This window comes from Streptomyces sp. CB02009, assembly GCF_001905825.1.
GTDB lineage: Bacteria > Actinomycetota > Actinomycetes > Streptomycetales > Streptomycetaceae > Streptomyces.
On sequence record NZ_LIVV01000006.1, the window covers coordinates 340,336 to 571,021 of the forward strand.

The window sequence follows — 230,686 nt, forward strand, 5'->3', positions numbered from 1 at the left end:
ACCTCGACGGCACCGCGATCTACCTGACGATGGCCTCGCTCTTCGTCGCCGAGGCGATGGGCGACCCGCTCTCCGTCGGTGAGCAGATCTCCCTCCTCGTCTTCATGGTCATCGCCTCGAAGGGCGCGGCGGGCGTCACCGGCGCCGGTCTCGCCACCCTCGCGGGCGGCCTCCAGTCCCACCGGCCCGAGCTGGTCGACGGGGTGGGCCTGATCGTCGGCATCGACCGCTTCATGAGCGAGGCGCGCGCGCTGACCAACTTCGCGGGCAACGCGGTCGCGACGGTGCTCGTCGGGACGTGGACGAAGGAGATCGACAAGGAGCGGGTCGCCGAGGTACTGGCCGGGCGGGTGCCGTTCGACGAGAAGACGCTGGTGGACGACCACGCGCCGACTCCCACGGAGGTCCCGGACCAGCGCGCGGAGGAGGGCGAGGAGAAGGCCCGGGCAGGCGTCTGACGCCGAGAGGCGCGGGCGGGCGTCAGACGCCGAGAGGCGCGGGGCGGTTGGGCGGGGGCCGCTGCGTCTCGGGGGAGAAACTCCGTACGCCCCCACAGTCAGGTCCCGGGCCTTGAGCCGGATCCGGGGCCCGAGGGAAGGGCGCCTCCGGACGGGGGCGCCCTCCTGCACACCCGGTCGCGGGTCACACCCCGTCCAGCTCCCGCACCTCCTGCGCCGTCAGCACCAGCGCCCCCGCCGCCGCCGAGTCCCGTGCCGACTCCGGCCGGCTCGCCCCCGGGATCGGCAGGACGGCCTCCGAGCGGGCGAGCAGCCACGCCAGGGCCACCCGCTGCGGGCCGACCCCGCGCGCCCGCGCCACCCTGTGGAAGGCCCCGAACTCCGGGTCCTCCCGCTGGGCGGAGGGGCCGTCGAGGGAACTGCGCGAGATGCCGCCCAGGGGGCTCCACGGCAGGAAGGCCAGGCCCAGCTCCGCGCAGAGCCGCAGCTCCGCCTCGCTCGTGCGGACCGCCGGCGAGTAGCGGTTCTGCACCGAGACCAGCCGGTCGCCCAGGATCTCGCGGGCGAGCAGGATCTGCTCGGTGTCGACGTTGGAGACCCCTGCCAGCCGGATGGTCCCCGCGTCCAGCAACTCCCTTATCGCGCCCAGGGATTCGGCGTACGGGACGGCCGGGTCGGGCTTGTGCAGCTGGTAGAGGCCGATCGGCGTGGAGCCGAGCCGGCGCGCGGAGGCCTCCGCCGCCCGCCGCAGGTGCCCGGGCCGCCCGTCGACGGTCCAGCCGCCGTCCGCCGTCCGGCCCCGTCCGCCCTTCGTCGCCACGAGTACGCCGTCCGAGCCGGCTCCGTACGAGGCGAGGGCCCGCGCCACGAGCAGTTCGCCCTCGCCGGGGGTGCCGTCCGGCGGGTGGTAGGAGTCGGCGGTGTCGAGCAGGGTCACGCCCGCGTCGAGGGCGGCGTGCACGGTGGCCACGGCCCGCGCCTCGTCCGGCCGGCCCTCGACGGACAGCGGCATGGTGCCGAGGCCGACGGCGCCGACCCGTACGTCCCCCAGCATCCGGTGGCGCGTCACGCCCTCACCTCGCCGACCGTCTCGGCGACGGCGTCCGCGAGCCAGGCGGAGGAGTGCGAGAAGGAGTAACCGAGTCCGTTCGCGCGGGAGTTGTCCATGCCGTACGAGCGGGAGAAGGAGAACGGCGAGATCTCGCCGACCTCCACCTCCCGGAAGACGGTCCGGCCGCCGACCCGCCGCTCGATCGCGGCGCAGATCTCGGCCGTGGTCAGCGGGCCGTGGGAATGGGCGTTCACCGGGCCGGTGAAGTCCGTGCCGACGGCCGCCCAGGCGAGGAAGGCGGCGATCTCCTCGACGTACACATAGGTCGCCGGGTGGTTCACGACCGGCACGGCGATCGGTTCGCCCGCCCGGATGCGCCGCGCGTAGTGGTCGATCCGGCCGGTGAAGTCGTCGGCGCCGCCCAGTACATGGGCCACGCGTACCGAAGCCCACGCGAACGGCGGACCCCCGCCGTCCACGGGCCCGCCCCCGCCGACGCCCTCACCCGTGCCCGCGCCCGCACCGGCACCCGCCCCCGCGAAGACCGCCTCCGCCTGCCGCTTGCCCTCCCCGTAGTGCGCCTCGCGGAACTCCGGGTCCTCCCAGGCCGCGCCGGTGTCGACGCTGACCGTGCCGAGGTCGAGGGCGTCCTCGGCGACGGGCGAGGCCGAGTCCTCGTACGCGTACACCTCCACCGTCGACGTCATCACATAGCGCCGGGTGCGCCCCGCGAAGACCCGTCGGGCGATCTCCGCCTGCCGCGGGGTGTAGCAGACCTGGTCCACGACGACGTCGAAGGAGCGGCCCGCGAGGACGGATTCCAGCGCGGCCTCGTCGTCGCGGTCGGCGACGAGCTGCTCGATTCCGTCGGGCGCTGCGGAAGAACCCCGATTGAGGATCGTGACCCGGTGCCCGGATTCCCTCAGCAGAGCGATGAGCCGCTTTCCGAAATAGCGGTTCCCGCCGATGACCAGTACGTCTTTCATGGCCGTCCCATCGTCCCAAGTCCCTTGTTCCACCCCTCAAGTGTTACGTTCTCCGTTCGCCTTCTGAAGGGGGAACCATGGGAGTCGGGGCAGTCGCACCGAAGGAACCACGGCATTCGCGGCCGGCCGCCGACGAAACCTCGGCGGCCGCTTTCGACGCCGTCGACCGGCAGATCGTGGACCTCCTCCAGAGCGACGGCCGCATCAAGCTCAGCGAGCTCGGCCGCCGCGTCCGGCTCAGCCCCGCCGCCGTCACCGAGCGGGTCCGCCGCCTGGAGGCGAGCGGCGCGATCACCGGCTACGGCGCCCATGTCTCCCCGGCCCGCCTCGGATACGGCATCCAGGCCTTCATCCGGGTGAACCCGCACGGCGGCTACACCCTGAAGCACCCGCGGACGCTGGAACTGATCGCGCGCCCCGAGGTGCTGGAGGTCCACCACGTGGTCGGCGAGGACTGCTGGATCCTCAAGGTCGCCGTCACCGACACCGTCCACCTCGAAGACGTCCTGGAGCAGACGTCGGCGCTCGGCCGGACCACGACGTCGATCGTGCTCTCGTCCCCGGTGGAACGGAAACCGCTGCTGCCGCCCGCCCGCTCCTGACTCCTTGCCTTGACGTGGACGTCAAGGCATACGGTCGTGGACATGCGCATCGGAGAGCTCGCCGAGCGGGCCGGAACGACCACACGGACTCTGCGCTACTACGAGTCCCGTGGCCTGCTGGCCGCCCGGCGCACGGAGAACGGCTACCGCACGTACGACGAGGACGACCTGCGCCTCCTCCAGCAGATCAGGACCCTGCAGGACTTCGGGTTCGAGCTGGAGGAGACGCGGCCGTTCGTCGACTGCCTGCGCGCCGGGCATCCGGCGGGGGACTCCTGTCCCGCGTCGATCGCCGTCTACCGGCGGAAGGTCGCCGAGCTGGACGGGCTGATCGCCCAGCTCCAGGCGGTGCGCGCCGAGGTGGGCGCGCAGCTGCTGCGGGCCGAGGCGGAGCTGCCGCACGGCCCCGAGCCCCGGTGCGAGCTCGGTGCGGAGTGGGACACGGAAGCGGCGACGACGGAGGGAAGGCAAGGATGAGGACGTACGCGGAGGGCGTGGCCGAGGTCACCGACGCGGACTTCGACGCGGAGGTGCTGGCCGCTGGGCGGCCGGTCCTGGTGAAGTTCACCGCGGAGTGGTGCGGACCGTGCCGGCAGCTGACGCCGGTGCTCGCGGCCATCGCCGCGGAGGAGTCGGAGCGGCTCCGGGTCGTCGAGATCGACGTCGACCGGAACCCGGAGACCACCGTGCGGTACGGCGTCCTGGCGACGCCGACCCTCATGGTCTTCCGGGCGGGCGAGCCCGTGAAGTCGATCGTCGGCGCCCGCCCCAAGCGCCGCCTGCTGCAGGACCTGGAGGACGTCCTCGCCTAGACGGCCCCGGCCGTCGGGCACCGCCGCCCGACCGTCCGGCAGGGCATACGGAAATACCCCGACTACAATTGACAGTCGGGGTATTTCATCGCGTATATTAATGGATTCTGCGCCCGGAATGACCACGGGCGCAGAGAAGTTCAGTAAACGCACTGTATCGCGCCGGGAGTCGAATTGTCAACCGAGGAATTTCGGAACGAGCAGCAATTCATCACCGATCTCTACACACGACTCGACGACCTGAGGGACCAGGCCGAGGCCGCCGTCGAGCAGGCCCTGCGTACCCCCGGGGTCGGCGGCAACCAGGGCCGGCTCGAACGCGACGTCATGGTCGCCGAGCAGTCCGGGCTGCTCGCCGCGCTCAACGCGGGGGAGAGCGGGCTCTGTTTCGGCCGGCTCGTCTTCAAGGACGGGCGCGACCACCACATCGGCCGGCTCGGCATCCGCGAGGACGACCCGAACCGCACCCCGCTGGTCGTCGACTGGCGCGCCGAGGTCGCCCGCCCGTTCTACCTCGCCACCGGGTACGAGCCGATGGGGCTCTCCCGCCGCCGGCACATCAGCACTCTCGGCCGGACGGTCACGGCACTCCACGACGAGGTGCTCGACCTCGGCGACGCCACCCGCACCGGGCACGAGAACCGCGACGCCGACGAGGTGCTGCTCGCCGCGCTCGACGCCGCCCGCACCGGCCGGATGCACGACATCGTGCAGACCATTCAGGCCGAGCAGGACGGCATCATCCGCTCCCCGCACCGCGGGGTCCTGGTCGTCGAGGGCGGCCCCGGCACCGGCAAGACGGCGGTCGCCCTGCACCGCGCCGCCTACCTCCTCTACGCGCACCGCGAGCAGCTCGCCAAGCGGGCCGTCCTCATCGTCGGCCCCAACCCGGCCTTCCTCGGCTACATCGGCAACGTCCTGCCGTCCCTCGGCGAGACCGGCGTCCTCCTCGCCACCCCCGCCGAGCTGTTCCCCGGCGTCCGCGCCACCGGCACCGACACTCCCCGCGCCGCCGCCGTCAAGGGCTCCGCCGCCATGGCGGAAGCCCTCGCCGCGGCCGTACGGGACCGCCAGCAGGTCCCCGAGCGCGGCGAGCCGCTGATCGTCCCGCACGAGGACGGCGACCTGGTCATCGACTGGGACATGGCCCTGGAGGCCCGCCACAAGGCCCGCGAGACGGCCCTCCCGCACAACCTGGCCCGCCCGTACTTCGTCTTCCGGATCCTCGACGCGCTCGCCGAGCAGCTCGCCGACCGGATCGGCGCCGACCCCTACGGCGGCCCCAACTTCCTCGGCCCCGACGACATCGCCCTGCTCGCCAAGGGCATCGCGGGGAACCCCGAGGTGTACGCGGCGATCGACACCCTCTGGCCCGCGCTCACCCCGCAGGACCTCCTCGCCGACTACCTGGCCGAACCCACCGGCCTCGACGAGGCCGACGCCCGCGAGATCCGGCGCGACGGCGGCCCCTGGACGCCCGCCGACGTACCGCTGCTCGACGAGGCCGCCGAACTCCTCGGCGAGGACGACTCCGCGGTCCGGGCCGCGGAGGAGGCCGAACGGCAGAAGCAGATCCAGTACGCCCAGGGCGTCCTCGACGTCTCCTACGCCTCCCGCACCTACGAGTTCGAGGACAAGGAGGAGCAGGACAAGGACGCCTCCGAGGTCCTCTCCGCCCACGACATCATCGACGCCGAGCGCTTCGCCGAGCGCCACGAGGAGGCCGACCACCGCACGGCCGCCGAACGCGCCGCCGCCGACCGCACCTGGGCCTTCGGGCACATCATCGTCGACGAGGCGCAGGAGCTCTCCGCGATGGCCTGGCGGCTCCTCATGCGCCGCAGCCCCACCCGCTCGATGACCTTGGTCGGCGACCCCGCCCAGACCGGCGACCCGGCCGGCGTCGGCGCCTGGGAGCGGATCCTCGCCCCGTACGTGGAGGACCGGTGGGAGCTGGTGCGCCTCGGGGTCAACTACCGCACGCCCGCGGAGATCATGGCCGTCGCCGCCGCGGTGCGACGGGCCGACGACCCGGCGTTCGAGCCGCCGAGCTCGGTACGGTCCACCGGGGTGGAGCCCTGGGACCGGACGGTGGACGACCCGGTGAAGGAGGCCGCCGACGCGGTGGCGAGCGAGCTGCGCGACGAGGGCAGGATCGCCATGATCGCCCCGCCGGAGCTGCACCCCGGTCTGATCGCCGCCCTGCCCGACGCCGCGTACGGCCCGGCTCCCGACCTCACCCGGCCGGTCGTGCTGCTCGACCCCCGGCAGGCGAAGGGCCTGGAGTTCGACACCGTGCTGGTCGTCGACCCGGAGGGCATCGTGGCCGGGGCCGTGCACGGGACGAACGACCTGTACGTGGCCCTGACCCGCGCGACCCAGCGGCTCGGGATCATCCGGTCCGCAGCTCGCAGCTGAAGAGCCGCGCGCCGTCCTGGTACCCGGTGACCTCGAACGTCCCGGGTACGTCGGCCGCCCCGGCCGCCCCGGCGGACGCCCCCGCCGCCCCGGCGGACTCCGCCGGGCCCCGTGGCTCCGCGCGGAGCAGGCAGGGGCCGCCGTCGAACTCGGCGTACCGGTCGAAGCGGATCCGCAGCCCGGTCGGCAGGCAGGGCCGGGGCCACACGGCGGCGGAGACGGCCTGCCGGGCCGCCTCCAGGAAGAGCATCCCCGGTATGTGGTCGTTGGGCCGCGGGAAGAGGGTGGGGTGACCGGTGTCGACGATCAGCTCCCACACTCCCTCCCGGCCGGTGGGGGCCAGGAGGACGTCCTCGCGCCTCGTCCGCCCGGCGAGCGGCGCCGGGGCCCGGCGGGCGAAGGGCCCCGGGTGGACGACGCCGGCCTCGACGTGCCCGCCGCGCAGTCGGCGATACGCGGCGCCGCCGGCGAACCGCGCGTGGCCACCGCCCGTCGCCACCACGCGCGTGCCGCGCCGCACCGTCCACTCCACCAGCATTTCGGCCAACTGCGCGCCGCGCACCACGGTCTCGGCGAACCGGATCTCGATGCCCGGCTCGTCGCCCGCGACGGAGAGGCCCGTCGGGTCGCAGGTCAGGGAGATCTCGCTCAGCAGGATGTGCCGGTTCAGCGGAAGCCCGTGGACCGAGTGCAGGAGGGCCATCGAGGCCTGCCGCAGCGTCTCGACGATCAGGAGCGGGTCGTGACACCGCTCTTCACCCCGGCGGACCGGGGTGAAGAACGGGTGGTCGGTGGGCCAGGCGGCCCGGACCGCGAAGCCGTCGCCCCCGTCGAGCGGCAGCCACTCGACGGGGAAGGTGTCCTCGCCGCGCACCCGGTGGCAGAGCTGCGGCGACAGACGCCGCGCGACGGTGTCCTGCATCATTCCCCGCCCCTCCGGGCCTGACGGCCTGATCTGGACAGCGAAGATATCCGAACAACGGGTGCAATGCCCGAACGAGTGAACCATCAACTGAACGACCGTCAATTATCGGACACTCGGTGACCTTTCCCGCCCCGCCGACCGGGGCCCCGACCCGGCTCAGGCGGGGCGCAGCCAGACCGTCGCGAGCGGCGGCAGCGTCATCCGGACGCTGGCCGAACGCCCGTGGTGCGGAACCGACTCCGTCTTCACCGGATCACGCCCCACCACGTCCCCGCCGCCGTACCGGCCGGCGTCCGTGTTCAGGACCTCCGACCAGGCCACCACCGCGTCCGGCACCCCCAGCCGGTAGTCGTGCCGTACGACCGGCGAGAAGTTCGAGACCGCGAGCAGCGGCGAGCCGAACGCGTCGAAGCGCAGGAACGCGAAGACGTTGTCCTCGGCCGCGTCCCCGACCACCCACTGGAAGCCGTCCGGCGCGGTGTCCCGCTCCCAGAGCGAGGGCGTCGCCTGGTACACCGTGTTCAGGTCGCGCACGAGATCCCGCACCCCCCGGTGGTCCGCCTCCGCGCCGTACGCCGGATCGAGCAGCCACCAGTCCGGCCCGTGGTCCGCCGACCACTCGCCGCCCTGCGCGAACTCCTGGCCCATGTACAGCAGTTGCTTGCCCGGGTGCGCCCACATGAAGCCCAGGTAGGCGCGGTGGTTGGCGCGCTGCTGCCACCAGTCGCCCGGCATCTTCGACACCAGCGACCGCTTGCCGTGCACCACCTCGTCGTGGGAGATGGGCAGGATGTAGTTCTCGCTGTACGCGTACACCATCGAGAACGTCATCTCGTGGTGGTGGTACTTGCGGTGCACCGGCTCCTTCTGCACGTACTCCAGCGAGTCGTGCATCCAGCCCATGTTCCACTTCATGCCGAAGCCCAGACCGCCGAAGCCGCCCGGCCCCACCTGGTCCGTCGCCCGCGTCACACCGTCCCAGGCCGTGGACTCCTCCGCGAACGTCACGATCCCCGGGCAGCGCCGGTACACCGTCGCGTTCATCTCCTGGAGGAAGGCCACCGCGTCCAGGTTCTCCCGCCCGCCGTGCTCGTTCGGCAGCCACTCGCCGTGCTCCCGCGAGTAGTCCAGGTAGAGCATCGACGCCACCGCGTCCACCCGCAGCCCGTCGATGTGGAACTCCTGGCACCAGTACACGGCGTTCGCGACCAGGAAGTTCCGCACCTCCTTGCGGCCGTAGTCGAACTCCAGGGTGCCCCAGTCGGGATGGTGCGAGCGGCGCGGGTCCTCGTGCTCGTACAGCGGCCGCCCGTCGAACTCGGCCAGCGCCCAGTCGTCCTTCGGGAAGTGCGCCGGCACCCAGTCCATCAGGACCCCGATGCCCGCCCGGTGCAGGGCGTCCACCAGGAACCTGAAGTCGTCGGGGGTGCCCATGCGGGCCGTCGGCGCGTAGAAGCCCGTGACCTGGTAGCCCCACGAGCCGCCGAAGGGGTGCTCGGTGACCGGCATCAGCTCCACATGCGTGAAACCGAGGTCGCGGACGTACGCGGGCAGCTGCTCGGCCAGCTGGCGATAGCTCAACCCCGGACGCCACGACGGCAGATGGACCTCGTAGACGGAGATCGGCGCCTCGTGCGGCGGACGCGTCCCGCGCCGCGCCATCCACTCGGCGTCGTCCCAGGTGTAGTGCGAGGCGGTGACGATCGACGCGGTGTTCGGCGGGCACTCGGTACGGCGGGCCATCGGGTCCGCGCGGACGGTGTGCGTCCCGTCCGGCCGCGTGATGTCGTACTTGTACAGCGCGCCCTCGCCGACCCCCGGCACGAACAGCTCCCACACGCCCGTCGAACCCAGCGAGCGCATCGGCAGCCCCGTGCCGTCCCAGTGCGTGAAGTCACCGGTGACGCGGACGCCCCGGGCGTTCGGCGCCCAGACCGCGAAGCGGGTGCCGGCGACCCCGCCGTGGGTCATGGTGTGGGAGCCGAGGGCCGTCCACAGCTCCTCGTGCCGGCCCTCGCCGATCAGATGCAGGTCGAGCTCGCCGAGCGAGGGCAGGAAGCGGTACGGGTCGTGGACGGCGAGCTCGTCGGGGCCGTCGTCGTACCGGACGCGCAGCTCGTACGCGGGGACCTTGCGGAGCAGGGGCAGGAGACCGGAGAAGAACCCGTCGCCCTCGCTCCGGAGCGGGATCCGCCTGTCCTTCGCCAGGACGGTGACCTCCTTCGCCCACGGGCGCAGCACCCGGACCGCCACGCCGCCGCGCACCGGATGCGCGCCGAGCACGCCGTGCGGATCGTGGTGCTCACCGGCGAGCAGACGCGCCCGGTCGACCGGGTCGAGCGGTGGGGCCTGGCGGGAGGTGGTGGCGGGGGCGGGGGCGGGGGCGGGTGCGGGCGGCTTGGCGGCGCTCCTGCCCTTCTTGGCTGCTGTGCTGCTGCGGGCCGACTTGCCTGCGGGGCGGGCGGTCACCGGGATGCCTCCTGGGGGTACGGGGGGTATGACTGCGCAACGGTGCGGTACGGGGACGGGACACTCGGCCGAACGGGCGGTGCGGCGGGTGGGGGGTGGGGGGGCCCGGGGGCGGCGCCCGCGCTCTGCGACGGGAACCTGCTCCGCCGGGCGGGTGGGTGCCCTGGTGCGGCACCCCGCCCAGACGCCCCGCCGAGCCGGAGCCCCCCGCCCAGACGTTCCGCCGAGCCGGAGCCTCCCGCCCGGACGTCCCGCCGGGGCGGAGCCCACCCGCACCCCTGCCTTGGCCTTCCGCCGGGGCGGAGCCCGCCCACCCGCCCACCCCGTTGTGGGCAATCGTTCCGCCGGGGCGGAACGGGTGGGCACAACGGACGGCGCCCCTTGCCGGGCCCAGGCTTCCGCGCCCTGACCCGCACCCCGCGCGCGGTGCACTGGTGGTGCGGGTCCAGGCACGAGGGGCGGAGGCGCCGCCAAGGGCGCCGTCCCGTGTGCCCACCCGTCCCGCCCTGCGGGACGATTGCCCACACGGGGGTGGGCGAGGGGGCGGGCGCGGGCCTGCACGAGGGGTGGGTTGTGCGGGCGTGGCCCGCACGGGGGGTGTCGGCGTGGGCACGCGAGGGGAGCCCCCTGTGGGATCCGGGGCCAGAGGGGTGGGCTCGGGCACGTGGTGTGGGGGTGCGCGGGGGGTGCTGGGCGGCCGGGTCATTGGGGGGTCGACAGGCGTTCGATGGCGGACATGGGGACCGGGAGCCAGTCCGGCCGGTGCCGCGCCTCGTACACGACCTCGTACACCGCCTTGTCCGTCTCGTAGGCCCGCAGCAGCGCCGGATCCGTCCGAGGATCCGCGCCCGAGGCCTCCGCGTACCCCGTGCAGAACGCCGCGCGGCTCCGCGCCGCCCATTCCGCGTTCCACGGCCGGTGCGTGCGGGCCGCGTAGTCGAAGGAGCGGAGCATGCCGGCCACGTCGCGGACCGTGGGCTGCGGGCTGCGCCGTTCGTCGAGCGGTTTCGCCGGCTCGCCCTCGAAGTCGATGACGGCCCAGCCGCCGTCGGACCCCCGCAGGGTCTGCCCGAGGTGCAGGTCGCCGTGGATGCGCTGGACGAACCCGTCGCCCGAGGCGCCGCCCGCCGCCTCGAAGACGGCGCGCAGGCCGGGGACGAACGGCAGCAGCGCCGGTACGGCCTGCGCCGCCGCGTGCAGCCTGCGGTCCATCGCGGCGGCCAGCTGCTCGGTCTCGGCCCGGTCGAGCCGGCGGGTCGGCAGCGCCTCCGCGAGGGCGAGGTGGACCTCGGCCGTGGCCCGGCCGAGCGCCCGCGCCTCCGCGGTGAAGTCCCGTCCGTCGGCGAGCGCGTCGAGCGCGAGCCGCCATCCGTCGCGGGAGTCCCGCAGGTACGGCTGGAGGACGCCCAGGGTGGCCGCCCCGCTCTCGAACCAGGCGACCGGTGCCGGGACCCGGGCGCAGCCCGCTCCGGCGAGGGCGAGGGGCAGTTCCAGGTCCGGGTTGGCCCCGGGGCTGACCCGGCGGAAGATCTTCAGGATGAACGAATCTCCGTACACCAGGGACGAGTTGGATTGCTCGGCGTCCAGCATGCGGGGGGCCAGTGCGGGCGGGAGCGCCGTGGTGGCGTGGAAGTGCAGCGGGCCGGTCCGGCCCGGGGTGCGGAGTCGCTCGTAGAGGAGGCCGGCGAGCCGCGGGTCGCGCAGCCCTTCGTACACGGCGCGTCCGGCGAGCGGTCCCTGCCGGATCCGCCCGATCAGGGCGGGGGCGAGGCGGGGCGGGAGCTGGGTCCGTACGCCCAGGAGCAGTTGGTAGCAGTCGGCGGGCGTGTCGGCCGGGCGGCCCGGCTGTTCGACCCGTACGAGCAGATGGAGGAGGCCGGGGCCCGCGCCGTCCAGGGGCAGCAGCTCGGTGGCCGCGTCCAGCGTGAATCCGGTGACCCGGCGGCCCTTGCCCGCGAACCAGCGCTGCCGTGGCAGCCATTCGTGGAGCAGGGGGGCGAGGGACGGAAGGAGGGCGTCCGGGGCCCGGGTGGTGGATGCGGTCTCCGGCATGGCATCGCGTCCTTTCCCCGGGGCGCGCAGTTGGCTGTCGTATGCGTTCAAATGCGCAGAGTGTCCCGGATGGCGGCTGGGGCTGTCCGGATGTGCGGGACGTGTCGGAGGGGGAAGATCCGTATGGGCCCGGCAAGAAGGCCCGTATGGACCTGAATCGTGCTGCGGAACGTGTGTGGGTCACAGTGCCCAGAGTGGGACGGGAGGAAACCGCCCCACCCCGGACGAATCCGAACTGACCGGCGGTCAGCCCTTCTTGAGACGGAACCAGTAGAAGCCGTGTCCCGCAAGGGTCAGGAGGTAGGGGAGCTGGCCGATGGCCGGGAACGTCACCCCGCCGATCAGCTCCACCGGCTGGGTGCCGTCGAAGCGTCGGAGATCGAGTTCGGTCGGCTGCGCGAACCGCGAGAAGTTGTTCACGCAGAGGACGAGATCGTCACCGTCCTCGCGGAGGAAGGCGAGCACCGCCGGGTTGGACGACGGGAGTTCGGTGTACGTCCCCGTCCCGAAGGCCCGGTTCTGCTTGCGGATCTCGATCATCCGCTTCGTCCAGTGCAGCAGCGAGGACGGCGAGGCCATGCCTGCCTCGACGTTGGTCACCTGGTAGCCGTGGACCGGGTCCATGATGGCCGGAAGGTAGAGCCGCCCCGGGTCGCAGGAGGAGAAGCCGGCGTTCCGGTCGGGGGTCCACTGCATCGGGGTGCGGACGCCGTCCCGGTCGCCCAGCCAGATGTTGTCGCCCATGCCGATCTCGTCGCCGTAGTAGAGCACCGGCGAGCCGGGCAGCGAGAAGAGCAGCGCGGTGAACAGCTCCATCTGCTTGCGGTCGTTGTCGAGGAGCGGGGCGAGACGGCGCCGGATGCCGATGTTGGCCCGCATCCGCGGGTCCTTGGCGTACTCGGCGTACATGTAGTCGCGCTCTTCGTCCGTGACCATCTCGAGCGTGAGCTCGTCGTGGTTGCGCAGGAAGATGCCCCACTGGCAGCCGGAGGGGATCTCCGGGGTCTTCGCCAGGATCTCGGAGACCGGGTAGCGCGACTCGCGCCGCACGGCCATGAAGATCCGCGGCATGACCGGGAAGTGGAAGGCCATGTGGCACTCGTCGCCGCCGGAGCGGAAGTCGCCGAAGTAGTCGACGACGTCCTCCGGCCACTGGTTGGCCTCGGCGAGCAGCACCGTGTCCGGGTAGTGGTCGTCGATCTCCTTGCGGACCCGCTTGAGGAAGGCGTGGGTCGCGGGGAGGTTCTCGCAGTTGGTGCCCTCCTGCTGGTACAGGTACGGCACCGCGTCGAGCCGGAAGCCGTCGATGCCCAGGTCCAGCCAGAACTTCAGCGCGGACAGGATCTCCTCCTGCACCGCCGGGTTCTCGTAGTTGAGGTCGGGCTGGTGCGAGAAGAACCGGTGCCAGTAGTACTGCTTGCGGACCGGGTCGAAGGTCCAGTTCGAGGACTCGGTGTCGACGAAGATGATCCGGGCGTCCGGGTACTGCTTGTCGTCGTCGGCCCAGACGTAGTAGTCGCCGTACGGCCCCTCCGGGTCGCGCCGCGACTCCTGGAACCACTCGTGCTGGTCGCTCGTGTGGTTCATGACGAAGTCGATGACCACGCGCATCCCGCGCTGGTGGGCCGCGTCGACGAACTCGACGAAGTCGGCCAGGTCGCCGAACTCGGGCAGCACCGACGTGTAGTCGGCGACGTCGTAGCCGCCGTCCCTCAGAGGGGACTTGAAGAAGGGCGGCAGCCAGAGGCAGTCCACGCCCAGCCACTGGAGGTAGTCCAGCTTGGCCGTGATGCCTTTCAGATCACCGACGCCGTCCCCGTTGCTGTCCTGGAAGGACCGGACGAGGACCTCGTAGAAGACGGCCCGCTTGAACCAGTCGGGATCGCGGTCCTTGGCGGGGGTGTCCTCGAAGGTGTCGGGGACGGGCTCGTTGACAGTCATGAGGTGGGTGACCCTCCGGTCTGCGGGGACGGTCGCAGGACGAGGACGTGCGCGGGTGTGACACCCGGCTCTAGGCGCACGTAGCTGGTCCTGCCCCAGTGATAGGTCTCGCCGGTGAGCTCGTCGCGCACCGGCGCGGTCTCGTGCCAGTCGAGGCCGAGTTCCGGCATGTCCAACGAGAGCGTCGCCTCCTGGGTGTGGTGCGGGTCGAGGTTGACGACCACCAGAACGATGTTCGAACCCGAACGCTTGCTGTACGCGATCACCTGCGGGTTGTCCGTGTCATGGAAGCTGAGGTTCCGCAGCCGGCGCAGGGCCGGGTGGCGGCGCCTGATCCGGTTCAGGGCGGTGATCAGCGGTGTGATCGTCCTCCCCGCGCGCTCCGCCGACTCCCAGTCACGCGGACGGAGTTGGTACTTCTCCGAGTCCAGGTACTCCTCGCTGCCGTCCCGCAGCGGGGTGCCCTCGCACAGCTCGTACCCGGCGTACATGCCCCACGAGGGCGAGAGCGTCGCCGCGAGCACCGCGCGCGCCTCGAACGCCGGCCGACCGCCCTCCTGCAGGTAGGCGTGCAGGATGTCCGGGGTGTTCACGAAGAAGTTCGGCCGCATCTGCGCCGCCGTCTCGCCGGACAGCTCCGTCAGGTACTCCGTGAGCTCCTCCTTGCTGTTCCGCCAGGTGAAGTACGTGTACGACTGCTGGAAGCCGATCGCGCCGAGCGTCCGCATCATCGCGGGCCGGGTGAAGGCCTCCGCCAGGAAGATCACGTCCGGGTCGGCGGCGTTGATCTCGCCGATCACCCGCTCCCAGAACACCACCGGCTTGGTGTGCGGGTTGTCGACGCGGAAGATCCGTACCCCGTGGTCCATCCAGTGCCGGAGGATCCGCACGGTCTCGCGGACGATCCCGTCCATGTCGACGTCGAACGCGATCGGATAGATGTCCTGGTACTTCTTCGGGGGGTTCTCGGCGTACGCGATCGAGCCGTCCGGACGGTGGTGGAACCACTCCGGGTGCTTCTCCACCCACGGGTGGTCCGGGGAGCACTGGAGCGCGAAGTCCAGGGCGATCTCCAGCCGCAGCTCCCTGGCCCGCGCCACGAACGCGTCGAAGTCCTCGAAGGTCCCCAGGTCCGGGTGGAGCGCGTCGTGCCCGCCCTCCGGCGAACCGATCGCCCACGGCACGCCGACGTCGTTCGGCGTCGCGGAGAGGGAGTTGTTGGGGCCCTTGCGGTGGGTCTCGCCGATGGGGTGCACCGGCGGCAGGTAGACCACGTCGAAGCCCATCGCCGCCACCGCGGGGAGCCGCTCGGCGGCGGTGCGGAAGTTCCCCGGGACCGTGCGGCCCTTGACCTTCCGTACGCCCTCGGAGCGCGGGAAGAACTCGTACCAGGAACCGAACAGGGCGCGCTCCCGCTCCACCTGGAGGGGCAACGCGGGCGAGGAGGACAGGAGTTCGCGCAGCGGGTGCCGGTCGAGGGACTCGACGACCCGGGGGTTCAGGGCCGCCGCGAGCCGGACCGCCGCGGGCCGGGACGCGTCGCGCAGCGCGTCCGCGGCGGCGAGCACGGCCTCCCGGGCGCCGCCCTTCTTCGGGACGCCCTTCGCCGCCCGCTCGTGCAGCTCGGCGCCCTCGGCGAGGACCAGCTCGGAGTCGATGCCGGCCGGGATCTTGATCTTCGCCGTGTGGCGCCAGGTGGCCACCGGGTCGCTCCACGCCTCCACGGTGTACGTCCACAGGCCCTCGGCGTCCGGGGTGACCTCGGCCCCCCACCGGTCGGTGCCCGGCGCCAGCTCGCGCATCGGGGTCCAGGGGCCGGGGCGGCCCGAGGGGCCGTGCAGCACGACATTGGCGGCGACCGCGTCGTGGCCCTCGCGGAAGACGGTCGCCGTCACCTCGAAGGATTCTCCGGCCACCGCCTTGGCGGGGCGCCGGCCGCAGTCGACCAGCGGGCGTACGTCCAGTACGGGAATGCGTCCCATGAGCGGATTCACAGCATCACCTGACGGGTTACGGGGGTGCGGGTGGTGGTTGTGCGCTCTTTCTAGCTCCGTCGACGGCCGACGGGTTGCGGGCATGGCCGCTCCTGTCCGCGTTCACTCGGATGGCGGGTCCACAGGGATGAACAGAGGTCACGGGGAGACGGGTTCGGGGGACTACCGGTGAAGCCTTCCCACCGTCCTCGGGTGGGCAATCCCGGCGCTTTGTTAACTACTAGGGCGTAGCCGAAGCGGCAAGCACAGGACCCGGACAAAGAAAAGACCCCGCCCTTGTGGGGCGGGGACTGTTCCACGGGCCGCGGTCAGTGCCGCGAGGACTCGCCGGAAGACCAGACCTGCCACGGCTGGCGGGCGACCCACTCCTCCACAGGAGGCGGTTCCAGGCCCAGTACCTCCGTCGACACGCCGTCGTCGTCCGCCATCAGGAGCGGATCGGCCCCGCTCGCCATGAAGTGGTAGATCCCGGCCACACCGGCCGCCGTCTCCGGGCCCAGCAGCCGGCCGAGGCTCCGTTCGAAAGCGGCCGGATCCAGCTCCTCGTACCGCACCGCCCGGCCGAGCCCGCGGCCGAACGCCGCCGCGAGCTCGCCGCCCGTCAGCGAGCGTTCCCCGCCGATGTCGAACGTCCGGCCCTCCAGGTCCTCCCGGCTGAGCGCCGCGAGCGCCGCCTCCGCCAGACCCCGGTGCGACAGCCACGCGGTCCGCGCGGCCGCCGGCAGCGGATAGGCGAGCACGCCGTCGTCGACCAGGGAGGGCCCGTTCCACGGCGAGAACAGGTTGTCCAGGTACACCGGCGGCCGGATCACCACCAGCGGCACCCCGCTGTCCCGCAGCACCCGCTCCGCGAGCCGCCGCGTCTCGAAGGCGGCCACGTCCGTCGGACCCAGCGGGATCCGGGTGTTGGAGTTGAAGACCAGCCGCTCCGTGCCCGCCTCCAGGGCCGCCGCCGCGACGTTCCGCGCGTACGCCTCCACCCGCTCGCCCTCGTACACCAGCGGCATCGTCATGAACGCGTGCGTCGTCCCCTCGAACAGCCGCCGCACATCGTCCGGACGGCCCAGGTCGCCGGCCACGAAGGCGGCCCCCGGCAGCGGCGGCCGGTCCGCCGACGGCCGCCGCGTCAGCGTGTGGACCCGGTGGTGCCGCTCGGTCAGCAGACGGGCCACCGCACCCCCCTGGAACCCCGTCGCGCCCACGACCGCCACCCGCATCGGAATCTCACTGGACATAGGTGTCTGAGCCCCTTCGATAGACTTTCCCGGCTGTGGTGTCGGCGTCTTTCCAGGCTCGCCGCCACGGCTTCGGCCGTTCAATTAACAAACCGGGGCGGAAGTTGAAGGATCGTCCATGGCAATCGTGGGAACCGACCGTCACGCGCAGCAGCCCGAGCTGGAAGAGCAGGACGACCTGCTGAGCGAACTGCTCAAACCCCTCCGGCTCACCGGAGTCTTCGACAGCCGCTGGCACGTCCGCGCCCCCTGGGCCATCGAGGGCGACGCCGAACGCAGCTGCGCCGTCCTCCACTACGTCGTCGAGGGCGACTGCTGGATCACCACCGAGGCCGAGGCCCCGGTCGAACTGCACGCCGGCGACCTCGTCGTCTTCCCGACCGGCACCGCCCACCGCCTCTCCGACCGGCCCGACCGCCAGGGCCTCCCGCTCAAGGCCGTCCTGCCCGAGCGGCAGCCCGGCACCTCAGGCGAGATCGTCATCGAGGGCAGCGGCCCCGAGAGCCGGCTGCTCTGCGCCGGACTGCACTACGACGCCAGCGCCGCCACCGGCCTCTACACCTCGCTGCCCTGGGCACTCGTCCTCGACGGACCCCAGGTCGCCCGCGAGCCGCTGCTCCGCGACACCCTGCGGCTGCTCGCCGCCCCCGACCGGCCCGTCGGCCCCGGCGACCGGCTCATCACCCTGCGCGCCTTCGAGATGGCCCTGGTCCTCGCGCTCCGGCCGCTGCTCCGCGAACTCGCCGGCAACCCCGCCTCGCTGCCCCTGCTCCGGCACCGCGGGATCAGCCGGGCCGTCGTCATGATGGCCACCCGGTTCGCCGAACCCTGGACCATCGACTCCCTCGCCCGGGAGGTCGGCATGTCCCGCTCCGCGTTCACCGCCTCCTTCCGCGACCTGGTCGGCGAGTCACCCGCCCGGTACCTCGCCGCCCGCCGCATGCAGGAGGCCGGCCGGCTCCTCACCGAGACCTCCCTCCCGCAGTCGGCCGTGCCCGCCCGCGTCGGCTACCAGAGCGCCGTCGGCTTCCACCTCGCCTTCCGCAAGTGGTTCGGGGTGACCCCCGGGGAGTACCGCTCCGGAGCCGACCGGGCCGCCTGAAGCAGGGCGGACCGCCCCCGGAACGGCCGGCGGACGGCCGCCCGGACGGTCTCCTCCGGGCGTCCGCGCCGCCCCCGACCCGCCGACCTGACATCTTCGGGACTCCCTGGCCGGTTCTTAAGGACCCCTGGACGGACGCTCATTGTCCGGACGGGGCGCCCCGGACAGGCTCGGGACCGGCACAGCCGTGACACCCGAGGAGAGGCGACACACCGGTGACGAGGTCCGGGCAGGAGTATCTGGAGGGGCTGCGCGACGGGCGCGAGATCTGGCTCGGCGGGGAACGGGTCAAGGACGTCACCGCCCACCCGGCCTTCCGGTCCACCGCGGCCTCCTTCGCCGGGCTCTACGACCTCGCCGACGACCCCGTCCACCGCCCCGTCCTCGTCCGGGGCGGGGCGCGCCGCGCGTACGCCGTGCCCCGCTCGTACGAGGACCTCGTCGCCCGCCGCCGCGCCTTCCGCACCACCGCCCGGGCCAGCTTCGGCTTCCTCGGCCGCACCCCCGACTACATGGCCGCCGGCGCGGCCGGGTTCGCCGCCGCGCCCGCCGTCTTCACCGGCGCGGCCTTCGACGGCGCCGAGCACGCCCTCGCCTTCCACCGCCGGCTCACCGAGGGCGACCTGCACTGCGCGTTCACCCTCGGCAACCCGCCCCCGGGCCACGGCGGCGAGGACCTCACCCTGCGGGTCGTGGCGGAACGGGACGGCGGGATCGTCGTCCGCGGCGCCAAGACCGTCGGCACGGGCGCCGTCTTCGCCGACGAGATCCTCGTCGGCACCATCGAACCGCTCGCCGCCGACGACCTCGCGCACGCCGTGACCTTCGCCGTACGCCCCGACACCCCCGGACTCAAGCTGATCTCCCGCACCTCGTACGAGGAAGGCGCCCGGTCCGTCTTCGACCACCCGCTGTCCTCCCGGTACGACGAGAACGACGCGATGCTGGTCTGCGAGGACGTCCACGTGCCCTGGGAACGGGTCCTCACCCACCGCGACCCGGCCACCACCGGCGCCGTCTGGTGGCAGACCCCCGCCTACCTCAACTTCGTCCACCAGTCCGCGACCCGCTTCTGGACCAAGCTGGAGTTCCTCACCGGACTCGCCCTCCTCATCACCCGCTCGAACGGCACCGAGACCCTCCCGCCCGTCCAGCAGGCCGTCGGCCGGCTCCTCGGCATGGTCGCCCAGGCCAAGGCCTTCGTACTCGCCGCCGAGGCCTCGTACGAGCAGGTCGACGGCGGGCGCGGCGGCGTCCGCCCCGGGCAGGACATCTCCTTCGCCCAGCGGATCATGGCCGGCGAGCTCTACCCGCGGGCCGTCCAGGACATCAGGCTCCTCGCCGGCGGCGCCCTCGTCCAGCTGCCCACCGGCGGCCGGGACCTCCTCCACCCCGAACTCGGGCCCCTGGTCCGCCGCTACTTCGGCACCACCGGCCACCCCGCGGAGGACCGCGTCAAACTCCTCAAACTCGCCTGGGACGCCCTCGGTTCCGAGTTCGCCGGACGCCACGAGCAGTACGAGCGCCTCTACCACGGGGCCCCGCACGTCTACCTGACCATGCAGACCTGGGCCGGAGCCGCCGACGACTGCGAGAACCTCGCCCAGGCCTGCCTCGACGGCTACGGCCTCGGGACGACCCGGTGACGACCGGACCGGTGCCACGGCGCGGGGCACTCGCCCTGCTGGCCGCCACCCAACTGCTCCTCATCATGGACACCGCGATCGTCAACGTCGCGCTGCCGTCCGTCGGCGAGGACCTCACGGCCGGCTCCGCGGACCTCTCCTGGGTCGCCAACGCCTACCTCATCACCTTCGGCGGGCTCCTCCTCCTCGGCGGCCGGACCGCCGACCTCCTCGGCCACCGGCGGGTCTTCCTCGGCGGCCTCGGCCTGCTCGCCGTCGCCTCCGCCGCCGGTGGCCTCGCCCCCGGCGCCGACGCCCTCGTCGCGGCCCGCGCCGCCCAGGGCGTCGGCGCCGCGCTGGCCGCGGCCGCCGCCTTCGCCCTGCTCCTGCTGCTCTTCCCCGACGGGCCCGCCCGGCACCGGGCGCTCGGCGTGTTCGCCGCGATGGGCGGCCTCGGCGGCGTCCTCGGCACGGTCCTCGGCGGCGTCCTCACCGACCTGCTCGGCTGGCGCTCCACGTTCTGGCTGAACGTGCTGCTCGCGGCGGCCCTCGCCGTCGCCGCCCTGCTCGTCCTCGACCGCCGCACCGGCCCCGTCCGGCACGGCGGCTTCGACCTCGCCGGGGCACTCACCGCGACGGCCGGACTCGGCCTCGTCGCCTCCGCGCTGGTCGGCGCGGCCGACGCCGGATGGCTGTCCGCCCGTACCCTCGGCGCCGCGGGAGCGGGCCTCGCGCTGCTGCTCGCCTTCACCGCCGTCGAGGCCAGGGCCGCCACGCCCCTCGTCCCGCCGTCCGTCCTGAGGCGGCCCGCGCTCCGGCTCTCCAACCTGCTGGCCGCGCTCGCCCAGACCACCCTGTTCCCGATGTTCTTCCTGGTCAGCCTCCACCTCCAGAACGTCCTCGGGTACGCGCCGCTCGGCGGCGGCCTCGGCCTGCTGCCGCTGTCGCTCGTCGTCGTCGCGGTCGCCCCGCAGACCGGACGGCTCATCTTCCGGATCGGCCTGCACCGGACGATGACCCTGGGATTCGTCCTGCTGTGCGCGGGGACCCTGTGGCTCGCCCTGGCCCTCACCCCCGACGGCGGCTTCGCGCGCACGATCCTCGCCCCGAGCCTGCTCCTGGGCGCCGCCCTGCCGCTCGTCATGGTCACCACGAACGTGGCGGCCACCGCGGAGTCACCGGCCGAGGAGACCGGACTCGCCTCCGGACTCGTCAACACCAGCCAGCAGTTCGGCTCCGTCCTCGGCCTCGCCGTCCTGGTCGCCGTCGCCGCGAGCCGGACGGAGGCCGTCGACGCGGCCCGCGCCGCCGCCGAGACCGCCGGGCACCGCGCCGCGCTGCTCACCGGCGCCGCCCTCGCCGCCGCGGCCGCCCTCCTCTCTCTCCGCCTCCACCCGCCGAGACGGACCCCGGGACCGTCCCCGTCCCCCGGGCACCGGGTCCCGGACCGCCGCTGACCCGCCCGCCCCCACCCGAAACCCCTGTCCGCGACCACCGGCGAGTGAGCCGTGCCTCTTCGGCGAACCGCGCCCCGGAAACAAGAGGAGCCCCCGTGCTGCTGGGCGACCCGCGCCACCGCACCCAGGACATCTGCGCCGCCGACCCGCTCGGCGCCGACGGCCTGCTCGCCGCCGTCCCCGCGATGAACGCCGACGCCGACGTCGCCGCGCTCACCGTCGCGCTGCGCGCCCTCGTGCCGGACATCGACCGCGCCGCCCACTGGAGCGTCGGCCACGCGCTCGCCGCCATGCGGGACCTCGGCATCCTGCTCGGCTCGCTGAAACGCCACGGCGTGCAGCCCCTCAGCGCCGTGCCCGAGGCGCTGCCCGTCCTCGAACTCCTCGGCCGCCGCACCGACATGGTGCCGAGGGACACCGTCCACCACTACACGACCTGGAACCCGCCGGGCCCCCGCCGCCGCTCCTACACCGGCCACCCGACGGAGGCCCGGCTCCAGGACGCGGTACGGATGGTCTTCCCCGGCCTCGTCGCCGCGGTCGACGACTGCGCCCGCGTCGCCCGCCTCGAACCGTACGACCCGGGCTTCGCCACCGCCCTCGACCGGGTGGCCCGCCATGTGCGGGCGATGGTCGACTCCATCGACCTCACCGTGGCCCAGGTCTCCCCCGAGTACTTCGCGGCCACCCTGCGCCCCTACTTCGAGGAGGTCGAGGTCGACGGCCGGGACTACCTCGGCCCGGCCGCCGCGCAGGTGCCGCTCTGGCTGGTCGACCTGACGCTGTGGCAGTGCGACCGCTCCGACCCCGGCTACGAGGCCTTCCTCGCCGAGTCCGTGCCGTACGCGCTGCCGGCCTGGCGCGCCTTCCACACCCGGCACCGGGGCGGGGTCTCGGCGGTGAGCAAGCTGTCGGCCGCCGTCAGCTGGGAGGGCGCGGACCGGCTGCCGCCCTCGCTGACCGCGTCGGCGGAGGCGCTCGGCCGGGTGCTCCGCCTCCTGAAGACCTTCCGCGCCCGGCACATCGGCATCGCCCGCAAGGCGTACAGCGAGGAGACCCGGCTGTACGAGGAGGGCAGCGGCGGGGCCCCGGTCGCGCTGCTGCGCTCGATCCTGGATCTGACCAGGCAGAACGAGACCATGGTGCGCCGCGCGACCGTGCGGCGCCGTCCCGCAGGGGCCCCCGTCGGGCCGTCGGCCGCGTAGCGGCGCCGAAGGAGCAGTCGTCATGTCCCCCCACACCCCCTCCGCGTTCCTCCCGGTCCACCGCCGCCGTCCGGCGCCGGACTACGGGGCGAGCCCGCACATCGTGATCGCCGGCGGCGGTGTCGCCGGCCTCACCGCCGCCCTCGCCCTGGACGCCGCCGGCTTCGAGCGGGTGACGGTCGTGGAGACGGCGCCCGCGATCCGGCCGGTCGGCGCCGGGCTCAACCTGATGCCGAACGCCGTCCGCGAACTGGACGCGCTCGGCTTGCTCGACGCCCTGGAGGCGGGCGCCCTGCGCACCCGCGAACTGCGCTACTACCACCGCTCCGGCGGGCTGATATCCCGGGAGCCGCGCGGTCTCGGCGCGGGCTACCTCTGGCCGCAGCTCTCCGTCCACCGAGGGCACCTCCAGCAGGTCCTCGCCGGCGCGGTACGGGCCAGGCTCGGCCCCGCCGCCCTGGTCACCGGGGTCCGGGTGAGCGGCGTGGAGCCGACCCCGGACGGGCGGCCCAGGCTGCGGCTCGAACACCGGGCCGGCGCCGTGCACGGCCGCGCCTCCCTCGAACCGGACGTGCTCGTCGGGGCGGACGGCATCCGCTCGACGGTCCGGGCGGCGCTGCACCCCGGGGAGGGCGGGCCGCCGTGGAACGGGATGCTCGTGTGGCGGGGGGTGTCCCGGATGCCGGCGAGGGCGGTGGGCTCGTTCATGCTCATCGCCGGCGACGACCGGCAGAAGGCCGTCGTCTACCCGATGGGCCGGCCCACCGGGCCCGACCGGGAGGTCCTGGTGAACTGGGCACTCGCCCGCCCCGCCGAGCGCACCTGCGGGGCCGGGACGGCCGCCGGGGAGGAGCGCCTCCTCGGCGACTGGAACCGGCCCGTACCCGTCGAGACGTTCCTCCCGTACTACGAGGGCTGGGAGTTCGACGGCGTCAGCGTCCCCGACGTCCTGCGCGCCGCCGACTCCGCCTACGAGTACCCGATGGTCGACCGCGAGCCGCTCGACCGGTGGACCCACGGCCGCACCACCCTCATCGGCGACGCCGCCCACGCCATGTACCCGATCGGCTCCAACGGGGCCAGCCAGTCGATCGTCGACGCGCGCGCCCTCGCCCACGCCCTCGCCCGGCACGCCGACCCCGAGGACGGCCTCGCCGCCTACGAGCGGGACCGCCGACCCGTCACCACCGCGCTCCAGCGGGCCAACCGCGACCGGGGCCCCGAGGTCGTCATCGACCTCGCCCACGCCCGCGCCCCGCACGGCTTCACCGACATCCACGAGGTCATCCCCGCCGAGGAACTCGCCGCCATCGCCGGCCGGTACGCCGCCACCGGCGCCTTCGACCCGGCGACCGTCAACCAGGGCTCCCCGTACGACGTCCCCCTCCCGGCCGTCCGCTGACACGCGCCCCCACCGCTCCCCGTGCGCCGTCGCGCGGCGGCACGGGTGTGCCCTAAGGTCTGGGCGGAACGACGGACGCACAGCGTGGTGCGTCCACTCCGCTCCGTACTCGCCTGCGAAGGTGGAACGCGTGAAGGCAATCCGTCGATTCACCGTGCGTCCCGTCCTCCCCGACACCCTTCGACCCCTCGCCGACCTCGCGCACAACCTGCGCTGGTCCTGGCACGAACCCACCCGCGCCCTCTTCGAGTCCCTCGCCCCCGAGGGGTCCTCCGACGGCACCGACCCCGTCCGGATCCTCGGCGCACTCGAAGCCCCCCGGCTCGCCGAGCTCGCCGCCGACCAGGACTTCCTGGCCCGGCTCCGGGCCGCCGCCGAGGACCTCGACACCTATCTGCACGCCCCCCGCTGGTACCAGCGGGCCGCCGAGCGCACCGCCGACGCGCCCGCCGCCGTCGCCTACTTCTCGCCCGAGTTCGGCGTCACCGCCGCCCTGCCCCAGTACTCCGGCGGCCTCGGCATCCTGGCCGGCGACCACCTCAAGTCCGCCAGCGACCTCGGCGTCCCGCTCATCGGCGTCGGCCTGCTCTACCGGCACGGCTACTTCCGCCAGTCCCTCGGCCGGGACGGCTGGCAGCAGGAGCAGTACCCCGTCCTCGACCCCGGCGAGCTGCCGGTCACCCTGCTCCGCGAGGCCGACGGCGCCCCCGCCCGGATCACCCTCGCGCTGCCCGGCGGGCGCAGCCTGCACGCCCACCTCTGGATCGCGCGGGTCGGCCGCGTCCCGCTGCTCATGCTCGACTCCGACGTCGAGGAGAACGCCCCCGGCGAACGGAGCGTCACCGACCGGCTGTACGGCGGCGGCAGCGAGCACCGGCTCCTCCAGGAGATGCTCCTCGGCATCGGCGGCGTCCGCGCCGTCCGCACGTACACCCGGCTCACCGGCACCCCCGCACCCGAGGTCTTCCACACCAACGAGGGCCACGCCGGCTTCCTCGGCCTCGAACGCATCCGCGAACTCCAGGGAGAGGGGCTCGACTTCGACAGCGCCCTGGAGACCGTCCGCGCCGGGACCGTGTTCACCACCCACACCCCCGTCCCGGCCGGCATCGACCGCTTCGACCGCAGCCTGGTCGCCCGCCACCTCGGCGACGACGGCGAACTCCCCGGCGTCGACACCGGGAAGGTCCTCGCGCTCGGCGACGAGACCCCGCTGGGCGGCGAGCCCGGCGTCTTCAACATGGCGGCCATGGGCCTGCGCCTCGCCCAGCGCGCCAACGGCGTCTCCACCCTCCACGGGGCCGTCAGCCGGGCCATGTTCGCCGGGCTCTGGCCGGGCTTCGACGCCGAAGAGGTGCCCATCACCTCCATCACCAACGGCGTCCACGCCCCCACCTGGGTCGCCCCCGAGGTCGGCCGGCTCGGCCCCGATCCCGCCGACCGCGAGCTGTGGGAACTCCGCCGCACCCTCCGCGAACGGCTCGTGACCGACGTACGGGAGCGGCTGCGGGCCTCCTGGCGGCAGCGCGGGGCGGCAGCCGCCGAACTCGGCTGGACCGACTCCGTCCTCGACCCCGACGTCCTCACCATCGGCTTCGCCCGCCGGGTCCCCTCGTACAAGCGGCTCACCCTCATGCTCCGCGACAAGGACCGGCTGCGGGCGCTGCTGCTGCACCCCGAGCGGCCGGTGCAGCTCGTCGTCGCGGGCAAGGCCCACCCCGCCGACGACGGCGGGAAGCGGCTCGTGCAGGAACTCGTCCGGTTCGCCGACGACCCCCGGGTCCGGCACCGGATCGTCTTCCTGCCCGACTACGGCATGGCGATGGCCCGCGGCCTCTACCCTGGCTGCGACGTCTGGCTCAACAACCCGCTCCGCCCGCTGGAGGCCTGCGGCACCAGCGGCATGAAGGCCGCGCTCAACGGCTGCCTCAACCTCTCCGTCCTCGACGGCTGGTGGGACGAGTGGTTCGAGCCGGACTTCGGCTGGGCCATCCCCACCGCCGACGGGGCCGCCGCCGCGGACGAGGACCGCCGCGACGACCTGGAGGCCGCCGCCCTCTACGAGCTGATCGAACGCCGCGTCGCCCCCCGCTTCTACGACCGGGGACCCGACGGCGTCCCGGCCGGCTGGACGGCGATGGTCCGCCGCACCCTCACCGACCTCGGCCCGAAGGTGCTCGCCGACCGCATGGTCCGCGAGTACGTCGAGCGGCTGTACGTCCCCGCCGCGGCCGCCCGCCGGGCGCTCACCCCGGACCGGTCGCGGGACCTCGCCGTCTGGAAGGCCCGGGTCCGGGAGGCCTGGCCCAAGGTGACCGTCGACCACGTCGAGGTCGGCGACGGCCTCGCGGACGACCTCGCCGACGCCGAGCTCGGCGCGACACCGGTCGTCCGGGTCCGGGTCGCCCTCGGCTCCCTCACGCCCGACGACGTCGAGGTGCAGGCCGTCACCGGCCGGGTCGACGCCGCCGACACCCTCGCCGACACCCGTGCCGTCCCGCTGAAGCCGGCGGGCGGCCCGGACCTGGAGGGCCGGCAGCCGTACGCGGGCACCCTGGCCCTCGACCGCACCGGCTCCTTCGGCTGCACGGTCCGCGTCCGCCCCTCCCATCCGCTGCTCGCCCACCCGGCGGAACTGGGCCTGGTGGCGCTGCCGGAGGAGACGACGGGGGAGGGGGCGGGCGTGCTCCTGCGCTAGCGGCGCGGCCCGGCCCCGGCCCTCGTCCCGGGGAACGCGGAACCGGTCCCCGTCTAGGGCACCTCGGCCTTGTCGGCGAGGTGCCCCGCGACGAAGCACAGCCGGTACACCGGCACGGCGGCCAGCATCGTCGAGCGGTAGTACCGGCACTCGTCCATCCCCGGCGGCTCCGGCGGGGCCACCTGCGGCGCGGCGTCCAGCGGATGCTCGGGCCAGTCGTCGATGGTCTCGTCGAGCTGCACGGGCGTCTGACCGATCCGGATCCTCGCGTAGTCGTCCGGCTCCAGGTACGACTGGGCCTGCGTCCACGCGGCGACCCCCAGCATCAGCGCGCCGAGCGCCGCGAGGAGCGCGAGCGGGATCCAGATGGCCCGCGCCAGGCCCTTGCGGACCTCGCGGCGCGCCAGGTCCAGTTCCCTGGCCGAGGTGGGGGCGGCCGGCAGCGGCGCGGGGGCCTTGCGGGGCAGCACGGCGGTCAGGGCGAAGCCGCCGTCCTCGGTGGCGCGGTGGCCGAGGGTCCCGCCGGCGAGGCGGACGCGCTCGCCGAGACCGACGAGACCGGTGCCGCCGGAGCCGGAACCGGGGGAGGGCCCGCCGACGCCGGGACCGCTGACCACCTCGACCCGTACCGTCGCGGCCTCCTCGCCCTCCGGGACGACGGCGATCGAGACCGCCGCGCCGGGCGCGTGCTTGGCCGCGTTGGTGAGGCCCTCCTGCACGACCCGGTGCAGGGCGAGCCCCGACATCCCCGGCAGCGTGGGCACCGGTGTCGCGGCGAGGGTGACCGTGAGCCCCGACGCGCGGGCGCGGGCCGCCAGTTCCTCGACCGTCTCACCGGCCGGACTCGTCGGAGCCGCGTCGTCCTCCTCGCGCAGGACGCCGATGATGTCCCGCAGCCGGGCCGTCGCGTCCGCCGCCGCGCGACGCAGCTCGCCCACCGCGCGCTGCTGGTCGGGGCCGAGGGCCGGGGAGACCTCCAGGGCGCCCGCGCGGATCGCGATCAGGGCCAGGTCGTGGCCGAGCGAGTCGTGCATGTCGCCGGCGATCCGGGACCGCTCCCGCAGCCGCTCCCGGTCGGCGACCGCCGCCTGCTCGCGCTCCATCCGGTCCGCCAGCTGCCAGCCGCTTTGCACGAGGCGGTCGTACTGGCGCACGTACCGGCCGATCAGCCAGGGCGCGACGACGGCGAGGGCGAGCGCGAGCAGCAGCGTGAACCACTGGCCGAGCGAGGTACGGGTGACCCAGGTGAGGACCAGCCCGGTGGCCGCGACCGCGCCGAACAGCCAGAGCGCCGCCCGGGTGTGCTCCTGGCGCCGCCCGGCGAGGTATCCGAAGGCGACCAGGGCCAGGCTGTACGAGGGGGTGAACAGCTCCAGGCTGGCCGGCAGGCTCGCCGCGACCGTCGCCGCCAGCGACACCAGCGGCCACCTCCGGCTGACCGCGACGCAGCCCGCGAGGACCACCACGCCGACGGCGACCCGGGTCCAGCTGCCGCCGTCGTTCGGGTCCGACTTCAGCAGGACGGGCACGCAGAGCAGCAGCCAGAGGAGGAGGTCGAAGAGGCGCTCGCGGACCGGTTCGCGGACCGCCTCACGCATCACCGGTCACCAGGCCCGCCTCGTACGCGAGGACCGCGAGCTGGACCCGGTTGCGCAGCCCGAGCCGGCCGAGGACGGCGCTCACGTGCGCCTTGACGGTGCCCTCGACGACGTACATGCGGTCCGCGATCTCCTGGTTGGAGAGTCCGGCGCCGAGCAGGGCGACGACCTCCCGCTCCCGGCCGGTGAGCCGGTCGAGGCGGGCGCGCGCCGCGGCCGCGCGGGTGAGGCGCTCGCCGCCGAGGGTGTCGATGACCCGGCGGGCGACGGTGGGGGAGAGCGCGGCGCCGCCGCCGGCGACGGCCCTGACCCCGGCGATCAGTTCGCGCGGGTCCCCGGACTTGAGCAGGAAGCCGCTGACGCCGCTCCCGAGGGCGCGGGCGATGTACGCGTCCTCGGAGAAGGTGGTGAGCATGACGACGGCCGCGCCCGGGACGGCTCCGCGCAGCTCCTCGGCCGCGCCGAGTCCGTCGAGCCGGGGCATCCGGATGTCGAGGAGGACGACGTCGGGGCGGTGCTCGCGGGCGAGCTCGACGGCCTCGTGGCCGTCGCCGGCCTCGGCGACCACCTCGATCCCGGGATCGGTGGCGAGGATGGCCCGCACCCCGGCCCTGATCATCGTCTCGTCGTCGGCCAGCAGCACCTTGATCATGGGTCCCAGGGTACGGAGGGCCCTCGCGGGCGCCGGGACGCACGGACGCCCGGAGGGAAGGATCCCTCCGGGCGTCCGGCACTTGTGACTCGGGTTCACTCACTCACGCGTCTGCCCTCGCGGGGCCTACGGGAAGGTGAGCTTGAAGCTGTTGATGTAGCCGGTGTCGATCGAGGCCTTGTCCTGGACGCGGAGCTTCCAGGCGCCGTTGGCGACCTCGGAGGAGGCGTTCACGGTGAAGGTCTGGACGATGTTGTCGGCGCTGCCGCCGGACCGGTTGGACAGGCTGTAGGCCGAGCCGTCCGGGGCGACGAGGTCGACGACGAGGTCGCCGCGGTAGGTGTGGACGATGTTCACGTCCACCTTGAGGGCGGAGGGCGCGTTGCCCGTGATGCCCGTGACGTTGACCGTCGAGGTCACCGCGGCGCCGTTGTCCGGGATGGACACGTCGGCGGTGTTCTCGAAGACCTTGCCCGGCTGCGGCTCGCCGCCACCGGGGCGGGTGCCGACGGCGATGGCGGCCCAGGCGTGCTGGACGGCGAGCGTCTCGGGGCTGTTGGCGCCGTACAGCTCGGTGGCGACCGCGACGGTGCCCGTGCGGGCCCCGGCGTAGTTGGTGTTCGAGCCGAACTTGGTGGTGAGCGCCTTGAACCAGATCAGCGAGGCCTTGTCACGGCCGATGCCGGTGACGGGCAGGCCGTCGGAGGTCGGCGAGTCGTAGTTCACGCCGTTGACGGTCTTGGCGCCGCTGCCCTCGGAGAGCAGGTAGTACCAGTGGTTCGCAGGGCCCGAGGAGTAGTGGACGTCGATGCCGCCGAGGCCCGAGTACCACGCGTCCTTGGACGAGCCGTCCTTGCTCGGCTTGTCCATGTAGCGCAGCGGGGTGCCGTTGCCGCGGATGTCGATCTTCTCGCCGACCAGGTAGTCGCCCGGGTCGTTGGCGTTGTTCGCGTAGAACTCGACGGCCGCCGCGAAGATGTCGGAGGTGGCCTCGTTGAGGCCGCCGGACTCGCCGCTGTAGACCAGGCCGGCCGTGTTCGAGGTGACGCCGTGCGTCATCTCGTGCGCCGCGACGTCGATGGAGGTCAGGGGCTTGGTGTTGCCCGCGCCGTCGCCGTACGTCATGCAGAAGCAGGAGTCCGACCAGAAGGCGTTGACGTACGCGTTGCCGTAGTGGACCCGGGAGTACGCGCCGACGCCGTCACCCTTGATGCCGGTGCGGCCGTGCACGTTCTTGTAGTAGTCCCAGGTGAGCGCGGCGCCGTAGTGCGCGTCGGCACCCGCCGTCTCCTTGTTCTGCGGCGTGCCGTTGCCCCACACGTCGGTGGTGTTGCTGAAGAGCGTGCCGGTGCCGGACGTACCGCCGTTGAGGTTGTACGTCTTGTGGTTGCCGCGGCCGGTGTCGGTCAGCGTGTACGAGGGCGCGGTGCCGAGGGTCACCTGGCCGCTGTACTGCGTGTTGCCGGTGCCGGTCTCGATGGCCTGCCACTCGAAGAGCTTCGCGCCGGTCTTCGCGTCCGTCACGACGTGCAGCTCGTTCGGGGTGCCGTCGTGCTGGAGGCCGCCGACGACGGTCTCGTACGCGAGGACGGGGCTGCCGTTGGCGGCCCAGACGACCTTGCGCGGGGCGCGGTCGGCCTTGGCCTTGTCCGAGCCGTCCGCCTGGGCGAGGCCGACGGCCTGCTTCTCGGCCGCGGCCGGGGCCACGGTGGCGGAGGTGGCGATGTTCTTGAGCTCCGCGCGGGTCGACTTGGTGACACCGGTGGTCGCGCCGGCCTTCGTCTCGGCGACGATCAGGTCGCCGCCCAGGACGGGCAGCCCGGCGTAGGTGCGCTCGTAGCGCGTGTGGGTCGTGCCGTCGCGGTCCTGCACGACGTCACGGACGACCAGCTTCTCCTGGGCGCCGAGGCCGAGTTCCTTGGCCGTGGCGGCCTTGCCGGCGTCGGCCGCCTTGATGAGCGCGGTGCGCTCGGCGGGGGTGAGGTCGGCCGGCAGCTTGCCGGGGTTCGCCGAGGTGCCCTGCTGGGCCTTCGGGGCGATGCTCCAGGGGGCGTCCGCCGCGGTGGCGGCGCCCGTCTGGACGCTCACGGCGAGCATGGCGGCGGCAGCGATCAGAGCGCCGGTCGCGGTGGCGCGACGGCTGGGCGTGGATCTCACGCAGACTCCTTCTTGCGAGGGGGGTACCGGCGGACTGGGTCGGCCCATCCGGGCGGAGCAAGCAGAGCTGTGGAGCACGTTCGGGTGAAGCAGCGAACTCTGGTGCGAAGAGCCGGGGAGAGAGTGACAGGAATGACGAGGACCTGTCAGGAGCGCGTCGGCAAGTTGGCCGGAAATCGTTCGCTGCCCGTAAGGCCGTGTTCGTTAAGCGGACGTTTCATCGATCAAGGACGCGATGCCGTCCAATGTTCGCCCGAGCCCGAATTCGAAGAGCGTCCGCAGATCGAGACCGAACCCGCCCTCGCTTGTCACCGAGGCCAACTCCGGGTACGAGCCCGCCGATTGGATCGCGTCGAATCGTGGCTCGTTCTGTTCCATCCACTCTCCGTCGGAGATGCCCGAATCCTGTCGGGCCTGCTCCTCCAGATCGTCCGCCATCGACAGCCCCTGGACGTACGCGAAGAGCGTCAGATGCGTGTGGAGCTTCTGCGTCCGGGTGAGCGGAGTGCCCCTCATGGCCCGCAGCACCCACTCCGTGTACGCCATCGCGTTCGGCGTCGCCACGGGCCGCGTGTACGAGGCCATCGCGTGCGCCAGCCACGGGTGCCGGGCGTACACGTCACGCAGCCAGCGCGCGGCCTGCTCCAGACCCGTCCGCCAGTGCGCCGGCACCGGACCCAGCGGCACCTCGCCGCACGCCTCGTCCGTCATCAGGCGGATCAGCTCCGGCTTGCCCGGGACGTGGCGGTACAGGGCCATGGTGGAGACGCCGAGCCTCGTCGCCACCCTGCGCATGGTCAGGGCGTGCAGCCCTTCCGCGTCGGCGAGTCCGAGAGCCGCGGCGACGATCTCCTCGCGGGTGAGGGGAGCCGCCGCCCCACCCCCGCCCCGGCCGTCCTTCGCCGGGGACACGACCACCGTGCCCACCCCCGGCTCCGGCCGGACCAGGCCCTCCTGGCGCAGCACCGCCAGCGCCTTCGTGGCCGTCGCCATGGCCACGCCCCACTCGCGGGTGATCGCCCGCGTCGACGGAAGCCTGTCCCCCGGACCCAACTCGCCCACCCGCACCCGGCGACGGAGCTCGGCGGCGATCACGAGGTAGGGCGGCTGCGTCGTCACGGCGGGAGTGTACTAGTGCACCCTGAGGGGCGTACGCAGCCCTGAACTGCCCACTTCCCAGCCGGAGTCCAGGTGCACTAGGACGGCAGTGGCACCGTACGCACACCGCTGCTTCCCTCCTCCCCATGACACTCACCGCACCCCCCGAGCCCGCCGCGGGACCCGGCCCCGCCCGCGCCGGCCGCCGCGCATGGACGGCCCTCGGCGTCCTCATGCTGCCGCTGCTCCTCGTCTCCATGGACGTGTCCGTGCTCTACTTCGCCCTCCCCTCCATCAGCGCCGACCTGCGGCCGGGAGCCACCCAACAGCTCTGGATCCTCGACATCTACGGCTTCGTCCTCGCCGGGCTCCTCATCACCATGGGCGCGCTCGGCGACCGCGTCGGGCGCCGCAAGGTCCTGCTCGGCGGCACGGCGCTGTTCGGGCTCGCCTCGGTCGCCGCGGCCTACGCGCACACCCCCGGCGCCCTGATCGGCGCCCGGGCACTGCTCGGCATCGGCGGCGCCTGCCTCATGCCCGCCACGCTCGCCCTGATCCGGGTGCTCTTCACCGACCCGGCCCAGCGCGCCAAGGCCATCACCCTCTGGACCACGGTCATGGCGAGCGGCATCGCCCTCGGGCCCGTCGTCAGCGGCGCGCTCGTCGAGCACTTCTGGTGGGGCTCCGTCTTCCTCGTCAACCTGCCGGCCATGGCCCTGCTCCTCGTCCTGGGGCCGCTCCTGCTGCCCGAGTCCAAGGGGGCCTTCGCCGGACGCTTCGACGTCCTCAGCGCGGCCCTCTCGCTCGGCGCGCTGCTGCCGCTCATCCACGGCATCAAGGAACTGGCCGAGGACGGCTGGGCGCCCCTTCCGGCGGGCGCCGTGTGCGCGGGACTGCTCGTCGGGCTGCTGTTCGTCCGCCGCCAGGCGCGGCTCGCCCACCCCATGGTCGACCTCGCCCTGCTGCGGAACCGGGCCTACGGCGGCTCCGTCCTCGCCAACCTCCTCGCGATGGCGGCGACGGTCGGCTTCGCCGTCTTCCTCACCCAGTACCTGCAGTCCGTCCTGGGCCAGAGCCCGTTCGAGGCGGCGCTCTGGAGCCTCGTGCCCACCGCGGGCGTGCTCGCCGCCGCGCCCACGGCCGCGGCACTGGCCCGGAAGACCGACCGGGCGTACGTGATGGCCGGCGGGTTCCTCGCGGCCGCCGCCGGCTTCGCCTGGCTGGCCGGCGTCGACCGCGGCACGCCCCTGTGGGTCGTCATCGCGGCCGGCGCCCTCTACGCCGGCGGCCTGGTCTCCGCGATGACCCTCGCCAACGAACTGACCCTCGGCGCCGCACCGCCCGAACGGGCCGGCTCGGCCGCCGCCGTGCTCGAATCGGGAGCCGAACTCGGGGGAGCGCTCGGCATGGCGCTCCTGGGCGCCCTGGGAGCGGCGGTCTACACCGGCGCGATGCCCGCGGACGCGCCGGCCGCGGCCCGCGAGACCCTGGGCGGCGCGCTGACGACCGGACCCGAGGTGATCGAAGCGGCCCGCACCGCGTTCGTGGAGGCGATGGGGGCGGTGGCCGTGGGGGCGTCGGTCCTGATGGCGGCGTCGGCGGTGCTGTCGCTCGTGCTGCTGCGGAAGGCACGCCCCTGAACGGGAGCGGGGGACGTGGAGGGGGTCGCGTTCGGGACGTAAAGCGTGATTTGTGGCGCGACAAGAGCGTCCAGCGGCACTGCGCCAGAGCGCCGTAAATCATGCAGTCCCGAATGCGGCCCCCGGAACGGCCCCCGCGGCACCCCCACGGGTGTCAGGCTCAGCCCACCAGACTCTCCCGCCAGGCCTGGTGCAGACCGGCGTAGTGGCCCTCGTCGGTGACCAGGTCCGACGGCGCCCCGTCCTCCACGATCCGGCCCGCCTCCATCACCAGGACCCGGTCCGCGACCTCGACCGTCGACAGGCGATGGGCGATGACCACCGCCGTACGGCCCGCCAGGACCGTGTCCATCGCCCGCTGCACCGCCCGCTCGCCCGGGACGTCCAGCGAACTGGTGGCCTCGTCCAGGATGAGGACGGCCGGGTCCGCGAGCAGTGCCCGCGCGAAGGCGACCAGCTGGCGCTGGCCCGCCGAGATGCGGCCGCCCCGTTTCCGTACGTCCGTGTCGTAGCCGTCGGGCAGACTCTTGATGAAGTCGTGCGCCCCGATCGCGCGGGCCGCGTCCTCGATCTCCTCGCGGCTCGCGTCCGGGCGCCCGATCGCGATGTTCTCGGCGACCGTCCCCGAGAAGAGGAACGCCTCCTGGGTGACCATGACGATGCCCCGGCGCAGATCCGGCGTGGTCAGGTCGCGGAGGTCGACGCCGTCCAGGCGCACCGCGCCGTCCGTGGGGTCGTAGAAGCGGGCGAGGAGCTTCGCCAGGGTGGACTTGCCCGCGCCCGTCGCCCCCACCACCGCCACCGTCTGGCCGGCGGGGACGGTCAGGTCGAAGGTGGGCAGGACCTCGCCGCCCGTGCGGTAGGCGAAGCGGACCTTGTCGAAGACCACCTCGCGCCCCGGGGCGCCCGTGCGGGCGGGCAGGGCGGCGGGGGCCGTCGTCTCCGGGACCCCGGGCTCCTGGGCCAGCAGACCCGCGATCTTGGTGAGGGACGCGGCCGCCGACTCGTACGAGTTGAGGAACATGGCGAGCCGGTCGATCGGGTCGTACAGGCGCCGCATGTACAGCACCGCCGCGGCGAGCACGCCCAGTTCGAGCGAGCCCGAGGCCACCCGGTAGGCGCCCCAGAGACACATGCCGGCGACCGCCGTGTTGGCGACGAGCCGCGAGCCCACGACGTACCGGGCCATCTCGAGGAGCGCGTCGCCGTTGCTCCGCTCGTGCCGGTGGTTGAGCGTCGCGAACTCGGCGTCGTTGACCCGCTCGCGGCGGAACGCCCGTACCGGACGGATGCCGTTCATCGTCTCCGCGAACTTCACGATCACGCCCGCGATGGCCGTGGAGCGCTCGGCGTACACCGCCCCGGCCCGCCGCCGGTAGACGCGCACCAGGAGGGCGAGGGGGACGAAGGACGCCACCGCCACCGCACCGATGCCCAGGTCGAGCCAGAGGAGGATCACCGAGATCGAGACGAACGAGAGGACGACGCCGATCAGTTCCTGCAGTCCCTCCGAGAGGAGCTCCCGGAGGGACTCGACGTCGGTGGTGGAGCGGGAGATGAGCCGGCCCGAGGTGTACCGCTCGTGGAAGTCGACGCTCAGGATCTGCGCGTGGCGGAAGATGCGGCCGCGCAGGTCGAGGAGGACGTCCTGGTTGATACGGGCCGCGCCGCGGACGAAGACGTACTGGAGGAGGCCCGAGAGGGCCGCACAGAGGAGGTAGCCGAGGGCCACCGCGAGGACGGGGCCGTGGTCGCCCGCGCGGAAGGCGGGGACGCCCTCGTCGATGGCGTACGCGACGAGGAGGGGGCCGGCCTGGATCGCACCCTCCTTGACTAGGAGCACCAGGGCGGCGACGGCGACCCGTGCGCGGTGGGCCGAGAGGAGCGAACGGAGCAGGGCGCCCGTCGCTCCGGGGGGTGCCGGGAGGTCGTCGCGGTCGAAGGGGTCTACGGTCTGCTGGGCCGTCAGATCCCTCTCTGCCTGCTGTGCCGTCTGATCCTTCTGTGCCTTTTCTGCCTGCTGTGCCGTCTGTTCCGTCATCGGGGTCCGCCCTCGCCTTCGCCGGACATCAGCCAGGCGTACTCCTCGCTGCTCCGCAGCAGCTCGTGATGGGTTCCCACGGCCGCGATCCGACCCCGGGAGAGCAGCGCCACCCGGTCGGCCAGCATCACCGTCGACGGGCGGTGCGCCACCACGAGTGCCGTGGTGTCCCGCAGGACCTCCCGCAGGGCCGCCTCCACACGCGCCTCCGTGTGGACGTCGAGTGCGGACAGGGGGTCGTCCAGGACCAGGAAGCGGGGGCGGCCGACGACCGCCCTGGCGAGGGCGAGCCGCTGGCGCTGTCCGCCGGACAGGCTCAGGCCCTGCTCGCCGACCTGGGTCCCGGCGCCCTCGGGCAGCCGCTCGACGAAGCCGTCGGCCTGCGCCACGCCGAGCGCGCGCCGCAGTTCCGGCTCGCCCGCCGCTCCGTCCGCGCCCATCAGGACGTTCTCCCCGACGCTGGCGGAGAAGAGGGTCGGCTCCTCGAAGGCCATCGACACCAGGGACCGCAGCCGGTCCCGTTCCATCAGGGCGATGTCCTCGCCGTCCAGGAGGATGCGGCCGCCCGAGGCCTCGTGCAGCCGCGGTACGAGGGCGGTGAGCGTGGTCTTGCCGGAGCCCGTGCCGCCGACCAGGGCCAGGGTCTCGCCGGGGCGGATGTGCAGGTCGATGCCGTCCAGCACGGCCGGGGCGTCCGCCGGGGCGTCCGGGTAGCGGAACGACACGCCCTCGAAGAGCACCCCGCCATGACCGCCCGGACCGCCCGCCGCCGTGGCCCGGGTGTCCCCGGCGTCCGGGGCGGCGTCCGGCTCCTCCTCGGCGTCCATCACCTCGAAGTACCGTTCCGTCGCGGTCGCCGCCTCCTGGCTCATCGCCAGCAGGAAGCCGATCGACTCCACGGGCCAGCGCAGCGCCAGGGCCGTCGACAGGAACGCGACGAGCGTGCCCGCCGACAGGTCGCCGTCCGCCACCTGGACCGTGCCGAGGACGAGGGCCGCACCGATGGCCAGCTCCGGTACGAAGGTGATGACCGCCCAGATCGTCGCGAGCAGCCGGGCCTTGACGAGCTCGGTGCCGCGCAGCCGGCCGGAGAGCTCCCGGAAGGCCGTCGCCTGGCTGCGGTGGCGGCCGAAGCCCTTGACGATGCGGATGCCGAGGACGCTCTCCTCGACGACCGTCGTCAGATCGCCCACCTGGTCCTGGGCGCGGCGCGCGACCGCTCCGTACCGGCCCTCGAAGACCGAGCAGACGATGACGAGCGGGATGACCGGAGTGATGAGGACGAGCCCGAGCGACCAGTCCTGGGCGAGCAGCAGGACGTAACCCGCGAGGATCGTCACGGCGTTGACCAGCAGGAACGTCAGCGGGAAGGCCAGGAACATCCGGACCAGCATGAGGTCGGTCGTGCCTCGGGAGAGGAGCTGGCCCGAGGCCCACCGGTCGTGGAAGGCGATCGGGAGCCGCTGGAGCCTGCCGTACAGGTCGGCGCGCATCCGGGCCTCCACCCCGGACAGGGGGCGGGCGACCAGCCACCGCCGGTACCCGAAGAGCACCGCCTCGGCGATGCCGAGCAGCAGGAGGTAGAGCGCCCCCAGCCACACGCCGCCCGGGTCCCGGTCCGCGACCGGCCCGTCGACCAGCCACTTCAGTACGAGCGGGATGACGAGCGACAGACAGGACGCGACGACCGCGACGAACGCGGCCGTGAACAGGCGCGCCCGCACGGGCCGCACGTACGGCCAGAGACGGAGCAGCGTCCGCACCGCGGAGCGGTCGTGAGCCTCGGGGGCGTCACGGCCGTCAGGTCCGGCAGGGCCGTCGGGACCGTCGTGATCGTCGGGGGAGTCGGGGGCGGGGGGCTCTGGGGCGACAGGTTTCTCGGGCATCAGGCCCGACTCTATGGTTCACCACTGACACGTCTCATCCCGTTTTCCGGCCGTCCGGGGCACGCCCCGGGCGGCCGGGGGAGTCCCCGGCCGCGGCCGGGCGCCTCCTCATGTCCGCACCCGCAGCAGCACCATCGACCTGGCCTCCACCGTGATGATCCCGCCGCCCGCGTGCTCCGTGCCCGGTGGTGCCGACTGGTCCTCGCGGCCGGTGTCCACGACCAGTTCGTACGTCTCCGCCCACGGGGGGCCCGGGAGGCGGAACTCCAGGGGGCGGTGGCCCGCGTGGAGGACGGCGAGGAAGCTGTCGTCGGTGATCTGCTCGCCGCGCTCGTTCCGGCCCGGTATGTCGCGGCCCGACAGGTAGAGGCCGAGCGTGGCCGTGGGCGCGTACCAGTCGGGCTCCGTCATCTCGGCGCCCTCCGCGGTGAACCAGGCCAGGTCGCGCAGCCCGTCCGTCCCCTGGGGGCGGCCCGAGAAGAAGGCGCGGCGGCGCAGGACCGGATGGTCGTGGCGGAGGGCGAGCAGCCGGCGGGTCAGGGCGAGCAGCTGGGCCCGGCCGGGGTCGTCCGGGAGGGCCCAGTCGAGCCAGCCGATGGCGTTGTCCTGGCAGTAGGCGTTGTTGTTGCCGCCCTGGGTGCGGCCCATCTCGTCGCCGGCGACGAGCATCGGGACGCCGGTGGAGAGGAGCAGGGTGGTGAGGAGGTTGCGCTGCTGGCGGAGGCGGAGGGCGTTGATGCCGGGGTCGTCGGTCTCGCCCTCCACCCCGCAGTTCCAGGAGCGGTTGTCGTGGGTGCCGTCGCGGTTGCCCTCGCCGTTGGCCTCGTTGTGCTTGCGCTCGTACGTGACGAGGTCCCGCAGGGTGAAGCCGTCGTGCGCGGTGACGAAGTTGACGGAGGCGTACGGTCGGCGCCCGCCCCAGGCGTACAGGTCGCTGGAGCCGGAGAGCCGGTAGCCGAGGTCGCGGACGTCGGGCAGCGCCCCGCGCCAGAAGTCCCGGACGGCGTCCCGGTAGCGGTCGTTCCACTCCGTCCAGAGCGGCGGGAAGGCGCCGACCTGGTAGCCGCCGTTGCCCACGTCCCAGGGTTCGGCGATGAGTTTGACCCGCCGGAGCACGGGGTCCTGGGCGATGACCGCGAGGAACGGGGAGAGCATGTCGACGTCGTGCATCGAGCGGGCCAGGGCCGCCGCCAGGTCGAAGCGGAAGCCGTCGACGCCCATCTCCGTGACCCAGTAGCGGAGGCTGTCGGTGATGAGCCGCAGCACCTGCGGCTGCACGACGTGCAGGGTGTTGCCGCAGCCGGTGTAGTCGGCGTAGCGGCGGGCGTCGGACTGGAGCCGGTAGTAGCCGCGGTTGTCGACGCCCTTCAGGGAGAGCGTGGGGCCGAGCTCGCCCGCCTCCGCCGTGTGGTTGTAGACGACGTCGAGGATGACCTCGATCCCGGCCGCGTGCAGTGCCCGCACCATCCGCTTGAACTCGCCGACCTGCTGGCCGGTCGTCCCCGAGGAGGAGTAGCCGGCGTGCGGGGCGAAGTAGCCGATGGAGTTGTAGCCCCAGTGGTTGCGCAGGCCGCGCCGGAGGAGGTGGTCCTCGTGCGCGAACTGGTGCACCGGGAGCAGTTCCACCGCCGTCACCCCGAGCCGGACGAGGTGGTCGATCGCCGCCGGGTGCGCCAGACCCGCGTACGTGCCGCGCAGGTGCTCGGGGATGCCCGGGTGGAGCCGGGTGAAGCCCTTCACGTGCAGCTCGTAGATGACCGAGTCCTGCCAGGGCGTCTTGGGTCTGCGGTCGTCGGACCAGTCGTCGTCGTCCAGGACGACGACGCCCTTGGGGACGTGCGGCGCCGAGTCCCGTTCGTCGCGGACGGTGTCGGCCACGTGCTGCTGCGGCCAGTCGCGGACGTGTCCGTACACCTCGGGCGGCAGCGTGAAGTCGCCGTCGACGGCCCGCGCGTACGGGTCGAGGAGGAGCTTCGCCGGGTTCCAGCGGGCGCCCGTCCAGGGGTCCCAGCGGCCGTGCACCCGGTAGCCGTACCGCTGTCCGGCCCCGACCCCGGGCACGAACCCGTGCCAGATCTCGTGCGTCAGCTCCGTCAGCGGCAGCCGCAGCTCCGTGCCGTCCGGGTCGAAGAGGCACAGTTCGACGGCCTCCGCCCCGCCCGCCCACAGGGCGAAGTTGGTGCCGGTCACCCCGTCGGGGCCGGTCCGGCAGCGTGCGCCGAGCGGCGTCGGCGCGCCCGGCCACACGGGCGGTCCGGCCCGCTCCGGGGCATGGTCAGGTACCGCCTCCTGCTCGGCTGCGCTCGTCACCGTCCCGGCCTCCAGCGGCTCGTCGGGCCCCGCACCCGCGGGGCGGCGGCGTCCCGGCCGCCGCTCCCGCGCGTGGTTCTCCCCCTGTTCTGCCCGGACGGCCCGGCTCCCAACATGACCCGCACGCACGTTTCCCCTGGAGGGTGGCTGTCGTTGGGCCGAGCGTGACCTTTGTATGGAAGCGGGCGGGGTACGCCCTCGCGGTGGCGGGACTGTTGGCGGGCCTCGTGGGCTGCACGGCGCCGGACGGTGGAGGCGGGATCGGCATCGGCCTGCCGGGCAAGGCACGGGCTCCCGGCGACGTCATCCGGGTCAGCCCGGAGGACGGCAGCCGGGGCCTGCCGGCCGACGGCCCGGTCGAGGTGAAGGTGGACAGCGGGCGGCTCGAACGGGTGACCGTGGTCCAGGTGGAGGACGGCAGGCGGACCCGGGTGGCGGGGGAGATCTCCGCCGACGGACTGCGCTGGCGGCCCCGGCCGGAGACCCGGCTCGCGCTGGCCGCGAAGTACAGCGTGGACGCGGTGGCGCTCGACGCGCACGGCCGCCGCTCGGCCCGGCACACCACCTTCACCACCGTGGTGCCGGAGAGCCGCTTCATCGGCTACTTCAAGCCGGAGAACCGTTCCACGGTCGGCACCGGGATGATCGTCTCCTTCGGGTTCAACATGCCGATCGAGAACCGGGCGGCGGTCGAGCGGGCCATCCGGATCACGTCCGTGCCGCCGGTGGAGGTGGTCGGGCACTGGTTCGGCAAGGAGCGGCTCGACTTCCGCCCGGCCGCGTACTGGCGGCCGGGGACCGAGGTCACCGTGGAGATCGGCCTGCGGGACGTCGAGGGAGCCCCCGGCGTGTACGGCATCCAGCGCAAGACCGTCGGCTTCACCGTCGGCCGCTCCCAGGTGTCCGTGGTCGACGCCGCCGCGCACACCATGGAGGTCAGGCGGGACGGCGACGTCCTCGCCACCGTGCCGATCACCGCGGGGGCGCCGAAGACCACCACGTACAACGGGAGGATGGTGGTCACCGAGCTGTACGACGTGACCCGGATGAACGGGGCCACGGTCGGCTTCGGCGGCGAGTACGACATCAAGGACGTGCCGCACGCCATCCGTCTCACCGACTCGGGCACCTTCCTGCACGGCAACTACTGGGCCGATCCGAGCACCTTCGGCTCCGCCAACGTCAGCCACGGCTGCATCGGGCTCCGGGACGACAAGGGCGGCGACGCCGAGTCCCCGGCGGGCTGGTTCTTCGAGCGGACCCTCGTCGGCGACGTGGTGGAAGTGGTCAACTCCCGCGACCGGAAGGTGGCTCCCGACAACGGCCTCGGAGGCTGGAACATGGAGTGGAGGGAGTGGAAGGCCGGCTCCGCGCTGAGCTGACGCCCGCGTCCCCCTCGTACCGTCCGGCGCCTCCGGCCTCTTTCGTTGTCTTAGCAGGTCGATCGGGACGGAACGGTGACATTCACGAGGATCTTTCGTGTCCTGCGGTGTGATTGTCTATCGCCGTGTGCGCGAGCGGATGCGCACGGGGGTGGGGCCGGGCGGTGCCGGGCCGTGCGAGGGGAGAAGACCACAGTGAACGGGCAGCCGATATCGGGGGCATCGGTCGGAGCTACGGGGCGGCGCGGCCGGCGCGGGGGCGTCAGGCTGCAGGCCCTGGCGGCGGGAGCGCTGCTGCTGGTGCTCACCGCCTGCGGCGGCGGTGAGACGGCGAACGGCGGTACGGGGGGCCAGGGGCCGGCGGCGCAGGGCGGCGGCAAGCAGGAGAACGCGGCCTCCCAGGCGGTCGTCACCATCCTGCCGAAGGACGGCGCCGACTCGGTCGCCACCAGCGGGGTCCTCAAGGTCACCGCGGCGCAGGGCAAGCTGACCACGGTCACGGTCGCCGACTCCAAGGGCGCCGCGGTCGAGGGCAGGATCGCGGCGGACGGGGCCAGCTGGTCGCCGACCGCGCACCTGGCTGCGTCCACGCAGTACAAGGTCCACGCGGTCGCGAAGGACGCCGAGGGCCGCGAGTCGGCGAAGGACACCACCTTCACCACCCTCGTCCCGAAGAACACCTTCATCGGCCAGTACACGCCGGAGGACGGTTCGACCGTCGGCGTCGGCATGCCGGTGTCCATCAACTTCACCCGCGGCATCACCGACCCGGAGGCCGTCGAGAAGGCCGTCAAGGTGACGTCCGAGCCGTCCGTGCCGATCGAGGGCCACTGGTTCGGCAACGACCGCCTCGACTTCCGCCCGGAGAACTACTGGGCCGCGGGCACCAAGGTGACCGTGCACCTCAACCTGGACGGCGTCGAGGGCCGCCCGGGCGTCTACGGCAAGCAGAAGAAGACGATCACCTTCACCATCGGCCGCCGTCAGGTCTCCACCGTCGACGCGAGCGCCAAGACGATGAAGATCGAGCGCGACGGCAAGATCATCAAGACGATCCCGATCACCGCGGGCGCGCCGTCCACGACCACGTACAACGGTCAGATGGTCATCAGCGAGAAGTACAAGGTGACCCGCATGAACGGGGCCACGGTCGGCTTCGGCGGCGAGTACGACATCAAGGACGTCCCGCACGCCATGCGCCTGTCGACCTCGGGCACCTTCGTGCACGGCAACTACTGGGCCTCGGCGGGCACGTTCGGCTCCTCCAACGTCAGCCACGGCTGCGTCGGCCTCCAGGACGCGCGGGGCGCGGGCGACAGCTCGATGCCGGCCGCCTGGTTCTACGACCGCTCGATCATCGGTGACGTGGTCGTCGTGAAGAACTCGAAGGACAAGCAGATCCAGCCGGAGAACGGCCTCAACGGCTGGAACATGGACTGGTCGGAGTGGATCAAGTAGTCCACCGCTCGTACGTCCGAGGGGCCCGGTGCTGTGAGCAACAGCACCGGGCCCCCCGGCGTTAACGGACACTAACCTTCCTCCCATGACTGTGAACCTCGAAGTCGCCGACGGCGTCGGCACGATCCGCCTCGACCGCCCCCCGATGAACGCGCTGGACGTCGCCACCCAGGACCGGCTGCGCGAGCTCGCCCAGGAGGCGACCGACCGCGACGACGTCCGCGCCGTGATCATCTACGGCGGGGAGAAGGTGTTCGCGGCGGGCGCGGACATCAAGGAGATGCAGGTCATGGACCACGTGGCCATGGTCAAGCGCTCGCGCGCCCTCCAGGACTCCTTCACCGCCGTCGCGCGCATCCCCAAGCCGGTCGTCGCGGCCGTCACCGGCTACGCCCTCGGGGGCGGCTGCGAGCTCGCGCTCTGCGCCGACTACCGGATCGCCGCCGACAACGCCAAGCTCGGCCAGCCGGAGATCCTGCTGGGCCTGATCCCCGGCGCCGGCGGCACCCAGCGACTGGCCCGGCTCGTCGGCCCCTCCAAGGCCAAGGACCTCATCTTCACCGGCCGGATGGTCAAGGCCGACGAGGCCCTGACGCTGGGTCTGGTCGACCGGGTCGTCCCCGCCGCCGAGGTGTACGAGCAGGCGCACGCCTGGGCCGCCAAGCTGGCACAGGGCCCGGCCGTCGCGCTGCGGGCCGCGAAGGAGGCGATCGACCAAGGCCTGGAGGCCGACATCGACACCGGCCTGGCCATCGAGCGCACCTGGTTCGCCGGCCTGTTCGCGACCGAGGACCGCGCGAACGGGATGCGCAGCTTCGTCGAGGAGGGCCCGGGGAAGGCGAAGTTCGCCTGAGGTGACAGACCTGCCTTCGTGAGGGGCCGATTCCACCGGAACGGCCCCCGCGAGCGGCTCCGTGCGGCCATGATGGGGGCATGGCGGGCCTGGAGGGTAGGGAACAACCGTGGCAGCGCACTGGCGCAGCCGCAGCGCGGTGGTCACCGGCCGCGGAGGACGAACAGGCCGCCGAAGCAGTGGAGTTGTACGGTAATCCGGCGGATGAGGATGTCCGGCTGCCGTCCCGGCCCGAATCCGCGTGGGTGGCCCGCAGGCTCACCCAGCACGTCGTGCTGAGACAGTGGGCGCTCGGCCCGCAGATCGCCGAGCACGCGGTGCTCCTGGTGTCGGAGCTGGTGGGGAACGCGGTCCGGCACACGGGTGCGCGGGTCTTCGCGCTGCGGTTGCAGCGGCGGCGGGGCTGGATCCGGATCGAGGTGCGCGACCCCTCGCGCGGGCTGCCCTGCCTGATGCCGGTCCACGAGCTCGACACGAGCGGCCGGGGGCTCTTCCTGGTCGACAAGCTCTCGGACCGGTGGGGCGTGGACCTGGCGCCCCGCGGCAAGACGACCTGGTTCGAGATGCGGGTCGCCGACCGTCCCTGAGGCCGGTCCGGGGCACGGGTCGCCGACCGTCCCCGAGGCCCGCCCCCGGATACACGGAAGCCCCCGTGCGCCGTGGTGGGGCGCGTGGGGGCTTTCGTGTGGTGCGCCGTGGACGGGGGGGTGTATCCACGGCTGCTATGTCGACCTGGCCCGGGTCAATGGGGGTCGTGCCACCGACTATGGCAGACAGCCGGCCCTACCGCCAAAAGTCCCTAGTGGGGCAAAACAGCCCTAAAGCGGACACTTTAATAGTGAATCGTTGGTGACGTGTGGCACTCACCTTGCAAACAATGAATGACTATGCGGTTCCGTGATTGTTCCTCGGGGTCGTCCGCATGCTGGACGCCCTTGTGGGGCCCGTAAACGTCCTGAATTGGCGTAATCGTGATAAATGGGGCACCTCCGCCCTTAAATGGTCGCGTGAACCCGATCGACCGCCGCGGAGCCCTCCGGGCCGGAGCGGCCGCCGCCCTCGCCGGAGCCCTCACCACCGCCTGCGGCACGACCCCCCGCCCCGCCGCCCCCGCGCCCCGCCGCCCCGCCGCCGCACCCGTCGCGGCCCCCGCACCCCGACGCCTCCCCGGGCAGCCCGCCGAGATCACCCACGGCCCCCGCGACCGGCCCGGGGTCGCACTCACCTTCCACGGCCAGGGCGACCCCGCCCTCGCCCGGACGCTCCTCGGCCAGGCCGAGAAGGCCGGCGCCCGCGTCACCGTCCTCGCCGTCGGCAGCTGGCTCGACCAGCACCCCGACCTGGCCCGCCGCGTCCTCGACGGCGGACACGACCTCGGCAACCACACCCAGCGCCACATCGACGTCAACGCCATGACCGAGACCGAGGCCCTCGCCGAGATCGAGGACTGCGCCACCCGGCTGCGCCGGCTCACCGGCTCCATCGGCACCTGGTTCCGGCCCTCCCGGACCCAGCACGCCGCCCCCGCCGTCCTGCGCGCCGCCCACCGCGCCGGATACCCGCACGTCCTCTCGTACGACGTCGACTCCCTCGACTTCACCTCGCCCGGCGCCACCGCAGTCGTCCGCAACGTCACCGCATCCGTCCGCGCCGGATCCGTCGTCAGCCTGCACTTCGGCTACCCGGACACCGCCGCCGCGCTGCCCCTCCTCCTCGCCGACCTCGACCGCCGCGGCCTGCGCGCGGTCACCACCACGGAGCTGCTGACCTGATGGCACACCGCACCCAGAGACACCGCGCCCCGGCACACCGCGCGCAGGCCCGCCCGACCCGGCACCCCGCCGCGCCGCGCCCCCTCACGAGGCGGACCAGGACCCTCCTCGCCGCCGCCCTCCTCGCCGCGCTCGCCGGCTGCGGCAGCGGCGACCCGGGGGAGGGCGCCGCCCCCGTGAAGAAGGCCGCCGCCGTCCCCAAGCCCGCCGCGGCCCCCGCCGGCCTCCCCGGGATGCCCCCGCCGCTCGACCCGAAGGACGTCTACGCCGCCGACCGGCCCGACCGGCTCTCGCCGGTCGTCAAGGACTTCCCCTCCCGGGTCTACGTCCCCAACACCAACTCCAACACCGTCTCCGTCATCGACCCGGCCACCTACCAGGTCGTCGAGACCCTCCCCGTCGGCAACCAGCCCCAGCACGTCGTGCCCTCCTGGGACCTGAAGACCCTCTGGGTCAACAACAACCGGGGTCACACCCTCACCCCCATCGACCCGGCCACCGGCACCGCCGGCAAGCCCGTCGAGGTCCACGACCCGTACAACCTCTACTTCACGCCCAACGGCAAGTACGCCGTCGTGATGGCCTCCCTCGACCGCGAACTCGTCTTCCGCGACCCGCACACCATGGAACGCAGGAAGACCGTCCCGGTCAGCTGCTACGGCGTCAACCACGCCGACTTCTCCGCCGACGGACGCTACTTCGTCGTCTCCTGCGAGTTCTCCGGCGAGCTGCTCAAGGTCGACACCGAGAAGATGGAGGTGATCGGCCAGCAGAAACTGCCCTTCGAGGGCGCCATGCCGCAGGACGTGAAACTCTCCCCCGACGGCAAGACCTTCTACGTCGCCGACATGATGGCCCACGGCATGTGGGTCCTCGACGGCGAGAAGTTCACCACCCCGAGCCTGATGCCCACCGGCAAGGGCGCCCACGGGCTCTACATCAGCCGGGACTCCCGCGAGATGTACGTCCCCAACCGCGGCGAGGGCTCCATCTCCGTCTTCGACTTCGAGAAGGGCAAGCTGACGAAGAAGTGGCGGCTGCCGGACGGCGGATCCCCCGACATGGGAGGCGTCTCCGCCGACGGCAAGGTCCTCTGGCTCTCCGGCCGCTACGACTCCGAGGTGTACGCGATCGACACCGCGACCGGGAAGCAGCTGGCCCGCATCCCCGTCGGCAGCGGACCCCACGGCCTCGCCGTGTACCCGCAGCCCGGCCGCTACTCGCTCGGCCACACCGGCGTCTTCCGGTAGGGCCCGGCGCCGTCCGGCAGCGCCGGCGGGCGGACGGTCAGCCCGCGACCAGGAGGGCCTCCGAGGCCACCGGGCGGTAGCCCGCCGCCTGGAAGGCGCGGACGCTGCGGGCGTTGCCGGGGGACTGCTGGGCCCAGACGACGGAGTCCGGGGTGAGGTGCCGCGCCGCCGCGGCCAGGGCGCGGCCCAGGCCCCGGTGGCGCACCTCCTCGTCGACCTCGACCGCCGCCTCCCAGCGGCCCGCCACGCCCCGGCCCAGGACCACGAGACCGCCGTCCGCCGCCCACACCCGGACCTCGTCGCGGAACTTCAGCGCCCGCGCGACCCGGGGGTGGTCCGGGTCCACGATCTCCCGGAGCTCCAGCGGAGGAGGACCCGGCAGCGCGTCGGCGACGGTGAGCAGGTCGATCGTGTTCATGTGGCGGCCGGTGCGGGTCATCAGCGCCATCAGGAAGCCCGGGTTCATGCTGGCGGCCAGCGGGTCGCTCGACGTGGCCGCGAGCGCGGCCCGCACCCACTCCGGGTCGGCGTCGGTGAAGACCACCGAGTGGGCGGTGAAGGCCAGCACCCCGGCGTCCCGGGTGCCCGGCTGGGGCACGACCGTCGTCGCCCCGTCCGGGGGAGGGAACGCCCCGCGCGCCGCCGCCGCCAGGATCCGTGCCACCTCGTCGTTCATACCCCCATCATCCGGCAGGCCCGGGCCAGCTAATCTGACCCCCGTCAGAAAAGCACCGAGAAGGGGCGGAAGCAGTGGCGGACATCGACGCGGCACGCACGGCATTCAACACGTTCGACGCCGACGGGGACGGATTCATCACCGCCGCCGAGTACAAGAGCCTCATGGCCCGGCACGGCGACTTCCACGTCACCGAGTCGGTCGCCGAGGTGCTCATCAAGCAGCGCGACACCAACGGTGACGGCGTGCTCTCCTGGGACGAGTTCTGGGCGCACTACAGCAAGGCGTGACCCGCCCGCCCCGACGGGCGGCGCAACGCTGAGCCGCCGCCCGTCCGGGGCACGGTGACGACCGTCCGGTGACGCTCCCCGGACTCTTCTCCGGTGGCGTTCACCGGACCCCTCCGGTGATGCCTCCCGGACTCTTCTCCGGTGATGCTCCCCGGACCCCCCTTGGGTGATGACTCCCGGACTTGTCTCCGGTGACGTTCCCCGGGCGTCTTCCTCTCGTCCCCGGCTCGTTCCCGGCTCGTCCCCCGTCCGTTCGCCCCCCGGCCGTCCGGCGGGGCGGGTTCCGCCGCTCGGCAGCTCCGTGCCGCCGGCAACTTGCCCCACCACATGCCAGTGGCCGGATCCGGGCCCGGCGCGCGAACACTCGGGCATGCGCCCCCCACCTGGCCTTTTGGCCGGAACCAGGGGGTCCGCCGACGGCCCGACCCCCCGCTTTCCCGCAGGTCGTGAGGCAGCTCATTGCCAGGCAGCTTCCTGGCCTGTCCGGAAGCGGACAGCCGGGGCTCCCCGGTGATTACCTCTAGGTGTGCAGCCGGGGAGGCCGAAAAGCCACCGGCCGCCAAGGACCTCCAGACACGCACGTACGCCGCACCCGTACAGCATCCGCACCCGGAAACGGAGACCCACATGTCCTGTCGCACCCGCCGCGCAAGCAGTGTCCTCGCCGCCGTCGCCGCCGCCGTCCTCGGCGGACTGGTGATCGCCTCCCCGGCCGAGGCCGCTCCCACCGCCCCGCACGCGGTCGCCCAGCGCGGCGACGACTTCGTCTGGCCGACGCCGCCGCACCCGCAGATGCCCGACCTCCCGTGCGTCCCGACGCTGCCCGGCATGCCCTGCGTCATCGACCTCCCGGACGACTTCGTCTGGCCCATCGCCCCCCGGGACTGACCACCATGAACGCCATGACCGCCGCCACGGCCGCCGCCCCGCTTCAGATCCACTCCCGGCGGGTCGCCTGCACCCCCGCCTCGAACCGGCTCGACGCACCCAGCCGCTCCATCAGGTCGGCCACGATCCGCCGCTCCGTCCGCACCCCGATGCCCAGCGCACGGGCCACGGCCTCGTCGGTGAGACCGCTCGCCAGGAGCTGGAGCAGCTTGCGCTCCTGCGGGGTGAGCCCGCCGGGCAGGGCGTCCCCCGGGCCGTTCAGCGGGGAGGCGTGCTCCCAGTAGGCCTCGAACAGGGCGCGCATGGCCAGGACCACCGGCTGGCTGCTGAAGAGCAGCGCGGACGGCTGGGCCTGACCCGGCAGCCCGGCGACCACCGCCGCCGTCGTGTCCACGATGAGCAGTCGCATCGGAAGCGTCGGCGAGGTGCGGATCTCGCTGCTCCGCTCCGCCATCCACTGGGCGTGCGCCCGGGTGACCCGGTCACCCGCGACGCTGTCCAGATAGATGGTCCGGAAGCGGACGCCCCGCTCCATCGCCCGCTCGTTGAGCGGCCGGCCGGCCTCGACGGACTCCTCCGTGAGGGCCTTGCCGGGATGGAAGGCGAGCGACTCGCGCGTACAGGACTCGGCGAGCGCCTCCAGGCGGGTACGGATGTCGTCGACGTTGTCGAGGATCTCCGCCCCGTCGAGACCGCCCGAGCGGCCCGACGCCGTGTACTCGGCCGCGAGAGCGGCGAGGGCGGCACGATTCTGCTCGATCCGCTGCTGCCGCGAGGCGAGCTCGCGCTCCTCCCGCTGGAGCAGCACCTTGAGACCGAGCGACGGGTTCACCGCGCGCATCCGGCCCGGACTGTCCCGGGACGGCGCGAGCAGGGAGAGCCGCGTCAGCAGGTCGAGCGCCTCCTCCACCTGCCCGGTCGTACAGCTCAGCAGTTTCGCCAGGCGCTCCGGATCGTGCTCCTTGTGGAACAGGATCGCGCGGTACACGCCCAGCGTGTGTTGGTCGAGCGACGAGACCTCGTCCACGGTGTCCCCCAACGGTCGTACCGCCCCGGGGCCGATCGGGGCGGAGTTCCGAACCGGGGCCGGTGCCCCATGAGCCCGAGCGCCCCGGTCCACCCCATTCACCAGATCATCACGCTACCTGTTCGACGATCTCCTCGAAAGGGACGTCACGTGCTCCAGACCGGTTCCTCCCCGCCGCGGCTCGACGGTCTCGTCGTCCTCGTCGTCGACGCCACCACGGGTGTCGGCCGGGAGCTCGCGACCCGGCTGAGCGCCGCCGGAGCGGTCGTCGCCGTCGTCGGCGCCGGCCATCCCGACCGCGGCGACGACGCCGCCACCAACGCCGCCTTCCTCTGCAAGGCGCTCAGCGACGCGGGGCTGCTCGCCCTGCCGTACCGGATCGACGTCCGCGATCCCGCGGAGGCCGGCCGGCTGCCCGCGCAGATCGCCGCCGACGCGGCGCCGGTGAACGCCGCCGTCGTCGTGCTGCCGGCGCCGGACGCCTCCGGCGAACTGGCGGACGCCTTCCGCGCCGTGTCGGCCGCCCTCGCGGCCGCCCTGCCGCCGGGTGCCCGGCACATCGAGCGCACCCCGGCCGCCGCGGCCGGACCGGAGACGACGACGGCAGGGGACCGCACCTGGCTCCGCTCCGTCGTCGACAGCCTGGCCGCCGACGCGGCACGGGCGACCAGCCGCTGAGACCGGCGGTCCGCGAGGGCCGCCGCCACAGAAGTCACCACGGGGAGAGAGATGTCCATTCGCGTCGTCGTGGCCGGTGACCACCAACTGGTCCTGGAGGCCTTCGCCGAGACCCTGAACGGCACCAACGGCCTGGACGTCGTGGGGCTCGCCACGACCTTCGAGGCGGTGCTCCCGGCCGTCCAGCGGCACCGGCCCACGGTGCTCCTGCTCGGCGAGAGCACCATGGGAGGCAAGGCGCTGCACGCCGCCACCGAGGTGCGCTCGCACCATCCGAACTGCGGAGTGGCGTTGATGGTCGGCTCGGCCACCCCGTCGGTGGTGGACCGGGCGGTGGCCGCCGGAGCACTCGGAGTCGTACCGAAGACGGCCCGGCTGCCGCAGCTGATCACCACCCTCGTGGGGGTCGCGGGCGGCTGCCTCACCGTCGACCCGGGCCTGCTGCGGACCCCGACGGCGGGGGAGACGGTGCTCAGCGTCCGGGAGACCGACGTCCTGCGGCTGACCGCGGGCGGCGCGACCGTCAAGGAGATCGCGGGCGAGCTCTACCTCGCGGCGGGGACGGTACGGAACCTCACCTCCGCGGCGATCAAGAAGCTCGGCGGGCGCAACCGGTTCGACGCCGCGCGCATCGCGGCGGAATGCGGGTTGCTGTGAGGGCGGCGGAGGGGGCCGGACGCGCGCCGGCCCCGGCACGGGGCGTGCCGGGGCGGGGCTTCACGACAGGGTGGAGCAGGGCGCTCCGTGCGCTCCTACTTCTCCAGGCAGAACTCGTTGATCGGGTAGCCGACATGGCGGTCGGCCGTGGGCAGGTGCCCCAGGATGCGGTCGCCCGGCTTGAGTTCGGTGCTGTTGAGCACCGAGGCGCCGGGGCCGAGGACCCGCACGTGCCAGTCGTCCTGGAGGATCAGGTTGACCGTCTGGCCGCTGGGCGCGACCGCGTCGATGGAGATGAGCGGACGCGTCTCGATCTTCACCCGGCCGACGCTGACGGGCCGCGTGCGGCCGTCGACGTCGACCGCCAGGACGGAACTGCCGGCGTGCAGCTCGCTCAGGTAGTGGGTGCGGCCGTTCTGCCCCACGGTGTACGAGTGCAGGGCACCCGCGTTGACGCGGAAGGGACGGGTCGGCATGTACGGCAGCGGGTGGGTCTCGCTGACGCACAGCACCATGCCCTTGGAGTGCGAGCCCACCAGGATGCCCTCGTCCTTGCGGAAGTGGGTCGTGGTGTCGACGCAGGCGCGCTCGCCCATGCCGATGTGCGTGGTGGCCGTGACCTCCAGCTCGACGAGGGAGATCTCCCCGCCGTGCGCGGTCGCCGCGGTCCGCAGGGCCGTCGCGTCGCCGACCGTGCGGCCCCGCATCAGGACACCGTCCGAGCCGTGCTCCAGGACGCCGTACAGGATCTCGGCCTCCTCGGTGTCGGCGGCCGTCGTCACGATGGAGCCGGGCGCGCCCGAGGCGGCCGCGATGACGATCTCCAGCGGGATCTTCGTCGGGTCGCGGAAGTCGAGGACGCTCCACGCCTCGAGGCGCGCCGCCAGGCAGGCGTCCTCCAGGGTGTCGGCGTCGACGATCTCCACGTACCGCCCGAACTGCACGTCCGGGTGGGCCGCTTCGAGCTCGGCGCGGCCGTCCTTCGGACCGGGGACGATCACGACGTCGGCGTCGCCCAGGTCGGCGGGCACGGTGGCGGCGCCGTCCTCGAAGAGCAGGACCTTGCGGACGGTGGGCGGCAGCCCGGCGAAGACGGCCGGGTCGGCGGCGACGATGCCGTCGATCTTCTGGTGCACGGCCTCCTCGAGGACGGCGGCGGTGGCGGCGCCGGCCTCACGGATGTCAAGCCAGCACAGTTTGGCGTCCGTCATGATGCGGACCTCCTGTCAGATGGTCGAGAGACGGGCCGTCGAGCGACGGGCCGTCGAGGTGGGTGTCGTCGTGGTGCGGGTCGTCGAGCGGTGTGCCGTCCAGGTGGTCGGGGGTGAGGCGTTCGCTGTGAAGCCGCTCCCGGCCGCCCGACTCGCTGAACGGGCCCGTGGTGAAGTGCTGTTCGGGGAAGTGGTGCACGATCCTGGCGACCTTGGCCGCCAGCGCGCGCGGGTCCTTGGCCTGGAAGATGTTGCGGCCCATGGCCACCCCGCCCGCCCCTCCGGCGATGGCGTCCCTGACGTACGCCAGGACGTCCTCCTCCTTCTCCAGGGCGGGTCCGCCGGCGACGAGCACCGGCACCGGGCAGGCCGCGGTCAGGTCGAGCATCTCCGCGGTGGATCCGAGGAAGACGGTCTTGACCAGGTCCGCGCCCAGGTCCGCGGCGATCGTCACGGCGTGCGCGACGACCGCCGGGTCCCGGGGGTCGCTGATCCGCGGCCCGCGCGGGTACACCATCGCGAGCAGCGGCAGGTTCCAGCGGTCGCAGGCGTCGGCGATCCTGCCGAGGTCGCCGATCTGCTCCCGCTCGTCGTCGGAGCCGAGGTTGACGTGGACGCTGACGGCGTCCGCGCCGAGGCGCAGGGCCTCCTCGACGCCGGCGACGACGTACTTGGCGTTGGGGTCGAGCGCCTGGCTGGTGCTCGCGTTGAGGTGGATGATCAGCGACATCGCGGCGAACCGCTCCGGGCTGATGTGCCGGACGCTGCCCTTGTGCACGACGACGGCGTCGGCGCCGCCGGCCGCGATCCGGGCGGCGAGCTGGTCGAGCGTGGTGCCCTTCGGCACCACGGGACCGTCGTGGATCGAATGGTCGAGAGGGGTGATCATCAGGCCGGCCGTGCTGTGGCGGTAGAGCCGCCGTAGCCGCAGCGACCGGGCGAAGTGGCCGAAACCGGTCATGGAACGCCCTTTCTGGTTCGCGAGGAGGCGTGATCGGGCTGGTGACCCGCGCCGCTCACGCGGACGGGGTCGTCCCGCGCGGTGGCTCCGCGCGGGGAGCTGAGGGCCGGCCCGCCGGCGCGCGTGCCGCCCGCGGCGGTGGCGCGGGCGCCCGACGCGACGGGGTCCGGTGGCGAGACGGAGCGCAGATAGGCGCGATCCGGTTTGCCCGAGGGCGTGAGCGGCAGCCGCGGCCAGACCGAGACGCGCACCGGAGTGTGCTCCGGAGTCAGCGCAGCGGCCACGTATCCCCGCAGGTCGCAGGAGGTGTGCCCGGCCCCCGAGTACAGCTCGACGGCCGCGTGCACCTGCTCCACCCAGTCGCGGTCCCGCACCCCGAACACCGTGGCCTGGCGCACCTGCGGATGGCGCATCAGCGCCTCCTCGATGGCCGCCGGGTCCAGCTTCAGCCCGCCGTGCTTGATCACGTCGCCCACCCGGCCGTCGAGCCGGAGGTAGCCGTACCGGTCCCAGTGCCCGAGGTCGCCGGTGCAGAGCCAGCCGTCGCGGAAGACGGTCCCGGTGCGTTCCTCGTCGCCGAGGTAGCCGGCCGTGACCGTCGGCGAGCTGATCCAGATCTCGCCCGACACCCCCCGCTCCACCTGGGGGCCGCCGCCGGGGCCGCGGATCTCCACCCGCACCCAGGGGAAGGGGCGGCCCGCCGAGCCGAGCAGCTCCGGCTCGCGGTGGTCCAGCGGGTTGAGGCTGCTGATGCCGCCCGCCTCCGTCGTCCCGTACACCTGGATGAGCACGTCGCCGAAGAGCTCGACGGCCCGCGCCACCCGCGCCGGCGCCGCCGGGGTGCCGCTGTAGGTGATGCGGCGCAGTGACGACAGGTCGGTGAGCGGGGCGGCCGGATGGTCCAGGAGCCGGTAGAGGTGGGGGACGGCGAGGTAGACGTCGGTGACCCCGTGCCGCTCGAAGGCGTCCAGGGCGTCGCCCGCGTCGAACTCGTCGTGCAGCACGACCCGTCCGCCGCTCGCGAGCACCGCGTCGGCCATCGGCGCGGTCGTGTGGCTGATCGGCGTGACGGACAGCAGCGTCGCGGGTCCCCGGGGATCGAGGCCATGGGCGAGACGGCTGACGAGCTCCTCACGCGTGTCGTACCGCTGGGCGACCATCTTGGGCCGACCGGTGCTCCCGCTGGTGAACTCGACGGTCGCGAGGTCGTCCGGGCGCGGCTCGGGGAGTCGCGCCGGCAGCGGTTCGGCGGATCCGGCCGACGGTCCCCAGGGGACGGTCAGCGCGGTCACGGCCGGGACGCGGCGGGTGAGCCACTCGCCGCGCTCGGCGCTCTCGTCGTCGACGAGCAGCACCGACACGCCGAGGTCCTGCAGGAGTCGGGCCTGGGTGGCGACCGAGAAGGTCTCCGTGTCGGTACGCGGGTTCATCGACCGTACGTACACGGAGGTGGCGCCCAGGAGATGGACGGCGTACCGGGCGCCGAGCATCAACGGCCGGTTGGGGCCGGTCAGCACGGCGACGGTGTCACCGGGGCGGACGCCGCGGGAGTGCAGCAGGGCCGTGGTGGCCCGCACCGAGCCGGCGAGCCGGCCGGCGGTGACGGCCTCGTCGGCGCGGTGGATCACCACCCGCCCCGGGTCCTTTCCGAGAGCGTCGAGAATGCGGCGTACGTACATGGTTCCTCCTTTCCGGAACGAGGAGTTCGGTGGTGCGGAAGAATTCAGGAGATGCGCATCTGCGCCATCATTCCCATGGCGCTGTGGTCGATCATGTGGCAGTGGTAGGGAAAGACCCCGCGGTGGGTGTCGAAGGTCAGCTGGAGTTTCGCGGTCTGCCCCGGGAAGAGGAGGACGGTGTCCTTGAGTCCCGCTTCCGCGGGATAGACCGGCATTCCGTCCCTTTCGAGGATCCGGAACTGCACCAGGTGGGTGTGGAAGTTGTGCGGGACGGTCGTGCTGGTGTTCTTGACCGTCCACACCTCGGTGGAGCCCCAGGCGATCTCGGTGTCGATCCGGTCGTGGTCGAAGGTCTTCTCGTTGATGTACGCGAGGTGGCCCGTGCCCGGCTCGTCCATCCGCAGTTCGAAGCTCCGCTCCACGGTCGGGGCGGGCAGCGGCGGGAGGGTGGTCAGGACGTCCGGGACCCGGCTGGTGTCGGTGACCTTCTCCTCGACGTCGAAGCGCATGATCTGCCCGACGAGCTCGGTCGGCCCGGGGCCCAGCATGTTCGCCAGGGTGACCTGGGTGCCGGGCGCGTACCGCGAGAAGTCGATGACGAAGTCGGCGCGCTCGCCGGGGGAGAGGACGACCACCGGCGAGGGCGCGGGCGCCGGCAGCAGCCCGCCGTCCGAGCCGACGTGGATGATCGGGCTGCCGTCGGAGAGCGCCATCACGAAGATGCGCAGGTTGCAGGAGTTGACCATCCGGAAGCGGTACTTGCGGGCCTTGACCTTCATGTACGGCCAGGGGGCCCCGTTGACCAGGATGGTCGTGCGGTTGAGCACGTCGTCCATCGTGTAGACCATCTGCCCGGCCGCGTCGAAGTGCGCGTCCCGGAGGATCAGCGGCACCTCGTACGGCCCGGAGGGCAGTCCGAGCGCGTCCTCGGCCTCGTCGCCGAGGAGGTAGAGCCCGGAAAGGCCCCGGTAGACGTGCTCGGACTCCATGTGGTGGGCGTGGTCGTGGGTCCACAGCGTGGCGCCCACCTGGCGGTTGGCGTACACGTAGGTCTTCGACCGGCCCGGCTGGATCAGGTCCATCATCCCGCCGTCCTGGTCCTGCGGGTTGTTCCCGCCGTGCAGATGGACCGAGGTCGGCGCGGAGAGCGCGTTGATCTGCTTCACGACGGCCGTGCGCCCGCTGCGGGCCCGGATGGTGGGGCCGGGGAAGGTGCCGTTGTACGTCAGGACCTCGGTCCGCAGCCCGGGCAGGATCTCGACCCGCGCCCTGCGCATCGTGACCGCGTAGTAGTCGGCCGACCGGGTCCGCCGGTACGGGGCGAGGACCCGGGGCCGGGGCAGCGGCACGGTGAACGGGGTGACCGCGGGCGGGCCGGCGGGCGGCTCCGCGGCCACCGCCTGCGTACCGGAGGTGAGGCTCTGGAACACCCCGCCGGCCGCGCCGACAGCGCCGACGGCACCGGCCGTGAGTCCGAGTCGTATCGCGTTGCGGCGAGAGAACACAGCGGATTCCTAACGTGACGTTTTTCAGGGAACGGTGGTGAATTCGTTCTCCGAGCATGGGCGCGGAACGCCGGAACTCCGAGCGCGTTCGCCCCGGCTCTTGCATGTGTCACGCGATCGATGACCTCGGTCATTTCCGCCGGTCGGTAAGGGAATCCGGCACTCCGCGATGACGGGAGTCACGGCGCGAAATGCGGTCCGTCACGCGCCCGCCGGGAAATGTCACCGGTTCCGGCGGCCGCGGATCGGGCGCGCGCTCCCCGCGCGAGAGTGGTGCCCGGCGTCTGCCCTGCGTACGGCGCCTTCCCGTCCGCCGGCCTCCGGGGCCGCACGGCCCCGGCGCCGGACCGTCATCCTCGCGCCCACGGAGGCACCGTGCAGACCACGCAGACACCCTCGGACACCGGCCCCCGCCCCCTCGAACCCGCCCTCGCCGTACCGGCGTTCACCGGAGGCGTGCGCGTCCTCTTCGCCCCGGGGGACGGCGACGTCGCCACCCTCGCCGGGCCCGCCACCTCGCTCGCGCTGCGCCCCGTCCGGGACGGCGTCCGGATCGCCCTGGAACGGCTCGCCGAAGGGCCGCTGCCCGCCGCGGAGTTGTACGAGGGCCTTCGCCCCGCCGAACGCGTCCGGTTCGAGCAGGTCCTCGACCGCGCCCGGCACCTGGTCGCCCACGCCGTCCTCGCCCGGGGCGGGAGCCGTGAGCTGCTCCGGCTGGAACCGGTGGCGCGCGACGCGGCGTACGCGCCGGTCCTCGTCCCCGCCGACGCGACCGTACGACTCTCCCGCTTCGCCTTCTGCCGGAGCCGGGAGGGCGCCCTCGTCCTGGAGTCGCCGCTGGTCACGTTCCGCGCGGTGCTCACCGACCCCGCCGCCCGGACCCTGGCCGCCGCGCTCGGCGCACCCGGCACCCCCGCCCGGCTCGGCGCGGACGCCGGTCTCGACGAGGCCGGCACCGCCGACGTCCTCGGCCACCTCGTCGGCGCCGGATTCGCCGAACTCGCCGACGAGGAAGGGGCCTTCGCCTCCGACGGCGAGCCCGTCCTGCGCCAGTGGGACTTCCACGACCTCCTCTTCCACTCGCGCATCCGCTCCGGCCGGTACGACGACGTGTTCGGCGCCGTCTACCCCCACCGGGGCGCCATCGAGCCCCGGCCCGCCGTGCGCCCCGTCCCCGAGGGCCCGTCCGTACCCCTCCACCGGCCGACCCGGGAGGAGATCGCCGCGCACGACCCGTCCCTCACCACGGCCATCGAGACCCGGCGGTCCATCCGGGGCTACGGCGACCAGGAGATGACCGCCCGCCAGCTCGGCGAGTTCCTCTACCGCGTCGCCCGGGTGCGCGCCCACTACACGCCGGAGCCCGGCAGCGACCGCGACGAGGTCGTCTCCCGCCCCTACCCGAGCGGCGGCCAGGGGTACGAGCTCGAGCTGTACGTCACCGTGCGGCGCTGCGACGGCCTGGCACCCGGCATCTACTACTACGACCCCGTCGGCCACCGGCTGGTGCTGCGGAACGAGGAGGAGGCCGACCGCGAGTCCCTCTTCCACGTGGCCTCCCGGGCCACCGGGATGGAGGCGCGCCCCGACGTCCTCGTCACCGTCACGGCCCGCTTCCAGCGCATGTCGTGGAAGTACCGGGCCATCGCCTACGCGACCACGCTCCGGCACACGGGCGTGCTCTACCAGACGATGTACCTGGTCGCGACGGCCCTCGGTCTCGCCCCGTGCGCGCTGGGCAACGGGGACGCCGACATGTCCGCGCGGGTGCTCGGACTCGACTACCTCCAGGAGTCCTCGGTGGGCGACTTCCTGCTCGGCAGCCGGCGCCCGGACGACTCCGTCGCAGGTGAGCCGGGTGAAGGGTGGCGGATGCTCAACAGCCCCGAGTGGTCCCTTCCCGAGAACTCCTGAGCCCTTCCGGCATGACGCCGGTTATTCCGGGCGTGATAAACGTCAGGCGGAGCTCGGAAAGGCTGGTGCGGGGGAGGGTCGGTCAGCATTATTGGTGTTGCAGCCGAACGGTTGCCGAGAAGAATTCGGAAAGGAATTCAGAATGAGCATCGACGACATCAAGCAGGGCCAGGACGCGGACAAGGCGTTCGAGAACTTCGACGTCGACGAGCTGGAGACCCTCGAGGTCGCCCAGGGCGTGGCCCTCCCGGAGATGGGCGCCTCCAGCGGCTCGATCGGCACCTCGTCCTCCAGCTCCTCCACCTGCTCCGCCTGCTGAACATCCCCCAACCGAAACGCTGAAAGGAAACACACCATGAGCATCGACGACATCAAGAACGGCGACGACGCGGCCTTCGACAACTTCGACGTCGCGGAGCTGGAGACCCTCGAGGTCGCCCAGGGCGTGGCCCTCCCGGAGATGGGTGCCTCCAGCGGCTCGATCGGCACCTCGTCGTCGTCCTCCTCCACCTGCTCGGCCTGCTGACCGAGTAACCGAGGCTGAACGCACGACGCACGAAGGATGCGACCGCCCGGCTCCGGCCGGGTGGCGCATCCTCGCGTGCGTTGCGGTGTCTCCGGGGAGTGCGGGCCGTCGGCCCTCAGGGCGGGCGGGGCCGCGTCAGCCGCGCAGGGCCACGTGGAAGGACGAGGCCCAGAGCACGATCGCCGCGCCCAGGCCCACCACCGTGCGGATCGTCTCCGCCGTGGTGCCGGCCGCCAGGACGACGAGCCCCACCAGCGCGACCGCCGTCAGGAGGATCGCGGTCCACTTGTACTGCCCCTGGTCGAAGAGGCGGGCGAGCGGGAAGAAGTGCAGGCCCACGACCAGGCAGATCCCGACCGGGATGAACTCGGGGTGGCCCGAGGCGTTCGACGCCGCGATCACCGCGAAGATCGCCACCAGCTCGGCCATGTTGACCAGGCCGACCCCGCGGTTCCACTTCTCCGGCAGCCGGACCAGGCGGGTCACCGGACCCGCGGTGCCCCGGAAGGCGAGCACCACCGCGCCGGCGGTCACGACGGCGGCGACGACGCCGACCGCGACGGACACGGGCACCGCCGCTATTCCCGAACCGCCCGCGAAGGCCCATACGAGGGCGAAGACGGCGAGGACGATCGCGCCGCGACGGCGCAGATTACGCGTGAGTGCCAGGCACTCGGCGTCGGTGGTTTCCGTAGTCATGGCGCGGACCTTACAACGGCGCTCGGCGATGATCCGACCGCGTTGTCTATTTTCAGCCAGTCCGACTCGGACCTGTCTCGAACGAAGCCGTGGCCCGAGCGTCACGGAAAGGGTGACACATGTCAGCCGGCCCCCCTTTCCCCTATCGCCCCGCAATTCCCCGGCACATGATTGCGGCCGGAAGTCAAAGAAAGTCCAGGACGTTGTTCTCGAATTCTCGGAAGGTGCGAAAGCATGGGGGTTGATGCGCTGGAGCGCACTGCCGTGAAGCCGGATTCCGACGGCCTGACGGGAGTGCGGCTGCACACACGGATGCCGGTCACACCGGCCTGGCTCGCCCGGTACGTCGTACCGGTCGCCCGCGCGCTGAACGAGGCGGGCGCTCCCGCCGTCCAGCTGCGCCGCGGGTGGCTCCACGGGCCGCACGTCGACATCCTCGCCCGCGCCGCCACCGGCGCCCCGGGCGGCGGCCCCGACTGGGAGGGCGTCGCCCGGGCCCTGGACGCCGGCCCGCTCGACCCGCCCCGGGCCCTCACCGAGGAGACCTACCTCGACCAGGCCCGCGAGTTCGGCCGCCTCGAGGCCGTCCAGCCGCCCTACCTGCCGCTGCGCGAGCACGGCGCCGTCGAGCGGATCGAGCCCGGCGGCCGGGACGGCGCGCAGTCCGGCGGACCCGCCGCCGCCCGCGATCCGCGACTCGACCGCTTCCGCACCGTCGTGCACGGGGCCCTGACCCCCGCGCTGCTGCGGACGATCGACGACCTCGCGGGCGAGCCCGGCTCCGGCACGCTCCGGCTCGCCGAAGCCTTCGTCGCGCTCGCCGACACCCACACCCTCGGTCTCGGATACGGGGTCTTCTCGCCCCGCTCCCACGTCGAGGCCTTCCTCGCCTGGGCCGCGCCCACCAAGGACGTACGCCCCGTCTTCCAGCAGCGCCTCGCCAAGGACGCGCCCGTGCTCCGCCGGGTCGTCGAGCAGCGGCTGAGCGGCGAGGTCTCCGCCACCGCCGCCGCCTGGCGCACCGGACTCGCCTACGGCGCCGGGGCGCTGGAGAGCGCGGTCGCCGCCGGCACCCTCACGCTCGACCTGCTCGACGGCGCCACCGCCGGGCTCGACCGCTCCGAGATGGGGCCGCCCGGGGCCACCACCGTCGTCCCGCAGGGCGAGCAGCCCGACAGCGACTTCCACCGGACCGTGGGCGAGGCCGGTGTGACCTCGGCCCCGTCCCCGTGGTTCGCCTCCTTCCGCCTCCTCACGAACCTCTTCTACGAGCAGCTGCCGCTGCTCACCGTCTCCCCGATGCAGCGCTACTACACCTGCTTCGCCGTCGCCGAGACGGTCGACGAGGTCCTCGGTGTCTCCTGGCGCGCCCGTCTCGCCGCGAACACCCCCGCAGGGAACACGCGTTCCGCCGCCCCCGCCCCGAGCGACGCTCCGGGCACCGCCCCCGAGGGAGCCCTCCGATGACCGCCCCCGTGATCGGCATCCCCACGGACCCGCGCGGGGACACGCCGCCCGAGCCGGTGACCGCACCGGCCGCCGGCCGGACCACCGCGGCCGTGGACGCGCCGACGGCCGCGCACGCGGCGCCCGCCCCCGAGCCGCTCTGGTTCCTGCGGGTCAACCCGCTGCGCCGGGCCCGGCTCGCCGACGCCGGACTGCGCCGGCAGCTCGTCCTCGTCACCGCCGCCGAGCAGACCCTCGCCGAGGCCTCCGCCGCCGCCTCCGACGAGCTGTACGAGCGGATCGGCGCCGCGACCGACGACGCCGAACGGCGCGAACTCATCGCTCTGCGCCGCGCCGTGAACAGCGGCAAGGCCCCGAAGAAGACGCCGGAGCCCGCCACCCCCGTGCTCGACGCCTGGCTCGCGGCCCGCGCGGAGCGCGAGCGGATCCGCGAGGAGCTCGTCGCCGGATACCCCGACGCCGCCGAGCGCGAGCGCGGAGTACTCGCCGAACTCCTCGGCGACGCCGACCTGCTGCGCTCGCTCGCCCTCGTCGCACCCGAGGTCCACCAGGAGGCCGAGCGCTACCGCGCCGCCGTCCGGGCCCCCGGCAAGGTCCCCGCCAAGTCCCGCAAGTCCGAGCGCGGCCTCATCCAGTACGTCACCCGCGCCATGGTCCGTACGAGCCCGCTCGCCCGGTTCACGGCCGTCGGCATCGCCGAGCCCGACCCGGCCGGCCCGAGCCCCGACGAGGCGGGCTTCGGCGGCGCGACCGCCTTCCCCGGCCTCGACCGCGTGATGCTCAACTACGTGCTCGGCGGCCTGCCCGACCCGGCCGACCGGGCGATCGAGGACCTGTGGATCGGCCTGCCGCCGACTTCCGCGCCCGACCCGGCGGCCGGCAAGCTGTTCTTCCTCAAGCCCGCCCCCGAGGGGATGCGCCGCGCCGCCGTCTCCCTCGACGGCCCCGCCGGCGACCTCCTCGACGCCGTCTCCATGGGCCCCCGCCCCTTCCCGTCCGTCGTCGCCCATGTCGCCGCACGCTCCGGCATCGCCGCCGAGGACGCCGACCAGAAGGTCCGCGGTGCCGTCGCACAGGGCCTCCTCTGCACCTTCCACGAGGCCGAGGACGGCTCCACCGACTACGACGTCCTGCTCACCCCCGACGACCCCCGCCCGGTGACGAAGCGGCTCACCGACCGCGTCAAGGCGGGCCTGCCCGCCTTCACCGCCGCGCCCGCCGCCGAACGCGGCGACGCGCTGGCCGAGTTGCGCGGCGCCCTCGGTGAACTCAGCCACGCCGCGGGCCGCCCCGCCCACGTCACGGTCGAGGAGGACTACGTGATGCCGCCGCTCACGGTGGCCACGGAACCCTGGAAGGAGTCGCTGAAGGACCTCGGCCCGGCCGTCGAACTCCTCACCGTCTTCGACTGGCTGCACGACGTGCGCGTCCTCATGACCGCCGCGTTCGTCGAGCGCTTCGGCCCCGGGGCCAACGTCCCCCTCGCCGCCAACGCCCCCTTCGTCGTCGGCGAGGTCTCGCGCCGCGCCGCCGCCATGGCCGCCGTGTACGGCCCCGACGGCCCCGGCGACCCGACCGCCCTCAAGGGCATCGGCCCCGCCGACGGCTCCCTCGAACGCATCTACGAGCTGCGCCGCGAGGTCACCGAGGCACTCCACGCCCTCATCGGCCAGGCCGTCGAGCGCGGCGACGACACCCTCCGCATCAGCCCGGAACAGGTCGCCGGCCTCACCGGCGACCTGCCGGAACGCTTCCGCCGCGACCCGCTGATCTACGGCATCCTGCTCCAGCGCGGCGACGGCCACCTCGTCCTCAACGACGGCCTGCCGGGCCACGGCATGCTCTACGCCCGCTTCCTGGAGGCCGACCGGCGCCTCGGCGGCCGCGCGCTGCCCCGACTCGCCGACCATGTGCGCCGCGTGTACGGACACGACGGCGCCCGGGTCACCGAGGACCTGGGCCTGCACCGCCTCAACGTCAACGCCCACACACCGATCCTGCCCGGCGGCCTCACCCCCGACGACTGGTTCGGACTGCGGCTCGCCCACGACCCCGAGACCGACTCCCTGCGCGTCGAGGACGCCGAAGGCGCCCCGCTGCGGGTCCTGCCGCTCGGCACCGGCCACCCCGGCCTGTTCCCGCCGCCGCTCTCCGTCGCCTCCGGCCTCGCCATCAGCGGCCGCCTCTTCAACGCCCTCCCCAACAGCTGGCACGCCGCCACCCCCTGGGACCGGGCGACCACCCGCGTCGCGCCCCGGATGGCCGTCGGCGACGTCCTCATCGGCCGCCGCCGCTGGTACGGCGGAGAGGAACTGGGCACCGCCCTGGCCGCCGGACCCGAGGAGCACGAGCGGCTCCTCGCCCTCAACGCCTGGCGCGCCAAGTACGGCGTGCCCGAGGAGGTCGTCATCAAGACCGTCCCCGAGGACGAGGGCCCGCTCTCCGTCGGCGCCCCCGACATCCAGTCCAAGCGCCTCCAGCAGAAACCCCAGTACGTGGACCTCAGCAGCGCGCTCGGCGCCCGCGTCCTGCCCCGGATGCTGGAGCGCCGCGGCGCCGACACCGGCGGCAGCTACCTGGAGGAGGCGCTGCCCGGCGTCGTCGACGGCACCCACGCCACCGAATGGGTCGTCGAGGTCGGCAGGACCGCCGGCGGCCGCTTCACCTACCACCCGACGACCGAGGGGGAGGCACGATGACGACGCCCGCGGCGCTGCTCAGGACGCGCCCCGACCTGCACTACGCACCCGTCCCCGGCGGGGTCTACTTCAGCGGCGCCCGCGCCCGGTTCGTGCTGCGCGGCTCCGAGGTCCTGCACGCCGTCGCCCAGGGCTGCGTCCCGCTCCTGGAGGACGGCACCGACGAGGACGCCCTGGTCGCCGAGATCGGCACCGAGCGCGCCCGCCCCGCCGTCCGCCTCCTCGTCGACAAGCTCCGCGAGAACGGACTGCTCCTCGACCCGGCCGCGCACACCGCGCCCGAACCGCCGGCCGACGTACGCCTGCGGCACGCCGAGTCCCTCGCCCGCCTCGAAGGCCTCCTCGACGACCCGTACGGGGCCTTCGCCCGGCTCCGTGCCGCGACGGTCCTGGTCACCGGCCCGGCGACCGCCACCGGCCCGGCCGTCCGCGGCCTGCGGCGGGCGGGCATCGGCACCGTCCTCACCGGGCCGGAGGAGGCACCCGCCACGCCGGACGCGATCCTCGACATCCGCGAGGACGACGGGAGCCCGGCACCGTCCACCGACGCGCGCCTCGTCGTCCCCGTCCTCCTCGGCGGCACCGGCGTCACCCTCGTCGGCCCCGCCCTCACCGGCCCCGGACACCCGGCCGTCCGGGCCGCGTTCCACGACCGGGCCCGCGCCTGGGCCGCCGCCGAGTCCACCGCGCCCGCGCCCCGCCCCATGGCGGACGCGCTCGCCGGCGCCCTCGGGGCGCAGCTCCTCATCGACACCCTCACCGGTACGGCGGACACGGGCGAGGCCCATGTCGTGCACGGGACGGACCTGGTCTCCGACCGGGTCACCGTCGAGGGAGCCCACCAGGCGGCCGCGACCGGCCGACCGGGCTCCCTCCCCGAGGGCCCGTACACCCTCGCCGCCGCCCCCGCCGACCCCCGGCCCGAACCGGACGAGGCACGCGAGAGCGCGACCCCGCTCGCCGCGCGCTGGACCGGACCGCTGGCCCTCAGCGAGGGCGCCGACCTGCCCCAGATGCCGCTCGCCCTGCGCGCCGCCGAGCTCCGCGCCGCCGGCCGCCCCCCGACCACGGTCCTCGCCTGGGCCGCCCATCAGGAGACCGCCACCGTGGCGGCCACCCTGCAGGCCCTGCGGGCCCTCATCCCCGGGGCTCCCACCCCGGCGGCCGGCCCGCGCGCCCACATCCCCGGGGCTCCCACCCCGGCGGCCGGGCTCACCAGGGAACACTGGCTCCTCGACGGCGCGCTGCGCCTGCTCGCCGAGGAGACGGCACCCCTTCCGGCGACGACCGCCACCCCGCACGTGCCGCCCGCGGCCCTCCCGGCGGGCGCTCCCGCCGCGGCCGCGGGCGGCGTGGCGTGCGAGGCTCTCGACGCGGAGGGCCTGCGGATCCTCGCCGGACTCCGCGCCCTCCTGCCGGGCGAACCCGCCCTCGGGCTCCACGGCGTGCCCGGCCTCGACTGGCGGCTCGCCGAGGTGACCGCCGACGGCGCCACCCTGGGCCGCGCCTGGGGCGCCGACGCGGCGGAGGCCGCCAGGAACGCCCTGTGCACCGCGCTCGCCCGCACCCAGACCGCGGACGCCCCCGGCACCGTCGACCCGCTCTCCACCGACGCCCTGCTCTTCGCCGACCGCGCCGCCCTGGACGCCCTCCGCGCCCGACTGGCCGCCCGCACCGCCACCACGTACCGGGGCGAGGCCCTCCGCCACGACCCCGTACTCGGCGAGCTTCCCCTCTGGTACGGCCCCGTGGAGGCCCACGATGCCCACTGACACGCTCACCCAGGTCCCCGCACCGGCCCTCGCCCAGGGACCCGGGCTCGACGCCCACCCCGCCGACGAGGCCTGGCGCGCCGCGCTCGACGTCCTCGCGGACCTGCTCCCCGAGGGAACCGTCGCCGTCGACCGCGGCTGGCACCTCGACTGGGAGCGGGCGCGGTTCGACGAGGCCGTCGCCGCCCGCCGGGCCCACCTCTCCGTCCGCCTCCTGGGCGACGAGGTCCTGGTGGGGCCGCTCTGGCGGCCCGGCACCGCGGCCGGCTGCGCCGGCTGCGCCGAGGTCCGCGACCGCACCGTCCCCGACCACCCCCTCGTCGGCGACCTGCGGCACGCGACCAGCGCCCCCGGGCCGGGCGCGCCGCTCCTCCCCGAACTGCTCCGGGCGACCCTGGAGCACCTGGTGAGGCGGCCGCTCGGGCCCGGCGAACTCTTCTCCGTCTCGCCGCGCGGCCTGCGCCGGCACCGGATCGCCCGCAGCTTCCACTGCCCGCTCTGCGGACCGGGGTACGAACGCCTCGACGGCACACGGACCCCGGCACCGCTCACCCCGGCCGACCGGCCCGCGTTCCCGGACGACTGCACCCGCACCGCCGCCAGCCGGCTCGTCGAGCGCGGGGTGCTCCAGGACCGCCTGGTCGACGAGCGCTTCGGTCCGGTCCGCGCCCTCCTGCGCGAGTCGCGCGCCCCGTTCGCGATGAGCATGGCCGTGGTGCCGGACGCCCCGGCGATGGGCCACGGCCGCGCCCGGACCTTCGCCGAGACCGGACCCGTGGCGATCCTGGAGGCGTACGAGCGCCTCGCGGGCTTCCCGTACGACATCCCCGTCCTCACCCACCGCTCGTACGCCGAGGTCGCGGAGCACGCCGTCGACCCGGCCGGTCTCGGGCAGTACACCGCCGAGCAGCTCGCCCACCCGACCAGCAGGGCCACGCCGTTCGACGCGGACACCCCGATGGACTGGGTGTGGGGCCACGACCTCGACGACGGGCGCGCCCTGCTCGTCCCCGCCGACCACGCCTTCTACCAGTACGAGTACAACCACCGCCGTGACCGCAGGGCGGCCCGCGCCGCCGGAACGCCCGGCCGCAAGCACTACTTCTACGAGTCGTCCAGCGGCTGCGCCGTCGGCGCCAACCTCGAAGAGGCCGCCCTGCACTCCCTGTTCGAGCTGGCGGAGCGGGACGCGTTCCTGCTCTCCTGGCACCGGGCCGCCCCGCTGCCGACCATCCCGAACTCGTCCCTCACCGACCCCACCAGCCGCGCCATGATCGAGTTGATGGAGTCGCGCGGCTTCGACGTGCACCTGCTCGTCGCCACCCAGGACATCGGCCTGCCGGTCGTCTGGGTGCTCGCGGTGAACCGGCTCAACCCCTTCCCCGCCACCTTCTCCTCGGCCGGCTCGGGCGCCGACCCGCAGTCCGCGATCCGCGGCGCCCTGCGCGAGGTCGCCCAGCTCGTCACCAACCCGGTCGACTGGACCCGGGAGACCGTCGAGCCGATGGTCGAGGACCCGTGGCTGGTGCAGGAACTGGAGGACCACGTCCGCTTCTCCTCGCTGCCCGAGACCGCCGTCCGCGCCACCGCGGCGCTCGGCGGCCCCCGGGTCACGCTCGACGAGGCCTTCCCCGACTGGCCGGCCCGGATGGAGCGCGGCTCCGGCGGGGACGTGCGCGGAGCCCTGGACTTCGTCCGCGGACTGTTCGCCGAGGCCGGGCTCGACCGGATTGTGCTCGTCGACCAGACCAGCCGCGAACACGCCGACGCGGGCATCCACGTGGCCCGCGCGGTCGTCCCCGGCATCGTCCCTATGTGCTTCGGCCACGCCCAGCAGCGGCTCGCCGGACTGCCCCGGCTCACCGCCGCCCTGCGCGGCACCGGCCAGGAGCACCGGGCGTTCCCCCTCGACCCCCACCCGTTCCCGTGACGGCCCCGACGGCCCCGCGCGCGGCGGACGCCGACGCCGGGGTTCCGCCCCGGCGCGGCCCGGTCGACCTGCCCGGCCCCGAGGGCGACAACAGCATCGCCCGCGAGCCCCTCTGGTACGCGTACGGGGCCGGGGACGACGCGCCGGAGGCGCCCCCGTGGACCTGGGTGCCGCAACCCCCGCCCGACACGCACGTACCGCCCCCGCCGCCGCGCGGGGGCGGCCCGCGCCGGGCCCTGCCCCTCGGTACCCCCGACCGGCTCGCGGCGCTGCCCTACCCGGCGCCGCCACCGCGCGGCGTACCGGGCCCGGGCGCGGCCGAACCGGTCGGGGACCGGCTCGGCCGCGCCCTCGTCACCGCCTTCGGGCCGCAGCGCAGAGAGCCCGAGAACCCCTACAACGACCACCGGCCGTACGCCTCGCCGCGCTGCCTCTTCCCCGTCCACGCCTTCGTGGACGGGGGCGCGGGCATGCCCTGGCGCCTGCTCGAACCGGACCGGCACGCGCTCACCGGCACCCCCGCCGGCCCCGTCGGGAACGTCCTGCTCACCGGCCGCTACACGACCGTGCCGCCCGCCTACCAGTGGTTCCGCGGCTCGCTCATCGCCATCGAACTCGGCTTCGTGCTGCGGGCGCTGACCCTCGGTCTGGAACTGTTCGAGGTGCCCGCGCGGCTCCGGCTCCCTGGCCCGGACGCCCACGCGCTGCTGCCCGCCCTGGGTCTGGACGACGCCTGGGCGTGGTCCCTGCCGTTCGTCGTGGAGCTGGACGAGGGCGGGGGAGTGCGGGCTGACGGCGGCGGGGGAGTGCCGGTCGACGGCGGCGGGCGAGTGCCGGCCAGGGAGGCCGGCCCCGTACCCGCGCCGCCGGCCCGCCTCGCCCGCACCGACCCCGCGCTCGCCGAGCTGATCCGCGTCAACCGGGAGCAGACGTACGACAGCGCCCCCGCCCCGCTCACCACCGCCGTCCCGGCCGGCCTCGGCCCCTCGGCGACCGTGCCGGACTGGGCGGAACTGCTGTGGCGGCGCCACTCCGGACGCATGCCGCGCGCCCTGCACGGCATGAGCGGCCGGCGCCGGGACGTGCCCGCCGAGACACTCGACAGCGCGGCCCGCTGGCTCTCCGTACCCCCGCCCGGACCCGAACTCGCCGCCGCCTTCGAGGCGATGACCGTCACCGCCGTCGTCCGGGGCGTCGAGGGACGGGCCGACGGCGTCCACCGGCTCCGGGACGGCGCCGCGCGTCTCCTGCGCGCCGACGCGACCGCGCCCGAGCGCCTGGAGGAGCAGTACGGCTACGGCGTCTCGCCCGTCAACGGCTGCGGCATCCGCCACGCGCCGCTCACCGTGTTCCTGTCCGTACGGACCCGGGAGCTCTTCGAGCGCCTCGGGACCGCCGGCTGGGGCGCCGTCCAGCACGCCGCCGGCTGGGCCGCGCACGGGCTCTGCCTGTCCGCCGCCGCCTCCGGCCTCTTCGCCCGCCCCGTGCGGGCCTTCAAGGAGATCCCCACCCAGCGCGTCCTCGGCCTGGACCCCGACGAGATGATCGTCCTGTCCGTGGTCGTGGGAGTACCGCAGGACACCGGCGGCGCGCTGCTCGACCTCAGACTCTGAAGGAGCGTCCCCGTGACCCCGACCCCGACCCCCATCCCGATTCCCCCGGCGGCCACGGCCACGGCCCCGCCCCCCGCGGCGCGGGCGACCGACTGGACCGCCTGGCACCTCCACCTCGGTACGACGGCCCGGTCGGCACACGACCGGGTCGTCACCGATGTCATCGGCCCCACGATCCGTGAACTCGCCCCCGGCACCCCGTGGTTCTTCATCCGCTACTGGCAGTCCGGCCCGCACCTCCGGCTCCGCGTGGGCGACCTCGACGCCGCCGCACGCGCGCGCGTGGAGGCCGCCCTCACCGCGCGCCTGGCCGTCGCCGGCGCGCCCGCCCCGGGAGAGGAGCCGCTCGACCCCGCCGCCTACCGCAGCGGGGCCGAGCGGCTGGCCGCCGCCGGCGAGACCGGCGAGAACACCTCCGTGAAGGCCCTGCTGCCCCCCGGTGTCCACCCGGCCGTCTACGAGCCGGAGTTCGACCGCTACGGCGGCCGGGCCCTCATGCCCGCGGCCGAGTCCCTCTTCACCCTGTCCAGCGGCCTCGTCCTCGCCGCCCTGCCCCGGGTGGGCAGCGAGCGGCAGCGGGCCGTGCTCGCCCTGCGCGGCACCGTCGCGGTCGCCGCCGCCCTCGGCGACCCGGCGGACCGCGCGTACTACTACGCCCACGGGCTCGGCGCCTGGCGCGCCTGGGCCGCCGAGGCGGGCCACCCGGCCGAACTGCTCGACACGATCACCCGGGTCGAGGGGGCGGTGACCCTCGACCCGGGCTCCCACGGCCCCTTCGCCGGCTGGCACGCCCGGATCGCCGCCCACGCGGACGAGATCCGGGAGCAGTCGCCGACCCACCCGGGCATGGTCCTCTTCTCGCACGCGCACATGCTCCACAACCGGCTCGGCCTGAGCCTCCTGGAGGAGCTGCGCACCTACGCGGTCCTGGCCCACGCCTTCCCCGTACCCGAGGGCACGCCCGCACCGGCGAGCGCCCCCGTACCGGCGAGCACTCCCGCACCGCGGAACGTCTGACCCAAGCCCCCCCCACGGGGATCACGAAAGGCCCGGCCGGTCTCCCGGTCGGGCCTTTTCGTGGTGCGCACCCGGTTCCTACTCGGGGCGCGGGTCCCAGCGGAAGCTGCGGACGGCGATCAGGGCGCCGACGACACCCCAGGCGGCGAGGACCGCCAGGTCGCGCCACTGGAAGCCGGCGTCCTGGGTGAAGAGCGCCAGCATGGCGTCGTTGAACGGCTTCACGGGCAGCAGACCCGCGATCGTGTTCAGCAGCTCCGCGTGGATCGGGAAGTAGCTGCCCGAGATGAAGACCAGCGGGAACTGGATGAACTGCACGACGGCCGGGGCCGCCTCCGAGTTCTTGATCAGCGAGGCCACGCCCACCCCGAGCGCGCAGAAGCTCGCCGCGCCGAGGACCAGCGTCAGCAGCACCGCGCCCCAGTGGGTGGGCAGGTCGACGCCGTAGAGCGCGCCGATGCCGAAGACGAGCGCGACGTCGACGATGCTGACGACGACGCAGTGCACGAGCAGACCGGCGAAGTAGACCCAGGCCGGCAGCGGCGTGGCGTGCAGCCGCTTGAGGACCCCGGTCTGCCGGCGCATCGCCAGCACGATCGCCAACTGGCCGTAGCAGGCGCCGAGTACGGACACGGCCGCGATCACCGGCGTGTAGTACTGCATGCCGGTGAGGCCGAAGAAGAAGTCCTCGCCCTCGCTGCCGCTGAACACGGCGCCGAAGATGCCGATGATGACGATCGGCAGCACGAAGGTGAAGACCATCGACTGCGGGTTGCGCCAGAACGACAGCTGCTCGTACCGGATCTGGTGGCCGAGCAGGGCCAGCGGGTTCCGCTCGCGCGGGGCGTCCGCGCGGTTCGCCGGGGCGGCCGGGGCGGCCGTCTCGGCGGTCGGGGGGATCAGGGTGGTCATGAGCGGCTCCGTCCGGGTCGGCGGCCTCGTCCCGCGGGCGCCTTGCGCTCCCGCGCGGACGACGGCGAGGAGGCTTCCTGCTGTACGTACTCGCTGGTCAGGCTCAGGTAGACGTCCTCGAGGGTGGGCTGCTCCACGGTCAGCCGGTCGAGCGGCGTGCCCCGGTCGAGCGCCCAGCCGGTCAGCCGGTGCAGAGCGGCCGTCGGCTCGGTCGTCTCGGCCGTCACCAGGCCGTCCTCCACATCGCTCACCGGCAGGGGGACGTCGGCGAGCGCGGCGCCCGTCGGCAGCGCGAAGCGGATCCTGGTCTGGGCGCTGTCGCGGCCGCCGAGGGTGTCCGGCGTGCCGGAGGCGACGATCCGGCCCTCGGCGATCACCACGACGGAGTCGGCCAGCGCCTGCGCCTCGTCCATGTAGTGGGTGGTGAGGACGATGGTGGTGCCGTCGTCGCGCAGATTGCGCACCACGTCCCAGGCGCCGCGGCGCGCGTTCGGGTCGAAGCCGGTGGTCGGCTCGTCCAGGAACAGCAGCTTCGGCCGGCCGACGACGCCGAGCGCCAGGTCGAGCCGGCGCTTCTGGCCGCCCGACAGGTCCTTGACCTTGGCGCCCTTCTTCTCGTTCAGGCCGACGAGGTCGAGCAGTTCGTCGACGTTGCGCGGGTCCGGGTAGTAGCCGGCGTTGCGGGCCACGGTCTCCCGCACCGACAGATAGGGCTCGACGGCGATGTCCTGGAGGACGAGGCCGACCTGGCCGCGCAGCCAGTGGCCGTCGGCCTTGACGCCGGGGTCGCGGCCGAGGACCTCGACCCGGCCGCCGTCGCGCTCCCGGAAGCCCTCCAGGATCTCCAGGGTGGTGGTCTTGCCCGCGCCGTTCGGCCCGAGCAGGGCGAAGATCTCGCCCTCGGCGACGCTGAAGTCGACGCCGCGCACGGCCTCGTGGTCGCCGTACCGCTTCTGCAGGCCTTCGACGGCCACCGCGGCGGTCACCGCGGTCCCTCGGCTCGTGTCACTGTGTGCCTCCCGGCGTGGTGGTGGGACGTCGTGGGGTCGTCGCCCGCAGACGGACTCCGGGGCGCAGCCTCGACGTTAGGTCCGGGCCGGCGGACCGGGCCGGGCCCCCGGGGGCCGCGGTGACGGACGTCATGGAAGCCGCGACAGTTGTCAGAGGGGGCCGTGACCCGCGTTGCCGGGGGCCGGTGGGCGACCCATGCTCGGGGTGCGGCGGACGGCCGGGCTGCGGGAGACCGCGGCCGGCGACGCCGACGGTGCCGACACAGCAGCGACGCGGAAGGCGGTCTCAAAGGTGCGGTTCGGGGATCTGGACGAGTGGGGAGCGGAGGAGCGGCCGCACGTCTCGGTGGTCGGTGCCGGCATCGGCGGACTGACGCTGGCCGGCGCGCTCTCCTCCATGGGTGTTCCGTACACGGTGTACGAACAGACGCGGCGGCTCGCGGAGGTGGGGGCGGGAGTCCAGCTCTCGCCCAACGCGGTCAGGCCGCTGCTGCGGCTCGGCCTCGGCCCGGCCCTGCGTGAGCGGGCGGTGGCGATCGAGGCCATGGAGGTACGGGGGTGGAGCGGGCGGCCGATCGCCCGGACGCCCCTCGGCGCGGAGTGCGAGCGGATGTTCGGGGCCCCGTACTACACGGTGCACCGGGCGCATCTCCACGACGCCCTCCTCACCCTCGTCGACGAGGGCAGCCTCAAGCTGGGCGAACGCCTCAGCGAGGCGCGGGAGACGGACGCGGCGGGTGACGGGGTCCGGCTGGCCTTCGAGGACGGGACCGTCCGCGGGGCGGAGCTGGTGGTGGGCGCCGACGGCATCCACTCCACGGTCCGCGAGGCGTTCCGGCGCGACGAGCCCGAGTTCTCGGGGCTCGGCATCTACCGGGGCCTGGTGCCCATGGACCGGCTCCCGGACGCGGCCCGCGCGCCTCTGGTGCGCCTCTGGCTCGGTCCGGGCGGGCACTTCGTGTGCTACCCGGTCGCGGCGGGGGAGTACCTGAGCTTCGCGGCGACGGTGCCGATGGCGCAGTCCCCGGGCGAGTCCTGGTCCGTCCCGGGCGACCCGGAGGCGCTGCGCCGGGTGTTCGGCGGCTGGACCGGTGTGGTCGCCGACGTCGTGGGCGCCGTGGAGACGACCCTCCAGTGGGCGCTGCACGACCGGCCGCCGCTGGACGTCTGGTCCTCGCGCCGGCTGACCCTGCTCGGCGACGCGGCCCACCCGATGCTGCCGTTCATGGCGCAGGGCGCGAACCAGGCGGTCGAGGACGCGATGGACCTGGCGGCCTGCCTGGCCGATCCGGCGCCGTCGACGACCGCGGCCCGGCTCGACCGCTACCAGTCGCTCCGGATCCCCCGGACGGCGGAGATCCAGCGCGGCTCGCGCGGCAACGCCGGCATCCTGCACCTGCCCGACGGCCCGGCCCAGCGCCGCCGCGACGCCCGCATGGCCGTCCACGCGGCCCTCCGAGACCGGGCGATGCTGTACGCCCACGAGACGGGCAGGAGCGTGGTGCCGACCCCGGCGTGACGGCGGTCGGGGCCACCGGCCCCGCGTATTGGCCTAGACCTATTGTGCGACCCTGCCCGCGACGGTACGTTCGTCCCGGCTGCGCAGCCGGCACATTCCGCACCGCATCGCACCGCAACGCTCCACATCGCATCGTCACGCACTCCGCCGGGGCATCCCGGCGTTTTCAGGAGGACATGCCATGTACCGTCGCATCGCAGCCGCACTCGCCACCGCGGCCACCGCCGGAGCCCTCGCGCTCGGCACCGCAGGCTCCGCCGAGGCCGCGGGCCCCGGCTTCTACGCCCGCAGCCACCACGCCTCGTACGCCGAGTGCCAGGCGGCCGGCGTGGCGGGGCGCCACCTCTGGGGCGCGCTCTTCCTCTGTGAGCCGTTCAGCCCGACGCGCCCGGACGTCTACGTCCTCTGGGTGCGCTACTGACCCGGCCCCCGGCCCGGGCGGCGGCGGCCGCCCGGCCCGGGGACCGTCATGTGAGCAATCGATTCAGCACCGGATTCAGCACTCGATGATGTTCACCGCGAGACCGCCGCGCGCGGTCTCCTTGTACTTCACGCTCATGTCCGCGCCGGTCTCCTTCATGGTCTTGATGACCTTGTCGAGGGAGACCAGGTGGCTGCCGTCGCCGCGCATCGACATCTTCGCCGCCGTGACGGCCTTCACCGCCGCCATGCCGTTGCGCTCGATGCACGGGATCTGGACCAGGCCGCCGACCGGGTCGCAGGTCAGGCCCAGGTTGTGCTCCATGCCGATCTCGGCCGCGTTCTCCACCTGCTCCGGGGAGCCGCCGAGGACCTCGGCGAGGGCGCCCGCCGCCATCGAGCAGGCCGAGCCGACCTCGCCCTGGCAGCCGACCTCGGCGCCGGAGATCGAGGCGTTCTCCTTGAAGAGCATGCCGACCGCGCCGGCCGCCAGCATGAAGCGGACGATGCCGTCGTCGTCGGCACCGGGCACGAAGTTCGTGTAGTAGTGCAGGACCGCGGGGATGATGCCCGCGGCGCCGTTCGTCGGGGCGGTGACCACCCGGCCGCCCGCCGCGTTCTCCTCGTTCACGGCCATCGCGTAGAGGGTGATCCACTCCATGGCGTGCATCTTCGGGTCGCCCTCGGAGCGCAGCTTGCGGGCCAGGTTCGCGGCGCGCCGGCGGACCTTCAGACCGCCGGGCAGGATGCCCTCGCGGGACATGCCGCGCGAGACGCAGGACTGCATGACCCGCCAGATCTCCAGCAGGCCCGCGCGGATCTCGTCCTCGGTGCGCCAGGCCTTCTCGTTCTCCAGCATCAGCGCGGAGATCGACAGACCGGTCTCCTTCGCCAGGCGGAGCAGCTCGTCGCCGGTGCGGAAGGGGTACTTCAGGACGGTGTCGTCGGGGACGATCGGGTTCTCGCCCTGGACGGCGTCCTCGTCGACGACGAAGCCGCCGCCGACCGAGTAGTACGTCTTCTCCAGGACCAGGCCGCCCTCCGCGTCGTACGCGAAGATCGTCATCCCGTTGGCGTGGTACGGCAGCGCCTTGCGCCGGTGCAGGACCAGGTCGGCGTCGAAGTCGAAGGGGATCTCGTGCGCGCCGAGCAGGTTGATCCGGCCGCTCGACTTGATCCGCTCGACCTCGTCGTCCGCGGTCTCGACGTTCACCGTGCGCGGCGAGCTGCCCTCCAGGCCCAGCAGGACCGCCTTCGGGGTGCCGTGGCCGTGGCCGGTGGCGCCGAGCGAGCCGTACAGCTCGGCCCTGATGTGCGCGGTGTGGGCGAGCAGGCCCTCGTTCTTCAGCCGGCGGGCGAACATCCGGGCCGCGCGCATCGGTCCCACCGTGTGGGAGCTCGACGGGCCGATGCCGATCGAGAACAGGTCGAAGACCGAGATGGCCACGAGAGGACTCCTTGTGGGGCTGACGCCGTTGTCTGCCGGGGTGGTGCAGAACAGAGCAGGAACTGGGTGGAGCAAAGGGACGGGGCACCGCGTTCACTGTCCAGTGTGCGCGGTGCCCCGGAGCTTCGTACGAACAAAAGCGTACGAAATTACTTCAGGCCGGGGTACAGCGGGTGCTTGTCGGCGAGCGCCGTCACCCGGGCCTTCAGGGACGCGGCCTTGTCGGCGTCGAAGCCGGGCTTCAGGGTCTCCGCGATGATGTCGCCGACCTCGGTGAAGTCCTCGGCCTGGAAACCGCGGGTCGCGAGCGCCGGCGTACCGATGCGCAGACCCGAGGTGACCATCGGCGGGCGCGGGTCGTTCGGAACGGCGTTCCGGTTGACCGTGATGCCGACCTCGTGGAGACGGTCCTCGGCCTGCTGGCCGTCCAGCTCGCTGTCGCGCAGGTCGACGAGGAGCAGGTGGACGTCCGTGCCGCCGGACAGCACGGAGACACCGTGGGCGGTGACGTCGTCCTGGACCAGGCGCTCGGCGATGATGCGGGCGCCGTCCAGGGTGCGCTGCTGGCGCTCCTTGAACTCCTCCGAGGCCGCGACCTTGAAGGAGACGGCCTTGGCCGCGATCACGTGCTCCAGCGGGCCGCCCTGGAAGCCGGGGAAGACCGAGGAGTTCAGCTTCTTCGCGAACTCCTTCTTCGCCAGGATGATGCCGCCGCGGGGGCCGCCGAGCGTCTTGTGCGTGGTGGAGGTCACCACGTCCGCGTGCTCGACCGGGTTCGGGTGCAGACCGGCCGCGACGAGACCCGCGAAGTGGGCCATGTCGACCCACAGGTAGGCCTCGACCTCGTCCGCGATCCGGCGGAACTCGGCGAAGTCCAGCTGACGCGGGTAGGCGGACCAGCCCGCGATGATCACCTTGGGGCGGTGCTCCTTGGCGAGGCGCTCGACCTCGGCCATGTCGACCAGACCGGCCTCGTCCACGTGGTACGCGACCACGTTGAACTGCTTGCCCGAGAAGTTCAGGCGCATGCCGTGCGTCAGGTGGCCGCCGTGCGCCAGGTCCAGACCCAGGATCGTGTCGCCGGGCTGGGCGATCGCGAAGAGGGCGGCCTGGTTCGCGGAGGCGCCGGAGTGCGGCTGGACGTTCGCGTACTCGGCGCCGAACAGGTCCTTGATCCGGTCGATCGCGATCTGCTCGGCGACGTCGACGTGCTCGCAGCCGCCGTAGTAGCGGCGGCCCGGGTAGCCCTCAGCGTACTTGTTGGTGAGGACGGAGCCCTGCGCCTCCATGACGGCGACCGGAGCGAAGTTCTCCGAGGCGATCATCTCGAGCGTGGACTGCTGACGGCGGAGCTCGGCGTCGACGGCGGCGGCGACGTCGGGGTCCAGCTCGTGGAGGGGAGTGTTCAGAAGCGACATGAATCGATCCCTAGGGGTCTCGGGTTAGCCGGCGGTGAAGGCGGCGTACTCGTCGGCGGTGAGCAGGTCCTCCGGCTCGCCCGTGAGCCGTACCTTGAACAGCCAGCCGCCCTCGAACGGAGCGGTGTTCACGAGGGACGGGTCGTCCACGACGTCCTGGTTGGCCTCGACGATCTCGCCCGTCACCGGCGCGTACAGGTCGCTGACCGACTTGGTGGACTCCAGCTCGCCGCAGGACTCGCCCGCGGTCACCGTGTCGCCGACCGCCGGGAGCTGGGCGTAGACGACGTCACCGAGCGCGTTGGCCGCGAACTCCGTGATGCCGACCGTCGCGACGCCGTCCTCGACGGCCGACAGCCACTCGTGCTCCTTGGTGTAGCGCAGCTGCTGGGGGTTGCTCATGACCTGATTCTCCTGGATCGAGGGAGTGCTGATGAACGGGGGTCTTGCGGGATGAGACGCGAAGTGAGACGGATACGTCACTTCTGGCGCTTGTAGAACGGCAGCGCGACGACCTCGTACGGCTCGTGGGTACCGCGGATGTCCACACCTACACCCTGGGTGCCGGGCTCGGCGTGCGCCGCGTCCACGTACGCGATGGCGATCGGCTTTCCGAGCGTCGGGGACGGGGCCCCGGAGGTGACCTCGCCGATCACCACGCCGTCCTTGACGACGGAGAAACCGGCGCGCGGGACCCGGCGGCCCTCGGCGACCAGGCCGACGAGCTTGCGCGGCGGGGCGGTCTCGGCGCGCTCGGCGGCCTTCTCCAGCGCCTCACGGCCGACGAAGCGGCCGTCGTTGGTCGTCTTCTCGAACTTCACGACCCGGCCCAGGCCCGCGTCGAAGGGGGTCAGCGCGGTGGTCAGCTCGTGGCCGTACAGCGGCATGCCCGCCTCCAGGCGGAGCGTGTCGCGGCAGGACAGGCCGCAGGGGATCAGCCCGACCGGCGCGCCGGCCTCGGTCAGCGCCCTCCAGACGCCCTCGGCGTGCTCGGGCTTCAGGAACAGCTCGAAGCCGTCCTCGCCGGTGTAGCCGGTACGGGCGATCAGCGCGGGCACGCCGGCGACCGTGCCGGGCAGGCCGGCGTAGTACTTCAGACCGTCCAGGTCGGCGTCCGTGATCGCCTTCAGGATGCCGGGGGACTCCGGGCCCTGGACCGCGATCAGGGCGTACGCGTCACGGTCGTCCCGCACCTCGGCGTCGAAGCCCGCCGCGCGCTCCGTCAGCGCGTCCAGGACGGTCTGCGCGTTCGAGGCGTTGGCGACGACCATGTACTCCGTCTCGCCGAGGCGGTAGACGATCAGGTCGTCGAGGATGCCGCCGTCCTCCTGGCAGATCATCGTGTAGCGGGCGCGGCCGACGCCCACCGTGGAGATGTTGCCGACGAGGGCGTGGTCGAGGAGCTCGACCGCCTGCGGGCCGGTGACGGTGATCTCGCCCATGTGGGAGAGGTCGAAGAGGCCCGCCTTGGTCCGGACGGCGATGTGCTCGTCCCGCTCGCTGCCGTACCGGAGCGGCATGTCCCAGCCGGCGAAGTCGGTCATGGTCGCGCCCAGCGAACGATGCAGGGCATCGAGGGCGGTCAGACGGGGGGCAGTGCTCATGGGGTGGCTCCCGGGTCCCAAGGGCGTGATCGGTGACGAAAACACATGACGGGCGAGGACGTCCTCCCCATCTGTCATGGAACCTGAGAGGTTCACCGAGAGCATCTCGTCGCCGAGAGATCGGTTTGCACCTTGGGTGGGGACACGGCACGTGTCCCGCTTTTCAGATCTGCCTCATCCACGCGGTACGGGGCCTGAGAGATTCAAGGGAGGGTCTTGCTCCTTCGGCGTCCGGACACGCCTGGCGTCCGGAACTCTCCCGCGCGGATTCGAGCGGCCGGTATGCGATTGTGTGGCGACTGTGCGCGCCTGGCGCGCACATCATTGCACGCGAGGTCGGCGGGGCACATCGCTTGTGTCCCATTACCGCTTCTTTACACTTTGTGGGCAAGGGTCTTCCCAGGCCCGGCAGGGGGAGAAGCGATGAGGTTCCAGCACACCGGCGCTTACGCGCCGAGTACCGGCATACCGTCCCAGCGAGCCCGTGCCAGGACCCGCGGCCGCGGGCGGCTCCTGCGCGACCTGCGCGAGCGCGGCGGCCGCGGCCCCCGCGCCCTCACCTTCGCCGCCGGCGACGTGGTGGTGGTCTCCGGGCTGCCCGGCAGCGGCAAGTCCACCCTCATGCGGCGCGCCGCAGAGGGCGCCGGCGTCGACTCCCAGGACACCCGGGAGCGCTGGGAGGCCCGGATGCCCCGCCTGCTGCCGTACGCCGTCTACCGCCCGCTGGTCCGGATCGCGCACTACGCGGGGCTGCGCCGCGCCCTGCGTTCCGGCGCCGGAGTGATCGTCCACGACTGCGGCACCCAGTCCTGGGTGCGGGGCTGGCTCGCCCGGGAGGCCCGCCGCCGCGGCCGGTCCCTCCACCTGGTCCTGCTCGACGTCGACCCGGACACCGCCCGCGCGGGCCAGCGGGCCCGCGGCCGGGGCGTCTCGTCGTACGCCTTCGCCCGGCACCGGCGGGCCGTCGGCCGCCTCGTCGCGGCGGCGGAGTCCGGGCGGCTGCCGCACGGCTGCGCCTCCGCGACCCTGCTCGACCGGGACGCGGCGGACACCCTGCGGAAGATCGGCTTCCGGGGGGCGGCCTGAGGCGGCGGCCCGGGCCGTACGCCCGGCGGGAACGGGGCGGGGCGCCGCGAGCCGCGCCGGGGCGTCGGGCGCGGTCGGCGGCGGCCCGTGGCGGCGGCCCGCACCGTCGACCCGGCTCGCGCCGCTGTGACGTACGCCGCTGTCCCGGTGCGCCCGTACCCCTTCTTTTGGCCACGGCGGCGCCGGGGCGGCGTTAGGGTGCTGCCGGGGCGGCCGGTACGGCAGGCCGTGCGAGAAGGGGAAACGGGACCGTGGACGTGACGTGGCCGGGCAACGAGCTCGAAGAGGTCCTTGCCGCCTCCCTCGGCAACCCCTCGGCGGGCGCCCGACTGGTCGAGGTCCTCGGCCGCAGCCCGGTCTGGGTGCCCCTGCCCAACGGCGGCGGGCCCGACAGCCCGAACCTGGACCTCGCCACCATGGAGATCGACGGCGCGGCCTACGTCCCCGTCTTCAGCTCCGAGGAGCAGTTCCTCGCCTGTGTCGGCAGCCACATGTCGTTCACCGTCGCCCCGGCCCGTGACTTCGCCCGCGGCCTGCCCCCGCAGCTCGGCATCGCCGTGAACCCGGGCGGCGTCGTCGGCGTCCCGCTGCCCCCGCCGGCCGTCGCAGAACTCTGCCGCGTCGGCCGCACCCCGCTGGACGGGCCCGCCACCGGCGGCCGCGTCCGGCTCTTCGAGCCCGACTGGCAGGACGACCCGGTCGACTTCCTCGCCGCCGCGTCCGCCGAGTTCGATGCCACCGGCGTCGTCACCACCGCCCGCCGGGCCCTCGCCAGCGTCGAGGGCACCGAGCCCGCGCTCTTCATCGGCGTGCAGCTCGCCGCCTGGGACGGCGTCGACCGCAACGCGCCCCTGGACGCCCTCGGCCGCGCCCTCGGCCGCGTCGAATGCGCCTGGCCGGTCAACCTCATCCTGCTCGACATGGCACAGGATCCGGTCGGCGACTGGATGCTGGAGCGGGTGCGGCCCTTCTACCAGCGCGCCGCCGTGTGACGGACGGCCTGTTTAAGCTGAACTTCTCGACAGCAGGACGGACGTCGCCAGGACGGACGTCAGGGACGGACGTCGGAACAGACGTGGTGACGGAAGAGGGGCGGGACCCAGGGTGAGCGCGTCAGGCACCGCTGCGACCGGACAGGTCGAGCACATGCTGCGCCAGGTGGCACCCGGACGCTACGACGCGTACGAGCAGTTGCTGCACGCCCTCGCCGACGGCGAGCTCTGGATGCTGCTCTGGCACGGCTCGCCCGGCTCGTCCGACGCCCAGTACGGGAACATGAAGGTCGACGGCTTCGGCTACGCGCCCTGCGTCACCTCCGCCCAGGAACTCGCCGCCTCGGGCTGGCACCGCGCCCATGAGCTCGTCACCGGCCGGGAGATCGCCCGCGCCCTCTACCCCGACCGCTGGGGCGTCTGGCTGAATCCGCACGCCCCCGGCGGTGGCGTCGGCATCCCCTGGGCCGATCTGCGCCGGATCGCCACCGGCCTCGACCGGATGCCCGCGGGGCCGCTCCGGGTCACCGAGCCCACCCTGGAGATCCCGCAGTTCTACGCCCTGCTCACGCAGAACGCGCACCGCACCCCGGCCGTCCGGTCTCTGCGCCGCGGCTGGGTGCAGCCCGCGCTCGGTTCCCCGTACCTCGTCATCGGTCTCGACCTGTACGACACCTCGCAGGCGGCCGTCGACACGGTCCGGGCGATGATGCGCCAGTCCATCGGCGCCGTACCCGAGGGGCTGCCCGTCTCGACGGTCGCCCTCTCCGACGGGTACGACCCGGTGGCGCTCTGGCTGCGGGCGAACGGCCGCCCGTTCTACGACCGCGAGGCGCACGCCGGACGCGGACCGGCCCCCGTTGCGGGGTACGGATACCCGCCACCCGCGCCGTCCGGATACTGAGACGTACCCCTTCTCGCCTTCCGCCCCACCAGCCTCCGGAGCTCGCTCCGGAGGCTTTCGTTCGCCCCAATTGAGGAGCTCGAACGCCTAGTTGGGGGGACATGTCCGATTGGGGGGAAGAGGCCCCGAGATGGTCCGCTCACATGACCCCGACGTCCGGATAACGGAAGTCGCAGCACCGCATCACGTTTGAGCAAACATTCCTCGTCAGGGCTGGCGGGTGATCACAAGCGCATTGAAGACTCCCCGGAACACCGGGCGTTCGGCTCCTTTCGAGCACGTGCCCAGCAGGTTGTTCCACCGAGCCGCTACCCGCGGCGGGCAAGGGCCGGCTACCGGCGGCCGAGAGGGGTCCTCACCACGATGACGGCACCACTGCACGAGAAGAGTGCGGGCGAGGCGACCGCCACCGTCGATGGCGCGCCCGACGCCCCCGGCACCCCCGGCGGCACCCCCGCCAAGGCGATCGAGGGCCGCTCGCCCTGGCAGATCGCCTGGACCCGCCTCAAGCGCGACAAACTGGCCCTCGCGGGCGCCTTCATCGTCGTCTTCCTCGTCCTCGTCGCGATCTTCGCGCCGGTCATCGTGGGCCTCCTCGGCCACCCGCCGGACGAGTTCCACGAGGACCAGATCGACCCGCTGTTCGGCACCCCCATCGGTTCCTGGGGCGGCGTCAGCTCCGACTTCCTCTTCGGAGTCGAGCCCGTCAACGGCCGCGACGTCTTCAGCCGCATCGTCTACGGCGCCCGGATCTCGCTCCTCGTCGCCTTCCTCGCGGCCGTCTTCGCCGTCGTCCTCGGCACGATCCTCGGCATCATCGCCGGCTACTTCGGCGGCTGGATCGACGCGGCCCTCAGCCGGGTCATGGACGTGATGCTCGCCTTCCCGCAGCTGCTCTTCACGAGCGCCCTGGTCTCCGTCCTGCCGAACCAGCTCCTCGGCCTCGACGGCTCCGGCGTCCGCATCGCCGCCCTGGTGCTCGTCATCGGCTTCTTCGGCTGGCCGTACGTGGGCCGCATCGTCCGCGGCCAGACCCTCTCGCTGCGCAACCGCGAGTACGTCGAGGCCGCGCAGAGCCTCGGCGCCGGCCGCCTCTACATCCTGCGCCGCGAGCTGCTGCCGAACCTGATCGCCCCGATCACGGTCTACGCGACCCTCATGATCCCCACCAACATCCTCACCGAAGCGGCGCTCAGCTTCCTCGGTGCCGGTGTGAAGCCGCCCACGGCCTCCTGGGGACAGATGCTGTCGACGGCCATCACCACCTACGAGTCGGATCCGCTGTTCATGGTGATCCCCGGCTTCGCGATCTTCATCACCGTTCTGGCGTTCAACCTCTTCGGCGACGGCGTGCGTGACGCGCTCGACCCGAAGGGCTCCCGCTGACCGTTCGCCGACGACCCGCACGACCCGCCCCTGCCGCTGGCGACAGGAGGCTGAACCCCAATCGGCGGACCGCCGTACGGCCGCCACTATCCCGGAGGTTGCTGGACCCATGCTGAAGAGCTCTCAGCGCAGAATCGCCGCGGGCGCGCTGCTCGCGGCGGCCACGATGGTCGTCACCACCGCGTGCGGTGGCGGCACCGGCGACAGCGGCGACAAGGGCAAGGGCGGTGCGCCCGGCTTCAACGCCGGTGTGAACAAGGTCGCCAACGCCTCCGACAAGAAGGGCGGCGAGCTGAAGTTCATCGGCTCGCAGGAGGCCGACTCGTGGGACCCGCAGCGCGGCTACTACGGCTTCGTGTGGGACTTCGCGCGCTACTACACGCGTCAGCTGGTCACCTTCAAGGCCGAGCCGGGCGCCGCCTCCACCGAGCTGGTCCCGGACCTCGCCACCGACGCCGGCAAGGTCTCGGCCGACGGCCTCACCTACACCTTCACGCTGAAGGACGGGGTGACCTGGGAGGACGGCAAGCCGATCACCTCCAAGGACATCAAGTACGGCATCGAGCGCATCTGGGCCCAGGACGTCATCTCCGGCGGCCCGATCTACCTCCAGCAGGTCCTCGACCCCAAGGGCGAGTACAAGGGCCCCTACAAGGACACCTCCGCGGACAAGCTCGGCCTGAAGGCGATCGAGACCCCGGACGACAAGACCATCATCTTCAAGCTGCCGGTCGCCAACGGCGACTTCCTGCAGATGCTGGCCATGCCCGCCGCCTCCCCGGTCCGCCAGGACAAGGACACCAAGGCCAAGTACGGCCTGAAGCCCTTCTCCTCCGGCCCGTACAAGTGGCAGTCGTACACCCCGAACAAGTCCATCAAGCTCGTCCGCAACGACAAGTGGGACGCCAAGACGGACACCGTCCGCAAGGCCCTCCCGGACAGCGTCAGCGTCACGTTCACCACGAACGCCGACGACATGGACAACCGCCTCGTCGAGGGCGAGTACGACCTCGACATCAACGCCACGGGCGTCGGCGCCTCCGCCCGCCAGAAGGTGCTCCAGCAGCACAAGGGCAACGTCGACAACCCGCAGACGGGCTTCATCCGCTACGCGGTCTTCCCGCAGACGGTGATCCCCAACATCGACTGCCGCAAGGCCATCATCTACGCGGCCGACTCCAAGTCCCTCCAGACCGCCCGCGGCGGCCCGCAGGCCGGTGGCGACATCGCCTCCAACATGCTCCCGCCGGCGATCAAGGGCGCCGACCCGAAGGCCGACCCGTACGGCAAGCTCGGGGGCGCCCCGGACCTGGCCAAGGCCAAGGACGCGCTCAAGAAGTGCGGCAAGCCGAACGGCTTCAAGACCACGATCGCGGTCCGCAACAACAAGAAGATCGAGATCGCGACCGCCGAGTCCCTCCAGCAGTCGCTGAAGGCCGTCGGCATCGAGGCCGAGATCGACCAGTTCGACGGCGCCCAGACGTCCGGCATCATCGGTTCGCCGAAGGTCGTCAAGGACAAGGGCTACGGCATCATCATCATGGGCTGGGGCGCCGACTTCCCGAGCGGACAGGGCTTCCTGCAGCCGCTGGTCGACGGCCGCTTCATCCTCCAGAGCGGTAACAACAACTTCTCGGAGCTGAACGACAAGGCCGTCAACGGCCTCTTCGACCAGGCGCTGAAGGAGACCGACCCGGTCAAGGCCGGCGAGCTCTACAAGCAGATCAACACGAAGGTGTCGGAGGCCGCGGTCTACCTGCCCTTCACCCACGAGAAGAACATCATCTGGCGCAGCTCCCGGCTGACCAACGTCTACACGGCGGACGCCTACAACGGCCGCTACGACTACGCGTCGCTCGGCGTCGTCAAGTAATCCGACCCGTTCCACCGGCGCACCACCCGCCGCCAGGTCCGAAGGGCAGGTGATGGCCGAGGGCGGCGGCCGGGGGACCCGATCGGGTCCCCCGGCCGCCGACCGGCCGACCGCATGCTTGCATACATAGTCCGGCGACTCTTCGCGGTCGTCGTGATGCTGCTCGTCGTCACGCTCGTGACGCTCAGCATCTTCTTCCTCATACCCAAGCTGACCGGCAGCGACCCTGCCGCGATGTTCGTCGGCAAGCAGGCGGATCCCGCATCCATCGAGGCCGTCCGGCAGAAACTGGGCCTGGACGAGCCGATCCTGGTGCAGTTCTGGCACTTCGTCTCCGGCATCTTCGTCGGTCGCGACTACACCGGTGGCGGCGACACCATCCACTGCGCCGCGCCCTGCTTCGGCTACTCGTTCCGCACCGAGCAGGACGTCTGGTCGATGCTGGTCGACGCCTTCCCCGTCACCCTCTCCATGGTCATCGGCGCCGCCGTGCTGTGGCTGATCCTGGGTGTCTCCACGGGTGTCGTTTCCGCGCTCAAGCGGGGCACGATCATCGACCGCGCGGCCATGATCACCGCGCTCGCCGGTGTCTCGCTGCCCATCTTCTTCACCGCCATGCTGGCGATGCTCGTCTTCCGTACCCAACTGGGCTGGCTCAACGCCTCGTACACGCCGATCACCGAGTCCGTCGGCGGCTGGTTCGGCGGCCTGCTGCTGCCCTGGGTGACCCTCGCCTTCCTGTACGCGGCGATGTACGCGCGGCTCACCCGCGCCACCATGCTGGAGGTCCTCGGCGAGGACTACATCCGCACCGCGCGGGCCAAGGGCCTCCCGGAGTCCGTCGTGCTCGGCAAGCACGCCATGCGCTCCACCATGACCCCCATCCTGACCATCTTCGGCATGGACCTCGGCGCCCTCGTCGGCGGCGCGATCCTGACCGAGACCGCGTTCAGCCTCCACGGCCTCGGCGGACTCGCCATCAAGGGCGTCAGCGAGCGCGACCTGCCGCTGATCCTGGCCGTCACGCTGATCACCGCGGCGTGCGTCGTCATCGCCAACCTCGTCGTGGACCTGCTGTACGCCGTGATCGACCCCCGAGTGAGGCTCGCATGACGGACAAGCTGACGAAGACCGGCGCGGCGGTCGGCGAACCCGTCGCCACCGGGGCCCCCTCCGACGCCTTCCTCGACGTGCGCGACCTGAAGATCCACTTCCCGACCGACGACGGTCTGGTCAAGTCGGTCGACGGTCTCAGCTTCCAGCTGGAGAAGGGCAAGACCCTCGGCATCGTGGGCGAGTCCGGCTCCGGCAAGTCGGTCACCTCGCTCGGCATCATGGGCCTGCACACCGTCGGCCAGTACGGCCGGCAGAAGGCGCGGATCTCCGGCGAGATCTGGCTCAACGGCCGCGAGCTGCTCACGGCCGACCCGGACGAGGTCCGTAAGATGCGCGGCCGCGACATGGCGATGATCTTCCAGGACCCGCTGTCCGCGATGCACCCGTACTACACGGTCGGCCACCAGATCGTGGAGGCCTACCGCGTCCACCACCCCGTCGACAAGAAGACGGCACGCAGGAGGGCCGTCGAACTCCTCGACCGGGTCGGCATCCCCGAGCCCGCCAAGCGGTTCGACAACTACCCGCACGAGTTCTCCGGCGGCATGCGCCAGCGCGCGATGATCGCCATGGCGCTCGTCAACAACCCCGCGCTGCTCATCGCCGACGAGCCGACCACCGCGCTCGACGTGACCGTGCAGGCCCAGATCCTGGACCTGATGCGGGACCTCCAGAAGGAGTTCGGCTCCGCGGTCGTCATCATCACCCACGACCTCGGCGTCGTCGCCGAGCTCGCCGACGACATCCTCGTCATGTACGGCGGGCGCTGCGTCGAGCGCGGACCGGCCGAGTCCGTCTTCTACGAGCCGCAGCACCCCTACACCTGGGGCCTGCTCGGCTCGATGCCGAGGATCGACCGCGACCAGACCGACCGGCTCATCCCGGTGAAGGGCAACCCGCCCAGCCTCATCAACATCCCGAGCGGCTGCGCCTTCAACCCCCGCTGCCCGTACGCGGACGTCCCCAAGGGCGGCGTCACGCGCACCGTGCGACCGGAGCTGGCGCCGGCCGGGGACCGCCACTTCTCGGCCTGCCACATGCCGCAGGAGGAGCGGACCCGTATCTGGACCGAAGAGATTGCGCCGAAACTGTGAGCGAGACCATGGAACCCCTCCTCAAGGTCACCGGCCTGAAGAAGCACTTCCCCATCAAGAAGGGGCTTCTCCAGCGGCAGACCGGCGCGGTCAAGGCGGTCGACGGGATCGACTTCGAGGTCCTGCCCGGTGAGACCCTCGGCGTCGTCGGCGAGTCCGGCTGCGGCAAGTCCACCATGGGCCGCCTGATCACCCGGCTCCTCGAACCCACCGGCGGCACGGTCGAGTTCCAGGGCAAGGACATCTCGCACCTCGGCGTCTCGGGCATGCGCCCGTTCCGCCGGGACATCCAGATGATCTTCCAGGACCCGTACGGCTCGCTGAACCCGCGCCACACGGTCGGCACGATCGTCTCGGCCCCCTTCAAGCTCCAGGGCGTCGAGCCCGAGGGCGGCGTGAAGAAGGAGGTCCAGCGGCTGCTCGGGCTGGTCGGCCTCAACCCGGAGCACTACAACCGCTACCCGCACGAGTTCTCCGGCGGTCAGCGCCAGCGCATCGGCATCGCCCGCGCGCTGGCCCTGAAGCCGAAGCTCGTGGTGGCGGACGAGCCGGTCTCGGCCCTGGACGTCTCCATCCAGGCCCAGGTGGTCAACCTCCTGGACGACCTCCAGCAGGAGCTCGGCCTCACGTACGTGATCATCGCGCACGACCTGTCGGTCATCCGGCACGTCTCCGACCGCATCGCGGTGATGTACCTGGGCAAGATCGTGGAACTCGCGGACCGCAAGTCCCTCTACGAGAACCCGATGCACCCGTACACCCGCGCCCTCATGTCGGCGGTCCCGATCCCGGACCCCCGCCGCCGGGGCGCGAAGAGCGACCGCATCCTGCTCACGGGCGACGTCCCGTCCCCGATCGCCCCGCCGCCGGGCTGCCGCTTCAACACCCGCTGCTGGAAGGCCACGGACGTCTGCCGCACGGCGGAACCCCCGCTGGTCGAACTCCGCCCGGGCCAGCGGGTGGCCTGCCACCACCCGGAGAACGCGGAGTCCCTGACGATCCCGGGGGCGAGGGAGTCGCTGGAGATCACGACGGCACCCGCGAAGACGGAGACGTCGGCGACGCCGGAGAAGGCGGGGAAGGCGTCGGAGCCGACGGTCGCGGAGGAGCCGACGGAGCCGGCCGAGACGGCGCCGGAGTCGACGGAGGCCGAGGGGAAGGCGGAGGCTCAGGCCGAGACGCCGGAGCCCGCGGCCGAGGGCGACGCGCCGAAGGCGTGACGCGGGGGAGGCCCCCGGTGCCGAAGGGCACCGGGGGCCTTCGCGCGTCCGGGGAGCCGCGCGTCCGGGGAGCCGCGCGTCCGGGGAGCCGCGCGTCCGGGGACCCGCGCTCACGGGGACCCGCGTGGCGGGACCGCTGCGGAACGCCGGGCGCCGGTCCTCGGACCGGGGTCCTGCCGGGGTCGGGCCGGCTTCCGCCGCCTCCCGCCCCGCCGGGCAAGGCGCGTCCGCGAGGCCGCCGGCGTCGGGGGTTCGGGGGCGGAGCCCCCGGTCCCGTCAGGGTTTCGGGAAGGGGCGGGGTGGGGGAGTCCCCCGCCGTACCCGGTGGCGGCGCGACATCCCGGCGCCCGCCGCCCGGCGGCCCGGTGCCCGCCGCCCGGCGGCCCGGCCCCCGCACCGGGTAGGGGACCCGGCCCCCGCACCGGGTACGGGACCCGGCCCCCGCACCGGGCACGGGACCCGGCCCCGCCCCCAGGGACACGCCCCCGGACGGGGAGCCCGTGGTGCGGGACGGGGCCAGGGGGAAGTACCGGGACAATGGGCCGGTGCTCCACGACCTGTTCACCCCCTCCGTCCAACACGCCCTCGACCTCGTCGGCATCTTCGTCTTCGCCATCTCCGGCGCCCTCCTCGCCGTCCGCAAGAACTTCGACGTCTTCGGCATCGCCGTCCTCGCCGAGGTCACCGCCCTCGGCGGCGGCCTCTTCCGCGACCTGATCATCGGCGCCGTGCCGCCCGCCGCCTTCACCGATCTCGGCTACTTCCTCATGCCCCTGATCGCCGCGGGCCTCGTCTTCTTCCTCCACCCGGAGGTCGAGCGCACCCAGACCGCCGTCAACGTCTTCGACGCCGCGGGCCTGGGCCTCTTCTGCGTGACCGGTACGACGAAGGCGTACGACTACGGGCTCGGGCTCACCTCCTCCGCCGCGCTGGGTCTCGCGACGGCGGTCGGCGGCGGTGTCCTGCGCGACGTGCTCGCCAACGAGGTGCCCTCGCTGCTGCGCTGGGACCGGGACCTGTACGCCGTCCCCGCGATCGTCGGGGCCGCCATGGTCGCGCTCTGCATCCGGTTCGACATGCTCAACGGCTGGACCAGCGGCGCCGCCGTCCTCACCGCCTTCCTGCTCCGGCTGCTCGCGATGCGCTACCACTGGCGCGCGCCCCGTGCCTGGAACCGGCGGTCCTCCGCGCGCGAGGAACCAGAAAAAGCTACCGCTCAGTAGCTTCCTGGGGTACCGTCGGAAACATGAGCACGAGCATCGAGACCCCCGCCGCGACGAGCGAGCGCGGACGCGAGGGCGAGCGCGACGACGAGCGCGCGTACGAGTTCGACCGCGACACCGCCGTCACCCTCCGGGAGCCCGGCGTCTACGACGCGGACCTCTCCGCGGGCTGGACGATCATCCACGCGGTCAACGGCGGCTACCTCCTCGCTCTGCTCGGCCGCGCCCTCGGCGACCACCTTCCGCACCCCGACCCGTTCACGATCTCGGCGCACTACCTCACGCCGTCCGTACCGGGCCCCGCGGTGATCAGGACGGAGACCGTCCGCACCGGCCGCACGCTCTCCACCGGCCAGGCCTCCCTCTTCCAGTACGCGGAGGACGGCACCGAGGTCGAGCGCATCAGGGTCCTCGCCTCGTACGGCGACCTCGACTCCCTCTCCGACGACGTCCGCACCACCGCGGCGCTCCCGGCGATGGCCGCCATCGAGAACTGCTTCTCCGCCTCCGACGGCCCGACCCCGGCGATCCCCGGCTCCTCGGCGATCGCCGACCGGCTCGACCTGCGCCTCGACCCGGCCTGCGTCGGCTGGGCGATCGGCGCGCCCTCCGGCAAGGGTGAGATGCGCGCGTGGTTCGGCCTCGCGGACGGCCGTGAGCCGGACGCGCTGTCGCTGCTCCTGACGGTCGACGCGCTGCCGCCGACCTCCTTCGAGCTGGGCCTGAAGGGCTGGACCCCGACCGTCGAGCTCACCACCCACATCCGCTGCCGCCCGGCCCCGGGCCCGCTGCGGGTCTCCATCACCACCCGCAACCTCGCCGGCGGCTTCCTTGAGGAGGACGCGGAGGTCTGGGACAGCGCCGACCGCCTGGTGGCGCAGTCCCGGCAGCTGGCCCGCGCGCCGCGCGCCTGACGCGGTCCCGGCTCAGACCCCGAGCCGGAACGCGCCGACAGGCGACGACAGGGCCCGTACGCCCCGGGGCCGCACACCCCGGAGCGCGTACGGCCCGGAGCGCGTACGGCCCGGCCCCGATCCCGGTCCCGAAGGGGACCGACCGGCGCCGGGACGGTCCCGGACGTGACCTCCGGCCACGTCCGGGACCCGATGACACCCCACGCCCCCCCCAGGGTCCTGAGCCCGAGCCGCCGCCCGCCCGGCGAGGGTGCGACGCGACCGGGGCGAGGGACCGACGAGGGCCAGGAGCGGGCACGAAGCGTGCCCGGCGAGGGGGCGACGAGGGCCCCGTGAGGCACGGCCCCCGGGCCCGGCGCCCGCCGCGCGCGGCGGCGTAGACCGGCCACCCGCCAGGGTCGGGGGAGCGGGCTCGTAGAATCGACCCACCATGGCTTACCTCGACCACGCCGCGACCACGCCCATGCTGCCCGAGGCGATCGAGGCGATGACCGCCCAGCTCGCCGTCACGGGCAACGCCTCCTCCCTGCACGCCGCCGGACGGCGGGCCCGGCGGACCGTCGAGGAGGGCCGCGAGACACTCGCGGCCGCGCTCGGCGCGCGGCCGAGCGAGGTCGTCTTCACCTCCGGCGGCACCGAGGCCGACAACCTCGCCGTGAAGGGCCTCTACTGGGCCCGCCGCGACGCCGACCCCCGCCGCACCCGCGTCCTCGCCAGCCCGGTGGAGCACCATGCCGTGCTCGACGCCGTCGACTGGCTCGCCACCCACGAGGGCGCCGACGTCGAGTACCTGCCGGTCGACCGGTACGGCCGCGTGCACCCCGAGGCCCTGCGCGAGGCCGTCGCCCGCGACCCCGAATCCGTCGCCCTCGCCACCGTCATGTGGGCGAACAACGAGATCGGCACCGTCATGCCGGTCCGCGAACTGGCCGATGTCGCCGCCGAGTTCGGTGTACCGCTGCATGCCGACGCGGTCCAGGCCGTCGGTCAGACCGAGGTCGACTTCGCCGCCTCGGGACTCGCCGCGATGACCGTCTCCGGCCACAAGATCGGCGGCCCCTACGGCATCGGCGCCCTGCTCCTGGGCCGCGAGCACACCCCCGTGCCCGTCCTGCACGGCGGCGGCCAGGAGCGGCACGTCCGCTCCGGCACCCTCGACGTGCCGGCCGTCGCCGCCTTCGCGGTCGCCGCCCGGCTGGCCACCGAGCGGCGCGAGGACTTCGCCCGGGAGGTCGGCGCGCTGCGCGACGAGCTCGTGGCCGAGATCCAGGCACGCGTCCCCGACGTGATCCTCGGCGGCGACCCCGTCGAGCGGCTCCCCGCCAACGCCCACTTCACCTTCCCCGGCTGCGAGGGCGACTCCCTGCTCCTGCTGCTCGACGCGGCCGGGATCGCCTGCTCCACCGGCTCCGCCTGCACCGCCGGCATCGCGCAGCCGAGCCATGTCCTGCTCGCCACCGGCACCGATCCGGACCTGGCCCGGGGCACCCTGCGCTTCTCGCTCGGCCACACCTCCACCAAGGAGGACGTCGCGGCGGTCGCGGACGCGATCGGCCCGGCCGTGGAACGGGCCAGGACCGCGGGCCTCAGCTGACCAGCGCGCGAGCCCCGCGCGCGAGCAGACGACCGGCGCGCGAGCCGACAGCCGCACCCGAGGCCCGCGCCCGAGCCCGTCGAAGACGCTCAGGCGCGGGCCTTCGACGCCTCCCGCACCAGCGTGAGATAGCGGTCCCAGTCCCAGTGCGGACCGGGGTCGGTGTGGTCGGTGCCCTCCACCTCGACGTGCCCGATGATGTGCTCCCGGTCCACGGGTATCCCGTACCGGGCGCATATGTCGGCCGTCAGCCGCGCCGACCCCGCGTACATCGCCGCCGTGAAGTCCTGCGGCCGGTCGACGAAGCCCTCGTGCTCGATGCCGATGCTCCGCTCGTTCATGTCGCGGTTCCCGGCGTGGAACGCGACGTCGAGCTCCCGGATCATCTGCGCCACGTGCCCGTCCTTGCGGACCACGTAGTGGGCGGCGGCCCCGTGCCCGGGGTCCTTGAAGACCTTGAGGGCGGTCGCGTAACTGCCCTGGACGACATGGATCACGACGCGGTCGATCCGGTAGTCGTCCGGCCGGTCGGCCCGCCGCCAGTTCGCCCGCGACGCAGACGTCCACTCGGCGGCCCGGTGGTCCAGCTCGCCCTCCACCCGCTTCTTCTCCATCCCCGGCAGCCGCCACCAGGCGCGCGCCAGTTCCTCCCTGGCCAGTGCCGCCGTCCCCAGGACGGCGACGCCTCCGCCGAGCAGCACCGCGCGCCGCCCCACCCGTCTGCCGGAACCGCCGGCCTTTCCCGAACCGCCGGCCCCGCCCGTGCCACTCGCCTTGCTCCCCATGCCACCGAGAACGCTTACTACCGCGACTGTGGTTCCCGGCGCCCCGTACCCTGGTAGGGCTATGACTCAGACTCCGCCCCCGCGCCCCCAGAGCCGTCCCCTCCGGGTCCTTGCCGCCATGTCCGGCGGAGTGGACTCCGCCGTCGCCGCCGCCCGTGCCGCAGAGGCCGGCCACGACGTCACCGGCGTGCACCTCGCCCTCTCCGCGAACCCGCAGTCCTTCCGTACGGGGGCGCGCGGCTGCTGCACGATCGAGGACTCCCGTGACGCCCGCCGGGCGGCGGACGTCATCGGGATCCCGTTCTACGTGTGGGACCTCGCCGAGCGCTTCCGCGAGGACGTCGTGGACGACTTCGTCGCGGAGTACGAGGCGGGCCGCACGCCCAACCCGTGCCTGCGCTGCAACGAGAAGATCAAGTTCGCCGCGCTGCTCGACAAGGCGCTCGCCCTCGGCTTCGACGCGGTCTGCACCGGTCACTACGCGACGGTCGTCCTGAACGAGGACGGCACCCGCGAACTGCACCGCGCCTCCGACATGGCGAAGGACCAGTCGTACGTGCTCGGCGTGCTCGACGAGAAGCAGCTGGCGCACGCGATGTTCCCGCTGGGCGACACGCTCACCACCAAGGACGAGATCCGGGCGGAGGCGGAGCGGCGCGGGCTCGCGGTCGCGAAGAAGCCCGACAGCCACGACATCTGCTTCATCGCCGACGGCGACACCCAGGGCTTCCTCGCCTCCCGCCTGGGCAAGGCGGAGGGCGACATCGTCGACGAGGCCGGTACGAAGGTCGGCAGTCACGAGGGCGCGTACGGCTTCACCATCGGCCAGCGCAAGGGCCTGCGGATCGGGCACCCGGCCGCCGACGGCAAGCCCCGCTACGTCCTGGACATCTCGCCGGTGAACAACACGGTGACGGTCGGCCCGGTCGAGGCGCTCGACGTCACCGCCCTGACGGCGATCAAGCCCCGCTGGTGCGGCACCGCGCCGGAGGGCGAGGGCCGCTACACGGCCCAGCTCCGCGCCCACGGCGGCGAGACCGAAGTGACGGCGTCCCTGGCGGACGGCGAGCTCACGGTCGCCTTCGACGAGCCGGTCCGCGGGGTCGCCCCGGGACAGGCGATCGTCCTCTACGACGGCACGCGCGTGGTCGGCTCGGCCACGATCGCGACGACGACCCGCCGCACGACGACACCGGAACCCACGGCAACGGCCCCGGCCCCGGCGTAACCCCACCCACCCGAGCCCCGACTCCACCCGAGCCCCGACTCCATCCGAGCCCCGACTCCATCCGAGCCCCGACTCCATCCGAGCCCCGACCCTCACGGTCTGTCAGCAGGCGGTCAGGCTCCGGCAGGTCCGGTCGGGATCGGTCGCTCCGGGCTGTTCCGGCCCGCCTCCGCGGGTTCCTGCGTGTCGCCGAGGAAGTCCGTCAGGACCGGGGCGAGGACGTGCGGGGCCACGTCGTGCGTCTGGCCCGTCAGCGTGCGGTGGCGGCCCCGGGGGAGGGCCTCCGTCAAGGTCCGGGCCGCCTGCCGGACGGCCATCGGGCTCACGCCCCCGTCGACCACCAGCACGCGCGCGTGGACCCCGGCCAGGAGCCGCTCCGGCACGGACCCGTCGCCGAGGACCGCGGCGTCGTACGCCAGGGTGTGCGCCGGCTCCGCGCCCCCGGGGCGCAGTTCCGCCGGCACCGTCGACTCCGCCAGGAACAGGTCGAGCGCCGCCGCCCGCCGCCCGCTCCCGAGCAGCTCGGCCGCCTGCCGTCCCCGCTCGGCGGCCGCGGCCGAGTACGGCGGCTCGAACACCGACACCGCCCCGGCCGGCAGCCCGGCGGCCACCGCGGCGAGGACCAGCACGCCCCCGGTGCCCGTCCCGTGCAGCACCGCACCGGGCCCCGCCTCCCCGACCACCGCGGCCAGGTCCTCGATCTCCCGCTCCACCGCGTACGGCCCGGTGTCGCCGCTCCCGCCGCGGCCCCTCCGGTCGTACGCGACGACCGAGAAGCACCGGGCCAGTAACCCGCCCAGCGCCCGCTCTCCCGCGGCCGTGCCCAGCACGCCGCTCACCAGGACCAGTGGGGGCCCCTCCCCGTACCGCTCGTACGCGATCGGCGTGCCGTCCCCCGACGCGACCCGTCCCCGAACCCTGCCCAGTGTGGTGCTCACCTCGTCCATGGCAGGTGAGACCCGACCGCCCGCCGGAACTCATCGCCGCACGGCGGGATTTCTCGGAGGAATCGGGAAGCCGCTGGTCAGGGCCTACGGTGGGGCCATGAACATCTGTGTCTTCCTCTCCGCGGCCGACCTCGACGAGCGCTACACGGCCCCCGCCCGCGACTTCGCGCGGCTCCTCGGCAAGGCCGGCCACACCCTGGTCTGGGGCGGCTCCGACACCGGTCTGATGAAGGTCGTCGCCGACGGCGTCCAGGAGGCCGGCGGCCGGCTCGTGGGCGTCTCCGTCGACTTTCTCGCCCACAAGGCCCGCCCGAACGCCGACGAGATGGTCGTCGCCGGGGACCTGGCCGAGCGCAAGGCGCTGCTCCTCGCCAAGTCCGACGCGGTCGTGGTCCTGGTCGGCGGCACCGGCACCCTCGACGAGGCCACCGAGATCCTGGAGCTGAAGAAGCACGGCAAGCACCGCAAGCCGGTCGTCCTGCTCAACACGGCGGGCTTCTACGACGGGCTGAAGACCCAGTTCCGCCGGATGGAGGAGGAGGGCTTCCTGCCGATCCCCCTCGCCGACCTCGTCCTCTTCGCCGACGACGCCCAGACGGCCCTCACCCACCTGGAGGAGAACATCGCCGCCCGCTGATGCGAGCATGGTGACCATGGCTACACATGTGATCACCGGAGCCGGTTCCGGCATCGGCGCGGCCGTCGCGCGCCGCCTCCACGCGCGCGGGGACGACCTCGTGCTCCACGCGCGCGACGCGGGGCGGGCCAAGGAGCTCGCCGCGCAGTTCCCCGGCGCCCGGACGCTCGTCGGGGACCTCGCCGACCCGGACCGGCTCTCCTGGGCGTTCTCGCACCAGACCATGCCGGAGCGGGTGGACAGCCTGCTGCACATCGCGGGCGTCGTCGACCTCGGGCCGATCGGGGACCTCACCCCCAAGACCTGGCACCACCAGCTCAACGTCAACCTCGTCGCCCCGGCCGAGCTGACCCGGCACCTCCTGCCCCAGCTGCGCGTCTCCCAGGGCCACGTCGTCTTCGTGAACTCGGGCGCCGGGCTCGCCGCGCACGCCGAGTGGGGCGCGTACGCCGCCTCCAAGCACGGCCTCAAGGCCCTCGCCGACTCCCTGCGCCACGAGGAGCACGGCAACGGCGTGCGGGTGACCTCGGTCTACCCGGGCCGTACCGCGAGCCCCATGCAGGCCAAGGTCCACTCCCAGGAGGGCAAGGAGTACGACCCGTCGCGCTGGATCGACCCCGAGTCGGTCGCGACGGCCATCCTCACCGCCGTCGACCTGCCGCGCGACGCGGAGATCAACGACCTCACCGTTCGTCCGGGACGCTAGGCATGAGCGAGACGCAGACCGAGGACGGCCGCGTGCCCTGGGGGCCCGCCACCGGCGTCGGCTCCATGCCGGGCGGCGACGCCCGGGAGACGGCGAAGACCGTCACCGGGTCCTTCGAGGACTTCCCGTTCCTCGCGGAGCTGCCCGCCCGCGGTCCCGGCGCCGACATGATCGGCCGGACCATCGGGATGCTCGTCGACCTCTACGCGCACGTGGAGCCGAGCGGCTGGCGGATCAGCGACCGGCCCGGCCGCGACACCAAGCGCGCCCGGTCCTGGATGGGCGAGGACCTGGACGCCCTGGAGGAGTTCACGCAGGGGTACGAGGGACCGCTCAAGGTGCAGGCGGTGGGCCCCTGGACGCTCGCCGCGGCCCTGGAGCTGCGCGGCGGCGAGGCCGCCCTCGGCGACGCCGGCGCCTGCCGCGACCTCGTCGGCTCGCTCGCCGAGGGCCTCCGCGAGCACCTCGCGGACCTGCGCAGGCGGGTCCCCGGCGGCCGGGTCGTCCTCCAGCTCGACGAGCCCTCGCTCACCGCCGTCCTGCGCGGCCACGTCCGCACCGCCAGCGGCTACCGCACCCACCGGGCCGTCGACCGGCAGGTCGTGGAGAGCGCCCTGCGCGAGGTGATCGCCGTCCACGACGGACCGGTGGTCGTCCACTCCTGCGCCCCCGACGTCCCGTTCGCGCTGCTCCGGCGGGCCGGCGCCGCGGGCGTCTCGTTCGACTTCTCCCTGCTCACCGAACGTGACGACGACACGCTCGGTGAGGCCGTGGAGGCCGGCACGAAGCTCTTCGCCGGTGTGGTGGCGTCCACCGACGGCCCATTGTCCGACCCGGGCGGTAGCGTCATGGGTGTCAGGACGCTGTGGCGCAGGCTGGGGCTGAATCCGGGGACTCTCGCCGAGTCCGTGGTCGTCACTCCCACGTGCGGGCTCGCGGGCGCTTCGCCCGCCTACGCCCGCGCGGCGCTCGCCCACTGCGCCCGGGCGGCGAGATCGCTCGCGGACAACCCAGAGTGACCGGGTTTCGAGGCACGGGAGGACGGACGAAGGTGGCAGTCGAACAGGGGGCCCTGCCCGCCGAGGCACGGGAGAAGCACGCCGACCTGGCCGAGCAGGTCGAGGAGCACCGCTTCCGGTACTACGTGAAGGACCAGCCGGTCATCAGCGACGGCGACTTCGACACGCTCCTGCGCGCCCTGGAGGCGCTGGAGGAGGAGTACCCGGAGCTGCGGACGCCGGACTCGCCGACGCAGAAGGTCGCCGGGCAGTACGAGACCGAGTTCACCTCCGTCGAGCACCGCGAGCGGATGCTCTCCCTCGACAACGCCTTCGACGACGAGGAGCTGGCCACCTGGGCCGAGCGGGTCGCGCGGGACGTCGGCACCCCCGACTTCCACTACCTGTGCGAGCTCAAGGTCGACGGCCTCGCGGTCAACCTCACGTACGAGCACGGGAGGCTGACCCGGGCCGCCACCCGCGGCGACGGCCGCACCGGCGAGGACATCACGCCCAACGTGCGGACGATCGCCGACATCCCGGAGCGGCTGCGCGGGGACCGGATCCCGGACCTCGTGGAGATCCGCGGCGAGGTCTACTTCCCGATGGAGGCCTTCGAGGGGCTCAACGCCCGCCTGGTGGAGGCCGGCGACAAGCCCTTCGCCAACCCGAGGAACGCGGCGGCGGGTTCGCTCCGCCAGAAGGACCCCAAGGTCACCGCCTCCCGGCCGCTCCACATGGTCGTCCACGGCATCGGCGCCCGCGAGGGCTTCGACATCGACTGCCTCTCCCACGCGTACGAGCTGCTGAGCGAGTGGGGCCTGCCCACCGCCCGGCACAACAAGGTGGTCGGCTCGCTCGCCGAGGTACGGGAGTTCATCGCGTACTTCGGGGAGAACCGCCACTCCGTGGAGCACGAGATCGACGGGGTCGTCGTCAAGCTCGACGAGATCCCGCTCCAGGGCCGGCTCGGCTCCACCGCGCGCGCCCCGCGCTGGGCCATCGCCTGGAAGTACGCGCCGGAGGAGGTCAACACCAAGCTGATCGACATCAAGGTCGGCGTCGGCAGGACCGGCCGGGTCACCCCGTACGCACAGGTGGAGCCGGTGACCGTGGCCGGTTCCGAGGTCGAGTTCGCGACCCTGCACAACCAGGAGGTCGTGAAGGCCAAGGGCGTGCTGATCGGCGACACCGTCGTGCTGCGCAAGGCCGGCGACGTCATCCCGGAGATCCTCGGGCCGGTCGCCGACCTGCGGGACGGCAGCGAGCGGGAGTTCGTGATGCCCGCCGAGTGCCCCGAGTGCGGGACGGCGCTGAAGCCGATGAAGGAGGGCGACATCGACCTCCGCTGCCCGAACGCCCGGACCTGCCCGGCGCAGCTGCGCGAGCGGGTCTACTTCCTGGCCGGGCGCCAGTGCCTGGACATCGAGAACTTCGGCGCGGTGGCCGCGGCGGCGCTCACCCGCCCCCTGGAGCCGGCCGAGCCGCCGCTGGTGGACGAGGGCGACCTGTTCGACCTGACGATCGAGCAGCTGCTGCCGATCAAGGCGTACGTCCTCGACCCGGACAGCGGTCTGCCCCGGCGGGACCCGAAGACCGGCGAGGAGAAGATCGTCACGGTCTTCGCCAACCAGAAGGGCGAGCCGAAGAAGAACGCCCTGGCGATGCTGGAGCACATCGCGGCGGCCAAGACCCGCCCGCTGGCCCGCTTCATCAACGGGCTGTCGATCCGGCACGTGGGGCCGGTCGCGGCCGAGGCGCTGGCCCGTGAGTTCCGCTCGCTGGAGCGGATCGAGCAGGCGAGCGAGGAGGAGCTCGCGGCCGTCGACGGGGTCGGCGGGATCATCGCGACCGCGGTGAAGCAGTGGTTCTCCGAGGAGTGGCACCGCGAGATCGTGCGCAAGTGGCGCGCGGCCGGGGTCACTCTGGAGGACGAAGGGGCCGGGGAGGACGTCGGCCCGCGTCCGCTGGAGGGCCTCACGGTCGTGGTGACCGGCACGCTGGAGAAGTTCACCAGGGATGGCGCAAAAGAGTCCCTCCAGAGCCTCGGTGCGAAGGTGACCGGTTCCGTTTCGAAGAAGACCGCCTTCGTCGTCGTGGGCGAAAACCCTGGTTCGAAGTACGACAAGGCGATGCAGCTGAAGGTTCCGGTTCTGGACGAGGAGGGCTTCGCGATCCTGCTCGAACAGGGGCCGGACGCCGCTCGGGAGGCCGCCGTCCCCGTCGCGGAGTAGTCCCCCGCGGACCTCTCGCACCCCTTCCGCCCCCTCCCGCGCACTCCCCGACGGCCGTGCGACGGTCACCCGTTCGGCGCATACCAGATCGTTACGGGTGGCCTGGTCGCATTCGGGCAAGAGAGGGAGAGCGCTGCCCGTCGACGCCCTCGGCGGCCTAATGTGGTGACCGTGCGCACAGTCCTGCCACAACCGCGCGAGGGCTCTGCCGGTCGTGGCGTCAGGACGACGGCCCCGTGGCACGACGGACGACCGGCAGCGCCCTCGGTCGTCCGACGCTCGACGGACGGCCGGACGACGGACGGCCGCCTGACCGCGGCCCATCGCACACCGACGGCACCGCCGCCTGTGAGAGGGACGGGAATGGAACCGACCGAGAGCGCCGCCCCGGTCCCACGGCCGCACGGCCGTGTGGTGTCCCCGGGTTTCACCTCCCGGCTGCCCGCAGCCGTGGTGGGCATCGCCGCCGTCGTACTCGTCGTCGGGCTCCAGCAGGGCCTGAGCGCCGGCAGCGGCCTCTTCCCCGGCGGGGTCACCGGCTGGTCCCTCGCGGTCCTCACCGGCCTCATCGTCGGGCACCTGGTCGCCCTCGGCCGCGACCGCTGGTGGGGCGGCACCGGTTCCGGCGCCGCCCTCACCCTCGCCGTCCTCCTGCTCTACGGCTGGGTGCCGGCCGGACTCGTCTCGATGACCGTCGTCACCCTGGTCGGCGCCGCCCGCCGGCACCGCTGGCGACAGGGCCTGCTGCACGGCGCCGCCGACGTCCTCGGGGTCGGCGCCGCCGCCCTCGTCCTCGCCCTCTTCGGCGACGTCCCCACCGTCGAACGGCCCTGGCAGCCCCTCGACTGGACGATCGGGGACCTCCCGGAAGTCGTCCTCGCCGCCGCCACCTACCTCGCGGTGACCCGGCTCCTGCTGTGGTACACGCTCGCCCCGCCGACCCGCGGACTGCCCACCGTCGCCCGCACCGCGCTCCTGAGACAGGGCCTCGTCGCCGTCGCCCTGCTCGGCATCGCCCCGCTGATCTGCGTCGTCGCCGCCACCCGGCCCGTCCTGCTGCCGCTCTTCGCCGTCCCCCTCATCGCCCTCGACTCCACCCTGTGGATCGCCCGCGCCCGCGCCGAGGAGCAGCTGCGGGACCCGCTGACCGGACTCCCCAACCGCCAGTGGCTCCTCGAACGGGCCTGGACCGCCCTGGAGGAGGCCGAAGGCGAAGGGGCCCGCGCCGCCCTCGTCCTGATCGACCTCGACCGCTTCCGATCGGTGAACGACACCCTCGGACACCTCGCGGGCGACCGGCTGCTCCTCCAGATCGCCGACCGGCTCCGCCTCGCCCTGCCCCGCGGCGCCGAGGCCGCCCGGCTCGGCGGCGACGAGTTCGCCGTCCTGCTGCCCACCGCCGACTCCACCACCAGCGCCCAGCGGGTCGCCCGCCACCTCGTCGCCGAACTCTCCTCCCCGCTCGACCTCGACGGACTCACCCTCGTCCTGGAGGCCAGCGCGGGCGTCGCCGTCTTCCCCGACCACGCCCTCGACGCCGAAGGCCTGCTGCGCCGCGCCGACGTCGCCATGTACCAGGCCAAGCGCGACCGCACCGGAGTCGAGGTCTACGAGTCCAAGCGCGACTCCAACACCCCCGACCGGCTCGGCCTCCTCGGCGACCTGCGCCGCGCGCTCGACGCCGGCGAGGTCGAACTCCACTACCAGCCCAAGGTCCAGTTCGACGGCCAGGTCGCCGGACTCGAAGCCCTCGTCCGCTGGGTCCACCCCGAGCGCGGCAAGGTCCCGCCGGACGAGTTCATCGCCATCGCCGAGTCCTCCGGCCTGATGCCGCACCTCACCGAGTACGTCCTGGAGACCGCCCTCGCCCAGGTCGCCCGCTGGCGCGCCCAGGGCCTCAACGTCCCGGTCGCCGTCAACGTCTCGCCCCGCGACGTGCACACCCCCGGCTTCGCCGGTGCCGTCGCCGCCCGGCTCGCCCGCCACGGCGTACCGGCCGGCGCGCTCCAGCTGGAGATAACGGAGCACGTCCTCCTGGAGGACCCCCAGCGCGCCGCCGACACCCTCAACGGCCTCACCGGCCACGGCGTCAAGATGTCCCTCGACGACTTCGGCACCGGCTACTCCTCCCTCGTCCATCTGCGCCGGCTCCCCGTCAGCGAACTGAAGATCGACCGCTCCTTCGTCGCCCGGCTCGCCGTGGACACCGAGGACGCCGAGATCGTCCGCTGCACCGTCGACCTCGCCCACTCCCTCGGCCTGCTCGTCGTCGCCGAGGGCGTCGAGGACGACGAGACCTGGGAGCGCCTGCGCGACCTGGGCTGCGACGCCGTCCAGGGCTGGCTCGTCGCCGCCGCGATGCCGCCCGGCGAGGCCACCGCCTGGCTGCTCGCCCGGGGCGAGCACGGCTGGCGCCGACCCGCCGACATCGCCGCCGGACTCGACGTGGACCACCCCTCGGGCCAGGTCGTTCCGTAGGCCGTGCGCACCCCGGGAGACGACCCCGGGCAAACCGTTTCACGGGCAGCGGCACCGGCCCCATAGGATGGGCCCACACCATCAAGCTCACCCCGTGAGGATCCGCATGCCTGGCATCACGCGCGAGGAGGTCGCCCACCTCGCACGGCTGGCGCGTCTGGAGCTGAAGGGCGAAGAACTCGATCACTTCGCCGGCCAGCTCGACGACATCATCGGCGCGGTCGCCCGCGTCTCCGAGGTCGCCGACCAAGACGTACCGCCGACCTCCCACCCGCTGCCGCTGACCAATGTCATGCGCGCGGACGAGGTCCGTCCGTCGCTCACCCCCGAGCAGGCGCTCTCCGGCGCCCCGGCCCAGGAGCAGCAGCGTTTCAAGGTGCCGCAGATCCTGGGGGAGGACTAACAGTCATGACGGACAACATCATCAAGCTCACCGCGGCCGAGATCGCCGGGAAGATCGCCGCCGGCGAGCTGACCGCCGTCGAGGTCACCGAGGCGCACCTCGCCCGCATCGAGGCCGTCGACGAGAAGGTCCACGCCTTCCTGCACGTCGACCGTGAGGGCGCGCTCGCCCAGGCCCGTGCCGTCGACGAGAAGCGCGCCCGCGGCGAGAAGCTCGGCCCGCTCGCCGGTGTGCCGCTCGCGCTCAAGGACATCTTCACCACCGCCGGCATGCCGACGACCGTGGGCTCGAAGATGCTCGAGGGCTGGATCCCGCCGTACGACGCGACCCTGGTCAAGAACCTGAAGGCCGCCGACGTCGTCATCCTCGGCAAGACCAACATGGACGAGTTCGCCATGGGGTCCTCCACCGAGAACAGCGCGTACGGCCCGACCGGCAACCCCTGGGACCTGACCCGGATCCCCGGCGGCTCCGGCGGCGGCTCGTCCGCCGCCCTCGCCGCGTACCAGGCGCCCCTCGCCATCGGCACGGACACCGGCGGCTCGATCCGCCAGCCCGCCGCCGTCACCGGCACCGTCGGCGTCAAGCCGACCTACGGCGGCGTCTCCCGCTACGGCATGGTGGCCTTCTCGTCCTCCCTCGACCAGGGCGGCCCCTGCGCCCGCACGGTCCTGGACGCGGCCCTCCTGCACGAGGCGATCGCCGGGCACGACCCGCTCGACTCGACCTCCATCGACGCCCCGGTCCCGCCGGTCGTCGAGGCCGCGCGCAACGGCTCGGTCGCCGGCATGCGCGTCGGCGTCGTCAAGCAGTTCCGCGGCGAGGGCTACCAGGCCGGTGTCGTGCAGCGCTTCGACGAGTCCGTCGAGCTGCTGAAGACGCTGGGCGCCGAGATCGTCGAGCTGGACTGCCCGACCTTCGACCTCGCCCTTTCGGCGTACTACCTGATCGCGCCGTCGGAGTGCTCCTCCAACCTGGCCCGCTTCGACGCCATGCGCTACGGCCTCCGGGTCGGCGACGACGGCACGCGGTCCGCCGAGGACGTCACCGCCCTCACCCGTGAGGCCGGCTTCGGCGACGAGGTCAAGCGCCGCATCATCCTCGGTACGTACGCGCTGAGCTCCGGCTACTACGACGCGTACTACGGCTCGGCCCAGAAGGTCCGGACCCTGATCACCCGCGAGTTCGAGAAGGCCTTCGAGGAGGTGGACGTGATCGTCTCCCCGACGACCCCCACCACCGCCTTCCCGATCGGCGAGCGCGCCGACGACCCGATGGCGATGTACCTCGCGGACCTGTGCACCATCCCGACCAACCTGGCCGGCAACGCCGCCATGTCGCTGCCCTGCGGCCTGGCGCCCGAGGACGGTCTGCCGGTCGGCCTGCAGATCATCGCTCCCGCCATGAAGGACGACCGGCTGTACAAGGTCGGAGCCGCCGTCGAGGCCGCCTTCGTGGAAAAGTGGGGGCACCCGCTGCTCGAGGAGGCTCCGTCGCTGTGAGTGCCATGGCAAAGAAGGCCAAGAACTTCAAGAAGTCCAAGACCGGCGTCTACGTCTCGCTCGCGACCACCGCGTTCGGTGCCATCAGCGTCGCGAAGCAGGCCAGGATGGCCCGCAGCGACAACGACATGCTGCGGCTGATCGACTCCGCCGTGTCCGCCGCCGCCATCGTTACCGGCCTGGCGATCCTCTACCGGGAGCTCAAGCGCCTGGGCGACGACGACGTCCTGCTGGGCTGAGAGGGAAAGTCTCACCGTGACTGTCACTGAACTGCTGTCGTACGAAGCGGCGCTCGCCGAGTACGACCCCGTCATGGGCCTGGAGGTCCATGTCGAGCTCGGCACCAAGACGAAGATGTTCTGCGGCTGCTCGACCGAGCTGGGCGCCGAGCCGAACGCGCAGACCTGCCCGACCTGCCTGGGTCTGCCGGGCTCGCTGCCCGTCGTCAACGCGATCGGCGTCGAGTCCGCCATCAAGATCGGCCTCGCGCTGCACTGCGAGATCGCCGAGTGGTGCCGCTTCGCCCGGAAGAACTACTTCTATCCGGACATGCCGAAGAACTTCCAGACCTCGCAGTACGACGAGCCGATCGCCTTCAACGGCTACCTGGACGTCCAGCTGGAGGACGGCGAGGTCTTCCGCGTGGAGATCGAGCGCGCCCACATGGAGGAGGACACCGGCAAGTCGCTGCACGTCGGCGGCGCCACCGGCCGTATCCACGGCGCGTCCCACTCGCTGCTCGACTACAACCGGGCCGGCATCCCGCTCATCGAGATCGTCACCAAGCCGATCGAGGGCGCGGGCGAGCGGGCCCCCGAGGTCGCCAAGGCGTACGTCGCCGAGCTGCGCGAGCTCATCCGCGCGCTCGACGTGTCCGAGGCGCGCATGGACAAGGGCCAGATGCGCTGCGACGTGAACCTGTCGCTGCGCCCGCACGGCACCCAGAAGTTCGGCACCCGCTCGGAGACGAAGAACGTCAACTCGCTCCGTTCGGTGGAGCGCGCGGCCCGCTTCGAGATCCAGCGCCACGCCGCGGTGCTGTCCTCCGGCGGCACGATCGTGCAGGAGACCCGTCACTTCCACGAGGACGACGGCTCCACCACCTCCGGCCGCATCAAGGACAACGCCGAGGACTACCGGTACTTCCCGGAGCCCGACCTCGTCCCCGTCGCCCCGGCCCGTGCCTGGGTCGAGGAGCTGCGGGGCACGCTGCCCGAGCTGCCCCGGGTGCGCCGCAACCGGCTGCGCGAGGAGTGGGGCGTGTCCGAGCTGGACATGCAGTCCATCCTCAACGCGGGCGCGGTCGACTCGATCGTCGCCACGATCGAGGCGGGCGCGGACGCGGCCTCGGCCCGCAAGTGGTGGATGGGCGAGCTCGCCCGCAACGCCAACGAGCAGGGCGTCTCCCTCGAGGAGCTGGCGATCACGCCGGCGGACGTGGCCCGGGTCTCGGCCCTGGTCGCGGCCGGCGACCTGAACGACAAGCTGGCCCGCCAGGTCATCGAGGGCGTTCTCGCGGGCGAGGGCACCCCGGACGAGGTCGTCGAGAAGCGCGGTCTGAAGGTCGTCTCCGACGACGGCGCGCTCGGCACGGCGGTCGAGGAGGCCATCGCGGCGAACGCGGCCATCGCCGACAAGATCCGCGGCGGCAAGGTCGCCGCGGTCGGCGCCCTGGTCGGCGCGGTCATGAAGGCCACCCGCGGCCAGGCGGACGCGGCGCGCGTGAAGGACCTGATCCTGGAGAAGCTGGGCGTCAGCGAGGGCTGATCCCCTTCTCGTAGGGACATGCGAGCGGCCCCGCACCGGAGTTCCGGTGCGGGGCCGCTTCGTGTGCGGCTACCGCTTGAGGAGCGGGGCGGCGATGATCACGTACGCGTCCTGGGAGTAGCTGCACGTGTCCTCGACGCGGATGCGCAGCCGCAGGGCCCCGGTGATCGGGATGCTCTTGACGACCGGCTTGCCGAGCTGGACCGTCTGGGAGAAGGAGGCGGTCCGGTCGTCCACCGAGATGGTGATCCGGGCCTCCTCGGTCGGGGAGTCGTCGTCGATGCCCGCGGTGAACTCCAGGCTCTTCCACTTCCGTCCGAGGTTGAACTCCATGTACGACTCGTTGGAGCACCCGGCCGTGAAGGCGGAGCCGTAGTCCCGGGCGTTGAGGGTGGCGGCGGAGGTCACCGAGAATCCGCCGAGGCCGTCGATCGGCGCGAGGCCGGTCAGGTCGGCCTCCTTGCTGTCCGGCACGGATCCGGGGTCGCCCGTCGGGCTCTCCGACGCGGCCGGGTCGGAGGTCTCCTCGCCGGGGGTGCCGGTCGAGGGCTCCTCCGAGGGCGTCGGCTCGTCGGTCGGCTCCTCGGTCGGCTCGTCCGTCGGGGACTCGGTCGTGGGATCGGACGCGGGGGAGGCGCTCGTCGTGACGGTGGTGCCGCCCTTGCCGTCGCTGCCCTTGTCCTCCTTGTCGCCGAGCAGCTGGACGCCGATCACCGCGAGGACGGCGACGACCAGGACCCCGGCCACGGCCCCGATGAGCGGGCCCTTGCGGCGGCGGCGCGGTTCGGGCGCCCGGGGCGGGGCCGTCTCCGCCGCCGCGGACGCCGGGGGAGGCGCCGGCGGCCCGAAGCCGGGCGTGGCGACGGTGGGCGGTTCGGCGGAGGGCTGCGGCAGGACGGACTGCGGTGCGGCGGGCTGCGGTGCGGGGGGCTGCGCGGCCGCGACGGGCGGCGGGGCGACCGGCTGCGGTGCCGCCGCCGGCGGGGTCACCGCCGGCCCGAAGCCGGGCGGGGCGACCGAGGGCTGCGGGGCGACCGGGGGCTGCGCGGCGGCCGCGGGCGCGGCGGCGGGCGGCGGGGGTGCCGTCGGCAGGGGCGGCGCCGACGGCTTCCGCGGCGGCGCGGCGGGCGGGACCGCGTCGGCGACCGTGGCGGGCCGGGAGGTCGTCGTCGACACCACCCCGTGCCGTACGTCCTTGACCCAGGCGGACAGGGAGAGCGGCCGTCGGGCCGGGTCGGCCGAGGCGAGGCTCAGCACCCGGTCGCGCTGCTCGGCCGGCAGCCCCGCGACCTGCGGCAGCGCGCCGAGCGCGGCGACCAGCTGCTCGGGGGCGGTCGGCGGGGACTGGCCGCTGAGGAGGAAGTAGGCGATGGCGCCGAAGGCGTAGCGGTCCGTGCCCGGGGTCCGCTTGCCCTCGAAGACCTCGGGCGCCGCGTAGCCGGGGGTGAACCACACCTCGGCCGTCTGGTGGTCGGCGGTCAGCTTGCTGAGGCCGAAGTCGACGAGGGTCGCCTGCCCGTGCTCGTCGACCATCACGTTGCCCGGGGACAGGTCGCCGTGGACGACGGTGCGCCCGGACGGCGTGGCCTTGCCGGAGTGCAGCCAGTCGAGGACGTCGGCGAGCTGTTCGAGCGTCCGCATCACCTCGCGCCGCTCGGCGGCCGTGGCCAGGGTCCGCTCGGCACGCCAGTCGCGGAGGTCGAGGCCCTCGACATGGTTCATGACCAGGGCCAGGGCCCGGCCGCTGATCGTCCCGGACTCGCCGGGCCGGTGGATCGGCGGCCCCTGGAAGTGCTCCCGTACCCCGACGACTCCCGGCCGGTGGACGAAGCGCAGCAGCTCCGCCTGCTCGTTCCACTTCTGGCTGATGCGCTCGAAGACCTCGGGCGTGAGGGTGGTCTTCGCGTCGAGGATCTTCACGACGACGGGCTCGGTGCCGCCGGCCAGCTCGATCTCGGCGAGGTAGAGCACGGCCTCGCCGCCCCTCCCGATGGACCGCAGCAACCGGTACCGGTCAGGTGCGGAGTCGGGCCCGATGTGGTGTGCCGTGCTGCTCAAATTTCCCCCAGGGCACAGTGATTGACAGAAAGTCAGCTTGCCGCTCCGATGGGTCCGCGGTCAACGCGGAGGGGGCCGGAGCGCCGGGGGAGGCCGCTTGGACTCCCGTCACGGGCTCTTGGACGTTCACCACCGCGCCCCCGTCGGGTCTTCTCTCCGTCATCCGGTCTCACTACCGTCCCCGGCGTACCACCCAATGGCTCGACGGCGAACCATTGGACGTCGACTGGAGGTCGGTCTTGTCATCCGAGATGTCCCGCAGAAGGCTCCTCGCACTGGGCGGAGGCGCCCTCGGTGTCGCCGCGGCCGGCTCGCTGCTGCCGCCGTCGCTGCAGGCCGCGATGGCCGCGGAGCCGCCGGCCGGCGGCATGGCGGCGGTGCGCCACGTGGTGATCCTGATGCAGGAGAACCGGTCCTTCGACCACTACTTCGGCACCCTCCGCGGCGTCCGCGGCTTCTCCGACCGCAACGCCGTCGAGCTGCCCTCCGGCAGGCCCGTGTTCGAGCAGCCCGCCGCGCTCGGCCGGACCGTGCTGCCCTTCCCGATCCGAGGCGCCGCCGAGACGCAGCGGAAGGACCTCCAGTACATCGGGGACCTCGACCACTCCTGGGGCGGCGGCGCCAAGGCCTGGCGCGACGGCTGGATGGACGGCTGGGTCTCGGCCAAGACCGCCGCGACCATGGCGTACTACGACCGGCAGGACATCCCCCTGCACTACGAGCTCGCCGACACCTTCACCGTCTGCGACGCCTACCACTCGTCCATCCACACCTCGACGAGCCCCAACCGCAATCACCTCTGGTCCGGCTGGACCGGCTTCGAGGCCGACGGCAGCCGCGCCGTCACCAACGCCGCGTACGCCGAGGGCACCCACCCCGGCTACGGCTGGCCCACCTACGCCGAGCGGCTCGAAGCCGCCGGGCGCAGCTGGAAGACGTACACCGAGTGGGAGAACTTCACCGACAACAACATCGAGTTCTTCACCGGCTTCAAGAAGATCGCCCGCAAGGCGCTCGCCGGAACCGGCGGGCACACCTTCATGGAGTCCTTCTACGCCGCCGTCCGCGACACCGACGACGCCGCCGAGCGCGCCCGTCTCCTCGGTCTCCTGGAGGAGGGCGTGGCCACCCTCACCGAGGCCGAGCGCTCCCTCTTCGAGCGCGGACTGCGCCGCGTCGAGAGCGGCACCCTCGCCGACGCCTTCCGTGCCGACGTCGCCGCCGGCACCCTCCCCGAGGTCTCCTACCTCGTGCCGTCCGCGATCGACTCCGAGCACCCCGGCTCCTCCTCCCCGATCGCCTCCGCGACCCTCGTCTACAAGGTGCTCGACGCCCTCGGCGCGCACCCGGACGTCTGGCGCCACACCGTCGTCCTGATCAACTACGACGAGAACGACGGCTTCTTCGACCACGTGCCGCCGCCGGTCCCGTCCGGCGACGACCCCTCAGGCGACGCAGAGCGCTGGAAGGGCCAGCCCACCGGCCTCGGCATCCGCGTCCCGCTGCTCGTCGTCTCCCCCTGGTCGGTCGGCGGCTACGTCTGCTCCGAGACCTTCGACCACACCTCGGTGATCCGCTTCCTGGAGAAGCTGACCGGCGTCCGGGAGCCGAACATCACCCCCTGGCGCCGGACCGTCACCGGCGACCTCACCTCCGCCTTCGACTTCCAGCGGGGCCGCCGGCAGCCCGATGTCGAGCAGCCGGGCCCGATCCCGCCCTTCAGCGGCCGCTGGCGGCCGCAGCCCCCGGCCGTCCAGCGGATGCCCGTCCAGGAGCCCGGCGTCCGCCGCGCCCGCCCGCTGCCGTACCAGCCGGACGCCGAGGCGACCCTCCACGCCGGGACGGTGAAGGTCGCGCTCGGCAACCGCGGGAAGGCGAGCGCGCACTTCGCCCTCTACCCGTACGCGGGTGAGTTCGCCGTCCCGCAGCACAAGGACGTCAGGGGCACGGGGGAGTGGTCCGTCCCCGTTCCGGGTGATCATTACCGCTTCACGATCACCGGCCCCAACGGCTTCCGCCGCGAGTTCGAGGGGCCCGCGACCGGCGGCGCCGAACTCGCCTCCCGGATCGATCACCACGACCGCGACCTGCACCTCACCGTACGGAACACGGGCTCGGCGCCCGTCTCCTTCACGGTGCGGCCGCTGGGCTACGCGGATCCCGAGGACTCGGCCGGGCGCGGGGACTGGACCCGCACCGTCACCGTGAAGCCCGGGAGGACCCGTACCGTCGTGCACTCGGCCGCCGACGCGCACGGCTGGTACGACATCGAGGTGACCGCCCCCGGTGGCTTCCGCCGCCGGCTCATGGGCCACATCGAGAACGGCCGCGCCAGCGTCTCCGGCTGAACACCCGCGGTGAGCCGTTGTGCCCGGAGGGCCGGGACCGAGGTCGGGGACCTCCGAACCGGCCTTCCGGGCAGCTCTGTGAGCATCGACACGAAACGGGCAAACGATCACGTTTGGCTGCCACAGTGGGCGCACGTAGGTCAAGCGTTCTTTTTCGGGCTGTTCCCGCTGAAGATCCTCGAACCACCCAGGGAGCACGTCCTTTGGCAGCCATCGCACGGTGGTGCATCAAGCACCGCCTCGTCGCCGTCCTGCTGTGGCTCGTCGCTCTCGGCGGGGTCGGCACCGCGGCCGTCGTCGCCGGCAGCGCGTACTCCAACGACTACGAGGTCCCCGGCACCGAGTCCGGCCGTGCCACCGCCCTCCTGGAGCGTGGCTTCCACGGCCTCGGCGGTGACAGCGACACCATCGTCTGGCACACCGACAAGGGCAGCGTCCGCGCCGACGCCGTCGAGCGCCGCACGACCGCGATGCTCGACAAGGTCGCCGAGCTCCCCGGCATCGCCGCCGTGACCTCCCCGTACGGCGACACCCAGGGCCAGATCAGCGAGGACGGGCACACCGCCTACGCCACCGTCACCTTCCACGAGCAGGCCGACGACATCCCCGAGGCGCAGGCCCGGGCCCTCGTCGACACCGCGAAGGCCGCCGCGGACGACGGCCTCGCGGTCGAACTCGGCGGCAGCGCCGTCGCCCTCACCGAGGCCCCCGGCGGGCACATCGCCGAAGTCGTCGGCGTCGCCGTCGCGGCCGTCGTCCTCTTCCTCGCCTTCGGCTCCCTCGCCGCCTCCGCGCTCCCCATCGCGACCGCGCTCGTCAGCGTCGGCATCGCCTACTCCGGGATCGTGCTCCTCGGCCATCTGATGACCGTCGCCGACTTCGCCCCCATGCTCGGCATGCTCGTCGGGCTAGGCGTCGGCATCGACTACGCCCTCTTCATCGTCACCCGGCACCGCAGAGGCCTGAAACGCGGGCTCTCCGTCGCCGAGGCGGCCGAGACCGCGGTCGCCACCACCGGCCGCGCCGTGGTCTTCGCCGGCGCCACCGTCTGCATCGCCCTCCTCGGCATGCTGATCCTGCGGCTCAGCTTCCTCAACGGCGTCGCCATCGCCGCCTCCCTCACCGTCGTCCTCACGGTGGCGGCCTCCGTCACCCTGCTGCCCGCGCTGCTCTCCCTCATCGGCATGCGGGCGCTGTCCCGGCGCGAACGCCGGACGCTCGCCGAGCACGGGCCGCAGCCCGAGCTGCCCACCGGCTTCGCCGCCCGCTGGTCCGCCTTCGTCGAGCGGCACCCCAAGCTCCTCGGGATCGTCGCCGCCGTCGTCATGGGCGTCCTCGCGCTGCCCACCCTCTCGCTCCACCTGGGCACCTCCGACCAGGGCAACGGCCCGGCCACCGCGACCACGCGGCAGGCGTACGACCTGATCGCCGACGGCTTCGGCCCGGGAGTGAACGGCCCCCTCACCCTGGTCGCCGGGCTCGACGGCGCCGACGACCGGGTCGCCCTCGACCAGCTGCCGGCCGCCCTGTCCGCCACCAAGGGCGTCGCCTCGGTCTCCCCGGTCACGTACAACAGCTCCGGCGACACCGCCGTCCTCACCGTCGTCCCCGACTCCTCGCCCCAGTCCAAGGCCACCAGCGAGCTCGTCGACCGGCTCCGCACGGACGTCCTCCCCGCGGCCGAGAGCGGCACCTCGCTCGATGTGCACGTGGGCGGCGTCACCGCCTCGTACGACGACTTCGCCGAGATCATCATCGGCAAGCTGCCGCTCTTCGTCGGTGTGGTCATCGCGCTCGGCTGTCTGCTGCTCCTGCTCGCCTTCCGCTCCCTCGGCATCCCGCTCAAGGCCGCAGCGATGAACGTCGCCGCCGTCGCCGGCGCCTTCGGCGTCGTCGTGGCGATCTTCCAGTGGGGCTGGGGGAGCGAGCTCCTCGGCCTCGGCAGCGCCGGACCGATCGAGCCGTTCCTGCCGGTGATCATGGTCTCGGTGCTCTTCGGCCTGTCCATGGACTACCAGGTCTTCCTGGTCAGCCGGATGTACGAGGAGTGGCTGGAGACCGGCGACAACCGGCGGGCGGTCCGGGTCGGTCTCGCCGAGACCAGCCGCGTCATCAACTCCGCCGCCGTCATCATGATCGCGGTCTTCCTCGCCTTCGTCCTCTCCGGCGACCGGGTCATCGCGATGTTCGGCATCGCGCTCGCGGCGGCCGTCGCCCTCGACGCCTTCGTCCTGCGGACGCTCCTCGTCCCCGCCCTGATGCACATGCTCGGTGGGGCGAACTGGTGGCTCCCCCAGTGGCTCGACCGCCTCCTGCCCCGGATCAGCATCGAAACGCCCGAGTGCCGCGAGGCCGCCGACACGCGTGGGAAAATACCGGCTCAACGTGTGACGGACGTGACGGCAGTGACGGCGCCCGCGGCTCCGGCCGCGGAGGAGAGGAACGACGATGTTCGCGATACCGCTGGGTGACGACGGCGCCGAGCTGAGGCCCCTGGAGCCCTCGCACGCCGAGGAGTTCCTCGCCCACATGGACCGCGGACGCGCGTTCATCGGCGAGCACATCGTCCTCGCCGACGTCGTGAAGGACCTCGGCTCCGCCCGCTCCTTCCTCGGCTCGTACGCCGAGAAGGCCGCGAACGACACCGGACGCATCTACGGCATCTGGACCGACGGCACACTCGTCGGCGGCGTCCTCTTCCGGACCTTCGACGCCACGTACGGCACCGCCGAGGCGGGCTGCTGGCTGGAGCCCTCCGCGGCGGGGAAGGGCCTGATCACCCGCGCCTGCCGGGTCATCATCGACTGGGCCTTCGAGGAGCGCGGCATCCACCGCGTCGAATGGCACGCCTCCGCGAAGAACGGGCCGAGCATCGCCGTCGCCCGCCGCCTGGGCATGACCCTCGAAGGCGTGCTGCGGGAGAACTACCCGCACCGCGGCGTCCGCGCCGACACCGAGGTCTGGGCCGTCCTCGCGCCGGAGTGGCGCGCGGCCAAGGCCTCCTGAACCGCTTTCCTCATACGGTTCTCATACGGGGCGCCTAGCGTGCCGCGCATGGACACGAAGACGACGACAGAGAAGACCGGCGAGACCGCGGACGCCGCCGCGACCGCGGAGGCGGCCGCACCCGTCGAGGAGAAGGCCGCGATCGCGCTCGACAAGCAGGACGCGAAGCAGGACGCGGAGCGGGACACCGAGCCCACCGCTGCGCTGACCGACGCCGACGCCGATGAGGCCGAGGACGGCGACGAGGACGACGAGCTGCTCGCCGAGGCGGCGGCCCCCTCCTCCGCCGGCATCGGCGGCGCCGCCGCGGCCGTGGTCTCCGCCGCTCTCGGCGCCGTCGCCCTGACCGGCACCTGGACCGGCAAGGTCGTCTCCGAGCGCGAGACCCTCCTCGGCCAGATCAAGACCTCCGGATCCGGCACCCCGGCCCAGCAGATCTCCGAGATCTACGGCGACGCCTGGCACAGCACCGCCCTGGTCAACGGCGTCTTCGCGCTGATCGCCCTGCTCGTCGCCGTCCTCGTGCTCGTCCTCCCGGGACGCCCCGCCTGGGTCCGCTCGGTCGCCGTCGCCGGCGCCGTGCTCGGCGGCCTGGGGCTGCTCCTGTCGGTCGGTACGTACTTCGACCTGTTCCTGAGCCTGCCGACCGCCGGATCCTGACCCCTGCCTAAGGCGGCCCGGGGCGACACCTAAGGACCCCCGGGACCCGCCTAAGGACCCCCGTACCCCGAACATGCGGCACACGCCCGATGTGGCCGCACCCCCTGGGAAACGACAGTAGAGGCATCGCAAGGAGCGATACCGAAACCGAGAAGACCAGGGAGCACCCGATGTTCGAGTACGAACTCCACCGCATGAACCACGCCCAGCTCGTCCGTGAGGCCGCCGCCCAGCGACTGTCCCACGAGGCCGCCGAGACGGTCGGCTCCACCCGGGGCCTGCGCCGCCTCGGCCGCCGGAGCGGCGACAAGGACCCGGAGGGGCGGGTGAGTGACGGGGGACGCGGTCGCTTCGTCCGGGCCGCGTGACCCCCGTATGAGCGAGGGCATGGACGGCTGTGCGATGCTCGGCGCCGTGGAGACCAGGTCAGTCAGCCCCGTGTTCGTCGGCCGCGCCGGCGAACTCACCGCCCTCACCGAGGCGCTCTCCCGCGCGACCGCGGGGGAGCCCCAGGCCCTGCTCATCGGCGGCGAGGCGGGGGTCGGCAAGACCCGGCTCATCGAGGAGTTCCTCGACACGGCCTGCGCACGGGGCGCCGTCGTCGCGCTCGGCGGCTGCGTCGAGCTCGGCGCCGACGGCCTGCCCTTCGCCCCCTTCGCCACCGCACTGCGCTCGCTCCGCCGACGCCTCCCCGAGGAACTCGCCGCGGCGGCCGACGGCCAGCAGGCGGAACTCGCCCGGCTGCTCCCCGAACTGGGCGAGCCCGGCGGCCACGAGTCCTCGGACGAGGACTCCACCGCCCGCCTCTTCGAGCTGACCGTACGCATGCTGGAGCGGCTCGCCGCCGACCGCACGATCGTGCTCGTCCTGGAGGACCTGCACTGGGCCGACGCCTCCACCCGGCACCTCCTCACCTACCTCCTGCGCACCCTGCGCCGCGGCCGCATCGTGGTCGTCGCCAGCTACCGCGCCGACGACATCCACCGCCGCCACCCGCTGCGCCCTCTCCTCGCCGAACTCGACCGGCTCCGCACCATCCGCCGCATCGAACTCGCCCGCTTCACCCGCACCGAGGTGCACCGCCAGCTCACCGGCATCCTCGCCGCCGAACCCGAGCCCGGCCTCGTCGAGGAGGTCTTCGAACGCTCCGACGGCAACGCCTTCTTCGTCGAGGAACTCATCGTCTCCCACGAGGCCGGCTGCGCCGCGGGCCAGCTCAGCGACTCCCTGCGCGACCTCCTGCTCGTCCGGGTCGAGACGCTCCCCGAGGACGCCCAGCGGATCGCCAGGATCGTCGCCGAGGGCGGCTCCACCGTCGAGTACGGACTGCTCGCCGCCGTCGCCCGGCTCACCGAGGACGAACTCATCGAGGCCCTGCGGGCCGCCGTCGGCGCCAACCTCCTGCTCGCCGTCCCCGACGGCGACGGCTACCGCTTCCGCCACTCCCTGGTCCGCGAGGCCGTCAGCGACGACCTCCTGCCCGGTGAACGCTCGCGCCTCAACCGGCGCTACGCCGAAGCCCTGGAGGCCGACCCCGGCCTCGTCAGGGCCGACGAGCGCGCCAACCGGCTGGCCACCTACTGGTACCACGCGCACGACCCGGCCAAGGCCCTGCCCGCCGTCCTCAGCGCCTCCGTCGCGACCCGCAAGCGCCACGCCTACGCCGAACAACTCCGCCTCCTCGAACGGGCCATGGAGCTCTGGGACGAGGCCCCCGCCGAGATCCGCGGCTCGCTCCGGCCGATGGACTACGCCGAGGCCTACCCGGCCTGCGGCTGCGACCCCGAGAGCGCCGCGCTCAGCTACCTCGACCTCCTCGCCGAGGCCGCGATCGCCGCCCGCCTCAGCGGCGACCGCGAACGCGCCCTGAAGATCTGCAAGACGGCGCTGCGCCTCCTCGGCGACGCGGAGTCGGGCGACCCCCTGCGCGCCGCCTGGTTCTGGACCGAGCGGGCCCGCCTCCAGTCCAACCTCGGCCGGGGCGACGGCTGGGAGGAGATCGCCCGCGCCCAGGAACTCGTCAAGGGCCTCCCGCCGTCCGCCGTCCACGCCGTGGTCCTGGTCGGCGCCGCCGGCTGGGGCATGCTCCGCAACCCCGGGCCCGACGCCCTCGCCGCCGCCGAACGCGCCGTCGAGTACGCCCGGCTCGTCAACGCCGAGTCGATCGAACTCAACGCCCGGCTCACCCTCGGCACCCTCATGACCGCGGCCGGCGACGTCGAGGCCGGCCTCAGGGAGATGCACGCGGTACGCGAACGCACCTCGGCCCTCGGCCAGTTCACCGAGACCGTCCGCGCCCACATCAACATCTCCTCCGCCCTGGAGTCCCTCGGCCGCTCGGCGGAGGCCGTCGAAGTGGCCGACACCGGCATCCGCGTCGCCCGCGCCTACGGCCTCGTCGACAGCGTCGGCTGGGTGGAGTCCAACCGGGCCGAGTCCCTCTTCTCGCTCGGCAGCTGGGGCGAGATCGGAGAGATCGCCACCCGGCTGCTCCGGTCGGCCACCAGCAGCAAGCCCCGCGGCTCGGCCTCCCTCCGCCTCGCCCAGCTCGCCGTCGCCCGCGGCGAACTCGACGCGGCGCGCCGCCACCTCGCCGACGCCCGCGCCGCCTACGGCAGCCGCGACACGATCCCGCAGTACGTCCTGCCCATGGCCCAGGTCGAGATCGCCGTGGCCGCCGCCGAGGGACGCATCGAGGACGTCAGGACCCAGCTGGCCGCCGCCGAACAGGCCGGCTTCCCGCCCAGCACCCACCGTTACGGCTGGCCCCTCCTCCTCACCGCCGTCACCGCCGAGGCCGACAGCCGGGGACTGCCCGCCGCCGACGAGGGCCGCGCCGAGGCGCTCGCCGTCGTCCGCCGCAGCGTCCGCGCCCTCGCCACCCCGGCCCCGGTCTGGAAGGCCTACTCCCGGCAGGTCTCCGAGGAGATCGCCCGCGCCGAGGGCCGCGAGACCGCCGCCCGCTGGGCCGAGGTCGCCGCCGCCTACGCACCGCTCGAACGCCCCTACCAGCTGGCCCGCGCCCACCACCGCCACGCCGACGCCCTGCTCGTCGAGGGCGGCCGCCGGGAGGAGGCCACGGCGCTGCTCCGGCAGGCCCACGCCACGGCCGTCCGCCTCGGCGCCGGCCCGCTCCGCGAGGACGTGGAGCTCCTCGCCGCCCGCGCCCGCCTCTCCCTGACCGAGGAGAAGCAGGTCCCGGCCCCCGCCGAGCCGGGGGACGACACCTTCGGCCTCACCCCCCGCGAGCAGGACGTCCTGCGTCTCGTCGCGGCCGGCCGCACCAACCGCCAGATCGCCGAGGAACTCTTCATCTCACCCAAGACGGCCAGCGTCCACGTCTCCAACATCCTCGCCAAGCTCGGCGTCGCCGGCCGGGGCGAGGCCGCCGCCCTGGCCCACCGCCTCCACCTCCTCGACACGCCCCTCTGACCCACCGGGCCCGCCGCCCTCCGCCGCGTCGCCGGCCGTCCCGTCGCCCGTCGCCGCCTCCCCCGCCGTCGGACGGCGGGGGGCCCGTATCGTCACGCGGCCCGACGTGAGGTCTATGGGCCCCCGCGACGGGTCGGCGTCACCCGGGTCCTCCCTGGTCAGCGCCTGCCTGCGGAGCTCCTCCTCGGTGTGCCTGCGGCCGGGCGCGAACAGCTCCGCCAGCGGGTCGAACACGGTCACCAGCTCCTTCAGCTCACCTCCAGCCGGAGAATCCTGTCGTCCCCGGGCCCGGGCGTGCCCCGGCCGTCGGTTTCGCTGGTCACCAGCCAGAGCCGCCCGCCGCCCCCCGCGAGGACCGTGCGCAGGCGTCCGTACTCCTCCGAGAGGAACGCCTGGGGGTCCCCCGAGCGTTCCGCCCCGGCGAGCGGGACCCGCCACAGCCGCTCGCCTCTGAGTCCGGCCATCCAGATCGCGCCCCTGGCGTACGCGATCCCGCTGGGGGAGGCCTCCGAGGTCGGCCACTGGGCCACCGGGTCCACGAACCCGGCCTTCCCGGCCCGCCCCTCCGCCTCCGGCCAGCCGTAGTTCTTCCCGGGCTCCACCAGATTCAGCTCGTCCCAGGTGTTCTGCCCGAACTCGGCCGCCCACAGGCGACCCTCGTCGTCCCAGGCGATGCCCTGCACATTGCGGTGCCCGTACGAATAGACCACCGACCCGGGGAAGGGGTTGCCGGGCGCGGGCCTGCCCTCCGGTGTCATCCGGAGGATCTTCCCGCCGAGCGACTCCCGGTCCTGGGCCAGACCGGTCCGGCCCGTCTCGCCCGTCCCCGCGTACAGCATCCGGTCCGGCCCGAACGCGATCCGTCCGCCGTTGTGCACGACCCCCTTCGGGATGCCGGTCAGCACCGGCTGCGGCACGCCGAGCCGGTCGCCCTCCGCGCCGCCGTACCGCATGCGCACGATGCGGTTGTCCGACTCGGCGGTCAGATACGCGTACACCCAGCCGTCCCGCACGGCGAGGCCCATCAGCCCGCCCTCACCGCCCGGCACCACCCCCGGCACCTCGCCGAGCGAGGTCTTCGCCCCGGTCCGCCCGTCGACCTTGGTGATCGTCCGCTCGTCCCGCGAGGAGACCAGCAGGTCCCCGCCGGGCAGCTCGGCCAGCCCCCAGGGCGACTTCAGCCCCTCGGTGAGCGTGCCCGTCACCGCCGCCCGCCCGTCGGCCGGAGCGGTGGCGGACCCGGACGGGCTCGCCGGGGAGCCAGCCGAGGCCGAGGCCGATGTCGGCGGAGCCGTACCCGGCCGGTCCTCCGTACCTCCCGAGGAGCAGCCCGCCACCAGGACCAGCACGGCGGCGCCCCACAGGGCCTTCACAACTGCAGGACGGCTCATGGCACGGTCCCCTTCGACGAGTCGAGCGGCATCCCTTCACCCTTGATACACCGCCCGGCGCGATCAGGTTCCCGACCGCCGCGACAACCCGTGGCCGACGCGCCGCCGAGGCCCTCAGTCCCAGGACCCCCGGGCCGCCGGAAGGGCCGCGATCTCCGCCAGGTCCGCCGCCGTCAGCCTCAGCCCGGCCGCCCCGGCGTTCTCCACGGCCCAGCACTCCCGCTTCGCCCCCGGCACCGGCACGACGTGCCGTCCCCGGCCGAGCACCCAGGCGAGCGCCACCTGCGCCGGGGTGACCTCCGCCCCGTGCCGGGCCGCCACCCGCCGCAGACCCGCCACCAGCGGCTGGTTCGCCGCCATCATCTCCGCGGTGAACCGGGGGTGCCGGGCCCGCGGGTCGTCCGGCTCGAAGCCGCCGCCCGGCGTCAGCGTCCCGGTCAGGAACCCGTTACCCAGAGGCATCGCCGCCAGGAAGCCGACGCCCCGCGCCACGCACCACGGCAGCAGCCGCACCAGCGCCTCCTGGGACCACACCGACAGCTCGGCCTGCACCGCCGCCACCGGGAACACCTGCTGGAACCGCTCCAGTTGGCGGATCGTTCCCTCATAGCCGTCACGGCTCACACCGGTCGCGCCCCGCCGGGCCGAGCGGCTGCCGACCGCGCAGAGCCCGAGCGCCCGCACCTTGCCCGCGGAGACCAGCTCGGCCATCGCCCCCCAGGTCTCCTCGACCGGTACCTCGGGGTCCGCCCGGTGCAGCTGGTAGAGGTCGATCACATCGGTCTGGAGCCGTCGCAGCGAGGCGTCGCAGGCCCGGCGGACGTACCCCGGCCTGCCGTCGGCGACCACGTGCCGGCGATCGCCGCCGTCGCCGACGAGCAGTCCGCACTTCGTCGAGACGAACGCGTCGGTCCGCCGTTCCTTCAACGCCCGCCCCACCAGCAGCTCGTTGGTGAACGGCCCGTACATGTCGGCGGTGTCGAGCAGGCTCACCCCGGCGTCGAGCGCCGCGTGCACGGTCCGCAGCGAGCGGTCACCCCGCTGTTCCGAACGGCTGTACGCCCAGTTCATCGGCATGCACCCCAGGCCGATCGCACCCACGTCGAGCGCCGTCGCCCCGATAGTCCTGCGCTCCACCTGCCGGTACCCCTCCCTGTGCCGTCCCCCAAAGTAACCAATGACGCGCGCGGTTCTTCGCATAGCCTCCCGCTCATGAGATTCCCGAACACGACCGCTGACGTGTGGCTTCCGATTCCCGCGGACGAGATCGACGATCTCCCCGAACCGGGCGCGTCGGGCCTGAACTACCGCTTCTGGGACGGCGAGCCGGAGTTTCCGGCCGATCCGGCGCACTGCGCCTTCTACGTCGTCCCGTACATGAAGGGCTCCGAGATCGCCGTGCGGCCGCTGGCCGCGATGACCTCGCTGAGGGTGGTGCAGACCCTGTCCGCGGGCATCGACCACGTCACCCCCGGCATCGGCTCGCTGCGGCCCGGCGTGGCCGTCTGCAACGCCAAGGGCGTCCACGAGGCCAGCACCGCCGAGCTGACGCTCGCGCTGATCCTGGCCTCGCTGCGCGGCATCCCCGGCTTCGTGCGGGGCCAGGACGCCGAGGAGTGGCGGGCCGGCTTCTACCCGGCGCTCGCCGACAAGTCCGTCCTGATCGTCGGCTACGGGTCGATCGGCGCCGCCATCGAGGACCGGCTCGCGCCCTTCGAGTGCGCGCGGGTGTCACGCGTCGCGCGCTCCGCGCGCACCACAGCGCGCGGCGAGGTCCACCCCCTGACGGAGCTGCCCGCGCTGCTTCCGGATGCCGATGTCGTGGTGCTCTCCACCCCGCTCACGCCCGCGACCAGGCATCTCGCCGACGCCGGGTTCCTCGGCCGGATGAAGGACGGGGCGCTCCTCGTGAACGTCGCCCGCGGGCCGGTCGTCGACACCGCGGCCCTGCTCAAGGAGGTGGAGAGCGGCAGGATCACGGCGGCACTCGATGTCACCGACCCCGAACCGCTGCCGGCCGGGCATCCGTTGTGGCACGCTCCCGGTGTCCTGATCAGCCCCCACGTCGGAGGTTCCACTTCGGCCTTCATGCCGCGGGCGAAGCGGCTGATCGCGGGACAGCTGCGGCGGTTCGCGGCGGGCGAGGAGCAGGCCAACGTCCTGCTCACCACCGGCTGAGCGGCCGGGCTGGGCCGGTCGGGTGGCTCGCGCCCCCCGACACGCGCTGCCTGCAAGCCCCCGCCCGTCACGGAGAGTACTGCGACCCTGTCCCTGAGTGACCGTCCTGGTGTATCGTCCCGGAGCGGGGGGACTGCGTCGAGTACGGGCTGACGCTGGGGAGCGAAGTGACGGGTCATCAGATTCCGAGGGGGGCGACGGGTGAAGCACGGCCGGAGGACCGACGATCCGACGCGGCGACGCCGCCGCCGGCGGACCTTCCGCGCCTCGCCGGCGGCCTCGCACGTTCCGTGCCGGACCAGGCCGTGCACCACCGTGCGCCCCGAGCCGCCGAACCGCCGGACACCGGAGCGGAGGCCGGACCGGACGCCGGCCCCGCCCCCGGTCCTGGCGCGGGAGCGGCGACCGGACCGGACCGCCGAGCCGAGGGCCGCGGCGGCGAACCGCCGGACGCGGTCGCTCGCCCCGGCGACGCCCCGGCCCCGGCCGCCCGCGCCGCGGCGCCGCACGGCGCACCCGCCGCTCACGGCACACCCGCCGCACACTGCGCCCCCGCGCCTCATGGCGACTTCACGCCACACGGCGCCGGCGAAGCCGTCGCCGCCCCCGCGCCGGAGCCGGCCGCCCGCCGCCCGGTCGGACGGAAGCCGGGCGCCGCACCGGAGCGGGCCGCCCCGGCCGTACGGGACCCCGCCGGCCCCCACGACTGCGACGGGCACGCTCCCGGCGGCGCCGACGAGCCGCCGGCGCGCCCGCACGACGCGGCCGGGTGCGGCGGCGCGGCGCCGGAGGCCCCGGTGAGCGCGCCCGGAGCGGTCCTCACCCGGCGCCCCGTCGGCGCGGGAGGCGACTCCGGGCACCCGGACCCCGGGCGCCCCCGCTTCGGCTCGCTCCTCGCCCAGATCGCCCTGGTCATGATCTGCGCGGGGTACACGACCGGTGCCTCGCTCGGCTGGGGCTCACCGGAACTCGCGCTCTTCATGGGCGACTTCGGACTCAGCGCCGCCGCCCTCACCGCCGCGGTCTCCTGCTTCCTCTACGGGCGCGCCCACCGCGGCAGCGCCCGCCCCGCCTGGCTGCTCTTCGCGTTCTCCTCGTTCATGGCCTCCGCGGGCAACGCCGTGTGGGGGTGGTACGAGGTCGTGCTCCGCACGGAGGTGCCCGACTCCTCCATCGCCGACCTCTTCTTCTTACTCTTCGCTCCGCCGGCCATCGTCGGCCTGCTCGTCCTGGCCAAGAAACCCGTCACCCGGGCCGGCTGGGTCTGCCTGGCGCTCGACGCCTGGCTCATCGGGGGCTCGCTGCTCACGCTGTCCTGGAGCCTCGCCCTCGCGCGAACCGCCCACTTCCAGAACGAGCCGGTCGCCCAGGCGGCACTGTCCCTCGCGTATCCGCTGCTCGACATCGTCCTCGTGAGCATGGTCCTGGTGCTGCACTTCCGGCGCTCGCAGGCCAACCGCTCGGCGACCAACACCGCGATCGCGGCGCTCGCCCTGACCGTGCTGTGCGACGCCCTGTTCACCTCGCCGCTGCTGCGCGAGAACTACGCCTCGGGCCAGCTGCTCGACGCCGGCTGGTTCGCCGGCTCCCTGCTGCTCGCCTACGCCCCCTGGGGCGTGCGCCGCATCCCGGACAGCCCCGTCGCCCCGCGCGGGCAGGGGCTGCACAGCCGCCCGGTCGCCGGCTCGCTCGCCGCCCTCACGCCGTACCTCGCCGCCGCGGTCTGCACCCTCGGCATCCTGTACAACGTGGTGGAGGGGCGCAGGGTCGACCGCGTCGTCGTCCTCACCGGCTGCACGGTGGTCCTCGCCCTCGTCGTACGGCAGGGCATCATGCTCCTCGACAACATCGCCCTGACCCACGAACTGGCCCAGAAGGAGAACCACTTCAGGTCGCTCGTGCAGGGCTCCAGCGATGTCATCATGATCGCCGCGCCGAACGGGATCCTCCGCTACGTCAGCCCGGCCGCCTCCGGGGTGTACGGACGCGACGCCGAGGAGCTGATCGGTTCCGAGCTCGCCTCGCTCATCCATCCCGAGGACCTCGGCGCCGTCGTCCACGAGGTGCGGCGCTTCCTCGCCGTCTCGCCCGCCGACGAGCCCACCACCCGGATCGAGTGCCGCTTCCGCTCCGGCCACGGGGGCGGCTCCCGGCCGGAAGCCGGGGGAGGGGCCGGGAGCGGGGCAGGCTGGCTGAACGTCGAGTCCACCGTCAACCGGCACCAGGGCGGACTGATCTTCAACAGCCGGGACGTCACCGAACGCGTCCGGCTCCAGGCCCAGTTGCAGCACAACGCCGAGCACGACCCGCTCACCGACCTGCCCAACCGGGCGCTCTTCACCCGACGGGTCCGGCAGGCCCTCAGCGGCCGCCGCGCCTCCGACCCCGGCACCGCCGTGCTCTTCATCGACCTCGACGGCTTCAAGGGCGTCAACGACCGCCTCGGCCACCAGGCGGGCGACGACCTCCTCGTCCAGGCCGCCCGCCGCCTCCACGACTCGGTACGCGCCGGGGACACCGCCGCGCGGCTCGGCGGCGACGAGTTCGCCGCCCTCATCCTCGGCGACGGCGGCCGCGACCAGGCGGCCCGCCGGAAACAGGTCCAGGAGATCGCCGACCGGCTCCGGCTGACCCTCTCCCGGCCCTACCGGGTCGACGGGGGCAACGAGGTGCGGGTCGCCGCCTCCATCGGCGTCGCCTTCGCCGAGCCCGGCATCGAGGCCGGCGACCTCCTGCGCAACGCCGACCTGGCCATGTACCGCGCCAAGGCGGCCGGAAAGGACCGCGTCGAGCTCTACGCGCCCCAGATGCAGGCCGAGGTGGTCCGCCGGACCGAGCTGGCCGCCCGGCTGCGCACCGCCCTCCACGACGGCGAGTTCGCCCTGCTCCACCAGCCGGTCGTCGACCTCGCCACCGGGCGGATCTCCGCCGTCAGCGCCCAGGCGCGCTGGCGGTCGGCCCAGGGCATCCTCTTCACCCCCGCCGAGTACCTCCGGGTCACCGACGACAGCGAGCGCACCGCCGAGCTCGGCCGCTGGCTGCTCGAAGAGGCCGTGGAGCAGGCCGCCGAGCGGGCCGGAACAGGCCATCGCACCCCCGTCTCCATCCGGCTCTCCGCCCGCCGCCTGCTGGACCGCTCGCTGCCGCTCGGCTCGATCGAGTCCCTGCTCACCCGGCACGGGCTGCCGTCCGGTTCGCTGATCGTCGAACTCGCCGACAGCGACTCCCGGATCCCGCTCGACGACCTGGAGCAGCGCCTGGTCGCCCTGCGCCGCCTCGGGGTGCGGATCGCGCTCGACGGATTCGGCAGCGGACATGTGGCGATCAACGCCCTCCGCAGGCTTCCCGTCGACATACTGAAGCTGGACCGGGGACTGGTCGAGGGCGTCGTCGAGTCGGCCCGGCTCCGGAAGATCACCCGCGGGGTGCTCCGTATCGCCGACGATCTCGGGATGCAGACCGTCGCCGAGGGTGTGGACGTACCGGAGCAGGTCGTCGCCCTGCGCGCGATGGGCTGCACCCACGCCCAGGGCATGGCCTTCTCGGGCCCGCTCGACGAGTACCGGCTGCGCAGGGCCCTGGTGCGGGACGAGTACCCGCTGCCCGGAGCGGTCCCCGTCCGGGTCGGAAACCGTCCCCCGTTCCGCTCAAATAATGAGACGCCCGTCCCACCCACTTGACAGTGGTGAGGGCTGAGAGGGAGGGTCATTGCCATGCGCACCCGAATTCTCGTACTTGGAAAGCGCGTCGGCTGAAGCAGGGGCCCCGGCAGGCCCCGCTTGAAACGCACCCGACGCGCTCCCCTCGCTTGCCTCACGGCACGAGGGGTTTTTTGTTGCACCGGATCACCCCAAAGCCGTCCCAAACCCTCGTAAAACCCTCTGCTTCGAGAAGAGATGCTGATGACCGACCAGGCCACCGGGCACCATCCGCAGCCGCGGCCCCGTAGCGGCGCTCAGACCGCCACCGCCGTCGAGCACGTCACGGGCGCGCAGTCCCTCATCCGCTCTCTCGAAGAGGTGGGCGCGGACACCATCTTCGGTCTCCCCGGTGGCTGCATCCTCCCGGCCTACGACCCGCTGATGGACTCGAAGAAGGTGCGCCACATCCTGGTCCGCCACGAGCAGGGCGCGGGCCACGCGGCCACCGGCTACGCCCAGGCGACCGGCAAGGTCGGCGTCTGCATGGCGACCTCGGGACCCGGTGCGACCAACCTCGTCACCCCGATCGCCGACGCGCACATGGACTCGGTGCCGCTCGTCGCGATCACCGGCCAGGTCGCCTCGAAGGCGATCGGCACGGACGCCTTCCAGGAGGCGGACATCTGCGGCATCACGATGCCGATCACCAAGCACAACTTCCTGGTCACCAAGGCCGACGACATCCCGCGGACGATCGCCGAGGCCTTCCACATCGCCTCCACCGGCCGCCCGGGCCCGGTCCTGGTCGACATCGCCAAGGACGCCCTGCAGGCGAAGACCACCTTCAGCTGGCCGCCGCAGACCGACCTGCCCGGCTACCGCCCGGTGACCAAGCCGCACGCCAAGCAGATCCGCGAGGCCGCCAAGCTGATCAGCGCGGCCAAGCGCCCCGTCCTGTACGTCGGCGGCGGCGTCATCAAGGCCGGCGCCACCGCCGAGCTGAAGATCCTCGCCGAGCTCACCGGCGCCCCGGTCACCACCACCCTGATGGCGCTCGGAGCCTTCCCGGACAACCACCCGCTGCACGTCGGCATGCCGGGCATGCACGGCGCGGTCACCGCCGTCACCGCGCTGCAGAAGTCGGACCTGATCGTCGCCCTCGGCGCCCGCTTCGACGACCGCGTCACCGGCAAGCTCGACAGCTTCGCCCCGTACGCCAAGATCGTCCACGCGGACATCGACCCGGCCGAGATCGGCAAGAACCGCACCGCCGACGTCCCGATCGTCGGTGACGCCCGCGAGGTCATCGCCGACCTGGTCCAGGCCGTCCAGGCCGAGCACAGCGAGGGCAACAAGGGCGACTACACCGCCTGGTGGAGCGACCTGAACCGCTGGCGCGAGACCTACCCGCTGGGCTACGACATGCCGGACGACGGCAGCCTGTCGCCGCAGCAGGTCATCCAGCGCATCGGCGAGCTCACCCCCGACGACACGATCTTCGCCGCGGGCGTCGGCCAGCACCAGATGTGGGCCGCCCACTTCATCGAGTACCAGCGCCCGGCCACCTGGCTGAACTCCGGCGGCCTCGGGACGATGGGCTACGCGGTGCCCGCCGCGATGGGCGCCAAGGCCGGCATGCCGGACCGCCCGGTCTGGGCGATCGACGGCGACGGCTGCTTCCAGATGACCAATCAGGAGCTCACCACCTGCGCCCTGAACAACATCCCGATCAAGGTCGCCATCATCAACAACGGCGCCCTCGGCATGGTCCGTCAGTGGCAGACCCTCTTCTACAACCAGCGCTACTCGAACACCGTCCTGCACTCCGGCCCGGACGACGTCCAGGCGAACAAGGGCACCCGGGTCCCCGACTTCGTCAAGCTGTCCGAGGCCATGGGCTGTGTCGCCCTGCGCTGTGAGGACCCGGCCGACCTGGACAAGGTCATCGCCGAGGCCAACGCCATCAACGACCGTCCCGTCGTCATCGACTTCATCGTCCACGAGGACGCCCAGGTGTGGCCGATGGTCGCCGCCGGCACCTCGAACGACGAGGTCATGGCCGCCCGGGGCGTCCGCCCCGACTTCGGCGACGGCGAAGACGACTGAAGCGCGGAACGAAGCAGAGCGAAAAGGAAGAGACCCAGACCATGTCCACCAAGCACACGCTCTCCGTTCTCGTCGAGAACACGCCCGGCATCCTCGCCCGGATCGCCGCCCTGTTCTCGCGCCGCGGCTTCAACATCGACTCCCTCGCCGTCGGCGTCACCGAGCACCCCGACATCTCCCGCATCACCATCGTGGTCAATGTCGAGGACCTGCCCCTGGAGCAGGTGACCAAGCAGCTCAACAAGCTGGTCAACGTCCTGAAGATCGTCGAACTCGAGCCCAGCGCTGCGATCCAGCGCGAGCTCGTCCTGGTGAAGGTCCGCGCCGACAACGAGACCCGCTCCCAGATCGTCGAGATCGTCCAGCTGTTCCGCGCCAAGACCGTGGACGTCTCGCCCGAGGCGGTCACCATCGAGGCCACCGGTTCGAGTGACAAGCTCGACGCGATGCTCAAGATGCTGGAGCAGTTCGGCGTCAAGGAGCTCGTGCAGTCCGGCACGATCGCCATAGGGCGTGGTTCCCGGTCCATCACGGACCGGTCCCTCCGGGCCCTCGACCGCAGCGCCTGAGAATCATCGCCCCGGGGTCGCCGGAGGTCGACCGGCGGTCCGTCCGCCGGTCCGACAGACGAGACCCGAAAACTTTCCTCCCGCTCCCCGCCGTACGGTGGGACGCAACACCAGCACCTCAAGGAGATACCCAGTGGCCGAGCTGTTCTACGACGACGACGCCGACCTGTCCATCATCCAGGGCCGCAAGGTCGCGGTGATCGGATACGGCAGCCAGGGCCACGCCCACGCGCTGTCGCTCCGTGACTCCGGTGTCGACGTCCGCGTCGGTCTGCAGGAGGGCTCGAAGTCCAAGGCGAAGGCCGAGGAGCAGGGCCTGCGCGTGGTCTCCGTCGCCGAGGCCGCCGCCGAGGCCGACCTCATCATGATCCTGACCCCGGACCCGATCCAGGCCCAGGTCTACGAGGAGTCCATCAAGGACAACCTCAAGGAGGGCGACGCGCTCTTCTTCGGCCACGGCCTGAACGTCCGCTACGGCTTCATCAAGGTGCCCGAGGGCGTCGACGTCGCCCTGGTCGCCCCGAAGGGCCCGGGCCACCTGGTCCGTCGTCAGTACGAGGAGGGCCGCGGCGTTCCGTGCATCGCGGCCGTCGAGCAGGACGCGACCGGCAACGCCTTCGCGCTGGCGCTCTCGTACGCCAAGGGCATCGGCGGCACCCGCGCCGGCGTCATCAAGACGACCTTCACCGAGGAGACCGAGACCGACCTCTTCGGCGAGCAGGCCGTCCTCTGCGGTGGCACCGCGGCGCTGGTCAAGGCGGGCTTCGAGACCCTGACCGAGGCCGGCTACCAGCCGGAGATCGCGTACTTCGAGTGCCTCCACGAGCTGAAGCTCATCGTCGACCTCATGTACGAGGGCGGCCTGGAGAAGATGCGCTGGTCGGTCTCCGAGACCGCCGAGTGGGGCGACTACGTCACCGGCCCGCGGATCATCACGGACGCCACCAAGGCCGAGATGAAGAAGGTCCTCGCGGAGATCCAGGACGGCACCTTCGCCAAGGAGTGGATGGCCGAGTACCACGGCGGTCTGAAGAAGTACAACGAGTACAAGACCCAGGACGAGAACCACCTCCTGGAGACCACCGGCAAGGAGCTGCGCAAGCTCATGAGCTGGGTGAACGACGAGGAGGCGTAAGCCTTCCGGAGAGGGGTCGGACGGTGCGTCCGACCCCTGTCCGCATCGTTGGACACCCCGTCCAACCACGGACGGGTGATCCTTCCAACGAGGCGCATGATCGGCGCCGACGCACCACTACACTGCTCAACAACATTCGCGTTCAGGCCCACAGCGTCGTGCGCTTTCACGCGGCAAGCCCCCTCCACCGCCTGCGGCCGTCGGGACGGCCGTCCGCACTGGATCTGTGAGGACTCACGTGAGCTCGAAACCTGTCGTACTCATCGCTGAAGAGCTGTCGCCCGCCACCGTCGACGCGCTGGGCCCGGACTTCGAGATCCGGCACTGCAACGGCGCCGACCGCGCCGAGCTGATCCCCGCGATCGCCGATGTGGACGCGATCCTGGTCCGCTCCGCGACCAAGGTCGACGCCGAGGCCCTCGCCGCCGCGAACAAGCTCCGGGTCGTGGCCCGTGCCGGTGTCGGTCTGGACAACGTCGACGTCTCCGCCGCCACCAAGGCAGGCGTGATGGTCGTCAACGCCCCGACCTCGAACATCGTCACCGCCGCCGAGCTCGCCTGCGGTCTGCTGGTCGCCACCGCGCGCAACATCCCGCAGGCCAACACCGCGCTGAAGAACGGCGAGTGGAAGCGCAACAAGTACACGGGCGTCGAGCTGAGCGAGAAGACCCTCGGCGTCGTCGGCCTCGGCCGCATCGGCGTCCTGGTCGCCCAGCGCATGTCGGCGTTCGGCATGAAGATCGTCGCGTACGACCCCTACGTGCAGCCCGCCCGCGCCGCCCAGATGGGGGTGAAGCTGCTGGCCCTGGACGAGCTCCTGGAGGTCGCCGACTTCATCACCGTCCACCTGCCGAAGACCCCCGAGACCCTCGGTCTCATCGGCGACGAGGCGCTGCACAAGGTCAAGCCCTCGGTCCGGATCGTCAACGCCGCGCGCGGCGGGATCGTCGACGAGGCGGCGCTGTACTCGGCGCTCAAGGAGGGCCGGGTCGCCGGCGCCGGCCTCGACGTGTACGCGAAGGAGCCCTGCACGGACTCCCCGCTCTTCGAGCTGGACCAGGTCGTCTGCACCCCGCACCTCGGCGCGTCCACCGACGAGGCCCAGGAGAAGGCCGGCATCGCCGTCGCCCGCTCGGTGCGCCTGGCGCTCGCGGGTGAGCTCGTGCCGGACGCGGTCAACGTCCAGGGCGGTGTCATCGCCGAGGACGTCAAGCCGGGTCTGCCGCTGGCCGAGAAGCTCGGCCGCATCTTCACCGCCCTCGCGGGCGAGGTCGCGGCCCGCCTCGACGTCGAGGTGTACGGCGAGATCACCCAGCACGATGTGAAGGTGCTCGAACTCTCCGCGCTCAAGGGCGTGTTCGAGGACGTGGTCGACGAGACCGTGTCGTACGTCAACGCCCCGCTGTTCGCGCAGGAGCGCGGTGTCGAGGTGCGTCTGACGACGAGCTCCGAGTCGCCCGACCACCGCAACGTGGTCACCGTGCGCGGCACCCTGTCGAGCGGCGAGGAGGTCGCGGTCTCCGGCACGCTGGCCGGCCCCAAGCACCTCCAGAAGATCGTCGCCGTCGGCGACTACGACGTGGACGTGGCGCTCGCCGACCACATGGTCGTGCTGCGCTACGAGGACCGTCCGGGTGTCGTCGGCACCGTCGGCCGGATCCTCGGCGAGGCCGGTCTCAACATCGCGGGCATGCAGGTGGCGCGCGCGGAGGAGGGCGGCGAGGCGCTCGTCGTCCTCACCGTGGACGACACCGTGCCGGCCACGGTCCTCGCGGACATCTCGGCCGAGATCGGCGCCGCCTCGGCCCGCTCGGTCAACCTGATCTGAGGCCTCACCCGCACCACCTCGTACCCGGTCGATAGACGCTCGTCTTACACAAGCGTCTATCGACCGGGTACTGTGCTGTCATGGGACACAAGGAAGACCTGCTCGAAGGCGCCAAGCGCTGCCTCCTGGAGAAGGGGTACGGGCGGACCACGGCCCGCGACATCGTCGCCGCCTCCGGCACCAACCTCGCCTCCATCGGCTACCACTACGGCTCCAAGGACGCCCTGCTCCAGCAGGCCTTCCTCGCCGTCACCGAGGAATGGGGCGAGGCGGTCGGCCCCGCCGGCAGCGGCGAGACGAAGCGGGAGCTGCCGGCCGACCCGTACCGGCGCTTCCACGCCGTCTGGGAGCAGGTCATCGCCGCGGCCGGACCCAGCCGCCCCGTCTGGAAGCTCCAGACCGAGATCGTCACCCGGCTCGACGACGACGAGAAGCTGCGCGAGGCGATCAAGGAGCCGCAGCGCGAGGGCCGGCTCGGCATGGCCGAGGGCTTCCTCGGCATCGACCCGGAGGCGGAGCCGGAGAAGGCCAGGGTGGCGGGACTGCTCTGCCAGGCCCTGGTGGCCGGGGTGATGATCCAGTGGATGGTCGACCCGGACACGGCGCCGACGGCGGACGACCTCACGGAGGGCCTCAAGGTCCTCATGGGGGAGTGACGGGCCCGGCTCAGCGCCACGGAATGTTGCGCCAGGGGCTGCCCTCGTGCGCCGTCAGGGCGCGGTGGGCGGTCACGTTGCCCTCGTGGAAGCAGCCGTACTCCTCCCCGTCGAACCGCAGCACCCTCCCCAGCGCGTACCCCGCCGACCACGGGATGTTCCGGTAGGGGCTCGCGGGATCCCCCGTGAGCGCGTGGTGGAGGGCGGTGGACTCCTGGTACATCGGCTCGGGGTCCCCCTCGTCGAAGTGGATCAGCCGGGCGAGCAGATAGCCGAGCGAGAACTCCTCCCAGGAGCGGTACGCCCGCCGCGCCGGTTCGAGGACCCTCAGGACGGACTCCTCGGCCTCCCGCGGATCGCAGTACCGCGCGCCCAGGGCCAGGCGTACGACGTTCACGGCCCGGCCGTGGTCGAAGGCGGCGAGGGTGTCGACCCGGCCGTCCGGCGGCAGGAGGCCGTCGGCGCGGAACCGCTCCTCGTAGTGGGTGATCCGCCGCAGGAACTCCGCGGCCTCGGCCCGGCCCTCGCCGTGGGGGTCGTCCCGCTCGAACGCGGCGGTGACCGTGGCCGCCCACTGCTCGCCCGAGGGCGCGGCGCCCAGCCGGGCGGTGAGGGTGCGCCGTACGTTCAGGACGGACTCGGGGACCCTGCCGACCAGCCGGGTGGCGATGAGGATCCGCAGCTTGTCCCGGAAGTCCGCCCGGTGGTGGACGGCCCAGGGCCGGCGCAGCCGGGAGACGTCGGTGGGGTAGTCCTCGTACTGGGCGCCGAGGCCGTTCCACACCAGGCCGTTGAGGACGGCGAGGTGCGCGCCGAGCGCGAGGGCGTGCGCGACCGGGCCGTGCAGGGGGCCGCCCGCGTGGGTGAGCAGGCGGAGGCGGGGCGGGCCGCCGCCCCGGTCGCTCGCCTCCCGCCAGGCGTGCCGGTCCCGGGCCCGGGCGGGGAGGGCCGCCGCGAACGGGGTGTCGGGGTTGACCGCGAGCCACCACCGGTCGTTCGGCCAGGCGGCGGCGAGCCGGCCGAGGGTGGTCTGCTGGAACACCCAGTCCGGGTGCCACGGCGGCAGCATGCCCTCGGTCAGCACCGGTACGACGGTGCGCCGGGCGGACCGGTCGCGCCGGGAGATCAGCGGAGGGACGTGGCCGGGGGCGTCGGCCTGCGCCCGTGCCTGCAGGACGTACAGGCGGGTCCGTCCGAGGGCGTCCAGGACCGCGGCGCGGTCGTCGCGTTCCCCCGCCTCGTACAGCAGTCGCTCGGTGTGCGTCGGCGGCGCCCCGTTCCCCGTGGTCATGGGGAGAGTCTATGAACCGGCCAAACCGGCCCGGCGGGGCGGCCGTTCGGATCCGGTGGCCTCAGAGCCGGGCCGACTTCAGGGACATGTGGAGGAGCAGGCGGTCCTCGCCGTCGTCGAGGTCCAGGCCGGTGAGCTGCTCCACCCGCGACAGGCGGTAGTAGAGGGTCTGTCGGTGGATGCCCAGGGCCGCCGCCGTGCGGCCCGCCTGCCCCGCGTTGTCGAGGAACACCTCGGCGGTGCGGGCCAGTTCGGCGTGGGCGGGGGCGACGAGCGGGGCGACGGCGGGGTCGACCTCGGGATGGTAGAGCGCCGCGAGCAGGCGGTACGGGCCGATCCCGGCCCACTCGGCCACGGGGCCGAGGGTCGGCTGGGCGGTGGCGGCGCGGGCCGCCGTGTTGGCCTCGCGCCAGGCCGCCGGAAGGTCCGTGAGGCCCCGGCGGGGGGTGGCGATGCCGGCCGGGGCGGCGGCGCGCAGCCGGTCTGCGGCGGCCCGGGCGGGGGCGATGTCCTCGGGCGTGCGGAGCCGTACGAGGACCGCCAGGGACCCGCCGGAATCGCCCTCGGGGAGGACCGCGACCGCCGCCGCGGCGGCGACCGAGCGGATCGAGGGGGCGTCGCCCTGCCAGGGGGTCACGCAGACCACGGCGTGCAACCCGTCCGCGCTGGGGCCGAGGGCCACCCGGAGGGCCGCGACGGCCATGTCGCTCTGCCAGCCGCGCCCGGCGGTCAGGGTCGCGGCGAACTCGCGCGAGAGGTCGGCGTCCGCCCGCTCCTCGTCGGCGAGGAGGTCGCCGATGCGGGTGGCGACCTCCATCGCGGCGGTGAGCCGGTCGGGCGTGGGGCCGGGCTCGGCGTCGAGCAGCCAGACGTACCCGAGGACGACCCCCCGATGGCGTACGGGCAGGCAGATGCGGTCCCGGAACACCCCGGCGTCCGGGGCGGCCGGGATGCGGACCGGGCCGGTCGCCCGGGTGATGCCGAAGCCCTCGAACCAGGCGCGGACCGCCGGGGTCGACTTCCGGGTGAGGATCGACCGGGTCCGGACGGGGTCCATCGCGGTGTCGTCGTCGCTGTCGTGGGCGCCGAAGGCGATCAGACCGAAATCGCGGTTCTCCAGCGTCGCCGGTGCGCCGAGCAGCGCGGAGATCTCGTCCACCAGTTCTTGGTAATCGCCCTTCACAGCGCCATTCTCGCACCCTCTCAGACATATGTATGAGAGGCCGGGCACGGATGCGTGACAGCTGTAGATGGCGGACGATCGGAGCGATCCATAGGTTTCACGGTGGTTCTTCGTGCTGTTCCCGCTTCCTTACGAAAGATCGGGTACAGCACCCTTCATCACCCTTGTCCTTCTGGAGGTCCCCGTGCTGGGTCCCGTGATCCTCGCCGCGTCGCGCAGCGACAAGATGCGCCGTTTCGTGTCGGCCGCCCCCGGGACCAAGCAGGTCGTCGCCCGCTTCATCGCCGGTGAGTCGGTCGGCGACGTCGTCCCGATCGTCCAGGAGCTGAGCGACCGCGGCCTGGAGGTCACCCTCGACGTCGTCGGTGAGGACATCACCACCGTCGAGCAGTCGCACGCCGCCCGGGACGCCTACCTGGAGCTCATCGGCCGCCTCAAGGAGCTGGGCCTCGGCGAGCGCGCCGAGATGTCCGTGAAGCTCTCCATGTTCGGCCAGTCCCTGGAGAACGGCCACGAGCTGGCCCTCGCCAACGTCCGGCCGGTCGTCGAGGCCGCCGCCGAGATCGGCACCACGGTCACCCTGGACGCCGAGGACCACACCACCCTCGACTCGATGTTCGCCATCCACGAGGAGCTGCGGAAGACCCACCCGCAGACCGGCTGCGTCATCCAGGCCTACCTCTTCCGCACCGAGGACGACGCCCGCCGGCTCGCCGCGAACGGCTCCCGCGTCCGGATCGTGAAGGGCGCCTACAAGGAGCCCGCGTCCGTCGCCATCCAGGACAAGCCCGAGATCGACAAGGCGTACGTCCGGATCATGAAGATCCTGATGGACGGCGAGGGCTACCCGATGATCGGGTCCCACGACCCGCGCCTGATCTCCGTCGGCCAGGAGCTCGCCCGCCGCGCGGGGCGCAAGCTGGACGAGTACGAGTTCCAGATGCTGTACGGCATCCGCAGCGAGGAGCAGCACCGGCTGGCCGCCGAAGGGCACCGCATGCGCGTGTACACCGCCTACGGCACCGACTGGTACGGCTACTTCATGCGCCGCCTCGCGGAGAAGCCGGCCAACCTCCTCTTCTTCGTCCGCTCCATCCTCACCAAGGGCTGAGCCCACCTCTCACAAGGAGTATCGAGACTCATGGACGCTGTCACCCAGGTCCCCGCTCCGGTCAACGAGCCGGTGCACAGCTACGCCCCCGGTTCCCCGGAGCGCGCCCGCCTCGAGATCAAGCTCAAGGAGCTGGCCGAGAACCCGCGCGAGCTGCCGATGACCATCGGCGGCGAGAAGCGCCTCGGCGGCGGCGACGAGTTCAAGGTCGTCCAGCCGCACAACCACCAGGCCGTCATCGGCACCTTCCGCGGCGCCACCACGCAGGACGCCCAGGACGCGGTCGACGCTGCCCTGGCCGCGGCCCCCGCCTGGCGCGCGATGGCCTTCGACGACCGTGCCGCGATCATCCTGCGCGCCGCCGAGCTGCTCGCCGGCCCGTGGCGCGAGACGCTGGCCGCGTCCACCATGCTCGGCCAGTCGAAGACCGCCCAGCAGGCCGAGATCGACACCCCGTGCGAGCTCGTCGACTTCTGGCGCTTCAACGTCGCGTACGCCCGCCAGATCCTGGCCGAGCAGCCGCCGGCGAACTCCCCGGGTGTGTGGAACCGTCTGGACCACCGCCCGCTCGAGGGCTTCGTCTACGCGATCACGCCGTTCAACTTCACCGCCATCGCGGGCAACCTGCCCACCGCCCCCGCCCTCATGGGCAACGTGGTGGTCTGGAAGCCGTCCCCGACGCAGACCCACTCCGCCGTGCTCCTCATGGAGCTCCTGGAGGAGGCCGGCCTGCCCAAGGGCGTCATCAACCTGGTGACCGGCGACGGCATCGCCGTCTCCGAGGTGGCCCTGAACCACCCCGACCTGGCCGGCATCCACTTCACCGGTTCGACCAAGACCTTCCAGCACCTGTGGAAGACCGTCGGCACCAACATCGAGAAGTACCGCTCGTACCCGCGGATCGTCGGTGAGACCGGCGGCAAGGACTTCGTCGTCGCGCACCCCAGCGCCGACCGCGCCATCCTGAAGACCGCGCTGACCCGTGGCTCCTTCGAGTTCCAGGGCCAGAAGTGCTCCGCGTCCTCGCGCGCCTACGTTCCGGCGTCCATCTGGAACGACGGCTTCAAGGAGGAGTTCGCGGCCGAGGTCGACGGCATCACCATGGGTGACGTCACCGACCTGTCGAACTTCATCGGCGCCGTCATCGACGAGCGCTCGTTCGCCAAGAACAAGGCCGCGATCGACCGTGCCGCGGCCGACCCGACCTGCACGATCATCGCCGGTGGCACGTACGACGACTCGGTGGGCTACTTCGTCCGCCCGACCGTCATCGCCTGCACCGACCCGGAGAACGAGGTCTTCAAGGCCGAGTACTTCGGTCCGATCCTCGCGATCCACGTGTACGAGGATGACCAGTACGACGCGATGCTGACGCAGATGGAGTCGGTCTCGGACTACGCCCTCACCGGCTCGGTCATCTCCGGCGACCGCGCGGCGGCCGCGTACACGATGGAGAAGCTCCGCTTCGCCGCGGGCAACTTCTACATCAACGACAAGTCGACCGGCGCCGTCGTCGGCCAGCAGCCCTTCGGCGGCGGCCGTGCCTCGGGCACGAACGACAAGGCCGGTGCCCCGCAGAACCTGATGCGCTGGACGCTGACCCGCGCCATCAAGGAGACGCTGGTCCCGCCGACCGAGTACGGCTACCCCCACATGGGCTGACGCCCCTCGCCTCCGCCCGGAGGCCCGCCGCGTGAGCGGCCCCTGATCACCGCCCCCCTCCTCGGTCCCCCAACCGAGGACGGGGGCGGTTCTCATGCGGCGGGCTTACGCTGCTGTGAGGGGGATCGGTGAGGAGGCACGACATGCCCGGTTCGACGACTCTCGGCCCCGGGCACGGGGTCGACGCGATCGAGCACCTCGACGCGCTGCGGATGATGTCCCTGATGAAGGAGCTGCACGGGCTGCTGACCGGGTCGGGACCCGACCGGATCACGGACGCGCAGGCCACCGCCCTCGGCGGGGGCGAGGCCCGCTCGCGGGAGGAGCTCGCCGCCTGGCTGGAGCGGGTCGCCCGCGATCTGGAGAAGGCTACGGCCTGAGCGGGACGCGCCGGGCGAGGAAGTCGCCGATCAGGGCGGCGATCGCCGGCGCGTGCGTCTCCAGGGCGAAGTGGCCCGTGGGGAGCAGGTGGATCTCGGCGTCCGGGAGGTCGCGGCGGAAGGCTTCGGCGCCCGCCGGCACGAAGACCTGGTCGCCTTCGCCCCAGACCGCGAGGAGCGGGACCCGGCTGGTGCGGAAGTACTCCTGGAAGGCCGGGTAGAGGGCGAAGTTGGAGCCGTAGTCGGCGATCAGGCCGAGCTGGATGTCGTCCTGGCCCTCGCGGGCCATCAGGGCGGCGTCGTGGTGCCAGGCGCCGGGGTCGAGAAGGTCGCGGTACTCGGCCGGCACGCCCGTCTCGTACTGCCAGCGGATGCCGTCGAGCGAGCGGATGGCGCGCACCGGCTCCTCCGTCTCGGGGGTGCGCTCCTCGATCAGGGCGCGGACCGGCGCCCAGGCCTCGGTGCCGAGGCCCTCCTCGTACGCGTTGCCGTTCTGGCTGATGATCGCGGTGATCCGCTCGGGGTGGGCGAGGGCGAGGCGCAGGCCGATGGGGGAGCCGTAGTCCTGGATGTAGAGCGCGAACCGGTCCAGCCCCAGTGCCTCGGTGAACTCGGCGGTGAGCGCGGCCAGTTCAGCGAAGGTGTAGTCGAAGTCGGCGGCGGAGGGCGCCGCGCTGAGGCCGAACCCCAGGTGGTCGGGGGCGATCAGGCGGTAGGAGTCGGCGAGCCGGGGGATCAGGTCGCGGAACATGTGCGAGCTGGTGGGGAAGCCGTGCAGCAGCAGGAGGACGGGGGCGTCGGCCGGGCCCGCCTCGCGGTAGGCGATCTCGTGGTCGCGGACCTTGACGGTGCGGTGGTGGGTCGGCAGCACGGTGCTCGTCATCTCTAACCCCTCAGTTGCGTGTCACTGGTTATGAGACGACTCAAGCAGGTGACGGATAACCTGTCAACTAACTTTTAAAGGTTAGAGGTGGGGTGTGGGAGTCTGGGCGCATGACCGTGAGGACCGCGCCCACCCATGAACTCGGGGCCGACCGGCTCCGCTCCGTCCGCGCGATGCTCGACACCGCCTTCGGCGGCGACTTCTCCGAGGACGACTGGGACCACGCGCTCGGCGGCGTCCACGCATGGATCGAGGACGAGGACGGCATCGCCGCCCACGGCGCCGTCGTCATGCGCCGCGCTCTCCACCGCGGGCGTTCGCACCGCGTGGGGTACGTGGAAGGAGTCGCCGTCCGCGCCGGCCTCAGGCGCCGGGGGCTCGGCGGGGCCGTCATGGCCGAGCTGGAGCGGGTCGTCGACGGGGCGTACGCCTTCGGGGCGCTCGGCGCTTCGGACGAAGGGGCCGCGCTCTACCGGGCGCGCGGCTGGCAGGTCTGGGAAGGCCGGCTCGAAGCCGTCGGACCCGAGGGCATCGTCCACCTCGCGGAGGAGGAGGGGCACGTCCTCCTCCGCCCGGCGGCCGGCCGGGCACTGCCCGATCCGGCCGCCGCGCTCGCCTTCGACTGGCGTGACGGCGACGTGATGTGAGGAGGGTTCAGGAGGACGTGGCGCGGTCCTGGTCCACCCGCCCCTTGGCCGTCTCCAGCTGGGAGGTGACCAGCGCGAAGACCATGGAGGCGAGGGCGACGGTGATCGCCAGCCCGCCCGTTCCGAGCGTCCCGATGAAGGTCGCCGCCATCGCACCGACGACCACCACGAGCCACACCGCGAGCAGCGCCTTGCCCCGGCGGCTCAGGAACAGCTGCCGGAGCGGGGCGGCCGGCCGGGAGTCCAGGGCGCCCGCCGGGCCCGCCGTCGCCGCCCGCGGCCGCTTGAAGTAGCCGTACACCAGCCACTCGCCGCACAGCTCCCAGCCCTCGGGCTCCAGCTCGGCCAGGACCCTGGCGCGGCGCCGGGCGCCGATGATCTCGCGGCGGTACTCCCAGCGCAGCGCCGCCGTCGCGGAGCGGCGGCAGACGAACCGGCCGAGGGCGTCCAGGGACTCCACCTCCCAGCCCTGGTCGCCGTGGACGGCGAGCATCCGGCGGTCGTTGAAGAGGTCCGCCGTCCAGGTCCAGCTCTCCGCCTTCCCGTCCGGTTCCCCCGGCAGCGGCGCGAGCCCGCCGAGCTGGGCGGCGAAGGCGGTGGCGGGCCCGAACTCCTCCTCCGGGGGCGTCCCGGTCCCGGAGAGGTGTCCGCGCAGGTCCTCGACGGTGGCGGCGATCTGCTCCGCCGGTACGCCCGTGGTGCGCAGCGCGTCGGCGAGCTCGGTGAAGTAGCGGTCGGATTCCGTGGTCATGCGGTGGTTCCCCCTGGGTGGAGCGTGGTCTCGACGGCGCGGTGGAAGCGCAGCCAGTCGCGGCTCTCGGCGGCGAGGTGCTCGCGCCCCCGCTCGGTCAGCCGGTAGTAGCGGCGTCCCGGGCCGCGCTCGGCGGCGCGGAACTCGGCCTCCACCAGACCGGCTTCCTCCAGGCGGTTCAGTACGGGATAGAGCGTCCCGCCCTTGATCTCGCCGAGGCCCGCCTCGGCGAGCGCCTTGGCGATCTCGTACCCGTAACTCTCGCCGTCGGTCAGGCGGGAGAGGACGAGCAGGTCGAGGACTCCCTTGAGCCAGCTGGATCTGCGGTCTGCGGCCATGGGTGTATTGCAGCACCAGCTAGGTAGGAATGCAAACTAGATAGGGAGGTTGAGTTCGCCGAGTGCCCCGAGTGCCCCGAGCTCACCGCGCGACCAGCATCTTCCCCAGGTTCTCGCCGCGCAGCATCCCCAGGAACGCGCTCACGATGTGCTCGAAGCCCTCCACCACCGTCACGTCCAGGGGTAGCGACCCCTCGCGCAGGCGCGGGACGGCCAGGTCGTACAGCTCGTCGAGGGCGTCCGCGTGGTCGCGGACCAGGAAGCCCTCGAGCCGGATGCTCTTGCCGACGACGTCGAAGAGGTTGCGCGGGGCCGGCGGGGGAGCGGAGAGCGAGTGGTATTGGCCCACGGCGCCGACCCAGGCGATCCGCCCGAACGGGCGCAGCGCGCCGATCGCCGCCTCCAGATGGTCGCCGCCCACCCCGTCGAGCACGGCGTCGAGGCCGTCCGGCGCCGCCTTCGCGAGCAGTTCGGGGACCGGGCCCTCGTGGTAGTCGAAGGCCGCGTCGAAGCCGACCCGCTCCGTCAGGTACGCCACCTTCCGCGCCGACCCCGCACTGCCCACCAGCCGTCCCGCGCCCAGCAGCCGGGCGATCCGGCCCGCCGCCGTGCCCACCCCGCCCGCCGCCGCCGAGACGAACAGGTCCTCGCCCGGCTGGAGCCGCGCGATCCGGGTCAGGCCGACGAAGGCCGACAGGCCCGTACCGCCGAGCAGGCTCAGATGCGCGGCGAGCGGGACGCCGGGGCCGAGGTCCGGGACCTTGCGGGCCTCGGCCGGGGACACCACGGAGTGGGTCCGCCAGCCCCGGCGGTGCAGGACCAGGTCGCCCGGCCGCAGCGCGGGGTCGCGGGAGTCGAGGACCCGGCCCAGGGTGCGGCCCTCCATGGGGGAGTCCAGGGTCCAGATCTCGTCCGAGTCCATCGCCTCGCGGTGGTACGGGTCGACCGACCACAGGAGGTTCTCGACGAGGGCGGTACCGGGCTCCGGCGCGGGGACCGGGGACTCGACGAAGGCGAAGAGGTCGGGGGTGGGGAACCCGTTCGGGCGGGCGGTCTGCCGGACGGTGATCATGGTGTCGTTCGTCATGCCGCAGACCGTAGGAGGGAATCCGGCGGCCGGGCAGGGGGTAGCGTCGATGACCGCGGCTCATCCATGAAAGTCGCTCATAGAACCAGGTGGGAGCCCTCATGACCGATCTCGCGCCCCGCGAGTTGCGGGTCCTCGTCGCCGTCGCGGACGAGGGGGGCTTCTCGGCCGCCGCCGTCGCGCTCGGCATGACCCAGTCCGCCGTCTCCCACTCGGTGCGGGGCAGCGAACGCAGGCTGGGCGCGGTCCTCTTCGACCGCGGCCGGTCCGGCGCGTCCCCGACGCCCGCGGGGGAGGCGGCCCTCGGGTACGCGCGGCGGGTCCTGCGGCTCCTGGAGGTGATGGGCTCCGAGGTGCGCGCCACGGCGTCGGCGGCGGGAGCCGGGCGCGGACCGGGGGCCGGGGTCCTCGCCGGGCCGCTGCGGATCGCGGCCTTCCGCAGCGCGGCGCTCCATCTGCTGCCGCGTGCCCTGGGGCGCCTGACGGAGCGGCATCCGGGGATCGTGCCCGAGGTGCGGATCGTGCGGGAGGTGGGGCGCGGCACGGCCGGTGAGGTGCTGGACGGGCGGGCCGACCTCGGGATCGCCACGCTCGGCACGACCTCGCCGGTGCCACCGGAGCTGGTCGGCGGCGTCCTGGTGGAGGAGGGGTACGCGCTGGTGCACCCGGCGGGGCATCCGGCGCCCCGGTCGCTCCCGCTGATCGACTGGACGGAGAACTGCACCTCGTACACGCGTGAGTGGTGGGCCGGGCAGGAGTGGCTGCCGCCGGCGACCGTCCAGGCCGAGGACGACGGAGCGGTGCTCTCGATGGTGAGCACCGGTTTCGGGATGGCGGTCATGCCGGAGCTGTCCCTGGTCGGAGCACCGCCCTCGGTCGAGATCACCGATCTCGGCCCGGAGCGCCCGACCCGTTCGGTCGGCTACGTCACCACCCCTGAACTGGCCTCCTCCCTCGCCGTACGGGCCCTGATCCGGGAGCTGCGGGCCATCGCGGGCTGACGCGCAGTTCCACGCCGTCTCAGATAGTAGGAAGTCCGAGTAATTGTGGAGACAGATGAGAGGACCTGCCCTAGCTTTGTAGAAGCCGAACGTCTCGCTTCATCAGCGAATGGCGGTCGAGAGCGCGACGCCCTGTGCAGGCAACCCCTGCGGCGGCGCTCCCCGCCCCTGCCGGCACCTTCGATCACCACTGATCTCCGCAACTTCGGATCACCACTGATCTCAAGGAGTCGATCCCTCATGGCAACTCAGACCGCCCGCCGCGTCCGCCACTCGGCCAACCGTCCCAGCGACGAGGCCCGCCAGAACGCCGCCGCCGCCCTCCAGCGCGCCCTCGACCGCCGTGACAACGGCGGCTCCACCGGCCACTGACACACCGTCACCCGAATGGCGCTTCGTCCACATGATGGACGTGACGTGTCAGACGATGGGACGAAGAGTAGGGTGCCGACATGTCTCACAGCATCAATCTCGCAGTCATTCCCGGCGACGGCATCGGCCAGGAGGTCGTGGCCCAGGGCCTCAAGATCCTCGCGGCCGTCCTTCCCCAGGACGTGAAGCTGGAGACCGAGGAGTACGACTTCGGCGCCAAGCGCTACCACGCCACCGGTGAGACCCTCACCGACGCCGACCTCGACTCCCTCAAGAAGCACGACGCCATCCTGCTCGGCGCCATCGGCGACCCGTCGGTCCCCTCCGGCGTCCTGGAGCGCGGCTTCCTCCTGAAGCTCCGCTTCGCCTTCGACCACCACGTGAACCTGCGTCCCTCGAAGCTGCTCCCCGGCGTGGCCACGCCGCTCGCCGGGCAGCCCGAGATCGACTTCGTCGTGGTCCGCGAGGGCACCGAGGGCCCGTACACCGGCAACGGCGGCACCATCCGCAAGGGCACCCCGCACGAGGTCGCCACCGAGGTCTCGGTCAACACCGCCTTCGGTGTCGAGCGGGTCGTCCGCGACGCCTTCGCCCGTGCCCAGGCCCGCCCGCGCAAGAAGCTCACGCTGGTCCACAAGAACAACGTGCTGACCTTCGCCGGCCACCTCTGGACGGACACCTTCCACAAGGTCGCCGCCGAGTTCCCCGAGGTGACCACCGACTACCTGCACGTCGACGCCGCGACGATCTTCCTCGTCACCGACCCGGCCCGCTTCGACGTGATCGTCACCGACAACCTCTTCGGCGACATCATCACCGACCTCGCCGCGGCCGTCTCCGGCGGCATCGGCGTCGCCGCCTCGGGCAACATCAACCCGAGCGGCGCGTTCCCGTCCATGTTCGAGCCGGTCCACGGCTCCGCGCCGGACATCGCGGGTCAGGGCAAGGCCGACCCCACGGCCACCGTCCTCTCCGTCGCCCTCCTGCTGCGCCACCTCGGCTACGAGACCGAGGCCGCCCGGGTCGAGGAGGCCGTCGCGGCCGACCTCACCGAGCGCGGCGACAGCGTCCGCACGACGGACGAGATCGGCGACGCGCTCGCCGCGCGAGTAGCCAGCTGACCCGGCCGGACTGACATCCCACAGCAGCCGCCGGGTCGCCACAGCGCCCGGCGGCTGACTTCTGCGCGGCCCCGGGTGCCCCCATCGAACCCAGGACCGCGCTCACCCGTTTCCCGCACCGGTCCCCGCGAGCGATAATCGGACGTGGGGCCGTGCCATGCGGGCATGCTCGGACGTCCACCTCGTCAGGGACGAAGCAGTCTCCGACAGTGGCGTGCGCGCGCGGTCCTACCCACACAACCGGTGAAGGACACGCACTCATGACGACGCCCACGATCGAGCTCAAGCCCTCCTCCAGCCCGCTGTCCGCCGCGGAGCGCGAGGCGATCCTGGCCAACCCGGGATTCGGCCGCCACTTCACCGACCACATGGTCACCATCCGGTGGACCGAGGGCCGGGGCTGGCACGACGCCCAGCTCGTGCCGTACGGTCCGCTCTCCCTGGACCCGGCGACCAACGTCCTGCACTACGCGCAGGAGATCTTCGAGGGCCTGAAGGCCTACCGCCGTCCCGACGGCTCGGTCGCCAGCTTCCGTCCCGACGCCAACGCCCGCCGCTTCCAGGCCTCCGCCCGCCGGCTCGCCATGCCCGAGCTGCCCGTCGAGACCTTCGTCGAGGCCTGCGACGTCCTCGTCCAGCAGGACAAGGCGTGGGTCCCGGCGCACGGCGGCGAGGCCTCGCTCTACCTGCGTCCGTTCATGATCGCGACCGAGGTCGGCCTGGGCGTCCGCCCGGCCAACGAGTACCTCTTCGTCGTCATCGCCTCCCCGGCCGGCCCGTACTTCCCCGGCGGCGTGAAGCCCGTCTCCATCTGGCTCTCGGAGAACCGCGTCCGCGCCGTCCCCGGCGGCGTCGGCGACGCCAAGACCGGCGGCAACTACGCGGCCTCGCTGCTCGCGCAGGCCGAGGCCGCCGAGAAGGGCTGCGACCAGGTCGCCTACCTCGACGCCGTGGAGCACAAGTGGGTCGAGGAACTCGGCGGCATGAACCTGTACTTCGTGTACGGGAACAAGCTCGTCACCCCCACCCTCACCGGTTCGCTGCTCGCCGGCATCACCCGTGACTCGCTGCTCAAGCTGGCGGCGGACCTCGGTCTGGAGCCGGAGGAGGGCCGCGTCTCCATCGACCAGTGGCAGGCCGACAGCGCCAACGGCACCCTGACCGAGGTCTTCGCCTGCGGCACCGCCGCCGTGATCACCCCGGTCGGCACGGTCAAGTCCGAGCGGGGCGAGTGGCGGCAGTCGGGCGGCGAGCCCGGCGAGGTCACGATGAAGCTGCGCGACGCGCTGCTCGCCGTCCAGACCGGCAAGGCCGAGGACGTCCACGGCTGGATGCACGAGCTGGGCTAGTACCCGCCGGGGCCGGTACCTGCCCGGGCGGGTACCGGCTCAGCCATTCCTACCGGGTGCCCGTACCTGCTCGGTCCGGTACCTACTCCGCCTGCGCCAGGGCTTCCGGGGCCGTCACGGTCCCGGGGGCCCTGTTCGGCGTCAGGACCGCGTACAGCGTGCCGCCCACGAGCCCCGACAGCACGAAGCTGCAGTCGATCCCGCCCGTCAGGGCCAGCAGTGGTGCCTCGTACATCGGGGTCGACACGGCGGCGAGGCCGACGGCGGCGCCGATCGCCCAGGAGGCGGTGGCGCGCGGGTGCCAGCCCGCCGAGAACCAGTAGATCCCGCCGCGCGAGCGCCGGTTGTAGACCTGGAGCGCCTCCGGGTCGTACGAGCCCCGGCAGCGCACATGGCCGATCAGCGTGATCACCGCCCACGGGGTGCCGATCGCCGTGAGGAGCAGGACGAACGAGGTCATCGCCGACTGGGCGTCCGAGGCGAAGTGCCCGAGGAAGACGAAGCCGGTCGCCACCGCCGCGACCACGAGCGTGGCGCGGGCCCGGGTGGCCCGGGGCAGGATCGCGTCCAGGTCCAGGCCCATCGAGTACAGCATCAGTCCGGCGTTGCCTACGGATCCGGCGGTGGCCGCGACGAGCAGCGGCAGCAGGTACCAGGCGGGCGAGGCGGCGACCAGCGGTCCCGCGTAGTCGAGCCCGCCGCGGGCGGCGAGCGCCGTGAACGTGCCGAAGAGCTGGGGGACCAGCAGTCCGACGACCAGGCCGAGGCAGGTGGCCCGCCACACGGACCGGGAGCTGTGCCGCTCGGGCGAGACGTACCGGGTGTAGTCGCCGAGCAGGGTGATGAAGGCGACCGGTCCGCTGAGGCCCGCCGCCACCGCCGAGAGCAGCCAGGTCGGCCAGAACGAGCCGAGCAGGTACGGGGTGTCCGGCACCGCCGCCGTCGTGAAGTCCCCGGCGTACGCGAGGAGTCCGACGGCCAGGAGCACGGTCATGACGACGGCGAGCGCCTTGCTCAGCTTGAGCAGCAGCCGGTAGCCGTACACCGCGGCGACCGCGGTGCAGGCGGCGAGCAGCGCGTAGACGGCGGCGTGCGTGGCGCCGCCGGTCGGCAGGCCGACCAGCCGGGCGAGCGTCCCCACCATGACGTCTCCGCCGATCCAGAGGGTCAGCGCGGTGTATCCGAGGGAGAGCAGCAGTCCGACCACCGAGCCGACCAGCCGGCCCCGGACGCCGAAGAAGGCGCCGGAGGAGGTGGAGAGGTTGGTGGCGGTACGGAGCGACACGAGGGCCAGCGGGGCGGTGACCGCGACGCCGACGAGGGTGCCGGCGACGACGGAGGTCACCGAGGCCCAGAGCCCGAGCCCGAAGGAGACCGGGAGCCAGCCGAAGACGATCACCCCCAGACAGAGGTTGGACCCGAGCAGGATCGCGACGAGATCCCGGGGGCCGCTGGTGCGTTCGGCCTCGGGGACGGTGTCGACTCCGCGCTGTTCTATCGGCATGGGGACTCCTGGGGGACGGGAGCGGTGGCTGTGGCGGGGACTTTTAGAGTGACGCTCAATGTGACCTCAGCCTGTACCCCACGTCAATGCTTGGAAGAAAGCCTCTCAACATTTAGAGTGGCACTCAAACAGGGGGTGCTCCCACGCCTCGACTCCTACCGTTCCGCGCGTTCCTCCAGCTCCTAGGACCTGACACCATGACCTACCGCATGCCCGCCGAGTGGACGCCGCACGAGCGCACCTGGATGGCCTGGCCCAGCCCCAACCCCACCTTCACCAACCCCGACGAGCTGGCCGAGGCCCGCGCGGCCTGGGCGTCCGTGGCCCGCGCCGTACGCCGCTTCGAGCCCGTCACGCTGGTGGTGGCGCCCGGCGACACCGAGTCGGCCCGCGCCCTCGTCGGTGCGGACGTCGACCTGGTCGAGCGCGACCTCGACGACGCCTGGATGCGGGACATCGGCCCGACCTTCGTCACCGACGGCACCGAACTGGCCGCCGTGGACTGGGTGTTCAACGGCTGGGGCGGCCAGGACTGGGCCCGCTGGGAGCACGACTCGAAGATCGCCCGCCATGTCGCCGACGCGGCGGGCGTCCCCGTCCTCTCCTCGCCCCTGGTGAACGAGGGCGGCGCGATCCACGTCGACGGCGAGGGCACGGTCCTGCTGACCGACACCGTCCAGCTCGGCGCCGGCCGCAACCCCGGCTGGACCCGCGAGCAGGTCGAGGCGGAGATCCACGCCAAGCTCGGCACGACGAAGGCGATCTGGCTCCCGCACGGCCTCAGCGGCGACTACGGCCTCTACGGCACCCAGGGCCACGTCGACATCGTCGCGGCCTTCGCCCGCCCCGGCACGGTCCTCGTCCACAGTCAGCAGGACCCGGCCCACCCCGACTACGAGCGCTCCCGGATGTACGTGAACATCCTGCGCGGCCAGACCGACGCCCAGGGCCGCCCCCTGGAGGTCGTCGAGATCCCGGCCCCGACCGTCCTCAAGGACGAGGAGGGCGACTGGGTCGACTACTCGTACATCAACCACTACCTGTGCAACGACGGCGTGGTCCTCTGCGCCTTCGACGACCCGCACGACGAACTGGCGGCCGAGATCTTCCGCCGCCTCTTCCCGGAACGCGAGGTCGTACTGGTCGACGCGCGCACGATCTTCGCAGGTGGGGGCGGCATCCACTGCATCACCCAGCAGCAGCCGCGGGTCTGAGGCGGGGAGGGGATGAGGTAGAACGTACGAGTGACCCGTATGGACCCCTCCGACCCCTCCCGCCCCACCGGCGCCGCCGCCCCGGCCGCCCCGACGCGCCGGCGCAACCAGGCCGCCCCTCCCCGTGAGGAGCTGCTCGCCGCGGCCATGGGCACCATTGCCGAGCGCGGGCTCGACGGGCTGACCATGGCCGGGCTCGGGCGGCAGGTCGGGATGAGCAGCGGGCACCTCCTCTACTACTTCCGCACCAAGGACGAGCTGCTGCTGCAGACCCTGGAGTGGAGCGAGGGGCGCCTCGGCGCCCGGCGGAGCGCACTGCTCTCCCGGCCGGGGACCGCGCGCGAGCGGCTCGACGGGTACGTCGACGTGTACGTGCCCGAAGGGCCGCGCGATCCGCACTGGATCCTGTGGCTGGAGGTCTGGAACCGCTCGCAGAACGCCGACGCCGACGCCCGGATCCGCCAGGCCGCCATCGAGGGCGCCTGGCACCGGGACCTGGTCGCGATCCTGGCCGAGGGCGTCTCGCGCGGGGAGTTCCGCGCCGTCGACCCGGACCGCTTCGCCACCCGTACGAGGGCACTCCTGGACGGCTTCAGCGTGCACGTCGCGGTGGGTGTGCCGGGCACCGGACGTGAGCAAGTCCTGGCACACGTGGGCGAGTTCATCGAGCAGGACCTGCTGGCGCGACCGTAGCCGCAGGGGCGCGGGTCCCGGCGCCGGTTCCGCGCCTGCCGTGGTGCCGGTTCCGTGCGGGCCGCCGTGCCGGTTCCGCGCCGCCGCGCGCCGTGACCGCAACGCACGTAAGTACACGGGATCGTTGCCCGCTACACCCTTGTTGCCCCGGCACCACCTCCGGCACGGTTCCGGTCCATGGGACGAGAGCACTGGAAGAAGATCTGGGTCGGCTCCGCCGGCAACATGGTCGAGTGGTTCGACTGGTTCGTGTACGCGAGCTTCGCCACCTACTTCGCGGGGGCCTTCTTCCCCGAGGGCAACGACACCGCCAAACTCATGAACACCGCCGGCATCTTCGCCGTCGGCTTCTTCATGCGGCCCGTCGGCGGCTGGCTCCTCGGCCGGGTCGGCGACCGCAAGGGCCGCAAGGCGGCCCTCACCCTGACCGTCACCCTGATGTCCGCCTCCGCGCTCCTCATCGCGGTCGCGCCCACCTACTCCGTCGCCGGATACGGCGGCGCCGCCGTCCTCCTGGTCGCCCGCCTCCTCCAGGGGCTCTCCGTCGGCGGCGAGTACGCCGCGAGCGCCACCTACCTCACCGAGGCGTCGGCCCCGGAGCACCGCGGCTTCGCCTCCAGCTTCCAGTACGTGTCGATGACCGCCGGCCAGATCCTCGGACTCGGCCTGCTGCTCGTCCTCCAGCACACCCTGTCCGCCGAGGCCCTGCACAGCTGGGGCTGGCGCATCCCGTTCGTCATCGGCGCCCTCGGCGCGGCCGTCGTCTTCTACCTGCGCCGCACGATGCTGGAGACGGAGGTGTACGAGACCACCGCGGACGACGGGGTCGCGAGCGAGCAGAAGGGCACCCTCAAGGCCCTGTGGGCGCACCGGCGCGAGGCCTTCCTCGTCGTCGCCCTCACCATGGGCGGCACCGTGGCGTACTACACGTACACCACCTACCTCACCAAGTACCTCTCCAACTCCGCCGGCCTCCCCAAGCAGACCGCGACCCTGGTCTCCTTCTGCGCCCTCATCGTCTTCGCCTGCCTCCAGCCGCTGGCCGGCCGGCTCTCCGACCGCATCGGCCGCCGCCCGCTCCTGATCACCTTCGCGGTCGGCTCCACCCTCCTCACCGTGCCGATCCTGACGATGCTCAAGCACGCGGGCTCCTTCTGGCCCGCCCTCGGGCTCTCCCTGCTGGCGCTCGTCGTCGTCACCGGCTACACCTCCATCAACGCCTGCGTGAAGGCCGAGCTCTTCCCCACCGGCATCCGCGCGCTCGGCGTCGCCCTGCCGTACGCCGTCGCCAACGCGCTCTTCGGCGGCACCGCCGAGTACGTGGCCCTCTGGTTCAAGGACGCGGGCGTCGAGTCGGGCTTCTACTGGTACGTGGCGGGCTGCGCGGCCGTCTCCCTGGTCGTCTACCTCATGATGCGGGAGACCAGGGACATCGACCTGGGCCGCGTCGGGACGGACGGCGCCGGGGTTTCCGGCGAGAAGCGCGGGCAGGCGGGCGGCTCGCCGGAGCGGCTGCCGGTGGCGTGAACGCGGGGGCGACGGGTCTCCCGAACGGCTGCCGGTGGCGTGAACGCGGGGGCGGAAGGCCACCCGAACGGCTGCCCGTATCGTGAGACCCCCGTCCCGCCGGGCCGCCACCTGTGTCAGACTTCCGGCGTGCTTGCTACCACGATGATTATCGGCAGCAGCGCGCCGGTCCGCAGTGGCCACTGAATCGCGGCACGACCCCCGCGGCAGTGGACACCGTGCCCCAGACCCGCGCGCAGACCTCTCGCACCCGCGAGGGGTTTTTTCGTTTTCCGGCCCCACCCACGCCGGAAGCGGACGCCGCGTGAGAATGGGGGCAAGTGGATCCAGACCTTCCGGAGCCACATCCGACAGGAGCCATCACAGTCATGACCACGGAGAACGCCGAGAGCCAGCGCCTCGACGACAGCTTCCATGTCTTCGACACGACGCTGCGCGACGGGGCGCAGCGTGAAGGCATCAACCTCACCGTCGCGGACAAGCTGACCATCGCCCGGCACCTCGACGAGTTCGGCGTGGGCTTCATCGAGGGCGGCTGGCCCGGGGCCAACCCGCGCGACACGGAGTTCTTCGCCCGCGCCCGCCAGGAGATCGCGTTCAAGAACGCGCAGCTCGTCGCCTTCGGCGCCACCCGCAGACCGGGCGGCGACGCCGCCGTCGACCCGCAGGTCAGGGCCCTCCTCGACTCCGGCGCCCCGGTCGTCACGCTCGTCGCCAAGTCGCACGACCGGCACGTCGAGCTCGCACTGCGCACCACCCTCGAAGAGAACCTGGAGATGGTCCGCGACACCGTCTCCCACCTGGTCTCCCAGGGCCGCCGCGTCTTCGTCGACTGCGAGCACTTCTTCGACGGCTACAAGGCCAACCCCGACTACGCCAAGGCCGTCGTCCGCGCCGCGTCCGAGGCCGGCGCCGACGTCGTCATCCTCTGCGACACCAACGGCGGCATGCTCCCCGCCCAGATCCAGGCCGTCGTCGCCACCGTCCTCGCCGACACCGGCGCCCGCCTCGGCATCCACGCCCAGGACGACACCGGCTGCGCCGTCGCCAACACCCTGGCCGCCGTCGACGCCGGAGCCACCCACGTCCAGTGCACCGCCAACGGCTACGGCGAGCGGGTCGGCAACGCCAACCTCTTCCCCGTGGTCGCCGCCCTGGAGCTCAAGTACGGCAAGAAGGTGCTGCCCGACGGCGCCCTCGCCGAGATGACCCGGATCTCGCACGCCATCGCCGAGGTCGTCAACCTCACCCCCTCCACCCACCAGCCCTACGTCGGCGTCTCCGCCTTCGCGCACAAGGCCGGGCTCCACGCCTCCGCGATCAAGGTCGACCCCGACCTCTACCAGCACATCGACCCCGAGCTGGTCGGCAACACCATGCGGATGCTGGTCTCCGACATGGCCGGCCGGGCCTCCATCGAGCTCAAGGGCAAGGAGCTCGGCGTCGACCTGGGCGACGACCGCGCGCTCGTGGCCCGGGTCGTCGAGCGGGTCAAGGAGCGCGAGCTCCAGGGCTACACCTACGAGGCCGCCGACGCCTCCTTCGAGCTGCTCCTCCGGGAGGAGGCCGAGGGCCGCGCCCGCCGCTACTTCCGTACGGAGTCCTGGCGCGCGATCGTCGAGGACCGCCCCGACGGCACCCACGCCAACGAGGCCACGGTGAAGCTCTGGGCCAAGGGCGAGCGAATCGTCGCCACCGCCGAGGGCAACGGCCCCGTCAACGCCCTCGACCGCGCGATGCGCCTCGCCCTGGAGCGGATCTACCCGCAGCTCGCCAAGTTCGAGCTGGTCGACTACAAGGTCCGCATCCTGGAGGGCCGCCACGGCACCGAGTCCACCACCCGCGTCCTGATCACCACCAGCGACGGCAACGGCGAGTGGTCGACGGTCGGCGTCGGCGAGAACGTCATCGCCGCCTCCTGGCAGGCCCTGGAGGACGCCTTCACGTACGGAGTGCTGCGCGCCGGGATCGACCCCGCCGAGTAGCCCTCTATGTCTTGTTTGTCGTGCTTCGGGTAGCGTCGAACCATGAGGACCAGGCCGCTTTCCCTCCTGTCGGCCCTCGCCGGGCTGATGATGCTGCTGCTCCTGGCCCTGGCCCCCTCCGCGGGCGCCAGGGCCACGGGGATCCCCGACGCGGCCGCCGCCCTGAAACAGGGCCCGGTGTACGTCGACCCGGGCGCCGCCGACCAGCTGTCGAAGTCCGAGGCGGACGCCCTCGCCCAGAGGATCAAGGACGCGGACAAGCCCCTGTTCGTGGCGGTCCTGCCCGCGAACGCGCAGTTCCCGCCGAAGGACCTGCTGGCGAACCTGCGGACCCAGACCGGCATCACCGGCCTGTACGCGGTCCGCCTCGGCGACGGCTTCGACGCGGGCGCCGACCGCGCCGTCATGTCCGAGCAGGCCGTACGGAACCTCGTGACCTCCGTACGCCAGCCGGGCGTCGACGCGGCCACCGAACTCGACAACTTCGTCGACCAGGCCCTGCCCACCCTGCGCGGCTCCGCCCCCGCGGGCTGGGGCTCCGTCGGCACCGACGACGGCGTGCCCGTCGCCGGCCTGGTGATCCTCGGCGCCGTGGTCGCCGCCGGAGGCGCGGGCGCCTACACGGTCGTCCGCCGCAACCGGCTCCGCAAGGAGGCCGAGGAGCGCGCCGCCCTCGACAAGCTCAGGGTCGTCGTCGACGAGGACATCACCGCCTTCGGCGAGGAACTCGAACGCCTCGACTTCCACCCCGCGGAGGCCGGCGCCGACGACGCCATGCGCGGCGACTACGAACGCTCCCTCGACGCGTACGACAAGGCGAAGTCCCTGATGGCCTCCGCCGGCCGGCCCCATGACGTCCGCGCGGTCACCGAGGCCCTGGAAGACGGCCGCTACTCGCTCGCCGTCCTGGCCGCCCGCCGCGAGTCCCGGCCGCTCCCCGAGCGCCGCGCCCCCTGCTTCTTCGACCCGCGCCACGGCCCCTCCACCGAGGACCGCACCTGGACCCCGGCCGGCGGCACCGCCCGCCAGGTCCCGGTGTGCGCCGCCGACGCGTCCCGCCTCGACGACGGCCTGGACCCGATGGCCCGCACGGTCGACGCGGACGGCGTCCGCCGCCCCTACTGGGAGGCGGGCCCGGCTTACGGCCCCTGGGCCGGCGGCTACTTCGGCGGCGGCCTCCTCCCCGGCCTCCTGATGGGCACCGTCCTCGGCTCGATGCTCTCCACCCCGGCCTACGCGGCCGAGTACGGCGGCGGAGACTTCCAGGGCGGCGACTTCTCGGGCGCCGACTTCGACTCCGGCGACTTCGGCGGCAGCGGCTTCGGCGACGGAGGCGGCGGCTTCGGAGGCGGCGACTTCGGCGGGGGCGGCGACTTCGGCGGCGGGGGCGGGTTCTAGCCCGGGGTCCGGCGGGGCCTCGGGCCGGGCAGCGGTCCGGCGGGGCCTCAGACCAGCGGCTTCACCGACATCAGCAGGTGGCGGTGGGTCGGGTTCGGGCCGTCGGTGAGGAGGGCTCGCTGGCCCGGGCCCAGGAGGTGGAAGTGGACCTCCGGGGTGTCCAGGGTGTTCAGGGCGTCCAGGAGGTAGCCGGGATTGAAGGCGACCGTGAGGGTGTCCGGGCCCGTGAGGGTGGCCGGGAGGTGCTGGGAGGCCACGTCGTCCTCGTAGCCCGCCTGGAGGTGGATCGACGTGGGGGTGAAGGTCAGCTGGACCGGGCCGTCGCCCTCGGCGACGACCGCGACCCGCTTCACGGCCTCGGTCAGCGGGGTCCGGTCGGTGGCGGCCAGGGCGTGGTCGCCGAGGGCGAAGAGCTTGTCGTGGCGGGGGAGGCGGCCGTCCAGGAGACGCGTGGTGGTGCGCAGGCCGTCGCTCTCGAAGCCGATCGAGCCGCCGTCCAGGGCGAGCCGGGCCGGGCCCGCGCCCGCCAGGGAGCGGGCGATCTCGGTGAGCCGCCGGGCCGGGACGACCACGTCGGCCGGTCCGCCGCCGTCCGCCTCCGGCTTCCACTCCAGGGTCCGGACCGCGTAGCGGTAGCGGTCGGTGGCCGCGAGCGTCATGGCCGTGCCGTCCAGCGCGAGCCGTATCCCGGTGAGGACCGGCAGCGAGTCGTCCCGGCCCGCGGCCACGGCCACCTGGCCGACCGCCGCGGCGAAGGCGCCCCCGTCCACCAGGCCGCGGACCTCGGGCAGCGCGGGCGGCGCCGGGTAGTCGTCCAGCGGCAGCAGGGAGAGGCCGAAGCGGGCGTCGCCCGAGGTGACCGAGAGCCGGGCGCCCTCCACGGAGAGCTCCGTGAGGCCCCGGGGGAGCACCTTGCAGATGTCGAGCAGCCGGCGGCCCAGGACCAGGGCCCGGCCCTCGACGTCCGTGTCGGCCTCGACCTCGACCCGCGCCGAGGCCTCGTGGTCGAGGCCGGAGACCCGCAGACGGCCGTCCGCCGCCTCCAGGAGCAGACCGCCGAGGACGGGCATGGGGGAGCGGGCCGGCAGGACGCGCGCGGCCCAGGCCACGGCATCGGTCAACACGCCGCTGTCGATACGGAATTCCATGCCGCCGACGCTAGACGCCACCACTGACAACGCCGTCGACCCGCGGGGGCGGCCGTCCCCGGGTGCCTCGGGAAGGGAACCGCTCCCTCGGTCGTTGCAGTCGTCTGGCAGGTCGTCGACGTTCAGGGGCAGTGAAGCGATGAGTGACGGTCAGGCGCAGGTCCAGGGGCAGGCCCCGGTGCGGGTCCACGGCACGGTGGAGCCAGGATTCGAGTCCGTACGCGAGGAGTTCGCCACCGTCGTGGCGAACGAGGCGCGCGACGGCGGAGCCCAGCTCGCCGTCCATCACCACGGCCGGCTCGTCGTGGACCTCTGGGGCGGCGACGGGGTCGACGGGGACTCGCTCCTCGGCCTCTACTCCTCGTCCAAGGGTGCGATGGCCCTGGTCACCGCCCTGCTCGTGCAGGACGGTGTGCTCGATCTCGACCGCGAAGTCGCCTCCTGGTGGCCCGAGTTCGCCGCCGAGGGCAAGGAGGGGCTGACCCTGCGGGAGCTGCTCGCCCACCGGTCCGGCGTGATCGGCGCCGACGACGGCCTCAGCGCCGAGGAACTCGCCGACGACCGGGCCGTCGCCGCACGGCTCGCGGGCCAGCGCCCCTTCTGGAAGCCCGGCACCGCCCACGGCTACCACGCCCTCGTGATCGGCCCGCTCGTCGGAGAGGTCGTCGTGCGGGCCACCGGCCGGACGATCCAGGAACTGTTCGAGGAGCGGGTCCGCGCCCCGTACGGGCTCGACTACTACCTGGGCCTGCCCGAGGCGCTGGAACCCCGCTTCCGTACGGCCCTGCCGATGCGGCCGACACCCGCCGAGCAGGCCCTCCTCGCGGAGAACCCGATCGCCCCGGACAGCCTCATGGCCGTCGCGTTCAACTTCCACGCGGACCCGCCGTTCGACATCGTCGGATACGCCAACTCCCGTACCGTGCGGGCCCGGGCGCCGATCTCCGGCGGCGGCGTCGGCTCCGCGCGCGGCCTGTCGCGGATGTACGCGGCGGTCGCCGGCGAGCTCGACGGCCGCGCCCCGCTCCTGAAGCCGGACATCCTGGCCGAGGTCTCCCGGATCCACTCCTCGGGCCAGGACCTGGTGACCGGCTCGACCAACGCCTTCGGCCTCGGCTTCGTCCCGCTGGCCACCCGCCACCCGGCGCTCAGCCCGCTCGCCGTCGGCCACAGCGGAGCCCCCGGCTCCCAGGCCTTCGCCGACCCGGCCACCGGCCTCGCCTACAGCTACGCCCGCCGCCGCTTCGGCTTCGCCGCAGGCCCCGGCGCCGCCGAGAACGACCGCCTGATCCCGGCGGTGGTCGCCGCGGCCGCGCGCCGGGACGGCTCCTCCGGCCCGGCCGGAGGAGCCGTTTGACATGATCGCCCGATGCATCGAGAGGACGACCCCTCGGACCACGTGAAGCGGCTCGGCCGCGCGGCGGAGTCCGGCGACACGACACTCGTCGCGGAGCTCCTCGCAACGCCGAGCGCCCGCCTTCCGCTGCTGCGGAGGGCGGGCGCGCTCGTGTGACGTCGGGGGCGGGGCGGGGGCGGGCTCGGGCTTGGGCCAGGGGGGTCCAGGCTCAGGCCCCGTCTCAGGCCCCGGGGCTCGGGATCAGGCGGCGTTCTTGATCGCGGAGATGTCGAAGTTCAGCTTGACCTTGTCGCTGACCATCACGCCACCGGTCTCCAGGGCCGCGTTCCAGGTCAGGCCCCAGTCGGAGCGCAGGATCTCGGCGGAGCCCTCGAAGCCGACGCGCTCGTTGCCGTACACGTCCGTCGCGGAGCCGTTGAACTCCAGGTCGATCGCGAGCGGCTTCGTGACGTCCTTGATGGTCAGGTCGCCGGTGATCCGGTACTTGTCGCCGCCCAGCTGCTGGGCGTGCAGGGAGCGGAACGTCATGAGGGGGAACTGCTCGGCGTCGAAGAAGTCGCCGCTGCGCAGGTGGCCGTCGCGGTCGGCGATGCCCGTGTCGATCGAGGCGATCCTGACGTCGATCGAGGCGGTGGAGGCGTCCGGGTTCGTGCCGTCCAGCTTCAGGACGCCCTCGTGCTCGGCGAAGGTGCCGCGGACGTTGGTGACCATGGCGTGACGGACGGTGAAGCCGATGCTGCTGTGCGCCGGGTCGATGGCGTAGTCGCCGGTCAGGGCGGTCAGGGCCGGGTCCACGGGGAGGGTGGCGACGGCGACGGCGGACTCGGTGCTCTTGCGGTTGAAGATACCCATGACTGACAGCTCCTTGATCGGGACGTGTGCTGAGCGGTTCTTGTTGAACCTTCAACGAGAATGACTGTAGACGCATTCCGTTCAACTTTCAACATCTCTGCGAGATGTTCACCCGGACGGCGCCACCAGGGCCCCGACGCCCTCTGGCGGACGCGCGTAGAACTGCGGCACCATCTCCCTGCGCGCAGCGCGCCAGAGCACCAGAGCACCACCTGCACCACCGTCCCCACCGCCACGGTCATCAGCAGGAGGCACCCCATGAAGCTCCGCTCCGTCCTCACCGCCCTCGCCCTCGTCCTCGGCGCGCTCTTCGCGCCGGGTGTCGGCGTCCTCACCGCCGCGGGCCAGGCCCACGCCGTCACGAAGATCAGCCACGCCACCGCGACCTCGATGTTCCGGTCCTCCGGGATCACCTGGTCCTCGTCCGGCGGCTGCTCCAACCGCAACGTCGCCACGTGCACGTCCTTCGACCAGCTCAACCTGGCCACCGCCCAGGGGGCCCAGACCCTGAGGAGCGCCAGCGGCTGCGCCCTCAACATCACCGGCGGCACCGAGACCGGCCACGCGAGCGGCACGTACTCCCACTGGAACGGCTACAAGCTCGACTTCGGCAAGGCCACCTGCCTCACCAACTACGTGAAGAACACGTTCACGTACATCGGCGTCCGCGGTGACGGCGCCCCGCAGTGGAAGTCCGGCGCGGGCAACGTCTACGCCGACGAGGGCAACCACTGGGACGTGACCTTCTACAACTGCGGCGGCTGCTGACCGGCGGTTCCGGCCCGAAAGAGCCCTCTTCGGCGGTCACTTGGACTAACCGAAGGGGGTTCTTGGACTGGAGGGCCCCACGCGGCGCGATCTCGTTGACGGTGCCGCCGGGGCGGGGCCAACTAGAGCGCATGTCCCTCCCCCCTTCGCGAAGAATCCGTGCGGCCTGTGCGCTCGCCGTCGCTTCCTCCGCCGTGTTCGCCCTGGCCGGGCCCGCCCTGGCCGAGGGAGCCACGGCCGGGGGCACGGCAGCCGTCCCCGCGGCCGCCGACGCGGCGGCAGCCGGCACCCCCGCATCAGGCAGCCCCGCATCAGGCGCCGCAGCCGCCGACGGCCCCGTCATCGCCTCCCGCCAGCTCTCCGTGGCCGTCGCCGAGGACTTCCCCCGCGTCCTCTCGTACACCGACCGCGCGAGCGGCGCCCGGCTCCTCGGCAGTACGGCCCCGGTCACGCAGATCGTCCTCAACGGCACCGCCCATGACGTCCGGGCCAAGGGCGCCCCCGTCCTGACCGGGTCCTCCGCCGCGTACACCCTGGCCTTCCCCGACCTGCCCGGCGTCGAGATCGACGCGCGGATCGGCGTCGACGGGCGGACCACCACGTTCCGGGTGACCGCCGTTCGCGACACCGAGGGCTTCCGGGTCGGCACCCTCGACATACCGGGCCACGACCTGGTCTCCGTCGGCTCCTCGGACGCCGGCGCCGCGACCGCCTTCACCCGGCTCGACCCGGACTCCACCCGTACCGCCGACGTCTTCGCCCAGGTCACCGACGCGACCGCCGCCGAGACCACCCCGGTGGGCGCGAGCTACGCGATCGTCAGCACCGGGCGGCTCGCCGCGGCCGTCGAGTCCAACTCCAGCTACGACAAGCCCACCGGGGCCTCCGCCCGGGACGGCGCCCGCTTCTGGCACCAGGCCCGCAAGCAGGCCACCGCCACCGGCACCGAGACCCGCGTCGGCGTCTGGTCCGGCCAGTGGACCTACCGCGGCGAGGGCGCCCCGAAGCCGGCGAGCGGCGACGGCCTGCCCTGGGCCAAGGTCGTCGTGACCCCCGACGCCAACGCCGACGGCACCACCGACTGGCAGGACGGCGCCGTCGCCTTCCGGACGATCGGGATCAAGGCCCCCGGCAGCGAGGACACCCCCGACCGGGTCGTCGCCCACATTCCGTTCAACTTCGCCTCGCAGGCCACCCACCCCTTCCTGCGCACCCTCGACGACGTCAAGCGGATCTCGCTGTCCACCGACGGACTCGGCCAGTTCGCGCTGCTCAAGGGGTACGGCTCCGAGGGCCACGACTCCGCCCACCCCGACTACGGCGGCAACTACAACAAGCGGGCCGGCGGCCTCACGGACCTCAACGTCCTCCTCGAGGAGGGCCGGAAGTGGGGCGCGGACTTCGGCGTCCACGTCAACGCCACCGAGTCGTACCCCGAGGCGAAGAACTTCAGCGAGACCCTCGTCGACAAGACGAAGCCCGGCTGGAACTGGCTCAACCAGAGCTACTACATCGACCAGCGCCGCGACATCAACAGCGGCGACCTCGCCCGCCGCTTCCAGCAGCTGCGCGACGAGACCGACCGCAACCTCTCCACCCTCTACATCGACGTCTACTACACCCACGGCTGGATCGCCGACGAGACGATGAGGGCCGTCCAGGCGCAGGGCTGGAACGTCGCCACCGAGTGGTCCGAGAAGTTCGAGCGCGCCTCCCTCTGGTCCCACTGGGCCAACGACCTCGACTACGGCGGCGCCACCAACAAGGGCCTCAACTCGCAGATCGTCCGCTTCATCCGCAACGGCGAGAAGGACGTCTGGAACAACCACCCGGTCCTCGGCCAGACCGCCCTCGTCGACTTCGAGGGCTGGACCGGCGAGACCGACTGGAGCGACTTCACCGCCAACATCTGGCAGCGGAACCTCCCCGCCAAGTACCTCCAGCAGCAGCGGATCACCCGCTGGAACGGCAACGACATCACCTTCACCGGCGGGGTCCGCGGCACCGTCGAGGACGGCCGCCGCACCTTCTACGAGGACGGCCGCAAGGTCCTCGACGGCGAGAACTACCTGCTCCCCTGGTCCGACGGGAAGGGCCGCGGCGAGAAGCTCTACCACTACAACAAGGCGGGCGGCACCACCAGTTGGGCCGTCCCGGCCGGCGCCCGCTCGTACACGGTGTACAAGCTCACCGACAACGGCCGGGTGAAGACCGCCACCGTGCGTCCCGTCGGCGGGCGGATCACCCTCGACGCCGTCGCCGGACAGCCCTACGTCCTCCACCCCGACCGCGCCCCCGCGCAGCCCGCCCCGAAGTGGGGCCAGGGCACCCCGGTGAAGGACCCCGGCTTCAACGACGCGAAGCTCGGCTCCTGGACCAGGACCGGCACCGTCGCCCGCGACACCGACGAGCAGGGCCGCAACAGCGCGAAGCTCTCCGGCACGGCCCCCGCCTCGGTCGGCCAGCGGATCACCGGCCTCACCCCGGGCGAGCGGTACACCGCCTCCGCCCTGATCGAGGTCCAGCCCGGCGCCACCCGCCCCACCACCCTCTCGGTCGCCGGACGGTCCGTCACCGTCGAACGGTCCTCGCTGCAGGACCGGGTCGCCGCCTCCGACTGGAACGGCACCCGCTTCCAGCGCGCCAAGGTCACCTTCACCGCCCCGCGCCACGGCGGCACCGAGCTGAGCGTCCGGGCCGCGAGCGGCAGCGCCGCCACCGTCCGGATCGACGACGTCCGGATCGTCGCCAACGACCCCGCCACCCGGCCCGGGACCGTGGTGTACGAGGACTTCGAAGCCGTCGACCAGGGCTGGGGCCCCTTCCTCAAGGGCGACGCCGGCGGTACGACCGACCCGCGGACCCACATCGCCCAGCTCCACGCCCCCTACACCCAGGCCGGCTGGAACGGGAAGCTGATCGACGACGTGATCGGCGGCGCCGAGTCCCTCAAGTCCCACGACGAGAACAGCGGACTCGTCTACCGGACGGCGCCCTGGACCGTCCCCATGAAGGACGGCCACACCTACCGCGTCGCGTACGACTACCGGTCGAGCCACGCGGGCGCGTACGAGTGGATCACCGGCTACGACCGGGCGAACGGGACCTCCGTGGAGACCCGCCGCACCCCGATCGGACAGCAGCGGGACAGCGGGCACTTCTCCGAGACGGTCACCGCCGGCTGCGGCGACACCTGGACCGGGCTGCGCAAGCGCGGTGACGCCCCCGACGGCGCCGACTTCGTCCTCGACGCCTTCACCGTCACCGACCTCGGCCCGGCCGCCGAACGCGCCGCCTGCGGCACGCTCGCCGTCACCGCCCCCGAGACGCTGGAGCCCGGCCGCCCGAACCAGGTCACCGCCACCTTCGGCAACGACGAGGCCACCGAGGTCTCCGGCGCCCTGGCCGCGCTCACCCTCCCGGCGGGCTGGACCGCCGAACCGGCCGCGCCCGTCACCCTGGGCGCGGTCGCGCCGGGCGGGAAGGCCACCGCGACCTGGCAGGTGACGCCCCCGGTGGACGCGGCGTACCGGCCGTACACCCTGGACGCCTCCGTCACGTACGCCCTCGGGGGAGGGGAGCGGAAGCTCACCGCCGCCACCACCGTCCGTACGCTGCCCCCGCCGCCCACCGCCGACAGCTGGGCCAGCGATCTCGACTGGACCTCGGCCACCAACGGCTGGGGCCCCGTCGAGCGCGACCTCTCCAACGGTGAGACCGGCACCGGCGACGGCTCCCCGCTGCGCATCGGGGGAGTGACGTACGCCAAGGGCCTGGGCAGCCACGCGCCCGCGAAGGTCCGCTACTACCTGGGCGGCCGCTGCACCTCCCTCACCGCCGAGGTCGGGGTGGACGACGTCCAGACCAGCCGGGGCTCCGTCCAGTTCAGCGTCCTCGCCGACGGCGCCGAGCGGGTGAAGTCCCCGGTCCTCAGGTCCTCGGACGCGGCCTGGCCGCTCACCGCCGACGTGACCGGCGCCACCTGGGTCGATCTGGTGGTCTCCGACAGCGGCGACGGCAACGGCAACGACCACGCGGACTGGGGCGGCGCCCGCTTCCACTGCGGAGGCTGACCCCGGAGACGAGCCACGGGGCCCGCGACCCTTCCGGGGGGCGCGGGCCCCTTCGGCGCCATGGACTACCTTGTGGGCGAAGCGGAGGCGGCGTCGGCCCGACGGATCCGGGCCCACCGAGGTCTATGTTGAACCCCTACAAACACGAGGGGTACCTGGCTGTTGACTCGTGCTGAACAGTTCGTCGTTCTGTCCAGCCCCACCAGGAATCGACACGGGAGACTGTACGGAGTCGACTGCGGGGTTTTCTTGTCCGACTTCGTAGGGTCGGTACATGACCGTTGTGGACCAGATCCCGAGCGAGCCCGCTGACGCCCGTGGCCGAGTGGCCGAGCTGCACGTCCTGCGCGAGCAGGCCCTGCGCGGCCCGAGTGACCGCGCGACCGAGGCCCAGCACGCGAAGGGCAAGCTGACGGCGCGCGAACGCATCGAGCTGCTGCTCGATCCGGGCTCCTTCAGCGAGGTCGAGCAGCTCCGCCGGCACCGCGCCCAGGGCTTCGGCCTGGAGGCGAAGAAGCCGTACACCGACGGTGTGATCACCGGATGGGGCACGGTCGAGGGCCGCACGGTCTTCGTCTACGCGCACGACTTCCGGATCTTCGGCGGCGCGCTGGGCGAGGCCCACGCGACGAAGATCCACAAGATCATGGACATGGCCATCGCGGCCGGTGCCCCGCTGGTCTCCCTGAACGACGGCGCGGGCGCCCGCATCCAGGAGGGCGTCTCGGCGCTCGCCGGCTACGGCGGCATCTTCCAGCGCAACACCCGCGCGAGCGGTGTCATCCCGCAGATCTCGGTGATGCTCGGCCCGTGCGCCGGCGGCGCGGCCTACAGCCCGGCGCTGACGGACTTCGTCTTCATGGTCCGCGAGACCTCGCAGATGTTCATCACCGGACCGGACGTCGTGAAGGCGGTCACCGGTGAGGAGATCACCCAGAACGGCCTCGGCGGCGCCGACGTCCACGCGGGTGTCTCCGGTGTCTCGCACTTCGCGTACGACGACGAGGAGACCTGCATCGCGGAGGTCCGCTACCTCCTGTCGATGCTCCCGCAGAACAACCGCGAGAACCCGCCGACCGTCGCCTCCGAGGACCCGGCGGACCGCCGCTCCGAGGTCCTCCTCGACCTGGTCCCGGCCGACGGCAACCGCCCGTACGACATGCACAAGGTCATCGAGGAGCTCGTCGACGACGGCGACTACCTGGAGATCCACGAGCGCTGGGCCCGCAACATCATCTGCGCGCTGGCCCGCCTCGACGGCCAGGTCGTCGGCCTCGTCGCCAACCAGCCGCAGACGCTGGCCGGTGTCCTCGACATCGAGGCCTCCGAGAAGGCCGCCCGCTTCGTGCAGATGTGCGACGCCTTCAACATCCCGATCATCACCCTTCTGGACGTACCCGGCTTCCTGCCGGGCGTCGACCAGGAGCACGGTGGAATCATCCGCCACGGCGCGAAGCTGCTGTACGCGTACTGCAACGCGACCGTGCCCCGGATCAGCCTGATCCTGCGCAAGGCCTACGGCGGCGCGTACATCGTCATGGACTCCCAGTCCATCGGCGCCGACCTGACGTACGCCTGGCCCACCAACGAAATCGCGGTCATGGGCGCCGAAGGCGCCGCCAACGTGATCTTCCGCAAGCAGATCGCGGAGGCCGAGGACCCCGAGGCCATGCGGGCCCGCATGGTCAAGGAGTACAAGGCCGAGCTGATGCACCCGTACTACGCGGCGGAGCGCGGCCTGGTCGATGACGTCATCGACCCCGCCGACACCCGCCAGGTGCTCATCAGGTCCCTCGCGATGCTCCGCACCAAGCACGCCGACCTGCCGTCCCGCAAGCACGGCAACCCGCCTCAGTAAGAGGAGTCATCCACGTGACAACCCCTGCCAACCTTCTCCGCGTCGAGAAGGGCCACGCCGACCCCGAGGAGCTGGCGGCCATCACGGCCGTCCTGCTCGCCCGTGCCGCCGCCCGGTCCGACGAGGACAGCGCCGCGGGCCACCGCGGCCGCACCACGGCCGGCTGGCGCCGCCTGGAGCGCGAGCACGGCTTCCGCGCGCCGCACAGCTGGCGCTGAGCGTCCGAGAGAGGGCCTGAACCCGGTGTGACCGGGTTCAGGCCCTCTTTCGCGCTCCCGGGCCCTCACGCGCCGTCTGCGGGCCCTGACGCGCCGTGCACGCCGAAGGCCGCGTCCCCCTGAGGGAACGCGGCCTTCGGTACGGGCGCCGGGGGACAGCTACCGCAGGCGGGCCATGAGGGCGTGCTCGACCAGGGTGATGAGCGCGCTCTTGGCGTCGGCGCGGTGCCGGGCGTCGGTGGTGATGATGGGGGTGTCCGGGCCGATCTGGAGGGCCTCGCGGACCTCTTCCGGCTGGTAGGGCTGTGCGCCGTCGAAGCCGTTGAGGGCGATGACGAAGGGCAGGCCGCTGTTCTCGAAGTAGTCGACCGCGGGGAAGCAGTCGGCGAGGCGGCGGGTGTCGACGAGGACGACGGCGCCGATGGCGCCGCGGACCAGGTCGTCCCACATGAACCAGAAGCGGTCCTGACCAGGCGTACCGAAGAGGTACAGGATCAGGTCCTGGTCCAGGGTGATGCGGCCGAAGTCCATGGCGACGGTCGTCGTCTTCTTGTCGCCGGTGTGCGTGAGGTCGTCGATGCCCGCGGACGCAGACGTCATGACGGCTTCGGTACGCAGCGGATTGATCTCAGAGACGGCGCCGACGAACGTGGTCTTGCCCACGCCGAAGCCACCCGCCACCACGATCTTCGCGCTGGTGGTTGAACGGGCCGCGCCGCCGCTAGAGCTTGCGAAGTCCACTGAGCACCCTTTCGAGCAGTGTCACGTCTGGCTGACCGCCGGCGGCCTCGTCGCCGCCCGGCTGGTGGATGGCGACGAGCCCGGCCTCTGCCAGGTCGGCCACGAGGATTCGGGCGACGCCGAGGGGGATGGAGAGAAGGGCCGAGATCTCGGCGACCGACTTGATCTCGAAGCACAGCCGGCAGATCCGCTGGTGCTCGGGCAACTGCCCCTGCAGCCGGGACGGATCGGCCGTCGTGCTGACCAGTGCCTCGATGGCGAGCTGGTAGCGCGGCCGGGTCCGGCCGCCGGTCATCGCGTACGGACGCACCAGCGGGTTGTGCGAGCCGCCGGAGCTGCTGGAGCCTGCGGCGGACTGGGCACGCGAGGAGCCCTGCGCACCCGCGGGCTGGGCGTGAGGCTGCCGATAGGGCTGCGATACGCCCTGTCTGCTCGGGGCGGAGGGAAAGTTGAACCGGTTCTGCGCGGTCTCGCCGAGCGGCTGGTGCCCGTCATAACCGTTGTAGGGGCTTGAGCCCGGTGGTGTTCCCACGTCTCCTCCTCCGACTGCCTCGCGGTCCATGTCCCTTGGAACCGCGCCACCGCACCTTACGGGGCGGTGGCGCGAAACGCACTGTCTGTCTGTTAGTTGAGAAGACTTCCCTGAAGCTCCGCCCGGAGGTCGGGAGTCAGGACGGTGCCCGCGCGGTCCACGAGCAGCGCCATCTCGTAGCCCACGAGACCGATGTCCGCCTCGGGGTGGGCGAGCACGGCCAGCGAGGAGCCGTCCGAGATCGACATGATGAAGAGGAAGCCGCGCTCCATCTCCACCACGGTCTGATTGACCGCACCACCCTCGAAGATCCGGGACGCGCCCGCGGTCAGCGAGGTCAGTCCGGAGGCGACGGCCGCCAGCTGGTCGGCGCGGTCACGGGGGAAACCCTCGGACATCGCCAGCAGGAGTCCGTCGGCGGAGACCACCACCGTGTGGGACACCCCGGGGGTGTTGTCCACGAAGTTGGTGATCAACCAGTTCAGATTCTGCGCCGCCTGGCTCATGCTCACACTAACGCTCCTGGTTGTAGGTACTGCCCGGGCCGAGGCCCGATCCGTTCGTGTCCGTTCCCGCGCTGCGTCCCTGCTGGACGCCTCGGCGCAGGTTGCTCAACCTGCCCCGCACGTCCTCGGGTGCGCGGGAGACCTGGGGGCCGCCCTGCGGGGTCTGCTCAGCCGTGCCCTCGACCAGGTTGGCCTTCGGGACCCGGCGGGGAAGGCCGGACGAGGTGACCCCGCCCGCCTTCGGGTCCTTGAGCTTCCCGGCCCGCTGCCAGCGCTCGTCGTTGGTCGAGCGCCATTCGTCGGTGGGGTCGGCGTCGTTCTGCTGCTGCTCCTGCGCCGGCTGCGCGGGCTTCGCCTGCTGCGGTGCCTGCTGCTGCGGCGCCTGCTGGGTCGGCGAGGCGACGCTGCCGCGGCGCGGCAGTCCGGCGTCGGTCAGCGCGTGACCGGCGTCCGGGGCGGCACTCGGGGTCGGACCCGGACGGTCGAAGCCTACGCGGTCGGCGGCCTGTTCGGGAGCGCTCGGGGCAGATTCCGATTCCGCTCCGAACGGCTGCTGGTAGCCGCCCTGGTAAGCGCTCTGATCCTGCCAGTCTCCCTGGTGGGACTGGGTATCGAACGCATTGCCGTACTGCTGGTGTTCGGTTCCCGGGGTCTCGTACGAAGCTTCCGCATAGCCCTGCTGCGGGTAGGCCTCGTAGCCCTGCTGCGGGTACGCGTAGCCGTCCTGCTGCTGCTGCGGGAACCCGGCCGCGTACTCCTGGCCGAACCCCTGCGACTGCTGAGGCTGCTGCGACTGCTGCTGCCCGTAGTCCTGCGCCGGGGCGTACTGCTCGGCCGGGTACTCGTGGCCCTGCTGCTGCCCGTACTCCTGCGCCTGGCCGTACTCCTGGCCCTGCTGCCCGTACTCGTCCGGCTGCTCCGCCTCGTCGCGGAAGAGCGGCCGGTCGCCACCCTGCGCCTGGGCCTCCAGGGCGGCACGCCGCCCCTCGCGCTTGAGCGAGCGGTCGACCGGGTCGAGCTGGTGCTCCTCCTCGGCCGGCTGCTCGTAGCGGGAGTCGTCGAAGCCGAGGTCGGCGGCGGTCAGCATCGGCTGCTGCTGCGGCGGGGCGCTCTCGAAGGCGTTCGGCTGGTGCTGCTGCGGAATGATCTGGGAGACCGTGAAGTCGTCCTGGATCGGCTGCTCGCCACCGCCACCGTGCGTGATCGCGTCCGGCAGCATGACGAGCGAGGTCGTACCGGCCTGCTCGCCCGAGGGGCGCAGCTGGACCCGGATGCCGTGGCGGTCGGCGAGCCGGCCGACCACGAAGAGGCCCATGCGCTGCGAGACGGCCGCGTCCACGGTCGGCGGGTTGGCCAGCTTGTGGTTGATGTCCGCGAAGTCCTCGGCGGTGAGGCCGATGCCCTTGTCGTGGATCTCGACCATCACACGGCCGTCGGGGAGACGGGTCGCGGTGACGCGGACCTTGGTCTGCGGGGAGGAGAACGTGGTGGCGTTCTCCAGGAGCTCGGCGAGCAGGTGCACGAGGTCGGTCACGGCCTGGCCGTGGATCTCGGCCTCCGGCACGCCGGCGAGCTCGATGCGCTCGTACTGCTCCACCTCGGAGGAGGCGGCGCGCATGACGTCGACCAGCGGGACCGGCTGGTCCCAGCGGCGGCCCGGCTCCTCGCCGGCGAGGACGAGGAGGTTCTCGCCGTTGCGGCGCATACGGGTCGCGAGGTGGTCCAGGCGGAAGAGGTTCTCCAGCTGGTCCGGGTCGGCCTCGTTGTTCTCCAGGTCGGTGATGAGGGTCAGCTGGCCCTCGATCAGCGACTGGTTGCGGCGCGAGAGGTTGGTGAAGATCGCGTTGACGTTGCCCCGGAGCATGGCCTGCTCGGCGGCGAGCCGGACGGCCTCGCGGTGGACCTGGTCGAAGGCGCGGGCGACCTCGCCGATCTCGTCCTGCGTGTCGATCGGGATCGGCTGCACGCGGGTGTCGACGCGGCCGGGTTCGGCGCGGGACAGCTGGTCGACCAGCATCGGCAGGCGCTGCTCGGCGATGCCGAAGGCGGCGGTCCGCAGCTGCGACATGGCGCGGCTCATCTGGCGGGCCATCATCCCGGCGAGGATGAAGGCGGCGAGCAGGGCGATGACGACGATGCCGCCGTTGACCCAGGCGTCCGTCTTCGCCTCGTCGGAGATCTTGATCGCCTCGGCCACGGCCTTGTCGACCAGGGCCTTCTCGACCTCGGAGTAGCCCTCGAACTTGGCGGTGGCGATCGCCACCCAGGACTCGGCCGTGATGCCCTTGGCCTTGAGCGACGCGAGGCCGTCGGGGTCCTTGGCGGTGCCGATCGCGGTGGCCGCCCCCGAGTAGACGGAGCCGTCCTTGCCCTTGGGCAGGTCGAGGCCGGCGGCCTGCATCTGCTTGGCGCCCGCGGCGGCCTTGCCCGCCATGACCTTCTTCAGCATCTCGACGTCCTCGGGCATACCACCGGAGGAGAACTCGCCGAGGGCGATCTGCTCCAGGTAGTTGTACGAGTTGAACGCCACGGACTGCTGGGCGAAGACGGCTTCGGTGCGGCTGGGCCGGACCAGGAGCTGGGTGCCTATGGAGCGCTGGAGGGACTCGGCGCCCTTGGCCAGCTGGATGGCGTAGACGCTGCGGCCGTAGGCCGTGACGTTGCCGGTGCCGAGGCCGAGCTCGTTGGAGAACTCGGTGAGGTAGTGCTGGACGCCGGTGTACTGGAGCTGGGTGTTCACCGGGTCGAGGGAGCGGGTGTACGCGGCCTTGCGCAGCGCCTCGAGCTTCGGCTCCTCCTCGCGGAAGAGGTTCAGCCGGCGCTCCAGGCCCTGGCCCGAGGGCAGGTCCTTGGCGGCCTCGTCGAACTTCACCTTGGCGGCGTCGGTCGCGGCGTACGCCTTCGTGACCTCGTCGCTCTTGCGGTCCTCGGCGGTCTTCGCCGCCAGCAGGGGGGCCGCGGTGAGGTCGCGCTCGTTGAGCAGAGCGGTGCTGTACTCCGATGCGGCGCGCACGATGAGCGCCGTCTTCTCGGCGTCCTGCGCCTCCTGCCAGGTGTCGATCGACCCCTTGACCTGGAAGCCGCCCATGACGAGGCCGACCAGCACGGGTATGCAGAGGATCGCGTTCAGCCTGGTGGGCACCCGCCAGTTGCGGGGCGAAAGCTTGCTGGAGCTGCCCGGTGCGGGGGCCACGGCAGGCTGCGTCACGGGCACGTCCGCGGGCGACATCGCCGTGCGCGACGGCGGGGTGAAGTTGCCCCGTGTCTCCTGCTCCGCGGAGCTTTCCTTGCTGCGCCTCACTCGACCAACAACCTCTCGGCGTCGGCACCTACGTTGTGCCGGTGTTTCGTTCAGGGCCGTACTACTCGGGAGTTCATGAATTGCAGCACGTGAAGGGGGTCGGTTCCAAACAGTGGGACGCGGCCGGTTTCACGGGCCTGAGGCTCGTATAAAACGGGCATAAAGAGCGAGCCCCGTCAAAAGACGGGGCTCAGGTGAGCGCAGCGGCACCGATCGAATGCGTCGGGTGTCCGAGGCGCCCCAATTCTCTGTCGAAATGTTATGAACGCGCGGGCGGTCGTGTCGAACGACACAGACCGCCCCTCGCGTGGCATAGGACAACCGCCCTGGTCGTCCGACTACTTGAGCCGGGCCATGAGGGCGTGCTCGACCAGGGTGATGAGCGCGCTCTTGGCGTCGGCGCGGTGCCGGGCGTCGGTGGTGATGATGGGGGTGCCGGGGCCGATCTGGAGGGCCTCGCGGACCTCTTCCGGCTGGTAGGGCTGTGCGCCGTCGAAGCCGTTGAGGGCGATGACGAAGGGCAGGCCGCTGTTCTCGAAGTAGTCGACCGCGGGGAAGCAGTCGGCGAGGCGGCGGGTGTCGACGAGGACGACGGCGCCGATGGCGCCGCGGACCAGGTCGTCCCACATGAACCAGAAGCGGTCCTGACCGGGCGTACCGAAGAGGTACAGGATCAGGTCCTGGTCCAGGGTGATGCGGCCGAAGTCCATGGCGACGGTCGTCGTCGTCTTGCCACCGGTGTGCGTGAGGTCGTCGATACCCGCCGAGGCGGACGTCATCACGGCCTCGGTACGCAGCGGGTTGATCTCGGAGACGGCGCCGACGAACGTGGTCTTGCCCACGCCGAAGCCACCCGCCACCACGATCTTCGCGCTGGTGGTTGAACGGGCCGCGCCGCCGCTAGAGCTTGCGAAGTCCACTGAGCACCCTTTCGAGCAGAGTCACGTCCGGCGTGCCGCCGGTCTCTCCGTTGCCCGGCTGGTGGATCGCCACCATGCCGGCCTCCGCCAGGTCGGCGACGAGGATGCGGGCGACACCGAGGGGCATCGACAGCAGCGCCGACACCTCGGCCACCGACTTGACCTCACGGCACAGGTGGCAGATCCGCTGGTGTTCCGGGAGGAGCGTGGCGAGGTGCGCCGGGTCGGCCGTGGTGCTGACCAGTGCCTCGATGGCGAGCTGGTAGCGCGGCCGGGTCCGGCCGCCGGTCATCGCGTACGGACGCACCAGCGGCTGGTCGCCCTCATGTCCGTACTCGTCGACTGAGGCGCCGTACGGATCGTGAGAGGCGGGGGGCGGGGTCATGAATCCTCCGGGCGTGACAGCAAACCTTCTGCCGTCTGATGGGGCCGGTGGGGGGCCGGGTGGGGCGGCCGGACGGATAACGGTGCCAGGGCGGTACGGAGGGGCGTACCGCCCTGTCGATCGGTCGTGCGGTGGGGTTCTGTCCCGGAGGCGAACCGGCTAGTGGAGCAGGCTTCCCTGGAGCTCCGCGCGGAGGTCCGGGGTGAGGACACTGCCGGCCCGGTCGACCAGCAGCGTCATCTCGTAGCCGACGAGGCCGATGTCGCACTCGGGGTGCGCGAGCACGGCCAGCGACGAACCGTCGGAGACCGACATGAGGAAGAGGAAGCCGCGCTCCATCTCCACCACGGTCTGCGCGACGGGGCCCCCCTCGAAGATCCGGGACGCACCCGCGGTCAGCGAGGTCAGTCCGGACGCGACCGCCGCCAGCTGGTCGGCACGGTCGCGGGGGAATCCTTCGGACATGGCCAGCAGGAGTCCGTCGGCGGAGACCACCACCGTGTGGGACACCCCAGGGGTGTTGTCCACGAAGTTGGTGATCAACCAGTTCAGATTCTGCGCCGCCTGGCTCATCGCGTTCAACTAACGCTCCTGCTGATGGTTCGGACCGAGGTGGTGATTACCCGTGGTCGAGTTACCTGCCTGCCGGCCCTGCTGGATACCGCGGCGCAGATTGGTCAGCCGGCCGCGGACGTCGTCGGGTGCACGCGAGACCTGGGGGCCGGCCGAGTGGGCCTGCTCCTGTGCGGTCCCGGGTACGAGGTTGGCCTTCGGCACACGCCGGGGAAGACCAGAGGTGGTGACACCGCCGGCCGCGGGCTTGCGCACCCGCTCGGCCTGGCGCACCAGCTCGTCGTTGGGCGAGGTCCGCCAGGCGGCCCCGCCGTTCTGGCGGCCGTCGGCCGGGTCACCGGCCGGACGCTGCGCCGGAGCGGACGGCTGCGGCGCGGCCGGGGCCTGCGCCTGCTGCTGTGCCTGCTGCTGGGCCTGCTCCTGGTGGAACCAGTTGGTCTCCAGCGTGTCGTACAGCGGCGTACGGCCGTCACCCGCGCCCGCGCCCGCCGGCGGCAGGGCCTCCGGACGGCGGGGCTGCTGGAGCTGCGGCTGCTGGCCCTGCGGCTGACGCTGCTGCGGCTGGACCGGCTCCGGGCGCTGGGCGCCGAAGTCGCCGCCGGTGCGCTGGCGCGGGGCCGGCGGCTGCGGGGCCTGCTGCTGCGCCTGCGGCACATAGGGCTGCCGGCCGAACTGCTGCTGCTGGCCGCCCTGGAAGCCCTGCTGCTGCGGGGCCTGCTGCGGTGCCTGCTGCGGTGCGCCGAAGTCGGGCCGCGCGAACTGGCCCGTGGAGCCGGGGCCCTGCGGGGCGCCGAAGTCGGGGCGCGGGAACTGCGCCGTCGACGCCGGGTCCTGGGCACCGCCCTGGTACGCCTGCGGGGCCTGCTGCTGCGGGGCCTGCTGCGGACGGCCCTGCGACTGCGGGGCGCCGAAGTCGGGACGCGGGAACTGACCCGTGGAGCCGGGGCCCTGGGGCGCCGGGAACGAGCCGGTCGTCTCCGGGTCCTCGTGACCGCGCGGCGCGTCCAGCGGGGACATCTCCTGCTGCGGGCGGCGGACCGGCTGCTGGGCCTGGTCGTTGCCCCAGCTCGCGCCCTGCGGGCGCTGCTGCTGGGGGTTGCCACCCGGCAGCTCGGCGCGCGGGAACTCGAACCCACCGGTCTGCGCGGCACCCTGGCCCTGCGGCGCGTGCTGCGGGGCGCCGGGTCCGGCCTGCGGGGCGCCCTGGCTGCCCCACACGTCCGTACGGGACGGGATGGCGCTCGCGGCGCCGCCGATGAGACCGCCGCCACCGGGGCCCGGCCGCAGCGGATCGCCGCTCTGCGGGGCCTGGGGGGCCTGCGGCAGCTGACCGGTCCGGTCGAGGGAGGCGTTCTGCGGCTGCGGGGTGCGGGACTGCGGGGCACCCTGCGGGCCGCCGGCGAGCGGCGCGCCGTCACGGGCGGGCAGCGCGGGCCGGGGACCGCTCGTACCGACCTGGCCGCGCGGAGCGCCGCCGCCGAGCAGGCCGCCCGAGGGCGCACCGCCCTGGCCCGGACGTCCGCCGGGGCCACCGGCCGCGCCGGGACCGGCGGGGAGCCGGCCGCCCGGGGCGGAGGCGCCGGGCGGCATCGCGCCCTGGCCGCCGGCACCCGGCTTGGGCATCGGCTTCTTGCCGCCTTGGGCGACGTCGACCGGCAGCATGACGAGCGCGGTGGTGCCGCCCGAGTCGGAGGGGCGCAGCTGGATGCGGATGCCGTGTCGCAGGGACAGGCGGCCGACCACGAAGAGACCCATGCGGCGGGAGACGGAGACGTCCACGGTGGGCGGCGACGCGAGCCGCTCGTTGATCGCGGCGAGGTCCTCGGGGGAGAGGCCGATGCCGGTGTCGTGGATCTCGACGAGCACCCGGCCGTCGGGCAGCGCGTGACCGGTGACCCGGACCTTCGTCTGCGGCGAGGAGAACGAGGTGGCGTTCTCGAGCAGCTCGGCGAGGAGGTGGACGAGGTCGTTGACGACCCGGCCGGCGACCTCGGTCGCGGGGACCGAGGCGAGTTCGATGCGCTCGTACTGCTCCACCTCGGAGGCGGCGGCACGGAGCACGTCGACCAGCGGGACCGGGCGGGTCCAGCGGCGGCCGGGCTCCTCACCGGCGAGGACGAGGAGGTTCTCACCGTTACGGCGCATACGCGTCGCGAGGTGGTCGAGCTTGAAGAGCGAGGACAGCTGGTCCGGGTCGGCCTCGCGCGACTCCAGTTCGGAGATGAGCGAGAGCTGACGCTGGATGAGGCCCTGGGAACGGCGCGAGAGGTTGGTGAACATCGCGTTGACGTTGCCCCGGAGGAGGGCCTGCTCGGCGGCGAGGCGGACGGCCTCGCGGTGCACGTCGTCGAAGGCCGCGGCCACCTGGCCGATCTCGTCCCGGGAGTGCACACCGACGGACTCGACGGAGGTGTCGACGTCCTGCGGGTCGGACTCGGAGAGCTGCTTGACGAGCTCGGGCAGGCGTTCCTGGGCGACCTTGGTCGCGGTGTCCTGGAGCCGGCGCAGCGAGCGGATCATGGACCGGGCCACGACGAAGGCGCCGATGAGCGAGACGCCGAGGACGAGGAGGATCAGCGCACCGTTGACGATGGCGTCCCGCTGCGACTCCTGGCGGAGCTCACGGGCCAGGCTCTCCATGTCGCCGAGCAGACCGCGCTCGATGCGGTTCATGGTGGCGATCTTGGTGCCGTACTCGTCGGTGAAGTTCAGGTGACCGCGCTTGTCGCCGGTCTTCATGGCGTTGTCCATGTTGAGGACACGCTCGGCGTACTTCTCGGCGGCGGTGATCGACGGGTTGCCGGAGTTGAGGGACGCGAGGCGCTCGGTGGCGTCGCCGCCGGTCGACTCGTAGATCGCCTGGAAGGACTGGAGCTCGCGGCCCTCGGAGTTGAGCGCGGCCTCGGCGTAGAGGCGGTCACCCTGCTGGATGTCGCCGGACGTCCGGTCGCTCGGCGGCAGCGCCGCGGCGATGATCGCCTGCTGGATGGAGGCGTACTCCTTGGCGGACGAGAACGCGGCGAGCGCGCGGGTCCGCTTGATCATCTCGGGGTTGCTGGTCGCCTGCGCCATGTCCTGGGACAGGCTGAGCAGCGAGCGGATGAGACGGCTGTACGCCTCGACCGTCACCGAGTGGGAGACGTCCTTCTCGTACGCGTTGCTCCGGATCGTGTGCAGACCGCTGACCTGCGAGGCGATCTGGTTGACGTTCTGCCGGATGCTGCGCAGCGCCTCGTCGCCCTCGGTGGCCGGGATGGCCTCCGTGGCCTGGAGGAAGGCCTTGTACTCGAGGTCCGTCTTACGGCGCGGGTTGGCGACCTGGTAGTCGCTGACCGGGCGGCCGTTGGAGAGCGGACCCGCGGAGAGGTCGCGCTCGGACTGGAGGGCCTGCGCGAGGTCGGTGGCCTCTCGGGTCAGCTTGGTGAGCAGCTGCATGTGGTCGAGCTGCTCCATGTCCTGGAGCGACTCGCTGATGCGGATGCCGCCCAGGGTGGTCGCGGCGACCACGGGGAGGGTGAGGAGCGCGACCAGGCGCGTGGAGATGCGCCAGTTGCGCAGGGCTATTCGAGGTCCGACCTCGTTCTCGGCCCGGACCTTGGGGGGTGCGTCGGACGGCTCGGCGGACGCGGCCGCGGCGCTCGCGCGCCTGCCGCCGTCACCGCCCTCGCCGGACGGGCCCTGACCCTGGTTCGGGGTGTGCGAGGCCGAGGGACCGCGGTCGGTCCCGGCACGCGGTTCCTGCTCCGCCGGAGCATCCGCTCGGCCCTGACGGGCCTGGGGAGACCCCGAGCCATCCCTCTTGAAACGTCCCTGCACTAGCGTCGCAACCTCTGGACCAGGCGTCCTTCCGGATGAACGGAGAGGACGGTGTCGGTGTCAATCGGGGTGCGTGGAGGGCACCCCAGGTGGTCGTCGGTGACCGGCGCAGCTCCCCCTTCCCCGCCACTAGGCCGGCGCTGCGTTGCGCCCCCTGCGCGCCGGCTTGAAACCCGCGGCGGTGCGTGGAATTCCAGCACAGTGCCGGACCTCCAACAAGGGCCGCGTGTCGCGTCGCGAGGGTCATGACAACCCGTACCCGAAGCGTCACCCCATGTAGAAGATGATCACGGAGGATTCGGACTTTTCCGGTCCAATGGCTGCGCGTACCTGTGTGTCCCAGTCGACATGATCAGGAGCGGAATAGAGCATTCAGTGGCGTAATGTCCCTTTCCGTGGCGACAGGCGACAGTCCGTAATGCCTGGAATGTGGCGCCCGTGGTGAGCAAACTCACACGGTGATCGATGTCTTAGCCATGCATTCGAAGGGAATCGCATGTTTAGCCTGACGCTTTACACCCCTTCGCGCCCGAACGCGGCGCCCGTTCCGGAACAAGGTCAGATCACCGCGATGAAGACGACGACGCCCGGCACCACGGCCAACCCCCGCCGCTCCACCCTCGTCCACCTCTCGGACGCCGCAGAGCTCGGCCGGGTCGCCCTCCCCGAGTACGCGGTCGCGCTGCCGGCGAAGACGGCCAACCCGCGCCGCACCGTCCTCATGCAGCCCCCGGCGCCCTACCAGCCGCAGCCGTACGCCTCCGCGACCCGCTGACGCCACCCCCGGACCCAGCCGCGTCATCCTTGTCACGGCCCCCGTGACATCGCCGGTCGGCCGCCCCGCGCCGCGTTAGCCTGGAGCGTCAGACTCCAGCCAGCACCAAGTGAGGGGCGACAGCACTCGTGCGCATCGCCAGATTCTCCATCGACGGCAATGTGGCCTTCGGCGCCGTCGAGGGCGAGGGAAGCGTCGAATCCGGCGGCCTCGTCCTCGACATCATCAAGGGCATCCCGTACACCGACTTCGAGCTCAGCGGCACCAAGGTCCCGCTGAGCAAGGTACGGCTCCTGCCGCCCGTGCTTCCCAACAAGGTCGTGGCCATCGGCCGCAACTACGCGGAGCACGCCGCCGAACTCGGCAACGAGGTCCCCGACGTCCCCGTCGCCTTCTTCAAGCCGACCACCTCGGTGATCGGCCCCGGCGACGCCATCGAGTACCCCTCCTTCTCCAACGAGCTGCACCACGAGGCCGAACTGGCCGTGGTCATCGGCCGCATGTGCCGCGAGGTGCCCCGCGAGCGCGTGAAGGACGTCATCTTCGGCTTCACCTGCGCCAATGACGTCACCGCCCGCGACGCCCAGCAGCGCGAGAAGCAGTGGGCCCGCGCCAAGGGCTTCGACACCTCCTGCCCGCTGGGCCCCTGGGTCGAGACGGACCTGAGCATCGCTGCCGCGAGCGACCTGACCATCCAGGCCACGGTCAACGGCGAACAGCGCCAGCTGGGTCGGACGAGCGACATGATCCGCTCCATCGAGGACCTGGTCGTCCACATCACCGAGGCCATGACGCTGCTCCCCGGAGACGTCATCCTCACCGGCACCCCCGCCGGGGTCGGCCCCCTCAACGTCGGCGACGAGGTCGCCGTCACCATCGAAGGCATCGGCACTCTCACCAATAGGGTGATCAAGCGTGGCTAACGCGAACATCCGCGTCCGTTTCTGTCCCTCGCCGACCGGCAACCCCCACGTGGGCCTGGTCCGCACCGCCCTCTTCAACTGGGCCTTCGCCCGGCACAACGAGGGCACCATGGTCTTCCGCATCGAGGACACCGACGCTGCGCGCGACTCCGAGGAGTCGTACAACCAGCTGCTCGACTCCCTGAAGTGGCTCGGCCTCGACTGGGACGAGGGCCCGGAGGTCGGCGGCCCGCACGCCCCGTACCGCCAGTCGCAGCGGATGGACATCTACAAGGACGTCGCCGACAAGCTGCTCGCCGGCGGGTACGCGTACCCCTGCTACTGCACCACCGAGGAGCTCGACGAGCGCCGCGCCGCCGCCCGCGCCGCCGGCCGCCCCTCCGGCTACGACGGCCACTGCCGCGACCTCACCGCCGAGCAGAAGGCGGCGTACGAGGCCGAGGGCCGCGCGTCGATCGTCCGCTTCCGGATGCCCGACGAGCCGATCACCTTCACCGACCTGGTCCGCGGCGAGCTCACCTTCACCCCGGAGAACGTGCCGGACTACGGCATCCTCCGGGCCAACGGCGCCCCGCTGTACACCCTGGTCAACCCGGTCGACGACGCGCTGATGGAGATCACCCACGTCCTGCGCGGCGAGGACCTGCTCTCCTCCACCCCCCGCCAGGTCGCGCTCTACAAGGCCCTGATCGAGCTGGGCGTCGCCAAGGAGATCCCCTCCTTCGGCCACCTGCCGTACGTCATGGGCGAGGGCAACAAGAAGCTCTCCAAGCGGGACCCGGAGGCCTCCCTCAACCTCTACCGGGAGCGCGGCTTCCTCCCCGAGGGCCTGCTGAACTACCTCTCGCTCCTCGGCTGGTCCTTCTCGGCCGACCAGGACATCTTCACCATCCCCGAGATGGTGGCGAAGTTCGACATCGCCGACGTCAACGCCAACCCGGCGCGCTTCGACCTCAAGAAGGCCGAGTCGATCAACGCCGACCACATCCGCATGCTGGACGTGAAGGCGTTCGCCGAGGCCTGCGAGCCCTGGCTGCGGGCCCCCTTCGCCAACTGGGCGCCCGAGGAGTTCGACCAGACCGCCTGGGAGGCCATCGCGCCGCACGCCCAGACCCGCGTCACCGTCCTCTCGGACATCACGGCCAACGTGGACTTCCTCTTCCTCGCGGAGCCGGTCTTCGACCAGCCCTCGTGGGACAAGGCGATGAAGGGCGAGCCCGCGGCCCTCCTCACCACCGCCCGCGAGAAGCTCGAAGGCGCCGACTGGAGCGACCCCGAGTCCCTCAAGAACGCCGTGCTGGCCGCCGGCGAGGCGCACGGCCTCAAGCTCGGCAAGGCGCAGGCCCCGGTCCGCGTGGCCGTCACCGGCCGCACGGTCGGCCTGCCCCTCTTCGAGTCCCTGGAGATCCTGGGCAAGGAGAAGACCCTGACCCGCATCGACGCGGCTCTGGCGAAGCTCTCCGCCTGACCCCTGCCGCGCGGTACGGTCGGTCCATGACCATCCGCGCGGTGCTGTGGGACGTCGACGACACGATCTTCGACTACGCCCGCGCCGACCACGTCGGCATGAGCGCGCACCTGACGGCCGAGGGCCTGGTGGACGGATACGCATCCGTCGACCAGGCCCTCGGTCGTTGGCGGGAGCTGACCGTGCTCCACTGGCGCCGTTTCGAGGCCGGCGGGGTCGACTTCCAGGAGCAGCGCAGGGAGCGCGTGCGGGACTTCCTGGAGCGGCCGGCCCTGACCGCCGCGGAGGCGGACGGCTGGTTCGAGCGGTACGTCTCCCACTACGAGGCGGCCTGGGAACTCTTCCCCGACGCCCTCCCCGTCCTGGACCTGCTGGCCGATGACTATCGTCACGGGATTCTGTCCAACTCCAGCCTCCACAACCAGGACCGGAAGCTGCGGGTCCTCGGCGTGCGGGACCGCTTCGAGGCCGTCCTGTGCGCGGCGGAGCTCGGGGTGGCCAAGCCGGCCCCGGAGGCCTTCCACGCCGCCTGCACCGCCCTTGACCTGCGCCCGAGCGAGGTGGCGTACGTGGGGGACCAGCCGGACATCGACGCCAGGGGTGCCGTGGAGGCGGGGCTGCGGGGCATCTGGCTGGACCGGGCGGACACCGGCGGACGCCCCGAACTGAAGCGGATCACGAGCCTCCGTGAGCTTCCGGCCCTGCTGGGAGGCCATACCCGTTTTGGAGCACCGTCCACCTTCGGGTAATGTTCTTCCTGCGCCGAGGGGAACAAGCCGAAAGGCAAGAACCCGGAAAGCGCAAGCCGAGCAAGATCCTCCCTGGTGGGGACATTGCCCCGGTGGCCTATGGTGTAATTGGCAGCACGACGGTTTCTGGTTCCGTTAGTCTTGGTTCGAGTCCAGGTAGGCCAGCTCGCAGAGCTTTATCTGCAACCTGTGGATGGCATCCACAAAGCCCCCGTTGTGTAGCGGCCTAGCACGCCGCCCTCTCAAGGCGGTAGCGCCGGTTCGAATCCGGTCGGGGGTACTGATCCATCCTGTAGGTCACTTGGGTAGCTCCCGGTGGATCTACGGTGACATCACCCGGTTCCGACCGGGTGGGATCGCTAGGGCCCCCGTTGTGTAGCGGCCTAGCACGCCGCCCTCTCAAGGCGGTAGCGCCGGTTCGAATCCGGTCGGGGGTACGGTGTAACCACCATGGCCTATGGTGTAATTGGCAACACTACGGTTTCTGGTACCGTCATTCTTGGTTCGAGTCCAGGTAGGCCAGCTCGCAGAGCTCATCTGCACCCGCGGATCTGATCCGCAAAGGCCCCCGTTGTGTAGCGGCCTAGCACGCCGCCCTCTCAAGGCGGTAGCGCCGGTTCGAATCCGGTCGGGGGTACAGAACGAAGAAGCCCTTCCCTTCGGGGGAGGGCTTCTTCGCTGTTGGGCGTCATGCGTACGGACAACTCCGGCCCACCGCTGCGGCGTTGAAGCGGTGGGCCGGTACGAACAGAAGACGGGCCGGCGGGTCAGCCGGTGCGGCGGAGCGCCTCGGAGAGACGGGCCGCGGCGTCGATGACCGCCTGGGCGTGCATACGGCCCGGGTGGCGCGTCAGGCGCTCGATCGGACCGGACACCGACACGGCGGCCACCACGCGGTTCGACGGCCCGCGCACGGGCGCGGAGACGGACGCGACGCCCGGCTCCCGCTCGCCGATCGACTGGGCCCAGCCGCGGCGCCGTACGCCCGACAGGGCCGTCGCCGTGAAGCGGGCGCCCTGGAGGCCGCGGTGGAGCCGCTCGGGCTCCTCCCAGGCCATCAGGATCTGCGCCGAGGAGCCCGCCTTCATCGTCAGCGTCGAGCCGACCGGGACGGTGTCCCGCAGGCCCGAGAGCCGCTCGGCGGCCGCCACGCAGATGCGCATGTCGCCCTGCCGGCGGTAGAGCTGGGCGCTCTCGCCGGTGACGTCGCGCAGATGCGTCAGAACCGGGCCCGCGGTCGCGAGCAGGCGGTCCTCGCCGGCCGCGGCGGCGAGCTCCGCCAGGCGCGGTCCGAGGATGAACCGGCCCTGCATGTCACGCGCCACCATCCGGTGGTGTTCCAGTGCCACGGCCAGTCGGTGTGCCGTGGGTCGTGCGAGTCCCGTCGCCGCGACCAGTCCTGCGAGGGTGGCCGGACCGGACTCCAGGGCGCTCAGGACAAGGGCTGCCTTGTCGAGAACGCCTACGCCGCTAGAGTTGTCCATGCAACGATATTCGCGTCTCACTCTGTGAAACGCAAGTTCAATTTCCTGCGGAACTTGTCACTCTGGTGAGGCGGCCGCACAACGGCCCGCGAAACGGGTCTCTAGTTGTGCCGGCGTAGACGTCGGCCGGAGGGAAAGCGATGGGTAGGACACTCGCGGAGAAGGTCTGGGACGACCACGTCGTCCGGCGCGCCGAGGGCGAGCCCGACCTCCTCTTCATCGATCTGCACCTGCTGCACGAGGTGACCAGCCCCCAGGCCTTCGACGGCCTGCGCCAGAACGGCCGGCAGGTGCGGCGCCTCGACCTCACCATCGCCACCGAGGACCACAACACCCCGACCCTCGACATCGACAAGCCGATCGCCGACCCGGTCTCCCGCGCGCAGCTGGAGACCCTCCGCAAGAACTGTGCCGAGTTCGGCGTCCGCCTGCATCCGCTGGGCGACGTCGAGCAGGGCGTCGTCCACGTGGTGGGACCGCAGCTGGGCCTGACCCAGCCGGGCACCACCGTGGTCTGCGGCGACTCGCACACCTCCACGCACGGCGCCTTCGGCGCGCTGGCGTTCGGCATCGGCACCAGCCAGGTCGAGCACGTGCTCGCCACTCAGACGCTGCCGCTGGCCCGCCCCCGCACCATGGCCATCACGGTCGACGGCGAGCTGCCCGAGGACGTCACCGCCAAGGACCTGATCCTGGCGATCATCGCCAAGATCGGCACCGGCGGCGGCCAGGGCTACATCCTGGAGTACCGCGGCTCCGCCATCGAGAAGCTCTCGATGGAGGCCCGGATGACCATCTGCAACATGTCGATCGAGGCCGGCGCCCGCGCGGGCATGATCGCCCCCGACGAGACGACCTTCGCCTACCTGAAGGGCCGCGCCCACGCCCCCGAGGGCGAGGACTGGGACGCCGCCGTCGCGTACTGGGAGACCCTGCGGTCCGACGAGGACGCGGTCTTCGACGCCGAGGTCGTCATCGACGCCGCCTCGCTGGCGCCGTTCGTCACCTGGGGCACCAACCCGGGCCAGGGCGCGCCGCTTTCGGCGAACGTCCCCGACCCGACTTCGTACGAAGACGCTTCGGAGCGCCTGGCCGCCGAAAAGGCCCTGGAGTACATGGGGTTGACCGCCGGGCAGGCGCTGCGCGACATCAAGGTCGACACCGTCTTCGTAGGCTCCTGCACCAACGGCCGCATCGAGGACCTGCGCAACGCCGCCGCCCTCCTGGAGGGACGCAAGGTCGCCGACGGCGTCCGCATGCTGGTCGTTCCCGGCTCGGTGCGCGTCGCCCTGCAGGCCGTCGAGGAGGGCCTGGACAAGGTCTTCAAGGAGTCCGGCGCCGAATGGCGGCACGCGGGCTGCTCGATGTGCCTGGGCATGAACCCCGACCAACTGGCTCCCGGTGAGCGCTCCGCGTCCACCTCGAACCGCAACTTCGAGGGCCGGCAGGGCAAGGGCGGCCGGACCCACCTGGTCTCGCCCCAGGTCGCCGCCGCCACCGCCGTCCTGGGCCATCTGGCCTCCCCGGCCGATCTGTCCGACGTCGCCACCACCGCGGGGGTCTGAGGAACCATGGAAGCTTTCACCACGCACACCGGCCGGGCCGTCCCGCTGCGCCGCAGCAACGTCGACACCGACCAGATCATCCCCGCGCACTGGCTGAAGAAGGTCACCCGCGACGGCTTCGAGGACGGCCTCTTCGAGGCCTGGCGCAAGGACGAGCAGTTCGTCCTCAACCGCCCGGAGCGGCAGGGCGCCTCGGTCCTGGTCGCCGGCCCCGACTTCGGTACCGGCTCCTCCCGCGAGCACGCCGTCTGGGCGCTCCAGAACTACGGCTTCCAGGCCGTGATCTCCGCCCGCTTCGCCGACATCTTCCGCGGCAACTCGCTGAAGAACGGCCTGCTCACCGTGGTCCTGCCGCAGGAGACGGTCGACGCGCTGTGGGAGCTGACCGAGGCCGACCCGACCGCCGAGGTCACCGTCGACCTGGAGCGGCGGAAGGTCCTGGCAGCCGGGATCGACGCCGACTTCGAGCTCGACGAGAACGCCCGCTGGCGGCTCCTGAACGGTCTCGACGACATCAGCCTCACCCTTCAGAACGAAGCCGACATCGCGGCATATGAGGCGTCACGACCGGCCTTCAAGCCCCGTACAATGAGCGTCTGAGCAGCGCTTTTCCAAGACTGCGCCCCCCACCGTCCGGTGGGGGGCGCAGTCGCTTGTTGAGACCCTGTCGGGCGACAACTCGCCCTAGATGGCACAATCGGTGCATGGAACGCGACAGCCAACTCGAGCTCTACGAGTCAGTCGCCGCCCGATTGAAGGAAGCGCACACAAGAGTGCGCTCACTGCAAGTCCCGGAGGGCGTAAGGATGGCGCTGTCCCGGAAGCTGCTGGTCGTGACGGCCGCGGCGAAGCACGATCTCAAGGACGCGGCTACGCGTCTGGACCGGTTGATGAAGGACCTCGACGAGGGCCGATTCCCAGAGGACGACTGACACCAAGAACTCCGCAGCGGATCTTCCGCGTTGCGGCACTAGGGTGATTAGCCCGTTTCGTGTTTGATTTGCGGTATATACATGCCTAACGTGCGAAAAAGCTTGAACACTTTCGTTCTGGCAATGTCTCCGAAGGGGAAGACGTGAACAAGGCGCAGCTCGTAGAAGCGATTGCCGACAAGATGGGCGGTCGCCAGCAGGCCGCCGAAGCCGTCGACCACGTGCTCGACGCCATCGTGCGTGCCGTGGTCGGGGGCGACCGGGTCTCGGTGACGGGTTTCGGCTCGTTCGAGAAGGTCGACCGTCCGGCCCGCTACGCCCGCAACCCGCAGACGGGTGAGCGGGTGCGGGTCAAGAAGACCTCGGTCCCGCGCTTCCGTGCAGGTCAGGGCTTCAAGGACCTGGTCAGCGGCTCCAAGAAGCTCCCCAAGGGCGGCGAGGTCTCCGTCAAGAAGGCCCCCAAGGGCAGCCTGAGCGGTGGCGCCTCCGCCACCGTCAAGAAGGCCGCCGCCAAGCGGGCGACCACCGCCAAGAAGGCCGCCGCGAAGAAGGCGACCCCGGCGAAGAAGGTCACCGCGGCCGCCGCGAAGAAGGCGACCCCCGCGAAGAAGACCACCACGGCCGCCAAGAAGGCGACCCCGGCCAAGAAGGCCACCACGGCCGCGGCGAAGAAGACCTCCGCCGCCGCCAAGAAGACCACCACGGCCGCCGCGAAGAAGGCGACCAAGGCCACGGCCAAGAAGACCGCGCCGGCCGCGAAGAAGGCCACGGCGACGAAGGCGCCCGCCAAGAAGACGACGGCGCGCAAGACGACCGCCAAGAAGACCGCCGCCAAGAAGTAGGACGAGCGGTAGACACCCGCCGGGCCGGGCTCCCCCCAGGGAGCCCGGCCCGCGGCGCGTCCGGGGCCCCGCCGACGGGGACCGGGCGCGTCAGAACGTCTGGAGCGTCACCAGGGTGATCCGCAGGCCGGCCCCCGACGTGCCCGGCTCCGCCTCGATCCGGACCCGCTGCCCCGGCCGCAGCAGCCGCAGCCCGCCCGCCTCGAAGGCCTCCGCCCCGAACTCCACGGGGGTGCCGTCGTCGAGCAGCACACTGCCGCTGCGGGTCTCGGGGTCGTACGTGAACGCGGTCGCCTGCATGGACCGCAGCCTATCCGGCCGCCGGCAGCCACCGGGCGGCCGTCCGCGGGCCGAGCCCCAGCGCCCCGGCCGCCGCCAGGTCCTCGCCCGTGTCCACGTCCCGGCGTACCGAATCGACCCCCGCGAGCAGGATTTCCACCGCGCCCGAAGACAAATGCCGAAGCCGCGACGCACCTCCGAATGCCGGTTCCAATTCCACCCCCGGACCCGCCGAGAGGAATGTCGTACCTATTTCGGCGGCATCCGCGAGAAAAGCCCGCGGAAATCTTCCGGCCACGTCCAGGACCCGGGTCAGCTCCTCGGACCTCAGCGCCGGCAGGTCCGCGTTGAGCGCCGCCACCCGCGCGGACGGCCGCCGGGCCCGCACGGCGCGGACCCCGTGCGCGAGCGCCGCGTTGAGCCCCGCCGCCGGGGTGTCCGGGACGATCCGCGCGCCCAGGGCGGCGAGCGCCCCGCCGGCCGCCGGATCGTCCGTGACGACCACCACATCCCGTACCCGCGGGCAGTTCAGCACCGCCCCCACGGTGTCCTCGGCGAACGCCAGCGCCAGCCGCGGGCGCAGCCGGGACCCGGCCGCCGCGGCCAGTCTGCTCTTCGCCAGGGCAAGGGGCTTCAGGGGTACGACCAGGGACCAGCCGTCGTCCGCATGCGTGTTCATCGCGGCCCATTCTGTCCCGCCCACGGGGTCCCCAGGAGGGCCCGGGGCGTACGGTGTCACTCGACAGAGCAGGAGCATGGGGCGACACTTGACCCCCTGCCAGCCAGTCCCGGAGAAAGGTGTACGAGTGCCCCGCCGCAGAATCGGCTTCTGGTACCGCCTCGCGGCGGTCATCGCCAAACCCCCCCTGGTGGTTCTGTTCAAGCGGGACTGGCGCGGTATGGAGCACATTCCGGCCGACGGCGGTTTCATCACCGCGGTCAACCACAACTCCTACCTGGACCCGCTGTCCTACGCGCACTACCAGTACAACACCGGCCGCGTCCCGCGCCTCCTCGCCAAGGCGGGCCTCTTCAAGACCCCCTTCGTCGGGATGATGCTGCGCGGCACCGGACAGATCCCGGTCTACCGGGAGACGACCAACGCGCTCGACGCGTTCCGCGCCGCCGTCGACGCCATCGAGCGCGGCGAATGCGTCGCCTTCTACCCCGAGGGCACCCTCACCCGGGACCCCGACATGTGGCCCATGGCGGGCAAGACCGGGGCCGCGCGCGTCGCGCTGCTCACCCGGGCCCCCGTCATCCCGGTGGCCCAGTGGGGCGCCAACCTGGCGATGCCGCCGTACGCCAAGGAGAACAAGCTCAGCCTGTTCCCGCGCAAGACGCTGACCGTGCAGGCCGGTCCGCCCGTCGACCTCTCCCGCTTCTACGGACTCGAGCCCACGCCCGAGGTGCTCCGCGAGGCGACCGAGGTCATCATGGCCGCCATCACCGCGCTCCTGGAGCAGATCCGCGGCGAGCGGGCGCCCGCCGAACCGTACGACCACCGCAAGGCGCGCCTGGAGCAGCGGCGCAGGGCCGCCGAAGGGGGCACCAAGTGACCAAGGCAGCCGTCTTCGGAAACGGATCCTGGGGTACCGCGTTCGCGATGGTGCTCGCCGACGCGGGCTGCGAGGTGAGCCTCTGGGGCCGCCGCGCCGAACTCGCCAAGGAGATCAACGCCTCCCGGGTCAACCCGGACTACCTGCCGGGCGTCGAACTCCCCGCCGCGATCACGGCCACCGCCGACCCGGCGGAGGCGGCCCACGACGCCGACTTCACCGTCCTCGTCGTCCCCTCCCAGACCCTCCGCGGCAACCTCGCCGCCTGGGCGCCGATGCTGGCGCCCGACACCGTCCTCGTCTCCCTCATGAAGGGCGTCGAACTCGGCACCGCCAAGCGGATGAGCGAGGTCGTCACCGAGGTCGCCGACGTGCCCGCCGAGCGCGTCGCCGTCCTCACCGGCCCCAACCTGGCCAAGGAGATCGCCGCCCGGCAGCCCGCCGCCGCCGTCGTCGCCTGCGTCGACGAGACGGTCGCCCAGCGCCTCCAGACCGCCTGCATGACCCCGTACTTCCGCCCGTACACCAACACCGACGTGGTGGGCTGCGAGCTCGGCGGGGCCGTGAAGAACGTCATCGGCCTCGCCGTCGGCATCGCCAACGGCATGGGCCTCGGCGACAACTCCAAGGCCACGCTCATCACCCGCGGCCTCGCCGAGACCACCCGCCTCGGCCTCGCCATGGGCGCGGACCCGCTCACCTTCTCCGGCCTCGCGGGCCTCGGCGACCTCGTCGCCACCTGCTCCTCGCCGCTCTCCCGGAACAACACCTTCGGCACCAACCTCGGCCGCGGGATGACCCTCCAGGAGACCATCGCGGCCACCAAGCAGACCGCCGAGGGCGTCAAGTCCTGCGAGTCGGTCCTCGATCTGGGCCGCCGCCACGGCGTCGACATGCCCATCACCGAGACGGTCGTGTCGATCGTCCACGACGGCAAGCCGCCGGTCGTCGCCCTCAAGGAACTGATGTCGCGCAGCGCGAAGGCCGAGCGCCGCTAGCCACCGGGCGGTGCCGTCCCCGGTCCCCGCGCGCCGCCGCGCCAGGCCGGACGCGCGAGGGGGGCCGGGGTCGCAAGGTCGTTCGGGGCGCGCAGGGTACGCTCATCGCGATATGAGCGAGAACACCCAGAGCCCCCGCAAGCCGCGCGTGGCCGTCGTCTTCGGCGGACGCAGCTCCGAGCACGCCATCTCCGTCGTCACGGCGGGCGCCGTCCTGAGCGCCATCGACCGGGACAAGTACGACGTGCTGCCCATCGGCATCACGACGGACGGGCGCTGGGCGCTCACCGCCGACGCCCCCGAGCGCATGGCGATCGCCGACCGCGCCCTGCCGAACGTCGCCGACCTGGCCGAGTCCTCCGAGGGCGGCGTCGTCCTCTCCGTCGACCCCGCCAACCGCGAGGTCGTCCTCACCGAGCCCGGCGCCGTGCCGAGGGCCCTCGGCGAGGTCGACGTGGTCTTCCCGATGCTCCACGGCCCGTACGGCGAGGACGGCACCCTCCAGGGCCTCCTGGAGCTCTCCGGCGTCCCCTACGTCGGCGCGGGCGTCCTCGCCTCCGCCGTCGGCCAGGACAAGGAGTACATGAAGCGGGTCTTCGTCTCCTTCGGCCTCCCGGTCGGCCCGTACGAGGTCATCCGGCCGCGCGAGTGGGACCAGAACCCCGCCGCCGCCCGCAAGAAGATCGTCGAGTTCGCCGCCGAGCACGGCTGGCCGCTCTTCGTGAAGCCGGCCCGCGGCGGCTCCTCCATGGGCATCACCAAGGTCGACGACCTCTCCGGCCTGGACGAGGCCGTCGAGGAGGCCCGCCGCCACGACCCCAAGATCCTCGTCGAGTCGCTGCTGCGCGGCCGCGAGATCGAGTGCGGCGTCCTGGAGTTCGAGGACGGGCCGCGCGCGAGCGTGCCGGCCGAGATCCCGCCGGTCACGGACCACGACTTCTACGACTTCGAGGCCAAGTACATCGACTCGGCCTCCGGCATCGTGCCCGCCCCCATCGGGGACGAGGCCACCGCCGAGATCCAGCGCCTCGCCGTCGCCGCCTACGAGGCGGTCTCCTGTGAGGGCCTGGTCCGCGCCGACTTCTTCCTCACCGAGGACGGCGAGTTCGTCATCAACGAGATCAACACCATGCCGGGCTTCACGCCGATCTCCATGTACCCGCGCATGTGGCAGGAGAGCGGCGTGAGCTACTCCGAGCTCGTCGACCGGCTCATCCAGGCCGCGCTGACCCGCTCCACGGGCCTGCGCTGACCCCCGGGGCCCGTCCCCGCACCCCGGAAGACCGTGCCGCCGCCCTCAGAGGCTGGACGGCACGGTCTTCCGTACGGGATCGGCGAGATCCGCGAGCGGCGTCATGTCGTGCGTGTACTGCTCGCCGAGCGTGACCTCGACGTACGTCTTCCGGTACGTCGTGGTGAAACGGGGCCCGCCGCCCTCGGGGCGCTCCAGCATCCAGCCGACGCCGTTCGCCTCGACGCCCTGCGCCTTGGGATCGCTCATCTTTTCGGGCCTGGGCACCCCGCAGCGCAGTACGATCGCACCGTCACCCCAGCCGGCGGTCAACTCGGAGCCGGGCTCCGGGTCACTCCGTTCCAGCCCCGCCACGGCGCCGGGAAGCTCCTTCGCCAGGTCCTGGCAGAGGGCGGCCTCCGCCGCCGGGGGGCTGGGAACCTCGACGGACGCCCCGGCGCCCGACGAGGAACAGCCGGCGGCGGCCAGCAGCAGTACGGCTGCCGTGACGGCGGCGGGCAGGCCGAAGGGCCGGTGGGAAGACTTCACCGGCCAAGCGTAGACGGGGGCTACAGATGAACGACCGGGCAGGTGAGGGTGCGCGTGATGCCGTCCACTTGCTGGACCTTCGCGACCACCATGCGGCCGAGCTCGTCGACCGTGTCCGCCTGCGCGCGCACGATGACGTCGTACGGACCGGTGACGTCTTCGGCCTGGAGCACCCCCGGGATCTTGGAGATGGTGTCGGCGACGGTCGACGCCTTGCCCACCTCGGTCTGGATGAGGATGTACGCCTGAACCACGGAACCTCCAGGGCGACCACGAGGATCTTGTGGGAGAAAGGGACGCCACGGTACCGCGTCGCCGCGGGCCGCGGGGAGACCCGCGCCTCCCGAGGCGCTCGCGGGGTGGCGTACGCAGGACAGAAGTTGACGGTCTACTTGACGGTACCCAGCACGGTGACGGCCCGCGACCCGCGGCGCGCGCAGACGCGCCTCCGCCCGCCGGCCGGCACGAAGACACGAGGTGAGGCGCGGTGAAGGGCACAGTCGGAGAGCTGGGCGAGTTCGGGCTCATCAAGGAGCTCACGTCCCGGCTCACCTCCACCCCGGCGGTACGGATCGGGCCCGGCGACGACGCCGCGGTCGTCTCCGCGCCCGACCGGCGCGTGGTGGCCAGCACGGACATCCTTCTCGAAGGACGGCACTTCCGCCGCGACTGGTCGACGGCGTACGACGTCGGCCGCAAGGCCGCCGCGCAGAACCTCGCCGACATCGCGGCCATGGGCGCGGTCCCCACGGCCCTCCTCCTCGGCCTGGTCGTCCCCGCCGAACTCCCCGTCACCTGGCCCACCGAACTCATGGACGGCCTGCGCGACGAATGTCAGGTCGCGGGCGCCGCGGTCGTCGGCGGCGACGTCGTCCGGGGCGACACGATCATGGTCTCCATCACCGCGCTCGGCGATCTGCGCAACCACGACCCGGTCACCCGGGGCGGCGCCAAGACCGGCGACGTCGTCGCCTACACGGGCTGGCTCGGCTGGTCCGCCGCCGGCTACGCGGTGCTCTCCCGCGGCTTCCGCTCGCCCCGCGCCTTCGTCGAGGCCCACCGCAGGCCCGAACCGCCGTACCACGCGGGTCCCGCGGCCGCCGGGCTCGGCGCCACCGCCATGTGCGACGTCAGCGACGGCCTCATCGCCGACCTCGGCCACATCGCCGAGGCCAGCAAGGTCCGCATCGACCTGCGCTCCGGGCTCATCGACATCCCGACCCAGATGAACGACATCGGCCAGGCCGTCGGCGTCGACCCCATGCAGTGGGTGCTCACCGGGGGAGAGGACCACGCGATCGTGGCCACCTTCCCGCCCGACGTGAAGCTGCCCGCCCGCTGGAAGGTCATCGGCGAGGTCCTCAACCCCTCCGCGCTGCCGCAGGTCACCGTGGACGGCGCGCCCTGGCACAGCGTGGGCGGCTGGGACCACTTCGGGGAGACCGAGTGAGCTCCGCCCCGCCGCTGGTGCTGACCGTCGCCGGATCCGACTCCGGCGGCGGCGCCGGCATCCAGGCCGACCTGAAGGCGATGCTCGCGCTGGGCGTCCACGGCATGAGCGTGCTCACCGCCGTCACCGCCCAGAACTCGCGGGGCGTCCAGGGCGTCTGGGAGCTTCCCGCGGAGGCCGTGCGCGCCCAGTACCGGTCCGTCGTCGACGACATCGGCGTCCAGGCGGTGAAGACCGGCATGCTGGCCACCGCCCCGCTCGTGGAGACCGTCGCGGAACTCCTCGCGGACACCGGCGCGCCCGTCGTCGTGGACCCGGTCGGGGTCTCCAAGCACGGCGACCCGCTCCTCGCCGCGTCCGCGCTCGACGCCGTCCGCACGAAGCTGCTGCCCCGCGCCACCGTCGCCACGCCCAACCTGGACGAGGTGACGCAGCTCATAGACGTGCACGTGGTGTACGAGAGCGACATGAGGAACGCCGCCGAGGGGATCCTGTCGTACGGGCCGGAGTGGGTCCTGATCAAGGGCGGGCACCTGCCCACCGGTCGGGAGGCCGTCGACCTGCTCACGGACGGCACCGAGGAGCACTGGCTGCGGGCCCCGCGCCTCGACAACCGGCACACCCACGGGACGGGCTGCACGCTCGCCTCGGCGATCGCGTCCGGACTCGCCAAGGGGCTCGCCGTGCCGGAGGCGGTACGGGAGGCCAAGGAGTATGTGACGGGCGCCATCCGCGCCGGGTTCGCCCTCGGCGAGGGCATCGGCCCGGTGGACCACGGGTGGCGCTTCAGGGACTGAGCGGGCCGGGGCCCCGCGGGGGCCCGGCCGCACGCCCGGCGGAACCGTCCCCGGACCTGGCGAAACCGTCCCCGGACCCGGTGGAACCGTCCCCGGGCAAGGCAAAAGGCCGGTTCACCTAGGTGAACCGGCCTTTCAAGGCAACCGCAGGGGCTGCGCTACGACAGAACACGCGTCGCAATTAGCGCGAGACCTTGCCGGCCTTGATGCACGAGGTGCAGACGTTGAGCCGCTTCGGCGTCCGACCGACCACGGCACGCACACGCTGGATGTTCGGGTTCCAGCGACGGGGCGTACGGCGGTGCGAGTGCGAAATGTTGTTGCCGAAGCCCGGCCCCTTGCCGCAGACGTCGCAGTTGGCAGCCACGGGTCACTCCAAAGACTTCAGAATTACAGTGAAATCCGGCGCACCGGAATCAGGATTCTGAAGTGGCTTGCCGGGGGATGGCCCGGCGTGGAACCGGGCAACCGAAGCAGCATACAACGGCTGGCTCGGTGGAACGAAACTACCATGGTCTGGGCGGACCCCGCCCCCGGCCCTGGTCACCGGGGGTCCCCCTGCCCGAGCGAAGCCGGGAGCTTGGGGGACGGACACCCCGGGTCTACCCTGCGGTGAGCTCACCGCCGAAGGAGGACCCCCCGTTGTCGCGAGCCCTTCCCCCCTTCGAGGAGCTCGAGGAGCTCGACGCCGAAGCGGTCAGGTCCTGGTGCGCGCGGTCGCTGGACGCGCTCGGCCGGGAGCGCGAGGAGATCGACGCGATCAACGTCTATCCCGTGGCGGACGGGGACACCGGCACCAACCTGTACCTGACGGCGGAGGCCGCCCACCAGGCCGTCGAGGCCGTCTTCGCCGCCTCCGCACCCACCCCCGACACCGCCGAGACCGTACGGGCCATGGCGCACGGCGCGCTCCTCGGAGCCCGCGGGAACTCCGGCACCATCCTGTCCCAGCTCCTCCGCGGCATGGCGGGCGTCCTCGCCGACGGCTGTGACGGTGATCACCTCGCCCGCGCCCTCGGCGAGGCCGCGAGCGCCGCCCGCCGGGCCGTCGCCCACCCCGTGGAGGGCACCATCCTCACCGTGGCGAGCGCCGCGGCCGGAGCCTGCGCGGCCGGCGGCGGCCTCGTCGACGTGGCCAGGAACGCCCACGACGGGGCCAGGACCGCCCTCGCGGCCACCTCGGGGCAGCTCGACGTCCTCGAACGCGCCGGAGTCGTCGACGCGGGCGGCAGGGGCCTCGTGACGGTTCTCGGCGCACTCCTCGAAACCGTGACCGGACAGGCCCCGCCGCCGGCGGTCGCGCCCCGGGCGACGCCCGCGCCCCCCGAGGACTGCCCGGCCGAGGACGGGCCCGCCTACGAGGTGATCTACCTTCTGGAGGCCGGGGACGAGGCAGTGGAGCTGCTCAGGTCCCGGCTGGACGCCCTGGGGGAGTCCCTCGTCGTCGTCGGCGGGGACGGGCTGTGGAACGTCCACGTGCACGTCGACGACGCGGGCGCCGCCGTCGAGGCCGGTGTCGAGGCCGGACGGCCGCACCGCATCCGGATCACCCACTTCGCCGCCGCCTCTGCCGCCGCCTCCGCGCGCGGCGAGCGCGCCCAGCGCGCGGTCGTCGCCGTCGTCCCCGGCGAGGGACTCGCCGGGCTCTGCGCCGAGGCGGGCGCCACGACCGTACGGACCCTGCCCGGCGAACAGCCCGCCGGCGACGAACTCCTCGACGCGATCCGCCGGGCCCACGCGCGCGAGGTGGTCCTCCTGCCCAACGACACCGACCTGCGGCAGACCGCGGCGGCCGCCGCCGAGCGCGCCAGGGCCGAGGGCATCCGCGTCGCCCTCATCCCGACCCGGGCCGCCGTCCAGGGCATCGCCGCCCTCGCCGTCCACGAGCCCGACCGGCGCTTCGACGAGGACGTCGTCGCCATGACGGCCGCCGCCGGAGCCACCCGCTACGCCGAACTCGCCGTCGCCGAACGGCAGTCCTTCACCTCGGCGGGCGTCTGCCAGGCCGGCGACATCCTCGGCCTCATCGAGGGCGACGTCGCCGTCATCGGCACCGACCTCGCCGACACGGCCCGCACCGTCCTGGACCGGATGCTCTCGGCCGGCGGCGAACTCGTCACCCTCGTCGTGGCCGACGACGCCCCGCCCGGACTCGCCCCCGACCTGGAGGCCCACGTCCGGCGCGGCTACCTGGCCGTCGACACCACCACGTACCACGCGGGCACGGGCGCTCCACCGCTGCTCATCGGGGTGGAATAGCGGCATTTCCCGGTGGTCGTCCACAGCCTCCGGGACGACTGTCGGTCGCGTGGTGTGCAATGGAACGCGTGCCCGCGCTCGACGAACCACTCAAGAAGTCCCTCGGCCCCGCCACCGCCAAGGTCATGGCCGAGGCGCTCGACCTGCACACGGTCGGCGACCTGCTGCACCACTACCCCCGCCGGTACGCCGAGCGGGGGGAGCTGACGACCCTCGCCGACCTGCCGCTCGACGAGCACGTCACGGTGGTCGCGCAGGTCGCCGACGCCCGGGTGCACACCTTCAACGGCTCCAAGGGGCGCGGTCAGCGCCTCGAAGTGACCATCACCGACGGCAGCGGCCGCCTCCAGCTGGTCTTCTTCGGCAAGGGCGTGCACAAGCCGCACCACGACCTGCTGCCCGGCACCCGCGCGATGTTCGCCGGCAAGGTCTCGCTCTTCAACCGGCGCCTCCAGCTCGCCCACCCGTCGTACGAACTCCTCCGCGGCGACAGCGAGGAGGCCGTCGACGTCTGGGCCGGGGCCCTCATCCCGATCTACCCGGCCACCACCAAGCTGGAGTCCTGGAAGATCGCCAAGGCGGTCGACGCCGTCCTGCCCAGCGCGGTCGACGCCGTCGACCCGCTCCCCGACGCCCTGCGCGAGGGCCGCGGCCTCGCCGAGCTCCCCGACGCCCTCCGGCTCATCCACCGGCCCCGCACCAAGGCCGACATCGCCCTCGCCCGGGAACGCCTCAAGTGGGACGAGGCCTTCGTCCTCCAGGTCGCCCTGGCCCGCCGCCGGCACGCCGACACCCAACTCCCCGCCGTCGCCCGCAGGCCGGTGCCCGAGGGCATCCTCGACGCCTTCGACGCCAAGCTCCCCTTCACGCTCACCGACGGCCAGCGGAAGGTCTCCAAGGAGATCTTCGACGACCTCGCCACCGACCACCCCATGCACCGCCTCCTCCAGGGCGAGGTCGGCAGCGGGAAGACCATGGTCGCCCTGCGCGCCATGCTCGCCGTCGTCGACTCCGGCGGGCAGGCCGCCATGCTCGCCCCCACCGAGGTCCTCGCCCAGCAGCACCACCGCTCCGTCACCGAGATGATGGGCGAGCTCGCCGAGGGAGGGATGCTCGGAGGAGCCGACCGGGCCACCAAGGTCGTGCTGCTCACCGGCTCCATGGGCACCGCGGCCCGCCGCCAGGCCCTCCTCGACCTGGTCACCGGCGAGGCCGGCGTCGTCATCGGCACCCACGCGCTGATCGAGGACAAGGTCCAGTTCCACGACCTGGGCCTGGTCGTCGTCGACGAGCAGCACCGCTTCGGCGTCGAGCAGCGCGACGCACTGCGCGGCAAGGGCAAGCAGCCCCCGCACCTCCTGGTGATGACCGCCACCCCCATCCCGCGCACGGTCGCCATGACCGTCTTCGGCGACCTGGAGACCTCCGTCCTCGACCAGCTGCCCGCCGGACGCTCCCCGATCGCCACCCACGTCGTGCCCGCCGCCGACAAGCCGCACTTCCTCACGCGCGCCTGGGAACGGGTCCGCGAGGAGGTCGGGAAGGGCCACCAGGCCTACGTGGTCTGCCCCCGCATCGGCGACGAGGAGGACCAGAAGAAGAAGGCGAAGGCGTCAGCCGAGGACGAGGCCGAGAAGCGCCCGCCGCTCGCCGTCCTCGACGTCGCGGAGAAGCTCCGCACCGGACCCCTCACCGGACTCCGGATCGCCGTCCTGCACGGCCGCATGCACCCCGACGACAAGGACGACGTCATGCGCCGCTTCGCCGCGGGCGAGCTCGACGTCCTCGTCGCCACCACCGTCATCGAGGTCGGCGTCAACGTCCCCAACGCCACCGCCATGGTGATCATGGACGCCGACCGCTTCGGCGTCTCCCAGCTCCACCAGCTCCGCGGCCGCGTCGGCCGCGGCTCGGCCCCCGGCCTCTGCCTGCTGGTCAGCGAGATGCCCGAGGCGTCCCCCGCCCGCCAGCGCCTCGCCGCCGTCGCCGCCACCCTCGACGGCTTCGAGCTCTCCCGCATCGACCTCGAACAGCGGCGCGAGGGCGACGTCCTCGGCCAGGCCCAGTCCGGCGTCCGCTCCTCCCTGCGGGTGCTCACCGTCATCGACGACGAGGAGGTCATCGCCGCCGCCCGCGAGGAGGCCACCGCCCTCGTCGTCGCCGACCCGGACCTCACCGCCCACCCGGGCCTGCGCACCGCGCTCGACGCCCTCCTCGACAAGGACCGGGAGGAGTACCTGGAGAAGGGCTGACGCGCGGTGCGGGCCGCGGTCATATCCTGAGACGTACGCACTGGACGACGCACGACACAGGACGAGGACACCGATGACCCGCGTGATCGCCGGCACCGCCGGCGGGCGCCGCCTGGCCGTGCCGCCAGGCAACGGCACCCGCCCCACCTCCGACCGGGCGCGCGAAGGCCTCTTCTCCACCTGGGGCGCCTTCCTCGGCACGCTCGACGGGGCCAGGGTCGCCGACCTGTACGCCGGCTCCGGCGCCGTCGGCCTCGAAGCGCTGTCCCGGGGAGCCGCGCACGCCCTCCTCGTCGAGGCCGAACCGCGCGCCGCTCGCACCATCCGCGAGAACATCGCCTCGCTCGGCCTGCCCGGAGCCGAACTCCGCACCGGCAAAGCGGAGCAGATCGTGACGGGACCGGCCCCCTCCGACCCGTACGACCTGGTCTTCCTCGACCCGCCGTACGCCGTCACCGACGAGGATCTTCGCGAGATACTCCTCACACTCCGCTCGGGGGGCTGGCTCGCGGACGACGCTCTCGTCACCGTGGAGCGCAGCACCAGAGGCGGAGAGTTCGGCTGGCCGGCCGGTTTCGAGCCACTGCGGGCCCGTCGTTACGGCGAGGGAACGTTTTGGTACGGTCGCGCCGCCTCTACGTGCGAAGACGCACGATGACCGGACCGGAGAGCGAGGGACCCACGTTGCGCCGCGCCGTCTGTCCGGGGTCATTCGACCCCATCACCAACGGACATCTCGACATCATCGCCCGCGCCTCCAAGCTGTACGACGTCGTACACGTCGCGGTGATGATCAACCAGTCGAAGAAGGGCCTGTTCACGGTCGACGAGCGGATCGAGCTGATCCGCGAGGTCACCGCCGACTTCGGCAACGTCGAGGTGGAGTCCTTCCACGGACTGCTCGTCGACTTCTGCAAGCAGCGCGACATCCCCGCGATCGTCAAGGGACTGCGCGCGGTCAGCGACTTCGACTACGAGCTGCAGATGGCCCAGATGAACAACGGCCTCACGGGCGTGGAGACCCTCTTCGTCCCCACCAACCCGACCTACAGCTTCCTGTCGTCCTCGCTGGTCAAGGAGGTCGCGGCCTGGGGCGGCGACGTCTCCCACCTGGTGCCGCCGACGGTCCTTCCCCGGCTCACCGAGCGCCTGGCGCGGAAGTGACGCGCGGCCACGGCCGCTGACGCTCCGTCACCCGGTGTCGGACGGGCGCCGACTGCCCTTACAGTCGTCCCGTCCGTCTCCATCCAGCTGTAGAGAGTGGCGAGCACCCGGTGGACGTACAGAAGAAGCTCGACGAGATCGTCGCGACCGTGCAGGGCGCCCGCTCCATGCCCATGTCGGCATCGTGCGTGGTCAATCGCGCCGAGCTGCTCGCCCTGCTCGAAGAGGTGCGGGAGGCCCTGCCCGGCTCCCTCGCGCAGGCCCAGGAGCTCATCGGCGGCCGCGAGCACATGGTCGAGCAGGCCCGCCAGGAGGCGGAGCGGATCATCGAGGCCGCCCACGCCGAGCGTGGCTCGATCGTCTCCGACACCCAGGTCGCCCGGCTGTCGCAGGAGGAGGCCGACCGGATCCTCTCCGAGGCGCGCCGCGAGGCGGAAGAGGTCCGCGCGGAGGCCGACGACTACGTCGACTCCAAGCTGGCGAACTTCGAGGTCGTCCTCAACAAGACCATCGGCTCCGTCGACCGGGGCCGCGAGAAGCTCCTCGGCCGGGGCCCCGGCCTCGACCAGAACGGCTACGCCGACGAGGACGCCCCGGAGTACAGCTCGGACCCGCAGACCCTGATCCACCGGGCCGACGAGTACGTCGACGCCAAGCTCGGCGCCTTCGAGGCGGTGCTCAGCAAGACCCTGGAGGCCGTCGGACGCGGTCGGCAGAAGCTGCACGGCCGGATCGCCACCGACGCGCTGGGCGAGCACATGGCGGCCCAGGACGGCCTCGTCGGATCCGTGCACACCAGCGACTCCGACTACCTGGCCGGACTCGCGGAGCTCTCGGACCCGGAACCGGTCCAGATCCCCGCCCAGCAGCAGTCCCAGCCCGAGCCCGACCCGTACGCGGCGTACCAGCAGGTGCAGCAGCCCGACCCGTACGCCGGCTACCAGCAGGTCCAGCAGCAGCCCGATCCTTACGCGTACCAGCAGCCGCAGCACGCCGACCCGTACGGCTACCAGCAGCAGGACCCGTACGCGTACCAGCAGCCCGTCCAGCAGCAGGGCCACCCGCAGGGGCAGCAGCAGGGTCACCAGCAGCAAAGCGCCGCGCTCGACGAGACGAGCTTCTTCGACACGAGCATGATCGACCTGGAGCAGCTGCGCCGCTACGAACAGGGGCAGTAGCGCGGGGCCGGCGGGGCGGTCGGTAAGGCCCCAAGGCCCGGATTGGGCCCTGAGCGAAGCGTCCAGTATCCTGGCTCTTCGGTCGCGCGTATCTCCGCGATCCATGCTGCCCACGTCTGGCAGCCTCCTCGACACCGCACGATTCGAAAGCAGGAAGAACCCTGAGCACGCGCCTCGACCACCGCAACCCCCTCGTGTTCGACACACACGAGCTGGGGCGGCGTCCTGGTGCCCTCCAGCGGATCTCGCGATCGATCGAGGCCCCCAGGGACCTGGGCGTCGAAGGAGTGATCGGCGTGCCCGAGGGCACTCCGGTGGAAATCGATCTCCGTCTTGAGTCGGTCATGGAAGGGGTGCTTGTCACAGGCACCGCCCGTGCATCAGCCGAGGGGGAGTGCGTAAGGTGTCTGGAGCCCGTCGAGCTGGAGCTCGACGTGGACTTCCAGGAGATGTTCTCGTACCCCGACTCCGACGACCGGGGCCGCTCCAAGGCGGCCGCGGACGACGAAGCCGAGGCAGACGAGGACATGATCCCCCTCGAGGACGGCATGTTCGACCTCGAACCCGTGCTGCGTGATGCGGTGGTGCTCGCACTGCCGATGCAGCCGGTGTGCCGGGAGGACTGTGCAGGCCTGTGTTCCGAATGCGGAACCAACCTGAACGAGAACCCGGACCACCACCATGACGCCGTCGACGTTCGTTGGGCGGCACTGCAGGGACTCGCCGGTTCGCTGGGAACCGATGAGAAGGACAACATGAGCGGCAAAGCCTCTGACGGGGACGTCCGAAGCGCCGCCGAGAAGCAGGAGAAGTAGCCGTGGCTGTTCCGAAGCGGAAGATGTCGCGCAGCAACACGCGCCACCGCCGGTCGCAGTGGAAGGCTGCGGTCCCCACCCTGGTTTCGTGTGAGCGTTGCCAGGAGCCGAAGCTGCAGCACATCGCGTGCCCGAGCTGCGGCACCTACAACAAGCGCCAGGTCCTCTCGGTCTGATTGGGCTGGTGAGAGGCGCAATGTCTGAGTCCCGCAAGACGGACGACAAGACGGACCATGCCTCGTCCCACACGCTTCTGGAAGGGCGGCTCGGCTATCGGCTCGAGTCCGCCCTTCTGGTGCGTGCGCTGACCCACCGTTCGTTCGCGTACGAGAACGGCGGTCTGCCCACCAACGAGCGGCTGGAGTTCCTCGGGGACTCCGTGCTCGGCCTGGTGGTCACGGACACGCTGTACCGGACCCACCCCGACCTGCCGGAAGGCCAGCTGGCCAAACTGCGGGCCGCGGTGGTCAACTCGCGTGCGCTGGCGGACGTGGGGCGCGAACTCGAACTCGGCTCCTTCATCCGGCTCGGCCGGGGCGAAGAGGGCACGGGTGGCCGGGACAAGGCATCCATCCTCGCCGACACCCTTGAAGCGGTGATCGGCGCGGTCTATCTCGACCAGGGCCTCGACGCGGCGTCCGAGCTGGTGCACCGGCTCTTCGACCCGCTGATCGAGAAGTCCTCGAACCTCGGTGCCGGCCTGGACTGGAAGACCAGTCTCCAGGAGCTCACCGCGGCCGAGGGCCTGGGTGTTCCGGAGTACCTCGTCTCCGAAGAGGGTCCGGACCACGAGAAGACCTTCACTGCTGCCGCCCGCGTCGGTGGTGTCTCGTACGGCACCGGCACCGGCCGCAGCAAGAAGGAAGCGGAGCAGCAGGCCGCAGAGTCCGCGTGGCGCGCGATCCGCGCGGCCGCGGACGAACGCGCGGCGGCGGCGAAGGCCGCGGCCGAGGCGGGAACGGGAGAGGTCGCCGACCCCTCTCCTACCGCCCACCGGGCGTCGGCCTGACGGCCGCCCCCCCGCTTCCCGAGAACCCCGCCCCAGGGCGGGGTTCTCGTCTTCTCCCGCCCTCCTTCCCCGCGTTCCGCCCCGCTTCTCCCCGCCTTCTTCCGTCCTTCTCACGGCCCGGCCCCCGGTAGGGTTGAACCGCTGTCGACGACGTACGTCCGGAGGAGTCCCGTGCCCGAGCTGCCCGAGGTCGAGGTCGTACGGCGGGGTCTGGAACGCTGGGTCGCCGGACGGACCGTGACCGAGGTCGAGGTGCTGCACCCCAGGGCCGTACGGCGTCATCCGGCGGGCGGCGAGGACTTCGCGGCCCGGCTGAAGGGGCAGCGGTTCGAGGCCGCGCGCCGCCGCGGCAAGTACCTCTGGCTGCCGCTCGCCGACACCGGCACCTCCGTCCTCGGACACCTGGGCATGAGCGGGCAGCTGCTCGTCCAGCCGGAGGAGGCCGCGGACGAGAAGCACCTCCGCATCCGGATCCGCTTCGCGCCGTCCGCCGACGACCTCGCCGCGGGCACGGTCGGCACCGAACTCCGCTTCGTCGACCAGCGCACCTTCGGCGGGCTCTCGCTCCACGACCAGACCCCCGACGGGCTGCCGGACGTCATCGGGCACATCGCCCGCGATCCGCTGGACCCCGAGTTCGACGACGCCGCCTTCCAGAGCGCGCTGCGGCTGCGCCGCACGACGGTCAAGCGGGCGCTGCTCGACCAGTCGCTGATCAGCGGCGTCGGCAACATCTACGCCGACGAGGCGCTCTGGCGGTCCCGGCTGCACTACGACCGGCCGACCGCCGGCCTCACGCGCCCGCGCTCGGCCGAACTCCTCGGGCACGTCCGGGACGTGATGAACGAGGCCCTCGCGGTCGGCGGCACCAGCTTCGACAGCCTGTACGTGAACGTCAACGGCGAATCCGGCTACTTCGACCGCTCGCTCGACGCCTACGGGCGCGAGGACGAGCCCTGCCACCGCTGCGGTACGCCGATGCGGCGCCGCGCGTGGATGAACCGCTCCAGCTACTTCTGCCCGCGCTGCCAGCGACCGCCGCGCGCGAGTGCCTGACGGCCCGCGCGGCTGACCCCGAGTGACTCGAGGCGCGAGCGGCTGAAGACCCGAGCGCCCGAGGACGCGCGCGTGTCCGGGGATCAGGCGCCGACCGGGGCCGCGCGCTCCGCGTCGTAGGTCTCCCTCGCCGCCTCGACCTGCGGCATCCGCCCCTCCACCAGCTCGATCAGGCCGATCAGCCGCTCCGCGATCTCGCGGCCGAGCGGGGTGAGCCGGTAGTCGACCCGCGGCGGATTCGTCTGCTGCGCCTCGCGGTGGACGAGTCCGTCGCGCTCAAGCGCGTGCAGGGTCTGGGACAGCATCTTCTCGCTCACGCCGTCGACCCGGCGCCGCAGTTCGTTGAACCGGAACGTCCCGTCGTACAGGGCGCCGAGGGTCAGGCTGCCCCAGCGGCCCGTCACGTGCTCCAGCGTGCCGCGCGAGGGGCAGGCGCGCGCGAACACGTCGTAGGCGAGGTCGTCAGTCATGCCCTCCACCGTACTCCCGCACAGCGCTCACTGCCAGGCGTGCGCTAACCCATGGGTTGCGCTGTCGAAAAGTTAGTGCTCTACTTCTGGGCGTCCCCGCAGTCCTGTTCGCAGACCTGCTCCCAGGCCTGTTCGCCGACCCGTTCTCGTTCGAGGAGCCCCTTGTGACCACCCCCGTCGTCTCCATCGCCTACCACTCCGGCTACGGCCACACCGCGGTCCTGGCCGAGGCCGTCCGCGACGGTGCCGCCGACACGGGCGCCGTCGTGCACCTGATCACGGTCGACGGGATCACCGAGGCCGAGTGGGAGCTGCTCGACGCCTCCGACGCCATCGTCTTCGGCTCGCCGACCTACATGGGCACGGCCTCGGGCGCCTTCCACCAGTTCGCCGAGGACTCCTCGAAGCGCTGGTTCGCCGACGCCTGGCTGGACAAGCTCGCCGCCGGCTTCACCAACTCCGGCTCCAAGAGCGGCGACAAGCTGCACACCCTGCAGTACTTCCAGATCCTCGCCGGCCAGCACGGCATGCACTGGGTCAACCTCGGCCTCAAGCCCGGCTGGAACACCAGCGAGGCCTCCGAGAACGACATCAACCGCCTCGGCTTCTTCTCCGGTGCCGCCGGCCAGACCCACGCCGACCTGGGTCCCGAGGGCGTCCACAAGGCCGACATCGCCACCGCCGAACACCTCGGCCGCCGCGTCGCCCTGACGGCCCGCACCTTCGCGGCGGGCAGGGCCGCCGCCTGAGCCTCCGTGCCGCGCGGTACACGAAGCCGTACGCGAAAGGGCCCGCCACCGGGAAGGTGACGGGCCCTTTCACGCGAGGGAGGTGCGGGGACCGGCGGGTCAGTAACCGAAGTCCTGGGTCCACCAGGGGCCGCCGTCGGCGAAGTGGACGCCCACGCCCAGGGTGGTGAAGTCGCAGTTCAGGATGTTGGCGCGGTGGCCGTCGCTGTTCATCCAGGACTCCATGACGGCGGCCGCGTCGGCCTGGCCGCGGGCGATGTTCTCGCCGCCGAGGCCCGAGACGCCCGCCTTCTCGGCGCGCGCCCACGGGGTGGCCCCGTCCGGGTCCGTGTGGTCGAAGAAGCCGCGGGCCGCCATGTCCTCGCTGAACGCTCCGGCCAGTGCCGCGAGCCGGGCGTCCGCGGTCACCGGGGAGCAGCCCACCTTGGCGCGCTCGACGTTGACCAGTCGGACGACCTCCGCCTCGGCGGCCTCGCCGCGGTCGGCGGTGGAAGGGGCCGCGGTCGTCTCGACCGGGGCCTCCGTCGTCGGGTCGGGCTTCGGCTCGGGCTTCGGCGCGGGGGCCTTCGTGGTGGGCGCGGCCGTGGTCTTCCGCGGGGCCGGCGGCTTGGTCGGCGCCTTCGTGGGCGCCTTGGCCGGGGCCTTCGACGGGGTCGGCTTCGTCGCCTTCGGGGTCGGCTTCGTGGACGGGGTCGCCGACGGCGAGGCCGTCCTGCCCTTGTCCGTGCCCGCGCTCGCCCCGGCACTCGTGCGCGCGCCGTTCGAGTCGGCGGTCGGGGTCTGGGTGGACCCGCCCTGCGTCGTCAGCTCCGGCGCCTGCCGTGCCTGGCTCGGGCGCTCGCTCGAGCCGGCGCTCCCGACGGTGAACGTGTCCCCGCCGGGCAGCAGGCCCGAGGCGACGGCGATGGCGCCCACCGCGACGGCGGCGGAGGCTCCGAGCAGGCCGGTGCGCACGGGAGTACGCCGCTTGCGGCGGGTCCCCCGGTGACGGCGGTCCGAACCGTCCGCGTAGTCTTCTGCGGCGGGTGCGGCTCCGGCGCGACGGTGGCGTCCCATCTGGTCTGCCTTCCTCTTGCTGGTCCTGCTGTGGTCCTGTGCCGACCCTGCGGCCTTTGCTGATCTTTGCTGTCGGTACCGTTGCGGACCGGCAGTCGAACAGGGCGGGTCCGATCGGGTGAGGCGTGTTCGGTCGGGACTGTAGTCCATGCGGGCCGGGGGCGATGTGCTCATCTGGCAATCCGCCCGCTAGCGTGCAGGCATGAGCGACGACGTTCGGATGACCGCCTGGGTGCGCGGCCGGGTACAGGGAGTGGGCTTCCGCTGGTTCACCAGGGCAAACGCTTTGGAGATCGGCGGCCTGGTGGGCTTCGCCCTCAACCTCGACGACGGCCGGGTGCAGGTGGTGGCCGAAGGGGCGCGTGAGAATTGCCACCGTCTGCTCGCCTGGCTCCACTCCGCCGACACACCCGGGCGAGTGGACGGCGTCACTGAGATCTGGGCCACCCCGCGCGGCGGCTACGACGGCTTCGCCATCCGCTGACGATCACTCTCCGACACCCTCTCCGGTGACCGAGAGGGGCCTCGAAAGGACGCGCGGTAACAGTCGGATGACGGGGAAACCCCCTGGTGGTTGCCAAGGAGCGGCCGTCATGGAAGGCTGCCGGGTAAGGATGATCGCGACGCCCTGAGGCACCGAGTTCATGAGGCCCCGCCGCCCGCTGAGCGGCCCGGGACTCCTCGGTCGGCCCTTCAGACGGGGCGTGATCGTGTTGACCGTCAAACTTTTTGGTGAGACTCTGGAAGCCCCGCGCACCTTAGCTGTTTGGCAGTGGAACCGGCACGACAAGCAGTACTGCCGAGCACCGCGGGTGCGAAATCCCTCACGACCCAACCGCTACGGTCGGTCACTCATTGTGGAGGACCACTCATCATGGCAAAGGCGCTTCTCGGTTACGTCGGCGGCTCCGACCCGCGACTCCTCGCCGAGATGCGACGGCTCCAGCAGCGCGTCCAGGACCTGGAATCCGAGCTGGTACGGATCCAGTCCGAGAACGACTCGCTCGCCGCGGCCGCCGCTCAGCACCAGGGAGAGTCACTGCTGAACAGCATCGACCTCGACGTACCCCAGGCGGAGCCTGCGCTCACCTGACAACCCCAGCCCCGAGGGGCCAGGTGGGAAACACTCACGCCGGACTCACGTCGGCACAGCCGCATGGACACTCATGCCGGTCGAGCCAACCGCACATCCAGGCCGGCAGAGCAGACATGCAAGGGGCGCTTCGGCGTCCCTTCTTTCTTTCACCCGCCGTTCCCCTCCCGTCCCACCCCTCCTCACCCGAGGATCTGCCCTACGCGTTCGCGGGTGAAACGCACGAGCCCCGGTAGAGTCCCGGGCGTGCACCTCAAGGCCCTGACACTCCGCGGATTCAAGTCGTTCGCCTCGGCCACCACGCTGCGGTTCGAACCGGGAATCACCTGTGTCGTGGGCCCCAACGGATCGGGCAAGTCCAACGTCGTGGACGCCCTGTCCTGGGTCATGGGCGAGCAGGGCGCCAAGTCGCTGCGCGGCGGCAAGATGGAGGACGTCATCTTCGCCGGCACGACCGGGCGCCCCCCGCTCGGCCGTGCCGAGGTGTCCCTCACCATCGACAACTCCGACGGCGCGCTGCCCATCGACTACGCCGAGGTCACGCTCACCCGCATCATGTTCCGCGGCGGCAGCAGCGAGTACCAGATCAACGGCGACACCTGCCGGCTGCTCGACTTCCAGGACCTGCTCTCCGACTCCGGCATCGGCCGAGAGATGCACGTCATCGTCGGCCAGGGGCAGCTCGACTCCGTGCTGCACGCCGACCCGATGGGCCGCCGCGCCTTCATCGAGGAGGCCGCCGGAGTCCTCAAGCACCGCAAGCGCAAGGAGAAGGCGCTGCGGAAGCTCGACGCGATGCAGGCCAACCTCGCGCGCGTCCAGGACCTCACCGACGAACTGCGCCGCCAGCTCAAGCCCCTCGGCCGGCAGGCCGCGGTCGCCCGCCGCGCCGTCGTCATCCAGGCCGACCTCCGCGACGCCCGGCTCCGCCTCCTCGCCGACGACCTCGTCCACCTCCAGCGGGCCCTCACCGCCGAGGTCGCCGACGAAGCGGCCCTGCTCGCCCGCAAGGAGGCCACCGAGGCCGAACTGCGGACCGCGGTCGCCCGCGAGGCCGCCCTGGAGGCCGAGGCACGCGCGCTCGTACCCCGGCTCGAACGCGCCCAGCAGAACTGGTACGCCCTCTCCCAGCTCGCCGAACGCGTCCGCGGCACGGTCTCCCTGGCCGACGCGCGGATGAAGAGCGCCACCGCCGCACCCGCCGAGGAACGCCGCGGCCGCGACCCGGAGGACCTGGAGCGGGAGGCGGCCCGGGTCCGGGAGCAGGAGGCCGAGCTGGAGGTCGCCCTGGAGGCGGCCGAGCGCGCCCTCGAGGACACCGTCGCCCACCGCTCCGAGCTCGAACAGGCCCTCGCGTCCGAGGAGCGCCGCCTCAAGGACCTGGCCCGCGCCCTCGCCGACCGGCGCGAGGGACTCGCCCGCCTCCACGGCCAGGTCAACGCGGCCCGCTCGCGCGCCGCCTCCGCCCAGGCCGAGATCGACCGCCTCGCCGCCGCCCGCGACGAGGCGGGGGAGCGGGCGGCCGCCGCCCAGGAGGAGTACGAGCTGCTCAAGGCCGAGGTCGACGGCCTCGACGCCGCGGACACCGAGCACGGCGAACGGTACGAGGCCGCCCGCCGCGAACTGGCCGACGCCGAGGCCGCGCTCGGCGCCGCCCGCGAGGCCTCCGCCACCGCCGAACGCCGCCGCGCCGCGACCCTCGCCCGGCACGACACCCTCGCCCTCGGACTGCGCCGCAAGGACGGCACGGGCGCCCTGCTGACCGCCGGACTCAGCGGACTCCTCGGCCCGGCCGCCGAACTCCTCACCGTCACCCCCGGATACGAGATCCCCGTCGCCGCCGCACTCGGCGCCGCCGCCGACGCGGTCGCCGCCACCGGCCCCTCCGCCGCCGCCGAAGCCCTCCGCCTGCTCCGCAAGCAGGACGCGGGCCGCGCGTCGCTGCTCCTGACCGGAGCCCCCGAACCGGACCGCCCGGAAGGGACCGGGGCCCCCGCGGCCGGAGGACACCCGAGCGCCGCCGACCTCGTCCGGGGACCCGACGAACTCATGGGAGCCGTCCGCCGGCTGCTCGCCGGAATCGTCGTCGTCGACGACCTGGACCAGGCCGCCGAACTCGTCAGGAGCCGTCCCGCGTCCACCGCGGTCACCCTGGAGGGCGACCTGCTCGGGGCCCACTTCGCCCAGGGCGGCTCCGCGGGCGCGCCCAGCCTCCTGGAGGTCCAGGCCTCGGTCGACGAGGCCGCCGCCGAGCTCGACGAACTCGCCGTACGCTGCGAGGAGTCGGCGGCCGCCAAGGACGAGGCCGACGCACGGCGCCGTACCGCCGCAGCGCTCGTCGAGGAACTCGACACCCTTCGCCGTACCGCCGAACGGGAGAAGTCCGCCGTCGCCCAGCAGCTCGGCCGGCTCGCTGGCCAGGCCAGGGGAGCGGCGGGCGAGGCCGAGCGGACCGCGGCCGCCGCCGCCCGCGCCCAGGAGGCCCTGGAGAAGGCGACCGCCGAGGCGGAGGAGCTCGCCGAACGGCTCCTCGTGGCCCAGGAGGCAGCTGCGTTCGGGGAGGGCGGGGACGAGGAACCCGACACCGGCACCCGCGACCGGCTCGCCATCGACGGATCCAACGCGCGCCAGACCGAGATGGAGGCCCGCCTCCAGGTCCGTACCCACGAGGAGCGGGTCAAGGGGCTCGCCGGCCGGGCCGACTCGCTCGACCGCGCCGCCCGGGCCGAACGGGAGGCACGCGCGCGTGCCGAGGAACGGCGCGCCCGGCTGCGCCACGAGGAGCGGGTCGCGGGCGCGGTCGCCGCCGGCGCCCGGAGCCTCCTGGCCCACATCGAGGTGTCGCTCGTCCGCGCCGAGCGGGAGCGGGTGGTGGCGCAGGCGGCGCGGGCCGACCGGGAGGAGGGCCTGACGGCCGCCCGGAACCGGGGCCGCGACCTCAAGGCGGAACTCGACAAGCTGACCGACTCCGTGCACCGGGGCGAGGTCCTCGGCGCGGAGAAGCGCCTGCGGATCGAGCAGCTGGAGTCGAAGGCCCTGGAGGAGTTCGGTGTGGAGGCGACCGCGCTGGTCGCCGAGTACGGCCCGGACCAGCCCGTGCCGCCGTCCCCGACCGCCGGGGGAGCGGAGGGCGTGGCGGGAGCCGAGGGCGTGGCGGGGGCCGAGGGCGTGGCGGGGGCGGACTCCCCGGGAGCGGACTCCGCGGGGGCCGGCTCCCCGGAGGCCGACGAGGCGCGCCCCTTCATCCGTTCGGAGCAGGAGAAGCGGCTCAGGGCCGCCGAACGGGCGTACCACCAGCTCGGCAAGGTCAACCCGCTGGCCCTCGAGGAGTTCGCGGCCCTGGAGGAGCGGCACCGCTTCCTCTCCGAGCAGCTGGAGGACCTGAGGAAGACCCGGACGGACCTGCTTCAGGTCGTGAAGGAGGTCGACCTGCGGGTCGAGCAGGTCTTCACCGAGGCCTACCGGGACACGGCCCGCGAGTTCGAGGGCGTCTTCTCTAGGCTCTTCCCCGGCGGCGAGGGCCGGCTCGTCCTCACGGACCCCGACAACATGCTGACCACCGGCGTCGAGGTGGAGGCCCGCCCGCCCGGCAAGAAGGTCAAGCGGCTCTCGCTGCTCTCCGGCGGCGAGCGCTCGCTGACGGCCGTGGCGCTGCTGGTGTCGATCTTCAAGGCCAGGCCCAGCCCGTTCTACGTGATGGACGAGGTCGAGGCGGCGCTCGACGACACCAACCTCCAGCGGCTGATCCGGATCATGCGGGAGCTCCAGGAGTCCTCTCAGCTGATCGTGATCACGCACCAGAAGCGGACCATGGAGGTCGCGGACGCGCTGTACGGGGTGTCCATGCAGGGCGACGGCGTCTCGAAGGTGATCAGCCAGCGGCTGCGCTGAGGCTGGGCATGGACCATTGCTTCAAGTGTTGAACCCAACGCCCTCTTCAGTGCTTATTAAGTCACATGACATCGGGTATTGACTTCGAAACTTGAAGGCATAGTCTCTGCAACGTTGCTTTTACCTTCACGTGGTGGGCGGCGTGAAGTTGTGCGCCACTGGAAGGGCTTGTGCCCCCCATCGAGGAGTCCATGTGTCCAATACCGCGCAGGCGCCCACGCCGCCGCCTTCCGGCGGCCGCACCGCACATCCGGACCACCTCGGCCACGTCATCTTCATCACGGCCTCCGCGGCGATGGGCGGATTCCTCTTCGGGTACGACAGCTCCGTCATCAACGGCGCCGTCGAGGCGATCCGCGACCGCTACGACATCGGCTCCGGCACCCTCGCCCAGGTCATCGCCATCGCCCTGATCGGCTGCGCCATCGGCGCCGCCACCGCGGGCCGGATCGCCGACCGCATCGGGCGCATCCGCTGCATGCAGATCTCGGCGGTGCTCTTCGCCGTCAGCGCCGTCGGCTCCGCGCTGCCCTTCGCCCTCTGGGACCTGGCGCTCTGGCGCATCGTCGGCGGCTTCGCCATCGGCATGGCCTCCGTCATCGGCCCGGCGTACATCGCCGAGGTCGCCCCCGCCGCCTACCGCGGCCGCCTCGGCTCCTTCCAGCAGGCCGCGATCGTCATCGGCATCGCCATCTCCCAGCTGGTCAACTACGGCATCCTCCAGCTCGCCGACGGCGACCAGCGCGGCGAGATCGGCGGCCTGGAAGCCTGGCAGTGGATGCTCGGCGTGATGGTCGTCCCCGCCGTGCTCTACGGCATGCTCTCCTTCGCCATCCCCGAGTCGCCCCGCTTCCTCATCTCCGTCGGGCGGATCGACCGCGCCAAGGAGGTCCTCTCCGAGGTCGAGGGCAAGGGGGTCGACCTCGACCACCGTGTCGCCGAGATCGACAGGGCCATGCGCAGCGAGCACAAGTCCACCTTCAAGGACCTGCTCGTCGCCGGCTCCCGGTTCAGGCTGCTGCCGATCGTCTGGGTCGGCATCGGACTCTCGGTCTTCCAGCAGCTCGTCGGCATCAACGTCGCGTTCTACTACTCCGCGACCCTCTGGCAGTCCGTCGGCATCGACCCGTCGAGCTCGTTCTTCTACTCGTTCACCACGTCGATCATCAACATCATCGGCACCGTGATCGCGATGGTCCTGGTCGACCGCGTCGGCCGCAAGCCGCTCGCCCTCGTCGGCTCCGTCGGCATGGCGATCGCCCTCGCCTTCGAGGCCTGGGCCTTCTCCGCCGACCTCGTCGACGGCAAACTGCCCGAGACGCAGGGCGTCGTGGCGCTCGTCGCCGCCCATGTCTTCGTGCTCTTCTTCGCCCTCTCGTGGGGCGTGGTGGTGTGGGTCTTCCTCGGCGAGATGTTCCCCAACCGGATCCGCGCCGCCGCGCTCGGCGTCGCCGCCTCCGCGCAGTGGATCGCCAACTGGGCCATCACGGCCAGCTTCCCGTCCCTCGCGGACTGGAACCTCTCCGGCACCTACATCATCTACACGGTCTTCGCCGTGCTCTCGATCCCCTTCGTGCTCAGGTACGTCAAGGAGACCAAGGGCAAGGCGTTGGAGGAGATGGGCTAACCCCCCCCCGCTGTCCCTCTCCTCACCCACGGAACTGCCCCGGCCCGAGGCCTCACGCCTCGGACCGGGGCAGTACGCCGTGGCCGTCGGGCGCTCAGGCCGTCAGCCCTCAGGCCGTCATGTCCTCAGACGCTCAGACGCTCAGACGCTCAGGCCGTGAGCCGGGGAAGGACGGCGTCGCAGAACAGCCGCAGGCTCCGCCACCCCTCCTCCACCGGCATCCCGCCGCACAGCGGATGCAGCACCAGGCTCTCCAGGCCGAGCGCCAGGCACTCCTCGGGGGTGACGACCCGGTAGACCCCCTCCGCGCGCAGCTCCGCCACCGTCGTGGCCGCCGACCGCACCGCCGAGCGGATGTCCTTCGACTGCCAGGAGGCGTACATCCGCGCCTCGTGCAGGAAGTGCTCCCCGTACTCCGCCCAGGTCCGGTCCGGGTCCTCCGACAGGTGCAGCAGCGGCGTCACCTCGGCCGGCATCATGGTCCAGCCCTCCGTGCCGTACTCCGCGCACCGCTCCCGGTAGTACGCCTCGATCTCCGGCAGGTGCGCGCTCGGGAAGAACGGCAGTCCGAGGCGGGCGGCCCGCCGCGCCGCCGCCCGCGACGAGCCCCCGACCAGCAGCATCGGATGCGGCTGGGTGAAGGGCCGCGGGGTGACCCGTACCGTACGGCCCTGATACGTGAAGGGCTCCCCGCTCCAGGCCGTGAGCAGGGTCTCCAGGAGCAGGTCCTGGAGCTTCCCGCGCCGCCCCCAGTCGACCCCGCGCTCCTCGTACTCCTCCGGGCGGTAGCCGATCCCCGCCACCGTCACCAGGCGTCCGCCGCTCAGCAGGTCGAGGACGGCGATGTCCTCGGCGAGCCGCAGCGGGTCGTGCAGCGGCCCGATGATCGCGGAGACCGTCACCGCGATCCGCCGCGTCGCGCCGAAGACCGCCCCGGCGAAGGCGAAGGGGGACGGCAGCCAGTTGTTGTCGACCCCGTGGTGCTCCTCGGTCTGCACGGTGTCGACGCCGTGCGCGTCGGCGTACGCGGCCATCTCGACGGCGGCCCGGTAGCGGGCGGAGAGGGACTCGGGGGTCGCGCGGGGATCGACGAGGTTGAACCGGACGACGCTGAACGGCATGGGAAGTCCCCCTCCGCTGGTGGGATACCGGCGAAGGGGGACGTTATCTGACGTAGCGTCAGATGGAAACGGTCTCGCGGGTCCCGGCGGACTCCGCGGGCTCGACCGGCTCCTGGGCCGGTGTGCGCGGCAGGACGGCGTACAGGACGCCCGCCACCACGATGGTCGCCGCCCAGCCGAGGCCGTTCTCGCCGATCCAGGAGGAGGCGAGCGGGCCGGAGAACCAGTCGACCCTGGTGAAGAGGAGCCCCGCGACGAGCGCGACCGCCCAGGCCGTCATCGCCTGCCAGGCGAAACCGCCCCGGTACCAGTACGCGCTGGTCCGGGTCGTGTCCATGAGCGCCACCGCGTCGTACGACCGCCGCCGCAGCATGTCCACGCCGAAGACGCCGATCCAGGCCGAGAACGCCACCGCGAGCAGGGTCAGGAAGGAGATGAACGAGCCGATGAAGCTGGTCGCCACCACCATGAGCAGGAAGCCGAAGACCAGGCTGATCAGCGCGTTGACGCTGACCGCCGCCGCGCGCGAGACCTTGATGCCCAGGGTCTGCGCGGTGAACCCGGCCGAGTACATCGACATCGAGTTGATCAGCAGCATCCCGAGCAGGGCGATCACCAGGTAGGGCACCGAGATCCACATCGGCAGCAGCTCGCCGATGAAGGAGACCGGGTCCTGCGCCGAGGCCAGGTCCGGCGTCGACACCGCCATGACCGCGCCCATCAGGACCATCGGCAGCACGACGATCCCGGCGCCGCCGACGGTGGAGCCGACCATCGCCCTCGACGAGGCCGTACGGGGCAGGTAGCGGGTGAAGTCGGGGCCCGAGGGGACCCAGCTGATGCCGCCGGCCGCGATGGTGCCGATGCCCGCGACCATCATCGCCGTCGAACCGGCCGGCTTGTCGAAGACGGCGGACCAGTCGGTGTTCGCCACCAGATAGACCAGGACGAGCACCGAGAAGGCGCCGAAGACGTAGGTGGACCACTTGCTGCACACCCGCAGGGCGTTGATCCCCAGCCCCGAGACGAGGAAGGTGCAGGTGACGAAGAGGAGCAGCGTCACGACGATGAGGAACGTGTTCGACTTCACGTCGAAGAGCAGGTCGAGCACGGTCAGCACCGCGTAGGCGCCGGTGACGGCGTTGATGGTCTCCCAGCCCCACCGGGCCACCCAGATCAGCGCACCGGGAAAGAGGTTCCCGCGCTGGCCGAACACCGCGCGCGACAGCGCCATCCCGGGCGCGCCGCCCCGCTTGCCCGCGATCGATATCAGGCCGACGATCCCGTACGAGAGGACCGGCGCGGCGACCGCCACGGCCAGGACCTGCCAGAAGTTCAGGCCGTTGAAGACGATCAGGCCGGCGCCCATCGTGAGCAGCAGCACACTGATGTTGGCCGCGACCCAGGTCGGGAAGAGCTCGCGGACCCGGCCGGTCCGCTCGGCGTCGGGGACGGGTTCGAGACCGCGGGTCTCCATCGCGCCGTCGTGCGTCGCGCCTGCGGCTTCGGAGGCGTCGTGGGGCATGGGGGTACTCCGTACGAAGGTGTGGGGGTCCGAACATCGTACATACGCGCCCTATCGAGCAAAGGGTGCGTCCGTACGCAGAAGGGCCGCCCCACTCGGCGGGCCGCCCCGCCCTCAGGGCCGCCCCGCCCCCGAGGGGCCTCCCGCCGGTGTGCCGCCGAACGGCGGACCCGTCCGGCCCGGACGGGCACGCCCCCGCCGCGAGAACGAGGGGGCGCGGGCGAGGTCGCGCCATACTGGTCGGGTTATGGAACTCATCCTTGCTGTAGTCATCGCTCTGGTCGTCGCGGTCGCCGTGACGAGCGGGCTCGTGATCAGCGGTCGCAAGAAGAAGCAGCTGCCGCCGGCCGAGCCGCCGTCCACCACGCCGACCATCACCGCTCCGCCCGCCGAACCGCATGTCGGCGAGGAGGCGGAGACGCCGCGGGAGGAACCACGCCGCACGGTCGAGGAGGTCGAACTCCCCGCCGAGCAGGCCGTCGAGACGCCCGCCGCCGTCGAGGACCCCGTCGTCGCCGAGCCCGCGGCTCCCGAGATCGAGGTCCCGGAGCCCACCGCCGGCCGTCTCGTACGGCTCCGGGCCCGGCTCGCCCGCTCGCAGAACTCGCTCGGCAAGGGGCTGCTCACGCTCCTGTCCCGCGAGCACCTCGACGAGGACACCTGGGAGGAGATCGAGGAGACCCTTCTCACCGCCGATGTCGGCGTCGCTCCCACCCAGGAGCTCGTCGAGCGGCTGCGCGAGCGGGTCCGGGTGCTCGGCACCCGCACCCCCGAGGAGCTGCGCGCGCTCCTCCGCGAGGAGCTCGTCACCCTGCTCGGCCCCGACCTGGACCGCACGGTGCACACCGAGAGCCCCACGGACGTGCCCGGCGTGGTCATGGTCGTCGGCGTCAACGGCACCGGGAAGACCACGACCACCGGCAAGCTGGCCCGTGTCCTCGTCGCCGACGGCAAGTCCGTCGTCCTCGGCGCGGCCGACACCTTCCGTGCCGCCGCCGCCGACCAGCTCCAGACCTGGGGCGAGCGCGTCGGCGCCCGGACCGTCCGCGGCCCGGAGGGCGGCGACCCGGCGTCGATCGCCTTCGACGCGGTCAAGGAGGGCATCGCGGAGGGCGCCGACGTGGTCCTCATCGACACCGCCGGCCGCCTCCACACCAAGACCGGCCTCATGGACGAGCTCGGCAAGGTCAAGCGCGTCGTCGAGAAGCACGGCCCGCTCGACGAGGTCCTGCTCGTCCTCGACGCCACCACCGGGCAGAACGGCCTGATCCAGGCCCGTGTCTTCGCCGAGGTGGTCGACATCACCGGCATCGTGCTCACCAAGCTCGACGGCACCGCCAAGGGCGGCATCGTGGTGGCCGTCCAGCGCGAGCTGGGCGTCCCGGTCAAGCTGATCGGCCTGGGCGAGGGCCCGGACGACCTGGCGCCCTTCGAGCCGGGCGCCTTCGTTGACGCCCTGATCGGCGACTGACGCCTCGTACGGTACGCGGAAGGGCCCTCGCCGGGTGGCGAGGGCCCTTCCGCGTACCGGGGCTCGGAGGCGGGTGTGCCGGGGCTCAGAAGTGGGTGCGGTGGCAGATGTACGCCAGCGTGCCGAGCAGCAGCCGCGCCTGCGGCGGCGCGCCCGCCGTGTCCAGCGTCGGGGGCCGCAGCCAGCGCACCGGACCGAGCCCGCCCAGGTCCGACGGGGGAGCGGTGACATGGGCGCCGGGCCCCAGGCAGTGCAGATCCAGATCGGCGTCGTCCCAGCCCATCCGGTAGAGCAGCTGCGGGAGCTCCGCGGCCGCTCCGGGGGCCACGAAGAACCGCGCCCGGCCGGTCGGCGTCGCGCACACCGGGCCCAGCGGCAGCCCCATGCGCTCGAGCCGGACGAGCGCCCGGCGGCCCGCGGCCTCGGCGACCTCGATCACGTCGAAGGCCCGGCCCACCGGGAGCAGCAGCGCCGCTCCGGGGTACTCCGACCACGCCTTGGTCGCGACGTCGAGACCGGCGCCGGCCGGGACCGGTTCGGCGAAGGAGAGGGGATGCGCGCCCGGGGCCGTACAGGCCGGATCCCCGCAGGAGCACTGGCCGGAGACGGCCCGCGCTCCGGGCACCACGGCCCAGCCCCACAGTCCTGTGTACTCGGCCACCGCTGTGCACTCCGTGGTGCGAACGCGGCGGCGTGCGCCGGACCGCATCTCACGAATGCCGCCGATCGTGAAACCCATGTCCCCTCCAACGGGTCGAGCGCGCCGGTGGTTACGACCCGGAGCAACGTCATCACCCTTCGTCACGTTCCGTCGCCGAGGGTGGCGCGCGGTCGTGTGCGGGGTGGTGCGGGCCGGTGCGCGCGCCTCTCCGCGCATCCGTCCGCCGACTCCGGTTCGTCGCATGTCAAGTGAATCGCGTTCCACGGGCGGCGAGTTCATTCGAAGGGGTGGCGAATGGTGGCGTTTCTTGAATCGCCCTCGTGGGCGGGTGATCGTAGGATTACTTTCGGTACTCGAACCACTGGGGTCGCTTGCGCACGCGGGTATGCCGGAGGCAACCCGGTTTCCAGTTCGAAGGAGTGCGAACGCCGGACGGGTGCCGCGAGACGCGGCATTCTGGTAGGGGTTCGGATGACAGACAATCAGGTGGATGGGGGGCGTTCCTGTGGGCGGCAACGGCGCAGACGGTACGACTGCCGGCAAACGCCCGAACGAGCAGTTGGGCTCGTGGTTCGTGCGCAGCGGCTGGTCCAAGGGCGAACTCGCGCGCCAGGTGAACCGCCGGGCGCGCCAGATGGGCGCGCACCACATCTCCACCGACACCTCGCGCGTGCGCCGCTGGCTCGACGGCGAGCAGCCGCGCGAGCCCATCCCGCGGATCCTCTCCGAGCTGTTCTCCGAGCGCTTCGGCTCCGTCGTCGCCATCGAGGACCTCGGCCTGCGCACCGCCCACCAGTCGCCCTCCGTCTCCGGCGTCGACCTGCCCTGGGCCGGACCGCAGACGGTCGCCCTGCTCGGCGAGTTCTCCCGCAGCGACCTCATGCTCGCCCGCCGCGGCTTCCTGGGCTCCTCCCTGTCGCTCGCCGCGGGACCCGCCCTCATCGAACCGATGCAGCGCTGGCTCGTCCCCACCCCCGCGGGCGACCTCGAGCGCCCCGACCCGCTCGCCGACGCCCGCCGCCCCAACCGGCTCTCCGAGATCGAACTCGACCTCCTCGAATCCACCACCGCCATGTTCCGCAAGTGGGACGCCCAGTGCGGCGGGGGGCTGCGCCGCAAGGCCGTCGTCGGCCAGCTCCACGAGGTCACCGACCTCCTCCAGGAGCCCCAGCCGGCCGCCACCGCCAAGCGCCTCTTCACCTGCGCCGCCGAACTCGCCGAACTCGCCGGCTGGATGAGCTACGACGTGGGCCTCCAGCCCACCGCCCAGAAGTACTTCGTGCTCGCCCTGCACGCCGCGAAGGAAGCCGGCGACAAGCCCCTCGGCTCGTACATCCTGTCCTCGATGAGCCGCCAGATGATCCACCTGGGCCGGCCCGACGACGCCCTCGAACTCATCCACCTCGCCCAGTACGGCAGTCGGGACTGCGCCACCGCCCGCACCCAGGCCATGCTGTATGCGATGGAGGCCCGCGCCTACGCCAACATGGGGCAGCCCTCCAAGTGCAAGCGGGCCGTCCGGATGGCCGAGGACACCTTCGCCGACGTCGGCCTCGACGGCGAGCCCGAGCCCGACTGGATCGGCTTCTTCTCCGAGGCCGAACTCAACGGCGAGAACTCCCACTCCTACCGCGACCTCGCCTACGTCGCCGGACGCTCCCCGACGTACGCCTCGCTCGCCGAGCCCGTCATGGAGCGGGCCGTCGAACTCTTCGAGAAGGACCCCGACCACCAGCGGTCGTACGCGCTGAACCTCATCGGCATGGCCACCGTCCACCTCCTCAAGCGCGAGCCGGAGCAGTCCGTCGTCCTCGCCGAGAAGGCCCTCGGAGTCGCCCGCAGCATCCGCTCCGAGCGGGTCAACACCCGACTCCGCAAGACCGTCGACCACGCCGCCCGCAACTACAGCGACGTCGCCGAGGTCGTCCACCTCACCGACCGGCTCACCCAGCTGCTCCCCGAGGCCGCCGAAGCGGTCTGACCCACCCGGCGCCCCGGCGCCACCCGTACCCCGGCCGCGCCGGACGTCCCGTACTGCCCGACTCGGCTCCCCCGCCGCAAGGTCACACGGACGCCAGGCGCGGCCGGTCCGCGTGTGCAGGGGGTCGCCGGTCGCGGCCGGTCCGCGTGTGCCGGGGGTCGCCCGGGTCGCGGGGCCGGTCCGCGTGCGCCGAGGGCTGCCGGTCGCGGTCGTTTCCGGGTGCGTCGCACGCCCCTCCCGGCCCGTTTCCCCCGTGCGGAGGATACGGACGTTACCTCGCTGTGATGCGGCCGTTCACGGTCGCGTAACACGCCCCACCCCTTCGTCACCGCTCCGAAACATCGAGCGGCATCGGCGGAAACCGCCCTGCGCGAATCTCTGGCCCATAACCGGCCACCCCTCACGGCCGCAGCCGCCCGCCGGCCCCGCCCCCGCACAGGCCGCATTCGACGACGAGGAGACGCCGATGGCACCAGCCATCACGACCCTGGCAGCAGACGCCCCCGAGCTGTCCGCCGCCAACACCGGGTTCATGCTCATCTGCTCCGCCCTGGTCATGCTGATGACCCCGGCACTCGCCTTCTTCTACGGAGGCATGGTCCGCGTCAAGTCCACCCTCAACATGCTGATGATGAGCTTCATCAGCCTCGGGATCGTCACGATCCTGTGGGTGCTCTTCGGCTTCAGCCTCGCCTTCGGCACCGACTCGGGCTCGATCATCGGCTGGTCCTCCGACTACGTCGGCCTCAGCGGCATCGGCGTCACCGAGCTCTGGGACGGCTACACCATCCCGGTGTACGTCTTCGCCGTCTTCCAGCTGATGTTCGCCATCCTCACCCCGGCCCTGATCAGCGGCGCCCTCGCCGACCGCGTCAAGTTCACCGCCTGGGCCCTCTTCATCACCCTCTGGGTCACCGTCGTCTACTTCCCCGTCGCCCACTGGGTCTGGGGCGCCGGCGGCTGGCTCTTCGAGATGGGCGTCATCGACTTCGCCGGCGGTACGGCGGTCCACATCAACGCCGGTGCCGCGGCCCTCGGCGTGATCCTCGTCATCGGCAAGCGCGTCGGCTTCAAGAAGGACCCGATGCGCCCGCACAGCCTCCCCCTGGTGATGCTCGGCGCCGGCCTCCTCTGGTTCGGCTGGTTCGGCTTCAACGCCGGCTCCTGGCTCGGCAACGACGACGGCGTCGGCGCGGTGATGTTCGTCAACACCCAGGTCGCCACCGCCGCCGCCATGCTCGCCTGGCTCGCGTACGAGAAGATCCGCCACGGCTCCTTCACCACCCTGGGCGCCGCCTCCGGCGCGGTCGCGGGCCTCGTCGCCATCACCCCGTCCGGCGGCGCCGTCAGCCCGCTCGGCGCGATCGCCATCGGCGCCATCGCCGGTCTGCTCTGCGCCATGGCCGTCGGCCTCAAGTACCGCTTCGGCTACGACGACTCCCTCGACGTCATCGGCGTCCACCTCGTCGGCGGTGTCCTCGGCTCCCTCCTCGTCGGCCTCTTCGCCACCGGCGGCGTCCAGTCCGACGCCAAGGGCCTCTTCTACGGCGGCGGCCTCGACCAGCTCGGCAAGCAGGCCGTCGGCGTCGTCGCCGTCCTCGCCTACTCTCTGATCGCCTCCGCGATCCTCGCGCTCCTCATCGACAAGACGATGGGCATGCGGGTCAGCGAGGACGACGAGGTCTCCGGCATCGACCAGGTCGAGCACGCCGAGACCGCGTACGACTTCAGCGGAGCCGGCGGCGGCGCGTCCTCGCGCTCCACCGCCGCCCCCGCCCCGGCCGTCACGGAGAACAAGAAGGTGGACGCATGAAGCTCATCACCGCGGTCGTGAAGCCGCACCGGCTCGACGAGATCAAGGAGGCCCTCCAGGCGTTCGGCGTCCACGGCCTCACCGTCACCGAGGCCAGCGGCTACGGCCGCCAGCGCGGCCACACCGAGGTCTACCGGGGCGCCGAGTACACGGTCGACCTGGTCCCCAAGATCCGCATCGAGGTCCTCGTCGAGGACGAGGACGCCGAACAGCTCATCGACGTCGTCGTGAAGGCCGCCCGAACCGGCAAGATCGGAGACGGCAAGGTGTGGAGCGTGCCGGTCGAGACCGCCGTACGCGTCCGCACGGGCGAGCGCGGCCCGGACGCCCTGTAAGCAGCGGTCCGGACGCACCGTAAGCAACGAAGGAGCCGCCGGGTGACGAGCCTCGAAGTCAGCGAAGAGACCGAAGATTCGGGACCCGGCGGTTACGCGGCGGCCCGGCTGCTCCTCCTCCACGAGAAGGAGCGGTCCGGGCCGCCGCGCCGTGCCGCCCTCGCCCGGCTCACCGACGACTGGCTGGCCGCGCTCTTCGCGGCCGCCGCACCGCCCCGCGGGGTCGCCCTGGTCGCCGTCGGCGGCTACGGCCGGGCCGAGCTCTCCCCGCGCAGCGACCTCGACCTCCTGCTGCTCCACGACGGGAGCGCCGACAAGGCCGCGATCGCCGCCCTCGCCGACCGCCTCTGGTACCCCGTGTGGGACCTCGGGCTCGCCCTCGACCACTCCGTCCGCACCGCGGCCGAGGCCCGCGCCACCGCCGCCGAGGACCTCAAGGTCCACCTCGGCCTCCTCGACGCCCGGCCCGTCGCCGGCGACCACGGGCTCGTCGCCGCCCTGCGCACCACCGTCCTCGCCGACTGGCGCAACCAGGCCCCCAAGCGCCTCCCCGAACTCCACGCGCTCTGCCGCGAACGCGCCGAACGCATGGGCGAGCTGCAGTTCCTCCTCGAACCCGACCTCAAGGAGGCCAGGGGCGGCCTCCGCGACGCCCAGGCCCTGCGCGCCGTCGCCGCCTCCTGGCTCGCCGACGCCCCCCGCGAAGGCCTCGACGGCGCCCGCCGCCGCCTCCTCGACGCCCGCGACGCCCTCCACCTCACCACCGGCCGCGCCACCGACCGGCTCGCCCTCCAGGAACAGGACGCCGTCGCCGCCGAACTCGGCCTCCTCGACGCCGACACGCTGCTCCGCGAGGTGTACGAGGCCGCCCGGACCATCTCGTACGCCACGGACGTCACCTGGCGCGAGGTCAACCGCGTCCTCAAGGCCCGCTCCGCCCGGCCGCGCCTCCGCGCCCTCCTCGGCGGCCGGGGCGGCGCGGGCCGGACCGCCACCGGGAAACCGCCCGTCGAGCGCACCCCGCTCGCCGAAGGCGTCGTCGAGATGGACGGCGAGGTCGTCCTCGCCCTCTCCGCCCGGCCCGAACGCGACCCCGTCCTGCCGCTGCGGGCCGCCGCCGCGGCCGCCCAGTCCGCCCTGCCGATCTCCCTGCACGCGGTGCGCCGCCTCGCCGCCACCGCCACCCCGCTGCCCGTGCCCTGGCCCGCCGAGGCCCGCGAGGAACTCGTCACCCTGCTCGGCGCGGGCGAGGCCACCGTCCCCGTCTGGGAGGCCCTCGAAGCCGAGGGGATCATCACCCGGCTCCTCCCCGACTGGGAACGCGTCCGCTGCCGCCCCCAGCGCAACCCCGTCCACACCTGGACCGTCGACCGCCACCTCGTCGAGACCGCCGTCCGCGCCGCCTCGCTCACCCGCCGTGTCGGCCGCCCCGACCTCCTCCTCGTCGCCGCCCTCCTCCACGACATCGGCAAGGGCTGGCCCGGCGACCACTCCGTCGCCGGCGAGACCATCGCCCGCGACCTCGCCACCCGGATCGGCTTCGACCGCACCGACGTGGCCACCCTCGCCACCGCCGTCCGCCACCACCTGCTCCTCGTCGAGACCGCGACCCGCCGCGACCTCGACGACCCCGCCACCGTCCGCGCCGTCGCCACCGCCGTCGGCAGCGTGGGCACCCTGGAGCTCCTGCACGCCCTCACCGAGGCCGACGCCCTCGCCACCGGACCCGCCGCCTGGTCCGCCTGGCGCGCCTCACTCGTCGCCGACCTGGTCAAACGGGTCGCCGGCGTCCTGGCGGGGGAGGCCCCGCCGGACCCCGAGGCCGCCGCCCCCTCCGCCGAACAGGAACGGCTCGCCGTCGAGGCCCTGCGCACCGGTGAACCCGTCCTCGCCCTCCACACCGAACCGGTCGTCGCGGAACCCGAGGAACCCGAACCGGTCGGCGTCGAACTCGTCATCGCCCTGCCCGACCAGCCGGGCGTGCTCCCCGCCGTGGCCGGCGTCCTCGCCCTGCACCGGCTCACCGTCCGCGCCGCCGATCTCCGCGCCGTCGAGCTCCCGCTCGACCTCGGCGCCGGCTCGGGACCCGTCCTCGTCCTCGACTGGCGGGTCGCCGCCGAGTACGGCTCCCTGCCCGAGGCCGCCCGGCTCCGCGCCGACCTCGTCCGCGCCCTCGACGGCTCCCTCGACATCCCCGCCCGGCTGGCCGAGCGCGAGGCCGCCTACCCCCGGCGGCGCGGCCTCACCGCCCCGCCGCCCCGCGTCACCGTCGCCGCCGCGGACTCCCGCCTCGCCACCGTCATCGAGGTCCGCGCCCAGGACGCGCCCGGCCTGCTCCACCGCATCGGCCGGGCCCTGGAGGGCGCGGCGGTACGGGTCCGCAGCGCACACGTGTCGACGCTCGGCGCCAACGCCGTCGACACCCTGTACGTCACCCGGCCCGACGGCTCCCTGCTGCCCGACGAGGAGGCGATCGACCTGGCGCGGGCACTGGAGTCGGCGCTCCGCTGACCCCGGTCCGCACCGCCCCCGCCCGCCGGATCCGGCGGGCGGGGGCACACACTTCGAGCGGCCCGATACCCTGGAGGGCAGTCCGACCGCCCCCGACACCTGAGGATCCGCGACCGCCGTGTTCGATACCCTCTCCGACCGCCTTGCAGCGACCTTCAAGAACCTCCGCGGCAAGGGCCGTCTGTCCGAGGCGGACATCGACGCCACCGCGCGCGAGATCCGTATCGCGCTGCTCGAAGCGGATGTCGCCCTGCCGGTCGTCCGGTCCTTCATCAAGCAGATCAAGGAGCGCGCCCTCGGCATCGAGGTCTCGCAGGCCCTGAACCCGGCCCAGCAGGTCATCAAGATCGTCAACGAGGAGCTCATCGGCATCCTCGGCGGCGAGACCCGGCGCCTGCGGTTCGCCAAGACCGCGCCCACCGTGATCATGCTCGCCGGTCTCCAGGGTGCCGGTAAGACCACCCTCGCCGGAAAGCTCGGCCTCTGGCTCAAGGGCCAGGGCCACTCCCCGCTGCTCGTCGCCTGCGACCTCCAGCGCCCCAACGCCGTCACCCAGCTCGGCGTCGTCGCCGAGCGCGCGGGCGTGGCCTTCTACGGCCCGCAGCCGGGCAACGGCGTCGGCGACCCGGTCCAGGTCGCGAAGGACTCGATCGAGTTCGCGCGCACCAAGATGTACGACGTCGTCATCGTCGACACCGCCGGCCGCCTCGGCATCGACCAGGAGCTGATGCAGCAGGCCGCGGACATCCGCGACGCCGTCAGCCCCGACGAGGTCCTCTTCGTCGTCGACGCCATGATCGGTCAGGACGCGGTCAACACCGCCGAGGCCTTCCGGGACGGCGTCGGCTTCGACGGCGTCGTGCTCTCCAAGCTCGACGGCGACGCCCGCGGCGGTGCCGCGCTCTCCATCGCGCACGTCACCGGCAAGCAGATCATGTTCGCCTCCAACGGCGAGAAGCTGGACGAGTTCGACGCGTTCCACCCGGACCGCATGGCGTCCCGCATCCTCGGCATGGGCGACATGCTCTCCCTCATCGAGAAGGCGCAGCAGACCTTCGACGAGGAAGAGGCCGCCAAGATGGCCTCGAAGCTCGCGTCGAAGAAGGGCCAGGAGTTCACGCTCGACGACTTCCTGGCGCAGATGGAGCAGGTCCGCAAGATGGGCTCCATCTCGAAGCTCCTCGGCATGCTCCCTGGCATGGGCCAGATGAAGGAGCAGATCGCCAACATCGACGAGAAGGACGTCGACCGCACGGCCGCCATCATCAAGTCGATGACCCCGGGCGAGCGCCACGACCCGACCATCATCAACGGCTCGCGCCGCGCCCGTATCGCCAAGGGTTCCGGCGTCGAGGTCAGCGCGGTCAAGGGTCTCGTCGAGCGGTTCTTCGAGGCCCGCAAGATGATGTCCCGCATGGCCCAGGGCGGCGGCCTTCCCGGCATGCCGGGCATGCCGGGCATGGGCGGCGGCCCCGGCCGGCAGAAGAAGCAGGTCAAGCAGGCCAAGGGCAAGCGCAAGAGCGGCAACCCGATGAAGCGGAAGGCCGAGGAGCAGGCCGCCGCCGAGCGCCGCGACCAGGCGCAGCAGGGCGGCGCCTTCGGTCTGCCCGCGCCGGGGCAGACCCCGAAGGACTTCGAGCTGCCGGACGAGTTCAAGAAGTTCATGAGCTGACGAGCCGGCCGGGCCGCGTGCCCGGTGGCGGCGTGAGGGGCCCGGGGCGGTGCGAAACCGCCCCGGGCCCCTTTTCATCCCTGCGGACCGCCCGCGTTCATCCCCGCGGACCGCCCGCGATGCCGCGTTCGTCCCGCTCTTCGATACTGGGGCCACTGCCGCCCCGAGGAGAGCCACGTGGCCAACCCCGTACCCCCGCGCGACCGGACCGACCAGCCCTGGCGCTCGGAAGGGGCCCCGCCGCCACCCCCGGCGAAGCGGAAGATGCCCGGCGGCTGGGGAGGCCTCATCCTCACCGCCCTGGTCGTCTACCTGATCGCCAACCTCGTGCTGTCGTTCTTCAACCGGGGCGACGAGCCGACGATCTCGTACACCGAGTTCAGCAAGCAGGTGACCTCCGGCAACGTCACCAAGATCTACTCCAAGGGCGACGCGATCCAGGGGGAGCTGAAGAACAAGCAGCCCCTGCCCAACGGCGACAAGGGCGACTACAGCAAGTTCGTCACCCAGCGGCCCGCGTTCGCCGACGACAACCTCTGGGGCGAGCTCACCTCGAAGGGCGTCACCGTCACCGCGGAGCCGGTCGTCCAGGAGCGCAGCTTCCTCGCCAACCTCCTCATCTCGCTCGCGCCGATGCTGCTGCTCGTCGTGCTGTGGATCTTCATCGCCCGCCGGATGAGCTCCGGCATGGGCGGCGCCGGCGGCATGCTGGGCCGCAAGGCCCCGCCCAAACCCGTCGAGCTGGAGGCCGGGGACAAGCGCACGACCTTCGCCGACGTCGCCGGCATCGACGAGGTCGAGGGGGAACTCAACGACGTCGTCGACTTCCTCAAGAACCCGCAGGCCTACCGCGAGATGGGCGCCAAGATGCCGCGGGGCGTGCTCCTCGCGGGCCCGCCCGGCACCGGCAAGACCCTCCTCGCCCGCGCCGTGGCGGGGGAGGCCGGCGTGCCGTTCTTCTCCGCCTCCGCGTCCGAGTTCATCGAGATGATCGTGGGCGTCGGCGCCTCCCGGGTCCGCGAGCTGTTCGCCGAGGCCCGCAAGGTCGCCCCCGCGATCATCTTCATCGACGAGATCGACACCATCGGCCGGGCCCGCGGCGGCGGCTCCGGGATGGGCGGCCACGACGAGCGCGAGCAGACCCTCAACCAGATCCTCACCGAGATGGACGGCTTCACCGGCTCCGAGGGCGTCATCGTCCTCGCCGCCACCAACCGCGCCGACGTCCTCGACCCGGCCCTCACCCGCCCCGGCCGCTTCGACCGGATCGTCCACGTCAACCCGCCCGACCGGGGCGGCCGCGAGGCCATCCTCAGGATCCACACCCGGGAGATCCCGCTCGCCAAGGACGTCGACCTGGAGCACGTCGCCCGCACCACCCCCGGCATGACCGGCGCCGAGCTCGCCAACCTCGCCAACGAGGCGGCCCTCCTCGCCGTGAAGCGCGACCAGCGGGCCGTCACCCAGTCGGACCTCTCCGACGCCCTGGAGAAGGTCCAGCTCGGCGCGGAACGGCCGCTGGTGATGCCCGCGGAGGAGCGCCGCAGGACCGCCTACCACGAGAGCGGCCACGCCCTCCTCGGCATGCTCCAGCCCGGTGCCGACCCGGTCCGCAAGATCACCATCGTCCCCCGCGGCCGCGCGCTCGGCGTCACGCTCTCCACCCCCGACGCCGACCGGTACGCCTACACCGAGGAGTACCTGCGCGGCCGGATCATCGGCGCCCTCGGCGGCATGGCCGCCGAGCAGGTCGTCTTCGGCGTGGTCACCACCGGCGCCGAGAGCGACCTGGAACAGGTCACCGGCATCGCCCGGGGCATGGCGGGACGCTGGGGCATGAGCGAGCTCGTCGGACGCCTCACCGCCATCCCCGGCGACTCCCAGCAGGCGTACGGGCTCTCGGCGGCCCCCGCCACCCTCGACACCGTCGACGCGGAGATGCGCCGCATCGTCGACGAGTGCTACGAGAGCGCCGTACGGCAGCTCCACGAGCACCGCGACAAGCTGGACGCGCTGGCCGCCGCGCTCCTGGAGAACGAGACCCTGGAAGAGGCCGCCGCCTACCGCGCGGCGGGCATCACGCGCGCGCCGCGGGAGGACTGAGCGGGCGGACGGGCCACCGGCGGACGGACTAGGGGCGGAAGGGCCACCGGCGGACGACCCACCGGCGGAGGGGCCGGCGGCGCCCGGAACTCCGGCGCCCGGGGACCCGCGGGCGCTACGGCACCCGGGCGACCACGTACCGGAAGACGTTCGGCATCCACACCGTGCCGTCCGCGCGCGTGTGCGGGGCGAGCGCCTCCTCGATCTCCTTCTCGACCTGGGCGAGCTCCGTCGCCCGCACGGCCTCGTCGAACGCGCCCGTCGACAGCAGACCGCGCACCGCGCTGCCCGCGTCGGCGTACCCGAAGGGACAGGCCACCCGCCCCGAGCCGGCCGGCCGCAGCCCCGCCCCCGCGACCAGCCCCTCCAGGTCCGTGCGGAGGCCCGGCCTGCGGTCCGCGAGCCGGGCCGCGACCCGCAGCACCGCCTCGGTGGAACACCGCTCCGCCGGCCCCCAGCCGGCGAGCACGACCGTCGCGCCCGATTGGGCCGTACGGGTGAGCGCCGCCAGCTCCGGCAGCAGCGCGTCCGTCGTGTGGAAGGCCGTGATCACGTCGTACGCGTCCCCCGCGGGGGGCTCGTCCGTGACCGTCACGTCCCCGGGGAGCCGCTCCCTCGCCAGCTCCACGCGCGCGTGGTCCCGGTCCGCGCCGGCCACCCGGGCGCCCCGCGCCGCCGCCATGAGGAGCGCCAGGCCGGAGCCACAGCGCAGGCCGAGGACCCGGGTCCCGGCGCCCACGCCGAGGCGGTCGTACACCGCCTCGTAGAGCGGGACGAGCATCCGTTCCTGGATCTCGGCCCAGTCACGCGCGGGGTGGTACGGGACGAGCGTAGGTGTCATGGAAAACTGCCCCAATCCGTGCTCGGACGACGACCCCCCGTAGCCAGGGAACTGCGCATCCCGGGCCGCGTCCAGTGCTCGCACCGCACCGATTCGTCCGGAGCGCCGCACCGATTCGTCCGGAGGAGAAGCGACCCGGTAATGTCCCTGCCAAGCTTCCCGGTCCGCCCGGAGGAGCCGTTCCCCGAGAGGCGCGCGCACCACGGCCGCACGCCGACGCGTATGCGCCGCTACGCACCAGGTTGACGCCCCCTGCGTGACTCCTCCGCAGATCGGCGCACTGGCCCTCGTCACGACACATCAACGGCAACTGACGGGTACGTGCAAAATATTTGGGATGCCCCGGAATGGAACCCGGGGGCACTTCGGCTCGTTGTACGCGACGTGAGCACGACACCACCTGTTCTCGCCGCAGAGCTGGCACAGGCGTGGGCCGACATTCAGCGGCACCACCCCGAGCTGCCCGATCTTGCCGCGCCCGAGTCCCTGATCGGAGAGTCCTCGTCCGCCTGCGGCGCCGAGCTCTCCTTCGAACGACTGCTCCACGAGGCAGTCCACGGCATCGCCGCCGCCCGGGGTGTCCGCGACACCTCCCGCGCCGGCCGGTACCACAACCGCAGATTCCTCGCGATCGCCGAGGAGATGGGCCTCGACCACCCCGAGGAGCCGCACGCCAGCAGCGGCTTCTCCCTGGTCACGCTCAACCCCGAGGCGAGGCGGCGCTACCGCCCCACCATGGAGCGGCTGCAGCGCGCCCTCAAGGCCCACACGGTCGCCACGGCGGCCGACACCAAGCGCTCCTTCCGCGGACCGGCCGCCCGGCACGGCTCCTCGGGCGGCGGCGTCCGCGTCAAGGCCGTCTGCGACTGCGGACGCAATGTGCGCGTGGTGCCCTCGGTGCTCGCCCAGGCCCCGATCGTCTGCGGCGGCTGCGGCAAGCCCTTCCGCATCCCGGAGACCGTGGGCGCCGCGAGCTGACCTCGCGGTGTGTGGCACAATGGCTAGCTGTACTCGACAGTCGCACAGGACCCCTCTCTCCTCCGGCTGACGCGTCCATCGGGCATCCGAGTACCGCAACCCCACGTGGCATCTCAAAGTGCCCAACCACGTCAAGACCAGGAGACACCACTCCAGTGGCAGTCAAGATCAAGCTCAAGCGCCTCGGCAAGATTCGCCAGCCGCACTACCGCATCGTCGTCGCCGACTCGCGCACCCGCCGCGACGGCCGCGCGATCGAGGAGATCGGCCTCTACCACCCGACGTACAACCCGTCGCGTATCGAGGTCGACTCCGAGCGTGCGCAGTACTGGCTGTCCGTCGGCGCCCAGCCGACCGAGCCGGTTCTCGCCATCCTGAAGCTCACGGGCGACTGGCAGAAGGCCAAGGGCCTCCCGGCCCCCGAGAAGGCCCTGCTCGTCCCCGCGACGAAGGAGGCCAAGCGCGCTTCGTTCGACGAGTTCGCGAAGGCCCTCGAGGGCGGCGACGACAAGGGTGAGGCCATCACCCCGAAGGCCAAGAAGGCCGACAAGAAGGCTGACGAGGCCGAGGCCGCGTCGACCGAGTCGACCGAGGCCTGAGCATGCTCGAGGAGGCTCTCGAGCACCTCGTGAAGGGCATCGTCGACAACCCCGACGACGTGCAGGTCGCCTCGCGCACCCTGCGCCGCGGGCGCGTGCTGGAGGTCCGGGTCCACCCGGACGACCTCGGCAAGGTGATCGGCCGCAACGGCCGCACCGCCCGCGCGCTGCGTACCGTCGTGGGTGCCATCGGCGGCCGTGGCATCCGGGTCGACCTCGTCGACGTGGACCAGGTCCGCTGAGCAGGCCGGCAGCATCACCTTAGTAGTGCCGGCACGGGCCGGGGAGGGCTTACGAGCCCGCCCCGGCCCGTTGTCGTTCGCGTCGTCGTACGAGCTGTGTGACAGGAGAGTGTGGAGCAGTGCAGTTGGTAGTCGCGCGGATCGGCCGCGCCCACGGGATCAAGGGCGAGGTCACCGTCGAGGTACGCACGGACGAGCCCGAACTCAGGCTCGGCCCCGGCGCCGTACTGCTCACCGACCCGGCCTCCGCCGGGCCGCTGACCATCGAGACCGGCCGGGTCCACAGCGGCCGGCTGTTGCTGCGTTTCGAGGGCGTCCGCGACCGCACCGGCGCCGAGGCCCTGCGCAACATCCTCCTCATCGCCGAGGTCGACCCCACGGAGATGCCCGAGGAGGAGGACGAGTACTACGACCACCAGCTCATGGACCTGGACGTGGTGCTCGCCGACGGCACCGAGATCGGCCGCATCACCGAGATCTCCCACCTGCCCTCCCAGGACCTCTTCATCGTCGAGCGTCCCGACGGCACCGAGCTGATGATCCCCTTCGTCGAGTCGATCGTCACCGAGATCGACCTCGAGGAGCAGCGGGCCGTCATCGACCCGCCGCCCGGGCTGATCGACGACCGCGCCGAGATCGTCTCCTCCCGCGACGAGTCCGACGCCGAGGAGGGGGAGGGCGCATGAGGCTCGACGTCGTCACGATCTTCCCCGAGTACCTCGAGCCGCTGAACGTCTCCCTCGTCGGCAAGGCCCGCGCGCGCGGGCAGCTCGACGTCCACGTCCACGACCTGCGGGACTGGACGTACGACCGGCACAACACCGTCGACGACACCCCGTACGGCGGCGGCCCCGGCATGGTCATGAAGACCGACCCCTGGGGCGACGCGCTCGACCAGACGCTCGCCGACGGCTACGAGAGCGGCGCCCACGGCCCCGTCATCGTCGTCCCGACCCCCAGCGGCCGCCCCTTCACCCAGGAGCTCGCCGTCGAGCTCTCCGAGCGCCCCTGGCTGATCTTCACGCCGGCCCGCTACGAGGGCATCGACCGTCGCGTCATGGACGAGTACGCGACCCGGATGCCCGTCTACGAGGTCTCCATCGGCGACTACGTCCTGGCCGGCGGAGAGGCGGCCGTCCTCGTCGTGACCGAGGCCGTCGCCCGCCTCCTGCCCGGTGTCCTCGGCAACGCCGAGTCCCACCGGGACGACTCCTTCGCCCCCGGCGCGATGGCCAACCTCCTCGAAGGGCCCGTCTACACCAAGCCCCCCGAGTGGCGCGGCCACGGCATCCCCGACGTGCTCCTCAGCGGGCACCACGGCAGGATCGCCCGCTGGCGGCGCGACGAGGCCTTCCGCCGTACCGCCGCACACCGGCCCGACCTGATCGAGCGCTGCGACCCGGCGGCGTTCGACAAGAAGGACCGCGAGATCCTCTCGATGATGGGCTGGGCGCCCGAGCCCGGCGGCCGATTTTGGCGCAAGCTCCACGACGTGGAAGAATAGGCCGCTGCCGTCCGTCCGGCGCGCGCCCCTGCCACAGGGGGAACGACGCCGCCAGGACCGGACGGTCTTCCGAATCACTTCGAACGTACCGCTGATGACCTGTGGCATCAGCGAGGAAAGAGACCTCCATGGCCTCCCTGCTCGACCAGGTCAACGCGGGTTCGCTCCGCTCCGACCTCCCCGCCTTCCGCCCCGGCGACACCGTGAACGTCCACGTGCGCGTCATCGAAGGCAACCGCTCGCGTATCCAGCAGTTCAAGGGCGTCGTCATCCGTCGCCAGGGTTCGGGCGTCAGCGAGACCTTCACGGTCCGCAAGGTCTCGTTCTCCGTCGGCGTCGAGCGCACCTTCCCGGTGAACAGCCCGATCTTCGAGAAGATCGAGCTCGTCACCCGCGGTGACGTCCGTCGCGCCAAGCTCTACTACCTCCGTGAGCTGCGCGGCAAGGCCGCGAAGATCAAGGAGAAGCGCGACCGCTGAGCTCGGGCTCCCGGCACGCTCTACGCTTCCGAGCCCTCGCACAGGCAGTCCGGATAGGCTCTGCCACCGATGGACACCGAAGCACAGCACACGGAGCGCGACCCCTCTTCCGACACGGAGGACGGGTCGCGCTCCGCGCGCGTTTCCGAGGACACGAACGACACGCGGGACGCGGGCGACATGGCGGACGCCGGGAGTGCGCGGAGCACCTCCTCCTGGCGGCGCACCGCCTTCGTGGGCGCCGCCTGCGTGGCCTTCCTGCTGCTCCTGAGCCACTTCGTGATGCAGCCCTTCCTGATCCCCAGCCGCTCCATGGAACCGACCCTCCAGGTCGGCGACCGGATTCTGGTCAACAAGCTGGCGTACCGTTTCGGCAGTGAGCCGGCCCGGGGCGACGTCGTCGTCTTCGACGGCACGGGGTCCTTCGTACGGGAACAGCCCCGGGGCAATCCCGTCACCGGTCTCCTGCACGACGGGGCGGCCGCCCTCGGGCTCGCCGAGCCCGACGAGACCGACTTCGTGAAGCGGGTCGTCGGCATCGGCGGCGACCGGGTCGTCTGCTGCGACAAGAACGGCCGCCTCACCGTCAACGGCGTCCCCGTCGAGGAGCGTTACGTGATGCTCGGCGACCAGCCGTCCTCCGTGCCCTTCGACATCGTCGTCCCGCAGGACAGGCTCTGGGTCATGGGCGACCACCGCAGCCAGTCCAGCGACTCCCGAGACCACCTCGGCAACCCCGGCGGCGGCATGGTCCCCGTCGACAAGGTCGTCGGCCGCGCCGACTGGATCGCCTGGCCCTTCGACCGCTGGACCACGGTCCAGGAGACCGACGCCTTCGACGCCGTACCCGCCGCTCCGGCCGGCGGGCACGGGACGGCACCCCATGGGTAGCCGGGGCCGGCCGCCGGGCGGCGCCGGCCGCCCCGCCGACCGGGGGCCCGAGCAGGCCCCGGCCCTGCCGGGCCGGGCCGAGCGGCGCAGGCTCGCCCGCAAGGTCAAGCGGCGCCGGCAGCGCTCCGCGATCCGCGAGATCCCCATCCTGATCACGGTGGCCGTCCTCATCGCGCTCGTCCTGAAGACCTTCCTGGTCCAGGCGTTCGTCATTCCCTCCGGCTCCATGGAACAGACGATCCGCATCTCCGACCGGGTCCTCGTCGACAAGCTCACGCCCTGGTTCGGCTCCCGGCCGCAGCGCGGCGACGTCGTCGTCTTCAAGGACCCCGGCAACTGGCTCCAGCAGGAGGCCGCGCCGCCCGCCGACGATCCCATCGGCGTCAAGCAGGCCAAGCAGGCCCTCACCTTCATCGGGCTGCTGCCCTCCGCGGACGACCGCGACCTCATCAAGCGGGTCGTCGCCGTCGGGGGCGACACCGTCCGCTGCTGCGGCAAGGACGGGCGGATCACCGTCAACGGCGTGGCACTCGACGAGCCGTACCTGCATCCCGGCAACGAGCCGTCGACCATCCCCTTCGAGGTGAAGGTCCCGCAGGGCCGCATCTTCGTCCTCGGCGACCACCGCTCCGACTCGGCCGACTCCCGCTTCCACCTCGAGGAGAAGGACCACGGCACCGTCTCCGAGGAGCAGGTCGTGGGCCGCGCCGTCGTGATCGCCTGGCCCGTCGCGCACTGGCGGGGCCTGGAGGAACGGGGGACGTTCGCCGCCGTACCGGACGCCCGTGCGGGTTCCGAGACCGCGCTCGGTCCGTCGCATAGTGTGTCCCAGCGGAATCTGAACGGATTCCCCGGGCTCCCGACCCCTGCGGAACTTCTGCTCGTTATGGGAGTGGTGGGCCTGTCCCTGTTCCGGGGCAGGCGATCGCACGGACTGAGGAGTGGATGTGGGGGATTTGGCCGTCGGCGCACGATCCGGACACGATGAGCCCGACAAGAGGGCCGGCGGGGCCTTCGGCGATGACACGACGGGTGACGACGTGACGGATGACGGGCAGGCGCAGCCGCCGAGCGGCGGGGCACCGGACGGCGGGACGCCGGACGACGGGGACGAGGCGGCGGACGGCTCCGGCCGCGGCCCCAAGAAGCCGCGTTCCTTCTGGAAGGAACTGCCGCTTCTGGTCGGCATCGCGCTCGTCCTCGCCCTGCTGATCAAGACCTTCCTGGTGCAGGCGTTCTCGATCCCCTCGGAATCGATGATGAACACCCTCCAGCGGGGCGACCGGGTGCTCGTCGACAAGCTGACCCCCTGGTTCGGCTCCGAGCCCGAGCGCGGCGAGGTCGTCGTCTTCCACGACCCGGGCGGCTGGCTCGAGGGCCAGGAGACGCCCACGCCCAACGTGGTGCAGAAGTTCCTCAGCTTCATCGGCCTCATGCCGTCCGCCGAGGAGAAGGACCTCATCAAGCGGGTCATCGCCGTCGGCGGCGACACCGTGTCCTGCAAGGAGGGCGGCAAGGTCGTCCTCAACGGCGTGCCGCTGGACGAGACCTCGTACCTCTACCCCGGCTCCGTCCCCTGCCAGGACTCCTTCGGCCCGATCAAGGTCCCCGAGAACCGCATCTGGGTCATGGGCGACAACCGCCAGAACTCCCTCGACTCCCGCTTCCACCAGCAGCTCCCCGGCGGCGGCACCGTCTCCGTCGACGAGGTCGTGGGCCGTGCGGTCGTGATCGCCTGGCCCGTCACCCGCTGGGCCACCCTCCCGGTGCCGGAGATCTTCGACAACCCCGCGCTCAACAAGGCCCTGGGCGCCGCCCCCCTCGGAGCGGCCGGCCTCGCCGGAGCGCTCCCGCTGGTCCTGTGGCGCCGGAAGAAGGTCGCCGCACGGCATACCGCCGAGTAGCGACCCGCGGGTAGGGTGCCGTCCCGGACCGTCGACAGACCAGCGGTCCGCCGACAGACCTACGGGGTGCGCACATGAGCGGAAACATACGGACCAAGGGCGGCCACGGCAGCCTCGGCAGCATGCTGTCGGGGCTGGCCGTGGCCGTCGGCTGTGTGCTCTTCCTCGGCGGCTTCGTCTGGGGAGCCCTGCTCTACCAGCCGTACTCGGTCCCCACCGACTCCATGACCCCCACCCTCGACGTCGGATCCAAGGTCCTCGCCCAGCGCGTCGACGGCGCCGAGGTGCGGCGCGGGGACGTCGTCGTCTTCACCGACCCCCTCTGGGGCAACACCCCCATGGTGAAGCGGGTCGCCGCGGTCGGCGGCGACACCGTCGCCTGCTGCGACCGGGACGGCCGCCTCACCGTCAACGGCGAGCCCGTCGAGGAGCCCTATCTGCGGCCCGGACCCGGCGGCAGGATCATCGCCTCCGGCACGGAGTTCTCCGTGACCGTCCCGGACGCCAACCTCTTCCTCCTCGGCGACGACCGGCACACCTCGCTCGACTCCCGCACGCACATGGAGGAGGCCGGACGTGGTTCCGTGCCCCGCTCCTCCGTGGTCGCCAGGGTCGACGCCGTGGTCTGGCCCGCCAAGGGCCTCCTGGACCGCCCCGAGGGCTTCGCCGGACTTCCCGGCGGGATCTCGGAGCCCGGGCCCGTCATGCCCCTCCTGGGCGCGATCGCGGCCGGAGGGGTCCTGGTCCTCGCCGGGGGAGCGTACGGGCCGGTGGTACGGCGGACGAGCCGGCTGACGAAGCGCCGGCCGACGGGCACGGCTCCCGGGGCGCGGGAGAAGGTGGGTACATGACGGACTCCGCGGCACGGCAGACGCAGGGGCCCGGTGCCGGTGCGATCGATGATCCGGGTACCGGGGCGGGGGCCGGTTCGGGGGCCGGTCCGATCGACGCGTCGGGTGCCGGGCCGCAGGTGGAGGTGCGGCGGGTCGCGCGGGTCGTCCTGCTCGACGCCGACGACCGCGTCCTCCTCCTGCACGGGTACGAGCCCGACCACCCCGACCAGACCTGGTGGTTCACGCCCGGCGGCGGCCTGGAGGGCGACGAGACCCGGCAGGAGGCGGCCCTGC

The 230,686-nt window shown here is 72.5% G+C and carries 194 protein-coding genes, 5 tRNA genes and 1 riboswitch (2 of these 200 running past the window's edge); of the genes, 136 read left to right on the forward strand and 63 right to left on the reverse strand.

The features are described 5' to 3' along the window. Window positions 1-458: the 3' end of a cation:dicarboxylate symporter family transporter gene (locus AMK27_RS25365; RefSeq protein ID WP_073912539.1), read on the forward strand. The gene continues 931 nt to the left of window position 1, outside the view; the window shows 458 of its 1,389 coding nt (coding positions 932-1,389); its start codon lies off the left edge, out of view; the stop codon is at window positions 456-458. A 184-nt stretch (window positions 459-642) separates the two neighbouring features. Here the strand turns inward: AMK27_RS25365 and AMK27_RS25370 are convergent, their stop codons facing one another. Both AMK27_RS25370 and AMK27_RS25375 read right to left on the reverse strand, forming a co-directional pair. Beyond that, entirely contained in the window at window positions 643-1,512 is an 870-nt protein-coding gene (locus tag AMK27_RS25370) for an aldo/keto reductase (protein ID WP_073913214.1), read from the reverse strand. An 11-nt stretch (window positions 1,513-1,523) separates the two neighbouring features. After that, window positions 1,524-2,495 carry an NAD-dependent epimerase/dehydratase family protein gene (locus tag AMK27_RS25375; protein WP_073912541.1) on the reverse strand — a complete coding sequence of 324 codons (972 nt, stop codon included), beginning with the start codon at window positions 2,493-2,495 and terminating at the stop codon, window positions 1,524-1,526. A 77-nt stretch (window positions 2,496-2,572) separates the two neighbouring features. On the opposite strand from AMK27_RS25375, the gene AMK27_RS25380 reads away from it, so the two are divergent. The 4 genes from AMK27_RS25380 (at window position 2,573) to AMK27_RS25395 (ending at window position 6,327) form a co-directional block, all read left to right on the forward strand. Further along, on the forward strand, window positions 2,573-3,097 hold the full coding sequence (locus AMK27_RS25380) for an Lrp/AsnC family transcriptional regulator (protein WP_073912543.1): 525 nt from the start codon (window positions 2,573-2,575) through the stop codon (window positions 3,095-3,097). Between the two features lie 42 nt (window positions 3,098-3,139). Then, on the forward strand, window positions 3,140-3,574 hold the full coding sequence (locus tag AMK27_RS25385; RefSeq protein ID WP_073913216.1) for a MerR family transcriptional regulator: 435 nt from the start codon (window positions 3,140-3,142) through the stop codon (window positions 3,572-3,574). Next, window positions 3,571-3,909, forward strand: coding sequence for a thioredoxin family protein (locus AMK27_RS25390; RefSeq protein WP_073912545.1), 339 nt, complete (start codon window positions 3,571-3,573; stop codon window positions 3,907-3,909). Before AMK27_RS25385 ends, AMK27_RS25390 begins: the two co-directional genes overlap by 4 nt. A gap of 174 nt (window positions 3,910-4,083) precedes the next feature. Continuing rightward, window positions 4,084-6,327, forward strand: a complete 2,244-nt coding sequence (locus AMK27_RS25395; RefSeq protein WP_073912547.1) for a HelD family protein — start codon at window positions 4,084-4,086, stop codon at window positions 6,325-6,327. Here AMK27_RS25395 and AMK27_RS25400 read toward each other — a convergent pair. The 6 genes from AMK27_RS25400 to AMK27_RS25425 form a co-directional block, all read right to left on the reverse strand. Further along, complete coding sequence (locus AMK27_RS25400; RefSeq protein ID WP_158076931.1) at window positions 6,302-7,252, reverse strand: ScbA/BarX family gamma-butyrolactone biosynthesis protein; 951 nt, start codon at window positions 7,250-7,252, stop codon at window positions 6,302-6,304. The genes AMK27_RS25395 and AMK27_RS25400 overlap by 26 nt on opposite strands. 156 nt (window positions 7,253-7,408) lie before the next feature. Next, window positions 7,409-9,721 carry a 1,4-alpha-glucan branching enzyme gene (gene glgB, locus AMK27_RS25405; RefSeq protein ID WP_198955940.1) on the reverse strand — a complete coding sequence of 771 codons (2,313 nt, stop codon included), beginning with the start codon at window positions 9,719-9,721 and terminating at the stop codon, window positions 7,409-7,411. 702 nt (window positions 9,722-10,423) lie between these two features. Beyond that, complete coding sequence (locus tag AMK27_RS25410; RefSeq protein ID WP_073912549.1) at window positions 10,424-11,773, reverse strand: maltokinase N-terminal cap-like domain-containing protein; 1,350 nt, start codon at window positions 11,771-11,773, stop codon at window positions 10,424-10,426. A 246-nt stretch (window positions 11,774-12,019) separates the two neighbouring features. Next, window positions 12,020-13,714, reverse strand: a complete 1,695-nt coding sequence (gene treS, locus AMK27_RS25415; RefSeq protein WP_073912551.1) for a maltose alpha-D-glucosyltransferase — start codon at window positions 13,712-13,714, stop codon at window positions 12,020-12,022. Then, complete coding sequence (locus AMK27_RS25420) at window positions 13,711-15,696, reverse strand: alpha-1,4-glucan--maltose-1-phosphate maltosyltransferase (RefSeq protein WP_241847600.1); 1,986 nt, start codon at window positions 15,694-15,696, stop codon at window positions 13,711-13,713. Before AMK27_RS25420 ends, treS begins: the two co-directional genes overlap by 4 nt. Before the next feature lie 320 nt (window positions 15,697-16,016). Beyond that, window positions 16,017-16,943, reverse strand: a complete 927-nt coding sequence (locus AMK27_RS25425; RefSeq protein ID WP_079188588.1) for an SDR family oxidoreductase — start codon at window positions 16,941-16,943, stop codon at window positions 16,017-16,019. 118 nt (window positions 16,944-17,061) lie between these two features. On the opposite strand from AMK27_RS25425, the gene AMK27_RS25430 reads away from it, so the two are divergent. The 6 genes from AMK27_RS25430 to glgP all read left to right on the forward strand — a co-directional run bounded on the left by AMK27_RS25430 (window position 17,062) and on the right by glgP (window position 26,432). Next, the gene (locus AMK27_RS25430; protein ID WP_073912558.1) at window positions 17,062-18,045 is read left to right on the forward strand and encodes an AraC family transcriptional regulator; all 984 of its coding nucleotides are present in this window, start codon (window positions 17,062-17,064) and stop codon (window positions 18,043-18,045) included. Between the two features lie 215 nt (window positions 18,046-18,260). Beyond that, window positions 18,261-19,691 (forward strand): 4-hydroxyphenylacetate 3-hydroxylase family protein, encoded by a 1,431-nt coding sequence (locus tag AMK27_RS25435; protein ID WP_073912560.1) that lies wholly within the window; start codon window positions 18,261-18,263, stop codon window positions 19,689-19,691. After that, on the forward strand, window positions 19,688-21,127 hold the full coding sequence (locus tag AMK27_RS25440) for an MFS transporter (RefSeq protein ID WP_241847601.1): 1,440 nt from the start codon (window positions 19,688-19,690) through the stop codon (window positions 21,125-21,127). Before AMK27_RS25435 ends, AMK27_RS25440 begins: the two co-directional genes overlap by 4 nt. Window positions 21,128-21,225: 98 nt before the next feature. Next, the gene (locus AMK27_RS25445) at window positions 21,226-22,332 is read left to right on the forward strand and encodes a monodechloroaminopyrrolnitrin synthase PrnB family protein (protein ID WP_073913225.1); all 1,107 of its coding nucleotides are present in this window, start codon (window positions 21,226-21,228) and stop codon (window positions 22,330-22,332) included. A 22-nt stretch (window positions 22,333-22,354) separates the two neighbouring features. Then, on the forward strand, window positions 22,355-23,734 hold the full coding sequence (locus AMK27_RS25450; protein WP_079188589.1) for an FAD-dependent monooxygenase: 1,380 nt from the start codon (window positions 22,355-22,357) through the stop codon (window positions 23,732-23,734). Window positions 23,735-23,864: 130 nt separating this feature from the next. Beyond that, window positions 23,865-26,432 (forward strand): alpha-glucan family phosphorylase, encoded by a 2,568-nt coding sequence (gene glgP / locus AMK27_RS25455; RefSeq protein WP_073912562.1) that lies wholly within the window; start codon window positions 23,865-23,867, stop codon window positions 26,430-26,432. Window positions 26,433-26,485: 53 nt separating this feature from the next. Here the strand turns inward: glgP and AMK27_RS25460 are convergent, their stop codons facing one another. The 4 genes from AMK27_RS25460 to AMK27_RS25475 all read right to left on the reverse strand — a co-directional run bounded on the left by AMK27_RS25460 (window position 26,486) and on the right by AMK27_RS25475 (window position 31,958). After that, on the reverse strand, window positions 26,486-28,030 hold the full coding sequence (locus tag AMK27_RS25460) for a sensor histidine kinase (protein WP_073912564.1): 1,545 nt from the start codon (window positions 28,028-28,030) through the stop codon (window positions 26,486-26,488). Next, window positions 28,023-28,682 (reverse strand): response regulator transcription factor, encoded by a 660-nt coding sequence (locus AMK27_RS25465; RefSeq protein ID WP_073912567.1) that lies wholly within the window; start codon window positions 28,680-28,682, stop codon window positions 28,023-28,025. Before AMK27_RS25465 ends, AMK27_RS25460 begins: the two co-directional genes overlap by 8 nt. 126 nt (window positions 28,683-28,808) lie before the next feature. After that, window positions 28,809-30,839 (reverse strand): M4 family metallopeptidase, encoded by a 2,031-nt coding sequence (locus AMK27_RS25470; protein WP_073912570.1) that lies wholly within the window; start codon window positions 30,837-30,839, stop codon window positions 28,809-28,811. A 204-nt stretch (window positions 30,840-31,043) separates the two neighbouring features. Then, window positions 31,044-31,958 carry a TetR/AcrR family transcriptional regulator C-terminal domain-containing protein gene (locus AMK27_RS25475; RefSeq protein ID WP_073912573.1) on the reverse strand — a complete coding sequence of 305 codons (915 nt, stop codon included), beginning with the start codon at window positions 31,956-31,958 and terminating at the stop codon, window positions 31,044-31,046. 125 nt (window positions 31,959-32,083) lie between these two features. Between AMK27_RS25475 and AMK27_RS25480 the strand changes: the two genes are divergently transcribed. Continuing rightward, on the forward strand, window positions 32,084-33,577 hold the full coding sequence (locus tag AMK27_RS25480) for an MFS transporter (RefSeq protein ID WP_073912576.1): 1,494 nt from the start codon (window positions 32,084-32,086) through the stop codon (window positions 33,575-33,577). A 160-nt stretch (window positions 33,578-33,737) separates the two neighbouring features. Here AMK27_RS25480 and AMK27_RS25485 read toward each other — a convergent pair whose 3' ends face one another. The 3 genes from AMK27_RS25485 to glgX form a co-directional block, all read right to left on the reverse strand. Beyond that, entirely contained in the window at window positions 33,738-35,618 is a 1,881-nt protein-coding gene (locus AMK27_RS25485; protein WP_073912579.1) for an ABC transporter ATP-binding protein, read from the reverse strand. Beyond that, complete coding sequence (locus AMK27_RS25490) at window positions 35,615-37,504, reverse strand: ABC transporter ATP-binding protein (protein WP_079188590.1); 1,890 nt, start codon at window positions 37,502-37,504, stop codon at window positions 35,615-35,617. Before AMK27_RS25490 ends, AMK27_RS25485 begins: the two co-directional genes overlap by 4 nt. A 108-nt stretch (window positions 37,505-37,612) precedes the next feature. Further along, window positions 37,613-39,814 carry a glycogen debranching protein GlgX gene (gene glgX / locus AMK27_RS25495; protein WP_073912582.1) on the reverse strand — a complete coding sequence of 734 codons (2,202 nt, stop codon included), beginning with the start codon at window positions 39,812-39,814 and terminating at the stop codon, window positions 37,613-37,615. A gap of 164 nt (window positions 39,815-39,978) precedes the next feature. On the opposite strand from glgX, the gene AMK27_RS25500 reads away from it, so the two are divergent. The 6 genes from AMK27_RS25500 (at window position 39,979) to AMK27_RS25525 (ending at window position 46,529) form a co-directional block, all read left to right on the forward strand. Beyond that, window positions 39,979-41,196 carry a L,D-transpeptidase gene (locus AMK27_RS25500; protein WP_073912585.1) on the forward strand — a complete coding sequence of 406 codons (1,218 nt, stop codon included), beginning with the start codon at window positions 39,979-39,981 and terminating at the stop codon, window positions 41,194-41,196. 195 nt (window positions 41,197-41,391) lie between these two features. Beyond that, on the forward strand, window positions 41,392-42,654 hold the full coding sequence (locus AMK27_RS25505; RefSeq protein WP_079188592.1) for a L,D-transpeptidase: 1,263 nt from the start codon (window positions 41,392-41,394) through the stop codon (window positions 42,652-42,654). An 85-nt stretch (window positions 42,655-42,739) separates the two neighbouring features. Continuing rightward, window positions 42,740-43,507, forward strand: a complete 768-nt coding sequence (locus AMK27_RS25510) for an enoyl-CoA hydratase/isomerase family protein (protein ID WP_073912588.1) — start codon at window positions 42,740-42,742, stop codon at window positions 43,505-43,507. 80 nt (window positions 43,508-43,587) lie between these two features. Then, entirely contained in the window at window positions 43,588-44,094 is a 507-nt protein-coding gene (locus tag AMK27_RS25515) for an ATP-binding protein (RefSeq protein WP_073912589.1), read from the forward strand. A 420-nt stretch (window positions 44,095-44,514) separates the two neighbouring features. Beyond that, entirely contained in the window at window positions 44,515-45,279 is a 765-nt protein-coding gene (locus tag AMK27_RS25520) for a polysaccharide deacetylase family protein (RefSeq protein ID WP_073912592.1), read from the forward strand. Further along, entirely contained in the window at window positions 45,279-46,529 is a 1,251-nt protein-coding gene (locus AMK27_RS25525; RefSeq protein ID WP_079188594.1) for a YncE family protein, read from the forward strand. Before AMK27_RS25520 ends, AMK27_RS25525 begins: the two co-directional genes overlap by 1 nt. Before the next feature lie 37 nt (window positions 46,530-46,566). Here AMK27_RS25525 and AMK27_RS25530 read toward each other — a convergent pair whose 3' ends face one another. Next, window positions 46,567-47,205: a GNAT family N-acetyltransferase gene (locus AMK27_RS25530; RefSeq protein ID WP_073912593.1), complete on the reverse strand. Its 639-nt coding sequence runs from the start codon at window positions 47,203-47,205 to the stop codon at window positions 46,567-46,569. A gap of 74 nt (window positions 47,206-47,279) precedes the next feature. Between AMK27_RS25530 and AMK27_RS25535 the strand changes: the two genes are divergently transcribed. Continuing rightward, window positions 47,280-47,495 (forward strand): EF-hand domain-containing protein, encoded by a 216-nt coding sequence (locus tag AMK27_RS25535; protein WP_073912596.1) that lies wholly within the window; start codon window positions 47,280-47,282, stop codon window positions 47,493-47,495. Between the two features lie 627 nt (window positions 47,496-48,122). Further along, window positions 48,123-48,383 (forward strand): hypothetical protein, encoded by a 261-nt coding sequence (locus AMK27_RS25540; RefSeq protein ID WP_073912599.1) that lies wholly within the window; start codon window positions 48,123-48,125, stop codon window positions 48,381-48,383. 43 nt (window positions 48,384-48,426) lie between these two features. Here AMK27_RS25540 and AMK27_RS25545 read toward each other — a convergent pair whose 3' ends face one another. Continuing rightward, on the reverse strand, window positions 48,427-49,410 hold the full coding sequence (locus tag AMK27_RS25545; protein ID WP_073912601.1) for a helix-turn-helix transcriptional regulator: 984 nt from the start codon (window positions 49,408-49,410) through the stop codon (window positions 48,427-48,429). A gap of 150 nt (window positions 49,411-49,560) precedes the next feature. Here AMK27_RS25545 and AMK27_RS25550 point away from each other — a divergent pair, with 150 nt between their 5' ends. Continuing rightward, window positions 49,561-50,088, forward strand: coding sequence for a hypothetical protein (locus tag AMK27_RS25550; protein WP_073912603.1), 528 nt, complete (start codon window positions 49,561-49,563; stop codon window positions 50,086-50,088). A gap of 51 nt (window positions 50,089-50,139) precedes the next feature. After that, on the forward strand, window positions 50,140-50,745 hold the full coding sequence (locus AMK27_RS25555) for a response regulator transcription factor (protein ID WP_073912605.1): 606 nt from the start codon (window positions 50,140-50,142) through the stop codon (window positions 50,743-50,745). Window positions 50,746-50,840: 95 nt separating this feature from the next. Here AMK27_RS25555 and AMK27_RS25560 read toward each other — a convergent pair whose 3' ends face one another. The 4 genes from AMK27_RS25560 to AMK27_RS25575 are packed head-to-tail and all read right to left on the reverse strand — an operon-like array spanning window position 50,841 to window position 56,101. Beyond that, window positions 50,841-51,956, reverse strand: a complete 1,116-nt coding sequence (locus AMK27_RS25560; protein ID WP_073912607.1) for a 3-dehydroquinate synthase II family protein — start codon at window positions 51,954-51,956, stop codon at window positions 50,841-50,843. Continuing rightward, the gene (locus AMK27_RS25565) at window positions 51,928-52,917 is read right to left on the reverse strand and encodes a 2-amino-3,7-dideoxy-D-threo-hept-6-ulosonate synthase (protein WP_073912610.1); all 990 of its coding nucleotides are present in this window, start codon (window positions 52,915-52,917) and stop codon (window positions 51,928-51,930) included. Before AMK27_RS25565 ends, AMK27_RS25560 begins: the two co-directional genes overlap by 29 nt. After that, complete coding sequence (locus tag AMK27_RS25570; protein ID WP_073912612.1) at window positions 52,914-54,596, reverse strand: class I adenylate-forming enzyme family protein; 1,683 nt, start codon at window positions 54,594-54,596, stop codon at window positions 52,914-52,916. Before AMK27_RS25570 ends, AMK27_RS25565 begins: the two co-directional genes overlap by 4 nt. Before the next feature lie 44 nt (window positions 54,597-54,640). Beyond that, window positions 54,641-56,101, reverse strand: a complete 1,461-nt coding sequence (locus AMK27_RS25575) for a multicopper oxidase family protein (protein ID WP_073912614.1) — start codon at window positions 56,099-56,101, stop codon at window positions 54,641-54,643. A 375-nt stretch (window positions 56,102-56,476) separates the two neighbouring features. Between AMK27_RS25575 and AMK27_RS25580 the strand changes: the two genes are divergently transcribed. The 3 genes from AMK27_RS25580 (at window position 56,477) to AMK27_RS25590 (ending at window position 58,541) form a co-directional block, all read left to right on the forward strand. Beyond that, complete coding sequence (locus tag AMK27_RS25580; RefSeq protein ID WP_241847603.1) at window positions 56,477-58,015, forward strand: SagB/ThcOx family dehydrogenase; 1,539 nt, start codon at window positions 56,477-56,479, stop codon at window positions 58,013-58,015. Between the two features lie 142 nt (window positions 58,016-58,157). Next, window positions 58,158-58,334 (forward strand): thiazolylpeptide-type bacteriocin, encoded by a 177-nt coding sequence (locus AMK27_RS25585; protein WP_073912617.1) that lies wholly within the window; start codon window positions 58,158-58,160, stop codon window positions 58,332-58,334. Window positions 58,335-58,370: 36 nt separating this feature from the next. After that, window positions 58,371-58,541, forward strand: coding sequence for a thiazolylpeptide-type bacteriocin (locus tag AMK27_RS25590; RefSeq protein WP_015036315.1), 171 nt, complete (start codon window positions 58,371-58,373; stop codon window positions 58,539-58,541). A 135-nt stretch (window positions 58,542-58,676) separates the two neighbouring features. On the opposite strand, the gene AMK27_RS25595 is transcribed toward AMK27_RS25590, so the two are convergent. Beyond that, on the reverse strand, window positions 58,677-59,240 hold the full coding sequence (locus tag AMK27_RS25595) for a DUF7010 family protein (protein WP_073912620.1): 564 nt from the start codon (window positions 59,238-59,240) through the stop codon (window positions 58,677-58,679). Window positions 59,241-59,474: 234 nt separating this feature from the next. On the opposite strand from AMK27_RS25595, the gene AMK27_RS25600 reads away from it, so the two are divergent. From AMK27_RS25600 to AMK27_RS25625, 6 genes are read left to right on the forward strand one after another with little or no spacing between them, the layout of a single operon-like run. Further along, window positions 59,475-60,707, forward strand: a complete 1,233-nt coding sequence (locus tag AMK27_RS25600; protein WP_241847604.1) for a hypothetical protein — start codon at window positions 59,475-59,477, stop codon at window positions 60,705-60,707. After that, on the forward strand, window positions 60,704-63,406 hold the full coding sequence (locus AMK27_RS25605; protein WP_079188595.1) for a lantibiotic dehydratase: 2,703 nt from the start codon (window positions 60,704-60,706) through the stop codon (window positions 63,404-63,406). The genes AMK27_RS25600 and AMK27_RS25605 overlap by 4 nt, the downstream gene beginning before the upstream one ends. Continuing rightward, window positions 63,403-65,178 (forward strand): hypothetical protein, encoded by a 1,776-nt coding sequence (locus AMK27_RS25610; protein WP_073912622.1) that lies wholly within the window; start codon window positions 63,403-63,405, stop codon window positions 65,176-65,178. Before AMK27_RS25605 ends, AMK27_RS25610 begins: the two co-directional genes overlap by 4 nt. Beyond that, the gene (locus tag AMK27_RS25615; RefSeq protein WP_073912624.1) at window positions 65,168-67,108 is read left to right on the forward strand and encodes a TOMM precursor leader peptide-binding protein; all 1,941 of its coding nucleotides are present in this window, start codon (window positions 65,168-65,170) and stop codon (window positions 67,106-67,108) included. Before AMK27_RS25610 ends, AMK27_RS25615 begins: the two co-directional genes overlap by 11 nt. Further along, complete coding sequence (locus AMK27_RS25620; protein WP_073912626.1) at window positions 67,105-68,721, forward strand: nitroreductase family protein; 1,617 nt, start codon at window positions 67,105-67,107, stop codon at window positions 68,719-68,721. Before AMK27_RS25615 ends, AMK27_RS25620 begins: the two co-directional genes overlap by 4 nt. A 12-nt stretch (window positions 68,722-68,733) precedes the next feature. After that, the gene (locus tag AMK27_RS25625; protein WP_241847605.1) at window positions 68,734-69,738 is read left to right on the forward strand and encodes a thiopeptide-type bacteriocin biosynthesis protein; all 1,005 of its coding nucleotides are present in this window, start codon (window positions 68,734-68,736) and stop codon (window positions 69,736-69,738) included. A 78-nt stretch (window positions 69,739-69,816) separates the two neighbouring features. On the opposite strand, the gene AMK27_RS25630 is transcribed toward AMK27_RS25625, so the two are convergent. Continuing rightward, complete coding sequence (locus AMK27_RS25630) at window positions 69,817-70,650, reverse strand: ABC transporter permease (RefSeq protein WP_073912628.1); 834 nt, start codon at window positions 70,648-70,650, stop codon at window positions 69,817-69,819. Continuing rightward, window positions 70,647-71,636: an ABC transporter ATP-binding protein gene (locus tag AMK27_RS25635; protein ID WP_073912630.1), complete on the reverse strand. Its 990-nt coding sequence runs from the start codon at window positions 71,634-71,636 to the stop codon at window positions 70,647-70,649. The genes AMK27_RS25630 and AMK27_RS25635 overlap by 4 nt, the downstream gene beginning before the upstream one ends. Window positions 71,637-71,856: 220 nt before the next feature. Here AMK27_RS25635 and AMK27_RS25640 point away from each other — a divergent pair, with 220 nt between their 5' ends. Further along, window positions 71,857-73,179 carry an FAD-dependent monooxygenase gene (locus tag AMK27_RS25640; protein WP_079188596.1) on the forward strand — a complete coding sequence of 441 codons (1,323 nt, stop codon included), beginning with the start codon at window positions 71,857-71,859 and terminating at the stop codon, window positions 73,177-73,179. A 181-nt stretch (window positions 73,180-73,360) separates the two neighbouring features. Then, on the forward strand, window positions 73,361-73,600 hold the full coding sequence (locus tag AMK27_RS25645) for a hypothetical protein (RefSeq protein ID WP_073912633.1): 240 nt from the start codon (window positions 73,361-73,363) through the stop codon (window positions 73,598-73,600). 75 nt (window positions 73,601-73,675) lie between these two features. Here AMK27_RS25645 and AMK27_RS25650 read toward each other — a convergent pair whose 3' ends face one another. The 4 genes from AMK27_RS25650 to gcvT form a co-directional block, all read right to left on the reverse strand. Further along, a complete protein-coding gene (locus tag AMK27_RS25650) occupies window positions 73,676-75,046 on the reverse strand; it encodes an L-serine ammonia-lyase (protein WP_073912635.1) in 1,371 nt (456 codons plus the stop codon). Between the two features lie 149 nt (window positions 75,047-75,195). Further along, complete coding sequence (glyA, locus tag AMK27_RS25655; RefSeq protein ID WP_030320387.1) at window positions 75,196-76,464, reverse strand: serine hydroxymethyltransferase; 1,269 nt, start codon at window positions 76,462-76,464, stop codon at window positions 75,196-75,198. Between the two features lie 24 nt (window positions 76,465-76,488). After that, window positions 76,489-76,866 (reverse strand): glycine cleavage system protein GcvH, encoded by a 378-nt coding sequence (gene gcvH, locus AMK27_RS25660; protein WP_073912638.1) that lies wholly within the window; start codon window positions 76,864-76,866, stop codon window positions 76,489-76,491. Between the two features lie 77 nt (window positions 76,867-76,943). Continuing rightward, the gene (gene gcvT / locus AMK27_RS25665; RefSeq protein WP_073912640.1) at window positions 76,944-78,068 is read right to left on the reverse strand and encodes a glycine cleavage system aminomethyltransferase GcvT; all 1,125 of its coding nucleotides are present in this window, start codon (window positions 78,066-78,068) and stop codon (window positions 76,944-76,946) included. Between the two features lie 173 nt (window positions 78,069-78,241). Then, window positions 78,242-78,340: riboswitch (glycine riboswitch) on the reverse strand. Window positions 78,341-78,491: 151 nt separating this feature from the next. Here gcvT and AMK27_RS25670 point away from each other — a divergent pair. The 11 genes from AMK27_RS25670 to AMK27_RS25720 all read left to right on the forward strand — a co-directional run bounded on the left by AMK27_RS25670 (window position 78,492) and on the right by AMK27_RS25720 (window position 91,470). Further along, window positions 78,492-79,154 carry an AAA family ATPase gene (locus AMK27_RS25670; RefSeq protein WP_073912642.1) on the forward strand — a complete coding sequence of 221 codons (663 nt, stop codon included), beginning with the start codon at window positions 78,492-78,494 and terminating at the stop codon, window positions 79,152-79,154. Between the two features lie 251 nt (window positions 79,155-79,405). After that, entirely contained in the window at window positions 79,406-80,146 is a 741-nt protein-coding gene (locus AMK27_RS25675; RefSeq protein ID WP_073912644.1) for an enhanced serine sensitivity protein SseB, read from the forward strand. Window positions 80,147-80,258: 112 nt separating this feature from the next. Further along, the gene (locus AMK27_RS25680) at window positions 80,259-81,050 is read left to right on the forward strand and encodes an enhanced serine sensitivity protein SseB C-terminal domain-containing protein (protein ID WP_073912646.1); all 792 of its coding nucleotides are present in this window, start codon (window positions 80,259-80,261) and stop codon (window positions 81,048-81,050) included. Between the two features lie 363 nt (window positions 81,051-81,413). Continuing rightward, window positions 81,414-82,436, forward strand: coding sequence for an ABC transporter permease (locus AMK27_RS25685; protein WP_073912648.1), 1,023 nt, complete (start codon window positions 81,414-81,416; stop codon window positions 82,434-82,436). Between the two features lie 109 nt (window positions 82,437-82,545). Then, window positions 82,546-84,309, forward strand: a complete 1,764-nt coding sequence (locus AMK27_RS25690; protein WP_073912650.1) for an ABC transporter substrate-binding protein — start codon at window positions 82,546-82,548, stop codon at window positions 84,307-84,309. A gap of 114 nt (window positions 84,310-84,423) precedes the next feature. Then, window positions 84,424-85,422: an ABC transporter permease gene (locus AMK27_RS25695; protein ID WP_073912652.1), complete on the forward strand. Its 999-nt coding sequence runs from the start codon at window positions 84,424-84,426 to the stop codon at window positions 85,420-85,422. Next, window positions 85,419-86,519: an ABC transporter ATP-binding protein gene (locus AMK27_RS25700; protein ID WP_073912654.1), complete on the forward strand. Its 1,101-nt coding sequence runs from the start codon at window positions 85,419-85,421 to the stop codon at window positions 86,517-86,519. The genes AMK27_RS25695 and AMK27_RS25700 overlap by 4 nt, the downstream gene beginning before the upstream one ends. 8 nt (window positions 86,520-86,527) lie before the next feature. Further along, complete coding sequence (locus AMK27_RS25705) at window positions 86,528-87,739, forward strand: ABC transporter ATP-binding protein (protein WP_073913246.1); 1,212 nt, start codon at window positions 86,528-86,530, stop codon at window positions 87,737-87,739. A gap of 545 nt (window positions 87,740-88,284) precedes the next feature. After that, window positions 88,285-88,962, forward strand: coding sequence for a trimeric intracellular cation channel family protein (locus AMK27_RS25710; protein ID WP_073912656.1), 678 nt, complete (start codon window positions 88,285-88,287; stop codon window positions 88,960-88,962). Window positions 88,963-88,985: 23 nt separating this feature from the next. Then, window positions 88,986-89,876, forward strand: a complete 891-nt coding sequence (locus AMK27_RS25715; protein ID WP_073912659.1) for a thioesterase family protein — start codon at window positions 88,986-88,988, stop codon at window positions 89,874-89,876. Window positions 89,877-90,306: 430 nt separating this feature from the next. Then, a complete protein-coding gene (locus AMK27_RS25720) occupies window positions 90,307-91,470 on the forward strand; it encodes a cysteine desulfurase family protein (RefSeq protein ID WP_073912661.1) in 1,164 nt (387 codons plus the stop codon). Window positions 91,471-91,559: 89 nt separating this feature from the next. On the opposite strand, the gene AMK27_RS25725 is transcribed toward AMK27_RS25720, so the two are convergent. Then, window positions 91,560-92,255 (reverse strand): N-acetylmuramoyl-L-alanine amidase, encoded by a 696-nt coding sequence (locus tag AMK27_RS25725; protein ID WP_073912663.1) that lies wholly within the window; start codon window positions 92,253-92,255, stop codon window positions 91,560-91,562. Between the two features lie 61 nt (window positions 92,256-92,316). Here AMK27_RS25725 and mnmA point away from each other — a divergent pair, with 61 nt between their 5' ends. Continuing rightward, on the forward strand, window positions 92,317-93,483 hold the full coding sequence (mnmA, locus tag AMK27_RS25730) for a tRNA 2-thiouridine(34) synthase MnmA (RefSeq protein WP_073912666.1): 1,167 nt from the start codon (window positions 92,317-92,319) through the stop codon (window positions 93,481-93,483). A 113-nt stretch (window positions 93,484-93,596) separates the two neighbouring features. Here the strand turns inward: mnmA and AMK27_RS25735 are convergent, their stop codons facing one another. Continuing rightward, on the reverse strand, window positions 93,597-94,430 hold the full coding sequence (locus tag AMK27_RS25735; protein WP_073912668.1) for an alpha/beta fold hydrolase: 834 nt from the start codon (window positions 94,428-94,430) through the stop codon (window positions 93,597-93,599). 97 nt (window positions 94,431-94,527) lie between these two features. On the opposite strand from AMK27_RS25735, the gene AMK27_RS25740 reads away from it, so the two are divergent. The 9 genes from AMK27_RS25740 (at window position 94,528) to gatB (ending at window position 105,155) form a co-directional block, all read left to right on the forward strand. After that, window positions 94,528-95,067: an LOG family protein gene (locus AMK27_RS25740; RefSeq protein WP_073912670.1), complete on the forward strand. Its 540-nt coding sequence runs from the start codon at window positions 94,528-94,530 to the stop codon at window positions 95,065-95,067. Window positions 95,068-95,074: 7 nt separating this feature from the next. Next, the gene (locus AMK27_RS25745) at window positions 95,075-95,773 is read left to right on the forward strand and encodes an SDR family oxidoreductase (RefSeq protein WP_073912672.1); all 699 of its coding nucleotides are present in this window, start codon (window positions 95,075-95,077) and stop codon (window positions 95,771-95,773) included. Window positions 95,774-95,775: 2 nt separating this feature from the next. After that, complete coding sequence (locus AMK27_RS25750) at window positions 95,776-96,792, forward strand: methionine synthase (protein ID WP_073912675.1); 1,017 nt, start codon at window positions 95,776-95,778, stop codon at window positions 96,790-96,792. A 32-nt stretch (window positions 96,793-96,824) separates the two neighbouring features. Next, a complete protein-coding gene (ligA, locus tag AMK27_RS25755; protein WP_073912678.1) occupies window positions 96,825-99,005 on the forward strand; it encodes an NAD-dependent DNA ligase LigA in 2,181 nt (726 codons plus the stop codon). A 363-nt stretch (window positions 99,006-99,368) separates the two neighbouring features. After that, complete coding sequence (locus tag AMK27_RS25760; RefSeq protein ID WP_073912681.1) at window positions 99,369-101,483, forward strand: putative bifunctional diguanylate cyclase/phosphodiesterase; 2,115 nt, start codon at window positions 99,369-99,371, stop codon at window positions 101,481-101,483. A 106-nt stretch (window positions 101,484-101,589) separates the two neighbouring features. After that, window positions 101,590-101,886, forward strand: a complete 297-nt coding sequence (gene gatC, locus AMK27_RS25765) for an Asp-tRNA(Asn)/Glu-tRNA(Gln) amidotransferase subunit GatC (RefSeq protein ID WP_015036350.1) — start codon at window positions 101,590-101,592, stop codon at window positions 101,884-101,886. Between the two features lie 5 nt (window positions 101,887-101,891). After that, a complete protein-coding gene (gene gatA, locus AMK27_RS25770) occupies window positions 101,892-103,388 on the forward strand; it encodes an Asp-tRNA(Asn)/Glu-tRNA(Gln) amidotransferase subunit GatA (protein ID WP_073912684.1) in 1,497 nt (498 codons plus the stop codon). A 5-nt stretch (window positions 103,389-103,393) separates the two neighbouring features. Continuing rightward, window positions 103,394-103,627 carry a hypothetical protein gene (locus AMK27_RS25775; RefSeq protein WP_073912687.1) on the forward strand — a complete coding sequence of 78 codons (234 nt, stop codon included), beginning with the start codon at window positions 103,394-103,396 and terminating at the stop codon, window positions 103,625-103,627. Between the two features lie 16 nt (window positions 103,628-103,643). Then, a complete protein-coding gene (gatB, locus tag AMK27_RS25780; RefSeq protein ID WP_073912690.1) occupies window positions 103,644-105,155 on the forward strand; it encodes an Asp-tRNA(Asn)/Glu-tRNA(Gln) amidotransferase subunit GatB in 1,512 nt (503 codons plus the stop codon). 69 nt (window positions 105,156-105,224) lie between these two features. Here gatB and AMK27_RS42760 read toward each other — a convergent pair whose 3' ends face one another. Further along, the gene (locus AMK27_RS42760; RefSeq protein ID WP_079188598.1) at window positions 105,225-107,213 is read right to left on the reverse strand and encodes a protein kinase domain-containing protein; all 1,989 of its coding nucleotides are present in this window, start codon (window positions 107,211-107,213) and stop codon (window positions 105,225-105,227) included. A gap of 239 nt (window positions 107,214-107,452) precedes the next feature. Between AMK27_RS42760 and AMK27_RS25795 the strand changes: the two genes are divergently transcribed. The 6 genes from AMK27_RS25795 to AMK27_RS25820 all read left to right on the forward strand — a co-directional run bounded on the left by AMK27_RS25795 (window position 107,453) and on the right by AMK27_RS25820 (window position 116,659). Next, the gene (locus tag AMK27_RS25795) at window positions 107,453-109,561 is read left to right on the forward strand and encodes a phosphocholine-specific phospholipase C (protein ID WP_073912693.1); all 2,109 of its coding nucleotides are present in this window, start codon (window positions 107,453-107,455) and stop codon (window positions 109,559-109,561) included. Between the two features lie 203 nt (window positions 109,562-109,764). After that, entirely contained in the window at window positions 109,765-112,032 is a 2,268-nt protein-coding gene (locus tag AMK27_RS25800; RefSeq protein WP_073912696.1) for an MMPL family transporter, read from the forward strand. After that, on the forward strand, window positions 112,010-112,567 hold the full coding sequence (locus AMK27_RS25805; protein ID WP_073912699.1) for a GNAT family N-acetyltransferase: 558 nt from the start codon (window positions 112,010-112,012) through the stop codon (window positions 112,565-112,567). The genes AMK27_RS25800 and AMK27_RS25805 overlap by 23 nt, the downstream gene beginning before the upstream one ends. Before the next feature lie 48 nt (window positions 112,568-112,615). Next, complete coding sequence (locus AMK27_RS25810) at window positions 112,616-113,227, forward strand: hypothetical protein (protein WP_073912702.1); 612 nt, start codon at window positions 112,616-112,618, stop codon at window positions 113,225-113,227. Between the two features lie 170 nt (window positions 113,228-113,397). Next, window positions 113,398-113,595 (forward strand): hypothetical protein, encoded by a 198-nt coding sequence (locus tag AMK27_RS25815; protein ID WP_073912705.1) that lies wholly within the window; start codon window positions 113,398-113,400, stop codon window positions 113,593-113,595. Between the two features lie 7 nt (window positions 113,596-113,602). Then, window positions 113,603-116,659 carry a helix-turn-helix transcriptional regulator gene (locus AMK27_RS25820; RefSeq protein WP_073912708.1) on the forward strand — a complete coding sequence of 1,019 codons (3,057 nt, stop codon included), beginning with the start codon at window positions 113,603-113,605 and terminating at the stop codon, window positions 116,657-116,659. Here the strand turns inward: AMK27_RS25820 and AMK27_RS43775 are convergent. The 3 genes from AMK27_RS43775 to AMK27_RS25830 form a co-directional block, all read right to left on the reverse strand. Continuing rightward, complete coding sequence (locus tag AMK27_RS43775) at window positions 116,543-116,899, reverse strand: DUF6191 domain-containing protein (RefSeq protein WP_143204883.1); 357 nt, start codon at window positions 116,897-116,899, stop codon at window positions 116,543-116,545. The two genes, AMK27_RS25820 and AMK27_RS43775, sit on opposite strands and share 117 nt — an antisense overlap. Before the next feature lie 8 nt (window positions 116,900-116,907). Continuing rightward, entirely contained in the window at window positions 116,908-118,050 is a 1,143-nt protein-coding gene (locus AMK27_RS25825) for a PQQ-dependent sugar dehydrogenase (protein WP_073912711.1), read from the reverse strand. A 114-nt stretch (window positions 118,051-118,164) separates the two neighbouring features. Further along, window positions 118,165-119,187 carry an aldo/keto reductase gene (locus AMK27_RS25830; RefSeq protein WP_073912713.1) on the reverse strand — a complete coding sequence of 341 codons (1,023 nt, stop codon included), beginning with the start codon at window positions 119,185-119,187 and terminating at the stop codon, window positions 118,165-118,167. Between the two features lie 75 nt (window positions 119,188-119,262). On the opposite strand from AMK27_RS25830, the gene AMK27_RS25835 reads away from it, so the two are divergent. The 7 genes from AMK27_RS25835 to AMK27_RS25865 all read left to right on the forward strand — a co-directional run bounded on the left by AMK27_RS25835 (window position 119,263) and on the right by AMK27_RS25865 (window position 130,163). Continuing rightward, entirely contained in the window at window positions 119,263-120,228 is a 966-nt protein-coding gene (locus AMK27_RS25835) for a 2-hydroxyacid dehydrogenase (RefSeq protein ID WP_198955941.1), read from the forward strand. 797 nt (window positions 120,229-121,025) lie between these two features. Continuing rightward, window positions 121,026-123,908 carry a putative bifunctional diguanylate cyclase/phosphodiesterase gene (locus tag AMK27_RS25840; protein ID WP_073913247.1) on the forward strand — a complete coding sequence of 961 codons (2,883 nt, stop codon included), beginning with the start codon at window positions 121,026-121,028 and terminating at the stop codon, window positions 123,906-123,908. A gap of 216 nt (window positions 123,909-124,124) precedes the next feature. Continuing rightward, the gene (locus AMK27_RS25845; RefSeq protein ID WP_073912717.1) at window positions 124,125-125,975 is read left to right on the forward strand and encodes an acetolactate synthase large subunit; all 1,851 of its coding nucleotides are present in this window, start codon (window positions 124,125-124,127) and stop codon (window positions 125,973-125,975) included. Between the two features lie 41 nt (window positions 125,976-126,016). Continuing rightward, window positions 126,017-126,544 (forward strand): acetolactate synthase small subunit, encoded by a 528-nt coding sequence (gene ilvN / locus AMK27_RS25850; RefSeq protein ID WP_024756291.1) that lies wholly within the window; start codon window positions 126,017-126,019, stop codon window positions 126,542-126,544. A gap of 133 nt (window positions 126,545-126,677) precedes the next feature. Continuing rightward, window positions 126,678-127,679: a ketol-acid reductoisomerase gene (ilvC, locus tag AMK27_RS25855; protein ID WP_073912719.1), complete on the forward strand. Its 1,002-nt coding sequence runs from the start codon at window positions 126,678-126,680 to the stop codon at window positions 127,677-127,679. Window positions 127,680-127,917: 238 nt separating this feature from the next. After that, window positions 127,918-129,507: a phosphoglycerate dehydrogenase gene (gene serA, locus AMK27_RS25860; RefSeq protein WP_073912721.1), complete on the forward strand. Its 1,590-nt coding sequence runs from the start codon at window positions 127,918-127,920 to the stop codon at window positions 129,505-129,507. Between the two features lie 80 nt (window positions 129,508-129,587). Then, window positions 129,588-130,163: a TetR/AcrR family transcriptional regulator gene (locus AMK27_RS25865; RefSeq protein ID WP_073912723.1), complete on the forward strand. Its 576-nt coding sequence runs from the start codon at window positions 129,588-129,590 to the stop codon at window positions 130,161-130,163. A gap of 10 nt (window positions 130,164-130,173) precedes the next feature. On the opposite strand, the gene AMK27_RS25870 is transcribed toward AMK27_RS25865, so the two are convergent. Both AMK27_RS25870 and AMK27_RS25875 read right to left on the reverse strand, forming a co-directional pair. After that, complete coding sequence (locus AMK27_RS25870; RefSeq protein WP_073912725.1) at window positions 130,174-131,454, reverse strand: DUF1266 domain-containing protein; 1,281 nt, start codon at window positions 131,452-131,454, stop codon at window positions 130,174-130,176. Between the two features lie 61 nt (window positions 131,455-131,515). Further along, window positions 131,516-132,637, reverse strand: a complete 1,122-nt coding sequence (locus AMK27_RS25875) for a PucR family transcriptional regulator (RefSeq protein ID WP_073912727.1) — start codon at window positions 132,635-132,637, stop codon at window positions 131,516-131,518. Window positions 132,638-132,821: 184 nt separating this feature from the next. On the opposite strand from AMK27_RS25875, the gene AMK27_RS25880 reads away from it, so the two are divergent. From AMK27_RS25880 to AMK27_RS25890, 3 genes are all read left to right on the forward strand, one after another. Then, window positions 132,822-133,748: a proline dehydrogenase family protein gene (locus tag AMK27_RS25880; RefSeq protein WP_073912729.1), complete on the forward strand. Its 927-nt coding sequence runs from the start codon at window positions 132,822-132,824 to the stop codon at window positions 133,746-133,748. A gap of 30 nt (window positions 133,749-133,778) precedes the next feature. Next, window positions 133,779-135,410: an L-glutamate gamma-semialdehyde dehydrogenase gene (pruA, locus tag AMK27_RS25885; protein WP_073912731.1), complete on the forward strand. Its 1,632-nt coding sequence runs from the start codon at window positions 133,779-133,781 to the stop codon at window positions 135,408-135,410. A gap of 143 nt (window positions 135,411-135,553) precedes the next feature. Continuing rightward, on the forward strand, window positions 135,554-135,790 hold the full coding sequence (locus AMK27_RS25890; RefSeq protein ID WP_073912733.1) for a hypothetical protein: 237 nt from the start codon (window positions 135,554-135,556) through the stop codon (window positions 135,788-135,790). Here AMK27_RS25890 and AMK27_RS25895 read toward each other — a convergent pair. Further along, window positions 135,780-136,673, reverse strand: coding sequence for an alpha/beta fold hydrolase (locus AMK27_RS25895; RefSeq protein WP_107425666.1), 894 nt, complete (start codon window positions 136,671-136,673; stop codon window positions 135,780-135,782). The genes AMK27_RS25890 and AMK27_RS25895 overlap by 11 nt on opposite strands. Before the next feature lie 110 nt (window positions 136,674-136,783). On the opposite strand from AMK27_RS25895, the gene AMK27_RS25900 reads away from it, so the two are divergent. Next, window positions 136,784-137,320 carry a GNAT family N-acetyltransferase gene (locus AMK27_RS25900; protein WP_073912734.1) on the forward strand — a complete coding sequence of 179 codons (537 nt, stop codon included), beginning with the start codon at window positions 136,784-136,786 and terminating at the stop codon, window positions 137,318-137,320. Window positions 137,321-137,327: 7 nt separating this feature from the next. Here the strand turns inward: AMK27_RS25900 and AMK27_RS25905 are convergent, their stop codons facing one another. The 3 genes from AMK27_RS25905 to AMK27_RS25915 all read right to left on the reverse strand — a co-directional run bounded on the left by AMK27_RS25905 (window position 137,328) and on the right by AMK27_RS25915 (window position 139,496). Continuing rightward, window positions 137,328-138,071, reverse strand: a complete 744-nt coding sequence (locus AMK27_RS25905; protein ID WP_073912736.1) for a hypothetical protein — start codon at window positions 138,069-138,071, stop codon at window positions 137,328-137,330. Then, window positions 138,068-138,409 carry a PadR family transcriptional regulator gene (locus AMK27_RS25910; RefSeq protein ID WP_073912739.1) on the reverse strand — a complete coding sequence of 114 codons (342 nt, stop codon included), beginning with the start codon at window positions 138,407-138,409 and terminating at the stop codon, window positions 138,068-138,070. The genes AMK27_RS25905 and AMK27_RS25910 overlap by 4 nt, the downstream gene beginning before the upstream one ends. An 82-nt stretch (window positions 138,410-138,491) precedes the next feature. Then, window positions 138,492-139,496: an MDR family NADP-dependent oxidoreductase gene (locus AMK27_RS25915; RefSeq protein WP_073912742.1), complete on the reverse strand. Its 1,005-nt coding sequence runs from the start codon at window positions 139,494-139,496 to the stop codon at window positions 138,492-138,494. Window positions 139,497-139,597: 101 nt separating this feature from the next. Between AMK27_RS25915 and AMK27_RS25920 the strand changes: the two genes are divergently transcribed. The 4 genes from AMK27_RS25920 (at window position 139,598) to AMK27_RS25930 (ending at window position 143,339) form a co-directional block, all read left to right on the forward strand. Further along, a complete protein-coding gene (locus AMK27_RS25920; protein WP_073912745.1) occupies window positions 139,598-140,497 on the forward strand; it encodes a LysR family transcriptional regulator in 900 nt (299 codons plus the stop codon). Window positions 140,498-140,737: 240 nt separating this feature from the next. Next, window positions 140,738-140,869: a hypothetical protein gene (locus tag AMK27_RS44205; protein ID WP_260461862.1), complete on the forward strand. Its 132-nt coding sequence runs from the start codon at window positions 140,738-140,740 to the stop codon at window positions 140,867-140,869. A gap of 80 nt (window positions 140,870-140,949) precedes the next feature. Beyond that, window positions 140,950-141,990, forward strand: a complete 1,041-nt coding sequence (locus AMK27_RS25925) for a 3-isopropylmalate dehydrogenase (protein WP_073912748.1) — start codon at window positions 140,950-140,952, stop codon at window positions 141,988-141,990. A gap of 260 nt (window positions 141,991-142,250) precedes the next feature. Next, complete coding sequence (locus AMK27_RS25930) at window positions 142,251-143,339, forward strand: branched-chain amino acid aminotransferase (RefSeq protein ID WP_073912751.1); 1,089 nt, start codon at window positions 142,251-142,253, stop codon at window positions 143,337-143,339. An 82-nt stretch (window positions 143,340-143,421) separates the two neighbouring features. Here AMK27_RS25930 and AMK27_RS25935 read toward each other — a convergent pair whose 3' ends face one another. Further along, the gene (locus AMK27_RS25935) at window positions 143,422-144,843 is read right to left on the reverse strand and encodes a cytosine permease (protein WP_073912754.1); all 1,422 of its coding nucleotides are present in this window, start codon (window positions 144,841-144,843) and stop codon (window positions 143,422-143,424) included. Window positions 144,844-145,040: 197 nt separating this feature from the next. Here AMK27_RS25935 and AMK27_RS25940 point away from each other — a divergent pair, with 197 nt between their 5' ends. The 5 genes from AMK27_RS25940 (at window position 145,041) to AMK27_RS25960 (ending at window position 151,660) form a co-directional block, all read left to right on the forward strand. Beyond that, window positions 145,041-146,057, forward strand: coding sequence for an agmatine deiminase family protein (locus AMK27_RS25940; protein WP_073912757.1), 1,017 nt, complete (start codon window positions 145,041-145,043; stop codon window positions 146,055-146,057). Window positions 146,058-146,096: 39 nt separating this feature from the next. Next, on the forward strand, window positions 146,097-146,750 hold the full coding sequence (locus AMK27_RS25945; RefSeq protein WP_445194873.1) for a TetR/AcrR family transcriptional regulator: 654 nt from the start codon (window positions 146,097-146,099) through the stop codon (window positions 146,748-146,750). Window positions 146,751-146,927: 177 nt separating this feature from the next. Continuing rightward, the gene (locus tag AMK27_RS25950) at window positions 146,928-148,277 is read left to right on the forward strand and encodes an MFS transporter (protein WP_073912759.1); all 1,350 of its coding nucleotides are present in this window, start codon (window positions 146,928-146,930) and stop codon (window positions 148,275-148,277) included. Between the two features lie 368 nt (window positions 148,278-148,645). Further along, the gene (gene cimA, locus AMK27_RS25955; protein ID WP_073912762.1) at window positions 148,646-150,262 is read left to right on the forward strand and encodes a citramalate synthase; all 1,617 of its coding nucleotides are present in this window, start codon (window positions 148,646-148,648) and stop codon (window positions 150,260-150,262) included. Between the two features lie 42 nt (window positions 150,263-150,304). Beyond that, the gene (locus tag AMK27_RS25960) at window positions 150,305-151,660 is read left to right on the forward strand and encodes a hypothetical protein (protein ID WP_073912766.1); all 1,356 of its coding nucleotides are present in this window, start codon (window positions 150,305-150,307) and stop codon (window positions 151,658-151,660) included. Between the two features lie 47 nt (window positions 151,661-151,707). Here AMK27_RS25960 and dnaN read toward each other — a convergent pair whose 3' ends face one another. Next, window positions 151,708-152,808: a DNA polymerase III subunit beta gene (dnaN, locus tag AMK27_RS25965; protein ID WP_073912769.1), complete on the reverse strand. Its 1,101-nt coding sequence runs from the start codon at window positions 152,806-152,808 to the stop codon at window positions 151,708-151,710. 139 nt (window positions 152,809-152,947) lie between these two features. Here dnaN and AMK27_RS25970 point away from each other — a divergent pair, with 139 nt between their 5' ends. Both AMK27_RS25970 and AMK27_RS42765 read left to right on the forward strand, forming a co-directional pair. Further along, window positions 152,948-154,165 carry a serine hydrolase domain-containing protein gene (locus tag AMK27_RS25970; protein ID WP_073912772.1) on the forward strand — a complete coding sequence of 406 codons (1,218 nt, stop codon included), beginning with the start codon at window positions 152,948-152,950 and terminating at the stop codon, window positions 154,163-154,165. Window positions 154,166-154,177: 12 nt separating this feature from the next. Further along, window positions 154,178-154,321 (forward strand): hypothetical protein, encoded by a 144-nt coding sequence (locus tag AMK27_RS42765; RefSeq protein WP_158076932.1) that lies wholly within the window; start codon window positions 154,178-154,180, stop codon window positions 154,319-154,321. A gap of 84 nt (window positions 154,322-154,405) precedes the next feature. Here AMK27_RS42765 and AMK27_RS25975 read toward each other — a convergent pair whose 3' ends face one another. Next, window positions 154,406-155,017 carry a YceI family protein gene (locus AMK27_RS25975; protein ID WP_073912775.1) on the reverse strand — a complete coding sequence of 204 codons (612 nt, stop codon included), beginning with the start codon at window positions 155,015-155,017 and terminating at the stop codon, window positions 154,406-154,408. Window positions 155,018-155,275: 258 nt separating this feature from the next. Between AMK27_RS25975 and AMK27_RS25980 the strand changes: the two genes are divergently transcribed. The 4 genes from AMK27_RS25980 (at window position 155,276) to AMK27_RS25995 (ending at window position 161,934) form a co-directional block, all read left to right on the forward strand. Next, the gene (locus tag AMK27_RS25980; RefSeq protein ID WP_073912778.1) at window positions 155,276-155,785 is read left to right on the forward strand and encodes a hypothetical protein; all 510 of its coding nucleotides are present in this window, start codon (window positions 155,276-155,278) and stop codon (window positions 155,783-155,785) included. A 131-nt stretch (window positions 155,786-155,916) separates the two neighbouring features. Then, the gene (locus AMK27_RS25985; RefSeq protein ID WP_073912781.1) at window positions 155,917-159,858 is read left to right on the forward strand and encodes an endo-alpha-N-acetylgalactosaminidase family protein; all 3,942 of its coding nucleotides are present in this window, start codon (window positions 155,917-155,919) and stop codon (window positions 159,856-159,858) included. Between the two features lie 274 nt (window positions 159,859-160,132). Next, on the forward strand, window positions 160,133-161,716 hold the full coding sequence (locus AMK27_RS25990; RefSeq protein WP_073912784.1) for an acyl-CoA carboxylase subunit beta: 1,584 nt from the start codon (window positions 160,133-160,135) through the stop codon (window positions 161,714-161,716). A 14-nt stretch (window positions 161,717-161,730) separates the two neighbouring features. After that, the gene (locus tag AMK27_RS25995; protein WP_073912787.1) at window positions 161,731-161,934 is read left to right on the forward strand and encodes an acyl-CoA carboxylase subunit epsilon; all 204 of its coding nucleotides are present in this window, start codon (window positions 161,731-161,733) and stop codon (window positions 161,932-161,934) included. A 159-nt stretch (window positions 161,935-162,093) separates the two neighbouring features. Here AMK27_RS25995 and AMK27_RS26000 read toward each other — a convergent pair whose 3' ends face one another. The 8 genes from AMK27_RS26000 to AMK27_RS26035 form a co-directional block, all read right to left on the reverse strand. Then, window positions 162,094-162,675, reverse strand: coding sequence for a GTP-binding protein (locus tag AMK27_RS26000; protein ID WP_073912790.1), 582 nt, complete (start codon window positions 162,673-162,675; stop codon window positions 162,094-162,096). Beyond that, the gene (locus tag AMK27_RS26005) at window positions 162,656-163,207 is read right to left on the reverse strand and encodes a DUF742 domain-containing protein (RefSeq protein ID WP_073912793.1); all 552 of its coding nucleotides are present in this window, start codon (window positions 163,205-163,207) and stop codon (window positions 162,656-162,658) included. Before AMK27_RS26005 ends, AMK27_RS26000 begins: the two co-directional genes overlap by 20 nt. Window positions 163,208-163,299: 92 nt before the next feature. Further along, window positions 163,300-163,713: a roadblock/LC7 domain-containing protein gene (locus AMK27_RS26010; RefSeq protein WP_026057603.1), complete on the reverse strand. Its 414-nt coding sequence runs from the start codon at window positions 163,711-163,713 to the stop codon at window positions 163,300-163,302. 7 nt (window positions 163,714-163,720) lie between these two features. Beyond that, window positions 163,721-167,014, reverse strand: coding sequence for a sensor histidine kinase (locus AMK27_RS26015; RefSeq protein ID WP_073912796.1), 3,294 nt, complete (start codon window positions 167,012-167,014; stop codon window positions 163,721-163,723). A gap of 338 nt (window positions 167,015-167,352) precedes the next feature. Further along, window positions 167,353-167,934, reverse strand: a complete 582-nt coding sequence (locus AMK27_RS26020; RefSeq protein ID WP_073912799.1) for a GTP-binding protein — start codon at window positions 167,932-167,934, stop codon at window positions 167,353-167,355. After that, window positions 167,915-168,319 (reverse strand): DUF742 domain-containing protein, encoded by a 405-nt coding sequence (locus AMK27_RS26025; RefSeq protein ID WP_017235980.1) that lies wholly within the window; start codon window positions 168,317-168,319, stop codon window positions 167,915-167,917. Before AMK27_RS26025 ends, AMK27_RS26020 begins: the two co-directional genes overlap by 20 nt. A 159-nt stretch (window positions 168,320-168,478) precedes the next feature. Further along, a complete protein-coding gene (locus tag AMK27_RS26030; RefSeq protein WP_030325548.1) occupies window positions 168,479-168,892 on the reverse strand; it encodes a roadblock/LC7 domain-containing protein in 414 nt (137 codons plus the stop codon). 9 nt (window positions 168,893-168,901) lie between these two features. Beyond that, window positions 168,902-172,708, reverse strand: a complete 3,807-nt coding sequence (locus AMK27_RS26035) for a sensor histidine kinase (protein WP_073912802.1) — start codon at window positions 172,706-172,708, stop codon at window positions 168,902-168,904. A 571-nt stretch (window positions 172,709-173,279) separates the two neighbouring features. Here AMK27_RS26035 and AMK27_RS26040 point away from each other — a divergent pair. The 9 genes from AMK27_RS26040 (at window position 173,280) to AMK27_RS26080 (ending at window position 177,260) form a co-directional block, all read left to right on the forward strand. Next, complete coding sequence (locus tag AMK27_RS26040) at window positions 173,280-173,483, forward strand: hypothetical protein (protein ID WP_073912806.1); 204 nt, start codon at window positions 173,280-173,282, stop codon at window positions 173,481-173,483. A gap of 128 nt (window positions 173,484-173,611) precedes the next feature. Further along, complete coding sequence (locus tag AMK27_RS26045) at window positions 173,612-174,406, forward strand: fumarylacetoacetate hydrolase family protein (protein ID WP_073912809.1); 795 nt, start codon at window positions 173,612-173,614, stop codon at window positions 174,404-174,406. Then, window positions 174,399-175,874: a glutamate--tRNA ligase gene (gene gltX / locus AMK27_RS26050; protein ID WP_073912812.1), complete on the forward strand. Its 1,476-nt coding sequence runs from the start codon at window positions 174,399-174,401 to the stop codon at window positions 175,872-175,874. Before AMK27_RS26045 ends, gltX begins: the two co-directional genes overlap by 8 nt. Before the next feature lie 26 nt (window positions 175,875-175,900). Then, window positions 175,901-176,623, forward strand: coding sequence for an HAD family hydrolase (locus AMK27_RS26055; protein ID WP_073912815.1), 723 nt, complete (start codon window positions 175,901-175,903; stop codon window positions 176,621-176,623). 93 nt (window positions 176,624-176,716) lie between these two features. Further along, a tRNA-Gln gene (locus tag AMK27_RS26060) sits at window positions 176,717-176,788 on the forward strand. A gap of 42 nt (window positions 176,789-176,830) precedes the next feature. Then, window positions 176,831-176,903, forward strand: a tRNA-Glu gene (locus AMK27_RS26065). 84 nt (window positions 176,904-176,987) lie between these two features. Next, window positions 176,988-177,060 (forward strand) — tRNA-Glu (locus AMK27_RS26070). Between the two features lie 14 nt (window positions 177,061-177,074). Further along, a tRNA-Gln gene (locus AMK27_RS26075) sits at window positions 177,075-177,146 on the forward strand. 41 nt (window positions 177,147-177,187) lie between these two features. Next, window positions 177,188-177,260: transfer RNA gene (locus AMK27_RS26080), tRNA-Glu, on the forward strand. Between the two features lie 130 nt (window positions 177,261-177,390). Here the strand turns inward: AMK27_RS26080 and ndgR are convergent. Continuing rightward, entirely contained in the window at window positions 177,391-178,107 is a 717-nt protein-coding gene (gene ndgR, locus AMK27_RS26085) for an IclR family transcriptional regulator NdgR (protein ID WP_015036427.1), read from the reverse strand. 140 nt (window positions 178,108-178,247) lie between these two features. On the opposite strand from ndgR, the gene leuC reads away from it, so the two are divergent. The 4 genes from leuC (at window position 178,248) to AMK27_RS26105 (ending at window position 181,446) form a co-directional block, all read left to right on the forward strand. Continuing rightward, a complete protein-coding gene (gene leuC, locus AMK27_RS26090; RefSeq protein WP_073912816.1) occupies window positions 178,248-179,672 on the forward strand; it encodes a 3-isopropylmalate dehydratase large subunit in 1,425 nt (474 codons plus the stop codon). 6 nt (window positions 179,673-179,678) lie between these two features. Continuing rightward, window positions 179,679-180,272 carry a 3-isopropylmalate dehydratase small subunit gene (gene leuD / locus AMK27_RS26095; RefSeq protein WP_073912819.1) on the forward strand — a complete coding sequence of 198 codons (594 nt, stop codon included), beginning with the start codon at window positions 179,679-179,681 and terminating at the stop codon, window positions 180,270-180,272. A gap of 104 nt (window positions 180,273-180,376) precedes the next feature. Next, entirely contained in the window at window positions 180,377-180,604 is a 228-nt protein-coding gene (locus AMK27_RS26100) for a hypothetical protein (RefSeq protein ID WP_030325570.1), read from the forward strand. A gap of 143 nt (window positions 180,605-180,747) precedes the next feature. After that, complete coding sequence (locus AMK27_RS26105; RefSeq protein ID WP_073912823.1) at window positions 180,748-181,446, forward strand: HU family DNA-binding protein; 699 nt, start codon at window positions 180,748-180,750, stop codon at window positions 181,444-181,446. Between the two features lie 90 nt (window positions 181,447-181,536). Here AMK27_RS26105 and AMK27_RS43075 read toward each other — a convergent pair whose 3' ends face one another. Both AMK27_RS43075 and cofC read right to left on the reverse strand, forming a co-directional pair. Continuing rightward, window positions 181,537-181,746 carry a hypothetical protein gene (locus tag AMK27_RS43075; RefSeq protein ID WP_030551092.1) on the reverse strand — a complete coding sequence of 70 codons (210 nt, stop codon included), beginning with the start codon at window positions 181,744-181,746 and terminating at the stop codon, window positions 181,537-181,539. A 10-nt stretch (window positions 181,747-181,756) separates the two neighbouring features. Beyond that, window positions 181,757-182,404: a 2-phospho-L-lactate guanylyltransferase gene (gene cofC, locus AMK27_RS26115; protein ID WP_073912826.1), complete on the reverse strand. Its 648-nt coding sequence runs from the start codon at window positions 182,402-182,404 to the stop codon at window positions 181,757-181,759. 127 nt (window positions 182,405-182,531) lie between these two features. Between cofC and AMK27_RS26120 the strand changes: the two genes are divergently transcribed. The 3 genes from AMK27_RS26120 to AMK27_RS26130 all read left to right on the forward strand — a co-directional run bounded on the left by AMK27_RS26120 (window position 182,532) and on the right by AMK27_RS26130 (window position 185,534). Beyond that, entirely contained in the window at window positions 182,532-183,284 is a 753-nt protein-coding gene (locus AMK27_RS26120; protein ID WP_073912829.1) for a lysophospholipid acyltransferase family protein, read from the forward strand. Next, window positions 183,281-184,282 (forward strand): NAD(P)H-dependent glycerol-3-phosphate dehydrogenase, encoded by a 1,002-nt coding sequence (locus tag AMK27_RS26125; protein ID WP_073912833.1) that lies wholly within the window; start codon window positions 183,281-183,283, stop codon window positions 184,280-184,282. The genes AMK27_RS26120 and AMK27_RS26125 overlap by 4 nt, the downstream gene beginning before the upstream one ends. Window positions 184,283-184,394: 112 nt before the next feature. After that, window positions 184,395-185,534, forward strand: coding sequence for a D-alanine--D-alanine ligase family protein (locus AMK27_RS26130; protein ID WP_073912835.1), 1,140 nt, complete (start codon window positions 184,395-184,397; stop codon window positions 185,532-185,534). Between the two features lie 45 nt (window positions 185,535-185,579). Here the strand turns inward: AMK27_RS26130 and AMK27_RS26135 are convergent, their stop codons facing one another. Together AMK27_RS26135 and AMK27_RS26140 are read right to left on the reverse strand one after the other, a co-directional pair. After that, window positions 185,580-186,062 (reverse strand): DUF3515 domain-containing protein, encoded by a 483-nt coding sequence (locus tag AMK27_RS26135; protein ID WP_073912838.1) that lies wholly within the window; start codon window positions 186,060-186,062, stop codon window positions 185,580-185,582. Window positions 186,063-186,082: 20 nt separating this feature from the next. After that, window positions 186,083-186,316 (reverse strand): Lrp/AsnC family transcriptional regulator, encoded by a 234-nt coding sequence (locus AMK27_RS26140; protein WP_015036438.1) that lies wholly within the window; start codon window positions 186,314-186,316, stop codon window positions 186,083-186,085. 233 nt (window positions 186,317-186,549) lie between these two features. On the opposite strand from AMK27_RS26140, the gene AMK27_RS26145 reads away from it, so the two are divergent. Continuing rightward, entirely contained in the window at window positions 186,550-187,512 is a 963-nt protein-coding gene (locus AMK27_RS26145; RefSeq protein WP_073912841.1) for a thiamine-phosphate kinase, read from the forward strand. Further along, window positions 187,509-188,309: a bifunctional hydroxymethylpyrimidine kinase/phosphomethylpyrimidine kinase gene (gene thiD / locus AMK27_RS26150; RefSeq protein WP_073912842.1), complete on the forward strand. Its 801-nt coding sequence runs from the start codon at window positions 187,509-187,511 to the stop codon at window positions 188,307-188,309. The genes AMK27_RS26145 and thiD overlap by 4 nt, the downstream gene beginning before the upstream one ends. A gap of 181 nt (window positions 188,310-188,490) precedes the next feature. Here the strand turns inward: thiD and rpmB are convergent, their stop codons facing one another. Further along, the gene (gene rpmB, locus AMK27_RS26155; RefSeq protein WP_015036441.1) at window positions 188,491-188,676 is read right to left on the reverse strand and encodes a 50S ribosomal protein L28; all 186 of its coding nucleotides are present in this window, start codon (window positions 188,674-188,676) and stop codon (window positions 188,491-188,493) included. Between the two features lie 275 nt (window positions 188,677-188,951). Here rpmB and AMK27_RS26160 point away from each other — a divergent pair, with 275 nt between their 5' ends. From AMK27_RS26160 to mutM, 9 genes are all read left to right on the forward strand, one after another. Then, window positions 188,952-190,568, forward strand: coding sequence for a DAK2 domain-containing protein (locus AMK27_RS26160; protein ID WP_073912845.1), 1,617 nt, complete (start codon window positions 188,952-188,954; stop codon window positions 190,566-190,568). Between the two features lie 59 nt (window positions 190,569-190,627). After that, window positions 190,628-192,820: an ATP-dependent DNA helicase RecG gene (gene recG, locus AMK27_RS26165; RefSeq protein WP_073912848.1), complete on the forward strand. Its 2,193-nt coding sequence runs from the start codon at window positions 190,628-190,630 to the stop codon at window positions 192,818-192,820. Window positions 192,821-192,893: 73 nt separating this feature from the next. Further along, on the forward strand, window positions 192,894-193,478 hold the full coding sequence (gene rsmD, locus AMK27_RS26170; RefSeq protein WP_073912851.1) for a 16S rRNA (guanine(966)-N(2))-methyltransferase RsmD: 585 nt from the start codon (window positions 192,894-192,896) through the stop codon (window positions 193,476-193,478). A gap of 26 nt (window positions 193,479-193,504) precedes the next feature. Continuing rightward, window positions 193,505-193,984, forward strand: coding sequence for a pantetheine-phosphate adenylyltransferase (gene coaD, locus AMK27_RS26175; RefSeq protein ID WP_181399519.1), 480 nt, complete (start codon window positions 193,505-193,507; stop codon window positions 193,982-193,984). A gap of 110 nt (window positions 193,985-194,094) precedes the next feature. Then, on the forward strand, window positions 194,095-195,162 hold the full coding sequence (locus AMK27_RS26180; RefSeq protein WP_073912857.1) for an ATP synthase F0 subunit B: 1,068 nt from the start codon (window positions 194,095-194,097) through the stop codon (window positions 195,160-195,162). Between the two features lie 161 nt (window positions 195,163-195,323). Beyond that, entirely contained in the window at window positions 195,324-195,977 is a 654-nt protein-coding gene (locus AMK27_RS26185; protein ID WP_073912860.1) for a YceD family protein, read from the forward strand. A 2-nt stretch (window positions 195,978-195,979) separates the two neighbouring features. After that, on the forward strand, window positions 195,980-196,153 hold the full coding sequence (rpmF, locus tag AMK27_RS26190; protein WP_015036448.1) for a 50S ribosomal protein L32: 174 nt from the start codon (window positions 195,980-195,982) through the stop codon (window positions 196,151-196,153). Window positions 196,154-196,173: 20 nt separating this feature from the next. Beyond that, window positions 196,174-196,986: a ribonuclease III gene (rnc, locus tag AMK27_RS26195; RefSeq protein ID WP_073912861.1), complete on the forward strand. Its 813-nt coding sequence runs from the start codon at window positions 196,174-196,176 to the stop codon at window positions 196,984-196,986. 171 nt (window positions 196,987-197,157) lie between these two features. After that, window positions 197,158-198,042: a bifunctional DNA-formamidopyrimidine glycosylase/DNA-(apurinic or apyrimidinic site) lyase gene (gene mutM / locus AMK27_RS26200; protein WP_073912864.1), complete on the forward strand. Its 885-nt coding sequence runs from the start codon at window positions 197,158-197,160 to the stop codon at window positions 198,040-198,042. An 83-nt stretch (window positions 198,043-198,125) separates the two neighbouring features. On the opposite strand, the gene AMK27_RS26205 is transcribed toward mutM, so the two are convergent. Further along, entirely contained in the window at window positions 198,126-198,512 is a 387-nt protein-coding gene (locus AMK27_RS26205) for a winged helix-turn-helix transcriptional regulator (RefSeq protein WP_073913254.1), read from the reverse strand. A gap of 164 nt (window positions 198,513-198,676) precedes the next feature. On the opposite strand from AMK27_RS26205, the gene AMK27_RS26210 reads away from it, so the two are divergent. Further along, the gene (locus tag AMK27_RS26210; protein ID WP_073912866.1) at window positions 198,677-199,261 is read left to right on the forward strand and encodes a flavodoxin family protein; all 585 of its coding nucleotides are present in this window, start codon (window positions 198,677-198,679) and stop codon (window positions 199,259-199,261) included. Between the two features lie 99 nt (window positions 199,262-199,360). Here the strand turns inward: AMK27_RS26210 and AMK27_RS26215 are convergent, their stop codons facing one another. Next, window positions 199,361-200,317: a CAP domain-containing protein gene (locus tag AMK27_RS26215; protein WP_073912869.1), complete on the reverse strand. Its 957-nt coding sequence runs from the start codon at window positions 200,315-200,317 to the stop codon at window positions 199,361-199,363. 202 nt (window positions 200,318-200,519) lie between these two features. On the opposite strand from AMK27_RS26215, the gene AMK27_RS26220 reads away from it, so the two are divergent. The 4 genes from AMK27_RS26220 to AMK27_RS26235 all read left to right on the forward strand — a co-directional run bounded on the left by AMK27_RS26220 (window position 200,520) and on the right by AMK27_RS26235 (window position 206,928). Beyond that, window positions 200,520-200,801 (forward strand): acylphosphatase, encoded by a 282-nt coding sequence (locus AMK27_RS26220; protein WP_030325609.1) that lies wholly within the window; start codon window positions 200,520-200,522, stop codon window positions 200,799-200,801. A gap of 390 nt (window positions 200,802-201,191) precedes the next feature. After that, on the forward strand, window positions 201,192-201,410 hold the full coding sequence (locus AMK27_RS26225) for a hypothetical protein (RefSeq protein WP_015036455.1): 219 nt from the start codon (window positions 201,192-201,194) through the stop codon (window positions 201,408-201,410). Window positions 201,411-201,656: 246 nt separating this feature from the next. Beyond that, window positions 201,657-205,301: a chromosome segregation protein SMC gene (smc, locus tag AMK27_RS26230; protein WP_073912872.1), complete on the forward strand. Its 3,645-nt coding sequence runs from the start codon at window positions 201,657-201,659 to the stop codon at window positions 205,299-205,301. 193 nt (window positions 205,302-205,494) lie between these two features. After that, on the forward strand, window positions 205,495-206,928 hold the full coding sequence (locus tag AMK27_RS26235; protein WP_073912876.1) for a sugar porter family MFS transporter: 1,434 nt from the start codon (window positions 205,495-205,497) through the stop codon (window positions 206,926-206,928). A 149-nt stretch (window positions 206,929-207,077) separates the two neighbouring features. Here the strand turns inward: AMK27_RS26235 and AMK27_RS26240 are convergent, their stop codons facing one another. Then, on the reverse strand, window positions 207,078-208,049 hold the full coding sequence (locus AMK27_RS26240) for an LLM class flavin-dependent oxidoreductase (protein WP_073912879.1): 972 nt from the start codon (window positions 208,047-208,049) through the stop codon (window positions 207,078-207,080). A 58-nt stretch (window positions 208,050-208,107) separates the two neighbouring features. Continuing rightward, window positions 208,108-209,574 carry a cytosine permease gene (locus AMK27_RS26245; protein WP_073912882.1) on the reverse strand — a complete coding sequence of 489 codons (1,467 nt, stop codon included), beginning with the start codon at window positions 209,572-209,574 and terminating at the stop codon, window positions 208,108-208,110. A 247-nt stretch (window positions 209,575-209,821) separates the two neighbouring features. Between AMK27_RS26245 and ftsY the strand changes: the two genes are divergently transcribed. After that, complete coding sequence (gene ftsY / locus AMK27_RS26250; protein WP_073912885.1) at window positions 209,822-211,045, forward strand: signal recognition particle-docking protein FtsY; 1,224 nt, start codon at window positions 209,822-209,824, stop codon at window positions 211,043-211,045. Between the two features lie 85 nt (window positions 211,046-211,130). Here the strand turns inward: ftsY and AMK27_RS26255 are convergent, their stop codons facing one another. Then, a complete protein-coding gene (locus AMK27_RS26255) occupies window positions 211,131-211,784 on the reverse strand; it encodes a bifunctional DNA primase/polymerase (RefSeq protein WP_073912888.1) in 654 nt (217 codons plus the stop codon). Window positions 211,785-212,211: 427 nt separating this feature from the next. On the opposite strand from AMK27_RS26255, the gene nsdA reads away from it, so the two are divergent. The 6 genes from nsdA (at window position 212,212) to ftsH (ending at window position 222,121) form a co-directional block, all read left to right on the forward strand. Further along, window positions 212,212-213,687, forward strand: a complete 1,476-nt coding sequence (nsdA, locus tag AMK27_RS26260) for a transcriptional repressor NsdA (RefSeq protein WP_030325624.1) — start codon at window positions 212,212-212,214, stop codon at window positions 213,685-213,687. A 466-nt stretch (window positions 213,688-214,153) separates the two neighbouring features. After that, on the forward strand, window positions 214,154-215,500 hold the full coding sequence (locus AMK27_RS26265) for an ammonium transporter (RefSeq protein ID WP_073912891.1): 1,347 nt from the start codon (window positions 214,154-214,156) through the stop codon (window positions 215,498-215,500). After that, on the forward strand, window positions 215,497-215,835 hold the full coding sequence (locus tag AMK27_RS26270; RefSeq protein ID WP_015036464.1) for a P-II family nitrogen regulator: 339 nt from the start codon (window positions 215,497-215,499) through the stop codon (window positions 215,833-215,835). Before AMK27_RS26265 ends, AMK27_RS26270 begins: the two co-directional genes overlap by 4 nt. 42 nt (window positions 215,836-215,877) lie before the next feature. Further along, complete coding sequence (locus tag AMK27_RS26275; RefSeq protein WP_073912894.1) at window positions 215,878-218,346, forward strand: [protein-PII] uridylyltransferase; 2,469 nt, start codon at window positions 215,878-215,880, stop codon at window positions 218,344-218,346. Between the two features lie 118 nt (window positions 218,347-218,464). Then, window positions 218,465-220,018, forward strand: coding sequence for a signal recognition particle protein (gene ffh / locus AMK27_RS26280; RefSeq protein ID WP_073912897.1), 1,554 nt, complete (start codon window positions 218,465-218,467; stop codon window positions 220,016-220,018). A gap of 177 nt (window positions 220,019-220,195) precedes the next feature. Beyond that, a complete protein-coding gene (ftsH, locus tag AMK27_RS26285) occupies window positions 220,196-222,121 on the forward strand; it encodes an ATP-dependent zinc metalloprotease FtsH (protein ID WP_073912900.1) in 1,926 nt (641 codons plus the stop codon). A 115-nt stretch (window positions 222,122-222,236) separates the two neighbouring features. Here the strand turns inward: ftsH and AMK27_RS26290 are convergent, their stop codons facing one another. Beyond that, on the reverse strand, window positions 222,237-222,962 hold the full coding sequence (locus tag AMK27_RS26290) for a methyltransferase type 11 (protein WP_073912903.1): 726 nt from the start codon (window positions 222,960-222,962) through the stop codon (window positions 222,237-222,239). Between the two features lie 384 nt (window positions 222,963-223,346). On the opposite strand from AMK27_RS26290, the gene AMK27_RS26295 reads away from it, so the two are divergent. The 11 genes from AMK27_RS26295 to AMK27_RS26345 form a co-directional block, all read left to right on the forward strand. Continuing rightward, window positions 223,347-223,940, forward strand: a complete 594-nt coding sequence (locus tag AMK27_RS26295; RefSeq protein WP_073912906.1) for a hypothetical protein — start codon at window positions 223,347-223,349, stop codon at window positions 223,938-223,940. Between the two features lie 155 nt (window positions 223,941-224,095). Further along, on the forward strand, window positions 224,096-224,539 hold the full coding sequence (gene rpsP, locus AMK27_RS26300; RefSeq protein ID WP_024755885.1) for a 30S ribosomal protein S16: 444 nt from the start codon (window positions 224,096-224,098) through the stop codon (window positions 224,537-224,539). 2 nt (window positions 224,540-224,541) lie between these two features. Further along, complete coding sequence (locus AMK27_RS26305; protein ID WP_003980229.1) at window positions 224,542-224,781, forward strand: RNA-binding protein; 240 nt, start codon at window positions 224,542-224,544, stop codon at window positions 224,779-224,781. A 119-nt stretch (window positions 224,782-224,900) separates the two neighbouring features. Next, complete coding sequence (gene rimM, locus AMK27_RS26310; protein WP_073912909.1) at window positions 224,901-225,467, forward strand: ribosome maturation factor RimM; 567 nt, start codon at window positions 224,901-224,903, stop codon at window positions 225,465-225,467. Then, entirely contained in the window at window positions 225,464-226,285 is an 822-nt protein-coding gene (gene trmD / locus AMK27_RS26315; protein ID WP_073912912.1) for a tRNA (guanosine(37)-N1)-methyltransferase TrmD, read from the forward strand. The genes rimM and trmD overlap by 4 nt, the downstream gene beginning before the upstream one ends. 128 nt (window positions 226,286-226,413) lie before the next feature. Next, complete coding sequence (rplS, locus tag AMK27_RS26320; RefSeq protein ID WP_015036473.1) at window positions 226,414-226,764, forward strand: 50S ribosomal protein L19; 351 nt, start codon at window positions 226,414-226,416, stop codon at window positions 226,762-226,764. Window positions 226,765-226,833: 69 nt separating this feature from the next. Continuing rightward, window positions 226,834-227,655, forward strand: a complete 822-nt coding sequence (gene lepB / locus AMK27_RS26325) for a signal peptidase I (RefSeq protein ID WP_073912914.1) — start codon at window positions 226,834-226,836, stop codon at window positions 227,653-227,655. Beyond that, window positions 227,648-228,643 (forward strand): signal peptidase I, encoded by a 996-nt coding sequence (lepB, locus tag AMK27_RS26330; RefSeq protein ID WP_073912917.1) that lies wholly within the window; start codon window positions 227,648-227,650, stop codon window positions 228,641-228,643. Before lepB (AMK27_RS26325) ends, lepB (AMK27_RS26330) begins: the two co-directional genes overlap by 8 nt. Further along, entirely contained in the window at window positions 228,612-229,559 is a 948-nt protein-coding gene (gene lepB / locus AMK27_RS26335) for a signal peptidase I (protein ID WP_073912920.1), read from the forward strand. Before lepB (AMK27_RS26330) ends, lepB (AMK27_RS26335) begins: the two co-directional genes overlap by 32 nt. Window positions 229,560-229,633: 74 nt before the next feature. Next, window positions 229,634-230,410, forward strand: coding sequence for a signal peptidase I (gene lepB / locus AMK27_RS26340; protein ID WP_073912922.1), 777 nt, complete (start codon window positions 229,634-229,636; stop codon window positions 230,408-230,410). After that, window positions 230,407-230,686, forward strand: partial view of an NUDIX hydrolase gene (locus tag AMK27_RS26345; RefSeq protein WP_241847606.1) — the 5' end (the start) only. The gene runs 332 nt beyond the window's last position; 280 of the gene's 612 nt are visible here — the first part of the coding sequence; the start codon lies at window positions 230,407-230,409; its stop codon lies off the right edge, out of view. Before lepB (AMK27_RS26340) ends, AMK27_RS26345 begins: the two co-directional genes overlap by 4 nt.

Coding starts and splice junctions, on each gene's coding strand:
- AMK27_RS42765 (WP_158076932.1), top strand. CDS start 154,178: ATGCATCGAGAGGACGACCCCTCGGACCACGTGAAGCGGCTCGGCCGC.
- AMK27_RS25630 (WP_073912628.1), bottom strand. CDS start 70,650: ATGACCACCCTGATCCCCCCGACCGCCGAGACGGCCGCCCCGGCCGCC.
- AMK27_RS26010 (WP_026057603.1), bottom strand. CDS start 163,713: ATGAGCCAGGCGGCGCAGAATCTGAACTGGTTGATCACCAACTTCGTG.
- AMK27_RS25610 (WP_073912622.1), top strand. CDS start 63,403: ATGACGACGCCCGCGGCGCTGCTCAGGACGCGCCCCGACCTGCACTAC.
- AMK27_RS25985 (WP_073912781.1), top strand. CDS start 155,917: ATGTCCCTCCCCCCTTCGCGAAGAATCCGTGCGGCCTGTGCGCTCGCC.
- AMK27_RS25930 (WP_073912751.1), top strand. CDS start 142,251: ATGACGACGCCCACGATCGAGCTCAAGCCCTCCTCCAGCCCGCTGTCC.
- AMK27_RS25530 (WP_073912593.1), bottom strand. CDS start 47,205: ATGAACGACGAGGTGGCACGGATCCTGGCGGCGGCGGCGCGCGGGGCG.
- AMK27_RS26245 (WP_073912882.1), bottom strand. CDS start 209,574: ATGCCCCACGACGCCTCCGAAGCCGCAGGCGCGACGCACGACGGCGCG.
- AMK27_RS25640 (WP_079188596.1), top strand. CDS start 71,857: ATGCTCGGGGTGCGGCGGACGGCCGGGCTGCGGGAGACCGCGGCCGGC.
- AMK27_RS25940 (WP_073912757.1), top strand. CDS start 145,041: ATGACCTACCGCATGCCCGCCGAGTGGACGCCGCACGAGCGCACCTGG.
- ndgR (WP_015036427.1), bottom strand. CDS start 178,107: ATGGACAACTCTAGCGGCGTAGGCGTTCTCGACAAGGCAGCCCTTGTC.
- AMK27_RS25970 (WP_073912772.1), top strand. CDS start 152,948: ATGAGTGACGGTCAGGCGCAGGTCCAGGGGCAGGCCCCGGTGCGGGTC.
- treS (WP_073912551.1), bottom strand. CDS start 13,714: ATGACTGTCAACGAGCCCGTCCCCGACACCTTCGAGGACACCCCCGCC.
- AMK27_RS25390 (WP_073912545.1), top strand. CDS start 3,571: ATGAGGACGTACGCGGAGGGCGTGGCCGAGGTCACCGACGCGGACTTC.
- AMK27_RS25950 (WP_073912759.1), top strand. CDS start 146,928: ATGGGACGAGAGCACTGGAAGAAGATCTGGGTCGGCTCCGCCGGCAAC.
- AMK27_RS25380 (WP_073912543.1), top strand. CDS start 2,573: ATGGGAGTCGGGGCAGTCGCACCGAAGGAACCACGGCATTCGCGGCCG.
- AMK27_RS25865 (WP_073912723.1), top strand. CDS start 129,588: ATGGGACACAAGGAAGACCTGCTCGAAGGCGCCAAGCGCTGCCTCCTG.
- AMK27_RS25775 (WP_073912687.1), top strand. CDS start 103,394: ATGGCAAAGAAGGCCAAGAACTTCAAGAAGTCCAAGACCGGCGTCTAC.
- AMK27_RS26290 (WP_073912903.1), bottom strand. CDS start 222,962: ATGACACCTACGCTCGTCCCGTACCACCCCGCGCGTGACTGGGCCGAG.
- AMK27_RS26215 (WP_073912869.1), bottom strand. CDS start 200,317: ATGGGACGCCACCGTCGCGCCGGAGCCGCACCCGCCGCAGAAGACTAC.
- AMK27_RS25845 (WP_073912717.1), top strand. CDS start 124,125: ATGCTGATGACCGACCAGGCCACCGGGCACCATCCGCAGCCGCGGCCC.
- dnaN (WP_073912769.1), bottom strand. CDS start 152,808: ATGGAATTCCGTATCGACAGCGGCGTGTTGACCGATGCCGTGGCCTGG.
- AMK27_RS26030 (WP_030325548.1), bottom strand. CDS start 168,892: ATGAGCCAGGCGGCGCAGAATCTGAACTGGTTGATCACCAACTTCGTG.
- AMK27_RS25705 (WP_073913246.1), top strand. CDS start 86,528: ATGGAACCCCTCCTCAAGGTCACCGGCCTGAAGAAGCACTTCCCCATC.
- AMK27_RS26305 (WP_003980229.1), top strand. CDS start 224,542: ATGCTCGAGGAGGCTCTCGAGCACCTCGTGAAGGGCATCGTCGACAAC.
- AMK27_RS25745 (WP_073912672.1), top strand. CDS start 95,075: ATGGTGACCATGGCTACACATGTGATCACCGGAGCCGGTTCCGGCATC.
- AMK27_RS25815 (WP_073912705.1), top strand. CDS start 113,398: ATGTTCGAGTACGAACTCCACCGCATGAACCACGCCCAGCTCGTCCGT.
- ilvN (WP_024756291.1), top strand. CDS start 126,017: ATGTCCACCAAGCACACGCTCTCCGTTCTCGTCGAGAACACGCCCGGC.
- AMK27_RS25585 (WP_073912617.1), top strand. CDS start 58,158: ATGAGCATCGACGACATCAAGCAGGGCCAGGACGCGGACAAGGCGTTC.
- AMK27_RS25915 (WP_073912742.1), bottom strand. CDS start 139,496: ATGACGAACGACACCATGATCACCGTCCGGCAGACCGCCCGCCCGAAC.
- AMK27_RS25570 (WP_073912612.1), bottom strand. CDS start 54,596: ATGTACGTACGCCGCATTCTCGACGCTCTCGGAAAGGACCCGGGGCGG.
- AMK27_RS26040 (WP_073912806.1), top strand. CDS start 173,280: ATGAAGACGACGACGCCCGGCACCACGGCCAACCCCCGCCGCTCCACC.
- AMK27_RS25605 (WP_079188595.1), top strand. CDS start 60,704: ATGACCGCCCCCGTGATCGGCATCCCCACGGACCCGCGCGGGGACACG.
- lepB (WP_073912917.1), top strand. CDS start 227,648: ATGGGTAGCCGGGGCCGGCCGCCGGGCGGCGCCGGCCGCCCCGCCGAC.
- AMK27_RS26130 (WP_073912835.1), top strand. CDS start 184,395: ATGAGCGAGAACACCCAGAGCCCCCGCAAGCCGCGCGTGGCCGTCGTC.
- AMK27_RS25805 (WP_073912699.1), top strand. CDS start 112,010: ATGTTCGCGATACCGCTGGGTGACGACGGCGCCGAGCTGAGGCCCCTG.
- pruA (WP_073912731.1), top strand. CDS start 133,779: ATGGACGCTGTCACCCAGGTCCCCGCTCCGGTCAACGAGCCGGTGCAC.
- glyA (WP_030320387.1), bottom strand. CDS start 76,464: ATGTCGCTTCTGAACACTCCCCTCCACGAGCTGGACCCCGACGTCGCC.
- AMK27_RS25480 (WP_073912576.1), top strand. CDS start 32,084: ATGACACTCACCGCACCCCCCGAGCCCGCCGCGGGACCCGGCCCCGCC.
- gatC (WP_015036350.1), top strand. CDS start 101,590: ATGCCTGGCATCACGCGCGAGGAGGTCGCCCACCTCGCACGGCTGGCG.
- AMK27_RS25590 (WP_015036315.1), top strand. CDS start 58,371: ATGAGCATCGACGACATCAAGAACGGCGACGACGCGGCCTTCGACAAC.
- AMK27_RS25980 (WP_073912778.1), top strand. CDS start 155,276: ATGAAGCTCCGCTCCGTCCTCACCGCCCTCGCCCTCGTCCTCGGCGCG.
- AMK27_RS26265 (WP_073912891.1), top strand. CDS start 214,154: ATGGCACCAGCCATCACGACCCTGGCAGCAGACGCCCCCGAGCTGTCC.
- AMK27_RS25740 (WP_073912670.1), top strand. CDS start 94,528: ATGAACATCTGTGTCTTCCTCTCCGCGGCCGACCTCGACGAGCGCTAC.
- AMK27_RS25425 (WP_079188588.1), bottom strand. CDS start 16,943: ATGTCCAGTGAGATTCCGATGCGGGTGGCGGTCGTGGGCGCGACGGGG.
- AMK27_RS25670 (WP_073912642.1), top strand. CDS start 78,492: ATGAGGTTCCAGCACACCGGCGCTTACGCGCCGAGTACCGGCATACCG.
- ftsY (WP_073912885.1), top strand. CDS start 209,822: ATGGAACTCATCCTTGCTGTAGTCATCGCTCTGGTCGTCGCGGTCGCC.
- gcvH (WP_073912638.1), bottom strand. CDS start 76,866: ATGAGCAACCCCCAGCAGCTGCGCTACACCAAGGAGCACGAGTGGCTG.
- AMK27_RS25925 (WP_073912748.1), top strand. CDS start 140,950: ATGTCTCACAGCATCAATCTCGCAGTCATTCCCGGCGACGGCATCGGC.
- AMK27_RS25615 (WP_073912624.1), top strand. CDS start 65,168: ATGCCCACTGACACGCTCACCCAGGTCCCCGCACCGGCCCTCGCCCAG.
- AMK27_RS25760 (WP_073912681.1), top strand. CDS start 99,369: ATGGAACCGACCGAGAGCGCCGCCCCGGTCCCACGGCCGCACGGCCGT.
- AMK27_RS25450 (WP_079188589.1), top strand. CDS start 22,355: ATGTCCCCCCACACCCCCTCCGCGTTCCTCCCGGTCCACCGCCGCCGT.
- AMK27_RS25465 (WP_073912567.1), bottom strand. CDS start 28,682: ATGATCAAGGTGCTGCTGGCCGACGACGAGACGATGATCAGGGCCGGG.
- trmD (WP_073912912.1), top strand. CDS start 225,464: ATGAGGCTCGACGTCGTCACGATCTTCCCCGAGTACCTCGAGCCGCTG.
- AMK27_RS25595 (WP_073912620.1), bottom strand. CDS start 59,240: ATGACTACGGAAACCACCGACGCCGAGTGCCTGGCACTCACGCGTAAT.
- AMK27_RS25715 (WP_073912659.1), top strand. CDS start 88,986: ATGAGCACGAGCATCGAGACCCCCGCCGCGACGAGCGAGCGCGGACGC.
- AMK27_RS25975 (WP_073912775.1), bottom strand. CDS start 155,017: ATGGGTATCTTCAACCGCAAGAGCACCGAGTCCGCCGTCGCCGTCGCC.
- AMK27_RS25750 (WP_073912675.1), top strand. CDS start 95,776: ATGAGCGAGACGCAGACCGAGGACGGCCGCGTGCCCTGGGGGCCCGCC.
- recG (WP_073912848.1), top strand. CDS start 190,628: ATGGAACGCGTGCCCGCGCTCGACGAACCACTCAAGAAGTCCCTCGGC.
- AMK27_RS25900 (WP_073912734.1), top strand. CDS start 136,784: ATGACCGTGAGGACCGCGCCCACCCATGAACTCGGGGCCGACCGGCTC.
- rsmD (WP_073912851.1), top strand. CDS start 192,894: ATGACCCGCGTGATCGCCGGCACCGCCGGCGGGCGCCGCCTGGCCGTG.
- AMK27_RS25870 (WP_073912725.1), bottom strand. CDS start 131,454: ATGACCACGGGGAACGGGGCGCCGCCGACGCACACCGAGCGACTGCTG.
- AMK27_RS26225 (WP_015036455.1), top strand. CDS start 201,192: ATGGCAAAGGCGCTTCTCGGTTACGTCGGCGGCTCCGACCCGCGACTC.
- AMK27_RS25895 (WP_107425666.1), bottom strand. CDS start 136,673: ATGACGAGCACCGTGCTGCCGACCCACCACCGCACCGTCAAGGTCCGC.
- leuD (WP_073912819.1), top strand. CDS start 179,679: ATGGAAGCTTTCACCACGCACACCGGCCGGGCCGTCCCGCTGCGCCGC.
- AMK27_RS25420 (WP_241847600.1), bottom strand. CDS start 15,696: ATGGGACGCATTCCCGTACTGGACGTACGCCCGCTGGTCGACTGCGGC.
- gcvT (WP_073912640.1), bottom strand. CDS start 78,068: ATGAGCACTGCCCCCCGTCTGACCGCCCTCGATGCCCTGCATCGTTCG.
- AMK27_RS25920 (WP_073912745.1), top strand. CDS start 139,598: ATGACCGATCTCGCGCCCCGCGAGTTGCGGGTCCTCGTCGCCGTCGCG.
- gatA (WP_073912684.1), top strand. CDS start 101,892: ATGACGGACAACATCATCAAGCTCACCGCGGCCGAGATCGCCGGGAAG.
- AMK27_RS25385 (WP_073913216.1), top strand. CDS start 3,140: ATGCGCATCGGAGAGCTCGCCGAGCGGGCCGGAACGACCACACGGACT.
- leuC (WP_073912816.1), top strand. CDS start 178,248: ATGGGTAGGACACTCGCGGAGAAGGTCTGGGACGACCACGTCGTCCGG.
- AMK27_RS25515 (WP_073912589.1), top strand. CDS start 43,588: ATGGCGGGCCTGGAGGGTAGGGAACAACCGTGGCAGCGCACTGGCGCA.
- AMK27_RS25725 (WP_073912663.1), bottom strand. CDS start 92,255: ATGGGGAGCAAGGCGAGTGGCACGGGCGGGGCCGGCGGTTCGGGAAAG.
- AMK27_RS25735 (WP_073912668.1), bottom strand. CDS start 94,430: ATGGACGAGGTGAGCACCACACTGGGCAGGGTTCGGGGACGGGTCGCG.
- AMK27_RS26100 (WP_030325570.1), top strand. CDS start 180,377: ATGGAACGCGACAGCCAACTCGAGCTCTACGAGTCAGTCGCCGCCCGA.
- AMK27_RS26205 (WP_073913254.1), bottom strand. CDS start 198,512: ATGACTGACGACCTCGCCTACGACGTGTTCGCGCGCGCCTGCCCCTCG.
- AMK27_RS25685 (WP_073912648.1), top strand. CDS start 81,414: ATGACGGCACCACTGCACGAGAAGAGTGCGGGCGAGGCGACCGCCACC.
- cofC (WP_073912826.1), bottom strand. CDS start 182,404: ATGAACACGCATGCGGACGACGGCTGGTCCCTGGTCGTACCCCTGAAG.
- AMK27_RS25700 (WP_073912654.1), top strand. CDS start 85,419: ATGACGGACAAGCTGACGAAGACCGGCGCGGCGGTCGGCGAACCCGTC.
- AMK27_RS43075 (WP_030551092.1), bottom strand. CDS start 181,746: ATGCAGGCGACCGCGTTCACGTACGACCCCGAGACCCGCAGCGGCAGT.
- AMK27_RS25645 (WP_073912633.1), top strand. CDS start 73,361: ATGTACCGTCGCATCGCAGCCGCACTCGCCACCGCGGCCACCGCCGGA.
- AMK27_RS25555 (WP_073912605.1), top strand. CDS start 50,140: ATGTCCATTCGCGTCGTCGTGGCCGGTGACCACCAACTGGTCCTGGAG.
- AMK27_RS25695 (WP_073912652.1), top strand. CDS start 84,424: ATGCTTGCATACATAGTCCGGCGACTCTTCGCGGTCGTCGTGATGCTG.
- AMK27_RS25810 (WP_073912702.1), top strand. CDS start 112,616: ATGGACACGAAGACGACGACAGAGAAGACCGGCGAGACCGCGGACGCC.
- AMK27_RS25565 (WP_073912610.1), bottom strand. CDS start 52,917: ATGACCGGTTTCGGCCACTTCGCCCGGTCGCTGCGGCTACGGCGGCTC.
- AMK27_RS25690 (WP_073912650.1), top strand. CDS start 82,546: ATGCTGAAGAGCTCTCAGCGCAGAATCGCCGCGGGCGCGCTGCTCGCG.
- lepB (WP_073912922.1), top strand. CDS start 229,634: ATGAGCGGAAACATACGGACCAAGGGCGGCCACGGCAGCCTCGGCAGC.
- AMK27_RS25490 (WP_079188590.1), bottom strand. CDS start 37,504: ATGCCCGAGAAACCTGTCGCCCCAGAGCCCCCCGCCCCCGACTCCCCC.
- AMK27_RS25990 (WP_073912784.1), top strand. CDS start 160,133: ATGACCGTTGTGGACCAGATCCCGAGCGAGCCCGCTGACGCCCGTGGC.
- cimA (WP_073912762.1), top strand. CDS start 148,646: ATGACCACGGAGAACGCCGAGAGCCAGCGCCTCGACGACAGCTTCCAT.
- AMK27_RS25945 (WP_445194873.1), top strand. CDS start 146,097: ATGGACCCCTCCGACCCCTCCCGCCCCACCGGCGCCGCCGCCCCGGCC.
- rnc (WP_073912861.1), top strand. CDS start 196,174: ATGTCTGAGTCCCGCAAGACGGACGACAAGACGGACCATGCCTCGTCC.
- AMK27_RS25460 (WP_073912564.1), bottom strand. CDS start 28,030: ATGCGTGAGGCGGTCCGCGAACCGGTCCGCGAGCGCCTCTTCGACCTC.
- AMK27_RS25820 (WP_073912708.1), top strand. CDS start 113,603: ATGAGCGAGGGCATGGACGGCTGTGCGATGCTCGGCGCCGTGGAGACC.
- AMK27_RS25935 (WP_073912754.1), bottom strand. CDS start 144,843: ATGCCGATAGAACAGCGCGGAGTCGACACCGTCCCCGAGGCCGAACGC.
- AMK27_RS25430 (WP_073912558.1), top strand. CDS start 17,062: ATGGCAATCGTGGGAACCGACCGTCACGCGCAGCAGCCCGAGCTGGAA.
- AMK27_RS44205 (WP_260461862.1), top strand. CDS start 140,738: ATGGCAACTCAGACCGCCCGCCGCGTCCGCCACTCGGCCAACCGTCCC.
- AMK27_RS25905 (WP_073912736.1), bottom strand. CDS start 138,071: ATGACCACGGAATCCGACCGCTACTTCACCGAGCTCGCCGACGCGCTG.
- AMK27_RS25370 (WP_073913214.1), bottom strand. CDS start 1,512: ATGCTGGGGGACGTACGGGTCGGCGCCGTCGGCCTCGGCACCATGCCG.
- AMK27_RS25910 (WP_073912739.1), bottom strand. CDS start 138,409: ATGGCCGCAGACCGCAGATCCAGCTGGCTCAAGGGAGTCCTCGACCTG.
- AMK27_RS25600 (WP_241847604.1), top strand. CDS start 59,475: ATGGGGGTTGATGCGCTGGAGCGCACTGCCGTGAAGCCGGATTCCGAC.
- mnmA (WP_073912666.1), top strand. CDS start 92,317: ATGACTCAGACTCCGCCCCCGCGCCCCCAGAGCCGTCCCCTCCGGGTC.
- AMK27_RS25400 (WP_158076931.1), bottom strand. CDS start 7,252: ATGATGCAGGACACCGTCGCGCGGCGTCTGTCGCCGCAGCTCTGCCAC.
- AMK27_RS26025 (WP_017235980.1), bottom strand. CDS start 168,319: ATGACCCCGCCCCCCGCCTCTCACGATCCGTACGGCGCCTCAGTCGAC.
- AMK27_RS25825 (WP_073912711.1), bottom strand. CDS start 118,050: ATGAGCCGTCCTGCAGTTGTGAAGGCCCTGTGGGGCGCCGCCGTGCTG.
- AMK27_RS26240 (WP_073912879.1), bottom strand. CDS start 208,049: ATGCCGTTCAGCGTCGTCCGGTTCAACCTCGTCGATCCCCGCGCGACC.
- AMK27_RS25375 (WP_073912541.1), bottom strand. CDS start 2,495: ATGAAAGACGTACTGGTCATCGGCGGGAACCGCTATTTCGGAAAGCGG.
- AMK27_RS25835 (WP_198955941.1), top strand. CDS start 119,263: ATGAGATTCCCGAACACGACCGCTGACGTGTGGCTTCCGATTCCCGCG.
- AMK27_RS26055 (WP_073912815.1), top strand. CDS start 175,901: ATGACCATCCGCGCGGTGCTGTGGGACGTCGACGACACGATCTTCGAC.
- rplS (WP_015036473.1), top strand. CDS start 226,414: ATGGCCTCCCTGCTCGACCAGGTCAACGCGGGTTCGCTCCGCTCCGAC.
- AMK27_RS25960 (WP_073912766.1), top strand. CDS start 150,305: ATGAGGACCAGGCCGCTTTCCCTCCTGTCGGCCCTCGCCGGGCTGATG.
- AMK27_RS26270 (WP_015036464.1), top strand. CDS start 215,497: ATGAAGCTCATCACCGCGGTCGTGAAGCCGCACCGGCTCGACGAGATC.
- AMK27_RS26220 (WP_030325609.1), top strand. CDS start 200,520: ATGAGCGACGACGTTCGGATGACCGCCTGGGTGCGCGGCCGGGTACAG.
- AMK27_RS25720 (WP_073912661.1), top strand. CDS start 90,307: ATGGCTTACCTCGACCACGCCGCGACCACGCCCATGCTGCCCGAGGCG.
- AMK27_RS25890 (WP_073912733.1), top strand. CDS start 135,554: ATGCCCGGTTCGACGACTCTCGGCCCCGGGCACGGGGTCGACGCGATC.
- AMK27_RS25540 (WP_073912599.1), top strand. CDS start 48,123: ATGTCCTGTCGCACCCGCCGCGCAAGCAGTGTCCTCGCCGCCGTCGCC.
- lepB (WP_073912914.1), top strand. CDS start 226,834: ATGGACACCGAAGCACAGCACACGGAGCGCGACCCCTCTTCCGACACG.
- AMK27_RS26255 (WP_073912888.1), bottom strand. CDS start 211,784: ATGGGTTTCACGATCGGCGGCATTCGTGAGATGCGGTCCGGCGCACGC.
- AMK27_RS25525 (WP_079188594.1), top strand. CDS start 45,279: ATGGCACACCGCACCCAGAGACACCGCGCCCCGGCACACCGCGCGCAG.
- AMK27_RS25510 (WP_073912588.1), top strand. CDS start 42,740: ATGACTGTGAACCTCGAAGTCGCCGACGGCGTCGGCACGATCCGCCTC.
- AMK27_RS25410 (WP_073912549.1), bottom strand. CDS start 11,773: ATGCCGGAGACCGCATCCACCACCCGGGCCCCGGACGCCCTCCTTCCG.
- AMK27_RS25485 (WP_073912579.1), bottom strand. CDS start 35,618: ATGACGGAACAGACGGCACAGCAGGCAGAAAAGGCACAGAAGGATCAG.
- AMK27_RS25560 (WP_073912607.1), bottom strand. CDS start 51,956: ATGACGGACGCCAAACTGTGCTGGCTTGACATCCGTGAGGCCGGCGCC.